The sequence below is a fragment of the Shewanella atlantica genome, assembly GCF_003966265.1.
Lineage (GTDB): Bacteria > Pseudomonadota > Gammaproteobacteria > Enterobacterales > Shewanellaceae > Shewanella > Shewanella atlantica.
This window is the reverse complement of sequence record NZ_RXNV01000008.1, coordinates 1-170,781: the sequence shown is the minus strand read 5'-3', so window position 1 is coordinate 170,781 and position 170,781 is coordinate 1. Positions and strand designations below refer to the sequence as shown.

134 protein-coding genes, 4 tRNA genes, 1 rRNA gene, 1 other RNA gene and 1 pseudogene are annotated in these 170,781 nt (G+C 46.7%); 69 read left to right on the top strand and 72 right to left on the bottom strand.

Annotation, left to right across the window (positions count from 1 at the left end):
* Both rrf and EKG39_RS16450 read left to right on the top strand, forming a co-directional pair.
* Positions 1–114: ribosomal RNA gene (gene rrf, locus EKG39_RS16455) — 5S ribosomal RNA — on the top strand; the annotation flags it as partial.
* Between the two features lie 528 nt (positions 115–642).
* Positions 643–1,917: a CinA family nicotinamide mononucleotide deamidase-related protein gene (locus EKG39_RS16450; protein WP_126507069.1), complete on the top strand. Its 1,275-nt coding sequence runs from the start codon at positions 643–645 to the stop codon at positions 1,915–1,917.
* An 81-nt stretch (positions 1,918–1,998) separates the two neighbouring features.
* On the opposite strand, the gene EKG39_RS16445 is transcribed toward EKG39_RS16450, so the two are convergent.
* The 3 genes from EKG39_RS16445 to argE form a co-directional block, all read right to left on the bottom strand.
* Entirely contained in the window at positions 1,999–2,541 is a 543-nt protein-coding gene (locus tag EKG39_RS16445; RefSeq protein WP_126507068.1) for a YceB family lipoprotein, read from the bottom strand.
* A complete protein-coding gene (ppc, locus tag EKG39_RS16440) occupies positions 2,541–5,177 on the bottom strand; it encodes a phosphoenolpyruvate carboxylase (protein ID WP_126507067.1) in 2,637 nt (878 codons plus the stop codon). Before ppc ends, EKG39_RS16445 begins: the two co-directional genes overlap by 1 nt.
* Positions 5,178–5,356: 179 nt before the next feature.
* A complete protein-coding gene (gene argE / locus EKG39_RS16435; protein ID WP_126507066.1) occupies positions 5,357–6,508 on the bottom strand; it encodes an acetylornithine deacetylase in 1,152 nt (383 codons plus the stop codon).
* 264 nt (positions 6,509–6,772) lie between these two features.
* On the opposite strand from argE, the gene argC reads away from it, so the two are divergent.
* The 5 genes from argC to argH all read left to right on the top strand — a co-directional run bounded on the left by argC (position 6,773) and on the right by argH (position 12,382).
* Complete coding sequence (argC, locus tag EKG39_RS16430) at positions 6,773–7,753, top strand: N-acetyl-gamma-glutamyl-phosphate reductase (RefSeq protein WP_126507065.1); 981 nt, start codon at positions 6,773–6,775, stop codon at positions 7,751–7,753.
* Positions 7,754–7,781: 28 nt separating this feature from the next.
* Positions 7,782–8,567: an acetylglutamate kinase gene (gene argB, locus EKG39_RS16425; RefSeq protein ID WP_126507064.1), complete on the top strand. Its 786-nt coding sequence runs from the start codon at positions 7,782–7,784 to the stop codon at positions 8,565–8,567.
* Positions 8,568–8,682: 115 nt separating this feature from the next.
* Positions 8,683–9,591: an ornithine carbamoyltransferase gene (locus EKG39_RS16420; protein WP_126507063.1), complete on the top strand. Its 909-nt coding sequence runs from the start codon at positions 8,683–8,685 to the stop codon at positions 9,589–9,591.
* 70 nt (positions 9,592–9,661) lie between these two features.
* The gene (locus EKG39_RS16415) at positions 9,662–10,885 is read left to right on the top strand and encodes an argininosuccinate synthase (RefSeq protein ID WP_126507062.1); all 1,224 of its coding nucleotides are present in this window, start codon (positions 9,662–9,664) and stop codon (positions 10,883–10,885) included.
* Positions 10,886–11,008: 123 nt separating this feature from the next.
* Positions 11,009–12,382 (top strand): argininosuccinate lyase, encoded by a 1,374-nt coding sequence (argH, locus tag EKG39_RS16410; protein ID WP_126507061.1) that lies wholly within the window; start codon positions 11,009–11,011, stop codon positions 12,380–12,382.
* A 146-nt stretch (positions 12,383–12,528) separates the two neighbouring features.
* On the opposite strand, the gene EKG39_RS16405 is transcribed toward argH, so the two are convergent.
* On the bottom strand, positions 12,529–15,060 hold the full coding sequence (locus tag EKG39_RS16405) for a penicillin-binding protein 1A (protein WP_126507060.1): 2,532 nt from the start codon (positions 15,058–15,060) through the stop codon (positions 12,529–12,531).
* A gap of 187 nt (positions 15,061–15,247) precedes the next feature.
* On the opposite strand from EKG39_RS16405, the gene EKG39_RS16400 reads away from it, so the two are divergent.
* The 9 genes from EKG39_RS16400 to EKG39_RS16360 all read left to right on the top strand — a co-directional run bounded on the left by EKG39_RS16400 (position 15,248) and on the right by EKG39_RS16360 (position 24,272).
* On the top strand, positions 15,248–16,327 hold the full coding sequence (locus tag EKG39_RS16400) for a pilus assembly protein PilM (protein ID WP_126507059.1): 1,080 nt from the start codon (positions 15,248–15,250) through the stop codon (positions 16,325–16,327).
* On the top strand, positions 16,315–16,893 hold the full coding sequence (locus EKG39_RS16395; protein ID WP_126507058.1) for a PilN domain-containing protein: 579 nt from the start codon (positions 16,315–16,317) through the stop codon (positions 16,891–16,893). The genes EKG39_RS16400 and EKG39_RS16395 overlap by 13 nt, the downstream gene beginning before the upstream one ends.
* Positions 16,890–17,510, top strand: a complete 621-nt coding sequence (locus EKG39_RS16390) for a type IV pilus inner membrane component PilO (protein WP_126507057.1) — start codon at positions 16,890–16,892, stop codon at positions 17,508–17,510. Before EKG39_RS16395 ends, EKG39_RS16390 begins: the two co-directional genes overlap by 4 nt.
* A 2-nt stretch (positions 17,511–17,512) precedes the next feature.
* Positions 17,513–18,028, top strand: a complete 516-nt coding sequence (locus EKG39_RS16385; RefSeq protein WP_126507056.1) for a pilus assembly protein PilP — start codon at positions 17,513–17,515, stop codon at positions 18,026–18,028.
* Between the two features lie 21 nt (positions 18,029–18,049).
* Positions 18,050–20,098: a type IV pilus secretin PilQ gene (locus EKG39_RS16380; protein WP_126507055.1), complete on the top strand. Its 2,049-nt coding sequence runs from the start codon at positions 18,050–18,052 to the stop codon at positions 20,096–20,098.
* A 218-nt stretch (positions 20,099–20,316) separates the two neighbouring features.
* On the top strand, positions 20,317–20,832 hold the full coding sequence (gene aroK, locus EKG39_RS16375; protein WP_126507054.1) for a shikimate kinase AroK: 516 nt from the start codon (positions 20,317–20,319) through the stop codon (positions 20,830–20,832).
* Between the two features lie 8 nt (positions 20,833–20,840).
* Positions 20,841–21,917 (top strand): 3-dehydroquinate synthase, encoded by a 1,077-nt coding sequence (gene aroB, locus EKG39_RS16370; protein WP_126507053.1) that lies wholly within the window; start codon positions 20,841–20,843, stop codon positions 21,915–21,917.
* A gap of 17 nt (positions 21,918–21,934) precedes the next feature.
* Positions 21,935–23,380, top strand: coding sequence for an AAA family ATPase (locus tag EKG39_RS16365; RefSeq protein WP_126507052.1), 1,446 nt, complete (start codon positions 21,935–21,937; stop codon positions 23,378–23,380).
* A 52-nt stretch (positions 23,381–23,432) separates the two neighbouring features.
* Positions 23,433–24,272, top strand: a complete 840-nt coding sequence (locus EKG39_RS16360; RefSeq protein ID WP_126507051.1) for a Dam family site-specific DNA-(adenine-N6)-methyltransferase — start codon at positions 23,433–23,435, stop codon at positions 24,270–24,272.
* Between the two features lie 66 nt (positions 24,273–24,338).
* Here EKG39_RS16360 and EKG39_RS16355 read toward each other — a convergent pair whose 3' ends face one another.
* Positions 24,339–24,524, bottom strand: a complete 186-nt coding sequence (locus EKG39_RS16355; protein WP_126507050.1) for a DUF2970 domain-containing protein — start codon at positions 24,522–24,524, stop codon at positions 24,339–24,341.
* Between the two features lie 11 nt (positions 24,525–24,535).
* A complete protein-coding gene (locus tag EKG39_RS16350; RefSeq protein WP_126507049.1) occupies positions 24,536–24,895 on the bottom strand; it encodes a hypothetical protein in 360 nt (119 codons plus the stop codon).
* Positions 24,896–25,103: 208 nt separating this feature from the next.
* Between EKG39_RS16350 and rpe the strand changes: the two genes are divergently transcribed.
* Genes rpe through trpS form a run of 3 tightly spaced genes read left to right on the top strand, consistent with a single transcriptional unit; the run spans position 25,104 to position 27,493 of the window.
* On the top strand, positions 25,104–25,778 hold the full coding sequence (rpe, locus tag EKG39_RS16345; RefSeq protein ID WP_126507048.1) for a ribulose-phosphate 3-epimerase: 675 nt from the start codon (positions 25,104–25,106) through the stop codon (positions 25,776–25,778).
* Positions 25,779–25,781: 3 nt separating this feature from the next.
* Positions 25,782–26,489, top strand: coding sequence for a phosphoglycolate phosphatase (locus tag EKG39_RS16340; RefSeq protein ID WP_126507047.1), 708 nt, complete (start codon positions 25,782–25,784; stop codon positions 26,487–26,489).
* Positions 26,486–27,493 carry a tryptophan--tRNA ligase gene (trpS, locus tag EKG39_RS16335; protein ID WP_126507046.1) on the top strand — a complete coding sequence of 336 codons (1,008 nt, stop codon included), beginning with the start codon at positions 26,486–26,488 and terminating at the stop codon, positions 27,491–27,493. The genes EKG39_RS16340 and trpS overlap by 4 nt, the downstream gene beginning before the upstream one ends.
* A gap of 282 nt (positions 27,494–27,775) precedes the next feature.
* On the opposite strand, the gene EKG39_RS16330 is transcribed toward trpS, so the two are convergent.
* Positions 27,776–28,651, bottom strand: coding sequence for a LysR substrate-binding domain-containing protein (locus EKG39_RS16330; RefSeq protein WP_126507045.1), 876 nt, complete (start codon positions 28,649–28,651; stop codon positions 27,776–27,778).
* Positions 28,652–28,778: 127 nt separating this feature from the next.
* Here EKG39_RS16330 and EKG39_RS16325 point away from each other — a divergent pair, with 127 nt between their 5' ends.
* Complete coding sequence (locus EKG39_RS16325) at positions 28,779–29,666, top strand: DMT family transporter (protein ID WP_126507044.1); 888 nt, start codon at positions 28,779–28,781, stop codon at positions 29,664–29,666.
* A gap of 43 nt (positions 29,667–29,709) precedes the next feature.
* Here EKG39_RS16325 and EKG39_RS16320 read toward each other — a convergent pair whose 3' ends face one another.
* From EKG39_RS16320 to EKG39_RS16305, 4 genes are all read right to left on the bottom strand, one after another.
* The gene (locus EKG39_RS16320) at positions 29,710–30,279 is read right to left on the bottom strand and encodes a BON domain-containing protein (RefSeq protein ID WP_126507043.1); all 570 of its coding nucleotides are present in this window, start codon (positions 30,277–30,279) and stop codon (positions 29,710–29,712) included.
* Between the two features lie 87 nt (positions 30,280–30,366).
* Positions 30,367–30,960, bottom strand: a complete 594-nt coding sequence (locus EKG39_RS16315) for a phosphoheptose isomerase (protein ID WP_012144586.1) — start codon at positions 30,958–30,960, stop codon at positions 30,367–30,369.
* A 72-nt stretch (positions 30,961–31,032) separates the two neighbouring features.
* The gene (locus tag EKG39_RS16310; protein ID WP_126507042.1) at positions 31,033–31,386 is read right to left on the bottom strand and encodes a YraN family protein; all 354 of its coding nucleotides are present in this window, start codon (positions 31,384–31,386) and stop codon (positions 31,033–31,035) included.
* Positions 31,383–33,248 carry a penicillin-binding protein activator gene (locus EKG39_RS16305; RefSeq protein ID WP_126507076.1) on the bottom strand — a complete coding sequence of 622 codons (1,866 nt, stop codon included), beginning with the start codon at positions 33,246–33,248 and terminating at the stop codon, positions 31,383–31,385. The genes EKG39_RS16310 and EKG39_RS16305 overlap by 4 nt, the downstream gene beginning before the upstream one ends.
* 102 nt (positions 33,249–33,350) lie before the next feature.
* On the opposite strand from EKG39_RS16305, the gene rsmI reads away from it, so the two are divergent.
* A complete protein-coding gene (gene rsmI / locus EKG39_RS16300; RefSeq protein WP_126507041.1) occupies positions 33,351–34,193 on the top strand; it encodes a 16S rRNA (cytidine(1402)-2'-O)-methyltransferase in 843 nt (280 codons plus the stop codon).
* 76 nt (positions 34,194–34,269) lie between these two features.
* Positions 34,270–34,621, top strand: an RNA gene (rnpB, locus tag EKG39_RS16295) — RNase P RNA component class A.
* Between the two features lie 103 nt (positions 34,622–34,724).
* On the opposite strand, the gene EKG39_RS16290 is transcribed toward rnpB, so the two are convergent.
* From EKG39_RS16290 to EKG39_RS16265, 6 genes are all read right to left on the bottom strand, one after another.
* Entirely contained in the window at positions 34,725–35,939 is a 1,215-nt protein-coding gene (locus EKG39_RS16290) for a porin family protein (RefSeq protein WP_126507040.1), read from the bottom strand.
* Positions 35,939–37,195, bottom strand: coding sequence for a quaternary amine ABC transporter ATP-binding protein (locus EKG39_RS16285; RefSeq protein WP_126507039.1), 1,257 nt, complete (start codon positions 37,193–37,195; stop codon positions 35,939–35,941). Before EKG39_RS16285 ends, EKG39_RS16290 begins: the two co-directional genes overlap by 1 nt.
* A complete protein-coding gene (locus EKG39_RS16280; protein WP_126507038.1) occupies positions 37,188–38,087 on the bottom strand; it encodes an ABC transporter permease in 900 nt (299 codons plus the stop codon). The genes EKG39_RS16285 and EKG39_RS16280 overlap by 8 nt, the downstream gene beginning before the upstream one ends.
* A gap of 81 nt (positions 38,088–38,168) precedes the next feature.
* On the bottom strand, positions 38,169–39,173 hold the full coding sequence (locus EKG39_RS16275) for an ABC transporter substrate-binding protein (protein ID WP_126507037.1): 1,005 nt from the start codon (positions 39,171–39,173) through the stop codon (positions 38,169–38,171).
* A gap of 370 nt (positions 39,174–39,543) precedes the next feature.
* Positions 39,544–40,752: an NAD(P)/FAD-dependent oxidoreductase gene (locus EKG39_RS16270; protein ID WP_126507036.1), complete on the bottom strand. Its 1,209-nt coding sequence runs from the start codon at positions 40,750–40,752 to the stop codon at positions 39,544–39,546.
* Between the two features lie 270 nt (positions 40,753–41,022).
* Positions 41,023–41,892, bottom strand: coding sequence for a LysR family transcriptional regulator (locus EKG39_RS16265; protein ID WP_126507035.1), 870 nt, complete (start codon positions 41,890–41,892; stop codon positions 41,023–41,025).
* Positions 41,893–42,221: 329 nt separating this feature from the next.
* Between EKG39_RS16265 and EKG39_RS16260 the strand changes: the two genes are divergently transcribed.
* The 9 genes from EKG39_RS16260 to EKG39_RS16220 all read left to right on the top strand — a co-directional run bounded on the left by EKG39_RS16260 (position 42,222) and on the right by EKG39_RS16220 (position 50,471).
* Positions 42,222–43,373 (top strand): iron-containing alcohol dehydrogenase, encoded by a 1,152-nt coding sequence (locus tag EKG39_RS16260; protein ID WP_126507033.1) that lies wholly within the window; start codon positions 42,222–42,224, stop codon positions 43,371–43,373.
* 72 nt (positions 43,374–43,445) lie between these two features.
* The gene (gfa, locus tag EKG39_RS16255; RefSeq protein WP_126507075.1) at positions 43,446–44,003 is read left to right on the top strand and encodes an S-(hydroxymethyl)glutathione synthase; all 558 of its coding nucleotides are present in this window, start codon (positions 43,446–43,448) and stop codon (positions 44,001–44,003) included.
* 385 nt (positions 44,004–44,388) lie between these two features.
* Entirely contained in the window at positions 44,389–44,817 is a 429-nt protein-coding gene (locus tag EKG39_RS16250) for a phosphate-starvation-inducible PsiE family protein (protein ID WP_221767378.1), read from the top strand.
* Between the two features lie 198 nt (positions 44,818–45,015).
* On the top strand, positions 45,016–45,282 hold the full coding sequence (locus EKG39_RS16245) for a DksA/TraR family C4-type zinc finger protein (protein ID WP_126507031.1): 267 nt from the start codon (positions 45,016–45,018) through the stop codon (positions 45,280–45,282).
* Positions 45,283–45,532: 250 nt separating this feature from the next.
* Complete coding sequence (locus EKG39_RS16240; RefSeq protein ID WP_126507029.1) at positions 45,533–46,663, top strand: S-(hydroxymethyl)glutathione dehydrogenase/class III alcohol dehydrogenase; 1,131 nt, start codon at positions 45,533–45,535, stop codon at positions 46,661–46,663.
* 86 nt (positions 46,664–46,749) lie between these two features.
* Positions 46,750–47,589 carry an S-formylglutathione hydrolase gene (gene fghA, locus EKG39_RS16235; RefSeq protein ID WP_126507027.1) on the top strand — a complete coding sequence of 280 codons (840 nt, stop codon included), beginning with the start codon at positions 46,750–46,752 and terminating at the stop codon, positions 47,587–47,589.
* A 208-nt stretch (positions 47,590–47,797) separates the two neighbouring features.
* Complete coding sequence (locus tag EKG39_RS16230) at positions 47,798–48,124, top strand: DMT family transporter (RefSeq protein WP_126507025.1); 327 nt, start codon at positions 47,798–47,800, stop codon at positions 48,122–48,124.
* Positions 48,125–48,292: 168 nt separating this feature from the next.
* Positions 48,293–49,945, top strand: a complete 1,653-nt coding sequence (locus EKG39_RS16225) for a hypothetical protein (RefSeq protein WP_126507023.1) — start codon at positions 48,293–48,295, stop codon at positions 49,943–49,945.
* Position 49,946: 1 nt separating this feature from the next.
* Entirely contained in the window at positions 49,947–50,471 is a 525-nt protein-coding gene (locus tag EKG39_RS16220) for a 2-amino-4-hydroxy-6-hydroxymethyldihydropteridine diphosphokinase (RefSeq protein WP_126507022.1), read from the top strand.
* Here the strand turns inward: EKG39_RS16220 and EKG39_RS16215 are convergent.
* Positions 50,352–51,065, bottom strand: coding sequence for an SDR family oxidoreductase (locus EKG39_RS16215; RefSeq protein ID WP_126507020.1), 714 nt, complete (start codon positions 51,063–51,065; stop codon positions 50,352–50,354). The two genes, EKG39_RS16220 and EKG39_RS16215, sit on opposite strands and share 120 nt — an antisense overlap.
* 79 nt (positions 51,066–51,144) lie before the next feature.
* Here EKG39_RS16215 and EKG39_RS16210 point away from each other — a divergent pair, with 79 nt between their 5' ends.
* Positions 51,145–51,345: a hypothetical protein gene (locus tag EKG39_RS16210; RefSeq protein ID WP_126507018.1), complete on the top strand. Its 201-nt coding sequence runs from the start codon at positions 51,145–51,147 to the stop codon at positions 51,343–51,345.
* A 39-nt stretch (positions 51,346–51,384) separates the two neighbouring features.
* Here the strand turns inward: EKG39_RS16210 and EKG39_RS16205 are convergent, their stop codons facing one another.
* The gene (locus EKG39_RS16205; protein WP_126507016.1) at positions 51,385–55,212 is read right to left on the bottom strand and encodes a S8 family serine peptidase; all 3,828 of its coding nucleotides are present in this window, start codon (positions 55,210–55,212) and stop codon (positions 51,385–51,387) included.
* Between the two features lie 657 nt (positions 55,213–55,869).
* On the opposite strand from EKG39_RS16205, the gene EKG39_RS16200 reads away from it, so the two are divergent.
* Positions 55,870–59,529, top strand: coding sequence for a S8 family serine peptidase (locus EKG39_RS16200; RefSeq protein WP_185817634.1), 3,660 nt, complete (start codon positions 55,870–55,872; stop codon positions 59,527–59,529).
* A gap of 384 nt (positions 59,530–59,913) precedes the next feature.
* The gene (locus EKG39_RS16195) at positions 59,914–61,944 is read left to right on the top strand and encodes a winged helix-turn-helix domain-containing protein (RefSeq protein ID WP_185817633.1); all 2,031 of its coding nucleotides are present in this window, start codon (positions 59,914–59,916) and stop codon (positions 61,942–61,944) included.
* Here EKG39_RS16195 and EKG39_RS16190 read toward each other — a convergent pair.
* From EKG39_RS16190 to EKG39_RS16180, 3 genes are all read right to left on the bottom strand, one after another.
* Positions 61,941–62,666 carry a substrate-binding periplasmic protein gene (locus EKG39_RS16190; protein WP_185817632.1) on the bottom strand — a complete coding sequence of 242 codons (726 nt, stop codon included), beginning with the start codon at positions 62,664–62,666 and terminating at the stop codon, positions 61,941–61,943. The two genes, EKG39_RS16195 and EKG39_RS16190, sit on opposite strands and share 4 nt — an antisense overlap.
* A gap of 132 nt (positions 62,667–62,798) precedes the next feature.
* Positions 62,799–64,436 (bottom strand): ShlB/FhaC/HecB family hemolysin secretion/activation protein, encoded by a 1,638-nt coding sequence (locus EKG39_RS16185; RefSeq protein ID WP_185817631.1) that lies wholly within the window; start codon positions 64,434–64,436, stop codon positions 62,799–62,801.
* Positions 64,437–64,911: 475 nt separating this feature from the next.
* Positions 64,912–66,132 carry a threonine/serine exporter family protein gene (locus EKG39_RS16180; RefSeq protein ID WP_126507008.1) on the bottom strand — a complete coding sequence of 407 codons (1,221 nt, stop codon included), beginning with the start codon at positions 66,130–66,132 and terminating at the stop codon, positions 64,912–64,914.
* 191 nt (positions 66,133–66,323) lie between these two features.
* Between EKG39_RS16180 and EKG39_RS16175 the strand changes: the two genes are divergently transcribed.
* The 3 genes from EKG39_RS16175 to EKG39_RS16165 all read left to right on the top strand — a co-directional run bounded on the left by EKG39_RS16175 (position 66,324) and on the right by EKG39_RS16165 (position 69,688).
* Complete coding sequence (locus EKG39_RS16175; RefSeq protein WP_126507006.1) at positions 66,324–66,725, top strand: MAPEG family protein; 402 nt, start codon at positions 66,324–66,326, stop codon at positions 66,723–66,725.
* Between the two features lie 213 nt (positions 66,726–66,938).
* On the top strand, positions 66,939–69,269 hold the full coding sequence (locus EKG39_RS16170) for a YgiQ family radical SAM protein (RefSeq protein WP_126507004.1): 2,331 nt from the start codon (positions 66,939–66,941) through the stop codon (positions 69,267–69,269).
* Positions 69,270–69,343: 74 nt separating this feature from the next.
* Positions 69,344–69,688, top strand: a complete 345-nt coding sequence (locus EKG39_RS16165; protein WP_126507002.1) for a YkvA family protein — start codon at positions 69,344–69,346, stop codon at positions 69,686–69,688.
* Positions 69,689–69,714: 26 nt separating this feature from the next.
* On the opposite strand, the gene EKG39_RS16160 is transcribed toward EKG39_RS16165, so the two are convergent.
* Positions 69,715–70,653 carry an isochorismatase family protein gene (locus tag EKG39_RS16160; RefSeq protein WP_126506999.1) on the bottom strand — a complete coding sequence of 313 codons (939 nt, stop codon included), beginning with the start codon at positions 70,651–70,653 and terminating at the stop codon, positions 69,715–69,717.
* Between the two features lie 90 nt (positions 70,654–70,743).
* Between EKG39_RS16160 and EKG39_RS16155 the strand changes: the two genes are divergently transcribed.
* Positions 70,744–71,643 (top strand): LysR family transcriptional regulator, encoded by a 900-nt coding sequence (locus tag EKG39_RS16155; RefSeq protein ID WP_246028531.1) that lies wholly within the window; start codon positions 70,744–70,746, stop codon positions 71,641–71,643.
* A gap of 53 nt (positions 71,644–71,696) precedes the next feature.
* Here the strand turns inward: EKG39_RS16155 and EKG39_RS16150 are convergent, their stop codons facing one another.
* The 7 genes from EKG39_RS16150 to EKG39_RS16120 form a co-directional block, all read right to left on the bottom strand.
* Positions 71,697–73,565 (bottom strand): methyl-accepting chemotaxis protein, encoded by a 1,869-nt coding sequence (locus EKG39_RS16150; protein WP_246028532.1) that lies wholly within the window; start codon positions 73,563–73,565, stop codon positions 71,697–71,699.
* A 133-nt stretch (positions 73,566–73,698) separates the two neighbouring features.
* The gene (locus EKG39_RS16145) at positions 73,699–74,748 is read right to left on the bottom strand and encodes a porin (protein ID WP_185817630.1); all 1,050 of its coding nucleotides are present in this window, start codon (positions 74,746–74,748) and stop codon (positions 73,699–73,701) included.
* Positions 74,749–74,925: 177 nt separating this feature from the next.
* Complete coding sequence (locus tag EKG39_RS16140; protein ID WP_126506994.1) at positions 74,926–75,891, bottom strand: formate dehydrogenase subunit gamma; 966 nt, start codon at positions 75,889–75,891, stop codon at positions 74,926–74,928.
* 143 nt (positions 75,892–76,034) lie between these two features.
* Positions 76,035–76,622, bottom strand: coding sequence for a TorD/DmsD family molecular chaperone (locus EKG39_RS16135; RefSeq protein WP_126506992.1), 588 nt, complete (start codon positions 76,620–76,622; stop codon positions 76,035–76,037).
* On the bottom strand, positions 76,622–77,167 hold the full coding sequence (locus EKG39_RS16130) for a 4Fe-4S dicluster domain-containing protein (protein ID WP_126506990.1): 546 nt from the start codon (positions 77,165–77,167) through the stop codon (positions 76,622–76,624). The genes EKG39_RS16135 and EKG39_RS16130 overlap by 1 nt, the downstream gene beginning before the upstream one ends.
* 10 nt (positions 77,168–77,177) lie before the next feature.
* The gene (locus EKG39_RS16125; RefSeq protein ID WP_126506988.1) at positions 77,178–79,394 is read right to left on the bottom strand and encodes a molybdopterin-dependent oxidoreductase; all 2,217 of its coding nucleotides are present in this window, start codon (positions 79,392–79,394) and stop codon (positions 77,178–77,180) included.
* A gap of 264 nt (positions 79,395–79,658) precedes the next feature.
* The gene (locus tag EKG39_RS16120) at positions 79,659–80,627 is read right to left on the bottom strand and encodes a LysR family transcriptional regulator (RefSeq protein ID WP_126506986.1); all 969 of its coding nucleotides are present in this window, start codon (positions 80,625–80,627) and stop codon (positions 79,659–79,661) included.
* Between the two features lie 572 nt (positions 80,628–81,199).
* On the opposite strand from EKG39_RS16120, the gene EKG39_RS16115 reads away from it, so the two are divergent.
* The 4 genes from EKG39_RS16115 to EKG39_RS23900 all read left to right on the top strand — a co-directional run bounded on the left by EKG39_RS16115 (position 81,200) and on the right by EKG39_RS23900 (position 87,032).
* Positions 81,200–81,895: a 4Fe-4S dicluster domain-containing protein gene (locus EKG39_RS16115; RefSeq protein WP_126506984.1), complete on the top strand. Its 696-nt coding sequence runs from the start codon at positions 81,200–81,202 to the stop codon at positions 81,893–81,895.
* A 9-nt stretch (positions 81,896–81,904) separates the two neighbouring features.
* Positions 81,905–84,943, top strand: coding sequence for a molybdopterin-dependent oxidoreductase (locus EKG39_RS16110; protein ID WP_126506982.1), 3,039 nt, complete (start codon positions 81,905–81,907; stop codon positions 84,941–84,943).
* A gap of 401 nt (positions 84,944–85,344) precedes the next feature.
* Positions 85,345–85,935 (top strand): hypothetical protein, encoded by a 591-nt coding sequence (locus tag EKG39_RS16105; RefSeq protein WP_126506980.1) that lies wholly within the window; start codon positions 85,345–85,347, stop codon positions 85,933–85,935.
* An 836-nt stretch (positions 85,936–86,771) separates the two neighbouring features.
* Positions 86,772–87,032 (top strand): hypothetical protein, encoded by a 261-nt coding sequence (locus EKG39_RS23900; protein ID WP_425470184.1) that lies wholly within the window; start codon positions 86,772–86,774, stop codon positions 87,030–87,032.
* 346 nt (positions 87,033–87,378) lie between these two features.
* Here the strand turns inward: EKG39_RS23900 and EKG39_RS16090 are convergent, their stop codons facing one another.
* The 5 genes from EKG39_RS16090 to EKG39_RS16065 all read right to left on the bottom strand — a co-directional run bounded on the left by EKG39_RS16090 (position 87,379) and on the right by EKG39_RS16065 (position 92,629).
* A complete protein-coding gene (locus EKG39_RS16090; protein WP_126506976.1) occupies positions 87,379–87,945 on the bottom strand; it encodes a lipid-binding SYLF domain-containing protein in 567 nt (188 codons plus the stop codon).
* Positions 87,946–88,097: 152 nt separating this feature from the next.
* Positions 88,098–90,164 carry a S9 family peptidase gene (locus tag EKG39_RS16085; RefSeq protein WP_126506974.1) on the bottom strand — a complete coding sequence of 689 codons (2,067 nt, stop codon included), beginning with the start codon at positions 90,162–90,164 and terminating at the stop codon, positions 88,098–88,100.
* Positions 90,165–90,571: 407 nt separating this feature from the next.
* On the bottom strand, positions 90,572–91,462 hold the full coding sequence (locus EKG39_RS16075) for a hypothetical protein (RefSeq protein ID WP_126506972.1): 891 nt from the start codon (positions 91,460–91,462) through the stop codon (positions 90,572–90,574).
* A gap of 184 nt (positions 91,463–91,646) precedes the next feature.
* The gene (locus EKG39_RS16070) at positions 91,647–92,039 is read right to left on the bottom strand and encodes a nitrous oxide-stimulated promoter family protein (RefSeq protein ID WP_126506970.1); all 393 of its coding nucleotides are present in this window, start codon (positions 92,037–92,039) and stop codon (positions 91,647–91,649) included.
* 230 nt (positions 92,040–92,269) lie between these two features.
* Positions 92,270–92,629 (bottom strand): DsrE/DsrF/TusD sulfur relay family protein, encoded by a 360-nt coding sequence (locus tag EKG39_RS16065; protein ID WP_126506968.1) that lies wholly within the window; start codon positions 92,627–92,629, stop codon positions 92,270–92,272.
* Positions 92,630–92,957: 328 nt separating this feature from the next.
* On the opposite strand from EKG39_RS16065, the gene EKG39_RS23435 reads away from it, so the two are divergent.
* The 6 genes from EKG39_RS23435 to EKG39_RS16030 all read left to right on the top strand — a co-directional run bounded on the left by EKG39_RS23435 (position 92,958) and on the right by EKG39_RS16030 (position 97,369).
* A complete protein-coding gene (locus EKG39_RS23435) occupies positions 92,958–93,809 on the top strand; it encodes a hypothetical protein (RefSeq protein ID WP_185817629.1) in 852 nt (283 codons plus the stop codon).
* 127 nt (positions 93,810–93,936) lie between these two features.
* Positions 93,937–94,236: a hypothetical protein gene (locus EKG39_RS16050; protein ID WP_246028529.1), complete on the top strand. Its 300-nt coding sequence runs from the start codon at positions 93,937–93,939 to the stop codon at positions 94,234–94,236.
* Positions 94,237–94,259: 23 nt separating this feature from the next.
* Positions 94,260–94,553 (top strand): DUF3630 family protein, encoded by a 294-nt coding sequence (locus EKG39_RS16045; protein WP_126506961.1) that lies wholly within the window; start codon positions 94,260–94,262, stop codon positions 94,551–94,553.
* Positions 94,550–95,554 carry a serine/threonine protein kinase gene (locus EKG39_RS16040; protein WP_126506959.1) on the top strand — a complete coding sequence of 335 codons (1,005 nt, stop codon included), beginning with the start codon at positions 94,550–94,552 and terminating at the stop codon, positions 95,552–95,554. The genes EKG39_RS16045 and EKG39_RS16040 overlap by 4 nt, the downstream gene beginning before the upstream one ends.
* A 136-nt stretch (positions 95,555–95,690) precedes the next feature.
* Positions 95,691–96,302 carry a thiol:disulfide interchange protein DsbA/DsbL gene (locus EKG39_RS16035; protein ID WP_126506957.1) on the top strand — a complete coding sequence of 204 codons (612 nt, stop codon included), beginning with the start codon at positions 95,691–95,693 and terminating at the stop codon, positions 96,300–96,302.
* A gap of 854 nt (positions 96,303–97,156) precedes the next feature.
* Positions 97,157–97,369 (top strand): DUF1107 domain-containing protein, encoded by a 213-nt coding sequence (locus tag EKG39_RS16030; protein WP_012144525.1) that lies wholly within the window; start codon positions 97,157–97,159, stop codon positions 97,367–97,369.
* Positions 97,370–97,395: 26 nt separating this feature from the next.
* On the opposite strand, the gene EKG39_RS16025 is transcribed toward EKG39_RS16030, so the two are convergent.
* The gene (locus EKG39_RS16025) at positions 97,396–97,599 is read right to left on the bottom strand and encodes a cell division protein ZapB (protein WP_126506955.1); all 204 of its coding nucleotides are present in this window, start codon (positions 97,597–97,599) and stop codon (positions 97,396–97,398) included.
* Between the two features lie 168 nt (positions 97,600–97,767).
* On the opposite strand from EKG39_RS16025, the gene EKG39_RS16020 reads away from it, so the two are divergent.
* Positions 97,768–99,261 carry a Na+/H+ antiporter NhaC family protein gene (locus tag EKG39_RS16020; protein ID WP_126506953.1) on the top strand — a complete coding sequence of 498 codons (1,494 nt, stop codon included), beginning with the start codon at positions 97,768–97,770 and terminating at the stop codon, positions 99,259–99,261.
* A gap of 80 nt (positions 99,262–99,341) precedes the next feature.
* Here EKG39_RS16020 and EKG39_RS16015 read toward each other — a convergent pair whose 3' ends face one another.
* The 6 genes from EKG39_RS16015 to EKG39_RS15990 form a co-directional block, all read right to left on the bottom strand.
* Entirely contained in the window at positions 99,342–99,968 is a 627-nt protein-coding gene (locus tag EKG39_RS16015; protein WP_126506951.1) for an outer membrane beta-barrel protein, read from the bottom strand.
* A 388-nt stretch (positions 99,969–100,356) separates the two neighbouring features.
* Entirely contained in the window at positions 100,357–101,100 is a 744-nt protein-coding gene (locus tag EKG39_RS16010) for a cupin domain-containing protein (protein ID WP_126506949.1), read from the bottom strand.
* A gap of 197 nt (positions 101,101–101,297) precedes the next feature.
* Positions 101,298–102,371, bottom strand: coding sequence for a hypothetical protein (locus tag EKG39_RS16005; protein WP_126506947.1), 1,074 nt, complete (start codon positions 102,369–102,371; stop codon positions 101,298–101,300).
* Positions 102,372–102,582: 211 nt separating this feature from the next.
* The gene (locus tag EKG39_RS16000) at positions 102,583–103,716 is read right to left on the bottom strand and encodes a hypothetical protein (RefSeq protein WP_126506945.1); all 1,134 of its coding nucleotides are present in this window, start codon (positions 103,714–103,716) and stop codon (positions 102,583–102,585) included.
* Between the two features lie 49 nt (positions 103,717–103,765).
* Positions 103,766–104,134: a cytochrome c3 family protein gene (locus EKG39_RS15995; protein WP_126506943.1), complete on the bottom strand. Its 369-nt coding sequence runs from the start codon at positions 104,132–104,134 to the stop codon at positions 103,766–103,768.
* A gap of 5 nt (positions 104,135–104,139) precedes the next feature.
* Positions 104,140–105,657 (bottom strand): flavocytochrome c, encoded by a 1,518-nt coding sequence (locus tag EKG39_RS15990; protein WP_126506941.1) that lies wholly within the window; start codon positions 105,655–105,657, stop codon positions 104,140–104,142.
* Positions 105,658–105,998: 341 nt separating this feature from the next.
* On the opposite strand from EKG39_RS15990, the gene EKG39_RS15985 reads away from it, so the two are divergent.
* Positions 105,999–106,790, top strand: coding sequence for a TetR/AcrR family transcriptional regulator (locus EKG39_RS15985; RefSeq protein WP_126506939.1), 792 nt, complete (start codon positions 105,999–106,001; stop codon positions 106,788–106,790).
* A 172-nt stretch (positions 106,791–106,962) separates the two neighbouring features.
* Here the strand turns inward: EKG39_RS15985 and EKG39_RS15980 are convergent, their stop codons facing one another.
* From EKG39_RS15980 to EKG39_RS15960, 5 genes are all read right to left on the bottom strand, one after another.
* Complete coding sequence (locus EKG39_RS15980) at positions 106,963–108,093, bottom strand: hypothetical protein (RefSeq protein ID WP_126506937.1); 1,131 nt, start codon at positions 108,091–108,093, stop codon at positions 106,963–106,965.
* A 62-nt stretch (positions 108,094–108,155) separates the two neighbouring features.
* A complete protein-coding gene (locus tag EKG39_RS15975; RefSeq protein ID WP_126506935.1) occupies positions 108,156–108,623 on the bottom strand; it encodes a DUF3299 domain-containing protein in 468 nt (155 codons plus the stop codon).
* A 57-nt stretch (positions 108,624–108,680) separates the two neighbouring features.
* Complete coding sequence (locus EKG39_RS15970; RefSeq protein WP_246028528.1) at positions 108,681–109,418, bottom strand: cupin domain-containing protein; 738 nt, start codon at positions 109,416–109,418, stop codon at positions 108,681–108,683.
* Positions 109,419–109,513: 95 nt separating this feature from the next.
* The gene (locus EKG39_RS15965; protein ID WP_126506932.1) at positions 109,514–109,876 is read right to left on the bottom strand and encodes a cytochrome c3 family protein; all 363 of its coding nucleotides are present in this window, start codon (positions 109,874–109,876) and stop codon (positions 109,514–109,516) included.
* Positions 109,877–109,886: 10 nt separating this feature from the next.
* Positions 109,887–111,389, bottom strand: coding sequence for a flavocytochrome c (locus EKG39_RS15960; RefSeq protein WP_185817628.1), 1,503 nt, complete (start codon positions 111,387–111,389; stop codon positions 109,887–109,889).
* 188 nt (positions 111,390–111,577) lie between these two features.
* Between EKG39_RS15960 and EKG39_RS23675 the strand changes: the two are divergent.
* The 3 genes and pseudogenes from EKG39_RS23675 to EKG39_RS15950 form a co-directional block, all read left to right on the top strand.
* Positions 111,578–111,742: pseudogene (locus tag EKG39_RS23675) on the top strand (TetR/AcrR family transcriptional regulator); the annotation flags it as partial.
* A gap of 102 nt (positions 111,743–111,844) precedes the next feature.
* Positions 111,845–112,342, top strand: coding sequence for a hypothetical protein (locus EKG39_RS15955; protein WP_246028533.1), 498 nt, complete (start codon positions 111,845–111,847; stop codon positions 112,340–112,342).
* A 168-nt stretch (positions 112,343–112,510) separates the two neighbouring features.
* Positions 112,511–113,602, top strand: coding sequence for a branched-chain amino acid aminotransferase (locus tag EKG39_RS15950; RefSeq protein ID WP_126506926.1), 1,092 nt, complete (start codon positions 112,511–112,513; stop codon positions 113,600–113,602).
* Positions 113,603–113,684: 82 nt separating this feature from the next.
* Here the strand turns inward: EKG39_RS15950 and EKG39_RS15945 are convergent, their stop codons facing one another.
* The 3 genes from EKG39_RS15945 to EKG39_RS15935 all read right to left on the bottom strand — a co-directional run bounded on the left by EKG39_RS15945 (position 113,685) and on the right by EKG39_RS15935 (position 116,419).
* Positions 113,685–114,071 carry a hypothetical protein gene (locus EKG39_RS15945; protein WP_126506924.1) on the bottom strand — a complete coding sequence of 129 codons (387 nt, stop codon included), beginning with the start codon at positions 114,069–114,071 and terminating at the stop codon, positions 113,685–113,687.
* A gap of 514 nt (positions 114,072–114,585) precedes the next feature.
* A complete protein-coding gene (locus tag EKG39_RS15940; RefSeq protein WP_126506922.1) occupies positions 114,586–115,506 on the bottom strand; it encodes an acyltransferase in 921 nt (306 codons plus the stop codon).
* 4 nt (positions 115,507–115,510) lie between these two features.
* On the bottom strand, positions 115,511–116,419 hold the full coding sequence (locus EKG39_RS15935; RefSeq protein WP_126506920.1) for an acyltransferase: 909 nt from the start codon (positions 116,417–116,419) through the stop codon (positions 115,511–115,513).
* Between the two features lie 228 nt (positions 116,420–116,647).
* Here EKG39_RS15935 and EKG39_RS15930 point away from each other — a divergent pair, with 228 nt between their 5' ends.
* On the top strand, positions 116,648–117,697 hold the full coding sequence (locus EKG39_RS15930; RefSeq protein WP_126506918.1) for an ABC transporter substrate-binding protein: 1,050 nt from the start codon (positions 116,648–116,650) through the stop codon (positions 117,695–117,697).
* Between the two features lie 43 nt (positions 117,698–117,740).
* On the opposite strand, the gene EKG39_RS15925 is transcribed toward EKG39_RS15930, so the two are convergent.
* A complete protein-coding gene (locus EKG39_RS15925; RefSeq protein ID WP_126506916.1) occupies positions 117,741–119,264 on the bottom strand; it encodes a YifB family Mg chelatase-like AAA ATPase in 1,524 nt (507 codons plus the stop codon).
* Between the two features lie 409 nt (positions 119,265–119,673).
* Between EKG39_RS15925 and cysE the strand changes: the two genes are divergently transcribed.
* Positions 119,674–120,465 carry a serine O-acetyltransferase gene (gene cysE, locus EKG39_RS15920; protein ID WP_126506914.1) on the top strand — a complete coding sequence of 264 codons (792 nt, stop codon included), beginning with the start codon at positions 119,674–119,676 and terminating at the stop codon, positions 120,463–120,465.
* 48 nt (positions 120,466–120,513) lie between these two features.
* Here cysE and EKG39_RS15915 read toward each other — a convergent pair whose 3' ends face one another.
* From EKG39_RS15915 to ilvY, 3 genes are all read right to left on the bottom strand, one after another.
* Positions 120,514–121,317: a GGDEF domain-containing protein gene (locus EKG39_RS15915; RefSeq protein ID WP_126506912.1), complete on the bottom strand. Its 804-nt coding sequence runs from the start codon at positions 121,315–121,317 to the stop codon at positions 120,514–120,516.
* A 130-nt stretch (positions 121,318–121,447) separates the two neighbouring features.
* On the bottom strand, positions 121,448–122,275 hold the full coding sequence (locus EKG39_RS15910) for a substrate-binding periplasmic protein (protein WP_126506910.1): 828 nt from the start codon (positions 122,273–122,275) through the stop codon (positions 121,448–121,450).
* A gap of 170 nt (positions 122,276–122,445) precedes the next feature.
* Positions 122,446–123,318 carry an HTH-type transcriptional activator IlvY gene (gene ilvY / locus EKG39_RS15905; protein ID WP_126506909.1) on the bottom strand — a complete coding sequence of 291 codons (873 nt, stop codon included), beginning with the start codon at positions 123,316–123,318 and terminating at the stop codon, positions 122,446–122,448.
* A gap of 221 nt (positions 123,319–123,539) precedes the next feature.
* Here ilvY and ilvC point away from each other — a divergent pair, with 221 nt between their 5' ends.
* The 8 genes from ilvC (at position 123,540) to EKG39_RS15860 (ending at position 135,265) form a co-directional block, all read left to right on the top strand.
* Complete coding sequence (gene ilvC, locus EKG39_RS15900; RefSeq protein WP_126506907.1) at positions 123,540–125,021, top strand: ketol-acid reductoisomerase; 1,482 nt, start codon at positions 123,540–123,542, stop codon at positions 125,019–125,021.
* Positions 125,022–125,605: 584 nt separating this feature from the next.
* Entirely contained in the window at positions 125,606–127,279 is a 1,674-nt protein-coding gene (ilvG, locus tag EKG39_RS15890; RefSeq protein WP_185817635.1) for an acetolactate synthase 2 catalytic subunit, read from the top strand.
* Between the two features lie 141 nt (positions 127,280–127,420).
* A complete protein-coding gene (gene ilvM, locus EKG39_RS15885; RefSeq protein WP_126506903.1) occupies positions 127,421–127,681 on the top strand; it encodes an acetolactate synthase 2 small subunit in 261 nt (86 codons plus the stop codon).
* A gap of 72 nt (positions 127,682–127,753) precedes the next feature.
* The gene (locus tag EKG39_RS15880; RefSeq protein ID WP_126506901.1) at positions 127,754–128,677 is read left to right on the top strand and encodes a branched-chain amino acid transaminase; all 924 of its coding nucleotides are present in this window, start codon (positions 127,754–127,756) and stop codon (positions 128,675–128,677) included.
* A gap of 159 nt (positions 128,678–128,836) precedes the next feature.
* Entirely contained in the window at positions 128,837–130,687 is a 1,851-nt protein-coding gene (gene ilvD, locus EKG39_RS15875) for a dihydroxy-acid dehydratase (RefSeq protein ID WP_126506899.1), read from the top strand.
* 1 nt (position 130,688) lies between these two features.
* Positions 130,689–132,239 (top strand): threonine ammonia-lyase, biosynthetic, encoded by a 1,551-nt coding sequence (gene ilvA, locus EKG39_RS15870; RefSeq protein WP_126506897.1) that lies wholly within the window; start codon positions 130,689–130,691, stop codon positions 132,237–132,239.
* Between the two features lie 295 nt (positions 132,240–132,534).
* A complete protein-coding gene (locus tag EKG39_RS15865) occupies positions 132,535–133,677 on the top strand; it encodes a pyridoxal-phosphate-dependent aminotransferase family protein (RefSeq protein WP_126506895.1) in 1,143 nt (380 codons plus the stop codon).
* A 145-nt stretch (positions 133,678–133,822) separates the two neighbouring features.
* The gene (locus EKG39_RS15860; protein ID WP_126506893.1) at positions 133,823–135,265 is read left to right on the top strand and encodes an MBL fold metallo-hydrolase RNA specificity domain-containing protein; all 1,443 of its coding nucleotides are present in this window, start codon (positions 133,823–133,825) and stop codon (positions 135,263–135,265) included.
* 128 nt (positions 135,266–135,393) lie between these two features.
* Here the strand turns inward: EKG39_RS15860 and EKG39_RS15855 are convergent, their stop codons facing one another.
* From EKG39_RS15855 to creD, 6 genes are all read right to left on the bottom strand, one after another.
* The gene (locus EKG39_RS15855; protein ID WP_126506891.1) at positions 135,394–137,319 is read right to left on the bottom strand and encodes a hypothetical protein; all 1,926 of its coding nucleotides are present in this window, start codon (positions 137,317–137,319) and stop codon (positions 135,394–135,396) included.
* 254 nt (positions 137,320–137,573) lie between these two features.
* Positions 137,574–139,577, bottom strand: coding sequence for a TonB-dependent copper receptor (locus EKG39_RS15850; protein ID WP_126506889.1), 2,004 nt, complete (start codon positions 139,575–139,577; stop codon positions 137,574–137,576).
* 318 nt (positions 139,578–139,895) lie between these two features.
* The gene (locus EKG39_RS15845) at positions 139,896–141,254 is read right to left on the bottom strand and encodes a sodium-dependent transporter (protein ID WP_126506887.1); all 1,359 of its coding nucleotides are present in this window, start codon (positions 141,252–141,254) and stop codon (positions 139,896–139,898) included.
* Between the two features lie 310 nt (positions 141,255–141,564).
* Entirely contained in the window at positions 141,565–142,050 is a 486-nt protein-coding gene (locus EKG39_RS15840) for an Lrp/AsnC family transcriptional regulator (protein ID WP_126506885.1), read from the bottom strand.
* A 95-nt stretch (positions 142,051–142,145) separates the two neighbouring features.
* Complete coding sequence (locus EKG39_RS15835) at positions 142,146–142,961, bottom strand: phosphatase PAP2 family protein (RefSeq protein ID WP_246028526.1); 816 nt, start codon at positions 142,959–142,961, stop codon at positions 142,146–142,148.
* A gap of 167 nt (positions 142,962–143,128) precedes the next feature.
* Positions 143,129–144,478 (bottom strand): cell envelope integrity protein CreD, encoded by a 1,350-nt coding sequence (gene creD, locus EKG39_RS15830; RefSeq protein WP_126506884.1) that lies wholly within the window; start codon positions 144,476–144,478, stop codon positions 143,129–143,131.
* Positions 144,479–144,683: 205 nt separating this feature from the next.
* On the opposite strand from creD, the gene EKG39_RS15825 reads away from it, so the two are divergent.
* A complete protein-coding gene (locus EKG39_RS15825; protein ID WP_126506882.1) occupies positions 144,684–145,523 on the top strand; it encodes a DUF417 family protein in 840 nt (279 codons plus the stop codon).
* A 72-nt stretch (positions 145,524–145,595) separates the two neighbouring features.
* Here EKG39_RS15825 and ubiK read toward each other — a convergent pair whose 3' ends face one another.
* The 4 genes from ubiK to EKG39_RS15805 form a co-directional block, all read right to left on the bottom strand.
* Positions 145,596–145,856, bottom strand: a complete 261-nt coding sequence (gene ubiK, locus EKG39_RS15820; RefSeq protein ID WP_126506880.1) for a ubiquinone biosynthesis accessory factor UbiK — start codon at positions 145,854–145,856, stop codon at positions 145,596–145,598.
* A gap of 152 nt (positions 145,857–146,008) precedes the next feature.
* Positions 146,009–149,092: a multidrug efflux RND transporter permease subunit gene (locus EKG39_RS15815; RefSeq protein ID WP_126506878.1), complete on the bottom strand. Its 3,084-nt coding sequence runs from the start codon at positions 149,090–149,092 to the stop codon at positions 146,009–146,011.
* Between the two features lie 12 nt (positions 149,093–149,104).
* Entirely contained in the window at positions 149,105–150,223 is a 1,119-nt protein-coding gene (locus EKG39_RS15810) for an efflux RND transporter periplasmic adaptor subunit (RefSeq protein ID WP_126506876.1), read from the bottom strand.
* Positions 150,220–150,816 (bottom strand): TetR/AcrR family transcriptional regulator, encoded by a 597-nt coding sequence (locus EKG39_RS15805; RefSeq protein ID WP_126506874.1) that lies wholly within the window; start codon positions 150,814–150,816, stop codon positions 150,220–150,222. Before EKG39_RS15805 ends, EKG39_RS15810 begins: the two co-directional genes overlap by 4 nt.
* 284 nt (positions 150,817–151,100) lie before the next feature.
* Between EKG39_RS15805 and rep the strand changes: the two genes are divergently transcribed.
* Entirely contained in the window at positions 151,101–153,113 is a 2,013-nt protein-coding gene (rep, locus tag EKG39_RS15800; protein ID WP_126506873.1) for a DNA helicase Rep, read from the top strand.
* An 83-nt stretch (positions 153,114–153,196) separates the two neighbouring features.
* Here rep and EKG39_RS15795 read toward each other — a convergent pair whose 3' ends face one another.
* Positions 153,197–155,824 (bottom strand): sensor domain-containing phosphodiesterase, encoded by a 2,628-nt coding sequence (locus EKG39_RS15795; protein WP_126506871.1) that lies wholly within the window; start codon positions 155,822–155,824, stop codon positions 153,197–153,199.
* A 248-nt stretch (positions 155,825–156,072) separates the two neighbouring features.
* Between EKG39_RS15795 and EKG39_RS15790 the strand changes: the two genes are divergently transcribed.
* From EKG39_RS15790 to EKG39_RS15775, 4 genes are all read left to right on the top strand, one after another.
* Positions 156,073–156,149 (top strand) — tRNA-Arg (locus EKG39_RS15790).
* Positions 156,150–156,194: 45 nt separating this feature from the next.
* A tRNA-His gene (locus EKG39_RS15785) sits at positions 156,195–156,270 on the top strand.
* Positions 156,271–156,312: 42 nt separating this feature from the next.
* Positions 156,313–156,389, top strand: a tRNA-Pro gene (locus EKG39_RS15780).
* Positions 156,390–156,439: 50 nt separating this feature from the next.
* Positions 156,440–156,516 (top strand) — tRNA-Pro (locus EKG39_RS15775).
* Between the two features lie 957 nt (positions 156,517–157,473).
* On the opposite strand, the gene EKG39_RS15770 is transcribed toward EKG39_RS15775, so the two are convergent.
* The 7 genes from EKG39_RS15770 to EKG39_RS15740 all read right to left on the bottom strand — a co-directional run.
* Positions 157,474–159,396: a bifunctional diguanylate cyclase/phosphodiesterase gene (locus EKG39_RS15770; RefSeq protein ID WP_126506869.1), complete on the bottom strand. Its 1,923-nt coding sequence runs from the start codon at positions 159,394–159,396 to the stop codon at positions 157,474–157,476.
* A gap of 8 nt (positions 159,397–159,404) precedes the next feature.
* The gene (locus EKG39_RS15765; protein ID WP_126506867.1) at positions 159,405–160,115 is read right to left on the bottom strand and encodes a transglutaminase-like cysteine peptidase; all 711 of its coding nucleotides are present in this window, start codon (positions 160,113–160,115) and stop codon (positions 159,405–159,407) included.
* An 18-nt stretch (positions 160,116–160,133) separates the two neighbouring features.
* Positions 160,134–160,739, bottom strand: coding sequence for an OmpA family protein (locus tag EKG39_RS15760; protein ID WP_126506866.1), 606 nt, complete (start codon positions 160,737–160,739; stop codon positions 160,134–160,136).
* Positions 160,739–162,157 (bottom strand): TolC family outer membrane protein, encoded by a 1,419-nt coding sequence (locus EKG39_RS15755; protein WP_126506864.1) that lies wholly within the window; start codon positions 162,155–162,157, stop codon positions 160,739–160,741. Before EKG39_RS15755 ends, EKG39_RS15760 begins: the two co-directional genes overlap by 1 nt.
* A 29-nt stretch (positions 162,158–162,186) precedes the next feature.
* On the bottom strand, positions 162,187–163,569 hold the full coding sequence (locus EKG39_RS15750; protein ID WP_126506862.1) for an HlyD family type I secretion periplasmic adaptor subunit: 1,383 nt from the start codon (positions 163,567–163,569) through the stop codon (positions 162,187–162,189).
* Complete coding sequence (locus tag EKG39_RS15745; RefSeq protein ID WP_126506860.1) at positions 163,562–165,742, bottom strand: type I secretion system permease/ATPase; 2,181 nt, start codon at positions 165,740–165,742, stop codon at positions 163,562–163,564. The genes EKG39_RS15750 and EKG39_RS15745 overlap by 8 nt, the downstream gene beginning before the upstream one ends.
* Positions 165,743–165,850: 108 nt before the next feature.
* Positions 165,851–170,781: Ig-like domain-containing protein (locus EKG39_RS15740; protein ID WP_126506858.1), on the bottom strand; the 4,931-nt coding region annotated here is incomplete at its 5' end.

The following is a 170,781-nucleotide window of genomic DNA, read 5'->3' as shown; positions in this document are numbered from 1 at the left end:
TGGAAACCATAGCATTGTGGTCCCACCTGATCCCATCTCGAACTCAGAAGTGAAACGCAATTGCGCCGATGGTAGTGTGGGGTCTCCCCATGTGAGAGTAGGTCATTTCCAGGCGCCTAATTTCTCTTTAAGAGAGTCGAAAAAGCCCGTTGCTAACGCAACGGGCTTTTTTCGTTTTTCGCGTGGACTCTTTGCTACAAGAATTATCACTTGAACATGGGAAGGTGTAGGACCGGCTTTAGCCGGGAATGGCTCATGTGTAATATAAGCATCGCGGCTGAAGCACGCTCCTACATAAAGAGGGGGATTTCCGCCATCCGATGTTTAGGGTTAACAAATACCTTGATGGCAAGGAAAAGCCATGGCGGTTAGGGTCTATAGTAGGTGTTGAAATCCTTTCTCTTTAAAGTTGTGCAGTCTAAGCATAACTCTCCGCCAATTTGTTCTGCCTTCGACAAAATAGTATGACAGTAATTGTTATCAGGAACTAAGTGATTTGTATACTTTCTGAGCTTAGTGCCTAGAGCTGTCTTCTTGAATGAACATATTTAGAATCAATTAAATAGGGTGTAAGTGTTGCTATTCATTCATGGGTTACTTATTTTAGCTTCAAATAGTGAAATGCAGATTTAAGGATATTCAATGAAGCTCGAGATGATTTGTACTGGTGAAGAGGTGTTAGCGGGTCAGATCGTTGATACTAATGCTGCCTGGTTTGCCAATACCTTGATGGAGAAGGGCATTGAATGTCAACGACGAATTACCGTTGGTGACCGTCTTGATGATCTTGTCGCTGTATTCAAAGAGCGCAGCACACAAGCCGATATCATCATGGTTAATGGCGGATTAGGGCCAACGAGTGATGATCTCTCTACAGAGGCTATGGCGTTAGCTATGGAGGTTTCTTTGGTAGAGAGCAGTGAATGGCGTATCAAATTAGAAGCTTGGTTTGCCAGAAATAACCGAGTCATGGCCGAAAGCAATCTAAAGCAAGCACTATTACCCGAGGGGGCTGTCATGATCGATAACCCTGTTGGTACTGCTTGTGGCTTTGCCGTCAAACTTAATCTTGCGTGGTTGTTTTTTACACCCGGTGTACCATTTGAATTCAAGCGTATGGTAAAGGAGCAGTTCATTCCTTTCGTCGAGAAACAGTTCGCGCTGTCTGAGCCTGTTTCAGTTAAAAAACTGCTTACCCTTGGCAGAGGTGAGTCGTCTTTGGCCGATGAGTTGGATGTAATTCAACTGCCGGAAGGCGTCACCCTAGGCTATCGTTCTTATATGCCCTATATTGAAATTAAATTGTTTGCGCGAGGCCGGTCTGCTATCAATTCGCTACCCAATATTGAAGCTGAAGTTAAAGCAATACTTGGAAATGGAGTTGTTGCGGAGGATGTTACGACGTTAGACCAGGAGGTTCATGAACGACTCGTTAATTCCGGTCTGAGTTTAAGTGTCGCTGAATCTTGTACCGGCGGGATGATCACCAGTGGTTTAGTCGCGTTTGCAGGAAGCTCTAGCTATCTTCACCACGGTTTGGTCACTTACAGCAACGAAGCTAAGGTTAAGGTGCTTGGTGTTAATCCACAGACTCTGGATGATTATGGGGCAGTATCAATAGCGACAGTAGAAGAGATGGCAAAAGGTACTCGTGGTATTCTCGACAGTGACTATGCACTCGCCACAAGTGGCATTGCTGGCCCTGAAGGTGGAACAGAGGAAAAGCCTGTAGGTACTGTGGCGATAGCACTCGCTACAAAGTCAGGTGTGTACAGTCAGATGGTTAAGTTGCCTGGTCGGTCGCGTGCTCTTGTTAGAGCGTTAAGTACTGCAGTTGCTTATGACATGCTTCGGAGGGAGTTGTCAGGTGATGCTGTGATTGTTGATTACTCCTCTTTCTCTCGTTTCAGTAAGTAACCAAAAATGTTTAAAAATGCCATTAACGAATCACCTCATTAATGGCATTTAAACATCACTTATTTAGCAGATGTTTATCAGTTACTTATCAAAGATTAATTTAAGTTTCCCCGGCTTAACTTCTATTCTCTTGGTCATCTCAGCAATTAATGCCTGATTTGAGTCTGAAGTATCGAGTACATAAACAGGTTGAGTTTCCAGAAAATGGGTTAAGAAGCTCATCATTTGGGGGGCAACCTGTTTGATCGCTTTCTCAATATCTTTTGGATTCGATTCAATACCGATAAGCCTCAGCTGCCTTAAATAGACACTATGGTTTTGGGCATCGTACCAGGGCTCGGCTTCGAAAGTCGTCTTCATCTCTGCGCTAATTGGCAATAATGGGTTTCTTACCTTGACCAGACTGTCGGCGGTAACAGACATGATGTCCGGCTTATGCCCAAGTTTTACATCTATATTATTGATACGCATCTCAATGCCAAAGAGTTGATTACCCTCTTTGACTTCGAAATGTATCTCATCAGATAGATAGCCTTCTAATTCACTCTCGGTAATGCTGTACTGACTGACACATCCAGTCAGTAACAGCGTGAAAAGTGGAATTAGGGATTTTAATATCTTCATCAACCGGTATTTCTCATGCCAGCAGCAACACCTGCAATGGTTAGCATCAACGCCAATTCCACATTGGTCGACGCTTCCTCTTCTTTACGGGTACGGGCCAGAAGCTCTGCTTGCACAAAGTTTAGTGGATCGATGTAGGGGTTACGAAGCGTTACCGACTCCCGGTTCCAGGGGGTATGTTCCATAAGTGCATTAGACTGGGTTAGCTCTAAAACTGCTTTGATACCTGTTGCCAGGCGAGTTCGAAGCGCTGCGCCCAGGTGGTGGAGGTTTTCAGGCACCAGACACGTTTCGTAATATTTTGCTAGGTTTGGTTCGGCCTTAGCATAAACCATCTCCAGCATAGATATACGAGTCTTGAAGAAAGGCCAATCTTGTTCCATCTCCTGTAGTAGTTCCATCTCTCCGCGATCGCTTGCGGCTTGCAATGCTTCGCCAGCGCCTAGCCAAGCGGGTAACATTAAGCGGTTCTGTGACCATGCAAATATCCAAGGGATGGCACGTAGACTTTCGATCCCTCCATCTACCCTGCGTTTAGCTGGTCGGCTGCCTAAAGGCAATTTACCCAGCTCTACCTCTGGGGTTGCTGCGCGAAAATAGGCGACAAAATCCGGCTCGTCTCTCACTATGGAGCGGTAGGCATCGACAGACTCTTCGGCCAGTTTTTGCATACAGGCTCGCCACTCGGGTTTAGGCGCCGGAGGGGGAAGTAGAGTGGCTTCCATTACCGCTGATGTATAAAGGGCAAGGCTTTGAACTGCGAGTTTAGGCAGGCCAAATTTAAAACGGATCATTTCGCCTTGTTCGGTAACACGAATACGTCCATCGACAGAGCTTGGTGGCTGCGAAAGGATTGCCTCATGCGCAGGCCCTCCACCACGACCAATAGTACCGCCGCGACCATGAAATAAGGTTAATTTAACTTCTGCTTTTCTGCTTATCTCAACCAGCTCTTCTTGAGCATGGTATTGAGCCCAGGCGGCTGCCATCACTCCGGCATCTTTTGCCGAATCAGAGTAACCAATCATCACTTCCTGATGGCCCTTGGTGTAACCGCGATACCAATCAATAGCAAACAGTTCTGACATGCAGCCAGATGCGTTATTAAGATCGTCGAGAGTCTCAAATAGTGGAACCACTCTCATCGGGTGGGGACAACCCGTCTCTTTTAGCAGTAATAATACAGCTAAAACGTCTGATGGTTTGCTGGCCATTGAGATGACATAGGAGCCCAGCGCTTGTGAGGGCTGAGTCGCGATAAGCCGACATGTGCTCACAACCTCAGCAACATCATCGCTCGGCTGCCAATTCGATGGGATCAGTGGGCGTTTGCCCGTAAGCTCTCTTAATAGGAATGCTTGTTTTTCACTCTCGTCCCAATGATTGAAATCTCCCATGCCTAAGTAGCGGGTCAGTTCCGCAATCACATCGCTATGGCGCTCGGCATCTTGTCTTATATCTAGTTTCAGCATATGAATACCAAAACAGGCGAGTCGGCGTAAGATATCCAGTAGGAGTCCATTTGCAATTAGGCTCATACCCGAATCGGTCAGACTCTTGTATAGCATTAACAGCGGCTCTTTAAGGTCGCTTTCGTGCCAAATAATCGAATTTAGATCTACCTCGGGCTTATGACCTTCCAGACGTTCATTTAAGTAATCAACGGTGTTTCGTAATTTTAGTCTTAGGTCTTTAAGGACATCTCTATAGGGCTCAAGACTATTATTGGTATATTCCAATAATTCCTCATTGGCCTCTTCCACCGAGAGTTCATTAACGAGTACGACAATATCTTTCAGATAGAGGCGAGCTGCGGTATGACGGTTACGGTCGAGTACCTCCTGGGTGACTTTTGCCGTTACGAAAGGGTTGCCATCACGGTCTCCTCCCATCCAGCTCGAGAAGCGTACCGGTGCAATGTCCGTAGGCAGTTGTTTACCAGTGCGTTCCTCTACCTGTTCGTTGAGTTGTCTGAGAAAGTCCGGGATAGCTTGCCAGAGAGAGACTTCAATGGTGCTAAGGCCCCAACGTGCCTCATCGACAGGAGTTGGTCTTTCGTTTCTGATCTCATTGGTATGCCAAATCTGAGCAATCAATTGACGTAAGCGCAGGTGCTGTTGCTTCTTCTCTCGCTCGGTAAGTTGCGGATTTTCCAATGCCGCCAAAATATCGATCACCGATGAATATTTTTGAATGAGAGTTCGACGAGAGATCTCTGTCGGGTGCGCGGTTAGCACCAGATCGATATCCAGATTATTCAGACAATCGAGCATCTTCTCCTGATCGATATTGCTACTCAATATCCGACCCAAAAGCTGTTCAACCGGATCCGGAACACAGACCAGTTCGTCGCAGTTACGGCTGATGGTGTGGAACTGTTCGGCGATATTCGCCAGATTGAGAAATTGGTTAAAGGCTTTCGCGAAGGGAACCAGCTCATTATCTGGCAGCGCTGTGAGCAGTTTGAGCATCTCCTCTCTGGCTGCTTCATCTCCCTGACGTGAACTTTTTGCGAGTTGACGGATCTGCTCGATCTTTTCAAGAAAAGCATCGTCTAAATTGGTGCGTATTGTCTCACCAAGAATTTGCCCTAAGGTACCCACATTTGACCTTAAAGACGCATACATATCTGCCATACGTGCTCCATACCTGAATTAATGCTAATCAACCACAATACCCAGCGTCTGCGCCTGAGGTCAATACAGCAGTCACAGATAATGTAAACTTATGTGCTCTATATCACTCAGCCGGAGTGCAATGTTTTGAGAGTATGGTTAAGCATAGCTTATTTATTTAAGGGATAATTACGCATACATCATTTGATACATGCATGATAGATAAGCTGTTTTAACAGGGCCTTTGTTTTATCTATATAGGCTATATCGAGGTATTCGTCGGGTTGATGAGCTTGTTCTATGCTGCCTGGTCCTAATACGAGTGTTTGGCAACCTAGTTTAGATATATAGGGGGCTTCGGTGGCATAATTCACGACTTCGGGTGCGTTTGCCGACAATTCTGCAACCAGATGAGTCCAGCTACCATTGGCATCGTTAGCGAATGATTCAGAACCCGGATAAAGAGGAGCAACGTTAATACAGCCTGGATACTGCTCATTGATTGGTGCGAGGTAATTGGTGACCATTTGTTCAAGCTCTTCCAGTGCCAGCCCCGGTAGTGGTCGAATATCGATATGGAGATCGCAGCATCCACAGATGCGATTAGCTGCATCGCCACCATGTATATGACCGAAATTCATCGTAGGGTAAGGAACACTGAAGGCCTCCTCCCGGTAATTATCGGCCAAGTGTTGCTTCAGTTTAAGCAGTTGCCCCATCACTTGATGCATTACCTCTATTGCATTAAGCCCTTTAGCCGGATCGGAGGAGTGTCCGCTTCTACCTGTAACTCTGATACCTTGAGTCAAATGCCCCTTATGCATATACACAGGCTTCAAACTGGTGGGTTCACCGATTATTGCATAGTCTGGTGCGATCGATTTGGCTGCCGCAAATGCCTTGGCGCCATTCATGGTTGTCTCTTCATCGGCACTGGCGAGTATATGTAATGGGCGCTTAAATTGCGCTAGTGGCATATCTTTGATGGCTTCTAATACCAAAGCAAAGAATCCCTTCATGTCGCACGTGCCAAGCCCGTACCAACGATTATCTTTTTCGGTTAATTTGAATGGATCTTGGCTCCAACGCCCCTCATCAAATGGCACTGTATCTGTGTGTCCCGCAAGTAACAAGCCGCCTTTTCCTGTGCCGAAGCTCGCAACCAAGTTATGTTTCTTCCGCGAGTTAGGCACTGGCTGCACCGTACATTGGAAGCCTAAATCATCAAACCAGTTATGCAATAAGTCTATAACACCTTGGTTGCTCATATCTTGATCGGCTTCGAGAGCACTTATTGAAGGGGTTGCAATAAGTTGGCTAAAGCAGCTTTTAAGATCCGGGAGTGTAGTCATAAATCATCCGTAAAATATATATTCAAATATATTGCATAATTAGTTTGTTGTGATAGTCTATCAAACAGCTAAGACAAGCACCACACTACAGCGATTATTATTGAGAGTAAAAATGATGATTTCATATCAAAAAATTAACATAAAGGTTATGTGTACAGACTTCCTGCGACGATAAACTTGTCAAATTGGTATTTCTACCAGGGCTTAAGTTGTGCCCCTCTTTTTTCTTTAAAATATAGCACCAAAATTAAGAAGTCATAGAATATGAAAAGTATTGCTATCATTGGCGCAAGTGGATACACGGGCGCACAAATTACATCTCTCATTAATGCCGATGAAAAGTTGACGATTCAGGGATTGTACGTTTCGGAAAATAGTTTAGATAAAGGAAAGCCTTTGTCTGACTTATACCCAAGCTACAGTCATATTTCACTCTCTCTTTCTCCTCTCTCTGATGAAGCTAAAATGCTAATTGTTGAGCAAGCCGATGCGGTGGTTCTTGCAACCGACCATGCTGTGAGTTTGCACCTGGCTGCATGGTTTTATCAAAAAGGGCTGGCTGTATTTGACCTTAGTGGGGCGTATCGTTTTTCAGATGTAAAGCAATACCCTAAATGGTATGGCTTTAATCATGAATATCAAGAAGTTCTTTCCGATGCCGTCTACGGGTTGGCGGAGTGGAACGGTGAGCAAATCGCTAGCAGTAAGATGATTGCTGTTCCCGGCTGTTATCCGACTGCATCGCTAACTGCACTGAAACCTATCGGGTCATTTTTAACTGATGCATTTCCGGTGATTAATGCTGTCAGTGGTGTAACCGGTGCAGGTAGAAAAGCTCAGTTGCATACCAGTTTCTGTGAGGTGAGTTTAACCCCGTATGGTGTGTTGGGTCACAGGCATCAACCTGAGATCGCAACTCAGCTGGGACAAGAGGTCATATTTACTCCTCATCTTGGAAACTTTAAACGTGGAATTTTGGCGACGATTACGGTGCAGCTAAAACCTGGTACCACAGAAGCGGATGTCGCTGCCGCATACTCTGTCTATGATGGTGCCTCACTCATCACTGTTAAACAAAATCAATTCCCTAAGATCGATGATGTTGTAAATACTCCAAACTGCCATCTGGGATGGAAGTTCGATCCAGAGACTAATTATCTCGTTGTCGCGAGTGCAATTGACAATTTGATGAAGGGGGCCGCAAGCCAAGCTCATCAATGCATAAAGATTCATTTTAATTATTAATTTTCAGTTTCGCGAGAGAGTAACGACTATGTCAGTAAATAAAAGCACGTTAGTACTAAAGGTTGGTGGTGCCCTGATGCAATGCGAAATGGGTATGGCCAGACTGATGGAGACGGCGGCAAAGATGATCGCTAACGGACAGCCCTTGATCATGGTTCATGGTGGAGGTTGCTTGGTAGAAGAGCAGTTAACTGCGAATGGCATGGTTACAGAGAAACTGGATGGCTTGAGAGTGACTCCAAAGGAGCAGGTCCCTGTCATTGTTGGAGCATTAGCCGGAACATCCAATAAGATCCTTCAGGGAGCTGCAATAAAAGCGGGTGTAACCTGTGTTGGTATGAGCTTAGGTGATGGCGATATGGTTTCAGCTAAAGTTAAGGATCCACGTTTAGGTTTTGTTGGTGAGGTCAGCCCGAAAAATGCAACATACCTTGAGTTCATTCTATCTCAAGGATGGATGCCGATAGTCAGTTCTATTGCCATAGATGCCGCGGGTCAGTTACTGAATGTTAATGCCGATCAAGCGGCTACAGTGCTAGCCAAGCTTGTCGATGGCAAGCTGGTTCTACTCTCAGATGTATCGGGTGTTTTAGATGGTAAGGGACAATTAATTAATAGCTTAAACCGTGCCCAAGTCGAAGAGTTGACTCATATCGGTGTTATCGAGAAAGGAATGAAAGTTAAAGTTGAGGCTGCATTGGAAGTGGCTGAATCGATGGGACAGCCGGTACAGGTGGCTTCATGGCGTCATGCGGAACAATTGATTGCGTTATCAAATGGCGAAGCGGTCGGAACACAGATCCAGCCTGATTAGCCTCTGATTCAAGACAAAGTTTAGGATGGTGAATCAAGTGTCATGAAGCACCGCCACCCTATAGACATAATAGTGTAAGGCTTGGTTAGCATACCCAGCCGCAGGAGAACAGCGAATGAACCATCTACTCTCGATAAAAGACTTAAGTCAGGATCAGCTCAAAGATTTGTTGGCACTGGCTAAGAAGATTAAGACTAATCCGGCCGAATACCGTAATGCACTGGATGGGAAGAGTGTGGTTATGCTATTTGAGAAGCCCTCTTTAAGAACCCGCGTTAGTTTTGATATCGGTATTAATAAGTTGGGAGGTCATTGCCTCTATTTAGATCAGCAAAATGGCGCGCTAGGTAAACGGGAACCCGTATCAGATTTTGCTGCAAATATTTCCTGTTGGGCCGATGCGATTGTGGCGAGAACCTTTCTGCATTCGACGATTGAGGGGCTGGCAGAACACGGCAGCGTGCCGGTGATAAACGCCTTATCCGATCTATATCACCCTTGTCAGGGATTAGCCGATTTCTTAACTCTGTCTGAGAAATTTGATGATGTCAGCAAGGTCAAACTGGCATACGTGGGTGATGGAAATAATGTGACGCATTCACTCATGTATGGGGCAGCTATTTTAGGTGCAACCATGACAGTTATCTGTCCACCGGGACAGTTCCCAGACGGTCAGGTTGTTGTGGAAGCTCAAGCATTAGCGGCTCAGCATGGCGGGAAGTTAATACTCACTTCGGAGATTGAAGATATTGCTCAGCAAGATGCTATCTATACTGATACTTGGATCTCTATGGGAGACGATACTAACCTGGATGATATTGAGGCTAAATTTAAACCATATCAAGTTAATGCCGAGATGATGGCGAAAGCGGGTGCTAACTTCTTTATGCATTGTCTGCCTGCATACCGTGGTGTTGAAGTGACTGCCGATGTGGTCGATGGCGAAGGTTCACTCATCTTGCAACAGGCTGAAAACCGCATGCATGCACAAAATGCAGTGTTGGTGACTTTATTAGCTAAGTAGCAGGCAAGATAGCCCATATACCTCTTATTGAAGCTTTCGATAAGACAAGTGAAAGAATTAGGATAGAAAAATGACTATTGAAACAAAGAAAACAGATGTGAAGAAAGTGGTTCTGGCGTATTCGGGAGGCTTAGATACATCGGCGATTATTCCCTGGTTGAAAGAGGCCTATGATAACTGTGAAATCATCGCCTTCTGTGCCGATGTGGGCCAAGGTGATGCCGAGCTGGAAGGTTTGCATGAGAAGGCCATCGATTCCGGTGCATCTGAATGCTACATCGTAGATCTGAAAGAAGAGCTGGTGGCAGATTATATCTACCCGACTATTGCTACCGGCGCGATTTATGAAGGGACCTATTTATTAGGTACCTCAATGGCCAGACCGATTATCGCTAAGGCGCAAGTTGAAGTTGCACGTAAAGTCGGCGCCGATGCCGTATGTCATGGCTGTACCGGAAAAGGTAACGATCAGGTACGTTTCGAAGGTTGCTTTGCAGCCCTTGCGCCAGATCTCAAGGTGATCGCCCCTTGGCGTGAGTGGGAGATGGTTAGCCGTGAAGATCTGCTGGACTACCTTGCCGAGCGTAATATTGAAACAACAGCCTCCGCAACTAAGATCTATAGCCGTGACGCGAATGCCTGGCATATCTCCCACGAAGGTGGTGAGCTGGAAGACCCATGGAATGAGCCAACTAAAGGTGTTTGGACTATGACAGTCGCGCCTGAGGATGCACCGAATGAACCTGAGTATGTGTCATTAGAGCTGGAGCAAGGCAAGATCACTAAAGTTAATGGTGAATCGCTCTCTCCTTACGCGGCGCTTATGGCATTAAATGATATCGCAGGTGCCCATGGAGTTGGCAGAATCGATATTACCGAGAATAGACTCGTGGGAATGAAATCCCGTGGCTGTTACGAAACTCCAGGTGGCACAGTTATGTTTGCCGCATTAAGAGCCATCGAAGAGTTGGTGTTAGATAAGAGTAGTCGTGAGTGGCGCGAGCAGATTGGTGCCCAGATGGCTCACCTTGTTTATGATGGACGTTGGTTTACGCCATTATGTGAGTCCTTACTCGCTGCATCAACACCTCTTGCTAACCTGGTCAATGGTGAAGTGGTGATTAAACTCTATAAGGGTCAAGCTCACGCGGTGAAGAAGCGTTCAGCCAATAGCCTCTACTCAGAAGAGTTCGCGACATTTGGTGAAGATGATGTCTATGATCAGAAAGATGCCGAAGGTTTCATTCGTCTTTACTCTTTAGCCAGCCGTATCAGGGCATTAAAAGCTAAATAAGTATTAGTTTTAACGATATTTCAGTTACTAAAAATCTTCACTGTTTAGAAGAATTAATTCAGTCATTATTAAAGAGTGGGGCCCAGAACCTCACTCTCAGTTAATAAAAAAGAGGAAGTCAGCATGGCATTATGGGGTGGAAGATTTAGCCAGGAGAGTAGCGCGCTATTTAAATTATTCAATGACTCATTGCCAGTTGATTACCGCTTGGTCGAGCAAGATATTGTCGGCTCAATCGCTTGGGCTAGTGCGATCACCCAGGTGGGAATTTTGTCTGAAGGTGAGTGTCAGCAATTACAGCAGGCATTAAAAGAGCTATTGGCCGATGTGGAAGAGAAGCCGGAGCTTATTCTGGCATCGGGTGCCGAAGATATTCACAGTTTTGTCGAGCTCTCTTTGATCGCTAAAGTCGGAGATCTTGGAAAGAAGCTTCATACAGGGCGTTCCCGGAATGATCAAGTGGCAACCGATCTTAAGCTTTGGTGTAAGAAAGAGGGTCTGCAACAGCTGGTATTATTAAAGGGTTTAAGACAGGCGCTACTCGATCTTGCTGAAAGAGAACTTGACGCAGTTATGCCTGGTTACACACATCTTCAGCGTGCACAACCTGTGGCTTTCGGGCATTGGTGTTTAGCCTATGTAGAGATGTTTGAGCGTGATATCAGTCGTTTAGAAGATGCGCTTAAACGTGCTGATACCTGTCCTCTGGGAACCGGTGCACTAGCTGGTACTGCATACCCTATGGATAGATATAAGCTGGCGGAATCCTTAGGTTTCGCGTCGCCTACACTCAATAGTTTAGATACGGTGTCGGACAGGGACCATGTGGTTGAGATCTGCAGTGATGCTTCAATTAGCATGATGCATCTAAGTCGTATGGCGGAAGATCTTATCTTCTTTAACAGCGGTGAAGCCGGTTTCATCGATCTCGATGATGAAGTTACATCTGGATCTTCGCTCATGCCACAAAAGAAAAATCCAGATGCTCTTGAGTTGATCCGTGGTAAAACTGGGCGGGTTTATGGCAGCCTTATCGGTATATTAACCACCATGAAGGCATTGCCTTTAGCCTATAACAAAGACATGCAGGAAGACAAAGAGGGCTTGTTTGATGTGATGGATAGCTGGGCTATCTGCCTCGAAATGGCCGCATTAGTTCTCAGTGGCTTAAAGGTTAATCGTGACAATACGCTAAGTGCGGCGCAGCAGGGCTATGCCAATTCTACCGAACTTGCCGATTATCTTGTTGCCAAAGGTATGCCTTTTAGAGAAGCGCACCATGTCGTCGGTGAAGTTGTTGTTAAAGCGATAGCGCAGAAGAAACCTTTAGAGGACTTTGAGTTGAAAGAGCTGCAATCATTTGCAGATATTATCACAAGTGATGTGTACGACTGTCTGACAATTGAATCATGTCTTGAGAAGCGAGAAGCACTAGGCGGAACGGCTTTGCCTCAGGTTAGAGCCGCATTGGCAACAAAATTAGCCGCAGCAGAGTAGAAGTTAAAAAAATATACAATTAAATTAAGTCTGACTGTCAAAAATAAGTCGTTAATTTTTTTGAGTTAATAAAAAGCGCGATGGAGATTTTACTCTATCGCGCTTTTATTTTTATAAGCTTGGCTGAAACTGGTCGCTTGCTAACTCTACTGGAACAGTTCCTCAGTGGAGTCTTCGATGAAAATGTCATTCACCTCTTCAGCTTCAGTTGCGAATTCTTTAGGTTCTGTGCCAGATATAAAATACTCAAACCTGCTGGTGTAATCTGTTTTGCGACTTAACTTTCCGGTTGCCAGATCTATTCTTACAGAGACGATACCTTCCGGCGGAGTCGTCGGAACTTCAGGAGTACCGGACAGAGCATTTTTCATGAACTCATTCCATCCGGGTCCAGCGGTCTTTGCTCCAGCCTCTGCAGCAGAAATTTGATCTTTTGCGGCATTCGCATTCCAGCTGGTTCTGCCAAGCTCCTTACTATGATCATCGAAGCCTACCCAAACCGTTGTGGCAAGCTTGGGGTTAAATCCACTAAACCAGGTGTCTCTGGATTCGTTGGTTGTCCCCGTCTTCCCGGCTATATCATGTCTTTTTACAACTCTTGCTGCTCGCCAGGCCGTACCATTCCAGCCAGTCCCTTTGCTCCAGTTTCCGCCGCCCCAGATAACACTCTTTAATGCATCGGTGATCAGGAATGCCGTTTGTTCAGAGATGATTTGAGGTGCATATCGACTGTCTTTACCACCACAACTTTGCTCTTTTACTTCAGCCATTGGAGGCTGTAACTCATCTGCCATAGAGGCAAAAGGATCATCTTTGTCTGCTTCTAACTGCTCAGGTTCAGGCTTACAGGCAAGTGTCGGATTCGATTGTTCGAGGACCTGTCCGTAAGAATCTTCAATGCGTTCAACAAAATAGGGTTCGACTCGATATCCACCATTAGCAAAGGTAGAAAATGCTGTAACGACTTGAAGTGGAGTTACTGAGTTTGAGCCTAATGCGATTGACTCGTTTCTAGGGATATCTTCGGCATCGAACCCAAATTTAACTAAATAATCGATAGCCATATCCAGACCGGTATACCGCATAGTCCTGACAGACATTACGTTTACAGATTGTGCTAGCCCGACACGTAATCTGGTTGGCCCTGTATAGCGGTCTGGTGAATTTTTAGGACGCCAAGCTGTACCTTGTCTGGTATCGGCGTTATTAATCGGTGCATTGTTGATTAAGGTCGATAGGGTATAGCCTTTCTCCATAGCCGCGGTATAGATAAAGGGTTTGATATTTGAACCTAGTTGGCGTTTAGCCTGAGTGACGCGATTGTATTGGCTGGTATGGAAACTAAAACCACCGACCAGAGAACGTATAGCACCGTCATGAGGGTCGAGGGAGACTATTGCACTGGCAACTTCAGGAATTTGAGCCAATTGCCAAAATTCCCCATTATTGCGAATCCATACCTGTTCACCGACGGCGATCACTTCTGAAGCCATTTTAGGGGCTTTTCCCTGACGCTTATTAGAGATGAACTTACGCGCCCATTTCAGTCCTTGCCAGTCAATCTCCAACGTTTCACCTTTGGAGGTGAGCACTTGAACGCTTTGCTCACCCATACTTATGATGGCAGCGGGCTCTAGACCTTGGAATGCTTTGGTCTGTTTTAGACGGGCAATAATATCTTGATTATTTAGTGGTGTATCAGTCCAAAGCACGGCTTTAGGGCCGCGGTAGCCATGTCGTTCATCATAGGCATAGACATTGTTTCTCAGCGCCTGTTGAGCCTCTAGCTGAAGCGTGGAGTCAATGCTGGTGTAGATGTTGTAACCACCGGTATAAGCTTCCTCTTCGCCAAATTTATCGACTAAGTAGTCTCTTGCCATCTCCGATATATAGGGTGCATAGAGATTGATTTCTGCGCCGTGATATTTTGCAGTTATGGGAGCTTGAGTCGCTTCTGAGTACTGAGTTTGAGTGATGTTTTGTTTTTCTAACATGCGACTCAATACCCAATTTCGACGATTCATCGCTCTTGCTGAATTGCGAATCGGATTGGCCGCCGAGGGAGCCTGAGGCAGGCCTGCTATCATTGCCATTTCTGGTAGGGTTAACTGATCTAACTCTTTACCATAGTAGACCTGTGCGGCTGCACCGACGCCATAAGCACGATTACCGAGGAAAGAACGATTGAGGTACAGCTCTAAAATTTCCTCTTTAGATAATGCCTTTTCAATTTTTATTGCCAGAAATATCTCTTTGATTTTTCGAATATAGGTTTTTTCATTGGAAAGGAAGAAGCCTCGAGCCACCTGCTGGGTAATGGTGCTCGCCCCTTGGCTCTTTTTACCTGTGGTTAAAAGTATGAATGCTGCACGAGTGATGCCTATCGGGTCAATACCGTGGTGCTCGAAAAATCTGGCATCTTCCGTATCTAAAACAGCATCGATAAGAAGCGGGGGGACATTTTTAAACTCAACAGGAATTCTTCTCTTTTCGCCAAATTGAGAGATCAGCTTGCCGTCACTACTGTATATGCGTAGTGGGGTTTGAAGTTTTACCGTTTTTAACGTGTTTACGTCAGGGAGTTCCGGCAACACATAAAAATAGGCTGCAGCAATGGCGCCAACGCCTAAAAGAGCTAGGCTGAATAGAGCAATAATAATACGTTTTAACCACTTCACCGAAATATTCCAAAATTTTTTGCAAGGCCAATAGTATATAAGGTGCTTGAGCATTGGTGAAGTTAAAAAAGGTTGTCAAAAAAATGGCAATTGTAAAAGCAAGAAACATTCTGTACAAATATCTATAACGAGTTGATTTTGTGCTAATCTAATTCTTGAAACAATAACAAAAAAGTGACGATGGACTATGCTTTCAAAATTATGGAAGCGTCAGGCTCCGCAGATGGTTGGAATCGATATCGGTTCTCACGAGATAAAGGCAATACTGCTGAGTCAGACGGCTGATGGTTATAAAATTGTAAGTCATGCTGCGGTGCCCGTGAAAAAGGGGGCCGTTAATGATCACGAGATCCGAGATGTTGATGCGGTCGTTGAGTCTTTAAAGCAGGTTAAACGCATACTTCCCAAGAGCGCTAAATTTGCTTCAGTTGCAGTTTCCGGTTCTGCCGTTATGACAAAGGTCATCTATATGGATGCATCCCTCAGTGAAGAGGAGATGGAGAGCCAGATTGAAATCGAGGCTGATAATCTTATTCCGTATTCGCTCGATGAAGTCAGTATCGATTTTGAAACCTTAAATGTGAATAGTACGGACCCGACTAAGGTCGATGTTCTGCTCAGCGCGTGTCGGACAGAGAATATCGATGCCCGGGTCGATGCCCTCGATGATATAAATCTTGAAAGTAAGGTCGTCGACATAGAAGGTTATGCATTGGGAAGAGCCTATGAGGTTGTCGCCGCTCAATTACCTGAGGGAGCCGAAGGCAAGGTTGTTGCCTTAGTCGACATCGGTGCAAATATAACCACATTTGCTGTCGTCGAAGATGGTGAAACAAGCTTTGTGCGTGAGCAGGCTTTTGGTGGAGAGCAGTTTACTCAATCGATTCTCTCTTTTTACGGGATGTCACACGAACAAGCCGAAAAAGCCAAATTGGAAGGTGATTTGCCGCGAAATTACATGTTTGAGGTTTTATCTCCTTTCCAAACTCAGCTATTACAGCAGATCAAGAGAACATTACAGATATATTGTACTTCCAGCGGTAAGGATAAAGTCGACCATATTATCTTGTGTGGTGGCACATCTAAGCTTGAAGGGATGGCAAATTTATTAACGAATGAGTTAGGTGTTCACACCATCATAGCGGATCCATTTCAGGGATGCCTACATGCCGATGATAAAGTGAAAAGCCAACTGCAACCGGATATTGGCAAATATATGGTTGCCTGTGGTCTAGCGCTGAGGAGTTACTCTCAATGGCGAACATAAATCTTTTACCCTGGCGCGAAGAAGCGAGAGAAAAGCAAAAGAGAGATTATATTGGTATATTAGCGTTAGTTTTTCTTGGATCTTCACTGATTATTTTTCTTTCATTAAGTGTAATTGACATGATGACGGATAATCAAAGGTCGAGAAATGCCTATCTGCAGAGTGAGATTCAGCTTCTGGAAAAACAGATCGCCGAAATAAAGCAAATACGAACACGGAAGAAAGATATTGAGCGTCGTACTGAAATTATTTTAAATTTGCAGCAATCCAGAAATTTACCTACCCACGTGTTAGATGAGCTCGTACGTATCGTTCCACCTGGAATTTACCTTTCCAGTATTGAAAAGAAAGGTAGCTTGTTGTGGATAGAGGGGCGAAGTGAGTCTAATAATAATGTGGCAAACATGATGAGAAAGGTGAAAACATCTAAATGGCTGCTGGATCCTAATATGCAGTCCATTGTTGCTCACAACGAAGAATTGAGACAGTTACAGCGATTTAGCTTGAAAGTGACGATCAGCGAAGCTGATAGTGCAAATACTTCAGACCAGGGAGCGAGTAAATGAACCTTGAACTGAGTCAATTTAACGATATCGATTTTGAAAATATTGGAGGTTGGCCTCCACTCGTTAAAATTGTTTTTGCTGCTATATTGTCAGTATGTATCTTCGTTGCCAGCTATTTTTTATTTATTTCCGATGCGATAGATACGCTAAACTTCGAGCAACAAAAAGAAGTCACATTAAGAGATGACTTTAAGTCTAAATACCGGCTCGCGGCTAACCTGAAGCTCTATCGTGAACAGTTAGCTGCAATGGAAGTTCAGTTTGCCGAACTACTTAAGATGCTGCCATCTAAGAACGAAATGCCGGGTTTACTCGATGATTTAACCTTTGTAGCTACAGACTCAGGGTTAAAGATTGAGAGTTTGGATTGGCGGGAAGTGATCCCAAGAGATTTCTATTATGAATTTCCCATCAGCATGACTGTAAGCGGTGAATATCATGAACTCGGTCAGTTAGTCAGTGGTGTGGCTAAGTTACCGCGGATTGTGAGCCTACATGATTTCGTTATTAAGAAGTCTGATACCGGCGGCTTAGGGATGGAGATACTGGCAAAAACCTATCGCTTTAAAGAGGGAACAGATTTACCTGCCGACTTGAAAAAAGCGAAGGGGAAATAATAATGAAACTTCTTCCTTTATTAGTTTTTAGCTTTTTTTTGGTAGGCTGTGTTGGCGATCGAAGTGATTTAGAGCTATTTGTTACTACGACGAAGGCGCAACATGTGGCACATATTCCACCATTGAAAGTACCACCTAAATTTGAACATTTTGAGTATCAAGCCGATTTAATGCGTAGCCCCTTCGTTCCTCCTTCACGGGAATTAACGGAGGAGATAATAGATACCACAAAGGACTGTTTACAACCCGATCTTAAGAGACGTAAAGGGCGTTTAGAAACTTATGCCCTGGATAACTTAAAGATGCGTGGGACATTAAGTGAAGTTGAGAGCATCTGGGCCTTAGTAGAAACGAATGATGGTAGTGTTTATCGTTTAGGTATTGGAGAATACTTGGGGCTATATCATGGAAGAATTGCTAAAGTTACACCACAAACAGTCGAAATAATTGAATTAATTCCAGATGGTTCTGGTTGCTGGACGGAAAGACTCAGCAACATAGAACTAACTGGGAAATAACAAGCGAAGGATGAGGGAATAATGGAATCTTCTGCCGCGAATAAAAACTTTTTTAATATGTCAGCTCTTTTTAGAGTCGTTGTTAGTTTAGCGCTAATTTCTGCAGGAACATCGTATGCGATGGCTGCGAATCGCCTGGTGGATGTAAAGTACCACTCTATCGTTGACCATCAGTTAGAGCTTCAATTGATTTTTGAAAATGAAATCATAGAGCCAGAAATAGAGCTAAATGCATCCCCAGCTGAAATTATTCTTGGCTTTAATGATAGCGTATCAGGCTTAGAAAAAGAGTCTCTGCCAATTAATACTGTTGGGGTCGAGACTATTGAGGTTAAGCAGGATAACAGTGTTATGCAGGTTGTGGTTACACTGGATAAGGTTAAAGCTTATCAAGGTAAACTTGCCGGTAATGTTTATAGTCTGACTATTAATGACGAGGTGGCGAATAGCGCCACAAAAGAAACAAACCCATTTATCAATGCTGTTGATAATATCGATTTTAGAAGAACCTCTGAAGGTGGGGGCGAACTGTTGGTTAAGCTGAACAATAGTTCTGTGGCAGCGAATGTTGAGCAGGTGGGAGCTAAGCTTGAATTGAAGCTGTATAACACTGAAATTGCTTCAGAGTTGCTCTATGTGATGGATGTTCAGGACTTTGCCACGCCTGTGAGAAGCTTTGAGACCTTTAAGGATGAGTTGACCACCCGTGTGCTTATCGATATCGCCGGAAACTATGAGTTTAACTATAAACAAGAGGGAAGCCTGTTTCGGTTAAGTGTGACTGAGGTTGAGCGAGTCAATGTCGTCAAAAAAGAGAAAAAATATGATGGGCGCTCTTTATCGCTGAACTTTCAAAGTATCTCAGTTAGAACTGTTCTTCAGATCATTGCCGATTATAACGATTTTAACTTAGTGACCAGTGATACGGTCGAAGGTGATATTACTTTACGTTTAGATGATGTTCCCTGGGATCAGGCTCTGGATCTTATCTTGCAGACGAAGGGGCTTGATAAGCGCATTGAGGGGAATATCCTGATGATCGCTCCCAGTGAGGAGTTAGCAATTCGCGAGAGTCAGCAATTAAAGAATTTGCAGGAAGTTAAAGAGCTTGCACCGCTATATTCTGAATACTTACAGATAAATTATGCCAAGGCGACTGATATTGCGGAGCTATTAAAGAGTGACGATTCCAGCCTGTTGTCGACCCGTGGTAGCGTAGCGGTCGATGAACGTACCAATACACTATTGGTAAAAGACACCGAAGATACATTAGAAAATGTTCATCGATTAATTGAGGTCCTGGATATTCCAATTCGACAGGTGCTCATCGAGTCTCGCATGGTGACAGTAAAAGATGATGTCTCTGAGGAACTTGGTATCAGGTGGGGAGTAACAGATCAGCAGGGCGATAAAGGTACTTCCGGAAGTCTGGAGGGAGCTGAGAGTATTTCAAACGGCATAGTTCCTGCTCTTGTTGACCGGTTGAATGTGAATTTGCCGGCATCTACCGGCTCTGCGAGAGTTGCATTCCACGTGGCTAAGCTGGCCGATGGAACGGTTCTCGATATGGAGCTGAGTGCGTTAGAGAAGGAAGATAAGGGGGAGATCATTGCCAGCCCCCGCATCATGACCTCTAATCAAAAAGCTGCTTATATTGAACAGGGTGTTGAGATCCCCTACCTGGAGGCAAGCTCGAGTGGTGCCGCTACGGTTAGCTTTAAGAAGGCTGTGTTGTCACTGCGTGTAACACCTCAAATCACACCGGATAATAGGGTGATACTGGATCTGGAAATTACTCAGGATTCTCAAGGTAAAGTCGTTTCAACACCTTTAGGCTCAGCGGTTTCTATCGATACTCAACGAATTGGAACTCAGGTTCTGGTCGATCATGGTGAAACTATTGTGCTTGGTGGTATCTATCAGCAGCAATTGATTAACCGAGTGAGTAAAGTTCCTGTCTTGGGAGATATCCCCTTTGTCGGCTTCCTGTTCAGGAGTACAACGGATGAGAATAATAGACAGGAGTTATTAATTTTCGTGACTCCAAAAATTATTTCTGAAGACCTCTAAAGAATTAATATTTGATGAGAAGGCCAGTGCTTATAGCGCTGGCTTTTTCTATCCAAAAGACTAATTTTACAGAATGTGAGCATCACTACTTGCCTTTAATGGTGTTTAACTGAGATAATCACTGGTCAAGTCTCATTAGAGCAAGGTAACATTTAAGGTCGGTTCTATTTTTCGAACCGGCGTCGGCAAACTTCATATAAGATTCAGACGTAAAAGCAATGGCTGAGAAACGTAATATTTTCCTCGTAGGCCCTATGGGGGCTGGTAAAAGCACTATTGGGCGTCATCTGGCGCAGATGCTGCACCTAGAGTTCCACGATTCCGATCAAGAAATTGAAAGCCGCACTGGTGCGGATATAGCGTGGGTTTTTGATGTCGAAGGCGAAGAAGGTTTCCGCGTTCGTGAAACACAAGTAGTCGCTGATTTAACTGAAAAACAAGGTATTGTTTTAGCGACAGGCGGTGGTTCTATTCAGAGTAAAGAGATTCGTAATAACCTCTCTGCTCGTGGAATTGTCGTATATCTAGAAACAACAATCGATAAACAGGTTGCTCGTACTCAACGAGATAAGCGCCGCCCATTATTGCAGGTAGACGATCCAAGAGAAGTTTTGGAAAATCTTGCTGCGATTCGTAATCCTTTGTACGAAGAGATTGCAGATGTCATCGTAAAGACTGATGAGCAAAGCGCCAAAGTGGTTGCAAATCAAATTATTGAACAGCTAGGTTTCTAGGTAGGAAGATGAAGCAAATTCAGGTTGATTTAGGTGTGCGAAGCTATCCAATAATTTTTAGCCAGAATTTGACGAGTTGTGGCGAGCATTTTGCTCGCTACCTCCAAGATAAAAATATCCTTATTGTCACTAATGAGACGATAGCGCCTCTTTACCTTGAGAAGCTGCAAACAGCATTATCCTCATTCAAATGTGTTGCCCCCGTCATTTTACCCGATGGAGAGCAATACAAGACCCTTGAACAGATGGATAGTATCTTCACCTCACTGTTGCAACAAAACCTGGGCAGAGATACCGTTCTTATTGCCTTAGGTGGTGGTGTTATCGGTGATATGACGGGCTTTGCCGCTGCAAGTTACCAGAGAGGAATCGACTTTATCCAGGTGCCAACCACGTTACTGGCTCAAGTTGACTCATCTGTTGGTGGTAAAACTGCTGTAAATCATCCCCTCGGTAAAAACATGATAGGCGCGTTTTACCAGCCTAAGATGGTGATGATCGATACCGATTGTTTAAATACACTTCCCCCAAGAGAGTTTTCTGCCGGGATGGCCGAGGTCATCAAGTATGGGATAATCTGGGATGCTGAGTTTTTTGAATGGTTGGAAGATAATATCGAGCAGTTGAAGTCATTGGATACTCAAGCCTTGACCTACGCTATCGGGCGTTGCTGCGAAATAAAAGCCGACGTTGTTGCTCAAGATGAAACGGAGCAAGGGGTGCGTGCGCTTCTTAATCTGGGTCATACTTTCGGGCACGCGATAGAAGCCGAGATGGGTTATGGTGTTTGGTTGCATGGTGAGGCCGTTGCGGCTGGCACAGTACTTGCTGCTAATACTGCATCTGGGATGGATCTAATTGATGAGTCAATTGTTTGTCGGATAATCAAATTATTCCAAGCATTCGACTTGCCGGTTTCTCCTCCTGAATCAATGGATTTTGAAGATTTCATTAGGCATATGCGGCGAGATAAGAAGGTACTTAAAGGTCAACTCAGATTAGTTCTTCCTGAAGCGATAGGTCAGGCTGGGATCTACTGTGAGGTGAGCGATGAACTACTGGAAACTGTTATTCGCTGCGCATAGTTTTGTGTGGTGCATGAGTGACACTTAAAGACTCAATTTTATTACCAAGTCAAGAAACCTTACTGCAACGACTACAGCACGTCAGTCTCTATGGACAACAGTTGCTGGTGGTCACTGGAGCCTATGGTTCCGGTAAAACGACTCTTGTCACTTCCCTTCTGAATGAGCTGGATGAATTTAGTTCTGCGCTGGTCACATGTCCAAAGCATAGTGATTGCAGTGAAATACGTAGAAAAATATTAGTTCAGCTACTGTCAGAACCTGTTTTCGATGATGAGATCCCTCTGCCTGAAACTCTATTAAGGCTTTCGGGGGCTTTGCCTCAGGCTTCTTGTATTGTACTCGATGACGCTCACTACCTTCCTATGGAGATCATTGCTGAGTGTATTGTGCTCAGTCAGCTATCAATCCCCGGTAAGTCACTCTCGGTGGCATTAACGACTACGGCTGACTTTTTTGAAGACCTGCTTACTCAATTACCTGAGCAACAGCAGGAAATTCTATTATCTATCAATATCGAACCTCTCATATCCCAAGAGCGGGAGGCGCTCTACTACACCTTGTTGAGTCGAAGTGAACAGATCCCTTTTACTCCTAGAGAGATCGTCAAAGAGCAATTGCTAAAGCAGTCCGGCAGCCCACAAGAGGTCGTAAATCTTCTGGAGTTGGCGTTACATGGTGAGCCGGAAATTCCCGCATCACGTCAATGGCACAAAATGGCAATCGCGGGGATGCTGATTTTTTTATGCTTAGTCATAGGTTATCTGCTTCTACCCTCAGAAGAGAGGGAGGAGGTGCTTGCTGGGCCGGAAAAAACGGTATTTGAAGTAGAGCCAAGTTCTTCGATGCTCTATCAATATGGCGAGCGGTTAATGGCCGGTTATTTTATCCTGCATCAAGCCTTGCCAGTAGTTGAGAGCGAAGAGGATAGCGCATTATCAGCAGAGAACGATGATGAACAAGTAGTGCAACAACCTGATGTCTCAGTAGTTTCAGCTGATAGCACCCTAAATCCTGCGGAAGCCGATTCGGTAACGGACACCGGTGATGAGGAGCCTTCAGTAGAGGTCTTTAAGGGACTGGATGATATAGAGTCGACTCAACTGTCTTCGTCAATTGTCGAGGACAGGCAAGATGAGAAGGAGCTTGAGTCTAAGGTAACCGGACAGCTCAATAGTGAGGCATTGTCTACGGGCTATACCTTGCAGCTGGCAAGTGTTAGTAAAGTAAAGTCTCTCTATAACATACTCAATCAGTTACAAGGTGAGACGGGTATTAAGGTCGCCAGGTACAAGCAGAGGTGGGTTGTTTTACTTGGCCAGTTCCCTACTTCGAGTCTGGCACATAAAAAAGCACTGGATATAGTGGAAAAATATCAGTTGAATGCTCCCTGGGTACGTTCATCGAAAGATTTAGTTGATTATGAGCTGCAAGATAGCCTTCCCGCTCGTGATATTCCTTAATAAACAGAGTACAATCGGTGACTTCATTTTTCTTAGCATTCAATCAATTTAGATGAGTAAAAAACAGAGAGCCTTTCTTAAGTGGGCTGGCGGGAAATTCAAACTGATTGAAGCACTCTCAGAGCATCTTCCTGAGGGGGAGCGCTTAGTGGAGCCTTTCGTTGGCGCGGGTTCTGTATTTCTAAATACGAATTACTCAAGTTATCTTCTGTGTGATATCAATCAGGATCTGATCAATTTATATAAAATTGTTCAGACAGAGCCTGAGCGATATATTGCGGCGGCTAAAGCGATGTTTGTACCTGAGATGAATGAAAAGGATGCGTATTATAGAGTCAGAGCCGAATTTAACTTAAGTCGCGACCCGTTTCTTCGTTCGGTCTATTTCTTATATATGAACCGTCATGGTTTCAATGGTTTGTGTAGATATAACCGTAAAGGCGGATTCAATGTGCCATTTGGATCTTATAAGAAACCTTACTTCCCGGAAAAAGAGATCAGATTTTTTTCAGAGAAGGCTCAATGCGCTGAGTTTCGCTGTATAGGTTATGAAAAAGCATTCGACTTAACGACTGACGGTGATGTTGTATACTGCGACCCACCATACGCCCCTCTTTCTACAACAGCCAGCTTCACGACTTATGTGGGTGCCGGATTCAGCTTAGACGATCAAGCCCTGCTTGCTCGTAAGTCTCGCCATACAGCGATTGAGCGCGGCTTCCCTGTTTTAATCAGTAACCATGATATACCTCTGACGAGGGAGCTTTACCATGGTGCTAGATTCGATACGATTCAGGTGCAGAGAAATATCAGCCAAAAAGGCAGTGCGCGTAAGAAAGTCGATGAGTTAATGGCTCTGTATGATGACCGCTATCATAGTGAAAACGATTAGCGACAAGGTGCCATTGGTGTATTTTTCGATGAAAGGCTGCAGTGCTATGAGAATGGGACTGCTTTTTTAGCCCAGCACTTTTCTAACGATAAACAGTAACGTGAATACTAAGGCTATCGCGAGCACTATCCCCATAATGATAAATGGGAGGGGGGAGTTTGTTTGGAAATCCCGTTTTCTGTTTTGCTCACTCTGGACGCCGAAGAAAGCGGCCAGAGTACTGATCAACAAGTCCCAAACCTTTCGCAACATAACCCTTAATTCTAGAAGCGATTTTGCTGGCTGTTTGCCGGGGTAACATCGTCCAGTGGACCGTCGCTATGTCCATGAAGCAGTTCGAGCAGGTCAACAAAATGAAGCTGATTCGAGCGACTCTTACCCGCAAACCAGTTTGTCCAGTTGAGGTCTTCCGATTGGCGTGCACATCGATTGCTGGGATGACTCGCAGGAAGGGAGGAGTTGTAGCTGGATTCAGAAGTTGTGCTGCATGCGCAGGCAGATAGAGCATTGGCAGAGGTAATGCTCTGAAAACTCATCGCTGTCACGGCAATAACGCTTGCTGAAGTGGCAATAAAAGCAGCAGACTTCATGCTTGCTGTGAGTTTTATCCTTTTGTTCATCATATCTTCCTTTATCAAACCTCCCTCGCAGGTCGACTTATTATAGCAAAGCCGATTATATTTTGAACATTAATTTTTCTGTGCTGTAAAATATTGTACAAATGTATGAGGTTTTTGTGATTGATCATATCTAAATCCCTCATAAGCCCTAGAGGCTTAAGCCTGCAAAAGGTAGAATAGCGTATTTCTTAAACACTGTAGTGAGTTTGCTATGCGCCCATTTCTTATTGCTCCTTCTATTTTATCTGCCGACTTTGCCCGCCTAGGTGAAGACGTCGATGCTGTCCTCAATGCCGGTGCCGATGTGGTTCACTTTGATGTAATGGATAATCATTATGTTCCTAACCTGACTATTGGCCCTATGGTATGTCAGGCGTTGCGTGATTATGGCATCACAGCTGATATCGATGTTCACCTGATGGTAAAGCCCGTTGATCGAATTATTCCTGACTTTGCTAAAGCCGGAGCTACATTCATCACATTCCACCCGGAAGCTTCTGAGCATCTGGACAGAAGTTTACAGTTGATTAAAGAGTCAGGTTGTAAAGCAGGCTTAGTATTTAATCCGGGGACTCCACTGCATTACCTGGACCATGTAATGGATAAGCTGGATGTCATCTTATTGATGTCAGTTAACCCAGGTTTCGGTGGTCAATCCTTTATTCCATCGACACTGGATAAGCTTAGACAAGTTAGAAAGTTAATCGATGACAGTGGCTATGATATTCGTCTCGAGGTAGATGGCGGTGTTAAGGTTGATAATATTGGCGAGATCGCCGCTGCGGGGGCCGACATGTTTGTGGCTGGTTCTGCGATCTTCAATAAGCCTGATTACAAAGCTGTTATCGATGAGATGCGTGTCGAGCTAGCTAAAAGCGAGTCATAATCCATGAGTCGTTGGGGAAAACTTAAAGCTATCGCTTTCGATCTCGACGGCACACTTATCGATAGTGTGCCGGATCTTGCTGCCGCCACTCAAGCTACATTATCTGAGTTTGAACTATCTGGCTGCACTGAAGAGCAGGTGAGAAGTTGGGTGGGGAATGGCGCAGAGATGTTGATGCGCAGGGCTCTCTCTTTTGCGCTTGAGCGTGAAGTGGAGCAATCTCTGCTCGATGAAGTGATGCCTCGTTTCATGCATTATTATCAGGAGCACCTTCAGCGATATAGCAAGTTATACCCGAATGTTTTAGCCGTATTGGAAGAGTTGAGTTCATCCGGATATCCGCTGGCAGTTGTGACGAACAAACCACATCGATTTACCATACCTCTACTGGAGGCATTTAAAATCGATCACCTATTTTGTAAAGTGCTTGGTGGTGATTCCCTCGATAGAATGAAGCCCGACCCTTTGCCGTTAACCCATCTTCTCAACCATTGGGAGTTGGAGGGTGACCAGCTTTTGATGGTGGGAGATTCAAAAAATGATATTTTGGCGGCTAAAGCTGCGGGTATTACCTCGATAGGCTTGACCTATGGGTATAACTACGGTGAAGATATCAGTCTTAGCAGTCCAGATGCGGTCTGTGAACAATTTAGTGAAATTTTGACACTAGTAAATAATAGCGTAAATGTAATGGAGCAAGAAAACGTATGACTAACCCCGCCAAACCCATAGTACTTAGCGGTGCACAACCGTCAGGTGAGCTGACCATAGGTAACTATATGGGCGCATTGAGACAGTGGGTTGCCATGCAAGATAGCCATGACTGCCTTTACTGTGTCGTGGATCTTCATGCCATTACGGTAAGACAAGATCCTAAACTTCTAAGAGAAGCTTGCCTGGACACGTTAGCACTTTATCTTGCTTGTGGCGTCGACCCTAAGAAAAGTACGGTATTCATCCAGTCTCAGGTTCCACAGCATACACAGCTAGGTTGGGCGCTAAATTGCTATACCCAGATGGGTGAGCTAAACCGCATGACTCAGTTTAAAGATAAGTCTCAAAAGCATGCGAGCAACATCAACGTTGGTTTATTTGCTTACCCGGTCTTGATGGCTGCAGACATCCTCTTGTACCAAGCCAATGAGATCCCTGTAGGGCAAGATCAGAAGCAACATCTTGAGTTGACTCGTGATATCGCAACTCGTTTCAATAATGCCTATGGTGATACCTTTACTGTTCCTGAGCCATTTATTCCGGAGCATGGCGCTAAGGTTATGTCGCTGCAAGATCCTCTTAAGAAGATGTCGAAGTCGGACGATAACCGTAATAACGTTATCGGATTACTCGAAGAGCCTAAGAAGATCCTGAAGAAGATTAAGAAAGCTGTGACCGATAGTGATGAGCCGCCAGTGGTGCGCTTTGATACAGAAAATAAGCCTGGGGTCTCTAACTTACTCAGCTTGATGTCTGGTGTATCGGGTAAGAGCATTGCCGGTCTTGAAGCTGAGTTCGAAGGCAAAATGTATGGTCACCTTAAAGTCGCAGCCGGTGAAGCGGTAGTCGAGATGATTGAACCTCTTCAGGCCAGATATCGTGAGTTCAGGGAAGATCAAACCTTCCTGAATCAAGTGATGCAAGAGGGCGCTGAGAAGGCTCAGGCTCGTGCAGAAGTCACACTAAAAACGGTATATGAGAAAATTGGCTTGCTAGTATAAGCCTGTTTTAACTTATCTCAGGACGGGACACTGTTTCGTCCGGAAAAGCCGACCATGTGTCGGCTTTTTTGTGTCTGGCCACAAATGCTCCTGCATTTACTGGCATTGCCACCATCCCTGGCGGTCAGAACACTTATGAAGGTTTACCACGGATGGTTTAAAACCTTCGTTCTGTCTGGCCTATTGTCATAAAGAGTTATGGCTATTTACTATGTATGGTTAGGGCTCTGCTTTAATCTGATGACTCGTGACTCGTGACTCGTGACTCGTGACTCGTTGTCATCAATTCTGATGGTTAATCCATTCGATGAAAGCGGCAATGGCAGGTTCTTTCAGCCTTCTCTGCTTACAGCTGAAGTTAAATTTAAAGCCAGTGAATATATCCGGTAGATCCAATGCGATTAAACGTCCCTTTTCTATGTCATTGACAACCATGAAGTCGGAGGCTAATGCAATGCCCTGGCCAGCGATTGCAGCTTCGATGGCTAGTAGTACATGACTAAAGATATGTTGCTGAAAATCATCCGGGAAAGGTGCCTCATTGGCTACACTCCAGCGGTTCCAGTCAAGTCCCAGAGGTCCTTCATCTACCGTCAGCAATGGGTATTGCCACAAAGACTCGATGTGTACCGCCTCTCCTCTGGCAAATAGATCCGGGCTGCAAACGGGTATGAGCCGTTCCTTGTGTAGTAACTGATGCCAAAATCCCGGGTGATTACTCTGTCCGCTGATAAACATATCGGCAACGCTATCGGACAGCTCCGGATCGTCGGTGATCATATCCAGACGAATTTTTATCTCCGGGTACTGTCGTCTGAAGTCACTGAGTCTGGGAATTAACCATTTCACCGCAAATGAGCTGTAAACCGCGAGCCTGAGCTCCTGACTCTCCCCACCCGATATCTGCAGGTTAAGGTCACTTAACTCATTAAAAATACGTGACAGCTCGCTGTAGAGTAACTTCCCTTTAGCACTCAGCTTCAGTTGTCTCCCCGCTCTTTTAAAGAGCCGTTCGTCAAAGTGTTCTTCGAGTACCCGTACCTGATGAGAGACGGCACTCTGTGTGATACAAAGCTCGTCTGCGGCTCGGGAAAAGTGTTCCTGTCTGGCCGCGGCTTCAAAAACCTGCAACGCACGTAAAGGGGGGATTTTTCGCATGATAAGCGGTTCTCAATAGTCATACTTAGTATGAATCTAATTCATCTATGATTAAAAAACATCATTTCAGCTAACGTTTTGTGGTCTATATCATAAGCACATCTGTTGTTAGTTGTATGAGTATGAAATGAAACGCGCAGTCGTCATTGGGATCGGAATTTTAGTCTTTGGAAACATCTTTAGTGCACTTTATGATGTCTCGGTTAAGTGGTTATCGGACGATGTGAATGCCTCGACATTTTTGCTCGTGCGTCAGCTCTCTGCTGTGTTGATGATACTACCGTTCTGGCTACGGGAGAGGGCACCGAGGAGTAATCATATTAAGCTTCATCTCTTTAGAGCCCATGTGGGAACGTCTGGTGCCTTGCTGCTAATCATGGGGCTCATGTCACTGCCTCTTGCCACTGTCAGCTCACTGTTTTACTCGGCTCCATTGATGATCATGATGATGGGGTGTCTGTTTTTAAAGGAAAAGATGAGTGGAGCACAATCGGTAGCGGGGATATTAGGCTTTGTTGGTATCTTAATCATATTACGGCCCAGTGAAATGAATATCTCCGGCATTGCCGTGCTGGCGGGGGCGCTGACATTTGCCATCAATCAGTTGGCACTAAAAAAATTACCCGATACAGAGTCCCCAATAGTGACTCTTATGCTGTATAACCTGTTTAGTGTACCTATCGTCGTAGTCTTTACTATCGTTCAAGGCGTATCCGGACTGAGCTGGCAAGTATTGGGCCTGGCCATAGTAAGTAATGCCTTCTTACTGGTGTATCAGTGGTTAAGTGTGCTTGCATACCGTAAAGCCAAGGCCAGCGAAGTCGCCATTGCAGAATATACTGGGCTCATATTTTGCGTTTTCTTCGGTTGGTTATGGTTCGATGAATGGTTAGACGGATTAAGCTGGATTGGGGCAGGCTTTATCGTGCTGCCATCAATCTTGTTACCCTGGATTTTTTCGGGTGTGAGTAAGCGACAGGTTAGCTCGCGTATCGCGGAGATGCATACTCATTGATTGCAATTATTGGCTAGGGTAGCAACCTGGCTCCTATCAAGGTTCAGGAGTGGGGGGATTCGAATACCTTAATAACTCTTCGCACGCCGGCGGTATTACGGGCGACATCGACAGCAAGGTCAACTTGATCTCTGGCCACGACACCAAGCAGGAAAACTTCACCGTTCTCTGTGATAACTTTGATGCGGGTGACATCTAAGTTATCGGTATTGAGCATACGAGTCTTAACCTTAGTCGTTATCCAGGTGTCATTACTTCTGGTGGTGAAGGAGGTCGGGTTGCCTATTCGGATCTGATTATGGATTTTTCCACCTAATTTCAACTCTTGAACGGCGCGAATAGCCTTGTCTCTTAACATTGAGTTGGGAGACTGGCCTATCAAGAGTACATTACCATTCATGACCACACCGGTGATATTGGCTTGGTTTTTTACATCTTCCAAGGCGGCGAGTTCACTGGCTATCTGGAAGTCTGCGTTAGTGTCGTCAAGCTGAGTGGAAAAACTGCGCTCATCATTTACCATCATGGCGCCACCCACCGCACCTACCATTACGGCACCGGCACAGCCCTGAAGAAGTAGCGCTATCGCTGCAAGTGAGAGCAGTCTGATCATTGTGTTTTTTCCTGACGGGGTGGAATACGAGATGTCATCTTGTCATAAAAGGCAAGATGACACTTAGAGGCATTTGATGACTGCTTCTTACTGCTGCTCGTCCTGAGGGAATAGAGTGCGGTCGATATTGTCACACAGGCAATGAATGGCAAGCAGGTGGACTTCCTGAATGCGAGCCGTGCTGTTAGAAGGCACTCGAATTTCAACATCGTTAATGCTGAGTAAACCGGCCATTGGGCCACCATCTTTACCGGTCAGAGCCACGATGGTCATGTCACGGCTCAACGCTGCCTCAATGGCTTTAATCACGTTGCCAGAGTGTCCACTGGTTGATATCGCCAATAGAATATCGCCAGGCTGTCCCAATGCTAAGATCTGTTTAGAGAATATTTCGTCATAGCTATAGTCATTCGCGATAGCTGTGATCGTAGAGGTATCGGTTGTCAATGCGATGGCTGGAAGGGGAGGACGCTCAACTTCAAAGCGGTTTAATAGCTCTGCCGAAAAGTGCTGTGCATCACCGGCGCTACCGCCATTACCACATGCCAGAATTTTATTTCCACCTAATAGACAGTGGACCATCATCTCTGCTGCTTTAGCAATAGACTCTGGCAGTGCTTCTGAAGCATCGATCTTGGTTTGAATTGAATGTGTAAAGCTATCTTTAATACGTTCTAACATAGGTAAATCCTTAATTTTAAATCTCTTGTTATCATGCCATAACAGCTTAAGGCACAAGTCATTAATTTGGTTTCAGAATGCGTTTGGTAGCCATTGTATCTGGCCCGTATCTACAGCGATTAGATCGAATCGACAAATGGCATCGATATTGTGGATCTGCATATAATGCTCAGCTGCACGTCTCAGTCTCTTTATCTGTCCTGAACTTAACGCATTTAAGGCGCCGCCATACTGGTTTTTTGAGCGGAACTTTACTTCGACGAAGATCCACTCTTTGCCATTTTTCATGACTAAATCAATTTCCCCGAATTTGAACCTGACATTTCGTTCGATGAATGTCAGCCCCTGCTCTACCAGGTAATTCATGGCCAGGTTTTCTCCTGTTTGACCATGTTCTGCAGATATCGGCTTGTTATTATCCATCATTGAGGACGTAAGTTACCCCTCTGATAACGACCCCAGCTAAGCTCTCTGTTTACTGTGCCATCGGGTGAGACAGATAGCATACCGCTACGTCCGGAAAACTGATAGCCAGGCAGGGCTCGCATTTGAGCTAGTTTACCTACAAGTTCGAGGGCATCATAGCCCATGATATACAGGCGCTTCTGACTATAGCTCCAAGATGGCCAAAGTTCTTCGACTAACTGAGTTTCTTTACTGCTTTGTAGTAACCAAGGAATATCACTGATATTGAGGTTATTGAGCTCTTGGGCCGTTTCTCGTGAGCTTCCCTCAACACGACTCCTGCTACTGGTATACAGGGGAACCGGATCGGCAAAAACACTAAAGTTTACGTCGATAAAAGGTTTTAATAAAGGAAGATCACGGTTACCCGAGATCATATAGATGGCATCAATATCACGCCTCGAACGGAAATCGGCTTCAATATCATTGCCAAGCAACGCCTTGATTCGTGCAATACGTTCCTTGCTGTCGATGACGCCTAAAGATTTCTGTACCGTTACTTTCATCTGATCGCCAGCATCATAGAAGTGAACTTCAGCAGGTTGCTGTGCCAGCTCAGTCCATACCTGGTTGAAGCTATCGGCCATTCTATGACCTATAGAGTTATTACTCGCCAGGATAAGTGGCATGGTAATGCCATCATCAAACAGCTTCTTCGCTGCATCACGCGCTTCATTAGCGGGAGAGAGAGCAAAATAGAATTGATTGTCGTCAGGGATAAAGTTTTCAATATGGTTCAGGTATAGCTGTGGCACCCGCTGCACTGCCGCATCAATGTTTGGGATTTGAGGTGATTTGGGTTCCGAAGAGGAAACCGGTTGCTGTAACTGCTCAACCTCAGATTGTAATAGTGGACCGATAATGAACTCAGCACCGGAGGTTATGGCTGCCTGATAAGCGGTCTGAGCCCCTTTTGCCGTATCGAAAAAGTTGATGGAAACGTTATCATCAGGGTTAGCCAAATAGCGTGACATTATTCCCTGTTTTACTGTGCTGGCGAGCGTTGCTCTGGCACCACTCAGGGGGAGAAGTACAGCGATGTTTTTAGGGTTATAGGGCTTCACGTTGAGCGCTTTTTCCAGATCCGTAGGCAGTTTGATTGCCGCCGGATGAGTGGCGTTCACCTGTTGCCAGTCACCTAAGTGTTGAACCAGCTGATTGGGGTCTATGGCATAGTGTTTTGCTATGTAGGCCAGTTGTAGCCAGCCCGCAAATACAGGGCTGGAACTATCTTGGCTAAACGTCAATAAGGTCTGTTCATGCATCGGCTGTAGAATTCGCCAAATGCTATCGTTCACTTCACCGGCTTGAGAGGACGGAAGATATGAACTTAGAAGACTGAGCTGTCTTACCTGCTCAATAGGCTGTTTAATGTGTTGGTATAACCGAGCTTTGAATTGATGAAAAGCCACCATCTGCCAGTCGGCAAGCTTCCATTGGCTTGGATATTCCAGTTGACTGAGGGCATCATCATAGGTTGAAGTCAGCTCGAGAACTCGAGCCGTCAGGTATTTATGCTCGGCAAGTATTTCAGGTTGCTGTACTAAACTCTTCTCGATTGACTTAAGCGTCTTATTTGCAGAAACCGAATCGCCATCATTAATAAAGGCGTGGGCGGCAAGTAACGCGTACCTGTTCTGCTCTTCCTGATTATCTGACTTTGCTGCTAAGTCAATATATTCAGCAGCTTGCATAGGTGCACTCACCAGTGAGATTTGTTTCACAGTTGGCTTCACCGGTGCGGGAGTCGTTCCGCAACCGAATAAAACAGCACTCAAAACTGCGATAGAAATTAATTTAGTTGTATTCAGTCTTTTCAACACACTTTTTTTCAACACAAGAGGCCACTCTGGTAAGATGCTGCCAATAGTTTAACCTTCTCTCACGCTTGACGAAAGTCTTGTGATAGTCAAACCGAGGTAGATATGGATCTGGCGGTCGCACTTTACATAGTTCCAACCCCTATTGGTAACCTTGCCGATATCAGTTCTCGCGCCATAGAGGTGCTTAATAATGTTTCATTGATTGCTTGTGAAGACACGCGTCATAGCGGAAAACTTCTGAGTCATTTTGGTATTGAGACAAGGAAAACCGCGCTGCATGATCACAATGAAAGGGATAGAGCCGATTGGATCATTCAAAAGCTCAGCAATGGTGAGTCTGTTGCATTGATATCCGATGCCGGAACGCCGTTGATTTCCGACCCGGGTTACCACCTCGTCTCCGCAGTGAGAAGTGCTGGCTATCCAGTGTCTCCCCTACCGGGACCTTGTGCGGCAATTACAGCATTGAGTGCGTCTGGCCTGCCATCTGATCGCTTCTCCTTTGAGGGATTCTTGCCATCGAAAGAGAAGGGACGTTTAGATAAGCTGACGGACCTGAAAGAAGACCCAAGAACCTTGATTTTCTATGAATCACCTCATCGTATCGTTCACAGCTTAGAATCTATCTTAACTGCGCTCGGTGGCGACCGACAAATTGTCATGGCCCGGGAAGTGACAAAAACATTTGAAACGTTTTTATCAGGACCCGTCAGTGAAGTGCTGGAAACGGTGAAGAGTGATCCGAACCAGCAGCGTGGCGAAATTGTTCTGATGTGCCATGGTTATCGCACCGCACAAGAGTCAGAGATTGCCAGCGAAGTGGTTAATACCCTTAAGTTACTCGCCGATGAACTGCCTTTAAAGAAAGCGGCTGCGATAGCCGGGCAGATCTATGGGCTTAAGAAGAATGCACTGTATAAACACGGTTTAGAGATTGGTCTTTAAAAAAGTGTGAGCCGCATTTCATCCATTTCGTTTTATTTTGTTGGTGTGTTGCGATCCCTTAGGCTATAATCCGCGCCGAGTTGGCCAGACAGTTGCCGCGTTCAATAGAACGGGGAGGAAAGTCCGGGCTTCATAGAGCAGGGTACCAGGTAACTCCTGGGCGGTGTGAACCGACGACAAGTGCAGCAGAGAGGAGACCGCCTGCCTGATTTATCAGGTCGGTAAGGGTGAAAGGGTGCGGTAAGAGCGCACCGTGCGGCTAGAAATAGTTCGTAGCAAGGTAAACTCTACCCGAAGCAAGACCAAATAGGGTTCCATACGGCGCGGCTCGCGTTGGAACCGGGTAGGTCGCTTGAGCCTGTGAGCGATTGCAGGCCTAGATGAATAACTGTCCACGACAAGACCCGGCTTATCGGCCAACTCACCTAATAAAAGAAAGCCCGTTTATCGAAAGATAAGCGGGCTTTTTGTACCTTGTTAAGCAGGCTTGGGCTTATTGGGTATCAACTTCCCGAGTTAGCATTTTCACTATTAGAAATAGTAACCGAAGTTAATGTTCAGGCGCTTATTAGTTTCACCATTACCTACCATAGAGCCACCGATAAAGGGCTGGTTCTCGGCGACAACAAAATCGACGTAGGTGTAAAGGCCACCGGCGGTGATAGCGACGCCTGTGACGTTCATAAAGGTGTCTTCCTGAACACCTGGCTTATCGGTGACAAGTGAATAATCATTATAGAAAGTCAGGTTTGAAATTGGTCCCATGCTAACAGGTAGACTGTAGGCCACGTTGGCCACATAGCTGGTGGCCTCTGCCGGGATTGAGTCATAGAAGGCATAGGCGCCCACGACCATACGTTCTACATCCATACCATCTACATCATATTCGTAGTCGGTCAGCTGCAACTTAAGGTTCCAACGGTCATAGTTGATCACACTATGCAGTGCTGCTGCCATATGATCGCCATCGGTACCGTCTTGAATTTCCAGTTGACCGGCCTGAGCGGATACCCCCAGTTCAACTGCAACATCACCGAACGCCAGGTTGTGAGCATAACGTGCGTTGAGGGTGTTGGTTTCACCCGCAGCCTTGCCTTCGCTTGGGGCGTCATAGATCCCTTCTCCTGCTAGACGAACGCCGACAACATCGTAGGAATAACGCTCGCTGCGATCGGATACATATCCATCCAAACCGCCCTGCTCATCATTTTTGTAGAAGGCCAGATCCAGTCGGTTAGCATCACCGCTATAGGTGTAATTCAGACCCATATCGTAGTCGTCTTCCAACCCGGTATAGAAGTTAGAACTGAAGAAAAAGCTGTTAGACGCCCAGGTCAAAATGCCGAATGGAACCTGAGTGATACCAATTTTAGCCTGTTGCTTTTCATCGAAGTTGTAACCGACCCAAGCATGGTGAATGACATCCATATATTGGTGCCAGCGGTACTGAGCAGAAAAAATAACGTCATCGACGTTGCCATTAACATCGATGCGGAACAGGTCGAAATCAAAATCTCCCCCCCGGTCCTCATTATCGACATCATAGTCTTCATAGGAGTATTGGAAACGAGCGGCACCGCCAAACTTAATGGAGGCGTCCTTATCTTCTTTTACCTGTTCCTGTTCGGATTCCAATTGCTCGATACGGTTTTTAAGAGCCTCCAGCTCTTCGTCAACCTGTGTGGCGTTGGCATTAGCGGTCAATGCCAGGGCGATACAGGAAGCAGCAAGTGTATAGCGGATCATCATTTATCCTCTTTAGTTGAGTTTAGTTTTTCTTCGTCAGTGCTGTCGTCATCATCTGTGTAGAAATCCGATAGCACGTCGGCCAGATGAGCCCGGGAAAGTTCACCCTGCAAGTCACCATCGGAGTCGACAACAGGCAGGGGAAAGTCTGATTCCATCGTTGCCGGAATGATGCTTTCCAGCAGTGCATCCTGTGATATCGGAGTCAGCTCCTCGACCTTAAAGTCTTCCATCAGTGCTTCTTTATCTGTCTTTACGGCATCTTCCAGCGCTTCCTGGCACACGACTCCCTGGAAACCCTCATCGGTAACGTAATAGGCATAGTTAGCCGGGATACGCTTCATCTGTTTGAGTGCCTCACCTATAGTGTCGGCGGTAAGACGATACGCGGGTGGCTTCATGACGGTTTCGACGGTCAGGGCTCGCGGACGGTTTACATCTTTGACGAAGGCTTCGACATAATCGTCGGCAGGGTTGAGCAAGATATCCACCGGTTCACCAACCTGAACCAGGTTGCCATCTTTGAGGATAGCGATCCGGTCGCCAATTCGCAGTGCTTCATCGAGATCGTGGGTGATGAAAATGATGGTCTTATGTAGTTCTTTTTGCAGCTCAATCAGTTGATCCTGCATTTCACTGCGTATCAAGGGATCCAACGCTGAGAATGCCTCATCCATCAGCAAGATTTCTGCATCAGTACACAGGGCTCTTGCCAGGCCGACGCGCTGCTGCTGACCACCGGAAAGCTGAGAAGGGTACTGCTCTTCATATCCGGCCAGACCGACTGTTTCAAGCCATTGGGCGGCTTTGGCGTTTCTACTTGCTTTATCTACCCCTTGTACACTGAGGCCATAAGCGACATTTTCCAGTACGCTTCTGTGGGGCATTAAACCAAAGCGTTGGAATACCATGGCCATTTTATTGCGGCGAAATTGCTCCAACTCCTTGGTATTGAGCCTCATCACATCGATGCCTTCAACCAGAATTTGCCCCTCTGTGGGATCTATTAGTCGGTTGAAGTGGCGGATCAAGGTTGATTTTCCCGAGCCTGAAAGCCCCATAATCACAAATATTTCACCCTGATGAATATCGAGGTTGATGGCTTTGAGGCCCACGGTATGGCCGGTTTTCGCCAGAATGTCATCCTTGGATAAACCATCCCTAACCATAGGCATGACGCTGGTTGGCTTTTTGCCAAAGACCTTAAATAGATCCTTAATCTGAATAAGTGGCTCTGTTGGTGATGCGTTACTCATGATGTCCACCCTGCATATGTTTCTGAGACCGCTTGGCGTAGGCTTGAGAGGCGCGATCAAAAATGATGGCCAGAGCGACGATGGCTAAACCGTTAAAGAGCCCGAGGGTGAAATACTGGTTGGTGATCGACTTGAGTACCGGTTGACCCAGCCCCTTGACGCCAATCATAGACGCGATAACTACCATCCCCAACGCCATCATAATGGTCTGGTTGATGCCTGCCATTATGGTGGGAGAGGCCAGAGGTAACTGAACACCCATCAGGCGTTGCATCGGATTAGCACCATAGGCGGTGGCGGCCTCAAGGACTTCTTTGTCTACCAGACGGATCCCCAGGTTGGTCAGGCGAATGACTGGCGGAATGGCATAAATCACCACGGCAATAACACCGGGCACCTTGCCAATTCCAAGCAACATGACCACGGGGATCAGATACACGAAGGCCGGCATGGTTTGCATCACATCCAGAATCGGTGTCACCAATGCCTGAGTTCGATTGCTGCGGGACATTAAGATCCCTATGGGCACGCCCAATACTATGGCCAATAGCGTACACACGGTAATGATACTGAGGGTGCGCATCGTATCTTCCCACATGCCGAAATAGCCGATCAGCAGAAATGAAACAACGACGCCCAGAGACAATTTCCATGAACGGCTGGTGAAGTAAACTAAAGCGGTAATAGAGAGCAGTACTGCCCACCAGGGCGATTGCACCAACAGCTTTTCAAACCAGATAAGAAAGTCGAGCAGCGGATCGAAGAAAGACTCGATGACATCACCATACTCACGGGAAAAGTCCCGAAAGCTGCCATCCAAATATTTGCGAATTTCCAACAAAGTGGAACGGTCCATTTTCGGAAATTTGCTGAGCCAAGAATAGTCAGCCATTACTACCTCTATAATGTTTTACACGGGATAATCCAGATGGGGAGCAAAATAGCGAGGCTCAGAGCCCCGCTTTTGTTGTGTTTAAAGTGCTTCGATTGCCGCTTTTACCTTTGCGCCAACATCGGCAGGAACCCATTTAAGCCAGGTGTCTTCATGATTCATCAGGAAATACTCGGCTGCGATATTGCCGTCTGCCTGATTGTCTTCCATCCAAGCCAGCAAGCCGTTCATCTGGGCATTGGTCAGGGAGCGTTTACCAAGATACGCGAATGCTTGGGTTGATTTTTCAGCGAAATCTGTGGTGGTGACAGTTTGTACCAATGCCGATGGATACATGGTGACCTTGGGATCGGCGCACTCGACTTTGGAGATACAGTCACGGAAATGATCCACATCTATACCGCTACCAAAATCCACCTTGGCCATTTTGTACTTACCCAATACCGCTGTGGGTGCCCAGTAATAACCAAACCAAGGCTTTCCACGCTCGTAGGCACGGGCGATGGAGCCGGACAGGCCTGCTCCTGAGCCGGGATCGATAAGATCAAACCCGGCATCACTTAGCTTAAGCGCACGATACAGATTTTCAGCCGAGAGTTGACAGCCCCATCCCGCAGGGCATCCATAAAAAGCACCACGGTCAGGATCTTCCGGATGTTTAAAGGTTTTCACTTTGGCGATAATACCCTCAATGGTTTTCAGGCTTGGGTCCTTGTCGACCATATATTGGGGTACCCAGAAGCCTTCTTCACCGCCATCAGAGAGTGAATGACCCGCGATAGCCAAGCGTTTGTCGCTGACACCTCGTTCGATAAGCTCTTTAACGCTGTTGCTCCAGATTTCAGGCGCGATATCAGGTTCACCTTTTTCAACCATAGAGGTGCTGGTAGGCATAGTATCACCAGGGATCAGCTCGGCTTCGCAGCCGTAACCATGCTCCAGAATAAAGCGATCTACATTAGCGATTAATGAAGCCGAGCTCCAATTCATATCTGCGATGGTGACCTTGCCGCATTGCTCTTCGGCAAGGGCTTGATGTGTCGCGGTACTAAGGAGTATTCCGCCAATCAAAATCATAGTTTTCATAAGAGCTCCGTGCTCGAGGTGAGAATGTTTTGCGCGCGTGCCTTTAATTAACAATTGTTAGAGTTCAAACTAGGGGCTGTGCTACGGTTCTTACAGGCGACGGCATCAGTATAATCCTATTACTAGAAACAGGACGACAGTAAAGGATTTGATACAATAAGTTAGCACAGTTCACAGCCTGTTAACAGTTCTGTGATCTGAGGCGGTTGTTTCAATCTATTTCCCCTTTATTTAGGTGGTTAGAGTTCAAACTAATAGTGAGCCTGGAGGCCAACTTAATCTATTAAAAATAGAAAACCGCATTCCTTTAGGAATACGGTTTTTAATGTCTAAAGTTGGATAGATCTTGACGAAGGCTGGCTGGTGATATTTAACCTGGCTGGAAAATACATTTTAATCGCTTCGCTATGATCAGGCGTGACATGGTAAATACACCACTGACCGTTTTTTGATGCAAGCGAAAAATCGTGTCGTAGAGGCGGCGAACTAATCGTCCCTTTAAGATTAGCTTGTCATTCATCATGGTACTGATAGCGAAGTTATGGCCTATTGCGACGACCATGCCGCCATCTTTATAGATGAAAGGTGTGAGCTGTTTTCCTTCAATCAGTCCGCTTAAGCTTTTGGCTAAATGTACCGCTGCACGATTAGCTGCCTGAGCCTTAGGAGGCACCATTAAACCATCGTCTTGAGGGATTGAGGCGCAGTCTCCCAGTGCAAATATATTTGGATCCAGGGTGCTGGCTAAAGTCTGATTTACCATTAGCTGATTGGCGTTATTGCTCTCAAGACCACCGATGTTCTTCAACCAGTTAGGTGCTTTAATACCCGCAGCCCAAAATTGAATGTCGGCGCCGATAGTGAGCCCATCGCTGGTGGTCATACCCAGTTGTTCAACGCTGGCAATTCTGGTGTTCAGCATGATATTGATATCATACTTCTCCAGCATCAACTGTGCCTGGCGGGACATCTTTAACGGGCTATTGGGTAAGACTCTGTCGGCGGCTTCTATCAGGTTGATGGTGAGTTTAGCCGCATGTGGGTTTGCCTCTAACCTGGCGCTAACTTTAGCGAGTTCGGCGGCCAGCTCGAGACCGGTCGCACCCGCGCCAACGATGTTTATCGTACGCTGGTATCCGGAGCGTAACAGTGAGCTAATTTGCAGCCAACTGCTGCGTGCTTGTTCCGGTGTATCTAGAAACAGACAGTGTTCTTGCGCCCCCTGGGTAGCAAAATCATTGCTAATCGCGCCTATGGCGATAACCAGATAGTCATACGTAATGAAATCCGTTTCACCGTTAGGCTTACTTACAATCAGCTGTTTCTCCTCGCGTTTAATATCTGTCATCCAGCCCTGGTAATGTATATAGCCATTTCTTGCTCCATGGCTAAAGTAGCAAAGAGTATCGAGATCGTTATCGAATGTACCGGCGGCTATCTCATGAAACCTGGGTTTCCAGTAGTGGTGGGTCTCTCCCTCCACTAAGATGACTTCATCTTGACGGTTTACGGAGCGGCCCAAGATACTGGCCAGTTCTAGTCCTGCGGCGCCACCGCCGACAATTACAATACGAGACATGATAATTCCTTAGCGCACTCAGAGTGGTGCATTACAAAAAGTTGAACGATAGAGCCTCAAAACTTCACTGTTGATACGAAAGGTATGAGAGATAAAGCGGAGGAACATCAGATGTTGGCTATTATAATTACCGTTCAATGAGGAACAATTACCGTAAAAGGAAAATCACTTTTACCCATGTGTAATAAATGAGTGGTGCAGTGGTGGCTCTAATGAAATCTTGGGAGAGATGAATGAGCAAGGGGGCTGTAGCCCCCTCATTGGTTGAGGTTAATTGAGGGCTTCACTCAGATAATCGAGTAGCATGCGCACCTTAGGCGACAAGTGTCTGTTGTGAGGATAGAGTGCCCAGATCCCCTCGTCAGGTTGACGGTTTTGCTCAAGTAGTGGGATTAGTTGGCCATCTTCCAAATAAGGCAAGACATAGTAGTCAGGCAGCTGAATGATACCTATCCCTTTTATCGCGGCATCGACGAGAGCGTGGCCACTGTTACAGCTCAGATTGCCCTTAACCCTGACATTTCTCGTCTTACCATTTTCCTGAAATCGCCAGTAATCTAATGTTCCCTGCAGACAGTTATGTTGCTCCAACTCAGACAGTGAGTGAGGGATACCAGAAGTTGAAACATAATCCGGAGAGGCGCAGACATATTGAGTTCGGGAGCCCAACCTTTTGGCCATCATGCTTGAGTCTTCAAGCTGTCCCAGTCGAATAGCGAGATCGTACCCCTCATCGATTAAGTCGACCTTCTGATTCGTCAGGCTTACCTTTACTTCAAGCTCCGGGTATTTAGCGATAAAGTCGTTCACCAGCGGCGCAAGCGTTCTTTCACCATAGGTAACCGGGGCGGTAATTTTTAACAGCCCTCTCGGTGTACTCTGTAAGTTGGTAATGGCGCGTTCGGCCTCTTCTAATCCGTCCAGCACCTGTCTGCAATGTTGATAATAGATCCGGCCCACCTCAGTCACCGACACTTTACGTGTGGTGCGGTGAAACAGCTTAGTTGCCATCCTGGTTTCTAATGCGCTGACCTGCCTGCTGACCTGAGCGGTCGATATCCCAAGACGTTTTGCGGCCTTGGTAAAGCTCTCTGCCTCTGCTACGGCAACAAATTCGCTTACCCCCTCCCAGTTGAACATTATTACTCCTTGGTAATTATCGTTGCGCTAATTCTCTTTATTATCGTCAATCTATGGATAAATTCAATCTTAAAATTTAACTAACCTTGGTTTCAGTTGCAGTTGTTAAAGTGGCATAAAAACAGTCGCTTAACTATTTTCATATTGTTACTCAGGTGAAAAAGATATTTTCAAATCAAGCGGATTATCATTTTTTAAAAGATAAATATAATTCTTCTCATCGAAATGACATCAGCATCAGCGCCGAAGTCATAGCGTCAATACCGGGATTGCTTGTAATCCATGGATATAGACCGCAGAACTATTTTATTAAAGATAAGGAAAGAAGAATGAGCACTACATTTTATATGCCCCCCATGTCTCTGATGGGGCAAAACGCGATAAAGCAATTGGGTGGCGAGCTGAATGCCAGAAACTTCAAAAAGGCACTGATCGTTACCGACAAGGCATTGGTAGATATCAAGCTGGTTGATAGGCTGACTGATGAATTAGCTGCGCATAATATCGACTTCGCTATTTTCGACGGCGTTAAGCCTAACCCGACAGAAAATAATATTGATCGGGGTCTGGCCCTGCTCGAAGCGCAAAAATGTGACTTCGTTATTTCGTTCGGCGGTGGCTCCTCACATGATTGTGCCAAAGGCATCGCCCTGGTAGCGGCCAACGGTGGTCACATCCGTGATTACTCTAAAGGCGTTCATCTGTCTACTAAGCCCCAGCTTCCTCTGGTGACGGTTAACACTACGGCAGGTACTGCTGCAGAGATGACGATATTTGCTATCGTGACCAATGAGGAGGATGAGACCAAATATCCGGTTGTGGATAAAAATCTGACCCCTATTATCGCAGTAAACGATTCTGAGTTGATGGTTGCCATGCCTAAGTTCCTCACGGCAGCGACAGGCATGGATGCTTTGACTCATGCGGTAGAAGCCTATGTTTCGACCGCGGCCACGCCGATAACCGATGCGTCGGCTATTAAAGCCATTGAGCTTATTGCCCAAAACCTTAAAACGGCAGTCGACAATGGTGAAGACCGTGAGGCTCGCGATGCCATGCAATACGGTGAGTACCTTGCCGGTATGGCATTCTCTAACGCTTCATTAGGCTATGTACACTCTATGGCTCACCAACTCGGTGGCGTCTATGATCTGGTACACGGTCTGTGTAACGCCATCTTGTTACCGGTAGTGTCACGCTTTAACGCGACTGAAAAAGTGGAGCGTTTTGCCGATGTGGCGAAAGCCATGGGTGTAGATACCACGGGCATGACGTACGCCGATGCCGCTGAAGCCGGCATCATTGCTATCGAGAAGCTGTCTGCTTCGGTTGGCACTGCCCAGAGACTAGCCGATCTTGGTGTTAAGCAAGACAAGCTTGAGTTTATGGCAATCAACGCCCTGAACGATGCCTGCTCATTAACTAATCCAAGAAAGGCAACCACTCAAGATATCATCAATATTTTCAATAAAGCCATGTAATTAACTGATAAAGCAGGCCGCCTTCAGGTGGAGGCTGGCTTGGCTAAACTAAACATCCAGGGAGTAATCACTATTAACACTTTAATTCATCCTCAGGTCGATAACGGTATTGTAGCTGGTCGTGATGGCTTTGCAGGCGGTACCTTGTTGTGCAGCTGCAGCAACAAGCCCGTTGAAGTCACAATTGGCGCTCAGACTGCCCACAATCATGTTTGTGGCTGTAGCAAATGCTGGAAGCCTGAAGGTGCCTTGTTCGCTCAAATAGCCGTTGTGTCGCGAGATCACGTGAGCGTCACTGCCAATGCTGACAAGTTGACCATTGTCGATGAGTCAGCTGCAATTCAGCGTCATGCCTGCACAGAGTGTGGTACCCATATGTATGGCCGCATCGAAAACACGGGTCATCCCTTCCACGGTCTGGACTTCATCCACACCGAGCTGTCAGCAGAAAAGGGCTGGTCTGCACCGGAATTTGCGGCGTTTGTCTCTTCTATTATCGAGTCGGGGGCTGCGCCAGAATCTATGGGGGGTGTGCGTAGCACTCTTAAAGACTTGGGGCTTGAGCCGTATGACTGTCTGTCTCCCGTGTTGATGGACGCCATAGCCGCTCATGCAGCGATCAATGGCTAAAAGCTACTCTATAAACCTATGCCAGTTGTACCTGCATGGAAACTAAAAAAGCGCTACGGCGCTTTTTTTATGTCTGATTAAAAGTGACTGCTCTAAATTGAGGGCTCCACCGAGATTAGCATTACAGCGGTTATCCCCACGGAGCCTAATACCATTCGGTATAAGTGAATGCTGTACTTGCCATCCCAGCTATTGACTACACTGTATTGCAGCGTTCCTATCTGAACTGATTGTTACTACATGGTAAAAGTTATTTGTGTTCTAGGCGGATTATCATCCTGGGTAAAGGTAAATATAATACTTCCATCGAAACGGCGTAGGACACTTGGTCTGAATGCCCGTTTAAAATAATTTTTAGTGCATTGAATAATGCCGGGGAGCCGAGATGGAAAAGATAGAGAGAGAGCCGCTGATTAATAAGTTAGGACAGGTAATCCATTATGCGGTGCGGGTGTTAGCCATATTAATGACTCTGGTCATTTTGTGGAGTGTCGTCGATGTGGGACGAGTGCTGCTTATTGAAATTATCACCCCGCCTTATGGACTGATGGATATGAAGGATATTTTAACCATCTTCGGTTCTTTCTTGGCGGTGTTAATTGCTATCGAAATCTTCCAAAACATTACCATCTATCTGAAAGAGGAGGTGATCCATGTGCAGATAGTCATTGCGACCGCACTGATGGCCATCTCAAGAAAAATCATCGTCTTAGATTTTAAAGAGGTGGGGCCGGAATATGTATGGGCATCGGCTGCCGTGATTATTGCACTGGGCGTGACTTATTGGTTGGTATCAAGCAAACGGGCTCATTAAGTAGTAAAGGGCAGAAGGCAGTAAAAGATAGGCAATAAAGAGTAGGAGGAAGAATGGCTGGTGGTTGGTCTAGAGGTAGTGGCTGAGTGAAGGTGCAAGATCGAATTAATCGCAGTTTTAAATAATGTAGGCAGTAGGCAGTAGGCAGTAGGCAGTAAAAGTAGGAAGAAAAAGTAGGAAGAAAAAGTAGGAAGAAAAATGGCTGGTGGTTGGTCTAAAGACGGTGCAGTGCAAGATCAGATAGATAATAGTGTTGAAGATGGCGTCGCCCAAGCCAGGAGTCGATTGCCAGTCGGCCTGAGTTTACTTTTTTGTGAGGAATGTGACAGCCCAATTCCTGAGGCTCGCAGGAAAGCTGTTGCAGGTGTTCGACTCTGCATTGAGTGTCAGAGCGAGTCGGATAAGCGACAAAACGATCAGGGCAAGGTCAATCGACGCGCCAGTAAAGATAGTCAGTTGAGGTAGTCCGTTAAGGTCAGCTCTGAATTTCAGAGTCATAAAACAAAAGTTTAACTTAGCAATTAGTGGGTTATAGCTTTCTCTTCGATATAGATTGGAGGGGCGGTAACAATCAATTATTACCATATGGTAAAAGTAATTTACATCAGCATGGGATTATCAATTCCTGAGAGGTGGCTATAATACTTACCATATTAATCGCGGCACTGATTCAGATAAGACCGTTTTTTCAATTTTATAATTTTAGGATATAACGATGACAGCACAGACAATTAAATCCAAAGCCGCAGTCGCCTGGGCTGTAGGTGAGCCACTATCTATGGAAATCGTAGATGTTATGCCGCCTCAAAAAGGTGAAGTTCGTATTAAGATGATCGCCACCGGTGTGTGTCATACCGATGCCTTTACTCTTTCCGGTGATGACCCTGAGGGTATCTTCCCATGTATTCTTGGTCACGAAGGTGGCGGTATCGTCGAGTCAATCGGTGAGGGGGTGACCAGTGTGCAAGTCGGTGACCACGTTATTCCACTTTACACCCCTGAGTGTGGTGAATGTAAATTCTGTAAGTCTGGCAAGACTAACCTTTGTCAGAAAATCCGTGAAACTCAAGGGAAAGGTTTGATGCCTGATGGCACCACTCGTTTCTCAAAAGATGGTGTAGATATCTTCCACTATATGGGAACCTCTACCTTCTCTGAGTACACTGTACTGCCTGAGATCTCATTGGCTAAAGTGAACCCGGATGCACCACTGGAAGAAGTCTGTCTACTCGGTTGTGGTGTAACAACAGGTATGGGCGCTGTGATGAATACGGCTAAAGTTGAAGAGGGCGCTACGGTTGCTATCTTCGGTATGGGCGGTATCGGTCTATCGGCAGTTATCGGTGCGACTATGGCCAAAGCGGCTCGCATTATAGTTATCGATATTAACGAAAGTAAATTTGAGTTAGCCCGTAAACTGGGTGCTACCGATTTTATTAACCCGAAAGATTACGACAAGCCAATTCAAGATGTGATTGTAGAGCTGACCGACGGCGGCGTTGATTACTCATTCGAGTGTATAGGTAACGTTAACGTGATGCGCTCAGCACTAGAATGTTGTCATAAAGGTTGGGGCGAGTCTGTAGTTATCGGCGTAGCCGGGGCCGGACAAGAGATCTCAACTCGTCCGTTCCAGTTAGTCACGGGTCGTGTATGGAAAGGCTCGGCATTCGGTGGTGTTAAAGGCCGTTCTGAACTTCCTGAGTATGTTGAGCGTTACATGGCGGGTGAATTTGCGTTGAATGACTTTATCACTCACACCATGGGCCTTGAGCAGGTCAATGATGCGTTTGATCTTATGCATGAAGGTAAGAGTATTCGTACCGTTATCCATTTCGATAAGTAATAGCTATCGATAAGATATCTGTCCTGCAGTTCCGGCTTAATCAGTGGTATCACAGGCTAAGCCGGAGCGATTAAGGAGACTCAAGCGTGACAATTGAAAATATTAGTGTGAATAAGAGTTTTGGTGGTTGGCATAAGCAGTATAGTCATCACTCTCAAACGTTAAATTGTGGCATGCGATTCGCTATCTATCTGCCGCCACAAGCATCAAACGGCGAGAAGGTCCCGGTTCTGTACTGGCTTTCCGGTTTAACCTGCACAGATGAAAACTTTATGCAGAAAGCGGGTGTACAAGCACTGGCCGCCGAACTTGGCATTGCTATCGTTGCACCGGATACCAGCCCAAGGGGTGATGATGTAGCCGATGATGAAGGTTACGACCTTGGTAAAGGGGCGGGCTTTTATGTTAATGCGACTCAGGCGCCGTGGAATCGCCATTACCGCATGTACGATTACGTCGTCGATGAATTGCCAAAACTGATCGAATCTATGTTCCCTGTCAGTGATAAACGCTCAATTGCGGGGCACTCAATGGGCGGACACGGTGCGTTAGTTATCGCACTGCGTAACTCAGAGTCATATCAGTCTGTATCGGCATTTAGCCCCATCAGTAACCCGATTAACTGCCCTTGGGGCAAGAAGGCGTTGACCGCCTATCTGGGCCGGGATTCGGCAACATGGACAGAATATGACGCCAGCGTCTTGATGCGTAAGGCGATCCAGTTTGTGCCGGCTTTGGTCGATCAGGGTGACGCCGATGATTTTCTTGTTGAGCAGTTGAAGCCCGAAGTGCTTGAAGCCGCAGCTAAGGTTAACGGTTACCCGCTGGAGCTCAATTATCGTGAAGGGTATGACCACAGTTACTATTTCATCTCAAGTTTCCTGGAAAACCATCTACGTTTTCATGCTGAGCACCTGAGTAAGTAACTGCTGTTTCCCGAATAGGATTCGATTGAAGAGGTGTTGCCATTTATGGCGACACCTTTTTTTCGGCTCCCAAATATTTATTACAACTCGGTAAAAGTGATTTGTTATTTGAGCTGATTATCATCTGAATCAATATAAATATAATAGATGCAACTAATCACAATCAATGCTGCTGACCTGCCGCACATTTTAAATTAAGGCCTTTATTATGAGTTGGATCTTTCTGTTACTGGGCGTCATGGCTGAAGCCTTGTCTCATGTGGCGCTTAAGGCGACCGATGGCTTCACTCGCCCACTTCCCGCAGTTATGGTGATCTTGGGACATCTGACGGCTTTTCTTTTCTTAGGTCAGGCGATGAAGGGAATGCCTGTCGGTGTTGTACACGCCCTCTGGGCTGGGATGGCCATTGTGACCGTGACACTGCTTTCTGCACTCTTCTATCGTCAGCATCTGGATATGACTGCCTGGATTGGTATGTTGTTGGTAGCCCTTGGTGTTGTCATGATCAACCTGTCTCAGGGACATAGTCATTAGTGATGCTTGCTGTGAACTGACTTCTGGTAAATCTTATTGAAGCCACTTTATTTGTGTGTGACCCATTAATATTTTTGGGTTACCATCATTCAATATGCTGAATTATTGAGCTTATACTGATTGGTATTAAATATAAGGTTTTGCGAAACAAGGAAAGAAGCGGCCGCAATGAAGAATTATCAATGTCTTTACTTCGATCAGAAAAATCATCGATTCTGTTTATTTACGGATGATGCGCAGAAGATCTACTTTACCTATTGGCATGAGCTTAAGCGGCATGGGATCAGGTATCTCAATGGCAATACCACATTTCTGGCCGATATCGAGAAAAGAGAGGATCTACCCCACAGCAGGGGAGTCCACATACGCGAGATCAATCTCGATAGTAATATTGAGCTAACACCTTGTGTCGTTATAAAAAACAGAAATATCTCCTATCAAGACTTCTACGAATCCATACTATCGGAAAAAACCATTATTTTTATGGGCTGCATTTTCGAAGATATTGAAATTGATAAAGTCGTTATCCCTAAGAGTCTCTGCTTTATTGATTGCTGCTTTGAGGGGAACTTCAGGCTGATATCTTGCAAGCTTTATGGCGACCTATGGCTGCCAAATTGTACCTTCAACCAACATTTCAGTCTCAAATCGACTCAAGTTAACGGCGACGTACATCTTGAAAATGCAGACTTTTCCGGATTAGGAGGAGCTTCGTTCAGAGGTATTGAAGCTGAGAACCTCTATCTCGACCTGGGAGTTAAGGGAGGAGATGACCTATTTTGGCTTAATGAGATGGTGATCCCTGGCGTGGTTTCCATTGGAGGGGAGTTTAAAAATGAAGTTCAGATCCTATATCAGCAGGATAGGGATGAAATTTTAGATAAGAAACCATCGATTGGTTCAATCATTGTCGGTAAAGAGCTTTATGAATATGAGAAAGCGAATCGCACGACAATACAAAGCATGTTCAAAATTGAGGATATCAGACTCAGCGGCGAACTTGTGATTGAGCACTTGATCTCCGATGAACTGAATATGTCGGGTATATGCAGTAAAAGTATTGAGCTCAATCACCTTTCAATTACTAACGACCTCGCCATATACGATTGTAGAACCAGCTCGAGCAAGCCTGGAAGCGATACGGCCGTATCATTGATACACAGCAGTGTAGGGCGACACTTAAGAGTCGATAGAAATGACTTTCAGGGCAAGTTTGATCTGTCGGGTACGGCGGTCAGTGAGGTCACCTATTTTGAAGATAATAAACTGAGTGACTCAGGTGGACTAAACTTACATCGATTCACGACGGCTAAATTTCTGCTGCACCCGGTTGAGTCGCTTTATGGCAATGGTAGAGGCGGTATTTTTAAACCCAGGAGCTTTGCAACCTTGTCAGAAAAAGATCCCCGACTATTAGGGGATCAATATTGCGCGCTGAAACATTGGTTAGCCGATGCCGGTAAGTTAGAGATGGAGGATGTGGCGTTTTTTTATATGAGGCAATGTTATCACCCACGGAAGTTATCCCGGTTTCTTTTGGGAGGAATTTTCGGCTGGGGTGTAAGGCTGTCAAATATCGCCATTTCATCTATCCTGTTAATAGCATTATTTGCTGTGGGTTATCTGTTTATAGAGCCTAAGGCAACAATATTAACCGCTTTCGCATTGAGTATTCAGAGCTTTATCAGTTCATTTTTTGGTACCTGGACCGGTTATGACCCCGACGGTATGATTGCTAATGTAGTAACACTCGAGTCATTTATCGGGGTGCTCTTTATTACTGTATTTATCGGTGCATATATAAGGAAATTATTGCGATAAGATGTTTTATTACCTTTCAATCGGAACCAATATCACTCCCGAGCTGAATGCCGTGAGAATTACCTCAGCCTTATGTCAGAGTTTTGGGGACGTCATAGGCTTTCCCTTCATTTACACCGAGCCCGTGGGTATCGAAAGCGAACACAGGTTTCTAAACTCCTTGGCCATCGTTGAATCGGCTAAGGAGCCCGGTGACATTAAGCTGATGACCAATGCAATAGAAACGTCACTCGGCAGAGATCGTACAGCTTTAGATTGTTCGCGTGTCGATAGGGTGGCAGATATCGATATTGTGACATGTTCAGACAGGTTAGATTTTTCACTCTTCCTCTCTTCCAGTGAGTCTTATGTCTCCAGTCTGCTTACGGTAGAGAAAAGTCTATATGTCGATCTGACACGATACGGCCTACCCTCTACAGATGGACCTACCGCCATCAACTTTAATGCTGGTTCCGGTAACATAATGGTTATCGAGCAGGAAAGTCACGGCTTGAAAGACCGGCATATAGCCACCTTCGAACGGTAGCAGGGTCTCCTTATACACCTCTGACTTTTGCTGTTCTGTGTGTTGTTCAAGAAACTGTATCGGGCCGGGCATGATTGAGTTGCAACGTATCCCGGGGGCAAATTTCTTTGCAAATGACCGAGTCAGACTCTCTAATCCAGACTTAGTCGAACAATACAACGAATATTCCGGGTTTGGGTTATCGGCATAAATATCCGTCATATTAATCACTACACCGGGCGTACTTTCGTTGTACATTCGTTCTTTCAAGGCTGAGATTAACAGGCTGGGAAACAACATATGGACATTGAACAGTGATAGATAGTGGTCTTCTAACTCTTCAACACTCTCGGGATCTGCGTCATACATTGAGGCATTGTTAATCAGCAGATCGACTCTGTCAGCCAGAGCCTCGATCGCCTGCATCGTTTTCGTTATTCCTAATTGATCATAACTGTCTATTTGAATGAGATGTAAGTGTTCTGAACTGATTGGTTGAAAATCTTGAGGATCACTTCTTGTCACAGCGATCACGGTGTCGCCCATAGAAAGAAATTTTTCTACCAGGAATAAGCCGAGCCTTCGGCTAGACCCGGTGATAACTATCGTTCTCATCTCAATATCCCCGCTACTTTTTAATGTTATTAGAGAAGTAATCTATCACAGGAGCGGTACCATTTAAGGCTTTTATCTGATGGCCAAAATTGCAGAATGCTTGGATGAAGCGGTCTATCTAGTGATTATTGAGAGCGTTAGCGGGCACACACTTAAGCACCTCTTTGCCGGCTGGGGCTTGTTAATTTATCTTGTTGATGTTGAGAAGGCGGCAGCTCAGCTAGATATGATAAAAAAAGCCGACCGCAGAGCGGCCGGAAAGATTGACAAGAAACCTTAGTTTTTACTCCTTCTCATTAATTGAAACGTAAACCAGTAACTATCTTTTGCGCTGACGGCGTAAACCAAGTAAGCCAAGCAGTAGGACACTGATACTTAGTGCACCACCGCTCGATTCAGGAGTTGGCTCTGGTGTCGGAGCTATTTCTGCCACGATAGATATCGTTACTATTGCTGCCACGGATGTCTTCTCACCATTGCTTATGGTTAGCTCCAGCACGGCGACATCATCATTTGTCACATCAGGCAGTACCAAGTTGAGCTCAGCTTGACTCATATCTTCTATGCTGATTTCAGGACCTGAAACCTGGGTCCAGGTATAGGTTGCTATATCATCACTGTTCGGTACAGTACTAGAGGCTGCGGTCAGAGTGACTGAGGTTTGCTCATCGGCTGACAGAGTAAGCTCACTCTCTTCGTTAATCAGAGCTACTGGGATCCCCTCTAGGTGTACAGGTTCTAGTATTTCGCTCTGTTGATTGTCGTTGACGGTATGAGAGACCTCAAAGATTAACTCTTCTGACATCACCATGTCGTTAGTACTTAAGCTTAGAGTGATCGTTTGAGCATCACTCTGCGGTGCTTGAGTGATCTGCCAGCTAATGACCTGTCCATCCAGACTACCTTCATGGCTGTCACTTTCGATAACGACGCCTTCAGGTAGTGTGGCTTGAATATCGAAAATCATATCGATATCGCTTGTATTAGCCACTAGTTCAACCGATAGAGTCAGACTCTCACCAGTGTTGAGCTCGCTCTTATCTAAGCTGCTGCTTACAAAGGTCGCGTTTCTATATAGCTCGATAGGCATCAAGCCTATGTTAGCTGGAGTATCGACTCCTGTTCCTATCTCAACGGCAGTCATATAGAGAGTGTCTGGTTGCAGCGTTTTATCCCAGTTGAGTACTAGGCCTATATCTTCTCGAGCATCGACTTGTGTTTTGAAATCTACACTGATACTCGAGTCATCTTTATCGATAACAGCAAGTTCTATAGTGATGTCATCTACCGTGTCTGAAGGTGCTGAAGTATCACCAAAATTGTGCACAGCTACGTAGTAACTGCCAGGTTGGGGGTTGTCGACTACGCAGTTCTCTAGTGCGGTTTCTGTGGCGCTCATACACAGCAGTTCAGCCATTTCAAAGTAATCGTCAGGCTTGCCGTTATAGTTGGCGTCTCGGCCGATATAGAGGTCAAGATCCGGTGATGTAGTCTGTTTGATTCGCGCCACAATACGCTTGGTATTTGGTGTGACGTTAATGAGTTGAGAATGGAAAAAGCGGCTATCATTCCAGACATTAGTCGGCCAACTGGCATCATCGCTATCATCTCGTGGAATAGCGACGTCGATACGTTCAACTTCTGCCAGTTCGAAAACAGCAACTTGAAGCTCACTACTACCAACTGTTGTGACACCTTCTATGGCTGCACTGTCTTTATTTTTACTGGTTTCAAGATAGGTGGCTTCAGGGAAACTGCCAGCGACAAATGTACCGATTACTGGCATAGCTGACGGGGTTAAACTCCCATTGGAAGGGGTGAGTAGGAGTCGACCCATACCGTATTCTGAATTGAAACCGTTAGATATGGTGGCATTCACTTCCAAGGTGATACTTTCTCCAGCTGCTAGGCTAAAGCTGCTAGGGGAAGCACTAATGGTTAAACCATTCACGCTAGTATCGCCGCTTACGGTCCAAGTCGACGGCGAGGTTGCAGTGAATGTGCGTGTCCAGCTACAGCTTATCATGCAGTTTTGTTGTACCGCCGATGGCATGTTCATCGCTTCAGGTTTGCCACCAATATCTGGGTTGGCATCCACGTACTCTTGATAGGTTACATCCATAATTAGACCCGTATTGAGGGCGTTATTAATACGAATGCTACCTGCTCCCGAGTCAAAAAAGTCCGATGGCGTCACCCCGTCATCTTTGCGGGTATTAAATTCTGCACTCAGCATCAACGCCGATTGTAGCTGCGCGGGTGTCCACTCGGGCTTAAGGGCTGTCATCAGCGCCATCGCTCCAGCTACATGGGGGCTAGACATCGATGTGCCATCCATAAAGGTGTAAGGCGACTCGGTTTTTTGCTCTCGCCATGGCTGATATTCAGAGTTGGCGGCATAAATCGCTACGCCTGGTGCGGCAACATGAGGGGTTAGCCAGCGGTTCATGATGGGCTCAGGTCCGCGAGAGGTAAATACTGCTGCTATGTCAGCGTTCTCGGGAGCATTCTCCATGGTTGAGGCGCCAATCGTCGCCATATGATCTTCGCCGGTGGCTAACCAAGCGGTGAGTTCACTCCCCTGTAAAGCATCGATATGGATTGCAGGTAGCACATGGAAGTCGGCATCGATGGTTTCAGAACTGCCATCCACGTTGACTAATATCATGCCTCCCGCACCGCCAGCCAACACATTTGTTCCTTTTGATACGCGGGCAATTTCGCCACGTTGGCAAACCACAATTTCACCGCTAAAGGTGTTTTCCGTAAATGGGTTTAAACAGTCTGCATCACCAAAATCCTCGGCGTGTACCACTTTAGCTGAGATCCCATTTGTCGCGCCTTTGCCAGATAAACTCGCTAGGGCAAAGTCACCACCACTGAAGCTCACTTCTTTATCGGTAAATCCGCGGTCATGGGTGTAGGCGGCAACGGTTGTTAACCAAGGGGCATTACCGGGAGAGCCGACAGTGCCAGCTTCAGGGCCAGAATTCCCGGCAGAGGTGGCCACATGGATCCCAGCCTCTCGGGCCGCTAAAAAAGCTTGAGCATCGGTATCGTACCAAGGGTTACTGGCTCCGCCACCTACCGAGTAATTGAGTACTTGAACGCCATTAGCGATAGCATGTTCAACTGCGAGCGCACTAACGTCGGGCCAGCAACCCGCGTCGGCGGCGCAAACTTGGTAAGAAACAATGTTAGCGTGGGGGGCTACGCCGCTGATTTGACCGAAAGTAAACTCAGCCTTATCACCCATCACATTGTAGATAGGAACGTTTTTTACTACGTTGCCAGCTGTGGTTGATGCTGTATGGGAGCCATGACCATTATGGTCGATTCCAATCACATCATCACCTTCGGGAGTATAGTCAGCCAAAACTCCGTCATGGGCCCAGATCCCAATCAGCTTATCGTTGCAGTAATGGGCAAGTTCAGAGTCGTTGCAATGGCCTAGGTATACGCCTTCCCCCAATGGGTTGGTATGATCGTAGCCATCGCCACCAATATCGGCAAATGAGTGGTTGAAGGCGCTGATCCCGGTATCGAGAATACCGACGATAACACCTTCGCCTTTGCTGGCTATTCCCGTTGCAGTGCCATCCCAAGCTGAAGGCGCTTGAATGTAACTGGGGCCAGAATCGGTAGTGAGGAAACGTCTTTCTACTTTTTGAACGAATTTAATCCCATCAACTGTACCTAAAAGCTTGGCTTCCTCTTCTGTTAATTCAGTACTAAAGCCGTTAAGGGCAATTTGGTAATTATTCTGAATGGCCAGCTGGCGCTTGAGGCTCTTTTGAGCGCGATTAATCGTGCTACGTTTTTGCGTGGCTAAGTAGCTGAGATAGTTTTGACTCGCCGCACTTTGCACATCTAATGTACCAGTACTTTTTCGTTTGTTAGCATCATTGCTTAGTAAGCTGGTGGCTTTTAAGTTGGCAATATCACCCCTGTAGGTCGCCAGTGGTTGCTCATCAAGCATAACCATGTAGAGGTTATCTGTATTTCGCTTGCTAGGTTGGAGTTTATTGCTACGTTGACCGCTGTCGGGGTCAAGTCCTCGACTGTCTAGCATTGATGCTTGGGATGCAGGGGTGAGCGTTATACTCAATGCCGCTGCAATAAGGCTTTTCTTATAAGATAATTTCACAGGTCTTCCTCATTTTTTGTTATTTTTTTGCGCTGCCGCGCTGTGATAGCGAAAGCGAAATCGGTAGAAGTTGTTAATTCGACGTCAACTTGATACCCCATCAAAACGATGAAGGGCAAATCGTGCTCTACATTTCGACTTCACTTATGCTTCATTTCTTTTTCAATTTCTTATAAAACAATGGCTTTCGGTGTTGTCGTGTATCGAAATGTATCCTTTTTTGCTTGTGACAGATGTAGTTCTAATAACCCTTAAAAAAGAGGTTGGCGTGCCAGATTGCAGTGGTAGAAACCTCTGTATGTCATGGTAATTAAGGAAGAGTACGGGATAGGAATAACTTGGATTCGCCAAAATGGAAATTGCATGAGTATAAGCAATGGTTTGGTGATGTTCACAGTGGCAACCTTCGTTTTAAGGGGGCGGAATCACAGTTAAAGGCTTTAGTTAACTATTTGTTTTTTAAGGGCTTGAAAATAAATAGAAAGAGAAAAGAAACAAAATCAAAGGCCGAGTGCTTGTTGTTTAGCCGTATTTAAAAGAAAACCATAGAGGTTAGCGTTAATGAGTTGTTATTCGGTCGAGGTGAGATTCCTAGTCGGCCTTAAATGTACGACTTGAACAATAAAAATAATGTCGCAACTTCTTAGGGAAAAAAATATGTCATTTAAAAAATCTAAACTGGCAACATGCATTGCACTGGCTGCGATGGTTCCAGCATCAATTGCCATCGCACAAAACTCAGATACTTTACCCGCCTTCAGTACACAGGCTCAGAAAGTGCAACTACTGACTTTCAATGTCTATCTTGCAGATGTCGGCTCACTGACTAAGGCCACTTTAAATAACAAAAAGAAATTCGCCGAAAGCCTTAAGCAGGTTGAAGCTAAGCAGAAGACCGTACTTAACGATATTCTAGCGTTGGATGGCAATATTGAAGTGTTACCTGGGGCGAAAATCTTTGGTAATTTTGTGCGGGTTCAAGCCGACGCTTCTTATGCTGAGAAAATTAAGGCTATCGCAGGTGTAAAGGCTGTTATCGCTGAAACCACCACCGCGGTGGTGCCTATCAATGCGATGAGTAAGCCAAGCGCCAACACTGCTTCATCTATGATAAAGGCACCAGCTTTAGTCGGTGACGCAACGGCGGGAGAGGGCGTTAAGGTCGCCATTATTGGCACAGGGGTGGATTATACTCATGTGGGCTTAGGAGGAGATGGCGAGGCTGCAACTTACGCTGAGGCGATGGCCAATGCCATGAATACTTTTGATGGCTTCCCAACTGATGTGGTTGTGGAAGGGATGGATTTGAGGAGTGATGCAGGCTGGGGACTCGATCCTAACCCAATTGATCAGAATATCTATTACACCCGTGATTACGACGGTATGACCCATAATACTGGCCATGGCACACGCCTTGCGAGTGTGGTGCATGCTTTGGCTCCTGGGGCAAAAATCGCCGCATTTAAAACCTCAAATGTGTCCGACCCATATGGTTATGGTTATAGCTTAGCGCCTGAGACAAGTAGTACATTTATGCTGGCTTTAGAGTATGCGTTAGATCCTAATCAAGATGGTAGTTTCGATGACCGTGCAGATATCATCGTCGTTGATGCTATCGGTGGTAGTGCATTTTACGCACCGTCAGACAATGGGATCTCGAGCCCAGTTGTTGAAGCTCACGCCATCGAAATGGTATCGGGTTTAGGGGCTTTGGTCGTGGTCAACGCCGGTACGGGTGGCGAGTGGTTTGATAACCGCTTCAATATGACTTGGCGCGGCGCCGCACCTACTGCCTTGACGGTTGGCGGCATGAAGACTGATGCAGATAACAATATGCAGGTGACCGAGAGTACTCCCCACGGCCCAGTGCGTGGGGCCAATGCTTATTCGAAACCTGATATGGTGAGTTACGCCGAAAATATCGATGTTGCTGTTGTGGGTGGTGGCGATCAAACCGATACAGAGTCACACACTGTGATGGCTGCGGCTCGAGTGGCTGCCGCAGCCGCAGTGCTTAAATCTAAGCGTCCAGAGCTATCTATGGTAGAGATCAAAGCACTATTGATGAACACCGCCGATAACAATGTTATGAATCTCGCTAATGAGCAGGCCGATCTTGTTTTGATAGGTAACGGTGTTGAAAACATCGATGCCGCCATTAATTCATCGGTGGTTGCTTGGGAGAAAAATAGCTATCAACCAAATTTAAGTTTTGGTTTTGAAGAAGCTGTGGGTCTGCAGCGCTTTGTGAAAGAGATTCAACTTAAAAACCTCGCTGAGGAGACGGTTACCTATGAAGTCACTATGACGTCTATGGGCAAGGGCGGTGATTCAGCATTGAGTTGGGATGTGCCTACAAGCGTGAGTGTGCCGGCAGGGCAGACCGTTATTTTCCCTGTGGTACTGGAGGTTGATTTTTCAAAACTAGACAACTGGCCGATGAAACAAGGCAGTGATCTTATATCGGAAAACTGGTCCCAAGTAGAGCTTTCTGGTCAGTTGCAACTTTCAGCAGAGGAAAAGCCAACAGTCAGTATGAGCTGGTTGGTAAAGCCAAGAACTGCGACAGATATAGTTCGTGATTTTACGACATTTAGAACTGAATCAGGTACAGAGCTGGCAAACAAATTTAGCCCGAGTGCTTCTGCTTATACGCAAGAGTTTACCAACACGGGCACAACAGACACCACGTTTGCCGTGTTTCCTGCCATGTACCATCAAAAGCAACTTCCAGAAGGCAAAGAAAATACTCAAGGCAACATGCTCAATGCCGTTGGTGGTGGCGTCTATAACGAAGCTATGTGTACAACGGGTAAGAAGTTAGTGGTTGCGAGTCGCTTTTTTAGGCCTAACGATGCAGGAATGGCAAACCACTTCGATAAAGGTGGTGCAGCACTGATGTGGTGGAGTGTTTATCAGGAGCAGTTTGTCCTCGATAATGAGCTGGACAAAGAGATTAGCGGAGATCCATTTATAACGGATGAAACGAGCCAAGTCGTTATGGGAGGCTTTATTGAGCCCGATGAAAATGGCTCTCCAGCGGCGTGGTATATCAATTATAACCAAGAATATGACTGGACCCAGCCTCGTAAGCGTTACATGCAATCTAAGTTACCAACATTGATGACGGGGCACGGGCAAAATGTCGTCGCTCAATACTGTTTAGAAGAGCTTTTCCATAGCGAGAGTATGGACAGTGTTGAAGATTTAGATCAAAACCATGGTTGGATTTTCGCCACTGACCGTGATGCCGTCGCTAATCTTGGTGAGCCTATCATCCAATATAATCCAGTTAAATACGGCAAAGTGAAGGTCGAAACGTATTTTGACTGGTTTACTGGCGAGATGGGAGAAATGGAAATTAACGGTGGGGGATTGCCGCTGATCTCACGTTTGGTTGCCGAGGGAGAAACGAAAGATTATCAGCCTATGGTAACCCTTGCATCGGGTGAAACCGCAGAGCTTGGGATGGCAAGTGAATGTGACTTTAGCTTTGGCTTTGGCAGTGGCGGCGGTTGCGAGAATCACGGCATGATGCTGATGAGTTTAGAGAATAACTGGGGCATGTTGTCTCCCATGGGACAAGGGAGTTATTCATTAATGGCTCATCCACTCGATGGGCAAGTCCACAGTGTAGATGAAGACGCTGAAATAGGCGCTATAGTGGCAAAGATTCAGCTCGATTCTGAGAGTTTCTTTGCTATGGCTGACTTCGAGCGTGAATCATCACCTTATAGCCTAAGTCTTGCAAATGCGATTCCTGGCGATCCATTCACCATCAGTTACCAAGGCGAAATAGTCGTCAACAACACTGACGCACTGGACTACGATGTCGGTAACCTTGGTTATACCCTTGAAGTTATCGCTAGCCAAGGTCAAACCTATAGCGCCGTGTCTAATGTATATGTGGCAATTAATAATGTTAACGACATTGCACCTGAGCTTATTTCTGACATGCCTTCTGTGTTATTGACGGAGTCTGGCAGTGCCGATCTTGATGCTTCGGCTTACTTTATGGATGTCGAAGGAGATGCGCTTACTTACACCGTTGAAGGGCTGCCTGAAGGTATGGAAATCGACAGTGTGACAGGTGTTATCAGTGGTGATGCTATGACCGGAAGCTCCGGGGAGTATGAGGTGACGGTGACGGCCGACGATACGGTTAACAAGACTCAGGCAAGTTTTGTTATGACGATTGAAGCGCTAGCAGCTCCTGTGGAAGAGCCAGTAGAGAGCAGTGATAGCGGCGGTAGTTTAGGTGGTGGACTGTTGGGTCTGCTTGCACTTCTGACTATTCGTCGAAAAACCTTTGGTTAAGAAATTAATATAGGGACATACATAAGAGAGCCCCGCAAGGGCTCTCTTTGTACAATTTGATACAACTGACTTGATGTAATAGAAGAACCTAATACTAAATAGCTGCTTTAATTAAATTAGTTTATGTGATTACTACATTAGTGTAGGCATTAGTGTATTGTCACTTTTCCATTGTGAGCGTGTGTATCTCAGCCTTGCTATAGACAAAGTGAATAGGGGCTTTATGATGGGTGTTAATAAAACGTTAATGTCTTAGTGTGTGTTTGTGGTGAGTTAATTTTTCTTAGCGATCCCATTTTCACCCCCGGAGTTCGCCCCTAGATCATGATCTCATTGCCATATCAAAAATACCAACTCGGCGAATGCGTGATTAATTGCCATGATATGACAATTTCAGTTGGCGATAAATCGGTTCAACTTCCTGCTAAGGTATTCGAGTTTCTCAAGCTTCTCATCTTGCATGCTGGGCAAACTGTCACTAAAGAGCAGGCAATCGATGAGGTGTGGCTGGGAAATATTGAAGTCGGTAAGCGTGGAACGGGTAATGCGATATGGCAGTTAAGAAAGTCGCTAACTGAGCTTGGCATAGAGCCGGAAACCTATTTTAAAACGATCACCAAAGTGGGTTATCAACTGCTTATTACTCCAAGCTGTATTGAAGAGACCCCAGATATTCAATTACGCTCTAACACCAAAAACTCAAAAACTCATAATCGTTACACACCCTTCCTTTTAGCTGGGATCATATTCACTCTGATCTCTGTCATGTTTGCTGTTATCGAACTTACCCATGACTCCGCTCAATCCAATACTGAAAAGCTTGCAACCCGTATAACCAATTTTGAAGGGGTGGAGGAACAGGCCGCTATTTCCCCTGATGGGCGTTACATGGCATTTCAGTGGCGCCGTGAAAAGCGCAAAGGACAGCTATATATTAAAGACCTGAGTGATCAAGATGCGCCACTTAGGCAGATAACCATGACTTCAGATAGGGAGACATCACCGACCTGGTCACCGGATGGTCTCTCATTAGCCTATTTTCGATTTAATGAGTCGGGTGAGTGCTCGGTACATGTCCGTGAGCTCATCACCAATAGAGATAATAAAATTGATACTGGTTGTATGAGTATCGGTTATCTGCATAGTTTGGAGTGGTCACCCGATGGTCAACGACTCGCTTATGCGAAATCTCAGGAGGATCGAGTATCCGTTGTTACTTATCGTTTTGAGTCGGCAGGGATCTCCCCGTTTACCTTTCCTGCTGCCGGCGAGGAAGACCTGCTGATGAGCTGGTCTGCCGATAGTAAGCAGTTAGTCTTTGTTCGGTCGGTGGAGATGAAGGCTAAGGTGTTCGTTAAATCCTTAACTCAGGATGCCCAGTTGTTGGTTGATGGTGAGACTATGGTGATAGGGCTGGAGTGGGATCAACAAGCCAATCAGATCTATTTCAACGCCCTGCGTGATGGCAGCTTTGTGATTGAGATTTTTGATATGGGAAGCAAAAAGCTGATGGATTTTCACCATGACGATACGATCAGTAGCTTAGCTCTGAATTATGGAACCCAAGAGTTATATTATTCCCGCCACATTGCTCAGGAACATATCACTATCCGTTCATTAACCGATGGCCAGGTACATCGCCAGTTAGCCTCATCATCGAGGGATATGTTTGGTCAGGCGGTTATGTCTACAGGGGATATACTCTTCCTCTCCAATAGAAGCGGGACATGGGAGCTATGGCTCAAGCAAGAAACAGACAGCAAGCAGTTAACCCGTGAACAAGGTTTGGTGAGTATTCCTGCGGTATCTCCGGTAAATAATCAATTTGCAATCGCCATGAAGCCAGCGCAGAGTCTCAACTATGAGCTGTTTTTAGGCCGTTTGCCTGGTGGAAAATTAATGAGCCTCAAAGGTATAGACGGAGATATAAGAAATCCGTCATTTTCACGAGATGGAACTCAATTGTATTTTTCATCTAATATGGCGGGGAAATGGGGAATATATCGCTATACCTTAGCCAGCGAGAAGGTTGAAGCGGTCGTTGAAGATGGAAAATATGCTATCGAAGATCAACATGGTGGACTCTATTACAGCAAAGATAATCTAGCGGGGATATTCTACCTTCCCGCCGATGAAGCCCGTGAGTCTCTAGTTACTGACGAGTTGGCTGCTGGAGATTGGGGCAGCTTTTTTTATCACAACTCTGAATTGTACTTTTTAAAGCGAACCGTTAATGAAGATATTGTGGTTCGTATAGATGCTGAAGGGGGGGAGCATGTTGCGTTTAGTTTGCCTGCACTGTCGATAAGAAATGAACGTGCACTCGCTATAGCCACTGAAGATAGAGTGGTTGTGAGCATGCTGGGGATCAATGATGCTGATATTTATAGTGTGTCGCTGAAGCATAAAATTTAATAGGGAATATTGAGCCCCGGATATTCTGACTGATTGAGTTTAGGGGGGGACATATTCCAACGATGAAAAAGTGAGTCGAACCTCCCCTGTTGGAAGAGTGACTCCAGATGATGGTTGAAAGACTTGATCGTTTCATACTTGTTAAATTGTATTTTAAAGCCAAGATGATATTGAATAACTTTTCCGCTACTCAGATAGTGCAGGTTCTGAATATCTAGTCTGTCCGCGTAATAAGCGCCGACATCCCGATTGACAAAATAAGCATTAAAGCGAGCCATAGCCAACATTTTTATAGGCTGCTCATTAGCAGGTGCAAGCTGAATGATATTCATGGGTAAGTGCCCAAGTTGTTGGAGGCTTTTGTCTATTTCTAACAGTGACTCATAGGTATTTGAAGGAGCTAAAACGCCTACATTTTTTTCTGCGAGTTGTTCAACTTTACTGATTCTTTTATTTTGTAGCGAGTAGAATCCATATTCTGTTTGCAGGAGTGGAATAGAGAACCATATAGATTTTGCTCGGTCTTCATTCCACCCCATAAAGTGACCATTAGCGAGTCCATGATTAAAGGTCTGTTTGGCCCGCCGATTGGGTAGTAACTCGATCTCACATCCATCCTCCCAACTTCTACAAGCTATTTGTGCTATTTCAACCAGAATCCCTGTCGTCTGGTTTACATCTTGAAAGCTGAATGGAGCAAATTCATGACAGACGATCTTCAATGGTTGAGCCGCCAGACATCCGCTAATGAGGCAAGTAAATAGCGAGATTAGGTATAAGGGGGTTGAGTTCACCAGGGGTCTTCTCAGTCTGAACTCCTACGGGGTTAGATTATTGAACTGAATTATAGTTGGTTAGAAATGGTTTTTTACCTGAAAGCGCCACTCCCAGCTATTGACCTCTTCTCCGGAGGTGTAGGGCACACTGAAGTCGATATGAGCCACATTGCCATAGCTTGAGTGAGAGGAGAAAATTCGGGCTCCAATACCTAAGCTGCCAATAGGGCCCGATACTTCATTATTCTCATCCGGGCCCCCGAAGGCCTGACCGACATCGACAAAGGCGGCCCAGCCTAACTCTGCGAGTTGGTAGAGGTTAATGTGCGGATAGTGGCGGATCTCTGTGGTTAATGACCACTGATTATCACCATGTTGATAATCATTGGGGTAGCCTCTGATCCCGGTTTCATCCCCCAGGGCGAATGTTTGATCCAGGTAGTTATTCTTGGAAGTGCTGATCCGTGTTTTAGCATAGGCCGTCCACTTGGGGTGGATTTGGTAAAAATATTCGGCTGATGCATTGACCCGATAGAAGTCATCCTGGCTGGTGGCTAAGGCTGCCGTTCCGTCAAACTCCAGTAACAGTAGTTTAGCCTCATCTTTATAGCCACGGGTAGTTTTCCAGTCTATATGGTAGCCAGGGGATGAGCTGCTATTGGTATCATTGATCTCTAAACCAAGCTTCAGATAGTGGTGCCAGCCTAAGTTAAAGTCTTCGTTATTGTGTATCAGGTGTACATTATTGAGAACGGTGTAATCATCCTGAAGAAACTCATAGGCGACCCAGGGATAAAAAAAGTCTCTGTCTTGAGGAAGCTTCGAATTCGGGTAGCTGTCGAGATGAGAGAATTGATTTTTATCTTGGGTCAATCCGGTGATAAGTCGAGATCTGGTATCATCGTTTTTCGATATGCGCCAACCATAAAGCAGATTAATGAAATCCTGCTTAACCTCAAACTCGTTGATATCCATTCCATTCTGTTTAAGGGTGTCGTTGCGTAGGTCCTCCAGATAGACAATGGAGTAGCTATCTTTGGTATCTAAGGTATAAAAGGGTTTGTAAAAGTATAGCTTTGTCGACTGGCCATCACTGTTGTCGTAAAAGCTAACACCTAACTTAGAGTGTTTGATGACATTGTCCAGTGGAGCCTCAAAAGCAAGTTTATAGCCTGTTCTGTCGGCGTCAGACTGATAGTTCATTCTGGTTTTTATGCCATACCCCAGCAGGTTATCTTCTTTTATTCCAATCGAAAATTCACTCTCTCCTCCGCTATGTGAGAAGCTAACAGTTGGCAATAGGGACCAGTTATCCCATGTCTCTACCAATACAGTTTCACCTTCAATAGGAGCATCTGCTTGAGGATCTTTGTTTGAGAAGCTGATTTTAGCGTCTCGTATATAGGGTTCTGCTCTTAAGTTTCTCTGGGCCTCTTCGAGATCTTTTTGGCTAATACGGCTCTCTTCTGAGAAAGGGAGTTTATTTAAGATCACCGACTCTCTGGTATTGATATGCAGGTAGTTGGCCCAGCGATGAATGAAAAAACTATCGGGAGCTGACTCATCGAAAATAGGATTGCTGGTGACGATTACCTTACTCAGATTTTTTTCCCGGGTTAGCGCATCGTCCGTCGAATTTACCTCTTCTCCCCAACTAGCCCCAGAGGCTAAAAGGCTGGCAATGAAAAGAGATAGATACGACTTATTACCCTGCATAGGTGCGCCTTATATGATTACCTTTCGATTGACTGAGGAGGAGATGAACAAATTTCTTACAATTTAATAACACACGCGAGTGGCGATTTAGTCAAGAAAAAAAGCAAAATAAGTGGATGATTTTACTAATACCCAAGCTACTTCAAGATGCTCGTTTCAGAGCTCCCGTAGGATAACTGAACAAGGCAGTGATTGAGATAATGGTTATTCCCTTTTCAATATCACTAACGCAGTGCAGGGATTCTACGGAAGCTCCCGAAGGGCAAGCCGAGAAGCAACATGTTTCTACGTTATGAAATATTGAATTAGAATAACTAGTACTGCAATTTCATGCCTTGATCTCTGTCACTTCTCTACATGCTGAATCCTGCATGTTGAGGTTGCTTGGGTATACGCAAATGCAAATGTAGTCGTGATGTTTTCCGGGGGAGAAAACATCACCATTATGGATTTTTTCGCTGGTAATTGATGCGTTTTACAGCGTTCTACGCGGTGATACGGCTACGTTGGCAAAAATTAACCCGGCGACGAGTGACATAAATATCAGGAAGATTTGGCTGCCAATATGAGACTGGTTAAGCATAGTCTCACCTAAGATAAGCGTGTTGAGGCCAATATAGGTTTTACTACCGGGGACTAAAATAACGATGCCCTGAAGCAGGGCGATGGAAGCGGGAGCTTTCATCCAACGTGCAAACAGGTTTGAGTAAACCCCCACTGCGAATGCGCCAAAGAAGATACCGATAGAGTCGCCTAAGTAGATGCCACCCAACATAGATGAGAAGAAGGCGACGATACCTGCGAGCACTCCCCAGGGGGAGTCTTTCATACGGGCCTTAAATATGATCACCAGTGCCATCGATAGGATAGGCACTGCAGACCAGATAGCGACTTGTGGTACCGGCTCTGGTTCAAAGTAGATGGCTTCACCAAATATCGCCTTGCCAACCACCATGCCGAAAATTGCTCCAAAATAGAGCTTAAACAGCAGCATGCACGCATCCATGACACGAGCGGTCCCGGATATCAGATCTCTGGCGGCGAGTTCCGCTAAGCCTAAGGTGAGCGCGAGACCGGGGACAAAGATAATGATGCCGGATAGAATTACCACTGGGAGGTTGATATGGGGATCAACTTGAGCGATGCCACTGGCAATGATGGCACATAGGATGGCCGCTAAGGGTTCAAGCATTTCGGCCATACGTCTGGACCGCTCGGCGCGATAGACCAGCCCATAGACCATGAAGCCAAGCAGGGCCGACCAGAATACATCGTTCCAGCTCGTTCCCATCAGCATAGCAAAGGCACCAGCCGAGCTGCCAAATGCCAATAAGGTTAGCAGCGGGCCATAAGCATTGGGTTTATTGGCGATCTCATCGAGTCGCTCTAAGGCTTCCTGGAGGGTGCGCTTCCCCGACACTAACTCTTCGACCAGTTCATCGGTACGCGCCAGAGCGCCGAGATCTAATTCACCAGGCTTAACCCTGGCTACATGGTTGTACTCTTGATCGGTATCGTGTTGCAGAACGAAGGTCATGGCGGTGGGGGAGATAAGGAAATACCCCTCGAGTCCCAGGAGTTCAGATACCGCTTGAAGGTGTGCCTCCAGTCGGTAAGCCGGGGTGCCAAACTTGTGCAGAGACTTGCCTAACTTAATGATAAATCTGCGCTTCTCAAGGAATTCTTCGTTGTTCACTAGCAGGGTCCATTGTTGTTTTAGTTTTCGGGAATGCCAAACGAGCGCATATTAACCTAGTTTGTGGGAAAAAGGTTAATCAGATGGAAAATATTTACTTATACCAACCAGTATAAGAAAGTGGTCTTACGGATTGGTATTACTTCTAATAAGTTGTAATGCTGGGTGAAACTACAATAAAAGGAAACCTTATGTCAGTTGCCATCTCAGGTCTGTATATCAGCATCACTGCAGTTTTAGTCGTCATATTTGCAATGCGAGTGATTCAGTTACGTAGAAAGCATAAAATTGGTTTGGGCAGTTCCGGTAATGAAGAGTTAAGGTTAGCTAACCGTGTGCACGCCAATTTAGTGGAAAATGCACCCATGGCCATGATTTTATTGCTGGTGGCCGAGCAGAATCATCTACCTGGCCTGTTTTTGCATATTCTGGGTATAGCGTGGATCGTCGGTCGAATCTTACACGCGATAGGCTTGACGCAAGGCCGGGGCGGTTATCATCTGGGGCGTTTTTGGGGAGGATTACTGAGTTGGCTGGTTATTCTTATCTTGGCTGGTATTAACTTAGGCTATTTCTTCTCGAGTCTGGCATAAATTAATGGAGTTAATACCCTCTACCATAGTGTGGCTAAGCAACCCTACCTTTTATAGGGGGAATCAAATTTGAGAGGCTTTAACTAAGCAATATTGCCTGGCTGGTTGTTTTTTGTTCGCACTCACCCCCTGTCCCCTGTTATACTCCGCCTCCCTTTCGGGGGCGCGAATGTTTGTATATTTTCCATATTAGATAGTCAGGCTGTAAAACTCATGCAAGTTGAATCCACATTATTTACTTACCCTAAGCATCGCTCTGAACTGAAGCGTCCGGCTCCTTTTTTACCTATGTCTCGTAAAGAGATGGATAAGCTGGGTTGGGATAGTTGCGACATCATCATAGTGACAGGTGATGCTTATGTGGATCATCCAAGCTTCGGCATGGCCGTTATCGGTCGTATGCTCGAAGCTCAAGGCTTTAGGGTGGGGATCATCTCTCAGCCTGACTGGTCGAACAAAAATGACTTTATGAAGTTGGGTAAACCCAATCTCTATTTTGGTGTTACCGCTGGCAACATGGATTCGATGATTAACCGTTATACGGCAGAGCGCCGCATGCGTCATGATGATGCCTATACCGCAGGTAACATTGGCGGTAAGCGTCCCGACCGAGCCGTGACCGTTTATACCCAGAGATGTAAAGAGGCCTTTAAGCAGGTTCCCGTGATCATCGGCGGCATCGAAGCGAGCCTGCGTCGTATAGCCCATTATGATTACTGGTCCGACAAAATTCGTCGCTCGGTCATTTTAGACGCCAAGGCGGATATTCTGGTTTATGGTAATGCGGAGCGTCCTTTGGTGGAGCTTTCTCATCGTCTTGCCGGTGGTGAAGATATAGCGAGTCTGCATAATATTCGTGGTACTACGGTTATTCGAAAAGAGCCCTTACCAGGCTGGAAAGGGATGGATTCTCGCAAGTTAGATCAACTGCATAAAATCGATCCTATTCCCCATCCCTATGGTGCCGATGATGTGGGCTGTAAAAATCTGTCGGGTCCATCGGATGTAAAAATTTTCGATAACGAAGCACCGAAAGCGATTAGCGTACAACCGCCCCGCCCAAAACCCTGGGAAAATACCTATGTATTACTGCCAAGTTACGAAAAGGTATCCGGCGATAAGTACCTCTATGCCCATGCATCGCGTATCTTGCATCAAGAGCAAAATCCCGGTTGTGCCCGAGCCCTGTTTCAGAAGCATGCCGAGCGTGCTATTTGGGTGAACCCGCCAGCTTGGCCACTGAACACAGACGAGATGGATGGTGTGTTTGGTTTGCCCTATGCGCGCGTGCCCCACCCTTCATATGGCAAAGAAATTATTCCCGCCTACGACATGATTAAGACCTCGATCAATATCATGCGTGGCTGCTTCGGTGGTTGTTCATTTTGCTCTATTACCGAGCATGAGGGACGTATCATTCAGAGCCGTTCACAAGAATCCATTGTGAACGAGATTAAAGATATTCAGGACAAGGTTCCCGGATTTACCGGTGTTATCTCAGATCTTGGTGGCCCGACGGCTAACATGTACCACTTGGGCTGTAAGAGTGAGAAGGCGGAGAAAACCTGTCGTCGTATCTCCTGTATCTTCCCCGATATCTGTGGTCATATGGATACCGATCACCAGCCAACTATCGATCTGTACCGAGCGGCTAGGGAACTGCCGGGCATTAAGAAGATCTTAATCGCATCGGGCGTGCGTTATGACCTTGCATCCGAAGATCCCCGTTATGTCAAAGAGCTCGCGTCCCATCATGTCGGCGGCTATCTTAAGATCGCCCCGGAGCATACCGAAGAGGGGCCGCTGAACAAGATGATGAAGCCTGGTATGGGTACCTACGATAAGTTTAAAGAGCTTTTCGATAAGTACTCCAAAGAGGCCGGTAAGAAGCAGTATCTCATTCCTTACTTTATCTCGGCTCACCCGGGGACGACTAATGAAGATATGGTTAATCTGGCTTTATGGTTAAAAGGTGAGAAGTTTAAGCTGGATCAGGTTCAGAACTTCTACCCATCACCTATGGCCAATGCAACAACCATCTATCACACCGAATTAAACTCGCTGAAAAATGTGAAGCATACCAGTGAGCAGGTGACCGTACCTAAGAAGGGGCGCCAACGTAAGCTGCATAAAGCCTTGCTGCGTTATCATGATCCCGTCGGTTGGCCGATGATCCGTGAGGCTCTCATCGAGATGGGCAAAGAGAAGCTTATCGGTAACGGCCCTAACTGTTTAGTGCCGGCAGAGACCCGTCAAGAGCGTGAGGCGAACCGAAATAAAGGTAAAGGCGGTGGTGCGGGCAAAGGGGCGAGTACGAATAAAAACTCGGGTGGTAAGAAAGCCTTCACCCGTTTCTCTGAAGATCAGTTTGCCGATCGCAAGCCTAAAGCTAAGGGCGGCGCAGGTGTTAAGGGAAAAAGTGACTCATCTCCTAAACAGGGCTCGGGTAAAGCCGGGACCGGAAAAGGGAATAGTTCTAGTTCATCGAGGCAACGTCCCGCGAAGAAAAATGTCTGGGGTACCACGCCTAAGCACCAAAGATAGGCCGGGTGATAGCATGATTCGCTTACGGATTATGCTATCTTTATTGCCTTAGCTTTACGTATGGGAAAAGTGCTATGAGTGATCCGAATAAGCCAAGCAGTGAAGATTACAGTGACCATGATTTTTGGCTCAAGGTAAAACAGTTTGCTAAGAAAGCGGGCCGCGAAGTAATAGACAATGCTCTATGTCTCTATTACGCCGCCCAACGCCCCGATACACCTAAATGGGCCAAGACAGTTATCTTTGGTGCCCTGGCCTATTTTATTGCCCCTCTCGATGCCATTCCCGATCTGACACCCTTTGTGGGATTTACCGATGACCTCGGCGCTCTGGCTGCGGCTCTGGCCATGGTTAGCGTCTATGTCGATGATGACGTGGAACAGCAGGCTGCAGAGAAGTCATCTGCCTGGTTCGATTAATCAATCGCTCCTGACATGAGTGGCTATTAGTTAGCTGACAGCCACTGCTCTGTTGTTTTAATCTCTGCACCACCGAATGAGAGCGATAACAGATTCGCTGCGACCAACTCGGCACCATTAAAATTATGTTGACCGTAATCCAGCTTCGGTGCTGCTATTGCATCGCTGATCACCTCACAAAGGTAGCCTTTGTTGGTAGCACTACGACAGATAGTTTGCACGCAGGCTTGAGCCATGGCGCCGACAACGACTAAACGCTCGATACCTGACTCCACCAACGTCTGCTCAAGAGAGGTATCGATAAAGCTGTCTATCTGATGCTTGACCACAACCGCTTCGCCATCGGTAGGCTTAACGCTGGCCTCTATCTCGATACCTTGAGTGTTGGCGGCAAAGAAAGGGGCATTCTCATCCTCGAAGATATGCTGAATATGAATCACAGGTAACTTGTTCGTTCTGAAATGTGTGAGTAGGGACAGAGCTTGTTTGGCCGCTTTGTCGGTATTTTCCAGTTCGAACCTGCCTTCGCTGAAGTAATCATTTTGCAGATCGACCAAAATCAGTGCCGTTCGCTTTTGTCGATCGAGAGGGACCGTTAATTGAGTGAGCACGCTGAAGTCATCCTCTTCCAGGTACCATTGACCATCATCACTTAATGCCCAAAGCTCCTTACTTATGAAGCCACTGGCAATATTCATCGACCAGTTAGCCGACAGTATGGCTTGCTTGTCGCTGAGTACCTTAATTTCAACATTTCGATAGACCAGCTCGCTAGGGCCACTCTTAGCGAACTCACTCCAAAACCCACCGATGGCATCTATACCCTCGAAGCGACCGAAGGGGGAGACCTGCATGCTTGCATTTGGCAGGTAGCGTTCGATGCAGGTCTGGGTGTTACCTTGATTAAAGTTAGCTATCCACTCTTGGCTGGCTTGCATGACTGACTTTCGAATTGATTGGCTCATATTGTTTCTCCCGGTTAATTGATTTGTTTTCCAATGTCGGGGAGTTTATTGTTGTTTCACTTGGTGATAATTAGCCTTAAGGTGAAATGAATGTTCAATAAAAATGAACAAAAGCGGTTGGCTTATCAGATGTTGGTATTTGATGAGGTGATTAAACAGGGCTCCTTCACTGCGGCAGCAGAGTCTCTGGGACACACTAAGTCAGCGGTCAGCCAATATGTGAGCCAACTCGAGAGTGGGCTTGGCGTTCGCCTGCTTAATCGCAGTACGCGCCAGTTAAACTTAACTGTGGTTGGAAAAAAACTGGCAGAGCGAAGCGAGCAACTGCTTGAGCTGTTATCTATGACGCTCGAGGAGGTTAAGTCTCACGAGCTGGCTCCTGCGGGTCGAATCGCAATTACGGCTCCCCATGCATTCGAAGCGGGGCTGGTGACGCCGATTATCGCGCATCTGTGCCATGAGTATCCCAAGTTGACGCCTGAGTTGATGTTCACCGACGAGCGCTTGGATCTGCTGCAAAATAATCTGGATATTGCCATCTCGGTGGGGCCACAAAAAGACAGTAATTACCATGCTATTCCAATCGGCACATTAGATAGTATTTTGGTGGCATCGCCGGGCTACTTAGCTAAAAGGTCGGTAGATGAAATGGAGCTGGGGTCTCATCATCTGGTCACACTTCCCTGGCAGCACCAAGCGGTTCTTCACAAGAATTATGGTGAGAGAATTTTGTTTAGTACCGATAAACAGTTGAAAGTGAACACCTCCATCAGTGCGATCAATAGTGTGAAATGTGGTGTGGGTATCGGCCTGATGCCCTCAATATTTGTACGCGAATATCTCGACTCCGGCCTGTTACAGCGTGTGCTGCCAGAGTATCGGGGTGAGATTAGAGAGGTGTATGCCTTGCACTCCTACCAGCAGCAACTGCCACTGGTGTTAAGGCGATTTGTTGATAAGTTGAAACTGGCGTTGAACAGGGGGGATTGAGCCGGTAAAGGCCGCCCTGACCCAAGCAGGACGACCGGACATAAATGGTTATTTTAAGACAGCTTAAACTGCTCCACGATCATTCTGAGTTGATGGTTCGCGGTGGCCAGGTTTACGGTTTCATTACTGGTGGCTTCACCGTTGGTGGATAGCTCGTTTGCCATCTCCCGGATGGCTGACATATTGCGGGTGATCTCGCCCGACACAGAGCTTTGCTCCTCTGCAGCTGTGGCGATCTGGGTGTTGAGGTCATTGATCTGATTGACCGAACTGCCGATGTTATCCAGATCAGATGCGACCCGCTCCGTCGTCTCGGCCGTTTTAAGGCAGGTTATCTTAGTGACATCCATCGCCGTGATAGCCGCATTCGAGGCTTCTCTAAGCTTAGTGAGAGTCTGCTCGATTTCGGCCGTGCTTGACTGAGTTCTGGCAGCCAGTGCGCGCACTTCATCGGCGACAACCGCAAATCCCCGGCCCTGTTCTCCGGCTCTGGCCGCTTCAATCGCGGCATTTAATGCCAACAGGTTGGTCTGATCGGCAATCTCCCCAATCACTTTCAACACTTGAGTGATATTTACCGTATCTCTGTCTATCTCGGCAATGTTGGCGGAGGTGTTTTCAACTTCCCTGACCAGTTGAGCCACGGTGTCGGTGGCCTGACCCACGACGGCCTTCGATTCAAGGGTTTGGTTATTGGTGACTTGAGTGAAAGATGCAGTTTCCGCGCCATTTCTGGCCACATCATTGGCGGTTGCACTCATCTCTTCGATAGCGGCGACGATCTGCTCGGTCTCCGTGGTGTGCGCGACAAGGATATGGCTGTTGGCTTCGGTCTCTGACTCTAGGCGCTTCACGCTGCTACCGATATGTGTCGATGATTGCAGCACTTCGAGCATCATAGATTGCAGGTTGGCGATGAACTGGTTAATCCCCTGGGATATCTCTCCCAGATCATCCTCGCTCTTGACCTCCAACCGGCGGGTCAGATCGCCATTGCCTTTAGACAGATCTGTTACCATCTCCTTGAGCAGTAATATGGGTTTATAGATCACGAATAACACGCTCAATAACACGCTGATAGCCAGCGCTAGCATGATCAGAGATGAGATAGTGGCGTTGGTAAGCGCCTTATCTACGGCCGCATAAGCGACAGACTTTTTCAGGCCGATAAGCAGATACCACTTCTTACCGTTTACCAGGTTGATCGCCTTGGAAAACGCGATTTTATCTACGCCGTCTAAGGTGTATTCCTGCATAACCTCGTCCTGTGACAACATATTTCGTTCGACTTCAGGCAGGCCAAAATCGGAGAAGTGAGTGCCTGAGACCAGGCGTTTGGATTCAGACGCCAGCACTTTACCCGTCTGATCGGTAATTAATACCACGGCGCCGGGGTAATCCACGGCCTTAACCGTATCTGCCAGAAAGGTGAGTTCGATATCGCCCAGGACAACGCCGTCGCCGAGATTTTTCAGGATAGAGATAACATTGTGGCCTGTGCCGTCATCGACATAGATATCGGTGACATCAAGGGCTGTGGTGGCTTTACCTTGCTGATACCAGGGGCGGCTGCGTGGATCGTACTGTTCCGGTATCGCCTTACCGTCAACCCACTTGCTATTGGTTTCTGTCGAGTAGGCCGAGCCATCGTCGAAACCGAAATAGATTCGGGCGACGCCGCTGATATCGGTAGAGAGTCTAGCTGCCTGAGCATAATTGCCTCTGTAGGTACCTTGTTGGTAGTGGGCGGCCAGAGCATCGATGGATTTGGCCTTCTCTGAAAACCACTCCTCGATGTTATTCGATTCATATTTTGCGATGCTGGTTAGTTTTTCATTGGTATTGGCTATGGTGCTCTCTTTTAACTCCATATATGAGAGCCAGTTTGAGATTAAAAGGCAGAGGGCGACCAGAGTCACCATTGACGCTATCAGCGATTTTCTAAATCCTAACAATTGCTTATCTCCACAACAGTGACAGAAATGAAAAGAGACCACTAGTAGGCCTCTTTTATTTGGGTTAGCTCTTTTGCTTTATGGCTAGCTCAATAGCGACTTAGCCTTTCCAGTTAAGGTTGAAGTCGTATCTGAAGCCTAAGGTCAATGCTTGATCGTCGGCGCGGTTGTCAGAGTTCTTGGCTAAGTACTCAAGATGAACACGTACATTCGAGATTGGGTTCCACTCAAGGGTAGTGTTGAAACCATCATAGTCGGCTGAGGTGTTGTCTTTGATGCCATCTTTAAACTGGAAGTAACCCACTTTTACCTTGTAGTTTTTAGCAATAGGGTAGGCCAGTGCACTGTCTAATGTGCTGCCACTACGGTCTTGGCTTAAGGCATCGAAGTTATATTGCTTATCCTGGTAGCTGACTGCAACATAGAGATCGTTGCTGAAGGTATAAGCGACAACGCCGCCGATAGTCTTGTCATCGCCTTCGATACCGGCATCGGTCATTGTGTTTTGGCTGACATAACCTAAGCCTACGTGCAGCTGGTCGATGTCGTAACCGACACCTAAGTTGACCATATCGGCACCCGTGTCACCGCTATTGCCGTCAACCTGGGCACCGGCCATCCAGGTGAAATCACCTGTGACCAGCTTATAGGTAACGAAGTTATCGACGAAGAACGGGCTCTCATGGTCATAAGCGTATGGGCTGTTGCCATGGTTAAAGATATCGACGTACTCGGCGACTAAGGTGTATTGAGCCGGACGCTGTTTACCAATACCCACTTGTCCGTAAGGTGAAGCGATAGCGGCATAGGCCTGACGTGCCTTACCAAAGTTACCCGAGTTGGCGATATCGACGCTCCACTCACCTTGAGCAATCGCGCTCCAGCCATCGGCAAATTCTGTGCTGGCCTTGATGCCGACGCGAGACAGGGCGTCACGAACATCCCAGGTTTTATCTTGATCATCATCCAGGTAGCTAAGGGTTGGGCGGATTGAACCGTACAGGCTTACCTGGCTGTTTTTAAACTGTGATGGTGCGGCGTTGTTTTCGAGGTTCGCAATGCGCTGCTCTAGAGATAGTGCATCATCGGCATAGGCATTATAACTACATAGACCAACGGCAATAGCCACGATTGATTTTAGTGTTTTCATCGTATTTATCTTCTTATTCTTTATGGTTCAGGATGCAACCAGCCGCCATCCTCTTAGGTAAGAGCCGGTTAGTGCAAAGCTGAATAATGTATTGTCAGAGCCTGGGCTCTATTTGAGAATGCTCACCACCATATGAAAGCGATGGTGAGCAGGACTTGGTATTAGGGAGTCGCCCGTTTACTTAAGCTCTTTGAACCAAAGGTTATGGTGCTGCTTAGCCCAGTTTTCGTCACAGTAGCCGGAGGTCATGTTTGACATGCCGCCTTCTGACATGACTGTCGCCATGAAGATGTGTACCACAGAGAAGGCGCTGATGATGATGGTTGAGGCAATGTGCATCGCCAGCATCAAGTTAGCGGTATTCTTAGTGACGACGAAGGTTTCAGGGAACATCATAGTCAGACCTGAAATAACCATCAGACCACCGAATAGCGCAAATACCCAGAACCACAGTTTCTCGCCGGCGTTGGCAAAGCCTGCATCCGGGTGATGTTTCTTACCTGTGTTCAGGTAGCCACCCAGTACAGCAAACCACTTAAGGTCATAGCTTGCAGGAATTTGCTTCGGTGCCCACATCAATATCATCAGGATGTAACCCAGGATGAATGGGAAGGCCATCAGCTCATGCAGGCCGCTCGAAAGACCGACAAGCGATGTCCAGCTAGATGCATTCATGCTTGGCTCGAAGTAGTGTCGACCACCGGCTAAGACCAGACCCGTTAGCATAAGCAGGATACAAGCAATCGCTCCCAGCCAGTGCACACTGATGCTTAGGCCTGACCAACGTTTGATCATCTTACCCGAGAAGCCGTTATCCAGACGTGAGATACCGTTCACCAGAATAAAGATGATAAATAGGGCGATGACGCCAAACAGGCTGGCAAAAACCAGAAATGCGATGCTATCTGTGTTGCTTAAGTAACCTAAGATAGTCTCATCGGCTTCTTCCGGTATTGATGCAGGCATCAATAACTCAACTTGTGTTGGCATGCCACGCAGTTCCGGGATGTCGCCCGGGATTGCGTGTTCCTGGATAGTTTGCCACTGCTGAGGCTGCAATGTTGCAACATCAGCGGCCATTGCTGCCGTCGAGACAAACAGGCTGATGACAATAAAACTAAACAATCTTATTGCTCTGTTCATTCATAACTCCTTTAGCGACTTTAGGTCGCCTATTCGGTTCTAGCCGCCGAATACCTGAGGGGATTGTAGATTCAGGTATCGACGGATATCACCATTTTACTTGGTACATAGTGCGTTAACTTATCTTGTATAAAGTCAACGCATCACTGCATTTGCTGTGTGATAAAAAGGTGCAGTTCGGTAGCAAATTCGCGCCAAAAAGCTTGCTGGGCATGGGTTTTTACCCCTTCACAGAAGGGAGTGGTCCAAGTGCCAAGGTGCTTAATGAGAAATTCGTCGGCAATGGCCGTGAGTTCCTCGAAGGCCTCGATATTATTTGCCGCTTTCTGCTCACTCGCTAGAGCGTGAACACAGTAAAGAAACTCGAGTTCGTTACCGATAAAGTCGGCCGGTTCATTGAATTTTTCGTCGATGACCAGGCCAATCTCTTGGTAAAACTCGGCAACTCTGACGGTTTCGTCTGTATTCATGACATGATTGCCGCTGCGATAAACGCCCTCGTAAGGAGCAACCAGGAGCTTATATGGACCGATACACATGCGGTTGAAGTCAAACTCCAATTCCGATGAGTCACCGACAAGTTTCTTTGCTTCTGTGAGCAAAGGGCTATCTGAACGATTCGCTTCGAGATATGCGATCATGCCAGTTAACGCCTCAGTCCCTGATGGCGAAAAAATCATCGACTTATAGGCAAAGTAAGCTGTTGCCGTCGGGCCATATTGCGTTGTCATTATGCGCGTTCCTTAATAATCACCATGTTAGGTTTCGTGATGCAATCGCCGTAACCGACGCCTTCTTTACTGGCTGAAGGCTTCTTCAACACCTCATCGATGTTTCCGGTTTCGATACACTGCACAGGGCAACCTGTCACACACGCTGGCTTCATGCCACGGTCGAGAAGCTCGACACACATGTTGCACTTATCGGCCTTACCATCGTCTTCGCGAATGCTGACGGCTGAGTAGGGACAGGCACTGGCACAAAGACCACAACCGGTACACTTTTCACGGTCCAGAACGACGATGCCGTCATCTCTGACGTGATAAGCCTTAGCCGGACAGACCATCAAGCAAGCAGGGTTTTCACAGTGCATGCAAGAGTGAGATAGCCACACATCAATCGCGCCATCTTCGCGCTCTACTTCATAGCGATCGACTTTACGGAATCTGTGGTTCTCGGGTAGTTCGTTGTGAATTTGGCAGGCGACTGTACAGGCACCACAACCGACACAGTTTTCTTGTCTGAAGACAAAGCCCACTTTTTGATTAATAGACATCTTTTACTCCTTAGGCTTTTTCTATCGCGACATTAGTCGAATGGTAGGCAGAGCAGCCGCCCATATCGGTTAACTTGTCGGTGGTGAGGTTGTTGGTACAGCTGGCCTTGCCCTGTGGGTCCATACGGCGCCAGTTGTTTTTCGGTGCCATAACGGTACCGCGGCCAACCTGACTCGAAACCTGTGCGATGAAGAAAGCCTCACCTCGATGGTTGCTGAGTCTGACCCTGTCGTTATTCTTAATCCCAAGCTCTTTGGCATCTTCGGTGTTGACCTTGGCAAAATAAGCAGGGAAGTTACGGATATACTTCACGTTGTAGAAGGAGCTGTTAGCACGTTGAGGGATCGCAGGAGATAACATGCGGAATGGCAAGTTTTTCTCTTCAGAGATCATCTCATCTTCAGGCAGACCAAAGTCGAGCACTGGGTGGTAGCCTGCGTCAATCATCATCTGAGAGTAGAACTCGATCTTGCCGCTGTCAGTCTTGTATTTGCCGTCACCGAAGTAAGGACGCTGATCGTAAACAGTCACAAACTTCTCTTCGATGATCTGTTCGTAAGTGATGTTGTTGTGTCTGAATGCCGGCTCTTCGGTGTCTAAGAAGTCACGAAGGATCTGCTCATAATCGACACGCATCTCTGGGTGGTGATCCAGTCCCATATGAGCGGCTAACTCTTTGAAGAAGATCCAGTTATCTTTAGACTCACCTAAAGGCTCAATCACTTTCTCTGAAGTTTGCATGTGGTAACAGTTGTAATCGGTACCCATATCAGGGAACTCGAACTGTGTAGTCGATGGTACGATGATATCTGCTAACTCGGCGGTATCTGTCATCAAGAAATCATGAACGACTAAGAACAGGTCATCACGCATAGCGCCGCGGCGACAGGCGTTAGAATCCGGTGCTACCGATACGAAGTTACCATTGTAGTTAATCACAGCCTTGATAGGCTTGATTGGCTTGCCATAGGCGGTCGGGTTAGTCGGGTGAATCGCCTTGGCGATCTCCGTCATATTCACATGACCTACCGTATCTCCATGTGGATGGATATGGTCGGCACGACCCTTAGAGTAGTTTAAGCTGTCATCGGCTTGGGTGTTGTCATAGATAAAACCGTTACCAATTTTACCGTACTGACCCGCAACGGCGTGCATCATCGCGATAGCGCGAGACATACGAGCGCCGTTGTAGTTACGCTGCATACCGTAACCCAGACGAATAACTGATAGCTCAGATTCACCGTAGACTTTGGCAAATTTGAACATCTTCTCTCTCGGTACGCCTGTGACTCGCTCAATCTCGTCATAGCTCATTTCGGCGATACGTTTAAGCAAGTCCTGGTAACCAAGTGTGTTGGCTTCGATAAACTTAAGATCGGCTAAGTTGTTCTCGATCAGGTACTTCATAATACCGGTAGCAAGATGGGTATCTGTACTTGGTTTTGGCTGTAGCCAGATATCGGCTTGAGATGCGATAGGCGTACGTATTGGATTCACAGCCAATAATTTTGCACCTTTGTCGCGTGCCTGGTTGATGAACTTGATGCCATGAACGTTAGTTGCCGTCTCGTTCTGGCCCCAGGAGATATAACAGTTAGTGTGAACGCTATCATATGGATCGGGACCTTGGTAAGTACCGGTCACAGATTTAAGGCCTTCATAGGCAGCGAATACACACACCTTACGGTCGAGTTTGCGTGCACCAACGGCGTTGAAGAAACGGCTTGGTCCGCCGTATTTACCGATAACACCTTCATGACCTGAGTAGCTGTATGGCAGAATAGAATCTGCGCCATGTTCTTTGATGATCGTTTTCAGGCGAGCGCTGATCTTTGCATAGGCTTCATCCCATGAGATACGACGCCATTTGCCTTCGCCCTTTTCACCCGCGCGTTCCATCGGATGTAAGATACGATCCGCTGCATAGGTGTACTGCACATAAGCATGACCCTTAACGCATGGTGAGGTGCCCATCTTCTTCATCTCTGAAGCACCTTCAACATAGGTCATACGGCCATTTTGTACGGTAAATTTAAGTAAGCATCGGTCTGCACAGTTACGCTGACACGTGTGATATACAATTTTACCTTCACGCTTGAGTAACTTATCAGGCGCGCCGCCACGTTGTTCCGTAGCACTAGCAATGCCGGGCATCAAGCCTGAGAGAGAGCCAACAACCGAGCTGGCTCCGACTCCCTGCAGGAATGTGCGTCTGTTAATCTTCATATGTGTTCCCCATCTTGGTAGTGTTTATCACTACTTATTTTCATCTGCAAAGTTCGATCATTTTTTATAATTTAAGCAATGTGTGATACCGGCTTCAGGCGTAGCTTTTAGGTATCATCTCTTGCTTTTTTACTGCTCACATTTACTACTCACATCTGTGTGTTTATATTTTAAAGCTCCTTGTTAAAGTGGATCTGCCAGTAAAACAGAGCGGTCAACTTGCAGGGAGACCAAGCCCATTTTCCTTGGCGTCGTTAAATCAAATTACTCTTCACTCGCTTGTCGCCACTCTCTCTCTAATCCGCAGATCAACTTGGATTTTACCCAGTTGAAGGCGGCGGAATTATTGGTGTCTCCAAACAGCACATAGTTACCAATTTCACGGTTCTCCCGGCGGCGGGTACGGCATTTCTGTGCCAGCTCTTCGGGGAGCTTCACGCATTGGATCTTAGGGATCATCTTGACGAACTGCCGGGTGAACTGATTACAGCTCAGGGTGATGGCATCTGATTCGCTGAGAAGTCTGATGGCCGAAGCCAGGCTGTCGGTATAACCTTCCACCTCCATGGGGGAGAGTCCCTTCTCGCGGCACAGGTTCACCAGCAAGGGGCAGCTAAGATCGTCATAGTTATCGATCTCCAGGCAGGAGTAGTTGGAGATATTTTCTAGTGTGAGCTCCTGAGTGAGAATGGGATGCTCGTTGTTCACCAATAGGTATAAGCTGTCAGTTTCGGCAAACATCTCGTAATTGAGGTTCTTGCCGTTGAAGCCTTCATAGACTACGACAAAATCCATATCGCCATTGGCAAGCTCGGTACTGCAATCATGGGTGAGTACACGGACATCGAAACGTAAGTTAGGTGCTTCCAATAGAATGTCATTGCGTATCACTTTCTGGACGGCGTAGACAAATTCATCGTAAGCATGGATCGTGTACTGGCCTCCCGACTCAGCGGGGGTGAAAACCGAATGTTGCATTTCGATCTTTTGATACTGCGCGACTAAAGCTTTAGCCATTGGAATTAACTGGTGAGTTTTCTCTGTGGCTATAAAGCCTGAGGTGCGGCGTATAAAAAGTGAATCTTTAAATATATCCCGCAATATTTTTAATGTTCTACTTACGCCGGAAGCTGTCATGCCTAATTCATTTGCAGCTTGGTGACTTTGTCCATGCTCGTATATAGCAATAAATACTTTTAATTGATTGTAATTAAGTTGATCAATTTTATTCATTATGCATGGCTTGTTATTTGTTGGTGCGAGTATCATCTATATATGTTGAATAGTATTCAGTGTTATATGTCACACTTTTAATATGGCTATTATTAGAACTTTGATACAACTCCCGAATTGCAATTATTAATAATTGCAAAATTCAGATGTCGATATTTACGCGAGAATATTTCAATTTTTGTAAGTTGCTGTTTTGAAAGACTTTAAATTTCAGGTATGAATGTGCCGCCTTTGTTTATCTTGTTGTTTTTTATCGCTAAAATCACCTTGTGGGTAATTCTTGGTATATATTGCAAAAATGTTAAGTTTGAAAAAATTTCACCATTTTTATATTTATTTATTAGATGTGACCTAATGCAAAAATAGTCCTCTTGTTCATAAATACCTTATGCTGTTTTTATTTCAAAGTATTTCAATTTATTTTTTAAATGTGATCTTTATTTAATTGTGACTCTTTAAATGTGTCTTGTGTTATATATTAATTCCAGTTGCGTGTATTTTAATAATAAGACTTCTATAAATGTATGGAGTAAAAGGCGGTCGCTTTTTACTCTCATATTTAAGGGAAATGTATGTTAGATAGACGTTCCATATTAAAAATGGCGGCCGGCGGCGCCATGCTTGCAATCGTACCTAGTGCACAGCTGCAGGCTAAGACTCCAGGAAAACGCTTGGCCATGGTGTTTGATGTACGCCGCTGTACCGGCTGTTTATCTTGCACCGTATCCTGTGCCATGGAAAACCAGACTGAGGCCGGGCGCGGTCGAACCCGCGTCAATCAAGCCTGTATTGAACAGGGTGACAGCTTTGCGACTCTGGCGGTACCTAATCAGTGTAATCAATGTGATAACCCTGCCTGTGTATACGTTTGTCCCGTTGAAGCGACTTATAAGCGTGAAGAGGACGGCATCGTGGTTATCGACCACGAAGAGTGCATTCATTGCCAGCTCTGTGTCGATGCCTGCCCTTATGGTGCAAGACGCAAAGATGAAACCTTAGAAACGCCTCCTGAAAAATGTAACTTCTGTATTCATCGTGTCTCTGCGGGCCTGCTTCCTGCCTGTGTGGAAACGTGTATCGGTGAGGCCAGAAGTTTCGGCGATCTGAATGATCCCCAGAGCAAGGTCTCTCAGTTAGTCAGAGACAATAAGGTGTATGCCATGCTTTCAGATTCTGGCACTAAGCCCAATATTTTCTATATTGGTTTACCCGAGCAGACAGACGATCAAGAGATCTTGTCGCTTAATTTCCTCGAATGGCAACGCTAGGAGCTGATGATGGACAGACGTAAATTTTTAACCCGAGCGGGTATCGTTTCTGTTGCCGGCGCTGCAACAGTCGCCTGTGGTGATAAAGGCCATAAAAGTGGGCCAGTGCGTAGCCAGGATGTGGCACACTTCGGTCACCCCATTCCTCCGGAGTGCCAGCAAGGCAGTGACGGTCAGTGGCAGAGAACGCCGGGTATACGTACCGCCTATTCACGCTGTTTTAGCTGCTACAACATCTGTGGCCTGCGGGTACGTATCGACGAAGCCAGTGACAAGGTACTGAAAGTAGGTGGCAACCCCTATTGTGAAAACAATTCCGGTGCTCCGCTTCCAATAGATACTGCAGTTAAACAAAGTTATGTTGCCCTGGCGGGTGAAGCCGGACTCGAAAACCGTGCCACTACCTGTGCGAAGGGTGCAAGTTGTGCCGATTCGGTCGATGATGAACGCCGTGTGACGCAGGTGCTTAAGCGTGCGGGCAAGCGTGGTGAAGGTAAGTGGGTCAGTATCAGCTATGAACAGGCACTTTCTGAGATAGTAAATGGTGGTGATCTGTTTGGCGAAGGCCATGTAGAAGGTTTAAGGGCTGTACGCCAGCTCGATAAGCAAGTTAAACCCGGGTTCCCGGAGTTTGGCACTGCGGCTAACCACCTGTTTGCTACCTTTTGCGCCGAAGATACGTTGCGTGGCAGTTTCTACGCACGCTTTATGCAGCAGTCATGGGGAACCAGCAACTTAGGTACCAAGCATGCCTATTGTGGCGCGGCGCAAGCAACCGGCTTTGCTCTGGGTATGTCACCGGGTTTCGAAGAGTGGCTCAACGATGTCGATTGGGAAAATGTCGAGTACGGTTTGTTTATGGGAACCAGCCCCGGATCATCGGGTGCCAGCCTTAACCGTGTCGGCCGTGGACTAGCCGATAGCCGAGTCGATAGAAAGTTCAAATATGTATGTGTCGACCCACTACTGCGTACCACAGTTGCTGCAGATACCAACGCCAAGTGGTTAGCGGTTAAACCTGGCCAGGATGCGGCATTCTCCTTTGGTGTGATCCGTACCATGCTCGAAGAGGGCTGGTTCAATAAGGTCCATCTTGAAGGAGCGAGTGAGAAGGCTGCGAAGGCGGCGGGCGAGCTTAACTATACCAATGCGGGTCACTTGGTGGTGATGGATCCTAAGCATCCTAACTACAAGGGGTTTGCCAAAGCGGCTGATTTCGGCCTCGGTGGCGATGAAGCGTTGATCATCAAGTCGGGTAGTCAGACCTTAGTGTCTGCCGAGTCGGGTGATAAGGCAGAGCTGTTTGTCAGTAAGACGCTAAAAGATAGTAAGGGGCGTCGGGTTAAACTGGTTTCTTCCCTGTCTCTGCTTCGGGAAGAAGCACAGCGCACCAGTATGAAGGTCTATGCCGAGCAATCTGGGATCAGCGCCGAAGATATGCGTCAGGTGGCGAAAGATTTAGGTCACTATGGTCGTAAGGCCTGTATTGCGGGTAACGGTGGCACTAACTCTTCCGACGGCTTTGTGATGGGCTGGATCTGGGCAACATTGAATACCTTGGTCGGCTCTCACGATGCTAAAGGTGGCGCGAGCTACGGTAACGGACCAATAGGTGGCATGGAGGGGCGCTACGATCTGGCCAATATCGCCGATGGTGTCAGTTTAGACGGCGTAGTCAATGCCTGCCGTGATGGTGCCTACGAGTCTTCAACCGAATACAAGCAGAAGGTTGCCAAGGGGCAAAATCCTTATCCAGCCAGCACACCATGGCACGAAGCATTGCCGGCCATGAACGCGGCCGAGCAGTGGACCAGTCATGCCAACGCCGACCCATATCGGGCCAAGGTGTTGTTCAACTGGCGGAACAACTTCCTCTATAGTGCGGCCTCGATCAGCCAGGAAGTGGTGGCGAGTATCGCCGATCCAAAACGTCTGCCGTTAATTGTCGGCATAGATTGTCATATGAATGAGACTAACCGCTATGCGGACTATTTCATTCCGGATCGTTCAATGCTGGAAGAGTATGCGGCCGATCGTATGTGGGGATCACATATGCTGGGCGTCGTCGCGGCATCGCCATTGGTAACACCGAGAACGGTTAAAAACGAACGTGGTCAGCATGTGTGTATGGAGCAGTTGCTGATCGATATCGCCTTAGAGATGAAGCTACCCGGCTTCGGTAAAGGAGCTATCGCTCACGCAGATGGCCATCAGGCTGATCTGCTGTGTTTCGAAGATTGGCATGCTAAATATCTGGCTAACGTGGCTGCTCAATGTGAAGGCCTACCTAAGGTAACGGCCGAGGACAGAGAGTGGGCAGGGCTGGATTATGCGATGAAGCCGCTGACTCCAAGACTAACCCCAGCTGAAACCAGTCAGGTCGAGTCTCTATTGTCACGAGGCGGTTACTATGTGGCGGATGATCGTTATGACGGTGATTTCATCAAGGGAGCGGGGGCTAAGTGTCTGCAGATCTATCATGAAGCGGTAACACACTTGCGCCATGCCTACTCCGGAGAGCGTTATCCCGGCACTATCACCTATCAGGAACATAAGTTCTGGAATGGAGATACCTGGGAGAGCCATTGGCCTAAGTCTGAGTACCCTCTGTTGTTTTCAAGCTATAAGGCGACAGTGCGCTCTAACTATGCGGTGGCCTATAAGCGTATCGCCGAAATTAGTCCGACTAATTATGTCTATATGAATCAAGACACCGCTAATGAGCAGGGCTTAAACGACGGTGATAACGTCAAACTGATAACTGCGAACGGCAAGCCTGCCGTTGGCCTGTTACAGACCGATTCGGGTGTCGCTAAAGGTGCGGTATGTGTATCTCACGGTTTTGGGCACTCACAAGGGTTCGGTGCAGACAATCGAGTCATCAATGGTAAGTCAGTCCCTGGCCTTCAAGAGCGTGCGGGAGGCGTCGCGATCAACCAGATGATCCCGTCTGATCCAACCCGTCAAGCCAAGGCCAGCATGCTCAACGACTATTGGACTGGTGCCAACTGTCGTCACGGTGTACCGGTACGTGTAGAGAAGGCATAACGGTAAATCGGAATCAGCCCTCCATCAGAGTTGTCTGTTAGGGCTGATTCCTTGACTCCTCTTTGCTGGTAACCCTGCAAATAGTCCACGACCTTGAAGGGGCACAAAATGGATGGTGCCGCTAAAGGTTGTTAACAAGCATTCCAAGTTCATCTAACCACACCTAACCACATCATCATATTTGGTTGCCTCTATAACGTTTGTTGTAGAGGGTCTTTTTTTAATAACATCACACTCTGCATCAATCTCTATCCAGTAAGCTCATTGAACCCAAGCGTCAGGTAAGCTGTTGAGTCGCTCGCCTTTCAGTCGTTAAAGAGTATTCAGTTTTAATTTATCTCTCTGTGCTAGTCTGTTTGATTTGGACTGAAAAACAGATAGTCAAATTGACGGAGAAAATAATGAAAACAATAAAATACTCAAAGTTTGGTCTGTTGGCTGCTTCGGCAACTATATTCTCGCTGCCTGCGTTGGCAACGACACCGGAGCAGGATGCTTTTTTCGATAGTATCGCAGCGCATTGCGGTAAGGCATTTGAGGGAAGCGTCACCGCCGGTAACAGTGCTGACTCGGCATTTAGTGGTAAAAAACTGATTATGCATGTTCGTGAGTGTAATGACAGTGAACTTAAGGTGCCGTTTCATGTAGGAAACGACCACTCCCGTACCTGGGTTATCACCAAGACTAAGTATGGTTTGCATCTAGCTCATGATCATCGTCATCAGGACGGCACGGAAGACAAGGTGACCATGTATGGTGGTATGACATCGGATATGGGCAGCGCGACTGAGCAGTCTTTCCCGGTTGATGCCTACTCGATTAATAACTTCAGAGAGAATGGCTTAGATGTGTCAGTCACCAACGTGTGGCATATGTACGTTAAGCCTGAAGAGTTTACTTACCGCTTAACGCGAGAAGAGCGTGATTTCAGGGTCGATTTCGATTTGACTAAACCCGTGGCGCTACCGCCGGCGCCTTGGGGACATGAGTAGCTCGCCTTCGAATGAAGGCTGATTACATTTTCACCTTGGTTCATTTTGTTTTACTCGTTACCTTTCGTCATTCCGGCAGCGCTTTTTAGCCGGAATCCAGTGACTTTTGCTGTTGGCATATGTCATTGAAGGTCATAGCTAAATTGGAATCTAACGCCTGCCCGGCGGGGGATGTGTAGATACTTCAGTGGCTCGCTGCAAGTACTTCCTTGTAAGCTCGACGACAGCATCCATGCTGTCAACGGCCACTGCTGCATCTACACCTGGATATTCAAAAGAAGGTTTTCTCTCTACGATTCGGCTTTGTCTGCTGAATATCCATTTGTTGTGCAGTCCAGTAAAGAGTTATGCAGACCTCATAAGCACCCACGCATCTTTTTATCGAACAGATCTTATTGTTTTTGTTCATGAAACAAAAAACAATTCATTTGCTGCAATAAGTTGTAGATGATAGCTTTAGCTAACTGAGCAAGCAGCCAAGAGGATTATCGTGCTGCTATTGAATAAGACGTTACCTGTTCTTTGACTGCCATTTTTATGTGAAAACCAAGTTTTGCATATAAATGACTGTCAGCATCTAAGTTGCTTCATGAGGTTAAACATGAATTACATCATTCCATTCTTAGTAGCCTATATTGGCTCTAAGTTGATTTTCAGCTTTTTCAACTTTAGTTATAACTTCATTTCAGACCCCTTTGATTTGATTAACCTTCTTATAGATACGGGGATGTTTGTTTTGCTATGGGTACTGGCTGATTTGGCTGTTAAAAAGTTTACTGTAAAACGCAGGGTCACAAACAGCTAACTAATAAGGATAGGCTTCACAAGGAGTGTAGATGAAAAATCACAGAATAAACCTTTTGCAAATAGCAGGAGTGCTTACTGTATTCGCAGCATTAATTCATATCGGATGCATAGTATTTGGTGGTGATTGGTATCGCTTTCTCGGTGCAGGTGAACAGATGGCTCAAATGGCTGAAAGCGGGCACCCTTATCCAACTACTGTCACCAGCATCATTTCTGCTGTTCTATTGCTTTGGGCAACCTACGCGTTTTCTGGTGCAGGTTTAATTTGGTTCGGTTTGCTTTGGCACTAATTTCAGCTGTACTGTTAGCCCGAACACTGGGATTTTACTTCATAATGCCAGCTTTTCCAGGTAACTCGTTAACCTTCTGGCTCATTAGTTCGGGCATATGTTTACTCCTAGGTTTAACATACGCACTAGGCCTGAAACAGCGTTGGCACTTAATCAGTGGCAAAGCTTAACAAGGCCACCTTGTTTCGCTGACTGGAGAAATTTTCCGTGGTTTTTTTGTGCTCACGCTTCGCTAGCACAAACAGCCACTACAGATTTGTCGCAAATGCAGGCGTTATCCGACAACAAGATAGAAGCAGGTTCGAGTCCCTAGATTCCAGGAACTCGGACCCAGGACCTTTAATTCCTACTTCTCTTCGAAGGTAAATGACTGTCCCGCAAGGGCTGCTTCAAACATCAGGCCGCCTTTGGCTAAGGTGTAAACTGCCATGCCGTTGATGTAGGCTGCTTTTGCTGCTGCCTTGCCAGCACTGCTGGAGTTACCTGTGGTGCCGGCTTGCGCGTTAGCGCCTATGGTTATTGCTACTGCGGAGGCTTGAGCGCCAAATTCGAAGCTGCCACTGGTAAACTCATTATAGGATTTGGCATCTTTAAAGAAGATGATCTCGCTGTAGGCCTGGCCGCCAATCTGAAAGCCCAGAGATAGCTGAGAGAGGCTGGTATCTCCCTTATAGCTGTTTCCCTTATAAACACGCCCTTTACCGTAGGCAGCACCAATCCCGAATCCGCCTTTTCCTACTGTAGGGAAGATGGCGTATCCGTAGGCATTATTGAAGAATTTATGTGTATCACTGGCCTGTTTAAAATTCGCGATAGCTTCAGAGTAACTGTCATCGGCAGCGGCAACTTGGGTCGCGAAAATGCTGGCGATAAAACAGGTTGCGATTGAGATAGCTGAGATGAATTTTTTCATTTTGGACTCCATTTCAAAAAGCGTTCACATTAGTACAATTAGCATACGCATCAAAGTGTAATAAATGAATGACCGGAAATGAAAAAAGCGCCGGTTATGGCGCTTTTTTATCTGCTTGTCAGCTTAGGTTCAGTGAAATGTTGAACCTGGTGTTAATCGATGGCTTTACCCAGGACGTAGTGGTTGAACCATTTCTGATCCCACTCCATCTTGGCTTTTCTGTGTTGGTACTTACTCAGTCCATGACCTTCGTCCGGATATACGATCAACTCAACCGGTATATTGAGGTAATGTTTGAGTGCACGATATAGCCCCTGTGCATGTCCGACCGGAACGCGTTGATCATTTTCACCGATATGGATAAGGGTTGGTGTTTTGATCTTGTCTGCATGAGTGAGTGAAGAACCATGAGTGTATGCGTCTGGCTTCTCCCAAGGTAACCCTTCCATAAAGTTGACCACGTGACCCGGTGTATCTTCTAGCATCCACTGCAGGCGTTGGTCGAACACTCCGGCACCGGAACTTGCCGCCTTGAAGCGCTCATTGGTACTGATCAACGCATTGGTGAGATAGCCACCGTTGCTCCATCCCATGACCGCCATCTTATCGCCATCGACAATCCCTTCATCGATCAGGTGATCGACACCGGCCATAATGTCATTGACCTCGATAACATGCTCCTGACCCACAAGGTCGGTGAGGAACTTATCGCCATAGCCGGTTGAGCCACGATAGTTAGGTGACAGCAGTGCCCAGCCATTTGCGGTAAATGTAGAGCGGCCGTAAGACCTGTGTTGCAGCGCATAAGGTGTTGCCGAGGTGGGGCCGCCATGGATCTGCACGATTAAGGGAAGTGGACCATCCTCTTTCTTATATCCAGCCGGGAGATCCAATATTCCTTCGACAGTGCTGCCATCTGGAGCTTTCCATTTAACCACGGATATTTGCGGAAGTATCCAGCTATCGACCTGAGGGTTGATATTGGTGATACGCTTAAATTTAGCGCGTTTGCTATTGGCATCGGCAATGAACATATCTGAGAAGTGATCCAGCCCATTATGGCTAAATGCTAACTTCTTACCGTTGTGGCTGAAGCTGTAGCTGCCGATCACCAGATCGCCATTAACGACCGCTCTGGTATCTCCCTGCTTACCATCTTCAACCTCAGTACAAAAGAGTTTGACCCTGGCATGATCGGCGCCGCGGTAACAGAGTTCATCACTATTCGGACGCCAGTGAATGTCTGATGAGTTTAGCGTCACATCATTGATACGCGCCACTTCAGTCAGCGACTTGGTCTTGGTATTTGAGACAAACAGCTTACCCGGGTGGCCATCGAAGTCGATACGAAAGGCGAGCTGTTGGTTATCTGAGTGCCAATCGAGTCCGAGTAACCAACCGTAGGGCGAAGGAGCCTGTTCGCGCCATGCCGTATCCTCCAGAACCTCGTTGGTTTTACTTCGGGTATTATAAATTTCTATATCGGACCAACCTTCTAGGTTGACCAGCTCATTATCGGTCGTAGTAATTCGGGCAACTTTACTGCCATCATCGCTGACGCTGAAATTCCACACGACCTTGTCATCATCCAGAATGAGTTGCTGTTTGAAATGCTGAAGATCGAGCTTATATAGTGGGTTGGTTTTTCTTTCGCCATGCGCATATTTTGGCGCGCTGTGGCCGGCGCGCATAGCAGCCCATTCATCTTTGTCTTTGACCGTCTTACTGCCTAAGAAGTAAAGGGTATTACCATCGGAGCTGAGTGAAAATGAACTGACACCCTCAACCTCTTTGGTCACGGGCACCGCATCACCGCCATCTTTGCTGATACGAAAGACCTGACTCTTACCGTTGTAGGGAGCTTTCTTGTCTTCATGGGTCACTTTGCCAATATAGTAGATATACTGGCCATCACCGCTCCACTTAGGGCTGGACTCACTTTCGTTGGTAAAGGTTAAGCGGGTCGTTTTTTTATTTTTGGTATTAACCTGCCATAGGTCTCGCTGGGATTTATCCAGCTCTTTATCCCAACGCGTCTCGAGCCAGACCGCCTGTTTTCCGTCGGGACTTAACTGTACGCTACTCATCCCCCCGATGTCGAAAAAATCATCTGTGGTTATTTGATGAGTTCGTTGCGAGGCTAAAGCGTTTGTCGAGCCTCCTAAAAATAGTCCGGCCGAAATTACGGCCAACACTGTGAGTTTATTTGCCCTTGCCATCTTTATCCCCCTCATTTTTTATTGTCGATGTTGAAAGCCAGACCCTCAGGTAGGCATTCAAATCATTTGTCGATTGGTATCATAACTATTTGGGTCAATACATTAGCGCAAACCTCATCCTCATTGCTATGACAATGAGTATTTTTCGTGATGCCGAAAAGAGTTAAAACAGATAGCCTTATTCGCTGAAATGGGGACGTAGATCATTCCCGGAATAAGGTATGTGCTCCGGCAACCTCTCAGCTCATGGCTTTGCTCAGGGGAAACTATTTTCAGGATGTGGTGCTGGGCATGGATATCCCATCCGATGAAGAGATGATGCGATACTCAGTTCAGGCGGTAAGGTGTTTCTTACAGGGCCATGAAACCATGGCTTGAATCGACTTCCGATGTGTTGATGAATTGTGTTAATTGTGCTTTTTTTCCTCCTGCATCAACTGTTGCAGATAGTTGAGCTCTTCAGAGTTGAGGGGCTGGCTGCTGGCTTTAGCCTTAGACACATTCTGCTCGGATTGACGTATTAACCGCCCCCTTAAATAGGCCGCTTTAGTTACTTGTTGAAGTCCATAGAGGGCGAGCAGGTAGACGGTCAGCAGTAATATTAATCGGGTAAATGCTTGAGTGATCTCTGAGATATGGTCACCCATATAAAACGGCAGAATGACTAATGTGGTACGTACCAGCCAATTGCACATCATGGCCAGAGTGAGCACCAACAGCCAGCGGAATTTGATATCCTTTAAGCTCTCCTGATCTACCCTGCCAGAGCGTCCCCGGTACTTTCTCAGCATCTGGATAATGAGTATGAAATAAAAACCGGTCTGCAGGCTAAGCAATGCGGGTAAAGCGGTGCCTATTTTGAAATCCCTGAGGCCTGAGCCGATACTTTTCTGCAGTAAATCGGCACCGGAAATTAAATTGTTACTTAGCAGCGATGTGACAAAAATGACAATGGCGATCAGGATTGGCAGATAAAAATGTTTAGATAGACTTATGGGAGCACGAATATTATGCAGGCTGCGATAGCAATACAGGTACAGCAGAGGCATAAGGAGAAAGTACACTGGAATGATCAAGGTAAAGAGCAAGTGAATCGGTGCCGGTGAGTTGTCCCGGTTGAGCATACCGGTAAAAAAATAGAGTGCCATCAGGCTAAATAGACCAGCCAGTAGCTTGTGATTACCACTCTTGTCTCTGTAAATATAGCGAATATAAAGACCTAACCCGATACAGTGAATACCGCCGAGCAGAGACAACCACCAATAACCTTGAGTGAGAAAGGTGCTAAATTCATTCATAACAACTCATTGTCATGGCAACAGATACCCGGATGCAAGAGTTATAGAATAAATTTTAAGCAGGTCACACAAACCTGCCCCAAATGGCTTTCTGAGTTATCGGTGAGTTAAGTTCTTAACAGGGTAGAGTTGCTCTAATGTCATCGTCGATTAGAGCAGTTGTTAGCTGAATATCCCGGGCTGGTTAGCCCTGCTTTTTTCTGTTTTTTCGAATATGTCGATTAGAGCTTTCGACCGGTACGGTTTCAGGTACCGGGGTTCGTTCAGCAAACAGGTGACGAATAGCCATGATAGGGTGGGGCAAAATCATCTTAGGTCCCGAGAAAATCATGATCTCTCTCGCCTTTGTCTTCATATGAGGCTTATAGCAATGTACCGGACATTTATTACAGGTGGGTTTAATTTGACCATAGGGGCACCTGTCTAGGCGTGTGTGGGCGTACTCGAGAAATTCCTGGCATTCCTGACACTCTGAAGCCTTACTATGATGGTGCGACTTACAGTAGATCTCAACCATAGCCTGGATGGTTTGATACTCACGTAATAATTTACCACTGAGAAGTTCATGCTCTGCCATCATTATCCTCCAACACCTAAGCCTTTAACCGATACTATGAATATATTAAGAAGATTGTCTTAACGTTTAAAGGGTCAAAATACCCTAGTAAATTACTAAGGTACTTTAGCGGCTGACTTAACAGGAAACAAAATTGAATGTATAAAGTATGAAGATGTGCACAAAAAAGGGGAGGAGGAACTATCTGGCAATTGTTGGCATTTATTTACCTCAATGGCTCATAGTAAGCTCTATATATGCATAACTTTAGTCGCATCGAGTGTCCATTGGGTCAGTTCGCCTAATGTGCCTATATTTGCCCCCTCGATCAGCATCTCTTGCGAAATTCCGCGTCCATCGGTACAGGTTTTACATAAGGATACCGGGATACTCTGCGCGATTAAGATGTCCAGCATCTGCTGAATGTTATAACTTAAATCCGGTGTTACCTGGTTTTTCACCGCGCCATAGACAGCATCTGACATTAAAAATAATTTTAGATTAATAACTTCTGTTTCCTGCTCTTTGAGCGCTATAGCTATACGTAAGGCATTAAAAAGTTTTTCACTGCCATAGGGACTTTCATGGGCTACGATGAGGATATTTTGCATCTGGAATGTCGTTATCAGAAAAAATGCAGTGTAGCAAAATTGAGATTTATGGAATGGAAGGTTTGTCACAAGGAGTAAATCGTCATAAAAGTCGCTTTATTTTGATACCTATTTGAAAAAGAGATATAAATACTTGATTTAAAGCAAGAGAATAGATTAATAATATCGGTTACTATCTGTACATATTCAGATGGAATAAATATAGCCTGATAATTTATACCTACTCATTCAATCACTGCCTTATTCAGCTGTTTTTGAGGTGGTCTGAAATTCGCATTGCTGAGTGGGTCAGGTATTATGGGTTAAGGTCAATCACTGGTGGACGACAATGAAATATATAGCCATTATTTTGCTAGTTGCTTTAGGGGTTTATTTATATAAACGGGCTCAGCGACTGGCTGAAGAGGAACGACAACAGGATCTTAGTGAACCTGTAGAAAAAGAGGTTTTCGATGCCTCTGCAACAAAGGACGTTCAGAATGAAGACCATGCCTTTTCTGAAGCCGCGTCTACGGCGGAAAAGGCTGAGAATGCTGAGGTGGAGGAGGTTTCCACTCCGGCAGACGAAGGGATCAGTTTTGAGACTAAAGAGGTTCAGGTAGAAGTTGCGCAGGCTGAGGTTGTAAAGAGTGAAGCTGAGGCCGATACTCCTGCAGAGCCAGAGCCAGAGCCAGAGCCAGAGCCAGAGCCAGAGCCAGAGCCAGAGCCAGAGCCAGAGCCAGAGCCAGAGCCAGAGCCAGAGCCAGAGCCAGAGCCAGAGCCAGAGCCAGAGCCAGAGGATACTCCCGTGGTAGCCACAGATGAATCTTGGGCGAATGCTAAGTTATCTCAAGCTTTGTCAGATTACCGAAGTTCCACCGGAAAAGCCGTTAAACACCAGGCTTTATTGGGGGCCATTGCTGAATGTTATAAGCAACGTAAGCAATCTGAATACTGTGCATATGGGGCGGGATTAACGGCCGAATATCTAACGGTATTCTCTGAACTCGAGTCACCATCTTCGGAGAAGGGGGTGGGCTTTATGCATCTATCTACACTTCTCAATGATAGTGGTCGGTTCGACAGCGCCATTGGAGTTTGCCACAAGGCGATCGAATATGGTTTGCTTGATGGTACAGTTACCGGTTTCGAAGGGCGAATAACCCGAATTGAAAAGGCCAAAGCCAAAGCGGCGAAGTAACTGGCTAATCAAGCTACCGACCCTGACCATTAAGTGGTTTAGGTATATTAGCGTAAGCGGTGTAAAATAAGGCGAACTAAGTTTCGCCTTTTTTATTGGGCCGGATGCGCGAATGATTGGAGAGGTTATGGGTTTTCGTTGGTTGGTATTATTGTTTCTGTCGCTTTCAAGTTTGACGGCTTGTACCCAAGATCCGCAATGGACATTGTTTTATTATGCTGACTCGAAAGCGATCCCCGAGTCGGTAACCTTGAGTGAAAACATTTCGGGCTACTATGCGACATCGGAGCAATGCATTGCCAAGGGAAAGGGATTGATTAGGTTAAGTGACTCTGGTGTTGGCAGCTTTCAATGCGGCCACTTATGTGTTGCTACCGAGGATGGTGGTTTAACTTGTGAAAGCATGCTCGATTCACAGCAACCCTGATATAAGTAAAGAGATCATATTTAATGAAGTTCGATTCATTACAGCTTAATCCGGAATCTAAGAGTCTGTCTATTCAGGCCGCTATTGATTTTGAGCAGTTTGAAAAATTTGCTGAATCATTGGCTCAGGCCACAGACTCGCGTGTGTTAGATCGACAGTGGGGAGCCGACAGACACCAGTGGTTGCTGGAGTTTGAAGGTACACATATGCAGCTTAACTATGAGTTCTATGGTGATATCTGCTGGTTATCAGTTGAAAACGACGATGAATTTGAAGTTCTGGAATACTTAGCTGGTCTGTTGGAGGCCCATACATGAGTCAAGTCAACCAAGGCTCAGGCTTTCATTTTCGGGCGTTAACCCCGGATCTTATCTTAGATGCGATTGAGAGTCTGGGTGTATACCCGGAAACAGGCTTAATGGCGCTTAATAGTTATGAAAACCGTGTCTATCAGTTTCGATGTGATAACGGTGTTCGCTACGTAGTTAAGTTTTATCGTCCCGAGCGCTGGAGTGATGAGCAGATCCAGGAAGAGCATGACTTTTCACAGGCGTTAGTCGATGAAGAGGTCCCTATCGCGACACCTGTGATTATCGATGGCCGTTCGCTGCACCACTATCAGGGGTTCAGATTCGCTCTGTTTCCATCGATAGGAGGCCGCTCATTTGAAGTCGATAACCTTGAGCAGCTGGAGGCTACGGGGCGTTTCATCGGTCGTATTCATCAATTCTCTCAGCAGGCAAAGTTTAAGCATCGAGTCGTGGTTAATCCACAAATGCTGGGTGATGAATCCTTGCTCTGGCTTAAAGAGTCTGGCCATGTGCCCCAGTCACTCATAACGCCCTACTTCACCATCGTTGAACAGGTATTGGAAAAGTCTAAGGAGATCTGGTTTAAGCAGCCTCATAAGCAGATCCGACTTCATGGAGACCTTCACCCCAGTAATATCCTGTGGACGCCGGATGGTCCTGGCTTTGTTGATCTCGATGATGCACGTACCGGTCCGGCTATTCAGGATCTATGGATGATGTTAACCGGCGATCGGCCACAGCGCTTGTTGCAGCTTGAGATCTTACTCGAAGCCTATGAAGAGTTTTGTGAGTTTGATACTCGAGAGTTAACCCTTATCGAACCCTTAAGGGCGATGAGAATGCTGCACTATAATGCCTGGTTGAGTCGTAGGTGGGATGACCCCGCCTTCCCGATGAACTTTCCCTGGTATGCGGAAGAGAAGTATTGGGAGCAGCAGATCCTCTCTTTTAAAGAGCAGTTAGCCGTGCTCGATGAGCCAGTGTTGAGCCTGATACCCGGTTACTAATCGTGTTGTATTTGAGTTAGTAACTCATTTTGTAACAGAAAATTGAACTTTAAGCTTTGGATACTCTCAAAATGTAGATTATGTTAGTCTCCAATGAATTAAATAGAATCCGCTTTAGAGTTAAAAGGATAAAAGCATGAAAAAAGCATTACTTATTGCCGTAGCTATGTTGATAGCACCTATTGCTGCCATTGCAGCCGATTATAAAGAGGGTGTTCACTACACCGTAATCAACCAGGGCCCTGCGACGGCTAAGCCTGAAATTGCAGAGTTTTTCTCATTCTATTGTGGCCACTGTTACAACTTTTCTAAGACAGAAGTGCCAAAGATCAAAGCGAATAAGCCTGAAGGTGTTACGTTTAAGCAGAACCATGTCGAGTTTATCGGTAAAGAGATGGGTATCGAGATGTCACGCGCCTTCGCCGTTGCTCATCAGCTAAAAGTCGACGAAAAAATCGAGCATGCACTGTTCACAGCAATACATGACAAGAAGCAGCATTTCACCAATCGTGACGACATTCGTAAGTTGTTTATCGCCAATGGCATAGATGGTAAAGATTTCGATGCTGCGGCAAACTCATTTATGGTCAGCGCTCAAATGTCACAGATGAAGCGCGCAACATCAAATGCTCAAATTTCTGGCGTACCGGCCTTAGTGGTTAATGGTAAATACCGTGTAGAGACCGGCGCTATCAAGTCATATGATGAGCTTCTCGATATCGCTTACTACCTGACTTCTATGAAGTAAGCTATTGATGAAATAGCTTAATATTGCTATATCGATTAAAGGAGCCTGATGGCTCCTTTTTTGTGTCGGGAACACTTATGCCAAAGCCCATGGACGGAAAGCTTTGATATTTATGTCTGGAACATTTATGTAGATTAACCAGGGATGGTTCATAATCTGCTTTATGTCTGGCTTCTTGTCACAAAGAGTTGTAGTTGAGAGTTATGCCTGTCTTTTTCAAGGAGAGGCCTTGGGCCGATGATGTTCCTGACATCATCTTGGCATTCCCCACGTCCGTGTGGGTCAAGGCTGTAAATCTGCTTTGTGTCTGGACTTCTTGTAACAAAGAGTTGTCACAAAGAGTTGTAGCTGAGAGTTATGCCAAAGCTCATGGATTTGTGATGTTACCGACATTATTACGGCATTAAGACATTCCGCCTTCTATCCCATATGGGATGGGACATGTCTTTGACATGTAGGAGCGGCTTTAGCCGCGAATGTTTAAGGGCTGTAAGGTTTGAATGTTTCAGGTAATCCATGCCTTAACGCTTTTTCGTGGCGTTGATTATGCTGTCTTTGAAAGACCATAAAAAAAACCGTATTTCCTGGTCGCAAGAAATACGGTCATCGAGCCATCAGGCTCAGTTTTACCCTGAGTAACTATTCTAATTTAACAGGGTGCCAATTTGTTGGCAAGCGTCAATTTAGTGTTCTTCGGTGGCTATTGGTCTGATAGACAATGAGATTTTTTTTGTAGTAAGGCTTGGTTTACAGCTTTCCAAAAAAAAATTTTTTTTAATGAAACTCCAAGGGTAAAACACCTGTCAAAGACAGAGTATTATCCAAATATAAATAATAAAGCGGTCGGAGGCTATGTGAGAGTTTTCCCTGTCTATGCACCAAAGCTTATCGTTAAGCACGCGCGTATTTTTTTATCTGGGGTGATCTGGGTTAAAGACTTAGGTCGATTAGAGTTTGAGAAAGGGAGGTTTTTATTACCGAGACGAACCCAACCAAATGTGAAGCTGGCAATTCTGGAGCTGAATGAGCTTATCGAAGCTCAAAGTAGCGAAGCGAAGATTGCTTAGATCTTCGCCAAAGCTATAGCTGTTTTTTAGTTCACTTCTTCATTGAGCAAGCCAACAAGTCCGGTGACTTTTTCATTCCAAGAATTCAGATCTTGGCTCAACTGTTGGTTTTGCTCTGTCAGGCTAATACTTTTCTGCTTCTCTTCTTCAAGCTCCATTTTTAGTAGCTCAATAGTTTCGAGTGCTGCCTGGATTTTTGTCTCCAGTTTGGACAGTAGTTCAAGGCTCATGGGGAGTCCTAATAGTTTCTGGATGGTAGTATGATTCTATCAGTGCAGATACAGTAGTGAATAGTTAATTATGCTGAATGTCCAATAAATTAGTGTGAATCGTGGTTTTTTTGTACGTGTTATGATGTCGTTCTTATTCTCTTGCTTATTTCCTTGTGGATCATTTCAATGACAGCGAATGTTGCCGTGCTCTTGCCCTTGGCCCTGACCCTCATTCTAGCCCTGACCCTCAGGCGAACACTCCTGGCTTTAGGCGTTGGAATTGTCTCCGGCGCTCTTATGATTACCTCGTTTAACCCCATTGTGACGCTGGAGTATTTAGCGGTAACGGCAGGTAAGCAAGTCTATGCCGATGGCAGTTGGCAATCCTGGCACTTGAATGTATTAATCGCGATGGTATTGCTTGGTGCTATGACCCAACTGCTGGCGCGAGGCGGCGCCGTCAACGCCTTTGCCGATTGGCTATATCACCGTATTCGAAATGGTAGGCAAGCGAGGCTGGGTGTGGTCTTCTTAGGCTGGGTTGTCTTTATCGACGGGATCTTTAGCTGTATCGCCGTGGGTCATGTTTGTCAGCCCCTGAGTCAACGTTATGCTATGCCCAAAGAGCAGATCGCATATTTAGTTGACTCGAATGCCTCCCCTTTATGTTCATTGCTGCCTTTCTCGAGTTGGGGGCCTTACGTTATGGCGATACTGGCTGGGATCACCTTGTTGCCTGTCTCCCCATTACAGGCATTTATTGAGATGGCTCAAATTAACTTTTATGCGATTACTGTTATCGGTCTGTCCTTACTGGTCGCCTGGTTTGGTAGTGGCTTTAAGTCTCTTAAGAATAACGATTCGGTTCCGGAATCTATGGAGGTAGGCAGTCCCTGGTTATTAGGTGTCCCTATGGCGACATTACTTGTTGCTTCGATTGGGTTCACACTGTGGTCCGGCGCAGTATCGTCCACTAATTGGAACCTTACCGATTGGCTAACAAATGCCGATATAGGCAGTTCGATGCGAAATGCCTGCATATTGGCAACCCTAACCAGTATCGTATTGCTTAAATACTCCGGGCGAAGCTTAGGCCAATTGATGAAAGATATATTGGCGGGTATTCAGGCCATTAGTTTTGCCATCGGAATTTTGATATTTACCTGGATGATAGGTGGTGTTATTAAAGATTTAGGTGTTGCTAAATTATTGGCTGGCTGGGCCGAGCAGTTTCTGTCTGTACACTTTCTTCTGGCGGGTACTTTTTTATTGTGTGCCGTGATGGCATTTACGACTGGCTCCAGCTGGGGAACGTTTGCGATAATGATCCCCATAGGCGCTGAGATAGCAGTGGCAGTCGATGTTTCTATGCTGATCCCTACGCTCAGTGCCGTAATGGCGGGGGCGGTTTTTGGCGATCACTGCTCTCCCATCTCAGATACCAGCGTGTTGAGCGCAACCAGCAGCGGTTGTGAGCCTCACGCTCATGTTATCACTCAGCTTCCTTTTGCAATGATCGCGGCTGTCACCTCCCTCATGGGTTATCAATTGACTAACCTGGCTCTACCTGGCTATGTCGTTTGGCTCACCGTTATGATGACCGCAACGGGACTATTCTTGTTAGTGACTAGATTCAATGGGAAATTTTCCCGAAGAGGTACGTTACAGGAAGAGGGCTGAGCAGAAGTTAGTGCGATTTGATCGAGTCTGTTACTCATAACAAAAAGCCCCTTGCGGGGCTCTTTTATTAGCTGATTAGCTTAGAAACGGTAGTCAACACCCAAGTACAGTTGCTGGCTGTCATTGAGTGACAGGTTAGACTGAATGCCCGGACCCGTTGCTGCAGCTGGTGAGATTGCACTCTCGAAGTGTGATACATCGTAATCTTGCTTCAGGTAGCGATAACCAATTTCTGTGCTTAGTTTGTCATTGATTTTATACATCAAACCAGTTTGACCACCCCAAACGAAATTGTTGCTTGAGCCTACTTCGTTTGTATCAGGGCTGACGTGGTTAACACCGGCTGTGGCACCGATAAACCAGTTTAGCTTATTGCTGGCATCTAAGCTTACCAGGTAGTCATATGACATCAATAAGCTCTGCTGTTTTGCGAAGTCATCAGAGTTGTAAGAGTAAGTACCATATACTCTGTTGTTATCATTCAGGTAAACACCGGTACGTAGTTCGTATACGGCATTGTTTTCTTTTTCTGAGCCAGTCATTGGAACTGAGAAGCCAGGGTCGATTGGCTCGATTACATTGACTGAACCTTCATACTTGTTTTGCTGCGCACCGACGGTACCACCGACGAACCAATCTGCTGCGAAGGTAGGGGCTGAAATTGCTGTTGCTGCTACTGCTGCCAGAACTAAAGATTTGTTTTTCATAATATGCTCTCACTCTCAGAATTAATCGTTGTTTTGTTTCGTTGGGGGCATATTAAGTGACATTAGCTGAACGCTGACTGAATGGTATTACCGTATGAAATACAGCTAACTTTTGATTTTTACAATCGATACTATGAAAAATACCTCTTTGTTTTTAAAGTGTTACCAATTTGATTCTGGTTTGTCTTATTTTGAAAGAGTATTTACTCTATGCCTGTGAATTGGCTTAACCGGAATCATTCAGCTACTGAATTCAGAAACTCCAGCTAAGATATAATGCCTTTAAACTGACTCAATATGGGGGGCGGAACGGTGATAGTGGCTGATTGCTAGCGGGTAAAATGAAGGTGTCGCGGCCGATGGTTCTCGGCCGCAGCTCATAAACGATTTACTTCTTGAAGAAAGCTTCGTTAGTACCATATGGACCTAAGTTAAGATCGCGCTTACGGATCTCATCCACGCGATCGAACGCTTCTTCTGCAACGCGAAGGTTTTTCACGTCTTTACGCCAGTAGTACTTGAAACCATCAAAATGGGCATTCTTTGGATACCAGTACATCACACCTAAACCTTTATCGCTCATGATTGGTGTGTTGTGAATGGTGGCACCAGGAATGTAGAAGTACTGACCCAAACTCAGAGATTGAAACTTGTTGTCGGCCAGAGTCTTGCTGCCACCGGTAACTACATAGTAACACTCAGGTTGGCCATGGAAGTGTGGTGCGTGATCTGACTTACCGCCGTTTGTGATACCCATTACCATTGGGCTGTCTGAAAGCTCTTTCCACAGGTATCCAACCGGTGCATTTTTCAGGTCACAATTCTTGGCTTCCATGATGTTGCCGTCATCGTCCATGGTCTTACAGAAGCGCTGATCTACGGCAATGCTGTCATTTGACTTGATGCTGTTAAAGTCGATTTTACCCGCTTCCCAGTCGGCAATATAGGCTTCGACCATAGGGTCGCTACACTGGGCCGGCATAGTATCTTGTGGCGAGTATGGAGTGCTGTCATAAGGAACCGGTGTCATCTGCTGGAATGGCAGCTGTGCATGGTTACACTGTGGACCCGCAGCTAATGCTGTGGTTGAAGCTAGCGCGGCAAGGCCGAACATCATTTTAAGTTTCATCATTCATATCCTGTTATGGCTTGATGCCCGAAAGCTGCGATATTGTGCTTGTTCTTTTGGGCTTGAACTAACAATAAAGTGATAATGATGCTGTAAAGGTGAATTGGATCACGCACTCTTTTTAGCAGCAAACTTATTCGTGACAGAGCTCGCGAATAATCTTACCTATCGGCTCCGTTTATGACGTTTTTGGCGTCTAATTAAATATGGAATTGCAGGGTGAACTGAGCATAGTTAGATTGCCCGGTCTTTACTTGCTTGTTAGGCAATGAGTCTTGACTGTCATCAATCTGATAGCGACCAAGCTCAACCCCGACTTTCAGCCCCGGGGTCAAGCTGGTGAACAGGTTCACGCCGAAGTGAGCGCGATCCGTCTGTTCCACCTCTGTACGGGTGTGACCATAGAACACAGTCGAACGGGTTGTCTCACTCCAGAAGTGCCGATAGGCGACCATCGCCGAGCTGGTGGTCTCTATCTCCCCGCGGATGATATCTTTAGCCGCATCGGTTCCGACATAACGCCCCAGATTGCCATAGTGCAGTTGAAATCTAAGGTCGTCTTTACCAAAGGTATTTATTTTAGCCGCGAGTGAACCGCCCAGACCCAGCTGCGCCGTATCGCTGGGATCCAGATATCTGATGAGGCCTGACAGTGAGATGTTCCCCCAGCTGCCCTGTTGGTCATAACGGACGATGGCGTCGGGAATATAGTCATTATCTGTCTCTATCCAGTTTCTTTGTTCCGGGCTATCACCAGCTTGAGTGCCGTAGGTGTATGGATTTTCCAGAGCAATTTGCCAATGAGCCGTTTGGTACCTCAGCAGTGCCTGCCTGACCATAGCTTGCCCCACTAAGGGACCACCAAGATCTGCCGTTTCGGCGAAGGTGCTGGTGTTGACTAATGTTGACCAGGTTTGACCGGCGGTGAACTCCTGGTATTGGATCATCGCATGTCTGAGTCTCGGGCTGTATGAGTTAGAGATGACCGGGTTGCCCTGAGTGGAACCGACAAAATCAATTTCGGCAAATCCGGTAACCTCTCCGCGGGTTAGCTTGAGATTAAATCGACTTTCCTGAGCGCCAAACTGGGTGCGTTTGGCCTCCTCTTGAATCGTTCCATCCCCGTTCCAGCTGGGTTGGAAAGCAATGCTGCCGTCGACATAGCGGGCATTGGCTTTGAGAAAACCACCCAGCTCATATTCGGTTTCTGTGGCAGCAAGGGCTGGAAGGTGAGTCAGTAACAGGGTAAGGGTTAGGCTTATTTTTATGTTCATAATCTACTACATGAAGGGATTGGTCTAAAAAAAAGCCCTATAAAATAGGGCTTGATTCAATAATCTACGGGGAAATCAGTAAGTAAAAGTCATGGACTAATATGAAACATGATCCGTATTAAAATCAGAAGTTTGAGCTACTATGTTTGCACTAAGAGCTGGTTCAGATGCGGGAGCGAGCCTGAACCAGCGATTACTTAGGCTTTGGTTACTAGAAGTAGTAACCAAAGTTGATGTTGACGCGCTTATCCCAGTCATCGCCCATTTCAGGCAGACCGACATGATCATTGTTCGCGGTTGAGAAGGTCATGTTTTTGCCCATGACGAAGTCGATCATGGTATAAGTTGGGCCTGCTGATACGGCGCAACCAGTGACGTTCTGCATGCTGTTGTCGTAGCTGCTGTCATCGACGTCAGGTGTCATAAGGCCGAAATCGTTATAACACTTCACGCTACCCCAGTCAGTATTGAAGGTCTTAGCTATGTTAGCGCTATAAGCTTGACCCTTAGAGGCGATCTCATATTGCCAACTTACTACCGATACACCAATCTTGTTTGAATCGACCGCATCCGCAGCATCGTATTCATACTGCATCGCTTGTAGCTGTAGGTTCCAGCCATTGTAGCTGCTGTCTAAATGAAGCGCAGCGGCGTAGCGATCACCGGTATTACCGGTTTTGTTATTGTAGATCTGACCATATTGAACTGAGCCGCCGAAGGTCGTTGAGCCACCTTCATGTTCAGCTGTGTAGGTCTGACGCACGTTAACCTGGTTGGTCTCTTCGTTGTTATACTCGGTACCATTGATGGTACCTGTGTATAGGTCGGTCGCGTAACGTTTATTCTCTGTTGGACCATATTCAGCATTCTTGTAGAAAGCTAAATCAGTGTGCCAGCCGCCGCTGTTGTAAACGGCTTTAACCCCGACATCATGATCATCTTCGAAACCTAAGTAGTAAGGAATACCAAACCACCAGCTGTTAGAGATAAAGTCACGGTTACCGAATGGCACCTTGTTGATACCAAACTGTAGCTGCCACTCAGGATCGATATTGTAGATACCGTAGCCGTATTTGATGTAGTCGGTGCTTGAGGTGAAGCGATATTCTGCTGCTAGCCCCCAGTCGCCTTTCTTACCGTCAAACTTGATGGCGGCCATATCAAATGTCAGATCGCCACCCTTGTCTTTTGAAGCTTCACTGTAATCTTTGTAGCCATAGTTAACGCGAACCGCGCCGCCTATGTTGATCCCATCTTCCTGCTCTTCTGCACTGGCGCTAAAGCCGGTTAGTGCTATCGCTGTTGCCACCATCGACAACATGAACTTGGTGGATTTTTTCATCATCATTACCCATTTAGTATTTTTGTGTTTTATGTTTAAGTTTTCGAACTCATTACATCACATCGAACCAGGTACGGTGACACTCGGCGCATACCGGTGCCTTTTTCTCGTGTTCGCCGTGACAAGCTAAGCAACTGGCGCCCTGGTTGTAGTGGAATGATTTATGAGGATTAGCTTCTTCGATAGCCAGCTTGCTCTCATCAATCTCTATGCTGTTGATATCGCCATGACACTCGACGCAGGCGCTATCTGTCGCATTCTTTTTTCCTGAACCCTGGTGGCAGCTCTGACAGCCATCTTCATAGATAAATTCATGATTGGTCCGGCCTTCAGTCTTGCCCTTCATTTTTACCAGATCGCCGGCAAACGCACTGCCAGAGAGGGATAGGCCGATAAGAAGCGTTAACATTAATTTGTTCATAGTGATTAAGCCTGCACGTCAGATTTGATGGTTTCAGATACGACGATACCCATCGTCAAACATTCCAGGCAGGAGGTAGAGCTCAATCGCGCCTCGCCATGGACGCCACCGGTAGCTTCACCTATGGCATAGAGTTTCTTGATTGGCTTCATTGAGCGGCCATCGATAACCCGGGCACCAATATCTGTCTTTAAGCCACCCATGCAGTAATGAACCTTAGGCCAGATACGTGATACGACGAAAGGCGGTTTTAGCTCGACTGCGGTATCCATCTTTCTACCGAAGAGAGGGTCCTGACGTGTGCTGACTTGTGCATTAAACTCTTTCACCGTCTGTTTTAACTGGGCCAGAGGAATATTGAATTTTTCAGCCAGCTGCTCGAAACTGTCCACCTTCCAAGCCATATCATCGCGAAGTGCACGAACGACACGGTCGTCATCGGGATGATCTTTGTGGTTAAAGAAGACAACCGGATAAGCAGGTGAACCATCTTGGTAGCGGTTCTTCATGATGGCTTCCGAGCAGGTCTTACGATCGGCTCTCTCATTCATGTAGCGCTTACCATTCAGTACGCTGACTGAGATCCCTTCATGCCAGCCGATAGAGAGCAGGGCATTTGACCAACCGAAGCCGCCCTCATCGGGTGAGCCCCAGTGACCGGTTTGAATAAGGTTCATATGTACCGGCAATGCGCCATGTGCCATGGCCGTCAGGGTTACTTCGCCCGTAGCGCCTAAGGCATTGGTACCATCGAGTGTCGGATCCAAAGATGGGTCGACTGCGGCGCGCAGTTCCATGTTGCGGGCAAAGCCGCCATTGGCGAGGACAACCGCCTTGTTAGCCTTGATATAGATGCTCTTACCGGTTTTTAGATCCGGGAAGCGGTAGTTTTGACGTACCTTAAGACCGATGATCTCCTGTCCATCCATGATGAAGTCTTCGATGTAATGCTGCAGGCGATAATCGATCCCCTCTTTTACACCGGCTTCATAGAGCTTAGTGGTGATGTCACCACCAGTACCGTGCTGGGTACGGATAGCGCGCGCCTTGTTGTGGCCGCCGACCTGAATATTAAAGTCCTTACGGAATTTAACGCCTGTTTCGATACACAGGTCATAGGCATCAAGTGCACGGTTTGCGATCTGACGTAGCATGGCTTCGTTCTGCATTCCGCGTCCGGAGATGATCTGATCTTTAACCAGCTCTTCCGGTGAGTCGTCATTCACGCCTTGGGCTAACTGGGTTGGGTTCTTAGGGATAGCCAGCCAGCCGCCATTGATGGCGGAGTTACCGCCGAAGACCTGCATCTTTTCAAGCACCAGCACAGAGCCGACACCACTGCGTTTTGCATTCAGCGCAGCAGAAAGACCCGCAAAACCAGAGCCGACGACAATTACATCGGCCGATTCGTTCCATTTTATCTCGCCGCACTCACTGGCCATGACAGTACCTGGCATAGTCGATGCCAGTCCGCCCAGTGCCGCACCAGCACCCAGTTTTAAAAAACTTCTTCTATCTTGCATTTGTGTACCCTCAACTTCGGAATGACACCAAGATAAAGGGAACTCGGGGCAGTAAAGGTGAACTAAATCACGGGATTTTTTCAGTGACAAACTTATTCGTGAGTCATGTCCCGAATAAATTTACTCGCGATTAAATCCATATTTGACGACCTGTAAAAATGTTGGAGGAATTCTATAGAGTGTTATTAAACTTTGCCGGAATGTTTATATGAGGTAACTCACAAAGCCTGCTAATAATGTCATTTTTGCGTGAAGTTAATCCCGATTAGTGAAGGGACACCTGTAATCCATATTTGTTAACGGCGCATAATCGGCTCAATTAGGTAAATAAGGTCTTACTGATGAAATGTCCTACTGAAGCATTGCCCATGATACGCTGCAACCAAATACTCGATGCCGCAGAGCAGCTGATCGAGTCACAAGGTATAGTGTCATTTAAGTTTTCACAGTTGGCTAAAGAGGTGGGCTGCTCTACGGGAACCCTATATAAGTTTTTCGAACGCAAAGAGGATGTCTTAGTCTGCCTGTTTCTCAGGAGTGCGACTTCTAATCATTTACCTATCTTTATTGATAAACACCCTGAGCTGACCGCTCAGGAGAAAGTACTGCTGCCAATCCTGTTTACATTCGAAACCATCAAGCGCAGCAAGAGTTTCTTTACCCTTCGCTCTGTGTCGGTCAATACCATGGTCTGGCAGCTGGCCAGCGATGAGAAGGTCGAACGTTTTAAGAAGCGTATCAATGCATTCTGGGAATGGTTTACCGCCTCTCTTCATGAAGCAGTGGATAACGGAGAGTTAGATGCGACGCCACTACAGATTAAAGAGCTGGTACAGGGGATCGCCTTTTACCTGACGGGGTCACTGACCCAATTTGAGAGCGAGCTCATTGCACCTGAATACCTGTCGAATCGTCGTGATACCTGCTACCGTCATCTGTCTAAGCTGATGGGGCAATACCGATGGGAGAAGCCGCTCAATCAGGCGTTGTTCGATTCACTCGAGGCGCAAACGACGCAGTTTTTCGATAAATACTACCGAGAACATATGACATGTGCGGCATGTAGTGCACTTGCCTGTTCTCAAAAAAAAGACGAGAGCTACAGCAACTCATTACAGCGGTTAGCGGGTTAAATCATCTCAAGAAAAAAGCCTTCGATTGAAGTCGAAGGCCGGACCCAAGTTGTCGATATGGCGTGATGTGATGGAGCAGATGCTCTGAGGTCCTAAAATCAATTTGAGGAGCACCCGGCAGGGAACGATGCCGGGACTCACTCTATTTACCAATCGGTATCTTCTATCTCTCTTAGAAGTAATAGCCGAAGTTGATGTTGACGCGTTTGTCCCAGTCATCGCCCATCTCGGGTAGGCCAACGTGGTCGTTATTGGCGGTCGAGAAGGTCATGTTCTTACCCATGATGAAATCGATCATAGTGTAAGTTGCTCCCGCCGCAATCGCGACGCCGGTGACATTCTGCAGGCTGTCATCATAGCTCTGGTCTTCTACATCCGGGGTCATCAAACCGAAGTCATTGTAGAACTTAAGGCTACCCCAATCCGTGCTGACAATCTTAGCTATGTTGGCACTGTAGGATTGCCCCTTAGAAGCGATTTCATATTGCCAGCTCACGACTGAAACACCGATCTTATTAGGGTCGGCGGCGTCGGCGGCATCATACTCATACTGCATCGCCTGCAGTTGCAGATTCCAGCCGTTGTAGCTGCTGTCCAGGTGAAGCGCTGCGGCATAACGGTCACCCGTGTTGCCTGTCTTACTGTTGTATATCTGGCCGACTTGAACAGACCCACCGACTGTAGTTGAGCCGCCTGCATGTTCAAACTTGTATGTCTGACGAAGGTTTAACTGATTAGTCTCTTCGTTGTGATATTCGGTGCCATTGATGGTGCCGGTATAGAGATCGGTGGCATAGCGTTTGTTTTCGCCTGGGCCATATTCAGGGCTTTTGTAGAAGGCTAAGTCAGTGTGCCAGCTATTGCTCTCATAGACAGCCTTGATACCGATATCATGGTCATCCTCGAAGCCTAAATAGTAGGGGATGCCAAACCAGAAGCTGTTAGAGATGAAGCCAGGGTTACCGAAAGGCACCTTGTTGATACCAAACTGCAGCTGCCAGTCGGTATCTATGTCGTAGTAGCCATAGCCATACTTGATATAGTCGGTACTCGAGGTGAAGCGGTACTCGGCAGATAAGCCCCAGTCGCCTTTCTTACCGTTGAACTTGATGGCCGCCATATCGAATGTCAGGTCGCCGCCCTTGTCCTTGGAGGCTTCGCTGTAATCTTTGTAGGCGTAGTTAACGCGTACAGCGCCACCAACATCGATACCATCCTCTGCCGCTACAGGAATCGATAACCCCACTATGGTCATCGCAGCCACAAGCGCGGAAAGCGCAAAGTGTGTCGTTTTCATCATCATTACCTTTATTATTTTATCGGTTACTTATATTTTTTATTGATTGTTTATATTTGCTATTTAGCTTATTCGTGTTGGTGAGCTTGCTCTGTATCTGGTGTGCTGATGTGTGCTGGATATGCAATAGCCTCAATGCCTTTCAGGTGATATCCGGTTTTGGCAAATCCTGCTTGGGCACTCTTTACGCTCAGAGTTCCGGCGATATACATAGGTTGCTGTAGATCGGGAATAGCGATAGGTACATCGAAAGAGACATGGATCAACTGGTTGGCTGGTGAAGGCGGTTTGTGAAAGCAGGCGCCTTGTTGCGGTGTTAATAGAAAATTCTTCACATAGCCACTATTCTTGCCATCTAACGGGACCACAAACCCGGGAATAATCACCTTTTTTCCATCCAGAGCAAGGTTGACGTTGGTTTCTACAGGTAAGTCGGCTGCTCCCGGAGCTAAGTTATGCCAAAGGATTGATATCGCCTCTTCGGCTAAAAGGGCTGGGCTAAAGAGTATGGTTAGTGCCAGAATTAGTTTTTTCATATTATTTAATGAGGCCAGCTCAGCTGGCCTCATTCTCCGCTTAAGGGTTAAGGTTGATTACTTAGATTTTTGGACCACGTCCCAACCGTAACCACCATTACCTGAACGCACGAGCTTAGAGTTTGTGTATGGAATGAAATCAAACATCAGTTGCTCACCTGGGCCCACATCTTGTGGCCACTGGTACTTGAAGGTAGAGAACTTGCCATCGAGTGGGAACCAGTACATGTAGATCAAGTCTTGATCGTCATAGGTGTTTGGTGTGTAGTGCATCGCCTTACTTGGGATCTCGATGTAGTCGCCAGGACCGAATGGTTGCATGCGCTCCTGTGCCCAAGTCAGACCTTGACCACTTAGGCCGTAGTAACATTCCATTTCACGGTGGTAGTGTGGCGCTGCTGTACCCGGTGCAACACGGACAAGACCGATAACCGTTGGTTCATCGTTAAGCTCTTTCCAGCACATGCCGACTTCAGTTGCAGATGCGCCACCAGCAGGGCATGGGATAAGGTTGCTTGGGTCATCCACGCGCCATGTTAACCAGCCTGAATCATTGGCGCCTTTACCGCCGTGATCGTTTGACTTGATGTTGTAAATATCTTTTTCACCCGACTGAAGCTCTTTCAGGTACGCCATCGCCTGCTCTTGCTTACACACCATAGGCATAACCTTGGTTGGTGCGTTAATCGTCGAAAGCGTTGGCTTTGCATTGTGCCAAGGTTGATCCGCTGGCTTGTCGGCTGCGGTAGCGCAACCTGTCACAAGGATTGCCGAAGCGACTAGTAGTTTTTTCATCATCATTTCCTTTTATTACTTTAATATTATGTTGTTGCTTTTACTTTGGAGCTGGCAGGCAGCTCCATATTCAGATTGAAATAAATAAACTTTGCTTATTTATGCTCATATTTAAATTTAGGGAAGTCGAAGTTATGGCAGTCCATACAGATAGCCTTCTTCGGTGTATGTTCGCCATGGCACTCCATACAGGGGGCTTCCTGGCCGTAATGCATACTGTCGTGAGGGTTTTGTTTGGCATCGTGCCCCTCACGCTTTGTTTGCTCTGCTAACTCAGCCATGTCATGACATTGCAGGCATGAGTTATCGGATGGGAAGGCTTTCAGCCCCTGGTCATGACAGGATTTACAGCCTGAGTCATAGACCATCTCGTGATAGTCTCTTTTCTCCCTGGCTTGAACCGACATCGCCAGACAAGCACCGAGAGTTAGCACAAGTAATGTGTTGAATTTTTTCATTTTAAAGTCCTTATGCTTTCATTATTGAGCGAGCGGCGGTGACACCAAATGCCATACATTCTGGCGTTGAGCACCCACCTAGACGGCTGACGCCATGAACACCACCGGAGACCTCGCCAGCGGCATATAGTCCTGGAATTTTTTCACCGGTTTTTGCGGCAATAACTTCTGCCTTGGCATTAATTTGAATACCACCCTGGCAGTAGTGCACTTTTGGCCACAGACGTTGAACTATGAAAGGTGCCGTCAGATAGATACCCGTACTCATGTTCATGCGCTTACCAAACTGTGGATCTTCACCGGCCTTAACGTAGGAGTTCCAGTCTTCAATCTGCTTTTTCAATGGCTTTAGCGGCACATCGAAATGCTTGGCAATCGCTTCGACGCTATCGAACTCCCAGGCAACGTTATATTTCAGCACGTTAGCCATCGATGGATCTTTCTTCGCTTCGTGTTTAGGAGCGATAAGCAGTGCAGGATTTGGCTTGCCATCTTTATCACGACGCTGAACTTCCAGATCGGCGCGGGTTTTACGGTCTGCCGTTTCATTCATGAAACGTTGACCTGTGCTGCGGTCGATTGCGACTGAGTGTGGGAAGTTATAGAGTGAGAAGCCTGCGCCGTATCCGAATCCACCTTCATCTGGTGATGCCCATGGGCCCGATTGAATGAAGCTCAGGTGAACCGGCATAGCGCCTTCGGCCAGCATGGCAATCAGGCCATCACCCGTAGCGCCACGAGCGTTAGTGCAGCCAACCTCGGCACCCAGGTTTGGATCCAGTGCCTGACGGAAGCTGACGTTAGCACCGAAGCCGCCAGTTGCAATCAAGACACCTTTCTCAGCCTTAACGTTGATAAGTTTGCCTGAATCTTCGTGGCCGAAGTGGTATCCCTTACGAACCTGAATACCCAGTACCGTGCCATCTTTTGCGGTGATAAGGTGCTCAAATTTATGGCGGATTTTGGTTTTCACGCCGTAGCTTCTTGCTGTTTTAAGCATAGGGCGGATAAAGCCCGCGCCGCTGCGCTCGACAACCTGATGGCTACGTGTCGCGCTGGTACCACCTGTGTTGATGATATGGTCGCGATAGATACAGCCACAGTCTTTGGTGAGTTGATAGATATATGGACCCAGCTCTGCACTATGTCTTAACAGCTCTTCACTGGCATAACCACGCCCGGATTTTAGTTGGTCCTGAACCATAAGCTCGGCGCTGTCTTCGATGCCAAGTTGCTTCTGCAGATCGGTATTAGCGAAGCAGGCCTGTCCGGCGTTGAGTGTGCTGTTGCCGCCATAGACGCCGAGCTTCTCGAATACGGCGATATCTTTGGCGCCTAATTTACCCGCTTCGACGGCGGCTGCTAGTCCGGCAAAACCGGAACCTACGATGATGATTTCGTGTTCTTCATCCCATTTGACGTCAGATGAATTTGCGCTGACGGTGAGGGGAGCCAGTGCGCCAACGGCTGCAGCTCCCGCACCAAATTTTAAAAATGAACGTCTTGTTTGCATATTGTTATCTCCGATTAACTTGGGATTACAATATGCTTGGATGGCTTATCCAAATATGCGCGAAATCACACTTTGGATTTGGGAATAAAGTTTTTTGTGGGGGTGTTCAAGAAAATGTTTCTTTTAAGTATCTAATTAGTAAGAGCGGAATAATATTGATGTTGAAATAATATTTATAGGTTTTAACTATGCATTGTCCCAGTAGCCATTGTGATGCAATAAGATGTAATCAATTACTCGACGTTGCAGAGAATTTGATTGATAAACAGGGCGTTGTGTCTTTCAGGTTCGCGCAGATAGCAAAGGGTGCCGAGTGCTCAACTAATACACTTTATAAATATTTCGAGTCTAAAGAAGATGTGTTGGTTTGTTTATTTTTAAGAAACACAACATCGACTCAAATACCTGTTTTTATAAAAGAACATCCAGATTTAGATATTCACCAAAGATCTGTTTTGCCTATTTTATTTACTTTTGAAGTTGTTAAGCGTAGCCCAATATTTAATATTTTGAGAGTTGTATCAATAAATAGTATGTTCTGGCAGATGGCGAGCCCTGAAAAAATAGAGGTGCTTCGTAATCGGGTCAATTTATTCTGGAGTTGTATTCGTGTGCCATTGGAAGATGCCGTTAATTCGGGGGAGCTTGATGCCACCGAACTCGATATTCGCGATCTGACCCAGTCACTTTACTTTTTCCTCGGTGGTGCATCATCGACCTATGAAAGCCGATTAATGGACGAGAAGTATTTCACAGCCGATGATGAAACCAGCCTGCGACACATCAGCCGTTTGATGAATCGATATCAATGGAAGCGACCTATTACTCAGGAGATGATGCAGGGTATGAGATTACTGATCAGTGAGTTCCTCGATAAAGGTAAGACTAAGATCCGAAGCTGTGAGACCTGTTTGGGCATAGGCAAGCAACTGACTTGCCGCGACGATAAGTAGAGTGAATGACCCGATCGGCTTGTTCGGCAATCGCCCGGATAGCTAAGCGAAAAAACGCGTTAACTTTACACTTCAATAGGTGGCTTATCTTAGTGACAAGCCCCATTCCCCTTGACTTTATTGCCTTGCATCCATACGCTGCTTATTCAGTAATCAAGGTGGTAAGCAATGCAAATAAATTATAATTTAAAACCTGCGTTAGAACGCCGTACTGAGCAGTTCGAGCCTGAAACAGATGTGGGCTTCGGTAACCTCAGAACCGATCATATGTTTTTAATGGATTATCGCGACGGCCAGTGGTGTGATCCCAGAGTTGTTCCCTATGGGCCATTTGAAGTTGCACCCGGTGCAATTGCCCTGCATTACGGTCAGTCTGTGTTTGAGGGTGCGAAAGCCTTTATGCATGAAGACGGCGAAATTTACACCTTCCGTTTAGACAAAAATGCGGAGCGACTCAATCGTTCTGCCGATATTCTATGTATTCCAGGCCTGTCTGAAGCTATGCAACTGGAAGGCATTAACGCCTTGATCGATGTCGACAGACTCTGGTTCCCGATGCAAGAGGGGGCTTGTCTCTATATTCGTCCCTTTATCTTTGCCACCGAAGATAGGTTGTCTGTCAGCCCGAGTGAGCAATATACCTTCTGTGTGATGCTGAGCCCAAGTGGCCCCTATTACTCTGACGGCTTCGATAAGGCGATTCGTCTGCTTATTAGTGAGCGCTTCCACCGCGCCGTATCCGGTGGTACCGGAGCCTCTAAGGCTGCAGGTAACTATGCTGCGTCGTTGAAGGCAGGTAAAGCGGCCGCCGAATATGGTGCCGCACAGGTGCTTTACCTCGATGCCAGCAACAAGCAGATCGAAGAGGTCGGCGCCATGAATCACTTTCATATCCTGAAAGATGGCACTGTGATCATTCCAAGTTTTACCGATACCATACTTAAATCAATCACCTCGCAATCTATCTTGGACCTGGGTGAGTTGCTCGGCTGTGAAGTGCGCCAGGAGACGGTGATGTTAGATAAGTTTATCGCCGATATCGAATCCGGCGAGATCATCGAGGCTGGTGGATTTGGCACCGCTGCCGTCGTGTCACCTGTCGGTTCATACATCTTCGAAGATAACCGAGTTGTTACGGTAGGAGATGGGCATGTTGGTGACAATACTCGTCGCCTGTATCAGGTGCTCACAGATATTCAGAAGGGGAAAATTGAAGGCCCCGAAGGATGGGTACAACATGTTGCGCGAGTGACTCCATAAGTTGGCTCATTAATAAAAGGCGCCCATCGGCGCCTTTTTTTATGCTTTATCCAGATAACAAGCCGTTTTAAATAGACGATTGTTAGTTTATTTGAGCTGTGATGGTTACTGCTTGACGTAGATAATTAGTTTTCGTTGCGATAAAGGTCTGCTTAGAAAAGTCTGCATGCATCTGTTGATCAGCCTTAAAGTCGCCAGCAATCTTTTCCAAGTTCAAATTCTCTATTTGGCCTTGCGTATTAATGGTAAAGGTAGCTGAAAAACTACTCTCGTTGTTATTACCGTTAAGTAAAGCTGACCAGTCTAATACCCCATTTTCCACTAACCAATATTTTCCCAGTTCAGTAGCATTGACTTTCAGCTCTTTGGATGAGCTTGTTAAAGGTTGAGAAAGAGTGGAGCATCCTGATATTAATGCAATGAATGCGATGAGCATAATGCTCGATACTCTTTGTGATACTGGCTTCATAGTTGGGTCGCTTTTGGTTTATATTGTAATAAATATTAATTCTGTCTCGGGCAGCATCATAATGATTTACTGCTGACATGACCAGTCAATAAAGTGACAGTTGTCACTTTATTGTGTAAATTTTTCAAGGTTTGTCGCAATTGTTTAACATTGTGTGAGCGGTTCTTCGGATGTTAAATGATCACTATGAGTGTTAAGTGAACACTATGAGTGTTAAGTAATCATTATGGATAAGAATATATATGGGAAAAGGACATAGCAGTCATGATCAATAAGATTAATAAACTCTTAGTTAATGCCTGCTCCGGACGCGCGACTAACGAGTCAGATCGCGGAGCATGACACGCACGGGAGTCGGTGAGAGCACTGAATGTATATCTGGGGCAGAGCAAGCGGTTGAAATTATCAGAGGTTTGGGGATTAAGATGTTCAGCGAAGATTAGGTTGAGGAGCTAAACATATACTTAGATTAAATTTATCGTGCCTGAGCTTTGGAGAACAGGCACGATATGTTTTAAGCCTTATCTTCTTTGGCTACGCCATTTTTTAGCATCACCTGGTGGATCTGCTCATCTTTCTCTTCCCATAGCTGGTTTAACCAACGCTGGAATTCGACACGATACTGAGCTTCTGAAAAATAGCGTTTATTATCGACTTCGGGTACCGGCAGCACCTCTACTTTTACCGTGATCTTCTTAATTTTACCGTGCATCACCTCAGACAAGGGATCCGACTCTGCATCCGGGTACACTAAGGTCACATTGAGCAGGTTAGTAAATTGCTCACCCATGGCCGACAGCGTGAAGGCGATGCCACCCGCTTTAGGGCGTAACAGATAACGGTAAGGCGAGTCCTGGCGTATACGTTTCTCTTCTGTGAAGCGACTCCCCTCAACGTAATTGATGATGGAGGTAGGCATTGTTTTAAATTTTTCACAGGCACGCCGTGTCGATACCAGATCTTTTCCCTTAAGTTTCGGATTCTTCTTCAGTTTAGCCGGACTGGTTCGGCTCATAAATGGCATGTCCAGCGCCCAACAACCCAGACCCAAAAGAGGGACATAGAGGAGTTCGCGTTTTAGGAAGAACTTCAGCATAGGAATATGGTTGCGCAATATATAGGTTTGAACCGCAATATCGAAGCCACTGAGATGGTTACTGATCAACAGGTACCAGCCATGTTTGTCCAGTTTTTCTAAACCTTCGATGTCCCATTCGATATCTGCAAGCAGGAAGAGTATACCGCCATTACAGGTGGCCCAGGCCCACATGAATTTGTTCATTATCTTGGTGAGAAAGTTCCGCCCGGCAGTAAATGGAAGGAGAAGTTTTATGAGCCCTCCTATGCTGATCAAGCCGGCCCAAATCGCCGTGTTGATGACAAGCAGGATTGAGCTGATGATATATAGCACTGGGCCAGGTAAAAAATTCAACATCTTGCTATGACACCTTCTGATTTACATTGTGTTGCTGGGCGAGTTGTTCGAGCCTTTGATCTTTCTCTTGCCATATTTTGTTGAGCTGCTCCTGAAACGAGATCTTAAACTCTCTGTCTTTCATGTAGTCGCCGCGCATCTCGGTTGCTATCTCTGAGACCTTAATATGTACATGTACCTCTGTAACCTGTCCGCTGATATAGTCCCAATAGGTAGGTACTTTTTCTGGGTAATAGATTGAAACATCGACCAGTTTATGAATATGTTCCCCCATTGCCGATAATGCAAAGGCCAACCCACCTGCCTTAGGTTTTAACAGGTGTGAAAATTGGGAGTTTTGTTTCGTGTGCTTATGGGCTCTGAAGCGAGTTCCCTCAACAAAGTTCATCACGCTGACCGGCGTGGATTTAAATTTTGCGCAAGCCTTTCTGGTGATCTCGATATCTTTGCCCCTTAGCTTCGGGTTTTTCCTAAGTTGAGCAGTGCTATACCGGCGCATAAACGGAAAGTCGAGCGCCCACCAGGCCAGGCCGAGAAACGGCACGAAGATCAGCTCTTTTTTCAAAAAGAACTTCAGGAAAGGAATTTTACGGTTCAGTACCCTTTGTAGTATCAAGATATCTACCCAGGATTGATGGTTGGCGATCACCATGTACCACTCTTTGGGCGAAAGTTCGCCGTCACAGTGTAGGTGGACCTTTACGGGGTGAAAAATGCGTTCTATTACGCCGTTAATGCTTATCCAGGCGCTCGCGCAGTTATCGAGCAGTGAAGAGCAAGCTGTCCGTATTGCTGGGATGGGGATAAGTTTAATAGGGCTTAGAATGACAATGGGCAACACCCAAAAAATGGTATTAATGACCCAGCATACAAATGCGAGACAGCCTCTGATTAATGAAAAAACTCCACCCACTTAACATCCCCCGATAAAAATTGGAGACTTATATTACTAGCAGTAGGGCTTTTGCTCAATCTAGATGTGCCTTAACGTGGAAATATTCATAAAATCTTATGCAATTTTATGCTAATCAGTCCTCTTGATGCAGTGAATGACAAATTGCGGGATATTTGGTTAGGCAGTTTTAGTTAGCTACACTTAAAGCTGTAATGATTATTATTTGCCAATAGGAAGCAGAACTGTATGAGATTCGCTTATCTGTTTTGTATGCTTTTTATGCTTTGCGCACAGGTGAAAGCAACTCCAGATGTCGTTTTTTTTAATCCTGGTAAAGCGCAAGAAAGCTTTTGGGGGGATGTGGATAAAGCGATGTCTGAATCGGCAACTCTGCTTGGAATAAAACTTGAGATTTTTCATTCCAGTCGTGATCGCTTGCTGATGATCGATCAGGTCAATAGGTTGGCCCGTTCCGCGGTGCTACCCAAATATGTAGTGCTGGTTAGCGAGGAAGGGAGCGCCAGCAAGATGCTCAAATCATTATATGGTCGACCTGTGTATGTCGCCTTGATGCTCAATGATATCAGTAAGGAGGAGAGAGCCCAGCTTAAGCAGGATACTCATTGGCAGAAATACCTACTTCCGGCGGTGGTGCCGGATAACTATTCTATTGGCCACAAGTCAGCTAGTGCCTTAGTTGATGCTATGAGCTCAGAAACTCCCGAAGTTGTAGGAATTTCAGGAGATACCTTAACCCCAGCATCTTTGGATAGAACTTCCGGTGCTGTGGATCTCTTCCAATCGCAATCCCTGCTGACTTTGCATCAGGTGGTATACGGTAACTGGCGAGAAGATTCGGCTTATTGGCTGACGTTAAAGATGTTGAAACGTTATCCCGAACTTAAGGGAATATGGACTGCGAATGATCATATGGCATTTGGCGTGTTGCAGGCTCTGGAGGAGCAGGGAATTGTCGCGGGTAAGGATATTTTTGTCAGTACCGTTAATACCTCAGAAAAAGTATTGCGCTTGCGTCAGCAAGGTAAAATCGCTGCATTGGGAGGAGGTCACTTTCTTGCCGGGGCGGTGGTCATGGATAAAATTGCAAAGCATCATCATAGTGGCCGATATACCGCCGCTTCCCCATTCCCACTGTTCAGTTTATTAGAGCCCGATAGCGAATTCTTTGCCGCCTTGCTTAATCGGGATTGGAAAGCCATTATCAGCTACAAGTTTTGCTTAGCAGATGCAGAGGTAAACCTTAGTTGTAATGTCCATGCAGGTTCAAAACATTAGGCGGAGCATAGCCTAACCACATCGATTGGATAGCTCTGGACAGTTAATAGCTTTGTTTCAGGCTCGAAAGCAGTCTATCCATGGCACGATAACCCAGGGCTTGAGCAATGTGATTGCGCTCGACATTTTTGCTGCGTTGCAAATCTGCAATAGTACGGGCCACACGTTGCAACCGATGAAAACTTCTCACCGATAAGCCCAGTTTGTTGACGCTCTGCTCGAGAAAAAGCAGATCGGACTGCGCGAATCCGCCACTCTCTTGCAGTTGTCGTCCACTTAGTTCGCTGTTCAGCACACCTGCACGGGCAAGTTGAAGCTCTCTGGCACTCTTTACCCGCATAGCTATCGATTTACTGGTTTCTCCCATATCCACTTTTTGGGTCAAGGCGCCGGCAGGTAGCTTAGGCACCTCTATGGTCAGGTCGAATCTATCTAAAAATGGCCCTGACAGTCGCGACAGGTATCGCTGGATCTGATCTTGTGTCGCTCTGGCATTATCCACATCGCCACAGGGGCTTGGATTCATCGCCGCAACCAGCTGGAAGCGACTGGAGAAGGTGAGTTTAGCAGCGGCGCGGGAGATGACGACCTCGCCTGTTTCCATCGGCTCTCGCAGACAATCGAGTACCCGGCGGGGAAATTCGACCACCTCATCTAAGAAGAGTACCCCCCTGTGTGCCAATGAGATCTCTCCTGGTTTTGGGTTGCTGCCACCGCCGACTAATGAGATGGCCGAGCTGGTGTGGTGTGGGTTTCGAAAAGGACGCCGATAAAATTGTTTAGGCGCGAGGGACATGCCGGCTACGGAGTGAAGCGCTGCAACCTCCAGTGCCTCGTCATAGCTTAGCGGAGGCAATAGCTGCATCATTCGGCTGGCCAGCATGCTCTTTCCTGTGCCGGGAGGGCCGAGCAGCAGTAGGTTGTGATTACCCGCGGCCGCTATCTCTAATCCCTGTTTGGCTTGATATTGGCCAATGACTTCACTCATGCAGCTTGTGTGTTCTTGCGCCTCTGTGTCTATCCACTCAAGCTCAGTCTGTATACCCGGTAGTGGAGTTTGTCCGTGCAGGTATTCGCTCAGGTTTTGCAGATGACTGGCGAAGTGGACTTTCTGATAACCCACAAGTTCGGCATCATCCCTGTTACCCAGCGGAATGACCAAGGTGGTATCTTGTTTGCGGGCATCGACAATCACGGGCAACAGGCCATGACAGTGACGTATGTGGCCGGAGAGGGCCAGCTCACCAACAAACTCATGATCTTTGAGTGAGTTTTTAGGAACCTGCCTGGATGCGGCCAGGATACCTATGGCGATAGGAAGATCATAGCGCCCTCCCTGTTTAGGCAGGTCGGCTGGGGCCAAGTTGACTGTGATACGTCGCATCGGGAATTCAAACCCTGCATTGATAATAGCGCTACGAACCCGCTCTTTAGCTTCCTTGACTGAGGTCTCCGGAAGTCCGACGAGGTTGAAGGCCGGAAGACCATTGCTGAGGTGAACCTCTACGGTTACCGAGGGGGCCTCGACTCCTTTGCTGGCACGGGTGGCGACACAGGCGATTGCCATAAACAAATCCTTTTGTTTAGTTTGATTGCTTTATCAATGTATTAGCTTGCTGTATTGAGTGTAGCAGGGGATTGGTGATTTCGACTGAATGAGCCGAAATCGGATCTATTCTGTTTGATAGGGACTGGAAGCTTGCTTATGTTGTCATTCCGGTATGCTTGTTGGCCGGAATCCAGTTTCTTGTGCTTGAGTTTATAGTTAGATGAAGTCTAACTATAAGTAGTTATTGGCTCTGCACCGAAAGCCTGATTAAAAAAAGGCTTTCTATTGCATGGCGCACATTTTTAGATACAGTTGCAACCCAATTGTTATGCCATATAACTAATCGCTCTTATAACGAGATGTTTTATTCATGGATTGAGTTAAGATCGTTATTCGGCATTTTCTTCATTATTTTAAGAGCAACAATATGCGTTATGAAGTTTGGGAACAGCTCAGAGTAGAAGCTGAGGCTCTGGTAAAACAAGAACCCCTACTGGCCAGTCATGTCTATACTTCGATACTCAACCATGAGTGTTTGGGCTCTGCATTAAGCTTTGTCGTTGCCAATAAACTCTCCGATGGTGTGGTGTCACCTTTTACCTTCCGTGAACTCTTCGATAAAGCCTTTATCCATTGTGATGAGATGCTAACGAATGTGGCGACCGATATTAAGGCGGTAAAGGATCGCGACCCTGCGGTGAGTAGCTACTTAACTGTGATGCTCAACCTTAAAGGCTTTCAGGCGATACAGGTGCACCGTTTAGCGCACTGCCTGTGGCAGCAGGACAGGAAAGAGTTGGCTCAATTTATTCAGAGCCGAAATTCAGAGGTGTTCGGAGTCGATATTCATCCCGCCTGTAAGATAGGCACGGGGATCATGTTTGATCATGCGACCGGTATCGTAATCGGCGAAACGGCCGTGATAGAAGATAATGTCTCACTGCTGCAATCGGTCACGCTTGGCGGAACGGGTAATCAGCAGGGTGATCGCCACCCCAAGATAAGACAAGGTGTCATGATTGGCGCCGGGGCTAAGGTATTGGGGAATATCGAAGTGGGTCAGGGGGCAAAAGTAGGTGCAGGTTCGGTGGTATTAAGCGATGTCGCTCCCCATACAACCGTTGTTGGAGTGCCGGCAAAGGCCGTAGGTACACCGGTATCTGACTGCCCGGCCGAGACGATGGAGCAGAACTTCTTCGACTCAAGTGCGATAGCTTAAACTTATTGCAGAAGGCATAGGCCTAACGGGCTGACCTAACTTACCGGATTAGCCCATATGTGGCGCAAATATCTGTAAATGTTTATCGTGCTTTTTCGCATGGTACATAGCGATATCGGCACTTTTCATTATGCTCTTGCGAGCATCTCCATCCTTTGGGTATTCGGCAATACCTATGCTAATACCAATCACTAATGAGTGGTTTTCACAGCTAATATCCTTGAGCAACTCCTCCTGAATGGTTCGGGCGACGATGAATGCATCTTGAGCCTGAGTGCTGGGAAGAACCACCGATAGTTCGTCGCCACCTAGCCTTGCGGCTATAGCATTGTTGGGTAACACTCTGTTTATACGCTGGGCTACGATTTGCAGCACATGATCGCCTTCGGCATGACCGAAGGTGTCGTTGATCATCTTGAAGTCATTGAGATCCATCATCATGCAGCTAAACTTATTACCGTCAAAAGCGATCAGTTTATCGATCTCTTCATAAAATAGATTACGATTGGGCAACCCGGTTAATTGATCATGATGGGCCTGATAATGTTTGGCTTGGATCGTGTTTTGCAGCGTGAATATGGTTTCCCGGCTCATTTTCGTGATAACAAAAACAAATATCCCTCCACCACAAAAGATAGTGGCTACGATCATCTCCAGAGTGCCGATTTCACGGTTAATCAGCATCCAGATGTAACCCAGGTAGCCCAAAATAAACATAAAAATCAGGTTAAGCAGAAGTAGCCAGCCCTTGTGCTGGTGATCGGGGATATTGCACATTTGATGAGTTGGGAACAGGGCGGCAATCAGTCCCGTTAACCCTGATAGTACTAAGAAGATAGCCAGTATATTCATGGGCTCTTTATATCTTATTCATAATCAATCAATTAACTATCTGTTTGCTTAAGGTTAAGTATAGATGAACAAATAACTTCTGAGAGCCTGCTCTGTGATTTTGAGTTTACTCGTCCCTGTAATGTGAGAACTAGTCGTTATTCTTGGCATTTAGCCTGAGCTCATGGAGGTGGTGATCGAGTAGTTTTTCAAGCTCACCACTGAGAGTGAGTTGCTTGACCTTCTCATTGAATAGTTTATTGATTAGCTCTGCCGAAGAGGACTTGCGTGATATCAACATATGAAAGGGTTCCGGCTTGAGATTCGGAACGGTACTTCTTCCCAGCAGTCGTTCAAACCGATAGAGATGATTAAGGGCTAAGGTACCTGCCAGGGTCTCTTTACGGGCCAGGAAGAAGCGGCAGCGCTTTTTTTGTAGCATAGTCGGTAGATGCGCAATCTCATTGATTTCATAGAGCCGGGTTAGGTTTACCCAGCCAAAATTTATATAGTTGAACCCCTTTATCCCACATATATTTCCATGGGTTTCCAGTTCAGAGAGGGCCTGGATCTCCAGCCCGTCGGGGAAGTCAGATCTGAGATAGAAGTAGCTGGGGTTAAGATAGTAATAGGCGTCAGAGTGAAGATAGTCTTTAGCTCGTTGAGGGCTGAGAGAGGCGCTCATCACGCCATCGATAATTCCTTCGCTGACCTCTTTTAGGCATCGCCGCCACGGGAGGGCTATCACCTCATATTGGATGCCGGAGGGCTCGAAAACGAGCTTGAGCAGATCGATATCATAGCCGCTGGACTGGCCCTTCGCTCCATCGATTCGTTTGAAGTAATTGAAAGGCGGAAACTCAGTGTCTTCTACACAAAATTTTAACTTAGGCTGTAGGTAACTCTGCTCCGCCATCGAGGGCGCCGCAAATAGGGGAAGTAAGAGGGCAAGCACTAAATAGTAAGGACTTAAGGTCATTAGATTTATTCTGCATAACGCCGGTGATACTGAGTATAGCAAAGGCCATACGCTTGGTTTATTTAACCTGAACTCAGGTTAAGTAAGTGGTCTGTTCATAATATAAGCTACTTTGTGAGATGTATATGCCTTATTGATCGGTATGCTTAATCTCAATTCAGGTGATTGATTTAAACCACCTTAAGAAACGCGGCCACTATAGGGTCGTCTAATCGCTTACGTCTGCAACAGCAGCCTAACTCGAAAGGCGGGATCGGTATGGGGGTCGGGATTATCTGAATTCTATCGCGAACCGGGCTATTGGTGATGACCACTTCCGGGGTAATGCTGACTCCGCAGCCAAGCGCAACCATTGAGGCGATCGCCTCCTGACCCGAGACCTGGGCATAAATGTTGGGTGATAAGCCAAGCTGCTTAAACCAGTTGTCGGTTCTTCGTCTGCCCGGGCCGTGCTCGGGGACGATAAAGGGCAGTCGATCCCATGGAATGTAGGACTCTGTCAGTAACTCCTGCACCTGGCAACGAAATGTCGGGGCGATGATAACCAGAGGAATGTCATCAATTTTCGCGAAATGTAGATTGTCGGGAAAGGGATCCGGCAGCGCGGCAATGGCGATATCGGCGTTGTTATTTTTCACCTCCCTGACGGCATTGGCTGCATCGCCTGTCGTTAATGCGATTTCGACCAATGGGTGTTCGCGTCTGAATCTATCGAGTAATCCCGGTAGGTGGCTGTAGGCCGCAGTTACTGAGCAGTAGAGGTTGAGTTTGCCCCTGAGCAAATCTTGCTTGGGATCTATCTTAGTCTTTAGCTTGGTCCAATGATCCAGAGTCTGTTCGGCAAAATGACGATACTCTACGCCGGCGCTGGTCAGCGCGACACTGCGGTTATCCCGTTGAAATAGTTTAGCACCTACCTCATCTTCTAATCTTTGCATTGCCCTGCTCAGGGTTGAGGGGCTGACATGCATGGCCTGAGCGGTACGGGAAAAATGGAGACTCTCAGTAAGGTGCAGGTAAAGCTTGATGGTTTTTATATCCAAATCGGGTCTCCTTCATTTCAGATCCCACTTAAAATTTCACCTCCTGCAAGAGGAGTTGAACTTTGCTGGTGGATAACTTGACGTTGCAAAAAGCGCAACACTATCTTTCGAATATATCATTTTCAGCAATTAAAATCATGCGCTATAGTGATCTCAATCACTGCTCAAGTAAGATGAATTGAGCGACTTTTCTAAATTCGATACAGAAGGTGGTATATCAGATGGCTAACTATTTTAACTCTCTGAATTTGCGTCAACAACTAGAACAACTGGCTCAATGCCGCTTCATGGATCGCAACGAATTTAGTGAGGGTTGTGACTTCATCAAGGGCTGGAATATCGTTATCTTAGGTTGTGGCGCTCAAGGCCTTAACCAAGGTTTAAACATGCGTGACTCTGGCTTGAATATCGCTTATGCGCTCAGGGCTCAGGCTATCGAAGAGAAGCGTGCCTCGTACCAAAAAGCGACCGGAAATGGTTTCCGCGTAGGCACGATTGAAGAACTCATTCCTGACGCAGATCTCGTACTTAACCTGACACCGGATAAGCAGCATACCGATGCCGTAACCACGGTTATACCGTTGATGAAGCAGGGCGCCACCTTGTCCTACTCTCACGGCTTCAACATCGTTGAAGAGGGGATGCAGGTTCGTGATGACATCACAGTAATCATGGTTGCCCCTAAGTGCCCGGGTACCGAAGTGCGTGAAGAGTATAAGCGTGGATTCGGCGTACCGACTCTGATTGCGGTTCACCCTGAGAACGACCCTAAGGGGAACGGTTTCGATATCGCTAAAGCTTATGCCAGTGCCACAGGTGGCGACAGAGCGGGTGTGCTTCACTCATCGTTCATCGCCGAAGTTAAGTCTGACCTTATGGGCGAGCAAACTATTTTATGTGGCATGCTGCAAACTGGTGCAATTCTTGGTTACGAGAAGATGGTTGCCGATGGTGTTGAGCCGGGCTATGCCGCTAAACTTATTCAACAAGGTTGGGAAACAACGACCGAAGCGTTAAAGCATGGTGGTATTACCAACATGATGGATCGCCTGTCTAACCCAGCCAAGATAAAAGCGTTCGAGATGGCCGAAGAGCTTAAGGGCATTCTTGCTCCTCTGTTCGAGAAGCATATGGACGACATCATAGGTGGTAAGTTCTCAAAAACTATGATGGAAGATTGGGCAAATGATGATGCCAATCTACTTAAATGGCGTAAAGAGACAGGTGAGACTGCCTTCGAAAATGCACCTCAAAGTGATGAAAATATCGATGAGCAGACCTATTTCGATAAAGGTATCTTCCTTGTCGCTATGATCAAAGCCGGTGTTGAGCTGGCGTTCGATACTATGGTTGCCTCGGGTATTGTTGAAGAGTCGGCTTATTATGAGTCGCTACATGAAACGCCACTTATTGCGAACACGATTGCCCGTAAGCGTCTTTATGAGATGAATATCGTGATCTCTGATACGGCTGAATATGGCTGTTATCTGTTTAACCATGCCGCCGTGCCTATGTTGCGTGATTACGTTAATGCCATGTCTCCGGAGTTTCTTGGTGCCGGCCTGAGTGACAGTGGCAACGGTGCCGATAACCAGCGTCTAATCGAAGTAAACGCAGCGATTCGCGGCACAGGTGTTGAGAAAATTGGCGCTGAACTACGTGGCTACATGACTGAGATGCAACGTATCGTCGAAGAGAAGTAATATTTTTCTATGACTGGCCCGGTGCATTAACCGGGCTTACCGATAAAGCTAAGCAATACAAAATCAAAAAAAGTTTAACCATTGAAGTAAAAGATAATTTCAAGTGAGTGGCTCGTTAGCCGACACATCTGAACGAACGTTTTATTGGTTATCGTTCAGATAGAAAAACGGTCAGTTTTTTGTGGGTGAAAAGGTTTTTGTTGTGTTTTTTATTGGCTTTGTGGTATTGATTAATAACTCTTCACAGGTGAAGAGACAGAATTTAAGCAAACTAATTAGGAAACAGGTCAAGTATGTTTAACCAAGTAGCCCTACTCATTATTGAGATTATTACCGTCGTGATTATTAGATCACAGCGGGGGCTACGCACGGCGCATCGACAAACCTAATCAGGTAAAAGATTGCAACTAACCCCCCGCTCCGAAAGGACCGGGGGGTTTTTCGTTTAGGGCCCTAAAAAATCAATATTAAACGCAGAGTTAGATAGGGCTCTACCCTTACAAATACAGGTCTTAAGTTAGTTTTTGAGCGAGTACTCACCTAAGACCGACAAATAGAGAGAGTGGCAGATGGAGCAAGGGCAGATGAAGCAAGGGCAGATGATGAGGGGCGCTGACGCGGTCATCAAGGTATTAGCGGCTCACGGAGTCACCAATATATTTGGTTACCCGGGCGGTGCCATCATGCCAATCTATGATGCCCTCTATGGCGCGCCGGTAGAGCATCTGCTGAGTCGCCATGAACAAGGTGCGGCCTTTGCTGCCCTGGGTTATGCCCGCGCCAGCGGAAAGACCGGGGTTTGTTTCGCAACCTCGGGGCCCGGTGCCACGAACCTGGTAACCTCACTTGCCGATGCTCTGCTCGATTCCGTTCCTCTCGTTGCTATTACCGGCCAGGTATCAACCGCCGTGATAGGTACCGATGCCTTCCAGGAGATCGATGTCTTAGGCCTGTCACTGTCATGCACTAAGCATAGCTTCATGGTTACCGAGATGGATGAACTGATCCCTACTCTGTATAAGGCCTTCGAAGTGGCCGCTTCTGGGCGTCCCGGACCTGTGTTAGTCGATATCCCTAAAGATATTCAGATAGGCATGCTCGAATACAAGACGCCACTGCAGGAGCGCAGTTCTGAGCCCGAGTTCGATGAGGAAAGAGTTGATGCGGCACTGTCTCTGCTCAGACAGGCTAAGCAGCCAATGCTCTATGTTGGCGGTGGTGTGGGGATGGCCAGCGCCGTCGATCAGTTAAGGGCGTTTATCGACGCCACAGGTGTGCCTTCGGTTGCTACCCTCAAAGGCTTAGGTTCGATTGCGAATGACAGCCCGGGTTACTTAGGCATGCTAGGCATGCACGGCTCGAAGGCGGCGAACATCGCCGTTCAGGAGTGCGACTTGTTGATCGTTGTCGGAGCGCGTTTCGATGACCGCGTTACCGGACGCCTGGCCTCATTTGCAGAGCATGCGAAGGTGATCCACCTCGATATCGACAGTGCCGAATTGGGCAAGTTGCGCCTTCCTGATGTCGCTATAGCCGGTGACCTTCGTCAGATCTTACCGGCCCTGTGCACATCGCTTGAGATAGCTCCCTGGCAGGATGAAGTGGCGCAGCTTAAGCGTGAGCATAGCTGGAACTACGACAGACCCGGTGAGCTTATCTTCGCCCCCGCCATGTTGAACCGGTTAGCCGACAAGTTACCCGAAGACAGTGTGGTGTGTTGCGATGTAGGGCAGCACCAGATGTGGGTGGCACAGCACATGTGGTTCCGTAAACCTGAAGATCATCTCTCAAGTGCGGGCCTTGGGACCATGGGGTTCGGCTTACCCGCCGCTATCGGCGCTAAGGTGTCCAGGCCCGATGCGACTGTGGTCGCCGTATCCGGAGATGGCTCATTTATGATGAATGTCCAGGAGCTGACCACGATTAAACGCCGTAAGTTACCGGTCAAAATCCTACTCATAGACAATCAAAAGCTGGGCATGGTGAAGCAGTGGCAGCAGCTGTTTTTCGAAGAGAGATATAGCGAAACCGATCTCTCCGATAACCCGGATTTTGTCACTATGGCGTCGGCGTTCGATATTCCCGGCCGCACTATCACCACAACCGACCAGGTCGAAGCGGCGCTGGATCACTTAGTCAATTGTGAAGGGCCTTACCTGCTGCATGTAAGGATCGATGACGCGCATAACGTGTGGCCCCTCGTTCCTCCGGGAGCCTCGAACAGAGACATGATGGAAGAGATGGATAAACAGACATGATGCTCTCATTAATGATGTGGCCCCTCGTTCCTCCGGGAGCTTCGAATCGTGACATGATGGAAGAGATGGATAAATCAACATGATGACGTTATCGGACACAAGTAAGGCCTCGTATAAGACTGAAATGATGGAGAAGCAGAGATGATTTACACATTAACCTTAACCCTTGCTCATCGCCCTGAGGTGTTGGAGCGGGTACTCAGAGTCGTGCGCCATCGAGGCTTCAAAGTCACCAAGATGAATATGCAGCTAGAGGACGGAAAAACCGCCAGCCTGGATATGGCCCTCGAGAGTGAGCGCGCCATAGAGCTGCTCACCACTCAGTTGGAAAAATTAATCGATGTTATCGAGTGCCGGGTGGTAAGTCTTGAGTCGGTTAATGCTGAGAAAGTCGCCAGTTAGTCGTGCTTGAAAGACAAGATAAATTAACAAGTTGTAGCTGCTAAGAAATTGAAAGAGATTGAGGGAAGAGATATGACCGCAAAGAAAGCTGAGTTCATTTGGTTTAATGGTGAAATCATGCCTTGGGGTGATGCCAAGGTGCACGTTATGTCACATGGCTTACACTATGGTTCATCTGTCTTCGAGGGGATCCGTGTCTATGACACCCATCTTGGGCCCGCAGGGTTTCGTTTGACCGATCATGTCCGGCGTCTTTTCGATTCGGCTAAAATCTACCGCATGCCAATCCCTTACACTTTTGACGAGGCGATGCAGGCTTGTTGTGATAGTGTGCTAAAGAATGAACTCAAGAGTGCATATATCCGCCCTCTGGCCTTCTATGGCGATATCGGTATGGGGATCACGCCGCCGAAAGATGCCGTTTGTGACTTGATGGTGGCTGCATTCCCCTGGGGTGCCTATCTAGGTGAAGACAGCATGGAAGCCGGAGTCGATGTAGCGGTGAGCTCATGGAATCGCCTCGCGCCTAACACCATACCAACCGGCGCTAAGGCCGGAGGTAACTACCTGTCATCGATACAGATATCGACGGAAGCTAAGCGTAATGGTTTTCATGAAGGGATAGCGTTGGATGTCAATGGTCTGGTCAGCGAAGGTGCCGGTGCTAACCTGTTTGTGGTCAAGAAGGGCAAGATCTACACACCACCGGCAACTGCAGCCATCCTGATGGGCCTGACCCGGGATTCCATTATGACGTTGGCACGGGATTTAGGTTACGAAGTGGTAGAGGAGGCGATGTCCCGTGAGTTCCTCTATCTTGCCGATGAGATATTTATGACAGGCACCGCGGCCGAAATCGTACCGGTACGCAGCGTAGATCGCATCGACATAGGCTGTGGCAAGCGCGGGCCGGTGACTAAATCGGTTCAGGAAAGCTTCTTCGGTCTGTTTACCGGCGAGACTCAGGACAAGTGGGGCTGGCTGGAAGTGCTTTAAAAGCAGGTCCTAGAATCTAGAAACTAGGGTAAGCAAAGAATAACGATGCCTGAGAGTTTGTGCTCTTGAGCTTAAAGAAATTAATCAGAAGGTTAAGTGGATTGCTCCTCCTAGTAACTAGGACCCAGTAACTCGAACCTTCCCAAAAGGACAATCGCAATGCCAAAATTACGTTCAGCTACCAGTACCGAAGGTCGTAACATGGCGGGAGCCCGCGCTTTATGGCGAGCTACCGGAGTGAAAGAGAATGATTTCGGCAAGCCGATAATTGCGATTGCTAACTCCTTCACTCAGTTTGTCCCGGGACACGTTCATCTTAAAGATATGGGCTCATTGGTGGCTGGCGCCATCGAAGAAGCGGGTGGTATAGCAAAAGAGTTCAATACTATCGCCGTCGATGATGGTATCGCCATGGGACATGGTGGCATGCTTTATAGTTTGCCTTCACGTGAGCTTATCTCCGACAGTGTCGAATACATGGTGAATGCTCACTGCGCCGATGCCTTAGTCTGCATCTCAAATTGTGACAAGATCACCCCGGGCATGATGATGGCGGCGCTTAGGCTCAACATTCCGGTGATCTTCGTCTCCGGCGGCCCGATGGAAGCGGGTAAGACTAAGTTATCAGACAAGATCATTAAGCTCGACCTGGTCGATGCCATGGTTGCCGGCGCCGATGACCGAGTATCGGATGAAGAAAGTGAACAGATCGAACGTAGCGCCTGCCCGACTTGTGGCTCATGCTCCGGTATGTTCACCGCCAACTCGATGAACTGCTTAACTGAAGCCTTAGGCCTGTCCCTTCCGGGTAACGGCTCTATGTTGGCGACCCACGCCGATCGTCGCGAGCTGTTCTTAGAGGCAGGTCGCCGCATCATGGATCTGACTACTCGCTACTATAAGCATGACGATGAGTCTGCACTTCCACGTAATATCGCTAACTTCAATGCATTCGAAAACGCCATGACCCTGGATATTGCCATGGGCGGCTCGAGTAATACTGTATTGCATCTCTTAGCGGGTGCACAGGAAGGTGAAGTCGACTTCACCATGGAAGATATCGATAGATTATCCCGTCAGGTGCCACATCTTTGTAAAGTGGCGCCTTCTACGCCTGAGTATCATATGGAAGATGTTCACCGCGCCGGTGGCGTGATGGGGATTTTAGGCGAGCTCGACAGAGCCGGCCTGATCCATAATGACGCTTATCATGTGGCGGGCGCGAGCCTGAAAGAGGTGCTGGCTAAGTGGGATATCGCTCAGAGCAGTGATGAAGCCGTGCACAGATTCTTCTCGGCGGGTCCTGCCGGGATCCCGACAACCAAGGCATTTAGTCAGGCCTGTCGATGGGATAGTGTCGATAACGATCGCGAGGGCGGTTGTATTCGTAAGCGCGAATTTGCTTTTAGTCAGGAAGGCGGCCTTGCCGTGCTGTCAGGTAATATTGCTGTCGATGGTTGTATCGTTAAGACTGCGGGCGTGGATGAAGACAACCATACCTTTATCGGTTCGGCTCGGGTCTATGAGAGTCAGGACGATGCGGTTGCCGGGATCTTAGGTGGCGAAGTCGTTGCCGGTGATGTGGTGGTTATTCGCTACGAAGGACCTAAAGGTGGTCCGGGTATGCAGGAGATGCTCTACCCAACTAGCTATCTTAAGTCTCGCGGACTCGGTAAGGCGTGCGCCTTAATCACTGACGGTCGTTTCTCCGGCGGTACTTCGGGTCTCTCAATCGGCCATGTTTCACCGGAAGCTGCGGCGGGTGGCACCATAGGTTTAGTGGAAACCGGTGACAGAATCGAGATAGATATTCCGGCCCGCTCAATCAAGTTAGCCATCAATGATGACGAGCTGGCAGCACGTCGCACCGCGATGGATGCCAAAGGTAAGCAAGCCTGGAAGCCTGTGGGTCGTGTAAGAGAAGTGTCATTAGCCCTTAAAGCCTATGCCATGCTCGCAACCAGTGCCGATAAGGGCGCGGTTCGAGACACCAGTAAGCTGGAGGATTGATATGCTGGCACTAGCCTCCAAAGAGAAATTAGATTTAGCCCACTATTATCTGCAGAAGATATTGCTCTCTTCTGTCTATGACGTGGCAAAGATAACACCGTTATCGAGCTTGAATAAGCTCTCGGCCAGACTCGGCTGTCAGGTGTTTCTTAAGCGTGAAGATATGCAGCCGGTTCACTCCTTTAAGTTACGTGGTGCCTATAACAAGATATCTGAGCTCACGGCGCCTGAGTGTCAGCGCGGGGTTGTATGTGCCTCGGCGGGAAATCATGCGCAAGGTGTGGCCATGTCTGCGGCGGCGCGTGGGATCAGTGCCGTCATCGTGATGCCGGAAACGACACCTGATATCAAGGTCGATGCGGTCAGGCGCCTCGGCGGCGAAGTACTGTTATATGGTCAAGCTTTCGATCAGGCCAACGCCCATGCTCAGAAGCTTGCAGAGGCCGAGGGGCGTGTATATGTGGCGCCTTTCGATGATGAAGCTGTGATTGCGGGGCAGGGCACTGTCGCTCAGGAGATGCTGCAGCAGCAGCGCGATCTCGAGGTGGTCTTCGTTCCGGTTGGCGGTGGTGGCTTGATTGCCGGTATCGCCGCTTACTATAAGGCGGTGATGCCTCAAGTTAAAGTTATCGGCGTAGAGCCGGAAGATTCAGCCTGTTTGAAGGCGGCGCTGGAGGCCGATGAGCGGGTCGTCCTGCCACAGGTTGGCCTGTTTGCCGACGGCGTTGCGGTTAAGCAGATTGGCGATGAACCTTTCAGGCTTGCCCGTGAATATGTCGATGATGTGGTCACTGTAAGCTCCGATGAGATCTGCGCCGCGGTAAAAGATATCTTCGAAGACACCCGTGCTATCGCAGAACCCGCAGGAGCACTCTCTCTTGCTGGCTTGAAGAAGTATATGGGTGATGAGGGTAAGGGTGAGAAGGTCGCGGCTATCCTCAGTGGTGCCAACGTCAACTTTCACAGTCTGCGTTATGTTTCCGAACGTTGTGAGCTGGGCGAGCAGAAAGAGGCCATTCTGGCAGTTAAAGTTCCTGAACGTCCCGGTATCTTCCTGCGATTCTGTGAGCTGCTAAATAAGCGTGTGATGACCGAGTTTAACTACCGCTTCAGTAGTCGTGATAGGGCCGTTGTGTTTGCCGGTATTCGCCTGTCGGGCGGGAAAGCGGAACTCGATGAGATCATTGCTACTCTCGAAGGAGATGGCTTCGAGGTGCAAGATCTCTCCCATGATGAGACGGCAAAACTGCATGTCAGGTATATGGTTGGTGGTCATCCACCGGAAAAGCTTGATGAGCGTCTGTTCAGTTTCGAGTTTCCAGAGCATCCGGGTGCCCTGTTTAAGTTTTTAACAACCCTGCAGAGCAAGTGGAATATCAGCTTGTTTCATTACCGTAACCACGGCGCGGCCTATGGCCGGGTACTGGCGGGATTTGAGGTGCCGGAGGGTGACAGCTTAGCCTTTCAGCAGTTTTTAACTGAGCTTGGTTTCGTCTATCAGGAGGAGACAAGCAGCCCGGCTTATAAGCTCTTCCTGGATAATAGAGAGTAAAGAATCTGAGAGGACGCAACCGCGTCCTTTTTTATGTTATTGTTATTTTTTAAACACCAGTTTGAATTTCTAAGCTCGAGTTCGAGTTCGAGTTCGAGCTTAAGTGTAATGGGAACGCAGGCGGCGGTTAGCCTTAAGTCCACTTGCGCTCATTAAAGCTAAAAAATAAGATGCCTTAAGGCACTGAGATGCCAATATACCAGTTTAATATGTAGGGAATCCGTGTCGACTTTACCAGTCAGATGCCAAACCTTAACCCCTTATCTTTCAGAGAAGGCCTTACCGAGGAAAGAAGATGTTAGTTGCACCCTATATCGATGCGTTTAATCCCCCACGTAGAACCTTGATGGGCCCAGGCCCCTCGGATGTTTATCCCGAGGTGCTTGCCGCACAATCCCGCCCAACCATTGGGCATTTAGACCCCTTGTTTGTTGGCATGATGGATGAACTTAAGGGACTGATTCAGTATGCGTTCCAGACGACTAATGAGATGACGCTTGCTGTCTCGGCGCCGGGCTCGGCCGGTATGGAAACCTGTTTCGTGAATCTGGTCGAAGTGGGTGAGAAGGTGATTGTCTGCCGTAATGGCGTATTCGGTGAGCGCATGCGCCAGAATGTCGAGCGTGTGGGCGCCATTGCCGTTGTCGTCGACAATGAGTGGGGCGAAGCGGTTAGTCCGGCAGATGTGGAAGCTGCCCTGAAGGCGCATCCCGATGCAAAATTTTTAGCCTTCGTTCATGCGGAGACCTCTACGGGGGCACTATCCGATGCCAAAGCCTTGTGTGCACTGGCTAAACAATATGATTGTTTGTCGATCGTCGATGCGGTGACATCATTGGGCGGCGTCGAACTGAGAGTCGATGAGTGGGGCATCGATGCCATATACTCCGGTAGCCAGAAGTGTCTCTCCTGTGTGCCGGGATTGTCACCGGTCTCTTTCTCTCCCGCTGCGGTTGAGAAGCTAAAGGCCCGTAAAACGCCGGTGCAGAGTTGGTTCCTGGATCAGACTCTGGTGATGGGTTACTGGAGCGGCAGCGCCGCATCCGGTGGTAAACGCAGTTATCACCATACGGCTCCGGTGAATGCGCTCTACGCGCTGCATGAGTCACTGCGTTTATTAGCTAACGAAGGCTTGGAAGCCGCCTGGCAGCGTCATGCCGATATGCACCAGGTATTGCGTCAGGGCCTGGAAGGGTTGGGGCTTAAGTTTGTGGTCGATGAAGCATCACGCCTGCCTCAGCTCAATGCGGTCTATATTCCGGAAGGTGTGGATGACGGTGCCGTGCGTTCACAACTGTTAGAGAGCTATAACCTGGAGATCGGCGCAGGATTAGGCGCGCTGGCGGGTAAGGCATGGCGTATAGGCCTGATGGGCTTCGGCGCCCGCCGCGAGAATGTCGCCCTATGCCTGAAAGCATTGGATGATGTACTGAATTAGTGTACTGAACTAATTCCTGATATTGTTTGAATATCAGATGGTAAACAGAAGCAGCATTGAAGTAATTCAATGCTGCTTTTTCTTTTATAGGTAGGGACATAGTCTATTCTTAAAATAAGAGGGGATAAAAAAACAGGTCAAGGATATGAGAATGACGCTGCAGTTTTTAGGGGCGACGCAAGAGGTCACCGGCTCTTGTCATCTGCTGGAGGTGGATGGCCAGCAACTGCTGTTAGACTGTGGGCTCATTCAGGGGGGGAAGGCTGACCAGCTACGTAACCACGAGCCTTTTTTGTTCGATCCTAAGTCCATTGCCGCCGTCGTATTAAGTCATGCTCATATCGACCATTCGGGTCGTCTTCCGCTACTGGTTAAGTCCGGATTCTCAGGCCCTATCTTTACCCATAAAGCGACCGCAGAGCTGTGTGCCATCATGCTAAAAGATGCGGCCATGCTGCAGCGACGTGATGCGGAAAGATTGAATAAGAAACGGGTCAAGCAAGAGATGGAGCCCATCGAACCACTCTTTATTGAGGAGGACGTCGATAAGGCTATGGCTCAGTTTGTGCTGCTGGATTATGGCGATATGGCCCGGGTCATCCCCCATGTGGATATCTGCCTGTCTGATGCCGGCCATATATTGGGATCGGCGATAGTCGAGCTTTTCTTAGGCGAAGGGAGTGAGCAAAAGAAGCTGGTTTTTAGTGGAGACCTGGGCCGTGCGGGTATGCCCTTATTGGAAGACCCCAGTATTGTCGACAGTGCCGATCTGGTGATGATGGAGAGCACCTACGGTAACCGCATGCATCGTAGTTGGGATGACACGATCGAAGAGCTTAAACAGATCTTCTCTAAAGCGATCAGTGAAAGCCATGGCAATATTCTTTTGCCGGCATTTTCTGTGGGCCGTGCACAGGAGCTGTTATATCTGTTTCACCTTTACGCAAAGGAGTGGGATCTGCAGCGATGGAAAATCTGCCTCGATAGCCCCATGGCGATAGAGGCGACGAGTGTCTACCTGAATAACTACCCCTTGATGGACGATGATTTTAAGCGTTTCACCCGCATGCATCCCGGTCAACATCCCTTGTTATCTAATGTTGAGTTTATTCTCAGCACCGATGAGTCCATGTTGCTCAACGATGTACATAAGGGACTCATCATCATTGCCGGTAGTGGTATGTGTAATGGTGGGCGGATCCGATGTCATCTGGAGCATAACCTTTGGCGTCCGGAGTGTGACGTGATCATCTGTGGTTATCAGGCCATCAGTACGCCGGGTCGGTTGATAGTGGATGGTGCCGAGCAGCTCACGATTAATGGTAAGAGTATTGATGTGGCTGCGACCATTCATACGGTCGGTGGTCTTTCTGCACATGCGGATCAGGTCGAGTTGTTACGTTGGTATCGTCATTTTAAAGATAAGCCACCACTCGTCTTAGTGCATGGTGAGTCTGAGGCGCAAAATGGTCTGGTGAATAAGTTGCAACAGGAGAGCAGCACATGTCCACAAGCCCTCGCTATTGCAACCTATGGTGACAAGCTGGACCTGAATGCCTTACCTGAATTGACCTGGATAAAGCCTTAACCGTTTTTTAAGATGTCCTTGTTGGTGTGATGAAGTTCTGCGCCGTCATAAATGAGTGGCGCAGTGTTTTATGTATGTAATATGCATTGATTAAATTGATACTTACTCCCACCCGTCCTATGGAGGGGTTAACCATTAGGACAGCTTGCGAGAGGTAGTGGTGTGTCCGCAGTTATCTTTAATTCACCGAAGCGTTCTGATATTTGGCTGTAGAATTCAGGATATTTGAGACGAATAAGGGCTAACTCTCTTTTGTGGTAATCATATACTGGTGGCGCGAGTTGCATCAAAACATCTAAGTAACTCAATACAGTATTTGGAGAAAATTTGTAATGGTCAGTATCTAACAGTAAGTATAAAGGGTCCTTACCTATAGGATTATCATGATAGTCACTCTTCTGGTTGACTAGATAGACGAGTAAGTCTAACTTTTGTTTTTCGATGCTATGATAAATTAGGCTTTTCCCTGTGTGATCCGTTTCAGTAACATCTAGTCCATTGACGAGTAACTCTTCGAAGTAAGATGAGTTATTACTTCCAAACATCATCAATAGCCTCCAATCTATTTGCTCCTGCCTTAATTGACTATTTTGTAAAGGCTGATAAAAAGCGGCATTCCATGGGAGGATTTGATAAAAAAACCAGCGTAGTTGTTTCTCTGTTAAGTTAGCGGCTTCAATCGTGTTTATTACTTCATGAATTTTATTGTCGTTGAGTGGCTTGCCAAAAACTTCGGATTTTAGCTCTTCATTGTCTACGTAAGTAAATGGGAAGTGTCTTTCTTGCGTTACTAAAAAACACGCTGCCAGTACAGGCTCTATCTCGTGAAGATTGGCGGCATTTACTTCTAAATTTTGATTTTTTAGTTGAGTCATATAGTGGTTGAGCGATTTGGGCTGCCACACTTTATCGATTTTAGAGACTCTAGTTTGACAGGATAGTAATCTGTCTCTTGGTATGGCTTTTTCAAGCAATTGATTGAGCTCTTGTCTGAGTCTAACGATTAACTCTGCGTCTGGGTCGAAATCTAACTGTGTTTTAGCCTGTATTTGAGAGAGGTCTAATTGATGACTAATTAGCAGTGAGTTGAGCTGCTCTTCGGAAAAAAGATAAGAGTGCCTTGGGAGTGATCCCGATACTAACTGAGCCGTGTTTTTATCAAAGAATGCAGGTGCATTTAGATCTTGGAGTTGTTTAATGATGTGAATTTGTTTGGTGACTGCATCATCCTCTATACCATTTCTTAGTTGGTATAGCCTTGCTAAGGCAAATTCCATGGTTGAACCAAGATAAGGGTCCTTAGATATTTTGCTGTTTTGTTTTAATAGTTGAGTGACGACTTTATCTCGTCCATGAAAAGCAGCGATATCAATGAGTAATAACTTTTCGTTTGCGGTTGAAGCGTAATCGTAACCGATCAATTGATTTATATTGTTTAATTTCTTTGTAGATTCGATTAATACTTTTTGAGGTACCTCTGCCTGTTGTATTAACCAAGCTACATCGTCAATGCTCAACTCTGTTGATTCGATTAGCTGTAAAGCTGCTTCATCAGTTAAATTGGCAATATTGTCTAATGCTGGTGTGGGGACTTTTGTTGATATGATGAAATATTCAGCTAGGTCAGGCATTTCATTTTTCAATGATTCAATTAAGGTTGAATTCTTCAGAGCTAATTCTGAATGTTTTTTTAATTGTTTAGCACGCCAACTTGCTGCGAAATTTGAGTTTGAGAAATGATCGATGGCCAGTGTTATCTCGTCAATTGAGTATCCCTCGTCAAGGTATCTGTTCCAATCCTGGGCTCTCCCAAAGTTAAGCTTTTCATTCTGATTATGTTCAATGAGTTGCTTACATTCTTGATAATTGGTTATGGGAGGCATGGGAGCATTAGTAAGGGGGTCTTCGGATAAATTAACCGTGTTGTGGTGAGTCTCAACATCACGTATGACAGAGTGCGTCAGCGCTTTTTGAGGGCTAGGCCATAAAAAATAAAACATGATGGCGCTAATAATTGAAATTGCAGCGATGAGCAGGATACGTTTTTCTTTCACTTAGTTTCTTCCCTAAATCTGAGTAAAATTAATTGGTTTAAGCTTTGGTTTGAGTAAGTAAAAGGTTGTAATAAATTCGATTTTATTGTCTAAAGCTCTGAATTGGAAGAGAGTATTTTATATTCATTTTTAACTCGATTAAGCGGATTGTGGGCGAGATGTGTTGAAGCAATACACCTAGGAGATAGATGTATTGCCTAATAGACCAGAAGTAGGGCTTAATTTATGTTAGCTAAGTTAACTTGTGGGGTAGATTAAAAGGTATAGTCCAGCTTCACCCATGCTGTGCGGCCGGGTTCATTGACCTGAAACATCGGCTCGCTACCGGGGATATCGTTACCGGCACCGGAGCGACTCACGTGTTCGGCGTAGGTGATATCGAACAGGTTCTCGATACCGAAGCTCACTAAAACCGTGTCGCCATGTTTCCATGTGCCATTGATGGCGAGCGTGCCGAAGCCACTGCTTTCTGCCAGATCTTGACCTGAGATATTGCCTTGACCGATGGAGACGCGATCTTGAGCCGCAACAAGGCGCCAGAATAACCCCGCAGTCCACTCTTGTCCCTCATAGTTGACCGAGACTCGGCCCTCCAGAGGAGATATCTGTCCCAGAGGCGTATTTTGAGTGTCATTATCGCCATGGCTATAACTGACGGTCGTCTGCGCCGACCACTGGTCTGTGAATGGATAGGTCATGCCTACCTCGCCACCCCATATGGTCGCATCGATATTGTAGGCGCTGGTCATAGGCGTGTTGGAATCAACTAAGATGTAATCATCGACCTTGCCATAATAGAGTGCCGTCGATATTTCGATATCGGCTTGATAGATCCAGCCAATGTCCAGTTGGGTCGTTTTCTCGGGCTCAAGCTCGAATGCCTTGGTGGACAGGTTATCGGGATTGGCCTTCATGATTTCCCAATAATCGGGGATCCGCTGCGCATGACCCGTTCCCAGGTAATATTGGTTATTACCATTAAGGTATTCATAACGAATGAAACCGCTGATCAGCTTATCACTCCGCTTTCCCGCCTGCGCGACAAAGAGTTCAGTATCCCAATGGTCAAAGCGTAAGCCGGAGAGTAGCTTGCCCCCTCCTATGGCGTAGTCTGACTCGATAAATATCCCCATATTTTCATACCGCATATTGTCCTTAAAGGGCTTAGATAGCAGGTCGTCGAGACCGTTATCAAACTCAGGATTTATGCTGCGTCCCTCATGGGTGCTTTGCATGTAATCGACACCTAAGGTGGCCTCTAAATTCTCACTCGGGGTGAGCTCCAGCCAGAGGTGACCACCAGAGGTTTTGCGGCGAACATTGACCCCGGAGTTCACCCCTTGGTCGAACTGGTCCATGATATGGTCGTTCTTGTTGGTATAGGCCTGAAATTCGACTGCGCGGATAAGATCCGAGTCGAGCTCGAACTGAGTCAATAGAGTGACATTTTCATTATTGATCACCCGGGCCTTATTGGCTCTGTCGGCGTATTCCGCTTCGCCGTCAGACTTACCGTAGGCGAGTTCAAACACACTGGTGTCTGTCGGGGTCCATCCCAGCGCGATGTTGTAGTTGTTACGATCGTAGCTCGATTGCACCGTGTTTCCGTCACCATCCTGATAGTGGTCACTACTCGATTGATTGACATCCAGATCCAGATAGTGGCTTTCATCGCCGGCTTTCAGTTCGACGATATAGTCTTGTCGCTCGAAGCTGCCCGCAGTGACGCTGGCCCGTCCCTCGACGCCGGGTTCGACAAAGCTATGCCTGTCTTTTTCAAATAAAACGGTTCCGGCTGAGCCTACCGGACCATATTTTACGGTTTGCGGCCCTTTGATCACTGTGATGCTGTCATAGGCCTCCGGGTAGATATAGGCTGTCGGTGGATCCATGCGTCCACCACAGGTGCCATACACATGCTGGCCATCATCGACGATGCTGATGCGTGAACCACCCATGCCTCTTAACGATGGATCACCACCGGCGCCCCCTTTTCGACCGATACTGAATCCGGGAATGGTTTTCAGGAATCCTGCTCCATCGTATGAGGGGAGCGGCAGTCTGGGTTTCTTGGGATCGGTGACCACTTTCGTAGGCTCACGCATTAACTCACCCGTGATGACAATATAGTCGTCACATTGGCGATCTTCACAGTCTCTTGGCTCATCGGAGGCGAGGACTGATTGAGGGAAAACCAGAATCGGGATACTCATGGTGGCGGTGATCACTGTGGCCAGTGTTATTGTTTTATGTTTCATGGCGACGCTCTTTTATTTTTAGTTGCGTCTTTTTCGCAGATGTTTAGCTTGTTAACAAAGGGAAAGGTAAGTTGTGCGACAATGTGTCACAGCTGAAATCGATCTCTCTCACATCTCCATTCGTTGTCACTATCTGCTTGTTGAAATATCCTCCAGTGTTCCATGAATGCCAGAGATGAAAATATGTGCGGAAACAGATGGCAAAGCACTTGTTTGGGTCTTCCTCTGCTGCAGTAAAAGGGAGTTTATCTGAGAGTGGTGAAGAATGATGCCACCGAGCTTGCTAAGGCCCGGTGGCTTTTCGGCGAACTGATGGTTCTACTTATTAAACAGCTGCACGATAATGAGCGTAATAAGCAGTGGACAGATAAATTTCACATAAATGGGCCAGACGCGCCAGAACAGGCTGTTGCTATCGGCGCCATCCTGAGATTGGATCTCTTTCAGCAGGCCGTTTCTCTGCCATACCCAACCCAGGTAGATGGCGATACCTAAGGCGATGAGTGGCTGTGCACGCTCGGTGGTTAAGGTGATCATAAAGCCAAACAGATACTCGAAGTTCATTACCACGGTAAGGGACAGAACAATAACCAGTGCGCCAACCAGATAAGTAGCCTTGTTACGGCCCATATCCCTCTTCTCCATCAGGTAGCTGGTGGGGACTTCGACAATCGAAATTGCAGATGTCAGGCCAGCTATGGTCATCAGCACGAAGAAGATAAAGGCGAGCAGGTACTGTAAGTTCCCCCCTAAGGTGTCAAACAGGGCGGGCAGTACAGTAAACACTAAGGTGTCAGAATTTAATAAGCTGCCATCTTCACCGAAGATCTGCACTCCATTGTGTTGAGCCACATACATAGCCGGGATAATCATTAATGCGGCTAAGAAGGCCACACTGGTATCGGTAAGGGTTACATAGGCCGTTAGCTTACCCAAGTGCTCATTCTTATTTAGATATGCGCCATAGACCATCATGGCTCCTGTACCTATGGTCAGAGAGAAGAAGGTTTGCCCCAGAGCGCCGACGAGAACATCAGGCTCCCAGACTCGGGAAAAGTCCGGTATTAATAGCACTTCAAGCCCTGTCATCGCACCGGGCTGAGTCAGGATATAGCCCACTCCTAATACCAAGATCATCAGAAGCAGTGGCATTAAGCGTTTGGACCAGCGTTCGATCCCTTGCTGTACTCCCTGGCGTATCACGTAGACAACCATCAGGATGAAGAGGGTTGTGAAGAGCAGATTACGTGACAGGGAGAAGTCCATTAACCAATCAGATGCCGTTGTGAATCCAAATATCTCCGCTATAGGAGCCAGAGCAAAGCTGACAAACCAACCCGACAATATGGTGTAGAAGGTACAGATTAAAGTTGCGGTGACGATCGAGGTGAAGCCAATGACTTTACCGATATTACGACTCAGTGTGTTGTTGCCAAGTTTAGCCATTGCATCGGCAGGGTTTGTCTGGCCGTGGCGTCCAATCATCAGCTCGGCGACCAGCATGGGATAGCCTAAGATTAAAATCAGCACCAGATATACAAGCAAGAAGGCACCACCGCCATGGGTTGCTGCCTGGGTTGGAAACCCCCAGATGTTGCCGACGCCAACGGCCGAGCCTGCCGCCGCCATAATAAAGCCCAATCGTGAGCTAAAGTGATTTGAATTAGTGCTGGCCATGCCTGTCTCTCTCAGTTTTCAAGAGGGCGAATGATAGAGGTTTATCAACATGGGTCAATGGTGTTTTATGTCGTAAAGTTGTTACTTTTTGAGCGTCTAAATCGTAAAGCTCTCGCTTTGTGAAAATATATTCTAAATTTAAGTAATTAAGCGAGATAAGTTTGCTTAAGGTGGTTTTGTGCTTGTTACTGACGCAAGAAAGTTGCGTTAGAATTAATTCACTATTTTGAGTCCAATCTCACTCATCAAGCGGCTTTGATTGAAGCTTCGCTCATCTCTTGAACTATGTTGCTTCAATCTGGGGCGGGGATTAAACAGTGGGCTGAGGAAGAGGTATGCTGGTCTGGTTTTTTACCTGCTTGAGCACAAAGCTTGAATGGACTCCGGCAATGTGCGGATCTGTGGTGAGCTTATCCAGCAGGAAAACCTTAAACTGACTCATGTCTTCAACTAAGACCTTAAGTTGGTAATCAGCGTCACTCCCCGTAAGCAGGCAGCACTCGAGTACTTCATCGTAACCACCAATCCGGGTTTCAAATGATTCTAAGATCTCGTGTGAGTGCTTCTCGAGTCTCACTTGAACATATGCGGTCAGTGACAGGTTGAAATGCTCGGCCGAGAGTAAGGTGGCATAACCTGCAATGAAACCGGATTCCTCCAGTGCTTTGACACGTCTGGAACATGGTGAAGGGGATAAACCAATCTTTACAGCCAGCTCTTGATTAGACAGTTTTCCATGACTTTGGAGCAGCCTTAAAATTGTGAAATCTATCTTATCGAGTTGTAGCTCTGCCATGTTATCGGGTCTCGTAAAAGTTCGAGGTTAACTATTGAAGGGGATAGCATAGCCTTATCTGCTCCCATTAGCATCTATTTCACTGACCGTTATCATCAAGGTTTGAGCATTACCTGCTTCTGTTTTAGCTTGGTGCTTAAATATGTATAGGCCCTATAGCCATAGGGAAAGGTTTTATGGATGAATAATAGACTGAATAGGCCAATCACTCCGCCGAGCACCGTCGATGCCAGTACGTCTTGCGACCAATGCATGCCTAATAGCATGCGACTGAACCCCATGGTGATACTCCAGATGAATAGCATAGTCGGTAGTACCAGATTTCCCGCTAACAGAAGATAGTAACTCGCGATCATGGTGAGAGTGATGGCGAAGAGCGTGTGACCCGAGGGAAAGGCGAAACCGACCTCATTCTTCCAATGTTGTTTTATCAGGGGAGAGAGGTCCAGCTCTGTTTCGGCGTGTTCGAGTCGCTCCAGTGACGCCGTCATCTGCGCCTTACGCTCAGCCTTCGCTAGGGTGTAGAAGTTAGTGGTATTGAGCAGGTATTGCTGCTCCAGCCAAACCGCGTTGGGACGAGCCTCGTTGAAGAAAGGTTTGAGGTAGTGATTAAGCCCCAGTGTGGTGCACATACCCAAAGATATAGTGAGAAACAGGCTGACAAACTGGGCTCTACCTAGACGCTGGTAACTAAGCAATAATATTAAGAGTACAGTTGCGACGCCATAGGGGGCAGTACCTGATGTCGTTAACCAAAATAGCACCTCTGCCGATAGTGAGTTCAGTGGCAACAGCGGAAACAGCGTGGTATCTGATATTAATAATATCGCTGGTATGATGGTTAAAATGGCCCAGCCTATCATCATGAGGCCAAGTGGAAAGCGCGATTTCAGTAAAGATAATAGTTTCAAGAATAGGGCCTCATACCGATACTAAAGGCGTCTTTGCCAAATAGGTTGATAGGCTAACGTGCAGCAAGATCATTGCCAAGCGGATAGCCAGATAAACCGACTATTTAGCTCCATTGACGCCAAAGCGTTAACACTGAATTAGCACAGATGTAAAACTTCACGCATCATCATTCACAGTAGCGGCTTTTACGGCGAGTGATGAACATCAGAATCAAGAGGGCAATGAGTAGTAAGCACGTTCCCATCAGTAAGGCGAAATCTTCAAGTTTTAAAATTGAGTAGAGCACCAGATAGAGGCTGGTTAACATGGCCGCGATGATGCCACCTTTTCTTATGCTTGCGGTGGCGCTGGCGACATAAGGCGATATAGATAACACCGGAATAGTGGCCGCGATGATATAGGCTTGAACGAAGGCTAAATGCTCAGATAACGAGAGTAACAGCAGGTAGAAGAGGGTGACCGAGCAGCCGACGAGCAGGTATTGAACCAGACTAAGCGAGCTTTGTTGCCCCAGCTCAAATATCAAAAGTACGATAAAGGTTAGTGCAATAAATAACATGCCATATTTGACCGAACGCTCCACTTTTCCATAGTGAGTGACGGGTTCAAATAATGCCGTACCGGCTTCGACTTCGATATGATTAAGCTCACTATTTTTAGTGAACACTTGCGGGTAGTTACGGGTCAGGTGGCTGATCTGCCAATTTGCCTTAAACCCGCTGTCAGTGATCTCTCTACTCGTTGGTAAGAGCCCGTTAAAACTGGGGTGAGGCCAGTCGCTTGAGATGCTTATGTCGGTTTGTTCACCTAAGGGCAGTGCACTAATGCCCCGTGAGCCCCGCAGCTTTATCGCAAAGTCGAGGATAAATTGAGTCTGTTTAAGGTTTAAGTCTATTGGCATATGGAAGCCGCGTTCCAGACCTATTTGCTGGGGTAACCCGGTTCCCGGCATTATGTTGCCTGGAATATGCGGATCTGATGACGCCGCTTCTTGACTGGTCACTTCAAATGATTCAATTTTCTCAATCGCCTGATTGGCTGAAATGCCGAAGACCAGCCGGGCATGCTCAGTTTCAATGGAGGTAAGGTTAGGAATATCTATATCGGGAATGGAGAAGCTAGCCTTGCCACTGACCATGGCATTGTAGACTAAGGATTGGTATATCCCTCTGGAGCGAAAGTCATGGGTTAGCTCCATATCCAGGGCTAAATTTTTGGGTAAAATGATTAACTCATCTTGAAAACTAGTCTTAAATTTTACCGTTTTCCCCTCATCATTGCTCTTCTCCTGAACGACCTCGTAACGATAGGGTAAGACAAGCGCCGGCCCTGAAACTCTCTGCTGCTCCCCCCATGAACGACCAATTTCATTGACGACGTCGTGATAGAGGTATTCTCTGTCTGAGGTCATGTTCATGACAAGTCCCAGCGGAATGAAGGAGAGCAGTAACATCCCCACCAGAACGATGATTTTATGGGTTAAGTTAGTCGTAGCCGTAGTGAAGAAATTGAGCATGAAAAATCCCTCTATGATGATGAAAGTATTGAAACAGAATTTATCTGGTCTATGGGGGCAAGCTGGTGATCAATAGTGGCGAGAAAAAGGCAATGAGGTGGGCATTGCCACATCATCTTCCGGTTTAATTTGGCTTATATTATTAATCGATGAAATAGCAATTTAGTTTTCAGGGTCTATTGGTGCATCTGATTTGGAGACTAATATGTTTGAGATTAAATCGACAACTGGCCTGACTATGGCACGAGTGCTGTTAGGGGGCTTTTTACTGGCGACGGCGATGAATCGTTTTACCGCAGTCGATGTGAGCTATTTTACGAAACAATTGGCGGCGGTAGGCTTGCCTGAGCTGGCCTGGTTATCAGCCGTATTAGGCGTTATTCAGTTAACTGTGGTTGTCGCATTAATCTTTCCATGGCATAAGCTAAGCCAGTATATGCTCTATCTCTATTCACTGCTGGCGATGACACCTATCTTGATGTTATTCACTCACCCTGTGTGGATAGAGAGCTTAGGCGGCTTTCCTGCCATAGGGGCGGGGCAGGGGCTGATTAAGTATCTGGCTATTGCAGGAGTAACGGCTTATATCGCCTCCTATTACGCAGGAGACCGTAACCTGAATGACCTTTCACTTAAGTTGATATGGGCGGGGGTGATATTGGTGATGCTATGGATAGGAGGCATGAAGTTTACTCAGATAGAAGCCGATGGTATCGAACGTTTGATGGCAACGAGCCCGTTTTTTAGTTGGATATATGATCTGTTTAGTGTGCTTCACGGATCGTACTTTATCGGCATCATCGAATTAGTGGCGGTACTTGGACTTCTTCTCGGCGGTAAATACGTGTGGGCGAGGACATTAGGATTATCGGTTGCCGGATTAACTTTTCTGGCTACACAGAGCTTTATTATTAGTTTGCCCGCCTATGAGTTGAGCCATGGTTTCCCATTGCTAACGGGAAGTGGTCAGTTTATCGTGAAAGATCTCGTCTTGTTGGCGGGATGCATCTTACTTTATGCAATGAAAAATAAAGCGGCGAAATAACGCCTTCTACATAATAAAAAAGAGCGCTAAAGCGCTCTTTTTTTATTATCAACGAACTGGCGTAAAAGATGCTTATTGGCTTTCACTCTCGTTGAGTCGCTTCTCCAGTGCATCGACTCGTGCCTGAAGCGCTTCAAGTTTCTCACGTGTCTTTAACAGTACATGTTGCTGTACTTCAAACTCTTCGTGAGAGACAACATCTAATTTCATCAATTGATTTTGAAGGATCTGCTTACTTTTTTCTTCAAACTCACCAGCGAATTGTTTCAGTCCGCTAGGCAGGTTTTCGCTCAGTTGCTTAGCAACTTCTTCGATTTTCTTTGGATTGATCATAATCTACTTCCGCTGTGAGCTATCGTCTTTGATTCTTAGCTAAGATTGTACCTGAGCCTAGGTTTATTGGAAAACAAAAGCTGTGTAAATAAAAAAGACCCGAGCTATGAAGATAGTTCGGGCCTTGTACTTAAGCGATAAGTGGGTTTTCACTAGCTCGCTGCGATATGTCCCTCTTCATCGAATACCGGAAGTGGCACATGTTTCTCTGCCAGATAGGTATAGATAACCGGCAGTACAAACAGGGTGAACAGGGTACCGATAGCCAGACCTGACACAATCACAAGACCGATGTTGAAGCGTGCAATGGCGCCCGCACCCACTGCGAATAGCAGTGGGATCAAACCGGCAATCATGGCTGCAGTCGTCATCAGGATCGGACGTAAACGTATCGTGGCTGCAAGTTTAATTGCCTCCATCCTACTCAGGCCATTATGCAGTTGCTCCTCTTTAGCAACTTCACACATCAAGATACCGTGTTTAGTGATCAAACCGACCAGGGTGATGAGGCCGACCTGGGTATAGATGTTCATCGATGACAGGCCAAATATGTGAGTCCAGCCCAACGCGATAAGTGCACCACTTATGGCCAGTGGCACAGACACCAGAATAACCAGAGGATCTCTGGCACTCTCGAACTGACTCGCCAGAACCAGGAAGATGATGGCAAGTGCCAGACCGAAGGTCGCAAACAGAGCCGAGCCTTCGGTGACATATTGGCGCGCTTCACCTAAGAAGTCATAGTTGTAGCCCTTAGGAAGATCGTTATCACCGATATTCTTAAGGAAATCGATAGCATCGCCGATAGCCACACCGGGTGTTGCCACTCCGCCCACAGTCAGTGCATTCATCTGATTGAAGTGAGGCAGTGAGCGTGGCTCGGCTATCATCTCAATATCGACTAAGCTCGATAGTGGTATAGATTTACCGTCGGCGGCCTTAACATAGAAGCCATCGAGCGCCTCTGGGTTGGCACGATATTGACGCTCAACTTGTGGGATCACTTCATAGGAGCGGCCGTCCAGGTTGATACGGTTGACATAACCATCACTCATCATGGTCGTTAAGGTCATACCTATGTCCTGCATCGTGATGCCATAGGTTCCCGCAAGGTCACGCTTGATATGGATCTTCATGGTGCCGGAGTCAAACTTAAGGTTTATCTCCGAGTAGACAAATAGCGGGCTCTGTTGCACTTTCTCCAGCACGCTGCTTCCTATCTGGAACAGGCTCTCAAAAGAGTTAGAGGTCGTGATAACAAATTGAATAGGCAGACCGCCCGATGCACCCGGAAGTTCAGGCATCTGGAATGTAGTGACTGCCATACCCGGCACTTGCTTCACCTCTTCGCCGAGCATCTTCTGCATCTCTTTCTGACTCTTATCACGCTCACTCCATGGCACTAAGGGAGCGATACCGAAGGCTTGATTCGAGTTAGGGATCCCGACGAAGGCCAGAGAAGCCGCCGACTCCGGATGTGACTTAATCATGTCGGTAACTAACGCCATATTAGATTGGATGTAATCTAAGTTGGCGGTAGAGGGGGCGGTTCCCATCATCATGACAACACTCTTATCTTCGTTTGGTGCCAGCTCTGACGGAATAAAGCTGAACATCACAGGCAGAGAGGCAAAGACAATAGCGGCGAAGGCGATAACGACGGGTCTGCGCTCCATTACAGCACTCAGCATTCCCTGATAGCGTTTCGTCATACCCTCAAGGAAGTTCTCGACGGCAAGTTCAAAACGGTTGGGCGCCGAATGAGGCTTTAAGATCTTCGAACACATCATAGGTGACAGGGTCAGGGCCACAATTCCCGATATAAATACCGCTCCGGCTAAGGTTAAGGCAAACTCCTTAAACAGTGAGCCGGTGATACCGCCCATCAGTGCAATTGGTGCGTACACCGCCGCCAGCGTGATGGTCATAGATATCACGGGAACCGCTATCTCGCGAGTACCGATAATTGCGGCTCTGAATGGCGACTCGCCTAACTTGATATGTCGGTCGACGTTTTCTACCACCACGATGGCATCATCGACCACCAAGCCGATGGCGAGTACCATGGCCAGTAGCGTCATCAGGTTCAGCGTAAAGCCAAACATCATCATTATGATGGCAACACCAATCAAGGAGAGCGGAATGGTGACAATGGGGATGACAACCGCGCGAAGTGAGCCTAAGAACAGAGTGATCACTATGATAACGATGAGTGCCGCTTCACCTATGGTCTTGATCACTTCCTGAATCGACTCATCGATGGCAAGGGAGGAGTCATATAAGATACGTGTCTTCATCGACACAGGCAGGTTGCGTTCGATATCGGGCATGAGTGCGCGAGCATCTGCAGCGACAACTAATGGGTTTGCCGTTGGAGTCACATCCAATGCAACAACTACGGCTTCCTGGCCATCGGCAAGGGCGCGGTAGACATCGTGACTCTTCTCTAAGCTCACATCGGCAATATCACCAAGACGAACGACAAGCCCATCTTTACTGCCTATGACCAGCTTTTTCAGCTCATCTACGGTAGCGACCTGAGTATCGGCGGTGCCATTAAACAGGGTAAAGACCCCATTAGCCTGGCCGACTGCAGATTGATAGTTATTCGCCTGTAAAACCTGCATCACCTCAGATGATGAGAGACCGAAGGCGCCCATTCGAGCCGGATCTAACCAGATCCTCATGGCATATTTAATACCACCGTAAAGGTTAACTTTAGCTACACCATCGATGGTGAAGAGTTGAGGCTTTACCACTCGCTCCAGATAATCGGTGATCTGGCTCGAGTTAATCTCATCGCTATAGAAGGAGATGTAGAGGACAGAGGTTTGTGAACCCGTAGACATATCAACGGTTGAGTCTTCGGCTTCTTTAGGTAGCTGAGACCGCACCGAGTTTACCTTGGCAAGTATGTCTGCCAGGGCGCCATTGGGGTCGGTGTTAAGCTTCATGTATACGGTGATTTTCGAGCTTCCTAAGAAGCTATCCGATGTCATGAAGTCGACGTTATCAGCCTGAGCCAACGCCTGCTCAAGTGGCTGGGTGATGAAGCCCTGAATAAGGTTTGCATCGGCACCATAGTAGCTGGTGGATACGGTGACCACTGTGTTGGTCATCTCAGGGTATTCACGTACCTGCATGCTGCTCAGGGAGTAAAAACCCAAGAGTAACAGCAGGAAGCTTATCGAGGCGGCGAGTACCGGCCTGCGAATAAATATATCAGTAAAGCGCATTGCCAGCTCCTGTTATAGTTGTGGCATAGTGGCTGGAGGAGTTAATGCTTTATCCTCGGTCACTTTGACTTTGCTGTTGTTACTTAATCGGATCTGCCCCGAGGTCACTATGTGATCGTTTGCTTTAAGCTCACCTGTGACTAAGGCGTTATTTCCGTTACGCTCAAGTACTTCCACATTTATCTGTTTAACACGTTTTACCGTTTCTCCCTCTTCAGACACTTCGTTAAGGACGTAGATAGAGTTGCCGTAGAGCGTGAAGTTAATGGCGGTTTGAGGCAGCACGAATTGGTTGGTCATCTCCGGCAATAATACTTCGACGCGCGCGAACATACCGCTACGCAGCTTTGCATCGATATTTGGAATGGTTGCCTGAATTTGAATGAGACCACTCTGATAGAAAACGGCAGGCTCAATGGCAGATATTTTTCCTTCAAACGGCTGCTTTGGATAGGCATCGACGAAGACGTGGATGGTCTGTCCGGTTGAGATACGTGGCAACTGGGTTTGTGGCACGGTAAAACGTATCTTCATGGTGCTGATATCTTCGAGGCGAACGATATCGGTACCAGCCTGCAGATACTCACCCAGGTTAATACTGCGAATACCAACTAAACCATCGAAAGGTGCGTCGATCTCTCTGCGATCTATGGTGGCCGTTAAGCTTTCGATATCGGCTTTAAGTGCCAGATATTTTGATTCACTATTATCCAGGTCTTGCTTAGATACTGACTTTTGTTTGTAGAGGCGGGTGAGTCGTTTGAAGTCGGCCTCGGCGGCAGGTAATTGAACCTTCTTGCTCTTTAAGTTGGCTTTTTCGACCTTAGAGTCGAGCGCGATCAGGCTGTGGCCCTTACTTATGCTGCTACCATTTTCAAAGTTTATCTCAGCAACGACACCCGATAGTTCATTGGCAATAGTGAGACCTTGGTTCGGTTCTACAAAACCGATTGCATCTATGGTGGGTTGCCAGTTTTCCGGGATGAGTGTCATGGTGGTCACCGGCGATTCAGGTTCCGGCATATTGGCAATGGCATCGGCAATTTTACCTTTAACCATGATGTTAAAACCTATTACTGATCCAAAGGCCAGTAATGCGATGATCAGCATAATCAGGGTCCATTTCTTCATCTGCCTGATTGCTCCTTATGAGTAGTGTTTGGTGGTGTAAGTATGGATTGCCAACAAAGATTGCAGACAAACTCTAGTTCAGTTTTATCATATGGCATCTGGCCACGACGTATGCTTCTTCCCAGCGCTATAGCTGGTTCTAAAGAGGTGGCAAACAAGGTTTTATCTTGCAAGTTATGAAATATCCCGGTATCCCTTCCTTCGGTGAAAATATGGTGCAGCCCTTCGAATGTGCTTCTTTCGAAAGCTTGATGTGGGCCGGTGTCTATACCCGGAAGGTGGATATATTGCTCGTAACTCAGGTTCGCGTTTGTTCTTTGGCGTCCAAAATCGACAATGTTGAACCAGACACGTTTGAACCTCTGTTCGAGCGTACCCTCTTCACAATTTTCGAGAATATGGCTCGCCACTACACGTAACACATCTTTACGGAGTTCAGAGATCAACTCTTCCTTATCGGTGAAATAGCGGTAAATCGTGCCTGCAGCAACACCGGCTTCCTGAGCTATCTGTTGCATCGAGAGACCTTGTAGCCCTTTGGTGGCAATGATCTTCTCGGTGGCTTTGAATATAAGATCGCGTTTGTTATCCATAATGCCTTTCATACGAGGGGGTGTTCTGAATGAACGTTCATTCACTATTCTATGTCACCGGCATGAATATCGCAATTATCGATTCAGGCTGACAGATAAAAAGTTGAGAGATAGACGATTCAAGCTTTACTCAGTGTAGTAGATATCCGAGATATTTGATTCGTTTAGTCTGTGTATGTTGCTGATATAAAACAATGGGCAAAACTGTAGGCTTTACCTCATTCTTTTCTGGTATGATCTAGGGTTCCCAAAATATTTCTTAGTTTGTTGGTAAAAGTTAAAAGATGAAGCTAAACCCCGGACAAAATGATGCTGTGCACTATGTTACTGGCCCTTGCTTGGTGCTGGCCGGTGCCGGCAGTGGTAAAACCAGGGTGATCATAAATAAGATCGCTTATTTAGTGCAGAAGTGTGGTTATAAGGCACGGACGATAGCGGCGGTGACTTTTACCAACAAAGCTGCGCGCGAAATGAAGGAGCGTGTCGCTCAATCTATGGGACGCAAAGAGGCTCGTGGCCTATGGATATCTACATTTCATACATTAGGCCTGGAGATCATCAAACGTGAGCATAAGGTTGTCGGCTTAAAGCCCGGTTTCTCCCTGTTCGATGATCAAGACTCGCTGGCACTGCTAAAAGAGCTCACCGAAGATGAGTTCGATGGTGATAAAGATCTGCTCAAGATGCTGATGACGGCGATCTCAAACTGGAAAGGGGATCTGGTCGTTCCCGACCAGGCAGTGAAGATTGCCAAAGATGAGCAGTCACAGCTTTTTGCCAGCCTATACCAAAGATACGCTAAGCATATGAAGGCGTACAATGCGCTGGATTTCGATGATCTTATTTTACTTCCCACCTTATTGTTAAGACACAATCAAGAGGTGAGGGAACGTTGGCAGAAGCGTATTCAATATATGCTGGTGGATGAGTATCAAGATACCAACACCAGTCAGTATGAACTGGTTAAGTTGTTGGTTGGAGAGCGCGCCAGATTTACCGTGGTAGGGGATGATGATCAATCTATCTACTCCTGGCGTGGCGCTAAGCCGCAAAACCTGGTCTTGCTGGGTACAGATTTTCCTAAGCTTAAGTTGATCAAACTCGAACAAAACTATCGTTCGAGCCAGTGTATTCTTAGGGCCGCCAACATACTTATTGCTAACAACCCCCATGTCTACGATAAGGCGCTGTTTAGTGAGCTTGCCTACGGTGAGCCATTGAGAGTGCTGATCGCTGCGAATGAGGAGCAGGAGGCAGAGCGGGTTATCGCTGAGATGGTCCGGCATAAATTTGTTGGCAGGACCCAATATGGCGATTATGCGATTCTCTATCGGGGTAACCATCAATCTCGTTTGCTTGAACGGGCACTGATGACCAATAGGATCCCTTACAAGCTCAGTGGCGGGACCTCTTTCTTCGGCAGGGCTGAAATTAAAGATATCATGGCCTATCTCAGGCTGGTGGTAAATCCAGATGATGATAATGCGTTTCTGCGTGTGGTTAACCTACCCAAGCGGGGGATTGGCCCATCGACTCTTGAGCGTTTAGGGAACTATGCTAACGAGCGTCATATCTCAATGTTTGAAGCTATCTTCGAAGTTGAGTTAAACCATCACCTTCCTCCGGCCGCTATGGCGTCCCTGTATAAGTTTGGTAAGTTTATTGTCGATACCGGAGAGAGTGCGACTCGCGGAGAGCCCGTAGAAGCGGTGAAGCACCTGATCCGTAATATTAACTATGAGGATTACCTCTACGAGACGAGTACCAGTGCCAAAGCCGCTGAGATGAGAATGAAGAACATCTCTGAACTATACCGCTGGGTCACAGAGATGCTCGAAGGCGATGAGCTGGACGATGGCATGACTTTGCCTGAGGTGGTCACTCGTTTAACGCTCAGGGATATGATGGAGCGTAACAGTGAAGATGAAGGGGGCGATCAGGTTCAGCTGATGACACTGCATGCTTCTAAAGGGCTGGAGTTTCCTTACGTATTTATGGTCGGCACCGAAGAGCGGATATTACCTCACCAGAGCAGTATCGATGAGGATAACGTGGAGGAGGAACGCCGCCTCGCCTACGTGGGGATCACCCGAGCTCAGAAAGAGCTGTGGTTTGTTCTGTGCCGTGAGCGTCGCCAGTTTGGTGAGACCATGCGCTGTGAACCAAGCCGTTTCTTGATGGAGTTGCCCCAAGATGATCTGGTTTGGGAAAACCGGAAGCAACCTCAGAGCGAACAGCAGCGCCAACAGGCGGGTAAATCTAACATTGCCAACTTAAGAGATATGTTTAAAAAATAGTAGGGTTAACGGGTACCTGCTTCACCGTCAAAGTGGTGCAGCAGGTGTCTGACTGGTTTGTGTATATGGCATAGTGCATTGCGCTAAGCGCAAACCAAGTCCGATATTGTCGTCAAACGTAATACTTTCCCCAGCGCCTGCCCCTGTCCCAGAGTGAAACCTATCTCCTGCAGCGCCTCTCTTTGTTGCTTTGTGCCAATTCCATCGACAAAGACCGCAAGCTCTAATGCTTGAGCCGTCAGGAAGTGAGCCTTTAATAGCTTTATATGCTGTTTGCTTTCAATGTGATTGGCATAGCTGGGATCGAGCTTAAGGCCTTGCAGCGGCAGGAAGGTGAGGCTGCTTAGTGCGCTGTGAGCGCTCCCGTAGCCCCTCAGGCCAAGCTGAACATTCAGACCCGTCAATATTTCGAAGGCATTGATATGATTATCGGTATCGAGAATGAAACCTTGTTCATCGAAGAATAACCATAGTTGCTCAGCTTTGAAGTGGCTCTGCTTGAGCGCAATTTTTAGTTGTCTCACAGCATGCTTATGCTTCAGGTGTTTTCCGGATATATTGATATGCAGAGGTAGCAGGCTGAGTGAGTGTTTTTGCAGTGCCGGGTAATCACTATTTAGTCTCTGAAGCAGGTGGATATCGAGTTCGGTGGTGAGTCCGCAGTGTTCGGCAATATTATTCAAATGAGCCTGTTTGATTTTCCCTAATCTAGGATGGTTCCAGTAGAGTCGTGGTTCCAATGCCACGGTAGTCTGCGTCTTAAGGTTTTGAACTGGCAGGTAACTTAGAAGTAGCTCATGATTAGATATCGCATTTTGTAATTCAAGTTCTAGCTTTACATCTTGGTTGAGTAGTTTGTGAGATTTGTCATCGTATATGACATAGCAACCTTTACCATTCGTTTTGGCCTGATACATGGCCGCGTCAGCATCCCTTAACAGGGACTCGCTGGTATCTGACTTATGATTATAACTAAACGATATACCAATGCTAGCTCCGGAAATAAAGTGCTGGTTGGCGAGTTTGTAGGGGCGTGATAGTTCGGTTAGCACACGCTCCGCTACTTCTTCGGCATCGTCTGTTCCATTGATGCTGTCGAGTAAGATGACAAATTCATCGCCGCCAATCCTGCCAAGGGTATCATTGTCGCGTATACAGAGTTTTAGTCGAGATGAAGTCTCAATCAAAAAGCGGTCGCCTTCGAGGTGACCCAGAGTATCGTTTATCAACTTGAACCTATCCAAATCGATAAATAGCAGGGCGAATCGGTCTAGTCCATGTCTTCGAATATGTTTTACGGCCTGAGAGAGTCGCTCCATAAACATTGCGCGATTAGGGAGGCCTGTTAGCGTATCGTGATTGGCATCGTGCACTAATTGCTGCTCTATTTTTCGCCTCTGAGTGATTTCATTCTCCAAGTCTTGATTTAGCATGGCGAGCGCCTGCGTTCTCTCAACGACTTTCTCTTCTAACTGTTCGTAGCTGTTTTTCAGTGATTCTGCGGATAGCTTCTGCTCAATCGCCGTTGCGATATGCTGAGAGACAAAGGTTAGTAGCTCAAGATCTTTCTCTTGATAACTGTGAGACATGCTAAGGCTGTAGATAGTCAAGGCCCCCCTAACCTGGCCATGAATAAACAGAGGGATCCCGATCCATTGATGAATATCTTTGGTGCAGTTGAGTTCCGGGGTTTTGGAATAGATCTCACCGGAGGCAATAAGTGATTCAAGTTCACTGTTGTGCAGCAGCAGAGGTTTTCTTGTTTTTATCACATATTCCGTAAGCCCATCACATACTTTCCGGCTATCGGGCAAGCAAGTGCTGGCTTGGCTGACGTAAAATGGAAAACTAACATGAGAAAGCTGTTTATCAAGCAGTGCAATATAGCAATTGTTCGCGGGTATAAGGTGGCTGATAACTCTGTGCAATTCAGAATAAAAAACTTCACTCTCAATATTTGAGGTTGCCAGATCCGCAATCTCAAATAACGACTGCTGTAGTCGTTCGGCGCGGCGCCTCTCAAAAACCTCCTGCTTGAGCTTATCGTAAGCAACACTGAGTTCTTTGGTTCGTTGAACTATCGCTTGTTCGAGTTGCTCCTGATGCTGCAGGCGCTCCATGACCCCGGATATGTGGTGACTGACGAAGTTCATCAGCTCGATATCCATCTCGGTGAAGTTGATATTGGGTGAGTAACTTTGTACGACTAAGGCACCGGCAACCGAGTTATTGACCTTAATGGGGACTCCGAGCCAATGATGGCTGGGGGCTCCCCGGCTCACTATCTGCTTAGCGTTTATCAGTTCATTGAATTTTGACTCATCACAGAGCAGATACTCCCCTGTTCTTAGGACATAACCGGTAAGTCCACTGACTAAGGTCTCTGAGAGCTCCTCTTTAGGATAGGATTCGTATGGATGGGTATCTTTTTCATCCAGGAAGAAGGGGATTTCAAGAATGTTGGTGTCTGGGTTGAGCAATGCGACAAAAAAATTATCTGCATGTAGCAGGATATTGAGGGAGCGATGGATCTCTGAATAGAACTCTTCGGGTGAATTGACCTGAGCCGCGAGATTTGAGATCTCCAGCAGCATATTTTGAGTCACTTCAGCTCTTTTATATTTCAGAGCTAATGTCTTTAGGCGTGCAATCCTTTTTTGCATACGCCCAACTTCGTATTGTGAATATAGAGTCGATTCTTCCCTAAACATGTTTTCCGCCAATCGCTATTTTGTATTTTTAGAAGCAGGATTTGGACTAACGAGTATTGATAGCATAAAAAAGCAGCATCGCCAAGTCATAAATTTGACGCTACGTGCTATTTTTTTGACCATAACCAGTAAAAATTCTCGAAATCAGGTGAAATTGAGTTAAAACTTGAGCAAACAGAAAAAAAAGCATTAAAAGGTGTGGACGTAGGGGCAAATAATCCATAGTATATGCGGCGCTAACAAGGCAGGCACCCATAGCTCAGCTGGATAGAGCGCACCCCTCCGGAGGGTGAGGCCGAGGGTTCGAATCCTTCTGGGTGCACCAGATTGATTAGGACGTCATGTTAGCAAGGTAAGTTGAAAGTCAGTGGTGATTGTAGCTCAGTTGGTAGAGCCCCGGATTGTGATTCCGGTTGTCGTGGGTTCGAGCCCCATCAGTCACCCCATTTCATCTCATCTTTAAAAATTCTTGAAAAGATACAAAGACTCGGTGATTAGCGCAGCTTGGTAGCGCATCTGGTTTGGGACCAGAGGGTCAGAGGTTCGAATCCTCTATCACCGACCAAATTTAAAGATAGTGAGATATTGTCTCGTTATTAGTAAGACAAAAGATTACGGTGATTAGCGCAGCTTGGTAGCGCATCTGGTTTGGGACCAGAGGGTCAGAGGTTCGAATCCTCTATCACCGACCAACTTTCGAAAAGCCTCTTGAGAAATCAAGAGGCTTTTTTCGTTTCCAGCTTTCTCATTATCTGAGATCTTGATGATTAGAATCCTGCTGTTTATTAAATCAGCCGACCATCTAAAAAGCTTTCGGACTCTTAATGAGGTAAAAGGGTGCAGCTCGGTAGTGCATCCTGATTTGAAGTAAGAGTGGACCAGAGGATCAGAGGTTCGAATCCTTCCTCTTTATCAAAGCCGGCCGACCAATTTTCGAAAAGCCTTCTGAGAAATTAGAAGGCTTTTTTCGTTTCCAGCTTTCTCATTATCTGAGGTCTTGAAGCTTAGAATCCTGCTGTTTATTAAATCAGCCGACCATCTAAAAAATTTTCGGACTCTTAATGAGGTAAAAGGGTGCAGCCCGGTAGCGCATCCCGATTTGAAACAAGAGTGGACCAGACGGTCAGAGGTTCGAATCCTGCTTTTTATTAAAGATAGGGCCGACCACATTAAGTTTCAATAATAAAAATTTACGGTGATTAGCGCAACTTGGTAGCGCATCCTGATTTGAAGCGAGAGCGGACCAGAGGATCAGAGGTTCAAATCCTTCCTCTTTATCAAAGCCGGCCGACCAATTTTCGAAAAGCCTCTTGAGAAATCAGAAGGCTTTTTCGTTTCCAGCTTTCTCATTATCTGAGATCTTGATGATTAGAATCCTGCTGTTTATTAAATCAGCCGACCATCTAAAAAGTTTTCGGACTCTTAATGAGATAAAAGGGTGCAGCCCGGTAGCGCATCCCGATTTGAAACAAGAGTGGACCAGACGGTCAGAGGTTCGAATCCTCCCTCTTATCAAAGTGGTCTTAGGTACCTAGTGAAAAAGGGCAGAGGTTCGAATTCTCGCGCTTATCAAAGCCAGCCGTCAGATAGTAAAAAGGCCTCAGAGTTAATCTAAGGCCTTTTATTACTGCTCTTGATGAAGATTACATTTAATCCTCAACATCTACTGGTGGGGATATGTAGCCCATATAGGCATTAGTCTTAAGCGGGATAAAGCGGTCTAACTGAGCTATCTCCTCTATGCCTGTAACTATGACCTTAATATCCAGACCTCTTGCAACATTGATCAATGCGCGGCACAGTTCGCTACTGTGTTCACTCTCATCATAATAGGCAAATGATTGATCGAGTTTGACATAACTTGGTCTTAGGTTTTGAAGGTAAGACATGGAACCAAACTGACGACCGAAGTGGTCGATACCGAAGTGTGCGCCATTATCTCTAATAATCGTGCAAAGCGCCTGACAAGCGTCAGGATCGCTATAGACGCCGGCTTCAGGTATATCGAAACAGATGCGTTCAGATAAGCCTGTTGAGCGTAAGAATTGGTTTAGCCATTCATGGAACTTAGGATCGCTCAAACTTTGGAAGGTTAAGTTAATTGCGATAGGTTCAAAACTCTTATCCAGAAGGCGATCTTCATGTACTTTCTCTATGAGACACTTATCCAGTAAAGAGCCAAGTGATAACAGCTCTACATAAGGCATAAACTGCCCCGCATGGACCATCTTTTCACCGAGCTCAAGTTGACAGTACAACTCTCTTTGCATGATATTATCGCTGTCATTGAGCTGTACGGGTTGCCACTTAAATTTAAAGCGACGCCCATTGATTGCTGCGCTCAAGTGTTCACGCCACTGCTCACGGGTGAACAGTTGTTTCTCAGTATTTTCAAACCAATGAAAAACTTTATCCTCTTTTATTGCTTTTTGAAGTGCATTATCCGCTTGCGCCAAGATGTCTGATACAGTCATTTGACCTATGCGCTCTGCAACACCTATAGCAAAGTGTTCATTGGGCTTGCAGCCTGCTTTAGACATCTCTTGGTTAATTGTGCGTATCAGAGTCTGAAGATATTTGCTGGTTTGATCATGTTCGGAACTGGTAATTAAGAAGGCAAATTCATAAGCTGCAATTCTTGCTACAACAGAAGTCGCGACCTCATCTAAGTGCTCGGTCAGCTTCTGAGAAAGTAATTTAATCGTCTCATCCCGGACCTGATAGCCGTATTTGCTATGCACTTCCTCTAACCAATCCAACTTAGCCATGACCAGAGCACCACTTTTTGGCTCATTGAGCCAACTACTTAAATGGCCCATCATATATTGACGGTTTGGAAGACCAGAGACCTGATCGACTAAGTTCTTTTTACGTAGCTCCCCCACCTCTTCATCGAGAGAGTTAAAGATTGATTTTAGTTGATCTGACATGCTGTTAAAGGCGAGTACCACGGACTTTAGCTCTGTGGTCTTAGGTACAGGCATATCCGGCCCAAATTTTCGTTGTGAGATCTCTCGAGCGTGTTCCGCAATGGAGTGCAGAGGCTTGAGAATCCAAGTTAGTCCTACTCGAGCGAATACAATTGCAATTAAAAAAAGTAGTGAGAATACGATAATCGCATTGCTCATGGTGCGCCACAGTTCGTGATAGCCAAATCCCGGGTGAGCGGTTATCTCGAGTCGAGCCAGCTGGATCCAGCCGGAGGTGATGGTACTTTCCTTCCTGATTGTCTTGAATAGATCCAGGTCGATAAACCATTGCGGGACGCCTTCGATCTTAACTGAGTTTTCCCAAACCTGTTGCTTGCCATCGACTAACCATGTCAGTTTTACCTGCTGGTAATATCCACCTTCAAAAATAACATTGATCAGTGTTTCAGCACCGACAATATCCCCTGCTTCAAGATCGGGTACTAACATGATCCCAAGAGAGTTGCTGGTGTTGTTAAGATCTGACTCCATCTGCTTGGTGAGAAAGCTTTGAGTCTCAGTGAACTGCACATAGCCTAGACTCGCCACCACCAGTAGAAACAGGCCAAACAGTAGTGAGTATATCTGTCGAAACAGTGTCATCTTTCTAGCTACTCCAATCTTAATTTGGGCTGTCTAAGTCTTTCGACACCCAATCTGTATTTGAGATCATTCCATTTCGCAAGCTTTTTAGAGGAACCTGCAAGAACGCCTCGTCCTTTTTCCTTGTTAAGCCACAGCTGTCGACCATTAAAGCTGTAAACCGGTAATAAGTCTTTTCTCTGGGTAGCGGGTTTAATTCTTGTATCTAGATTATCGAGTACCCAGGGGATAGCAGAAGGTGTTTCATAATAAGCCAGAACCATATGATATTGGTTAACGCTCGTTGCTTTTACCATGGTGATCCGCAATTTTTCTTCCGGCACACCAAGTTGGAGTAGGGTGAAATACTTAGCTATCGAAAAGTCTTCACAATCACCGCCGTTAACACCAATAAACTCCATAGGCGTCGACCAGTAGTTACTATCACCCCAAAGTTTAATGTCATCGACAAAACGAAAAAGATTAAAAAAGTTGTTCACTTTAGTCATCTTTTCCTTTTCGCTTAACCCTTGCGCTTCATCAAGCACCCTAAACCATGCTCTGGCTCGTTTACCTGCGCGTTCACCATACTTGGACTCGAGTGTCGAAGTGATATGTTCCCTATCCAGCTTTTGCGTGGGTGAGGCATAAAGGCATGATATGGCTAGAGTCAGTGCCAGTAATATGAACTGGCAGACTTTTCTGCATGCTAATTTACTACAATAAAGCCTGCCATTCATGATGCTTGGTTTATTTCCTTACTTCACTTCTTCATCAACGGTATAGATATGCCATTTCATATCTGCCGTTGTGTCTTCTCCGGTTACTTCAGCAATGACGCGTCTGTTACGGGTATGGGCAATACTCGTCTCACTCATATCTACGGGGCGGTCATAACTGTAACCTATAGCGGTTAACCTGTCGGGCTCTAGGCCGAACTGCTCAGTCAGTACGCTTGTTACCGCATTGGCCCTGTTCTGTGAAAGCGTTACGTTATGCTCATAAGAACCCGTCTTACTGCAATGCCCTTCAATGGTCACAACAGTATTTGGATAATCAGTCATAAATGTTGCTATGACCTCTATTTGACCATAGTACTGAGGGTCTATGTAGTAAGAGTCGTTTGCAAACAGAATCTTAAGCTCAGAACGTTCATTAATCGGCCTAACTTTACCACAGCCGTAGTTGTCTATTGTTGCACCTAATATTGTATCATTACAACGCTCTCGGGCGACAATAACACCGTCGGTATCTAGATCGTTTAGATCATGGATTTGTTTGGTTGGTTCATCCATGGTGGCGATATCGCGGGATGAACAGCCGCCAAGCAAGGCAATACTTAATATGAATATGAAGGTTTTCATTAGTTAACTCCTCCTTCGTAGTTACGCTCACCTTGCCATACATCCGGGCGAGTGACTCTTAATGATTCCAATAATCGGCCTGTAGCATTCAAAATACGGTATTCAGAAAGGATCTCATCGTATTCAGCTTCCAGGTAATCTTTACGGGCTTCGAATAGCTCGTTTTCGGTATCCAATAGATCGAGTAGAGTACGCTGTCCCAGGTTGAACTGTTGGCTATAAGCGACTTGGGTATCTTTAGCCGCGATAACATGTTCACGAATATACAGTTTTTGTGGTTCCAGCAGTTCGTAAGCATTCCAGGCCAGGTTGACCCCCTCAACGACTTGACGATGAGCGCGTTGACGTATCTCTTTGGCTTCACCGATCTTGTATGCGGCTTCCTTCTCGCGGGCGAGGTCTTTACCGCCTGCGAAAAGGTTATATTTAACTCTGACCATGGCAACCAGATCGTTACTGTAACCACCGACATCGTTTAGAAATAGGCCTGAACCAGAGATCCCCTCTTCACCATCTAAATTGTTATTCCAGTTACCCTCCAAATCTAAAGTGAACTTCGGATAGTAGTTGGACTGAGCGGAAGATTTTTCGTATTTAGCCGCTTCAATATCGCTGGCAGCCGATTTTAAAATCGGATGATTCTCTTGGGCTATTTGCACACTTGTGCTGAGATCTTCTGGTAGCATGTCGTCATCGGGCACCGGAACAATTAAGCTTTCGGGTTGTTGCTCTACCACACGGATAAATTGTGCTTTTGCATCGAAAAAGTTATTTTTAGCCGAGATAAGGTTGGCATTGGCACGAGCCAGACGACCTGTTATCTGCGACAGATCGGCAATTGAGCCTAAACCTGAATCGGTTCTCTGCTTAATCTGATCGTATATCTCTTGATGGCTGGCCAGGTTTTTCTCTGCCAACGTCAGTACTTGCTCGCTACGGATGTAGTTGACATAAACTTTAGCCACGTCGAGAGCCATATCTTCGGCAGCCGAGAAGAGTGCCCATTGCTCGGCACTGGCTTCGAAACTATATCTGTCGACCTCGCTACTGGTATAGAAACCATCAAACAGCATCTGCTTGATGCTGAAACCAGCCTCACCACGTTCCAACTCAACAACACCATCAGAATCTACTTCACCTACATTTGGCTTTCTGCGTGTCGATGGACTATCGGTTTGCTCATATCCATATCCGCCACTGATATCTATCGTTGGCATGTAACCGGCTACTGCCTGATTTACCTGCTCTTCACGTGCTTTAAAGCGATTGAAAGCGATTCGGATTTCAGGATTAGTATCTAAAGTGTGTGCGACTGCCTGTTCCAGAGTCTGGCTGAAAGCCGACGCAGGAATGAGCAATGCGCTAACGGCTAACGCTAAGCCGCTGCGTTTTAGTTGCCGAATTTTACTGGTGTTCATGTTAACCCCTCCAGGTTGATTTTCTTAGGCTAGCGCTCTCTGAGCGCCGTATCTTTCGCCCTTAAAATTGGATTAAGTATGTACTCTAAAACGGATCTTTGCCCAGTAATTACATCAACCGAGGTTAACATCCCTGGTATAATTGGCATTTCAGTGCCGTCGTCCTTTTTTAAGCTAGATAGTTCAGTTCGTACTCTTACAAGATAGAAGCTGTTCCCCTCCTCATCTTGAGTTGTATCCGCACTAATATGCTCTACAACCCCGTTTAACCCGCCATATCTTGTAAAGTCATAGGCAGTGACCTTAACGACTGCGGGTAAACCGGGGTGCAGGAATGCGATATCTTTCGGAATTATTTTAGTTTCGATTAATAGCTGATCTTCCGACGGGACAATTTCGAGTATGTCGATACCCGGCTGCACTACGCCGCCAAGGGTGTTGATATGAATACTCTTAATGGTTCCATTTACCGGTGATGTTATCTCGGCTTTACTGACTTTATCCTGCGCACCGACTTGAGCCTCGCTCATCCTGGATAGCTTGGTTTGCATCTCGTTGAGTTGGGTTCGAGTTTCGGCGGCAAAGACAAACACTGCCTCACGACGCTTCAGAATTGCTTCATCTTGTGAGGCTTTAACTTTTGGCCTTAACAGGCGAAGAGAGGAGAGCTCACCTTGAATATCGTTAACGGTTCGCTCAAGTTTCAGTAGTTCAACTTCGGGAACGATCCCTTTATCTGCTAAAGGTCTTGTGAGTTCTAATTCTCTTGAAACCAGTTGGAAACTTCTTGTGAGTGTATTGATTTTCGAGGCGAGCTCTTCAGTTTCCTGCTGTTTTTGCTGGATCTGTCTGGCTAGAATTTCGAGTTGATTGCTCAGACTATCTAATCGCCCGGAATACTCTTCCGATTGACGTTTTACCAGTTCAGGCTCTTTCTCTATTAGCTCTCCTGAAAATAACAGAGGTGTTTTTGTTATTTTTACCTGTTCTCGCCAATCAGATGACATATCAGAAATGATAATACTGTTCAGCTCGGTTTCGAGTCGCTTTACGTTAGCTTGCAGGCTAAATACCTCCTGCTCCTGTTGATCGAAGTCGGAACGGAAACGCGTATCATCGATGCGGACCAGGGCTTGCCCCTTAGTGACATGCATACCCTCCTCAACGTAGAGTTCCTGCATTACCCCGCCATCAAGGCTCTGAATCACCTGAATTTGAGAGGAGGGGATAACCTTGCCCATACCTGTTGTGACCTGATCTAACTTAGAGAAGTAAGCCCATAGAACAAAGCACAACGCAAATGCTGAGAGTGCCCAGATGATCAATCTGTGGCTGGTCGGTGCATCTGTCATCATGGCACCGTATACATCATCGACCATTTCCAGATCTTGAGTCGTCAAATGTTTACTCATTTCTCTGACCTCCAGCGAGTAAGCCTTTGCTCAGTTTTTCCAGTACTTCATTTTTGGGGCCATCGGCAACCACATGGCCTCTGTCGAGCACGATAATACGGTCGACCAGCTTTAGCAGATGCATCTTATGGGTGATAAGCAGCAAGGTCCTGTCTCTCGTGACGTTCTCCATGGCTTTTATAAATTGTTTCTCGGCTCTTGCATCTAAACTTGCCGTCGGTTCATCCATAAGGAGTACAGGTGGATCGTTCAGCGTCGCCCTCGCCAGAGCGACGGTCTGCCTCTGACCCCTGGATAGTGCGCGGCCACCTTCACCTACCTGTTGATCTAACCCTTCAGTTTCCAAGTCGGTAAACTGGCTGATGCCAGATAGTTGCACTGCCCGGATCAGCTGGTGCTCAGATACCTGACGGGTGCCAAACAGGATATTGTCCCGGATAGAACCATGGAACAAAGTGATATCTTGAGGGAGGTAACCAAAGTTACGTCTGAGATCTGTAGGGTGGATCTGAGCCGAGTCCAGTCCGTCATATCTCAGGCTTCCCTTGCTTGGTTGATAGAGTCCGACCAGCATTTTGGCCAGGGTACTCTTACCCGAACCATTTCGACCTATGATAGCGACTCTCTCGCCAGGCTGAATGTTAATTGACATAGGATGTAAGACTGGCTTTTCCGAACCAGGATAGGAGAAAGTAACATGGTCGGCACTCATCTGTCCCTGAAGGCGCTGTCGGCTAACCAGATGCCCCTTATTCTCAAATTCATCCTCTTGGGTCATTATTTCATTGAGTTGCCGCAGTGCACTCGCCGTGTGGTTACCGCGGGTCATAAGGCCTGCCAGTTGAGCCATCGGAGAGATTGCCCGGCTCGATAAGATCACTGCCGCGATGATGCCACCCATAGATATCTCGTTATCTGCAACGCGATATACTCCCAAAATCACCACTGACACAACAGAAAGCTGTACTGTAAAATTAGCCAGATTGGTCACCGAGGTTGAAATTTTCTTCGATTTCAACTGCCAGTTGGCAGTATGACCAATCATCTGCTGCCAGCTTTTCTGTACTAATCCCTCTGCACCACTGGATTTTATCGATTCTAATGAGGCCAGCGATTCGATAAGGTGACCATGTTTCAGGCTGGAAAACTTGTTGCTCTCCTCGATCGCGGCTTTTAATTTGGGCTGCATGATCAAGGTGTAGGTGATAATTATAATTCCGCCAAATAGAGGAACCAGAGCTAGGTCGCCTGCAACTAAGTAAATAATTAACATGAAGAGGATGGCGAATGGTAAGTCTACCAAAGTGGTAATCGTTGCCGAAGTGAGAATATCCCGAATACTGTCAAACTCACCTAACTGTCTGGCCATGCCGCCGACACTGGGCGAGCGATTCTCCAGCGGAATGCCTATAGCTTTGGCAAACAGTTTGGAAGAAACGATGATATCGACCTTTTTACCCGCTACATCGATAAGGTATGCGCGAAGTTGCCGCATGATCAGATCGAAGATATAGGCGATACCCGCACCTATGGCTAACACCCACAGGGATTCGAATGCCAGATTAGGGACGACCTTATCATAGACATTCATGATAAATAGCGGTGAAACCAAAGCGAAAAGGTTGACCAATACCGATGCGATTAACGCATCCCGATAGATAGGTGCCGAATCTTTAATTGTTTGAAATAACCAGTGCTTATTACTGTCATGAAGGTGAATATCGAAGCCCATGTCGCCACGATACTGCTGCTTAACCATAAACAGGTATCCGACATAGATGGCTTCAAGATCTTCAAGTGATAGCGTCTCTTCGCCCCCGGTCTCCGGCAGCTGAATGACAGCCCTGTCTTTCTTAACATCCAGCTCTCTAAGCAGACAGGCTTTCTTATCTTTTAATAGCAAGATACAGGGCAGGAAAATAGGTGATATCTGGTTTAACCCTTTACGGGTTAACTTTGCTGCCAACCCTGCTCGAGCAGCGGCTTGAGGCACCAAGTCTGGTGTGAGTACACTACCGGACAGGGGGAGTCCTGCTGCCATAGATTCACTGGAGCAAGGGCTGCCGAAATATTCGGTTAATAACACTAAACTGTCTAACAGTGGATCGACTGACACTCTTTGAGAGGCAGAGACGGTCCATTGCTCAGTTTTCTGAGAGGCTGAAACAGACACCTAAAAGCTTATCCTTAAGATTTTATTATGGAATTATTCTTATTGTATTATAAAAGTATTAGTCAAGATGGTCTATTTTGCTATAGACCATCTTGATAATTAGCGGGTTTATGGAAGTAGATAGGTAATTTGATCATCATCCGGGTGTTGATTAGACCCTGGACCTTCAGAAAATGTGGTCGAAGTCACCTCTGTATCGGTTGAGGTGCTGACTATTAACGCTCCCTCGCCACTAGTGCCGAGTAACCCTTGAATAATCGCCCCTTCACTATCTCCAAACGCATCACTGAGGTCGACCCCATCTAAGACGATATGCTGCTCGTAATTACCATCGAGATTTGCATCGATATCGATAGATGTCGAAGGCGTCGAAGTTGTATTATCGACAGTAAAGTGGAGGTATTCAGAAAGTTGATGTCCATTCTCTACATGCAAAAGGTCACTAAGATCTAGTTTATCTTCACCGAGGTTGAAATCAGTAATATGATCTGTACCGGTCGAACCCGCGGACCACACGAAGGTATCTGCACCTGTGGGGCCGGTAGGGGCGTCGCCGGTTAGAGTATCATCGCCTAAGCCACCGATAAGCGTATCGTTACCGATTCCTCCAATGAGGTGGTCCGCCCCCGAACCGCCGTCCAAGGTATCGTCACCACCCTGACCGAAGAGGATATCTTTACCCTGGCCGCCGCTGAGCGTGTCATCACCGTCATTGCTGTTTGATATATCAAATTCTGATATATGGTCACGAATGTAAGCATGAATATCTTCCAGATTAATATCGTTAGCAGTTTGACCTGTCTCATCTGCAATATATTTTTGCAGTGCTACAAAGCCTTGACCATCAATATCTTCAAACTTCACCAGATCACCGAAGATAATGTCATTACCTTGTCCGCCATCAGAGTTGTCATCTCCTTGACTTAGCAATGTTTCTGAACCAAGGATTACACTGGCTAGATCGCTAACATTAATCTGTGCTTGAACTTCACCGTCTGTGTCATAGAGTTTGAGCGTTTCAGTTGATACGCCTCCCCCTATACCTACTGCTCTGACTTCAGATACGGCATTTAACAGGCTAAATGCATGCAGGGTTTGGTTATTTGTACCAGAGTTATCCGTATAACTATAAGTACCATTTTGATTGACAGTGACCTGTCCTAGGTAATCACCAGTGTAAGCCGAGTAAACACTTCCACTGCTATTTACAAGTGTCTTACCACCAACCTCAATGGTTTCGCCATCCTGATAATTACTACTGTTGAGTAAATCCGTTAACGAAATAAAATGATTCGTCTGACTGTTAACGCCGATATAGAGTGAATCTGCGCTATCAATATGCCTATTATTCGGGTTTCCATCGGTAATAAAGTAAGTCAGGTTACTGCCGCCATTATTTGCGATACCGTCACTATTAAACCACTCGATGACAGAATCAAAGCCTGCTTCGTAATTCGTATTTTGATTCTCTCTTGTATTAACAAGGTTTAACTCAGCTAAAAGTTCATCTAGTGCTTGGTTGTTTGCTTGCTCTCCTAAGTCACCCAGTTCGATCGATTTATAGTGCTTTGTATTATTGGAAAAATCGACCAATAGAATGTTGAGCGTACCAGCTTGAACGCCATTTGCGCTATCAAGTAGAGTCTCAAAAACACTGGCCAGCTGGGCTTTTGCCGTTTCAATCTCACGGCTCATGCTACCTGATGAGTCTAAGATAAAGGCCAGGTTATAGTCTTCTCCTGAGACTATCTGCAGGCCTTCGGTATCACTTACTATGATGTCATGGTTGTCGGTACCACTAAGCGTGTTATCTCCGTCGGTACCAGAGTTATATTGGTAACCCCTTGTTGGTATGACATCAAAGAAAACTGTCGCAGTATCAACCAGACCTGAAGGATCTGTGATGGTGTAATCGAAGCTGGCAGGCCCTGTATAACCCTCTTCAGGAGTGAATAGTAGGTTACCGAGTGCATCAATTGAGACCGTTCCATGACTTGCATTACCGGCACTGATAATCTCGATGGCATCACCATCGGGGTCACTATCATTTCCTAAGATTGTCGAGGCCTGGAAGGTAAATGCTGTGTCTTCCATAACATGAGCTGGCTGAGTGAGAATCTGATCACCCAGTGGTGTGTAGCCACCAATTTGGCTGCCATCTTGTTCAAATTGGCCAATTTCAATATCTAACTCGTAAGCACCACCTTGGTCCCAATAAACGATCTCTATTTCATGGCTACCACTTGTTGCTATGTCAAAATAGATATGGCCTTTATCACCAGGCTCACGAGTCTTAGCCGATTGGTTAGCAGAGAAGACTGCTACGAGTTCACCATCAATCTTAATCGCATATCCATCATCGGCTGTCACTTTTAAGCCATAGCGGCCAGCGTCAAGTTCTACTGCACCTTGCATATGCAAGATAGCATCTGAGGTGTTACCTGGATCAGCTGTTAGACTCGCTGCATCGCTACCTAGGAAGGTTTGTAAACTCTGCCCAGTGCCTAAATTACCATCTCCCCAGCCATAACTTAGGCTAGTCGCAGTAAACAGAGCGTCTGGATCATTGTTGTTAATAAATCTCATCACCTGATCAACTGATGAGAGGTTTCCTCCGTCAGGACCTTGGTTATAACCATAGTAGCTACTCGCTAAGCCGCTACCAAAATAGTCGTTTTCAGCATCGGGTGCTTGGTTATGGTCAGCGACATTAACAGTGACACTCGATGTTGCACTCGCCCCTGAACCATCGGTGGCAATGACTTGAATACCCGTTACTAACAGGTTGTCGACGTCAATATTGTGCGGGAATTTTCCAAGTAACTCGACATCGAGAATGACCGAGCCTTGTTGTCCTGCTGCAATTGAGTCCCAATCCAGGGTCAGTTTAAGCAGATCTCCACGTCCATTCATTGAACCAATGAGGTCGCCACTTTCGATACGCCACTCCATATCTTGGCCCTTAGGTAGGCGAATACCCTGTACCTCAATGTTGTTGGTATCACCAAAGCCAAAGGTATTGATCTCAGTATCACCCGCTTTGAACAGCAATGACTCAGTGTCATTGTCAGCAGCATCAGAGAGTAATGTGGCTTCATCGAGCTGTGCAACTGCGTTGGTAGTTACTACTGATAATGATGCTGGGGCATTAAGTACCACGCTGAAATCATTATCACTGTCCACATCACCATCGCTGTCAATTATATCCACGGTAAAGTCGAGTGTCGTACCGGACGTATCGATTGTAACTGTCTCGGTAAATAAGCCCTGAAGGTTAAAGTCACCGCCACTATCAGCCTTCGAAAGCTTCAAAACGTTGACTTCAACAATCGATGAACTGGATAGGGCTGCTTCAAACTCATCACTTGTGCCGGTGAAAGTGAAATCATCGCTCTCTCCCAGCGCATTCTTACCCTGCACATAGAAGGTGGCATCGCCAGTATAAACTTTACCACTGTTTAAACTTAAGGATATTTGAATATTGTTAGTTGTGGGCTGCTGGAATGACAGAATAAGTGTGTCGCCGGCACCAATATCTTTTCCTGAGCCGACCCCTATACCATTGTTGCTGTTGTTTACAGATGCCACATTGCCATTGGAGATACCTGTCACAGTACATAAGGTATCTACAGTGGCATTGGTACCGTATTGCAGCTCACCGTTAAGATAGATAAACAGGTTGTCACCGTTACCTGCCGTTATGCTTCCGGTGAAATCAGCAGTGGTTTCTTGAATAACTGTGATCGAATCTTCCAGATTAACGACATATTCGCCGGAGTTAGGATCCACGGATAGAGTAAAGACCAGTGATTGCCCAGCATTTGCATTACTATAGCCCGATATCGTGGTACCTGAATCTGTATAGGCATACATAAGATCTGGATTAGCTGGATCGACATAGTAGTAAATTGTCTCCCCACCGGTAGTCAGGCCTGAGTCAGCAAAATACAGTTCATTACCCGTCTCGTTACTCCAACTCGCTACATTGCCTGTCAAATCTGCAGAGTAATCAGTATCAGCACCACCAACTGTAAGGCTTCCAGTGTATGTACCAGTTAGGTTGTCACTAACAATGCTGTTTACTGATGCCTCAGGTGCATCATCTTCGATAATAACGTTGAAACTGCCGTTGGTTGTTCCACCATTGTTATCGTCAACGTTTATACCGAAATCTAAGGATAGTTCGTCTTCAGATGTTGTATCTGAATGTTTGACTGGAGCTAGTAGAGTAACGTCATAGCTCCACTCACCAGAATCGCTACCATCGGGTGCTGTCAGTACAACAGTCATGACTTCTTGGTATGAGTCGGCCCCCTCAACGCCGATATAACCAGTTAATGTACCTGTCTCCTCATCCCATGACCACTGAACCGTTTCACCACCTGAGATCAATGTTGTTGCAGGACCTGAAAGAGATACAGTTAAGGTGTCGCTATCAACATCTTCAATATTGATAGTACCGCTTGCAGTCACTGCGTTAGTCGTATCTGTATTGCCTATATCGTCAATCAGGCCACCAGTTAGACCCTCTTCAGAGACTCGGGTGTTGGTGGTTGATTGGATTGTTGGATCGTCATTAACGTTGGTGAGGTCAATAGTCACGGCGGCGATATCGGTGAGGCCAGCCGTGTCGGTTACCACAACATTGAAGTCGAAGCTGCCCAGGTCGGCATCATCGATATCTTGGTTCAGGGTGATCACACCCGTGGTGGCGTTGATGGTGAATACGCCATTGGTTAATGCGCCACCTTCAAAGCTGTAACTTAAGTTGTCACCGGCATCCGGGTCATCGGCGATAACCGTTCCGACGACGGTGCCAGCAGTGGCAGCCTCTGCCAGCTCACCAAAGTCATAGGTATCGGTGTTAGCGGCGTCACCGGCCACATCGGTCCCGGAGCGGAATTCAGGGGCTTCATTAACGTTGGTGAGGTCAATAGTCACGGCGGCGATATCGGTGAGGCCAGCCGTGTCGGTTACCACAACATTGAAGTCGAAGCTGCCCAGGTCGGCATCATCGATATCTTGGTTCAGGGTGATCA

What these genes read in the sequence shown, in the direction of transcription:
- EKG39_RS16450 (WP_126507069.1), top strand. Translation starts at nt 643, where the DNA reads ATGAAGCTCGAGATGATTTGTACTGGTGAAGAGGTGTTAGCGGGTCAG.
- EKG39_RS16445 (WP_126507068.1), bottom strand. Translation starts at nt 2,541, where the DNA reads ATGAAGATATTAAAATCCCTAATTCCACTTTTCACGCTGTTACTGACT.
- ppc (WP_126507067.1), bottom strand. Translation starts at nt 5,177, where the DNA reads ATGGCAGATATGTATGCGTCTTTAAGGTCAAATGTGGGTACCTTAGGG.
- argE (WP_126507066.1), bottom strand. Translation starts at nt 6,508, where the DNA reads ATGACTACACTCCCGGATCTTAAAAGCTGCTTTAGCCAACTTATTGCA.
- argC (WP_126507065.1), top strand. Translation starts at nt 6,773, where the DNA reads ATGAAAAGTATTGCTATCATTGGCGCAAGTGGATACACGGGCGCACAA.
- argB (WP_126507064.1), top strand. Translation starts at nt 7,782, where the DNA reads ATGTCAGTAAATAAAAGCACGTTAGTACTAAAGGTTGGTGGTGCCCTG.
- EKG39_RS16420 (WP_126507063.1), top strand. Translation starts at nt 8,683, where the DNA reads ATGAACCATCTACTCTCGATAAAAGACTTAAGTCAGGATCAGCTCAAA.
- EKG39_RS16415 (WP_126507062.1), top strand. Translation starts at nt 9,662, where the DNA reads ATGACTATTGAAACAAAGAAAACAGATGTGAAGAAAGTGGTTCTGGCG.
- argH (WP_126507061.1), top strand. Translation starts at nt 11,009, where the DNA reads ATGGCATTATGGGGTGGAAGATTTAGCCAGGAGAGTAGCGCGCTATTT.
- EKG39_RS16400 (WP_126507059.1), top strand. Translation starts at nt 15,248, where the DNA reads ATGCTTTCAAAATTATGGAAGCGTCAGGCTCCGCAGATGGTTGGAATC.
- EKG39_RS16395 (WP_126507058.1), top strand. Translation starts at nt 16,315, where the DNA reads ATGGCGAACATAAATCTTTTACCCTGGCGCGAAGAAGCGAGAGAAAAG.
- EKG39_RS16390 (WP_126507057.1), top strand. Translation starts at nt 16,890, where the DNA reads ATGAACCTTGAACTGAGTCAATTTAACGATATCGATTTTGAAAATATT.
- EKG39_RS16385 (WP_126507056.1), top strand. Translation starts at nt 17,513, where the DNA reads ATGAAACTTCTTCCTTTATTAGTTTTTAGCTTTTTTTTGGTAGGCTGT.
- EKG39_RS16380 (WP_126507055.1), top strand. Translation starts at nt 18,050, where the DNA reads ATGGAATCTTCTGCCGCGAATAAAAACTTTTTTAATATGTCAGCTCTT.
- aroK (WP_126507054.1), top strand. Translation starts at nt 20,317, where the DNA reads ATGGCTGAGAAACGTAATATTTTCCTCGTAGGCCCTATGGGGGCTGGT.
- aroB (WP_126507053.1), top strand. Translation starts at nt 20,841, where the DNA reads ATGAAGCAAATTCAGGTTGATTTAGGTGTGCGAAGCTATCCAATAATT.
- EKG39_RS16360 (WP_126507051.1), top strand. Translation starts at nt 23,433, where the DNA reads ATGAGTAAAAAACAGAGAGCCTTTCTTAAGTGGGCTGGCGGGAAATTC.
- EKG39_RS16355 (WP_126507050.1), bottom strand. Translation starts at nt 24,524, where the DNA reads ATGTTGCGAAAGGTTTGGGACTTGTTGATCAGTACTCTGGCCGCTTTC.
- EKG39_RS16350 (WP_126507049.1), bottom strand. Translation starts at nt 24,895, where the DNA reads ATGATGAACAAAAGGATAAAACTCACAGCAAGCATGAAGTCTGCTGCT.
- rpe (WP_126507048.1), top strand. Translation starts at nt 25,104, where the DNA reads ATGCGCCCATTTCTTATTGCTCCTTCTATTTTATCTGCCGACTTTGCC.
- EKG39_RS16340 (WP_126507047.1), top strand. Translation starts at nt 25,782, where the DNA reads ATGAGTCGTTGGGGAAAACTTAAAGCTATCGCTTTCGATCTCGACGGC.
- trpS (WP_126507046.1), top strand. Translation starts at nt 26,486, where the DNA reads ATGACTAACCCCGCCAAACCCATAGTACTTAGCGGTGCACAACCGTCA.
- EKG39_RS16330 (WP_126507045.1), bottom strand. Translation starts at nt 28,651, where the DNA reads ATGCGAAAAATCCCCCCTTTACGTGCGTTGCAGGTTTTTGAAGCCGCG.
- EKG39_RS16325 (WP_126507044.1), top strand. Translation starts at nt 28,779, where the DNA reads ATGAAACGCGCAGTCGTCATTGGGATCGGAATTTTAGTCTTTGGAAAC.
- EKG39_RS16320 (WP_126507043.1), bottom strand. Translation starts at nt 30,279, where the DNA reads ATGATCAGACTGCTCTCACTTGCAGCGATAGCGCTACTTCTTCAGGGC.
- EKG39_RS16315 (WP_012144586.1), bottom strand. Translation starts at nt 30,960, where the DNA reads ATGTTAGAACGTATTAAAGATAGCTTTACACATTCAATTCAAACCAAG.
- EKG39_RS16310 (WP_126507042.1), bottom strand. Translation starts at nt 31,386, where the DNA reads ATGATGGATAATAACAAGCCGATATCTGCAGAACATGGTCAAACAGGA.
- rsmI (WP_126507041.1), top strand. Translation starts at nt 33,351, where the DNA reads ATGGATCTGGCGGTCGCACTTTACATAGTTCCAACCCCTATTGGTAAC.
- EKG39_RS16290 (WP_126507040.1), bottom strand. Translation starts at nt 35,939, where the DNA reads ATGATCCGCTATACACTTGCTGCTTCCTGTATCGCCCTGGCATTGACC.
- EKG39_RS16285 (WP_126507039.1), bottom strand. Translation starts at nt 37,195, where the DNA reads ATGAGTAACGCATCACCAACAGAGCCACTTATTCAGATTAAGGATCTA.
- EKG39_RS16280 (WP_126507038.1), bottom strand. Translation starts at nt 38,087, where the DNA reads ATGGCTGACTATTCTTGGCTCAGCAAATTTCCGAAAATGGACCGTTCC.
- EKG39_RS16275 (WP_126507037.1), bottom strand. Translation starts at nt 39,173, where the DNA reads ATGAAAACTATGATTTTGATTGGCGGAATACTCCTTAGTACCGCGACA.
- EKG39_RS16270 (WP_126507036.1), bottom strand. Translation starts at nt 40,752, where the DNA reads ATGTCTCGTATTGTAATTGTCGGCGGTGGCGCCGCAGGACTAGAACTG.
- EKG39_RS16265 (WP_126507035.1), bottom strand. Translation starts at nt 41,892, where the DNA reads ATGTTCAACTGGGAGGGGGTAAGCGAATTTGTTGCCGTAGCAGAGGCA.
- EKG39_RS16260 (WP_126507033.1), top strand. Translation starts at nt 42,222, where the DNA reads ATGAGCACTACATTTTATATGCCCCCCATGTCTCTGATGGGGCAAAAC.
- EKG39_RS16250 (WP_221767378.1), top strand. Translation starts at nt 44,389, where the DNA reads ATGGAAAAGATAGAGAGAGAGCCGCTGATTAATAAGTTAGGACAGGTA.
- EKG39_RS16245 (WP_126507031.1), top strand. Translation starts at nt 45,016, where the DNA reads ATGGCTGGTGGTTGGTCTAAAGACGGTGCAGTGCAAGATCAGATAGAT.
- EKG39_RS16240 (WP_126507029.1), top strand. Translation starts at nt 45,533, where the DNA reads ATGACAGCACAGACAATTAAATCCAAAGCCGCAGTCGCCTGGGCTGTA.
- EKG39_RS16230 (WP_126507025.1), top strand. Translation starts at nt 47,798, where the DNA reads ATGAGTTGGATCTTTCTGTTACTGGGCGTCATGGCTGAAGCCTTGTCT.
- EKG39_RS16225 (WP_126507023.1), top strand. Translation starts at nt 48,293, where the DNA reads ATGAAGAATTATCAATGTCTTTACTTCGATCAGAAAAATCATCGATTC.
- EKG39_RS16220 (WP_126507022.1), top strand. Translation starts at nt 49,947, where the DNA reads ATGTTTTATTACCTTTCAATCGGAACCAATATCACTCCCGAGCTGAAT.
- EKG39_RS16215 (WP_126507020.1), bottom strand. Translation starts at nt 51,065, where the DNA reads ATGAGAACGATAGTTATCACCGGGTCTAGCCGAAGGCTCGGCTTATTC.
- EKG39_RS16210 (WP_126507018.1), top strand. Translation starts at nt 51,145, where the DNA reads ATGGCCAAAATTGCAGAATGCTTGGATGAAGCGGTCTATCTAGTGATT.
- EKG39_RS16200 (WP_185817634.1), top strand. Translation starts at nt 55,870, where the DNA reads ATGTCATTTAAAAAATCTAAACTGGCAACATGCATTGCACTGGCTGCG.
- EKG39_RS16195 (WP_185817633.1), top strand. Translation starts at nt 59,914, where the DNA reads ATGACAATTTCAGTTGGCGATAAATCGGTTCAACTTCCTGCTAAGGTA.
- EKG39_RS16185 (WP_185817631.1), bottom strand. Translation starts at nt 64,436, where the DNA reads ATGCAGGGTAATAAGTCGTATCTATCTCTTTTCATTGCCAGCCTTTTA.
- EKG39_RS16175 (WP_126507006.1), top strand. Translation starts at nt 66,324, where the DNA reads ATGTCAGTTGCCATCTCAGGTCTGTATATCAGCATCACTGCAGTTTTA.
- EKG39_RS16170 (WP_126507004.1), top strand. Translation starts at nt 66,939, where the DNA reads ATGCAAGTTGAATCCACATTATTTACTTACCCTAAGCATCGCTCTGAA.
- EKG39_RS16165 (WP_126507002.1), top strand. Translation starts at nt 69,344, where the DNA reads ATGAGTGATCCGAATAAGCCAAGCAGTGAAGATTACAGTGACCATGAT.
- EKG39_RS16160 (WP_126506999.1), bottom strand. Translation starts at nt 70,653, where the DNA reads ATGAGCCAATCAATTCGAAAGTCAGTCATGCAAGCCAGCCAAGAGTGG.
- EKG39_RS16155 (WP_246028531.1), top strand. Translation starts at nt 70,744, where the DNA reads ATGTTCAATAAAAATGAACAAAAGCGGTTGGCTTATCAGATGTTGGTA.
- EKG39_RS16150 (WP_246028532.1), bottom strand. Translation starts at nt 73,565, where the DNA reads ATGGTGACTCTGGTCGCCCTCTGCCTTTTAATCTCAAACTGGCTCTCA.
- EKG39_RS16145 (WP_185817630.1), bottom strand. Translation starts at nt 74,748, where the DNA reads ATGAAAACACTAAAATCAATCGTGGCTATTGCCGTTGGTCTATGTAGT.
- EKG39_RS16140 (WP_126506994.1), bottom strand. Translation starts at nt 75,891, where the DNA reads ATGAACAGAGCAATAAGATTGTTTAGTTTTATTGTCATCAGCCTGTTT.
- EKG39_RS16135 (WP_126506992.1), bottom strand. Translation starts at nt 76,622, where the DNA reads ATGACAACGCAATATGGCCCGACGGCAACAGCTTACTTTGCCTATAAG.
- EKG39_RS16130 (WP_126506990.1), bottom strand. Translation starts at nt 77,167, where the DNA reads ATGTCTATTAATCAAAAAGTGGGCTTTGTCTTCAGACAAGAAAACTGT.
- EKG39_RS16125 (WP_126506988.1), bottom strand. Translation starts at nt 79,394, where the DNA reads ATGAAGATTAACAGACGCACATTCCTGCAGGGAGTCGGAGCCAGCTCG.
- EKG39_RS16120 (WP_126506986.1), bottom strand. Translation starts at nt 80,627, where the DNA reads ATGAATAAAATTGATCAACTTAATTACAATCAATTAAAAGTATTTATT.
- EKG39_RS16115 (WP_126506984.1), top strand. Translation starts at nt 81,200, where the DNA reads ATGTTAGATAGACGTTCCATATTAAAAATGGCGGCCGGCGGCGCCATG.
- EKG39_RS16110 (WP_126506982.1), top strand. Translation starts at nt 81,905, where the DNA reads ATGGACAGACGTAAATTTTTAACCCGAGCGGGTATCGTTTCTGTTGCC.
- EKG39_RS16105 (WP_126506980.1), top strand. Translation starts at nt 85,345, where the DNA reads ATGAAAACAATAAAATACTCAAAGTTTGGTCTGTTGGCTGCTTCGGCA.
- EKG39_RS23900 (WP_425470184.1), top strand. Translation starts at nt 86,772, where the DNA reads ATGAAAAATCACAGAATAAACCTTTTGCAAATAGCAGGAGTGCTTACT.
- EKG39_RS16090 (WP_126506976.1), bottom strand. Translation starts at nt 87,945, where the DNA reads ATGAAAAAATTCATCTCAGCTATCTCAATCGCAACCTGTTTTATCGCC.
- EKG39_RS16085 (WP_126506974.1), bottom strand. Translation starts at nt 90,164, where the DNA reads ATGGCAAGGGCAAATAAACTCACAGTGTTGGCCGTAATTTCGGCCGGA.
- EKG39_RS16075 (WP_126506972.1), bottom strand. Translation starts at nt 91,462, where the DNA reads ATGAATGAATTTAGCACCTTTCTCACTCAAGGTTATTGGTGGTTGTCT.
- EKG39_RS16070 (WP_126506970.1), bottom strand. Translation starts at nt 92,039, where the DNA reads ATGGCAGAGCATGAACTTCTCAGTGGTAAATTATTACGTGAGTATCAA.
- EKG39_RS16065 (WP_126506968.1), bottom strand. Translation starts at nt 92,629, where the DNA reads ATGCAAAATATCCTCATCGTAGCCCATGAAAGTCCCTATGGCAGTGAA.
- EKG39_RS23435 (WP_185817629.1), top strand. Translation starts at nt 92,958, where the DNA reads ATGAAATATATAGCCATTATTTTGCTAGTTGCTTTAGGGGTTTATTTA.
- EKG39_RS16050 (WP_246028529.1), top strand. Translation starts at nt 93,937, where the DNA reads ATGGGTTTTCGTTGGTTGGTATTATTGTTTCTGTCGCTTTCAAGTTTG.
- EKG39_RS16045 (WP_126506961.1), top strand. Translation starts at nt 94,260, where the DNA reads ATGAAGTTCGATTCATTACAGCTTAATCCGGAATCTAAGAGTCTGTCT.
- EKG39_RS16040 (WP_126506959.1), top strand. Translation starts at nt 94,550, where the DNA reads ATGAGTCAAGTCAACCAAGGCTCAGGCTTTCATTTTCGGGCGTTAACC.
- EKG39_RS16035 (WP_126506957.1), top strand. Translation starts at nt 95,691, where the DNA reads ATGAAAAAAGCATTACTTATTGCCGTAGCTATGTTGATAGCACCTATT.
- EKG39_RS16025 (WP_126506955.1), bottom strand. Translation starts at nt 97,599, where the DNA reads ATGAGCCTTGAACTACTGTCCAAACTGGAGACAAAAATCCAGGCAGCA.
- EKG39_RS16020 (WP_126506953.1), top strand. Translation starts at nt 97,768, where the DNA reads ATGACAGCGAATGTTGCCGTGCTCTTGCCCTTGGCCCTGACCCTCATT.
- EKG39_RS16015 (WP_126506951.1), bottom strand. Translation starts at nt 99,968, where the DNA reads ATGAAAAACAAATCTTTAGTTCTGGCAGCAGTAGCAGCAACAGCAATT.
- EKG39_RS16010 (WP_126506949.1), bottom strand. Translation starts at nt 101,100, where the DNA reads ATGATGAAACTTAAAATGATGTTCGGCCTTGCCGCGCTAGCTTCAACC.
- EKG39_RS16005 (WP_126506947.1), bottom strand. Translation starts at nt 102,371, where the DNA reads ATGAACATAAAAATAAGCCTAACCCTTACCCTGTTACTGACTCACCTT.
- EKG39_RS16000 (WP_126506945.1), bottom strand. Translation starts at nt 103,716, where the DNA reads ATGATGAAAAAATCCACCAAGTTCATGTTGTCGATGGTGGCAACAGCG.
- EKG39_RS15995 (WP_126506943.1), bottom strand. Translation starts at nt 104,134, where the DNA reads ATGAACAAATTAATGTTAACGCTTCTTATCGGCCTATCCCTCTCTGGC.
- EKG39_RS15990 (WP_126506941.1), bottom strand. Translation starts at nt 105,657, where the DNA reads ATGCAAGATAGAAGAAGTTTTTTAAAACTGGGTGCTGGTGCGGCACTG.
- EKG39_RS15985 (WP_126506939.1), top strand. Translation starts at nt 105,999, where the DNA reads ATGAAATGTCCTACTGAAGCATTGCCCATGATACGCTGCAACCAAATA.
- EKG39_RS15980 (WP_126506937.1), bottom strand. Translation starts at nt 108,093, where the DNA reads ATGATGATGAAAACGACACACTTTGCGCTTTCCGCGCTTGTGGCTGCG.
- EKG39_RS15975 (WP_126506935.1), bottom strand. Translation starts at nt 108,623, where the DNA reads ATGAAAAAACTAATTCTGGCACTAACCATACTCTTTAGCCCAGCCCTT.
- EKG39_RS15970 (WP_246028528.1), bottom strand. Translation starts at nt 109,418, where the DNA reads ATGAAAAAACTACTAGTCGCTTCGGCAATCCTTGTGACAGGTTGCGCT.
- EKG39_RS15965 (WP_126506932.1), bottom strand. Translation starts at nt 109,876, where the DNA reads ATGAAAAAATTCAACACATTACTTGTGCTAACTCTCGGTGCTTGTCTG.
- EKG39_RS15960 (WP_185817628.1), bottom strand. Translation starts at nt 111,389, where the DNA reads ATGCAAACAAGACGTTCATTTTTAAAATTTGGTGCGGGAGCTGCAGCC.
- EKG39_RS15950 (WP_126506926.1), top strand. Translation starts at nt 112,511, where the DNA reads ATGCAAATAAATTATAATTTAAAACCTGCGTTAGAACGCCGTACTGAG.
- EKG39_RS15945 (WP_126506924.1), bottom strand. Translation starts at nt 114,071, where the DNA reads ATGAAGCCAGTATCACAAAGAGTATCGAGCATTATGCTCATCGCATTC.
- EKG39_RS15940 (WP_126506922.1), bottom strand. Translation starts at nt 115,506, where the DNA reads ATGTTGAATTTTTTACCTGGCCCAGTGCTATATATCATCAGCTCAATC.
- EKG39_RS15930 (WP_126506918.1), top strand. Translation starts at nt 116,648, where the DNA reads ATGAGATTCGCTTATCTGTTTTGTATGCTTTTTATGCTTTGCGCACAG.
- EKG39_RS15925 (WP_126506916.1), bottom strand. Translation starts at nt 119,264, where the DNA reads ATGGCAATCGCCTGTGTCGCCACCCGTGCCAGCAAAGGAGTCGAGGCC.
- cysE (WP_126506914.1), top strand. Translation starts at nt 119,674, where the DNA reads ATGCGTTATGAAGTTTGGGAACAGCTCAGAGTAGAAGCTGAGGCTCTG.
- EKG39_RS15915 (WP_126506912.1), bottom strand. Translation starts at nt 121,317, where the DNA reads ATGAATATACTGGCTATCTTCTTAGTACTATCAGGGTTAACGGGACTG.
- EKG39_RS15910 (WP_126506910.1), bottom strand. Translation starts at nt 122,275, where the DNA reads ATGACCTTAAGTCCTTACTATTTAGTGCTTGCCCTCTTACTTCCCCTA.
- ilvC (WP_126506907.1), top strand. Translation starts at nt 123,540, where the DNA reads ATGGCTAACTATTTTAACTCTCTGAATTTGCGTCAACAACTAGAACAA.
- ilvG (WP_185817635.1), top strand. Translation starts at nt 125,606, where the DNA reads ATGAAGCAAGGGCAGATGATGAGGGGCGCTGACGCGGTCATCAAGGTA.
- ilvM (WP_126506903.1), top strand. Translation starts at nt 127,421, where the DNA reads ATGATTTACACATTAACCTTAACCCTTGCTCATCGCCCTGAGGTGTTG.
- EKG39_RS15880 (WP_126506901.1), top strand. Translation starts at nt 127,754, where the DNA reads ATGACCGCAAAGAAAGCTGAGTTCATTTGGTTTAATGGTGAAATCATG.
- ilvD (WP_126506899.1), top strand. Translation starts at nt 128,837, where the DNA reads ATGCCAAAATTACGTTCAGCTACCAGTACCGAAGGTCGTAACATGGCG.
- ilvA (WP_126506897.1), top strand. Translation starts at nt 130,689, where the DNA reads ATGCTGGCACTAGCCTCCAAAGAGAAATTAGATTTAGCCCACTATTAT.
- EKG39_RS15865 (WP_126506895.1), top strand. Translation starts at nt 132,535, where the DNA reads ATGTTAGTTGCACCCTATATCGATGCGTTTAATCCCCCACGTAGAACC.
- EKG39_RS15860 (WP_126506893.1), top strand. Translation starts at nt 133,823, where the DNA reads ATGAGAATGACGCTGCAGTTTTTAGGGGCGACGCAAGAGGTCACCGGC.
- EKG39_RS15850 (WP_126506889.1), bottom strand. Translation starts at nt 139,577, where the DNA reads ATGAAACATAAAACAATAACACTGGCCACAGTGATCACCGCCACCATG.
- EKG39_RS15845 (WP_126506887.1), bottom strand. Translation starts at nt 141,254, where the DNA reads ATGGCCAGCACTAATTCAAATCACTTTAGCTCACGATTGGGCTTTATT.
- EKG39_RS15840 (WP_126506885.1), bottom strand. Translation starts at nt 142,050, where the DNA reads ATGGCAGAGCTACAACTCGATAAGATAGATTTCACAATTTTAAGGCTG.
- creD (WP_126506884.1), bottom strand. Translation starts at nt 144,478, where the DNA reads ATGCTCAATTTCTTCACTACGGCTACGACTAACTTAACCCATAAAATC.
- EKG39_RS15825 (WP_126506882.1), top strand. Translation starts at nt 144,684, where the DNA reads ATGTTTGAGATTAAATCGACAACTGGCCTGACTATGGCACGAGTGCTG.
- ubiK (WP_126506880.1), bottom strand. Translation starts at nt 145,856, where the DNA reads ATGATCAATCCAAAGAAAATCGAAGAAGTTGCTAAGCAACTGAGCGAA.
- EKG39_RS15815 (WP_126506878.1), bottom strand. Translation starts at nt 149,092, where the DNA reads ATGCGCTTTACTGATATATTTATTCGCAGGCCGGTACTCGCCGCCTCG.
- EKG39_RS15810 (WP_126506876.1), bottom strand. Translation starts at nt 150,223, where the DNA reads ATGAAGAAATGGACCCTGATTATGCTGATCATCGCATTACTGGCCTTT.
- EKG39_RS15805 (WP_126506874.1), bottom strand. Translation starts at nt 150,816, where the DNA reads ATGGATAACAAACGCGATCTTATATTCAAAGCCACCGAGAAGATCATT.
- rep (WP_126506873.1), top strand. Translation starts at nt 151,101, where the DNA reads ATGAAGCTAAACCCCGGACAAAATGATGCTGTGCACTATGTTACTGGC.
- EKG39_RS15795 (WP_126506871.1), bottom strand. Translation starts at nt 155,824, where the DNA reads ATGTTTAGGGAAGAATCGACTCTATATTCACAATACGAAGTTGGGCGT.
- EKG39_RS15770 (WP_126506869.1), bottom strand. Translation starts at nt 159,396, where the DNA reads ATGACACTGTTTCGACAGATATACTCACTACTGTTTGGCCTGTTTCTA.
- EKG39_RS15765 (WP_126506867.1), bottom strand. Translation starts at nt 160,115, where the DNA reads ATGAATGGCAGGCTTTATTGTAGTAAATTAGCATGCAGAAAAGTCTGC.
- EKG39_RS15760 (WP_126506866.1), bottom strand. Translation starts at nt 160,739, where the DNA reads ATGAAAACCTTCATATTCATATTAAGTATTGCCTTGCTTGGCGGCTGT.
- EKG39_RS15755 (WP_126506864.1), bottom strand. Translation starts at nt 162,157, where the DNA reads ATGAACACCAGTAAAATTCGGCAACTAAAACGCAGCGGCTTAGCGTTA.
- EKG39_RS15750 (WP_126506862.1), bottom strand. Translation starts at nt 163,569, where the DNA reads ATGAGTAAACATTTGACGACTCAAGATCTGGAAATGGTCGATGATGTA.